Here is a 184406-nt window from a genome sequence, read left to right on the forward strand (position 1 = left end):
CTGCTGCGCTCTGCTCTCTGCTGCGCTCTGCTCTCTGCTGCGCTCTGCTCTCGGGTGGCCACGGCTCTCGGGTGAACACGGCTCTCGGGTGGAACCGGCTCTCACGTGCACCGGTGCTCGCCGGCGCCCGCACCCACGGTGTCGCCTCGTGCGCCGTGTCGTCTCCGGAACGCGTCGTCCTGGGCACGCTCGGAGCCACCGCCGTGGGCGGCTCCGGTGTCACGGCCGGCCGGGCCATTCGCGGGGGTCTCCGCCGGGGTCGCCGGCAGGAGACCTCACGCGATGGCCGCGGCCTCGGCGGCGGAAGCGATCATCGTCCCCGCCGCCGGTCGGCGTCGGCGCGGGCGGGAACGCCACGTGCCGACTCCGTGGTCGACACTAGCCCGCCCGTGCCGACGGCCGTCACCCACCCTGTGCCGCGCCGCGCACGCCCGCGGGTTCGAAGTTGCTCGTCGCCGGATCCAGCAGGTAGACCTGCGCGTTGCCGACGTCGAGGTACATGCCCGTCAACGTCAGTTCCCCGCGTTCGACGGCGGCCCGCACCAACCGCGACTCCCGCAGGTGGTCGAGCTGCTGGAGCACGTTGTGCAGCGCCAGTGCGTCACCGGAGTGCGCAGGCTCCGCCCCGTCCAGGCGTACCGGCGCGGCCTCGCGGCTGCGCGCCAGCCCCGCCTCGCCGTGCTCGAGCCAGCCCGCGAGGCCCGTCAACCCCTCCGGAGTGCCGTCGAGCAGCGCCCGCATCGCACCGCACGAGGAGTGCCCGCACACCACGACCTCGCTCACGCCGAGCACGCCCACGGCGAACTCGACCGACGACCACACGGCGGCCCCGTCGCCCGAGTGCCGTCCGTGCGGCGGGACGAGGTTGCCGACGTTGCGGACGGTGAACATGTCGCCGGGACCGCTCGTGGTGATCACGTTCGGGACGATGCGCGCGTCGGCGCACGTGATGAACAGCGTGTGCGGGTGCTGGCCTGCCGCCAGCCTGCTCATCGTGTCGCGCACGAGCGGTGCCGTGCGGGCCTGGAACTCGGAGGTGCCGCGACGCAGCGGTGCGTGACGCTGGTCCGGGATCCGCACCTCCGGGAGCGGTTCCCCGGCGGCTCCGTCCCGGGCCATCCACTCCGACCACGGCGCCAGCCACCGCGGAACGGCGGCCCCGGCACGATCCTTGCGGACGATCGGGCTGCCGTCCTTGCCGCGTGCGAACCACGGGTGGCCGACCTCGTCGACGACGACGCGGCCGCCCGTGCGCTCGTGGGCCTCCTGCCAGGAGTGCAGGCAGTCGAACGCGGCATGGTCGAGGTAGTCCACGACGAGCTCCAGCGTCACGGTACTGCGCTCGGGAAGTCCGTTGAGGACGGTCGAGAGCCGCGGGACGGACAGGAACGTCAGCGCACCCTCGATGACGACCCGGCGGGTGTCGCCCTCCCCCTCGGCATGCACCCCGGACCACATCGTGCGGTGGAGCATGAGCAGCACCGACAGGCCGATGCCGATGAGCACGCCCGAGAGCAGATCGACCAGCACCACGCCCGCCACGGTGACGATGTAGAGCGACAGGTCGCCGTGGCGCAGCACCTCGCGGATGTGGGCGGTGTTGACGAGCTTGGCGCCGACGTGGACCAGCAGGCCCGCGAGCGCGGCGAGCGGGATGCTCTCGATCAGCGTCGCGAGCAGTGCGGTGAACAGCAGCACCCACACGCCGTGCAGGACGGCCGACGCGCGCGTCCGTGCGCCGGTGGCGACGTTGGTGGAGCTGCGGACGATCACGCCGGTGATCGGCAGGCCGCCGAGCGTGCCGGACGTGATGTTGCCGAGGCCCTGGCCGATGAGTTCGCGGTCGAAGTTGCCGCGCTTGCCGGTGTGCATCTTGTCGACGGCGACGGCCGACAGCAGGGATTCGATACTGGCGATCAGTGCGATCGTCAGCACGGCGACGGCGAACTCGGCCCAGCCGCCGTCGGGAAGTTGCGGTGCGAACCGGATGTCGAGCACGTTTCCGGGCAGATCCACACGTTCGGCGGACGAACCGGTCACGACGGCGAGGACGGTCACCACCACGATCGCGGCGAGCGGTGCGGGAACCTTGCGGACGGCCGCGGGGAGTTTGCCCCACACGAGCAGGATGCTCAGGGTCAGCAGGCCCAGGAACGTGGCGGGCCCGTGCAGGTCGAGCAGCTGACCTGGCAGCTGGAGGATGTTGTCGACGGCGGAGCTGTTCGAATCGCCGCCCAGGACGACGTGGAGCTGGCCCAGCACGATCGTGATGCCGATACCCGCCAGCATGCCGTGGACGATCGCGGGCGAGATGGCCAGCGCAGCCCTGGCGACCCTGCTCAGTCCGAACAGGACCTGCAGCAGACCCGCCGCCACGGTGATGGCACACGTGACCGCCCAGCCGAACTGGTTGATCGTCTCGGCCATGACCACGGTCAGCCCCGCGGCCGGGCCGCTGACCTGCAACGGCGATCCTCCCACGGACCCCGCCACGATGCCGCCGACCACGGCGGCGATCAGTCCGGCGACGATGGGCGCGCCGGACGCGAGCGCGATGCCCAGCGACAGCGGCACGGCGACGAGGAACACCACGAGCGAGGCCGGTACGTCGTACCGCAGCACCGTGCGCCACCACGGCACGGCGTCGGCCTCCTGTTGGTCGCTTTCCTGACCGGTCGTCAGCGTCATTTGAAACGGCCTCCTCGAGGTCGGGTGAATTCCCCCGCGCACGTTCCGCGGGGGTAATGGCGCTCGGTCGACGGCGACCACGGACGCGTCGTCGCGGAAGGGCCGGATACTCGTCCGGCGATCCGCGGCGTCCGCGCGCGTTGCGAGTACCAACACCAGGTACCAGAGGAACGCACCGAATGTCCGCCCCGGAAAGGGATTCTCATGGAGTGCTCACATCCGCATCACTCCACAGAGGACGGCCGGATATGTAGATCAACATCTATGGGTGGTTCGACACTCACCCGATGAACGGACTTTCCGGACGGCCTGATTACCGTTCGGAATCAAAATCCCGGGAACACAATGAACAAAACCGGTTCGAGTGAAATTCGACGCCCAGTGGGGCGAGAAACGTCGTGTTCACCCGGAACGCCCGGGCGATTCTCAGTTACTGGGAATCAGGTCCGGGCCGCGAGGCGGCCGTCGAGCAGAGTCTCGAGCCGCCGTGCGAGTACGTCCCAGCGCCAGTGCTCGCTCACCCACCGGCGGCCCGCCTCGCCCATCGCACGGGCCCGCACCGGATCGGCCAGCAGCGCCGAGAGTGTGTCGACGAGCTGTTCGAGACACCTGCCGTCGACGACGTGCCCGGTGACCTCGTCCAGAACCGTCTCCGGAGCGCCCCCGGAGTTGCCCGCGACGACCGGCAGCCCCGTCGCCGACGCCTCCAGATACACAATGCCCAGCCCTTCGACGTCGAGGCCCTTGCCGCGCGTCCGGGCGGGCATGGCGAACACGTCGCCCGCCGCGTAGTGCGCAGGCAGTTCCTCGGCGGGCACCGATCCGGTGAGAACGACGTCGTCAGCCACGCCCAGGTGCTGCGCCAGGGACTCCAGCTGACCGCGGTAGGGCCCGCCACCGACGACGAGTAGCGCCGCTCCCGGTACCCGCTCCCGGATCACTGGCAGTGCGCGGACGAGCATGTCCTGCCCCTTGCGCGGGACGAGCCGGGACACGCACACCACGGTCGGGCGATCGCCCAGCCCGTACCGGGTGCGCAGTTCGTCACGGGCCGCGGCGTCGGGCCGGAACGTCTCGGGGTCGACACCCGACGGCAGGTGTTCCAGACCGGCGAACCGGCCGAAGGCGGAGGCGAACCGCTTGCGCGTGTAGTCGCTGACGTAGGTGATGACGTCGGTGGTGTCACCGATCCGCCGCAGTGCCTGCCGCGCGGCGGGAAGCATGGACCAGCCGACCTCGTGTCCGTGGGTCGAGGCAACGATGCGGCGCGCACCCGCGGCCCGCAGCGGCGCGCCGAGCAGTGCGAGCGGAGCGGCGGCGCCGAACCATACGGTGTCGCAGTCGCGCGAGGCCACGAGCTCCTTCGCTCGCCGCAGCACGTCCGGGGTCGGCAGCATCAGCGCCGTGGGATGGCGGACGACCTCGTAGGGCTGACACGCGTCGAACGCACTCGACGAACCGGACGCACGTTCCCACGCCGGCGCGTACACGACGAAATCGTCGGACGGCAGCCGCGAGGCGAAGGCCTGCAGATAGGACTGGATACCACCGGGCCGGGGCGGGAAGTCATTGGTCACCAGGAGCGTGCGGCGCATGGTGACAACGCTATCCGGCCCCGGCCCGGGCGGTCTGCCGGTGTGCGGATCAGGCGACCCGAACGGCTCCGCTGTATTCGTCCTGCAGCGGGCCGACCTTGACCGGCTCGCCCTCCGTCGGCGCGTGGACCATCTGGCCGTCGCCGATGTAGATACCCACGTGGTAGGCGGGCGATCCGGAGAACACCAGGTCCCCCGGCTCCAACTGGTCACGCGACACCGGGGTGCCCGCGCCGGCCTGCTGATCGGCGGCCGTCCGCGGGATCGAGATGCCGGCCGCGTTGTACGCGTAGGACGTCAGACCGGAGCAGTCGAACGAGTCCGGACCGGTGGCGCCCCAGCTGTACGGCTTGCCGATCTGCGCCATCGCCGTGTCCACGGCAGTCTGCGCGGCCGGGCCGGGAGCGGTGACCGGGCCCACGTCCGGACCGGTGTCCTGCAGCGTGGCCTGCTCCGACTCGCTCAGCATCCCGGAGGCCTCCCGGACCTCCGCGATCTTCTCGTCGAGAGCCTCCTTGCGCGCGGCGATGTCGCCCTCGAGCTTCGCCGCGGTGTTCTTGGCCTTCGCCGCCTGGTTCCGCGCCTGCTGTGCCTTCTGCTCCGCGGCCGCGGCGCTGTTGACCGCACCACGGAGCTTGGACAGCGCCCTGTTGCGGTCCTCGGCCAGCACGTCCAGTGCCGACGACCTCTCCAGGAAGTCCTGGGCGGAGTCGCCGGTCAGCAGTGCCGACATCTTGTTCATCTGCGAACCGCTCGCGAACGACGCGCCGGCGAACCGGTCGACGTCCTTGCGGTAACGCTCCACGTTGGTCTCGGCACGCTGCTTCGCCTGCTTGGCGTTGTTCAGGCGCTTCTTCGCATCATTGAGCTCCCCCTGCTTCCTCTCGAGGTCGCTCTGCGCCTGCAGGTGCCGCTCGTTCAGCTTCTCCGCCTTCTCCGAGAGCTCGTAGTACTCCTCGAGCGCCTCGGACTGCGTCTGCTGCTGCGAAACCGGGGGCGTTTGGAGAGCGGGGGTGGGGGAAGCGGTCGCCGGTGACTGGAAGGTGACAACCGCGACGACGGCGGATGCCGCCAGCGCGCTCGAGATCACGCGCTTCACGGGCTGCGACTGCACGTCGCTCATGTCTCCTCTGCGGTCGGGCCGCCTACCGGTCGATCGGCCGGGTGAGGTCGGGGGCCCTCACCACGGCCGGCCCCTCGGGTGACCACGACGTCCGGATGCGACATCCGGCACTGATGCGTCTCCACGTTCGGGCCCGCCACACTACTGTGCGTGACGTCCGGCGCAGCTCCCCGACAAAAGCTGCTCTCGGCGGCGATCCCGCGTCGCCGAACATGGGGAACGGCTACCTGACGCGAAATCTCGGCCAGGTTACGAAACCCCACCGGCCACGTCCAGCGACCTCGGCATGTGATTCGTCGACCGCAGAGCCCGACACGTTCGGACCAGCGGTTCCACAGTTGCTGTGACCGGTCTTACACAGCGCATCCGAAGTGGTCGTGACCGTTCACCTGATTGGTTGGACCGTTCACCGCACGACGAAGGGCGTCGCTCGACGACGGCGCCGACCACGTGCGGCGGCGCGGCAGGGACACGGTGGGTGGTGCGGCAGCGCAACCACGGGTGGTGCGGTGCCTCGTCCTCGACCCCCGCGTGGTCAGCCTGCGCGCCTGCCGTCGTCGGTCGGCTCCCCGGTCTCGACCGGTTCCACCGGAACGAGGCGCAGGTGCGGAACCATGCCGCCGTCCGCGAGCGCATCGACGGCCCGGCGTTCCGTCCCGTCCCACCGGAGCTCCGGAGGAGGGCCCAGCAGCACGCTGACGACGCAGTCGCGGCACGCGTCGCCCCGCACCCGGCACCGGTCGCAGTCGATGATCAGCTCGTCGTCGGCGTCCCCGTGCTCGGATCGCCCGTGCTCGGGGTGCCCGTGGTGTGGACGTTCGTTCCCCTGTCGTTGCATGTCGCGCACGGTAGAACCCGCCACCGACAAGAACACGCCGCGAACCGGCGACCGCGGTGACGCACGTCTCGCGGCGACCGCGCGTCGGCGACCGGCCTCACGTGCGGCCGAGCCGCGTGAGCAGCACGTGCGACGGCACCGCGTGGGCACCACTCCGGCGCACGGCGGTGACGACCTCCTGATCGGACGTCGCCACGATCACCGGCCGTCCGTGCGGTTCGGCGGCCACGAGATCGCGGATGACGTCGTCGGCCAGCACGCCCGGCTCGGAGAACAGCACCCGCACGCCGCGCGGGTTCGCGGCGGGGACCGACGTCACGCCCGCGCCGTCGAACACCACCGTGACCTCGGCGCCCACCCTGGCCTGCAGCGCCCCGAGCTGGCCGACCAGCCGGGAGCGCTGCTCGGCGAGCGGCAGCTCCGAATAGCCGGTCTTGGTGACGTTGTAGCCGTCCACCACGAGGTGTACCGCGGGCAGCCGGAGCAGTCTGCCGAGCGCGTCGGCGTCGGAGATCCGTTCGGCCGCCCTCGTGGGTCCCGCGGCGCCCGCGACGGTGTCGGCGGGCGCCGCTCCCGTGCCCGTCTCGCCGAGGGCGAGTTCCCTGCGGAGGCCGTCGGCGGCACCGCCGAGGGTGTCCAGCAGCAGCCGGAGCCGTACCTCGTCGGCGGCGCGGGCCTCCTGGGCGGAGCGGCGGGCCGCCTCGGCGTCGGCGACCGCCCGTTCGGCGCGGGTGCGCTCAGCGGCCGCACGTTCCCGCTCCCGCGCCAGTTCCTCGGCGAGTCGCTGCGCCTCACCGCCACGGGCACCGGTGGCCTGCTCGGCGTCCCTGCGGGCCTGTTCGGCCGCGTCACGTGCCTCCCGCAGCTGCTGTCCCTGTTTACGCAGGCGGCTGCGAAGCTTGTCGAGCTGGTCGGTGCGTTCCTCCCTGACGCGCTCGACGTCGGCGCGCGCGGTGGCGAGCTCGTCGCGGGCCTCGGCCAGCTCCGCCTCGAGTTTGCGCACCCGCGCGAGCGCCGCGTCCCGTTCGGACCGCAGCGAGGCGTCCTCGGCGCGGCGCGCCACGGCCCGCACCTTCGCCGCGGCGTCACGGCGGCCCAGCAGCAGGGCCGCCGCGGCCGTCGTCGCCGGATCGGCCTCCGCGCCGGCGGCGGCATCGGCGGTATCGGTGGCGTCGAGTGCCTCGGGCCGATGCGCGCGCGTCCACTCGACGACCGCCGTGCGGAACCGCGGCGACTCGCGCAGCCCGGCCAGCAACGCCGGAGCTCCCGAGCCCGCCCGTTTCGCCGGAGCGAACCGCGCGACGGGCCGCACGCGCTTCGGCACGTCCGCCGCGGGGAGCGCGCCCAGCGCCGCCGCGGCGAGTTCGGCGAGGCGTTCCCGGACCGGATCGGGCAGTGCACTCCAGTCGACGGGCTCGTCCCCTCCGGCATCGCACGCCGTTGCCGCACCGTCGGCACCGGACGGCCGAACGTCCTCCCGAACCTGCTCCGCGGCGGGGTCGGGAGCCGCGTCAGCTGTGGAACCGGCCCCCTGCTCGGAGCCGGACCGGTCCCCCGACGGGCCGGGACGGTGCGACGAGGGTTGCATCCGTCCAGCTTAGGTTCCGGACAGCGCGCGTCCGCACACCCGGGCTCCCGTCGCCGCGCGGGGAGTCGCCGTGCAGGCCCCCGTGGTGCGGCGCCGGTCCCGGCCCGGCCGACACCACCCGGTCCGAGCGACCGGCGTCAGCCGAGGTCGAGTTCCGCCACGACCGGGAGGTGATCGCTCGCCTCCGGTTCGTCGTCGAGCACCCGCGCCGACACGGGGGTCACGTCACCAGACGTGTACACGTAGTCGATGCGCTTTTCCGGCTCCTCGGAGGGCAACGTGGCCCCGTCACCCTCGCCCACGGCGGGCCAGACGTCGGTCAGCGTGCGGTCGAGCGGCGCGAGCTCGGGCGCACCCGGTTCGGCGTTGAGATCACCGACGAGCACCGCGCGCCGAGCGTCACCGATGAGGTCGGCGATCTGCCGCCCCTGCTCCACCCGGTCGGCCTGCGACGACGCCGCGAGGTGCGTGTCGTAGACGTGCACGCGCTCGCCGCGGATGTTCACCTCGGCATGCAGCAGGCCCCGCTGCTCCTGGTCGGGTGAACGGTGCAGGTGGGTGTTCGAGGAGTCCACGATCGGATACCGCGACAGGATCGCCGTTCCGTACTGCACTCGCGGCTCGCCCTTCGCGGGCGGTGGGTTGTCGATGTTGGCGCCGAACACCACGTGGTACCCCAGTCGCTTCGCCAGCAGCCGTGCCTGGTCGGCCCACTCGCTGCGGTCCGAGTAGTGCCGGTCGACCTCCTGCAGGCCCGCCACGTCGGCGCCGCTGCGCTCGATCACGCGGGCAATGCGGTCCAGGTCGAGCACGCCGTCGGCGCCTTCGGCGTGGTGGATGTTGAACGACAGGACCGTGAGCCCCTGCTGCTCGGCCGACGCCGGAGTGATCGCGCCTGCCGTCATCCCGACCGTCATCAGTACCGCCGCCAACCACCGCAGTGCCCGCATCCGCATGTCTCCACCTTGTCCTCGCGCTCTCACTGTCGACGGTGATCGTGGCCGAACGGAGCGGCCACGCGATGAGGCCGGGGTGAACGCACGCGGAAGATCCCTCCCCGATCACCGCCCGGCGCCCGGACGCGTCCCCGACTACCCCGCCTCGGCCACCGCGATACCGGCAGGCAGCCACGGATCACTGCGCCGTCGGTCACACGTCCTCGGCAGCGGGTCCACCGGGCCCGGGATTGTCGGGGCCCGCCCCTACAGTCCGCGGCCATGCAGCTGGCTTTCGACGAACTGGGCACCCCGCTGCGCGACGTCACCTTCGTGATCGTCGACCTGGAAACCGCGGGCGGCGCGCCCGGCCCGGACGGGATCACCGAGATCGGCGCCGTGAAGGTCCGAGGAGGAGAGGTGCTCGGTGAGTTCGGCACACTCGTGGACCCGCGCACCACGATCCCGCCTCAGATCGTCGAACTCACCGGGATCACCACGGCGATGGTCCAGTCCGCACCCCCGATCGACCAGGTGCTGCCCGCCTTCCTCGAATTCGCCGCAGGAGCCGTGCTGGTCGCCCACAACGCCGGGTTCGACACGCGGTTCCTGCGCGCCGCCTGCGAGGGCCACGGCTACACGTGGCCGAAGCCGGCCGTCGTGTGCACGCTCACGCTCTCGCGGCGGGTGCTGTCGCAGACCGACACTCGGTCGCATCGGCTGTCGGCCCTCGCCCGGCTCTTCGGGGCCCGCACCACCCCGACGCACCGTGCGCTGGACGACGCCCGCGCCACCGTCGACGTGCTGCACGGTCTGCTGGAGCGCGTCGGCCCGCTCGGCGTGCAGTCGCTGGAGGAGCTGCTCGACTTCCTGCCGGACGTCACGCCGGCCCAGCGCCGCAAACGCACCCTCGCGGCCGATCTGCCGGAGACACCCGGGGTGTACCTGTTCCGCGGGCCGAACGACGAGGTGCTGTACGTCGGCACCGCCCGCAACATCCGCAGACGCGTCCGGCAGTACTTCACCGGTTCCGAGTCGCGCGGCCGCATGCGCGAGATGGTGGCGCTGGCCGAACGGGTCGACGGCATCGAATGCGCGCATGCTCTCGAGGCGCAGGTGCGGGAACTGCGGCTGCTCGCCGCGCACCGGCCCGCCTACAACCGGCGTTCGAAGAATCCGCACACCCAGTGGTGGGTCGTGCTCACCGACGAGGCGTTCCCGCGGTTGTCGGTCGTCCGCTCCGAACGGGACGGTGCGCTCGGGCCGTTCGGCTCACAGGCGCGGGCGAAGACCGCGGCCGACACCCTGGCCGGCGCCACCGGTCTGCGCACCTGCACGCAACGCATTCCCGCCCGCAACCCGCAGGGGACGCCCTGTGTACTGGCCGAGCTCGGACGATGCGGCGCGCCGTGCGCCGGCAGGCAGAGCGTCGACGAGTACGCCCACGCGCCGCGGCAGATCACCGACCTCGTCGCCGGAACCGCCGACGCTCCCCTCCACGCCGCCCGTGTTCACATCGACACGCTCGCCGGAGACGGCCACTTCGAGCAGGCCGCGCGGCGACGGGACGAGCTCGTCACGCTGCTGCGCGGCGTCGGTCAGGCGCACCGGCTCAGCGCGCTGGCGGCGATCGAGGAGCTGGTCGCCGCCGCACCGGACGGCACCGGCGGGTGGGAGTTCGCCGTCATCCGGCACGGCAGGCTCGCCTCCGCGGGGGTGGCCCGCCGCGGCACGCCGCCCATGCCCGTCGTCGACGCACTCGTCGCCTCGGCCGAGACCGTCCTGCCGTCGCCGGGACCGCTGCGCGGCGCTCCCGCGGAAGAGACGGGCGCGGTGCTGCGATGGCTCACCACACCCGGCAGGCGCCTGGTCCGCACCTCACGGCCGTGGTCCGAACCCGTCCACGGCGCGGGCGGCTGGGCACCGTGGCTCGACAAGGTCGCCACGGCGGCGACACTCGAGAACATCGGCTGACCCGCGACTACGATCGCCCCCATGACAGTCCGTTCCCCCAGGAGGCCAGTGTGATCACCGCGATCGTCCTCATCAGCGCAGCAGCCGACCGGATTCCCGAAACGGCACAGGAGATCGCGGACATCGACGGCGTGTCCCAGGTCTACTCGTGCGCGGGCGACGTCGACCTCATCGCCATCGTGCGCGTGGCCTCCCACGAAGACCTGGCCGCACTCATCCCCGCCAAGATCAGCAAGGTCGACGGGGTCGTGAACACCGACACCCACATCGCCTTCCGCTCGTACTCGAGCGCGGACACGGGTACGGCGTTCGAACTGGGCATCGAGTCCGCCTGACCCGACCTCCGGGCCGCGACGGCCCGGCCGCGGCCCGCACACGTAAGGGAGCCCCCGGTCCTGGTGACCGGGGGCTCCCTTACGTTTCCGTGACTACTCGCGCGAGGAGCCCGCGGGCGTCTCGGACTCGTCCGAGTCACCCGACTCCAGCTCGCGGGCGCGCTGCTCCCGTTCGTGCTCGGCGTGCGCGGCCTCGAGCGCGGCGGTCTCGTCCGCCGGGTCCGGCGACCACCAGCCGCCGGGCACCGGCGAACCGGCCGTACCCAGCTTGTTCATCTTCTTCGGCACCGGGGCGCCCTGGTATTCCAGCGGCACCGCGTGGCCGTGGTCGTCGACCGGGCCGAGCGGCTGGTGCAGCTCGATGAACTCGCCGTGCGGCAGGCGCTTGATGATGCCGGTCTCCAGACCGTGCTCCAGCACCTCCCTGTCGGACCGCTGCAGGCCGATACAGATCCGGTACGTGATCCAGTACGCCAGCGGTGGCAGCAACAGGATGCCGATGCGGCCCATCCACGTCGTCGCGTTGAGCGAGATGTCGAACGCGAACGCGAAGATGTCGTTGAAGCCGGACATCTCCAGCACCATGAAGAACGTCAGCGCCATGACGCCGAGGCTGGTCCGTACCGGTGCGTCCCGCGGCCGCTGCAACAGGTTGTGATGCGCGGTGTCCTTCGACAGTTTCCGTTCTATGAACGGATACGCGATGAACACGGTGAACAGGATGCCCATGCCGATCGCGCCGGCGAAGAACACCGGCGGGACCGTGTAGTTGCCGAGATACAGCTCCCACGCGGGCCAGATTCGGAGGATGCCGTCGGCCCACGCCATGTACCAGTCGGGCTGCGACCCGGCGGACACCTGTGACGGGTTGTAGGGCCCGATGTGCCAGACCGCGTTGATCTGGAACAGACCCGACATCAGCGCGATCAGACCCGTGACGACCGCGAAGAAGGCACCGGCCTTGACGGCGAACACCGGGACGATCCGGACGCCGACGACGTTGGTCTCCTTGCGCTTCTTGCCCGGGAACTGGGTGTGCTTCTGGTACCACACCAGCGCCAGGTGGACGGCGACCAGCGCGAGCATGATGCCCGGGATGAGCAGGATGTGCAGCGTGTACATCCGCGGCACGATCACCGTGCCCGGGAACTCGCCGCCGAACAGCGCCCAGTGCAGCCAGGTGCCGACCACCGGCACGGACAGCACGATGCCGGACAGCGTCGCGCGGATACCGGTACCGGAGAGCAGGTCGTCCGGGAGCGAGTAGCCGAAGAAGCCTTCGAACGCGCCCAGGATCAGCAGCAGCGCACCGATGATCCAGTTGGCCTCACGCGGACGCCGGAACGCACCGGTGAAGAACACGCGGAGCATGTGCACGACCATCGAGGCGACGAAGATCAGCGCCGCCCAGTGGTGCACCTGGCGCACGAACAGTCCGCCCCGGACCTCGAACGAGATCTCGAGCGTGCTCGCCATGGCGCGGGACATCTCGATGCCCTGCAGGTTCGTGTACGGCCCGTCGTAGACGACCTCCGCCATCGACGGATCGAAGAACAGCGTCAGGTAGACGCCCGAGAGGATGACGATGATGAAGCTGTAGAGCGCGATCTCCCCGAGCAGGAACGACCAGTGCGTCGGGAAGACCTTGTTCATCTGGTGCCGCAGGCCCTTCGACAGCACGTACCGCTGGTCGGCGTTGTTCGCCGCCTCGGAGGCGTGCTGTGCGAGAGCGCTGGAGCCCTTGGTCGGTGTCGTCAGTGAGCTCATGACTTGCGCTCCCAGTAACCGGGTCCGATCGGCTCGATGAAGTCGTGCCGGGCGATCAGGTAACCGTCGGTGTGCACCGTGATGGGCAGCTGGGCCAGAGCGCGCGTTGCGGGACCGAACACCGGCTTGGCGTACTGCAGCGCATCGAACTGCGACTGGTGGCACGGGCACAGGATGCGGTTGGTCTGCTGCTCGTACAGCGACGTCGGGCAACCGACGTGGCTACAGATCTTCGTGAAGGCGTAGAAGTCGCCGTAGTTGAAGTCCTCCTGGCCCTTGCGCTTGACCACGTTGGCGGCGTCGCCCGGACGCAGGCGGATCAGCATGACCGGGTTGTCGGACCGCCGCACGGCGTGCAGCAGCGCCTCGTGGTCCCCGCGCTCGGACTCGCGGAACGGGAACACCGTTTCCATGCCGCCCGCGTCGATCTCCTCGGGACGCACGAGGGAGACCTCGTTCGCGTCACCGGTGTGACGGCGCAGGTAGACGACCTCGTCCGGGTGCTGCTTCTGCCAGCCCGTGTGGACCAGCCCGTCCTTGTTGTCCGCGTTGTCGTGCGGATCCTTGATGAAGGACGCCACCGGCAACGCCACCACGCCCAGGCCCAGCGCGCCGACGCCGAGCCCGGCCGTGCGCTTGATCATCGACCGGCGGCCGATGGTCGTGCGGTCCCCGGCATCGGCCAGGTGCGCGACGATGGTCTTGCGATCGACCTCGGCCGACCCCTCGCCCATGTTGTCGCTGCGCTGCTGGATCGCGACCTCGTTCGGGATGAACTTCTTCGCGTACAGCAGCACGCCGAAGGCGATCGCCAGCACGGAGATGCCGAGCGTGATGCCCAGCACCGGGGTGTACAGGCTGTACCAGAAGTGCGCGGACTCCTCGGTCCTCGGCTCGTACCGCCACGGCCACCAGATGAGCGCCACGACGAACGCCAGCCCGGCGAGCGCGGCGACGAGGAACCACAGCGCCACGGCGCGCTCGGCCCGCTTCTCGGCCCTCGTGCCCTTGACCGGCCACGGGTCCGGGTAATCGACGATCTCGACACCGTCCAGCTGGCCACCCAGCTCGACGAGGTCGTCGCGGCTCATCGCCGCGAGTTCCTCGTCCGAAGGACGGGGTCCTGGCTCGTTGCCACTCATGCCTATGCCCTCGATCCAATCCACAGGGTGGCGCCGATCAGAGCGCCGATCCCCACGACCCACGCGATGACACCTTCGGAAGCCGGCCCGAGGCCGCCCAGCGAGTTACCACCCGGCTGGTTGTTGCCGTCGCTGACCGACTTCACGTAGGCGACGATGTCCTTCTTCTCCTCGGGCGTCAGCTGCCGGTCGGAGAACTTCGGCATGTTCTCCGGTCCGGTCTGCATCGCGGTGTAAATCTCTTTCTCGCTCGCGGGGCCGAGCTCCGGCGCGTACTTACCGGACGACAGCGCGCCGCCCTGACCGGTGAAGTTGTGGCAGGACGCGCAGTTGAGCCGGAACAGCTCACCGCCACGCGCCGGGTTCTCGCCCTGCAGCTGCTCGCCGTGGCCCTCGGGGCTCTGCGGACCGCCGCCGTGCGCCTGGATGTAGGCGCCGAGCGCGTCGATCTCGGCGGGCGTGTACTTGGCAGGCTTGCGCGCAGCCTGTGCCTCCTGGCGCACCAGCGGCATCCGGCCGCTGGAGACCTGGAAGTACACCGACGCCTCGCCGACGCCGATCAGGCTCGGCCCCTTGTCCTGGACGCCCTGCAGGTTCGACCCGTGACACGAGATGCAGGTGTTGTTGTAGATCTGCTCGCCCTTGCGCAGCTGGGCCGGATCGGACTGCGCCTCTGCGGTCTGCGGCTCCGGCGCGAACACGGCGTACATACCGCCCGCACCGATCAGCGCCATCGCGAGCGCGGCGAATCCGGCGACCCGCCTGCGGAACTTCGAGCGGCGGCCCGCTCGCCGGTCGCCCGCCGCTGCGGGCTTCTTGGTGGAGGTCATCTTCTGCGGCAACCCTTGCTGTCAGTTCGGCCGTACTGGGGAGAACGGATCACAGTGGTCAATGCGTCAGGGGACGATGTAGATCACCGCGAACAGGCCGATCCACACGATGTCGACGAAGTGCCAGTAGTACGACACGACGATGGCCGAGGTGGCCTGCGCCGGTGTGAACTTGCTCAACTTCGTCCGGATGAGCAGGTAGACGAACGCGATCAGACCGCCGATGACGTGCAGGCCGTGGAAGCCCGTCGTCATGTAGAAGACGGTGCCGTAGGCGCCGGAGGGGATCGTCACACCCTCGCTGATCAGCGTCATGTACTCGCCGGCCTGGCCGAGCACGAAGACCGTGCCCATGAGCAGCGTAATCAGGTACCAGCGGCGCAGGCCGAAGACGTCACCGCGTTCGGCGGCGAACACGCCGAACTGACAGGTGAACGAGGACGCCACCAGGATGATCGTGAACGGCAGTGCATACGCGATGTCGAGGTGGATCAGCTCTCCGGTGGCTTCGTTCACCGGAGGCCAGTGCCCCGTCTCGTTCTGCGCCTTGACCGTGAAGAACATCGCGAACAGCCCAGCGAAGAACATGAGCTCGCTGGACAGCCAAACAATGGTGCCGACGCTGACCATGTTCGGCCGGTTCAGCGAGTGCACTCGCTGGCTGATGTTGGGAGCTGCCGTTGTCACGAGTCGCATTATGTCTGTTCGCCTCCCGGCCGTGCAGCCCGGGTCCTACGGAGAGTCGTGGAAACCTCGAGATCGCCTGGTGATCGCCTGGGTCCGCGGAGGTCCGGACGGTTAACATCGACGCGCGGCGGCAACGAGGCCGCCCGAACGCCCGACATGGAGGACGGCACATGACCGATCAGTCCCAGCGGATCCTCGTGTTCAGCCACCGGCCGGAGGTCCGTGACACGATCATGGGCGCCGTGGGGCGCAGGCCGGCGACGGACCTGCCCACGGTGACCTACGTCGAGGCGTCCGGGGTCGCCGACGTACTGGCCGAGATGGACGCAGGCACCGTCGACCTCGCTATTCTCGACGGCGAGGCCCAGCCCACGGGCGGCATCGGGCTGTGCAGGCAGCTCAAGCACGAGATCACCGCCTGCCCGCCGATCGCCGTGGCCGTACGGCGCGCCGACGACCGATGGCTCGCGACCTGGTCGCAGGCCGACGGCGTGCTGGTGCACCCGCTGGACCCCCTCGCCGCCGCCGAAACGATCGCCGAGGTGCTGCGCAGGCAGCGCCTCCCTGCCGTACAGGGTTGATCTCGCACATGCCTGACGCACACACCTGGCCCACGATCCTGGGCAGGCTCATCGACCGCACCGATCTCTCCGAGGAGGAGACGGCGTGGGCGATGGACCAGATCATGTCCGACGCCGCGACCCCGTCCCAGATCGGCGGGTTCGCCGTCGGACTGCGGGCCAAGGGCGAGACTCCCGGGGAGATCGCCGGTATGGCGTCGGCCATGCTCGCGCACGCGCGCACCCTCGACATCGACTACACGGCGGTCGACATCGTCGGCACCGGCGGCGACCGCGCAGGCTCGGTGAACATCTCGACGATGTCGTCGCTGGTCGTGGCCGCGGCGGGCGCCCCGGTGGTCAAGCACGGCAGCCGGGCCGCGTCGTCGAAGTCGGGCGCGGCGGACGTGCTCGAAACCATGGGTGTGGCGATCACCATGTCGCCGGAGGACGTGCTGCGGTGCGTCTCCGAGGTCGGCATCGGCTTCTGCTTCGCGCCCGCCTTCCACCCCGCACTCAAGTACGCGGGTGCGACGCGGCGCGAGCTGGGCGTGCCGACGACGTTCAACATGCTCGGCCCGCTGAGCAACCCCGCGCAGCCGTCGGCGAGCCTCATCGGCTGCGCCTACCGGGACAAGACGCGGGTGCTCGCCGAGGTGTACGCCGATCGCGGGCACGACGTGCTGCTCGTTCGGGGTGACGACGGTCTCGACGAGATCACCACGACGACCACGACGACCGCGTGGGTCATCACCGGCGGCACCATCAGGGAGACGACGATCGATCCGCGGGCTCTGGGGATCTCTCTCGCCACCGAGGAGGATCTGAAGGGCGGCACCCCGGAGATCAACGCGCGGGCCGTCCACGAGCTCGTCAGCGGCAAAACGGGGCCCGTGCGGGACGCGGTGCTGCTGAACGCGGCGGGCGCACTCACGGCCTACCACGGGTTCTCCGGGGACCTCTCCGCCGACCTGAGCGCCCATCTCGGCCGCGCGGCCGAGGTCCTCGACTCCGGGAAGGCCGCGGACCTGTTGCAGCGCTGGATCGACTTCTCGGCGACGGTGACGGCCTGACGCCCGCTCCCCGTCCCCCGAACACAGGCGAAGGCCCTGCCACCCGGGAACACCGGAGCGGCAGGGCCTTCGCCTGTGCGACGCTACGGTCGCGGTGACTCTGCGGGGCGGTGACGCCGCGCGCGGCGGCTCAGTGGTGGCTCGGGCCCGAGTGGTACTCGAACACCAGACCGCCGATCGTGACCAGGAGGCCGATGATGGCGAAGATCAGCAGCCAGATCTGCATGAACGCGAGCGAGACACCGGCCAGGGCCGCGAAGGCGGCGAGGCCGACCGGCCAGTAGCTGCCGGCGCTGAAGAAGCCCAGTTCGCCCGCGCCGTCGCTGACCTCGGCCTCCTCGTTGTCCTCCGGCCGCGCCGGGATACGACGCCCGACGAAGCGGATGTAGCTGCCGACCAGGAGCGTGAGGCCGCCGGTCAGAATCAGCGCGACGGTGCCGATCGGCTCGACCCCGTCCTCGGTCATGACGCCCGTCATCACCCCGTAGACGACCGCCACGAAGAACGCGAAGACCATGACGATGTCGAACAGCCTGGCTTCGTTCTTCATGTGCCCTGTGTCCTTACTGGTAGCTCAGCGTTCGTGATCAGCGTACTGAGAGTGGATCCGATACTTCGACGCCCGCTCGCCCGCGATGACGCGGAGCGGGTCCGCGCCGCCGCGGGCGGCGAGCCGGTCAGCCCGAGGCCGTCCGCAGCGTGCGGTCGGTGGCGAACGGCGTGGTCGTGGTCGCGGTCGGGCTGCACAGCTCCTCGTCGCAGCCCTCGCCCTGCAGCGCCTCCAGCGCCTCGGCCGCCGTGTTGGGCTCGCCGGTCCGCGGGTTGATCTGCGCCCGGAGCTCGATGTAGCGGTCGTACAGGTCCGGCGACAGCGCGCGCACCTCGAAGTTCATCATCGCGTGGTACGTGCCGCACAGCTCGGCGCAGCGGCCCACGAACGCGCCCTCGCGGTCGATCGTGTTCTGGAAGGTGTTGTCCTGGTTGTTCTTCTCCGGGAACGGCATGACGTCCCGCTTGAAGTTGAACTCGGGCACCCAGAACGAGTGGATGACGTCGGTGGCCCGCAGGTTGTACTGGATCGTCCGGTCGGTCGGGAGCACCAGCAGCGGGATCTCCGACGAGCTGCCGACGGTGGAGATCGTCTGGCCGTTCTCGGCCTTCTGCTCGTCCGGGTAACCGAACTCCCAGTTCCACTGGAACGCCGTGACGTCCACCGTCACGTCGGGCTCGTCCTCCTCGGCCAGCACCTGGCTCTCGGTGGTGGCGGTGAAGAAGAACAGCACGCACACCATGATCACCGGCACGACGACGCAGAACAGCTCGAGCGGCACGTTGTACTGGAACTGCCGCGGGAGCGCCTCCTCGCCGGGCCTGTCGGCCGCCGACGGCTTCTTCCGGTGGAAGATCATCGACCAGAACATCAGGCCCCAGACGATGACGCCGACGACGAGCGCGGCGATCACGGACCAGGTCCAGAAGGTCCGCATGCTGTCGGCCTCGGGGGTGACGCCTTCCGGCCACCCGAACCGCAGGACCTCCTCGCCGGAACATCCCGTCGCCAGGACGGCGACAAGCCCGGCGAGCACGGTCACCTTGGCGACCTTGCCCCGGCCTGTGTTCCGGGTGCGTTCTGGAACGCCCACTGCGCGATGCCTCCTCGCCCGATCACTACGTGACGTAGGGGGACTTTAGCCGAGGTGAACCGGATCGGCGCCCAAGGGGTATCCGTGCCCCCGCCGCCGTAACCGCGGACACACTGCGGGCATACTGGCGACTCCAGCGCTGCATCGGTTCACGGCCGGGTCACGGCCGGTGCGCGATCGGCCCCGGCGCCAGCCGCCGGCAGGCCGGGTGACGAGCCGATTCGGCGAGCCCGCAACGAGCAAAAAGGTGTGTGAAGAGGCGTGTGCGGCCTGCTTGGACTGGTGTGTCCCAGTGAGAACGACGCGGCGACGGCACGGCCCGCCGTGAGCGAGGCGCTGCGCTGCCAGCGGCATCGCGGCCCCGACGAGACCGACACCTGGGCCGACGGCGAGGTCGTGTTCGGTTTCAACCGGCTCGCGATCATCGACGTCGACCACTCGCACCAGCCGTTGACCTGGGGCCCGCCGGAGAATCCGACGCGCTACACCATCAACTTCAACGGCGAGATCTACAACTACCTCGAGCTGCGGGCCGAACTGGCCGAGCAGCACGGTGCGACGTTCGACACAGAAGGCGACACCGAGGCGATCGTCGCCGCGTACCACCACCTCGGCCCGGCGGCCGTGGGCAGGCTGCGCGGCATGTTCGCCTTCCTGATCTGGGATTCCGAGGCGAAGGTCGTCTGCGGCGCCCGTGACCCGTTCGGCATCAAGCCGCTGTTCGTCTCGACCGGCCCGAACGGCGTGGCGTTCGCCAGTGAGAAGAAGAGCCTGCTCTCGCTGACCGGCACGCTCGGCCTGGCCGACGAACTCGACCCCGTCGCGCTGCAGCACTACCTGGTGCTCCAGTACGTACCCGAGCCCGAGTCGCTGCACCGGAACGTGCGGCGTATCGAGTCCGGCACCTCGTTCACCGTCTCGCCCGGCGGCGAGCTACGCACCGACCGGTACTTCTCCCCCGAGTTCCGCACCAAGCCGGTCTCCGGGCCCGCGCAGACCGCGGCGCTGCACGAGGAGGTCGCCGAGGTGATGCGCGACTCCGTGGCCAAGCACATGCGCGCCGACGTGACCGTGGGCGCGTTCCTGTCCGGCGGCATCGACTCGACCGCGATCGCGGCGCTGGCCAAGGAGCACAACCCGAACCTGATCACGTTCACCACCGGGTTCGAGCGCGAGGGCTACTCGGAGGTCGACGTCGCCGCCGAGTCCGCAGCCGCGATCGGCGTCAAGCACGTCGTCCGCACCGTCTCCGCCCAGGAGATGATGGAGACGCTGCCCCTGATCGTCTGGTACCTCGACGACCCGGTCGCCGACCCGGCGCTCGTGCCGCTGTGGTTCATCGCCCGCGAGGCCCGCAAGCACGTGAAGGTCGTGCTGTCCGGCGAGGGCTCCGACGAGCTGTTCGGCGGGTACACGATCTACCGCGAACCCCTGTCGCTGGCACCGTTCGAGAAGGTGCCCGGTGCGTTGCGGCGGCTCGCCGGGAAGGTGTCGAAGGCCATCCCCGAGGGCACGCGCGGCAAGGACCTGCTGCGGCGCGGATCACTGCCCCTGGAGGAGCGCTACTACGGCAACGCCCGCCTGTTCCGCGACGACCAGCTGCGCGAGGTCCTGCCCCAGTACACCGAGGGCGTGGGACATCAGGACGTCACGCAGCCCTGGTACGACCTGTCCCGCGGCTGGGACCCGGTGTCCCGGATGCAGCACATCGACCTGTTCACCTGGCTGCGCGGCGACATCCTCGTCAAGGCGGACAAGGTGACGATGGCCAACTCCCTCGAGCTTCGGGTGCCGTTCCTCGACTCCGAGGTGTTCCGCGTCTCGTCGGGTATCCCGCTCGACCAGAAGATCACCAAGGAGACGACGAAGTTCGCCCTCCGCAGGGCGCTCGACGGCATCGTCCCGTCGCACGTGCTGAACCGCCGCAAGCTCGGCTTCCCCGTGCCGATCCGCCACTGGTTGCGCAGCGACATGTACGACTGGGCGCGCGGCATCATCGCCGACTCGCAGACCGGTCACCTGCTGGACAAGGCCGCGGTCCGGGCCCTGCTCGACGAGCACCGCGCGGGCACGCTCGACCACAGTCGCCGGCTCTGGGCACTGCTGGTGTTCATGATCTGGCACGGCATCTTCGTGGAGAACGGCGTCAAGGTCGACGTCCCGGAGCCGCAGTACCCGGTGTACCTCTAGGACGCACCGCGCCCGACGACCGCCGCCGGCGATGCCCCGTACCTGCGGGGTGTCGCCGGCGGTCGCGTGTCGGGCCCCTTCCCCGGCGACCGGGCTTCGCGGGGTGCCGGGCCGGGGTCCGCGTGCCCGGCTCGTCGGCGGCGGCCGGGTGTGTTCCACAACGCGCTGCCGTGCGTGCGCCGCTACAGTGCAGCCATGACGCAGCCGGCGCCCGGGTGGTACCCGGACCAGACCGATCCGCGGTTCGCGCGCTGGTGGGACGGCTACCGGTGGACGCCGTACACCCAGCCTGTCCCGCAACAGCCCCACCCGGCGCAACCGGCGCCGGTGCAGCAACAGCCGTACCCGCCCCAGCAACCCTCCCACCAGGCCCAGTATCGGCAGCAGTGCGAGCAGGGCACGCAGCAGCCGCAGCAGTACGGGCACCAGCAGGCCGCACCACTCCATCCGCCGACGCAGCAGGTGGCTCCGCCGCACGCGCCCGACGGCGCTGCGCAGCCGGCACAGGGCCCTGCCGATCCGCACGGGGCCGGACAGCACGCCGGCCGGCACAGCACCGGGGCGCAGCTCGGCGCCGGCCCCGTGTACACCGCCCCGGCACTGCACATCGTTCAGGACAAGCGCTACTTCGTCGGGATGCTCGTCGGCGCGAGCTATGCGGTTACGGACCAGGCGGGCACCCTCCTGGGTGGCGTCGTCCAGGTCGACCCGGGTGCGTCGAAACAGGCCCGCACGTACAGCGACGACGGCGGCGGCATCGGCTTGTCCCAGCACTTCGAGCTCTTCGACACCTCCGGCGCGCCGTACTTCCACGTCGCGCGGGCACTGCGGGCCCAGTCCGCGGCCAAGCCGCGGTTCGACGTCACCCTGCCGGACGGCGCCCCGCTCGGCCACGTCGAATCCGAGAAGCTCGTCGGACGGATCACGATGGGCCTGTACGCGAGCGGCATGCGTATCGGCCAGTTGAAGCTGGGCGGGATCCGGAACAACGTCCTCAATCTGACCGACGCTGGTGGGCGCCAGGTCGTCGAGTGCGCGCGCAAGCCGCCGATGTTCAGCCGGGAGGACGCCTACAACCTGACGCGACCCGTCCCGCTTCCCGAACCGCTGGGCACGTTGATCCTGGCCGGCATCATCGCGGTGGACAACGCGTTCTTCGCGAGGACGCAGGCGTCGCTGTTCTGACGCATGCTTAACCCTGCCGAGCGACTACCGGGCGGTACGACACCACTACCGATTGGTAAGCCTGTCGCCCCGCCGCAGCGCTACCTAGGTTCGGTCGCAATGAACAGCGCCGACCGCGATTCCGCCCTCCGCACGCCGTCCCTCGACACGCCGTCGCCCAACGCTCCGTCGCTCCGCACTCCGTCCCCCAACGCTCCGTCCCTCCGCACTCCGTCACCCCGTACCTTCGCGTCGCGCACGTCCGCGCCGGGAGCGCCGGAACCGGAGTCCCTCGACGGGCTCATCGCGGACTGCCGCGACATCCCTCGTCCGCACGTGCCCGGACAGCGTCCGCACCCGTCCGCTCGGCCGTGGAACGTGGACGAGGCATGTCACGCTCAGGTTGCAGGACTGGACGTGTACGGCTGACACCAGGCAAGCTCACCGCCAGCCGCGGTCAACGGCGATCGCGGCCCCACTCCCCATCCCCGGGCCGGCGGCATCCGACCGGCCCGACGACAGCGAAACGGGCGCCGGTCGATGACCGGCGCCCGTTTCGCTGTGTCCGTTTTCGCAGTCGGACGTCCCCGCTCGTGGGGCGCGACTCAGTGGAACGAGTCGCCGCAGGCGCAGGAACCGCCCGCGTTCGGGTTGTCGATGGTGAAGCCCTGCTTCTCGATCGTGTCGACGAAGTCGATCTGGGCACCCTCGACGTACGGAGCGCTCATCCGGTCGACCGCGACGCGCAAGCCGTTGAAGTCGCGGTACAGGTCGCCGTCGAGCTCACGCTCGTCGAAGAAGAGCTGGTAGCGCAGGCCCGCACAGCCACCCGGCTGCACCGCGATGCGCAGGTGCATGTCGTCGCGGCCCTCCTGGTCGAGCAGCGCCTTGGCCTTGCCGGCGGCGGTCTCGGTCAGGACGACGCCGTGGGTGGCCTCCTCGGCGGCGGTGTTGCCGGTCTGCTCAGCGGTCGTCATGGCACTCCCTCAAGTCGCTGTCCCGGGGCTCGATCTCCACGCGGCAGTCACCTCGCGGAGCGGACATTCCCCATGCTCACTCCAGTATTCCACCGGAGGCAACAAGGAGGACGGCCGTCTTGTTCCCCGACGGCCATGGTGGCACATCGGCCGACCGCCTGAACATCGGCAGTGAGCACTGCAATACCCTGGCAGCGTGAGGTTCCTGCGCCGGGGCAATGCCCAGAAGTCCGAATCCGATTCCGCCGAGACCACGGTCGACGTCGACGGGTCCGGCGAATCTCACGCACCCAAGGGCTACACCCCCGCCAAGGGCAGGCCGACGCCCAAGCGCGTCGAGGCCGAGGGCAAGCGCCGCGGCCCGGTCGCGCCGCCCCCGACCACGACGCGGGAGGCGATCCGCCGGAACCGGGAGCTGAAGAAGCAGAATCCGGCGACCAAGGAGGACAAGGAAGCGCGTCGCGCCGCCGCCCGGGAACGCCGGGAGAAGATGATGGCGGGCGACGAGCGCTACCTGCTCCCCCGCGACCGCGGGCCGGTGAAGCAGTACGTGCGCGACCTGATCGACTCGCGGCGCAACATCCTGGGCCTGTTCATGCCGCTGGCCGTACTGGTGTTCCTGTCGCTGCTCGTACCGGTCGTGGCGATCCAGCAGTACGCCACGCTCGTCACGACGATCTTCCTGCTCGGCATGCTGGTCGAGGGCTTCATCAACGGCAGGCGCGTGGCGAAGGCCGCGCGGGAGCGGTTCCCGAACGAGACGATCCGCGGGGCCTCGCTCGGCTGGTACGCGTTCGTGCGGGCGAGCCAGCTGCGGCGGCTGCGGGTGCCGAAACCGCGACTCAAGGCGGGCGACCCGATCCCGTGACGACGCGGGCCGGCGACGGCCCGTGGCACCTGCACCGGGCCGTGTGACGCGCGGTGCCACCTCACCACCTGCGACACGGACCACCGTCGGCACGGTCGCTCGGTATGCCCGGCCTGCCGGCCGGGTCCGGCCGGAGCGGGCGGCTCTCGTGACTCTGCCGTGTCGGATCGGTCGTGTCGCGCGCAGGTTCGACTCCGGTGGCTCGCCCGCGTGTCGGGGCGTCGCGTGCCGTGCCCCGATGCGTCCGGGAGTCGGGCGCCTGGGAGTCGAGTGACCGGGAGTCGAGTGCCTGGGCGGGGCGCTTCGGGGTGAGGACCGGGTGGCGGCGTGCGGGGTGGGTCGCCCCTTGGGGCGTCGTCACCCGCGTCACCCCGTGGGTCGGGTCGTACCGGACACGCCAGCGGGGATCGTCTTTGAGCTGGTGGTGCCGTCGGCAGCGTGGTCCGCCGTTGGCAACCGACGTCGACCCGCCACCGCCAGGCGCGGCCCAGGGGTGCTCGTGGTCGTGGTCGCAGTGCCGGGCCGGCGCCGCGACCGGGCCATGCCATCCACCCGCGTATAGCAGGCGCCGGCCACCTCGGCAGGCAGGTGCGCTTCGAACGAGGACATGACGTGCTCGCCCGGCATGAGTTCCACCCGGCGCTCCGCCCGTGCTCGTCGTGCGCGTTCGGTCTGCCCGCCCGGATCGACCTTCTCCACCAACCTGCGCACACGTTGGGCCAGATTCCCGGCTTGCCACGCCGTTTCCGGCGCCTCCACCAGCCGCTCCGCCAACAACGCATCGACACCCCGGGCCGCGTCATCGTCGAGCGGGTCGACCACCGTCAGCACCCGCCGCGACCCGTACGACTCGACCTCACCCGCGCGCATCGCGGCCAGCAACTGCGGCATCCGACCTGTCACCGATGCGCCGTCGTCGATGCGCCGCCGCCGGCCGACGCTCCGCGCCGGGATCGTCGGCTCCGGCGCCACGGTCTCGATCATCACGCCTCCGGTTCGTTAGCCACGCGAACTACAGGGCTAAGCTCGTGGCATGGAATTTCGACGTCTCGGCCGCAGCGGCCTCAATGTCAGTGAGATCTCGTACGGCAACTGGCTCACCCACGGTTCCCAGGTGGAGGAGGACCAGGCGCACGCCTGCATCAAGGCGGCCCTGGACGCCGGCGTGACCACCTTCGATACAGCCGACGTCTACGCGAACACCGCCGCCGAGTCCGTCCTCGGCCGTGGCCTGCAGGGGCAGCGCCGCGAGAGCCTGGAGATCTTCACCAAGGTCTTCTGGCCGACCGGCCCGAAGGGCCCGAACGACAAGGGCCTGGGCCGCAAGCACGTCATGGAGTCGGCGCACGCCTCTCTGAAGCGGCTCGGCACCGACTACGTGGACCTGTACCAGGCGCACCGCTTCGACCACACGACGCCGCTCGAAGAGACGATGCAGGCCTTCGCCGACCTGGTGCGGCAGGGCAAGGTGCTCTATGTCGGCGTCTCGGAGTGGACGGCCGAGCAGATCACCCGCGGCGCCGAACTGGCCCGCGAGCTGAAGATCCCGTTCGTGTCGAACCAGCCGCAGTACAACATGCTGTGGCGCGTCATCGAGGACCAGGTCGTGCCCGCCTCCGAGCGCGAGGGCATGAGCCAGATCGTGTGGTCGCCGATCGCGCAGGGCGTGCTCACCGGCAAGTACAAGCCGGGCCGGCCGCTCCCCGCGGGTTCGCGTGCGACGGACGAGAAGGGCGGCGCGAACACCGTCCAGAAGTTCCTGCGCGACGAGGTGCTCGAGCGGGTCGAGAAGCTCACCCCGCTCGCCCAGCAGGCCGACCTGTCGCCGGCGCAGCTGGCCGTGGCGTGGGTGCTGCAGAACCGCAACGTCGCGTCGGCCATCATCGGCGCCTCGCGCCCGGAGCAGGTGCACGAGAACGTCAAGGCCGTCGGTGTGACGCTGGACGACGACCTGATGACGGCCATCGACGACGTGCTCGGCGACGTCGTGGTCACCGACCCGCGCGAGACGAAGAGCCCCGAGTCGCTCTGAATCGCCGGGCCCTGCTCAGTCGGGGCCGGCTCGGTCGGGGCCGGCTCAGTCGGGACAGGCTCAGCGGTCGCGCCCGCCGTCGTCGGAGTGACGGCGGCGGGCGTCGGCCGCGGCCGACCACACGAGCCGCACCTCGTCCAGCAGCCGCCACGGCTTGCGTGCGGCCGTGCGCGGCAGCGACCCGGTGAACCCGACCGGGTGCCTGCGCAGCCTGCGCGCCATGCGGCCGGGTTTGCTGAGCATGCGGTGCCGCAAGTCCTGCAGGTAGCGCCGGCGGACGTCGCGTTCGATGGAGGTGCCGCACGTCAGGCACGTGGTGACCACCAGCAGCCGCCCGGCGTAGGCGAGTTCGTGCCGCGTCTCGCGGCCGCACCGGTGGCAGGCGAGCGTGGCGTGTTCGATCGTTCCCTTCGCGCCCATCGCTTCCGTCCTCGTCGACGTCACGTCCGGTAGTCCGCCGCGGCCAGGACCTGCTCGGCGACCACGAGATCGTGCGGGTAGGTGATCTTGAAGTTCTGTTGCTCCCCGCGCACCCACCGCACCGGGAGCCCGGAGAACCGCTCCATCACCGAGGCCGTGTCGGTGCCCACGAAGTCATCACGCGCGGCACGCTCGTAGACCTCGAGCAGCGGCCCCGCGCGGAAGCCCTGCGGCGTCTGGGCCCGCACGATCGACGCCGGTTCCTGTCCGGTGAGCACCCCCGCACCGTCCACGGCCACCAGGTCGTCGGCGGGCAACGCCGGAATGGCTCCCCCACACTCCCGGGCCTCGTGCAGCACACCCGCGATCAGCGAGGGACTCACCAACGGCCGCGCGGCGTCGTGGATCAGGACCGTGTCGACCGAACCCTCGTCGATGCGGCTCGACAGCCAGCGCAGCGCGCGCAGCTCCGACTCCTGTCGTGTCTCTCCGCCGTAGACGAGCTCCACCGGCGCGTCGACCTCGCGGTCCAGCACCCAGTCCACCAGGTCCTTGTCCTGCGGGCGCGTGACCAGGAGCAGGACACCGATCTCGGGCACCCGCGCGAACGCGTCGAGCGACCACGACACCAGCCTGCGCCCCGCCAACGGCAGGTACACCTTGTTCATCTCCGCGCCGACCCGCGTCCCGGCCCCGCTGGCCAGCACGACGCCGGCCGCGGGCGGAACCCGGCGGCTCCGGCCCGCCGCGCCCCGCCGGGTTCTCCGTTCCGCCACGGCGGAGATCATACGAGACCGGACTCATCCGAGTTCGCCGCCGAGCAACTCGTCGATCGTGGCCAGCAGCCGCGCGCCTGCGACGCCGTCGGCGACCCGGTGGTCGACGCTGAGCCCGAGCGTGCACCGCAGCCGGGTGCCGATCCCGCCCGGCACCGGCACCACCCGCGGCTCGACCGTGCCGACGGCCAGCGCGGTGGCCTGCGGCGGCGTCAGCAACGCCTGAAATCCGCCGACGCCGCTGCCGCCGAGGTTCGACACGGTGCTCGACGCGGTCGCCGACAGCTCCGACAACTCCAACCGGCCCGTCCGGGCCCGCGTGACGACGTCGTCGATGCGCCGGGACAGCGTCGAGAGGTCGCCGGTGTCCGGATCGGGCAGCACCGGCGCGAGCAGTCCCCGTTCGGTGTCGACGGCGATCGCGAGGGACAGCCTGTCGCAGGGCTGCACCCCGTCGTCGGTCCACGTGGCGTTCAGCTCGGGATGCCTGCGCAATGCGGCGGCGAGGACGCGGGTGAACACGACCGTCCAGCTCACGCCGCCGCGCCGGCGCTGCGCCTCGTCGAGGTCGACATCGCGGTACAGCACGAACTGCGGCACGTCGGCGCTCGCCGTCATCCGCCGGGCGATCGCGGCGCGCCCGTCCCGGCGGCGTGCAGGCGCGTTCGCCGGGGACGCCGCCGGTTCCGGCGACCGATCACCATCCCGCGGCGGCTCGGCCCGCAGCTCTTCGGCCCGCAGCTCTTCGGCCGGGAGATCGGCCACGCGGATCGTGTCCCACGGGCCGGTCGGGGTGAGCGCTGCGAGGTCCACTCCCCGTTCCCCTGCCAACCGGCGCGCGGCGGGCACGGCGGCGGGCGGGCGAGGCGGAGCCGCTCCGGCCGCGCCGTTGACACCCTGGGCCGCCGGGGTGGCGCCGACCGCCTGCCCGCTGTTCACGGGCGCCGGTGCGGAGTCGGGTACCGGAGCCGATGGGGACTCCGGTGCTGGGGTGTCCGGTACTGGGGTGTCGGGTGCTGCGGGCTCCGGCGCCACGGTGTCCGGTGCTGGGGTGTCCGGCTCCGCGGAGGCGGAATCCGGCGCGGGGTCGTCGAACAGCCCGGCCAGGAGATCGTCGTCCTCGGAGTCGACGTAGGCGATGGGGTCGCCGACGGCGATGACGTCCTCCGGGGCCGCGACGAGTTCGGCGAGTACACCGTCGACGGTCGCCTCGACCTCCATGTCGACCTTGTCGGTCGTGACCTCGCAGACGACCTCGCCCTGGCGCACCTGCTCGCCCTCGGCCTTGTGCCACGTGACGAACACGCCTTCGGTCATGGTCATCGACATCTTCGGCATGACCAGCGGGACCTGCTTGTTCACCATCGCCGCACCAACTCCCCTGCCTTCGTCACGATGTCGTCGACCTGTGGCACCGCGGCCTGTTCGAGCTGGGGTGCGTACGGGATCGGCGCGTCGAGGCCGCACAGCCGGGACACCGGCGCCTGCAGCCGGCCGAACGCGGGCGATTCGACGATGCGCGCGGCGATCTCGGACATGAATCCGCCGGTCTTCGGCGCCTCCTGCACCAGCAGTGCCCGGCCCGTCGCGGCCACGCTGTCCACAATGGTCCGATCGTCGAGTGGTCGGAGCGTGCGCGGGTCGAGCACGCCGGCCGACACGCCGTCGGCGGCGAGCCGCTCGGCGGCCTCGAGTGCGCGCGACACCATCACGCCGGTGGCGACGATCGTGACGTCGGTTCCGGTACGGCGGACCGCCGTCTCGCCCAGCGGCACCCGCACGGGCTCCTCCGGCACCGGCCCGCTCTGCTTGTAGAGCAGCTTGTGCTCCAGCACGATCACCGGGTTCGGATCGTCGATCGCGCTGAGCAGTAGGCCCTTCGCGTCGGCGGCGGTGCTCGGCATCACCACCTTCAGGCCCGGCACGTGGGCGAACCACGCCTCCAGGCTCTGCGAGTGTTGAGCGGCCGCGCCGGTTCCGGAGCCGCCCGGCGCGCGCAGCACCATCGGCACGGTCGCCGCGCCGCCGAGCATGAAGTGGATCTTCGCCGCCTGGTTGGCGATCTGATCCATCGCCTGGGCCGTGAAGTCGGAGAACTGGATCTCCACGATCGGGCGCATCCCCGCCAGGCCCGCGCCCACGGCGGCGCCGACGATCCCGAGTTCGCTGATCGGGGTGTCACGCACCCGCTCGGTGCCGAAGCGGTGCACCAGATCGCCGCTGACGCCGAACGCACCGCCGTAGGTGCCGACGTCCTCACCGAACAGAAACACCCGGTCGTCGGCCGCCATGGCCTGCGCCATCGCCTCGCGCACGGCCTCGGAGTAGGTCAGTGTCCGCGGTTCGACCGCCGCCGAGTCCACGGGGCCGGAGGCGGGTCTCGTGTCGCTGGTGGTCGTCATGCTCGGGCTCCTCCGGCGATCGGCTCCCCTGCCGGGGCGTAGACGGCGTCGGTCAGCGTCGCGGCGTCGGCGTCCGGTGCGGCGTTCGCCGTGCGGATCGCCTCCCGCACGCGGTCGCGCGCGAGGGTTCTGCACTCCTCGACGTCCGATGCGGACAGTGCGGGCGCGGTGGCGGCGCCTGCCGTCGCACCGCCACCGGTGACGGCGGCCTCGAACGCCGCGATCGGATCGCGCTCGCGCCAGCTCTCGATCTCCTCGCGGGTGCGGTAGAGGTTCTTGTCGCTCTTGGAGTGGCCCTTCCAGCGGTAGGTCAGCGCCTCCACGAACGACGGCCCGCCTCCGGACCTCGCCCGCTGTACGGCGTCGGCGACGGCGTCGTGCACGGCCTGCGGATCGTTGCCGTCCACCGTCACACCGGGGATGCCGTAGCCGTGCGCACGCTCGGCGAGGGTGTCGACGTTGAACGCCCTGTCGACCGACATCGACATGCCGTACCGGTTGTTCTCGCACACGAACACCACCGGCAGGTCCCAGATCGCGGCCAGGTTGACACCCTCGTGCCAGGCGCCCTCGTTGACGGCGCCGTCGCCGAAGAAGCTGACGACGACCTCGGAGCCGCCGCGCATCCGCACGGCGAGTCCCGCACCCGCCGCGATGGGCACGCCGCCAGCGACGATGCCGTTGGCGCCGAGGTTGCCGGTGGCGACGTCGGCGATGTGCATCGACCCGCCGCGGCCCCGGCAGTAGCCGGTCTCCTTGGCCAGCAGTTCGGCCATCATCGCGTCGAGCTTCGCACCCTTGGCGATGCAGTGGCCGTGACCGCGGTGGGTCGAGGTGATGTAGTCGCCTTCGGACAGTGCCATGCAGGCACCCGTCGGCACGGCCTCCTGGCCGATCGACAGGTGCATCGTGCCGTGCATGAGGCCGCGCGCGAACATGTCGTCCACCGCCTCCTCGAAGCGGCGGATCGTCCACATGGTGGTGAGCGCGTGCCTGGCCGACTCCGGATCCGTGGTCAGCGTCACGGGAGGGTCACCTCCTCGCCCGCCAGCAGCCGGTCCTGCAGCCTGCGCAGGGTGGCGATCGTCGTGGTCTCGTCGACGGCGACGTCCTCGGCCGTCAGCACGGTGCCCTCGGGGACGTCGCGGAGCACGCGGCCGCCCGGGACGAGGCCGAGCGGGAGGTGCCCGTCGTCGCGCACCGCGGAGGCCCGGTCGGTGATGCCGTACACGGTCTCGCCGCCGATGCCGTCGATCCGTTCGCCCGCGGCGAGGTCACGCTTGGCCACCGCGAGCACCTCGGCGTTCCAGGCCACAGGGGCGAGACTGGGAGTGCGGTCCACGACGGCCTCGGCGACCGACAGCGGCGCCTCGACGCTCGCCAGGTGATACGGGCGGTAGAAGGTGTAGTACGGGCCTTTGCCCATGCCCAGGTAGGCCATTTCGGACACGACGGCGGGGTGGTCGCTGCGGCCGATGACGAACACGCCGGGCGCGACCGGGCCGGTGCAGTAGTCGACCATGCCCTCGCCCGGCAACACGCCGCCGTCGGACTCCGGTCGGAAGGTCTCCGCCAGTGCCTCGACCGTGCAGTGCAGGCCGGTCATGCCCCGCGAGGGCACGACGAGATCCACACCGTTGGCCAGCGCGGCCATCTCGATCATCGTCTTCGAGCCGTCGACGAAGCTGGCGAGCATGTGCGGGTTCATGCCCTTCGCCTCGGCCTCCTCGGTCAACGACGCGGGTGTGGCCGACGGGCGGAGCGGGTTGTTCTTGCCCTTGCCCGCGCAGACGACGTCGAAGCCGATGTCGCGCACGTAGTCGGCGAGGGCCTTGCACTCGACGGGTTCGTCGCCCCGGCACACCGTGTACACGCGGCCCGTCCGCTCGGCGACGGTCTTCAGCAGGTAGCCGATGGTCACGTCGCATTCGACGTTGAGCATCGCGATGTCCTGGCCGGCCAGCAGGCCGTGGAACGCCACCCGGGCGCCGACCTCGGGCACTCCGCTGGCGTCGACGAGCACGTCGAGCGGCAGGCCGGTCAGCGTGGTGGCGTCGCCGGTGACGACGGGCGTGCCCGCCTCGATCATCCGCGACAGCTCCGCGCGGTCGCCGCTCAGTACGGCGTCGCCGCGGCCCGCCTCGGCGAACGCACGGCGTCCGCGGTCCGGGGCGATGTCGGCGATCGCCGCGACCTCCATCCCGTCGATCCGGCTCGCCTGCACCACGAAGCCGAGCCCCATCTGCCCCGCGCCGACGAGCCCGACCCGGACCGGCCGGCCCAGTTCCCGCTCCCGTGCTCGCAGCCGATCGACATACCTCATCCGCGTTTCCTCCGGTCCGCTTCGCCTGCGCCTGATGCGGGTGAACGTGGGTGCACACCACCGCATCCACACGCCGTGTTTGCACAAATGTGAGAACTATGTGCACCTTGGTTCTTACTTGGTAGCACGGGAGATCTGCAGCACACAAGCGCCAAGGCTCTGCACATACGTGCACGCGAGGCGGGCGGGGAAACCACGATCGCGATCGCCCGTCGGCGACGGCGCCGTTCCGGCCGCACCCGCCGGCGGACGACCGGAGGTGCGGACAAGGGAGCCCGGCCGGAACACCGGTCCCGGAACGCACGAAGGCGGCCGCGCCTCCCGTCGTCGGGGAGACGCGGCCGCCCGCGTTCTCGTGTTCACCGGCCGCGCCGGCGGACCGGACCCGGTCAGGTGCGCGCCGAGCGCAGTCCACCCGCGTTGAGCCGGCCCGCCATGCCGATCGCCTCGCGCACGGCCTTGGCCAGCGCCGCCGTGTCGGCCCGCTCCTCGGCACCGTCGATCGGACCCGTCAACTCGGTCCGCTCCGTGAACCGGGCGAAGACCGACGCGCCCTGCATCGCCTGTGCCCGCGTGATCTCACCGCGCCTGCGGTCGATCACCAGCAGCACGATCGCACCGCGGAGCCGGCCTTTCGCCCGGCCGCTCACCAGCAACATCCCGCTGCGGTTCTCGTCGTCGGCGAGTGCGTTGACGGCGCTCTGATACGCCAGGTGCTGTCGGTAACTGAGCACGCCCGCCACCACGAACGCGCCGAGTACGAGCACCACCGCCTGCCACGTCACGGCGTCGCTCCCCGGAACCCGACCCGCGCACCCGCGGCCGGGGTCGAGATCGTGCCCTTGGCGTGCACGGCGCCCGGAAGGAGCTCCGTGCCGTCGTCGGGATTCAGGTACACCACGACGTGCCCGAGCGTGCTCAGGTTCTCGTGCGCCCTGTCCCCCACCGCGACCACGTCGACGTCCTCGTCGCCGATGCTGAACACGTCGCCGGTGCGAATCTCCCGCTCGGGCCCCTTCGCCGGGCCGTGGACCACGCTGACGCTCTCCAGCGCATCCGGGATGGGGTCGGCGTACAGGATCACGACGCCACCCTCGACCATCTCCGCGGCCTCGTCGCCGGCACGCAGGACCGTGCTCTCGTAGTAGAAGCTCATGTGTTCCTCCTCGAACCCGAACTCGCCTGCCGTCAGAGGCCGAAGCTTGCCGCCCACGCGATGACGACCGCGAGCGGCGAGGTGATCATGCGGCTGATCAGCACCGCGGGAGTGCCGACGGCCACGGTTTCCGGTTTCGCCTCGCCGAGCGCCAGTCCGACGGGCACGAAGTCACAGCCCACCTGACCGTTGATGGCGAACAGCGTCGGCAGCGCGTACTGCACCGGCAGTGCACCGATGGCGATCTGGCTGCCCATGAGCGTCCCGACCACCTGCGCGATCGCCGCGCCCGGACCGAGCACCGGCGACAGGAACGGCAGTGCGACGACGAAGCTGATGGCGAGCAGGCCGAACGGATTGCTCGCGATCGGCGAGAGCACCTGGCCCATCCACTCGGCCACGCCCGTGTACATGACGATGCCGAGCAGCAGGCTCACGTAGGCCATGAACGGCAGGATGGTCTTCAGCGTCAGGTCGATCGTCTGCCTGCCCGCCGCCAGCATCGTGTTGACGAAGCTGCCCACGGCCGAGCCGAACCCGACGAACACGTTCGTCACCGTGTGGAACGCCTTGCCCAGCGGGCCACCGACCGGGAGGGTCGCCGCTACCGCCGACGCGGACGGCCGTTCGTCCCGGGGCGGCACGCCGCCGCCCGAACCCGCGCCGTCCGGCGTCCCGCCGCCCGACGTCCCGCCCGACGCAGCACCGGCCGCGGCGGTACCCGCGGCTCCGCCGTCCGCTGTGGACCGTTCGACCTCGTTCATGCCCACCGCGGACACGAACAGTTCCTCGGTGATGAATTTCGCCAGCGGCCCACCGGGAGCGCCCGGGTAGACGTCGACGGTCGGGATGCCCTTGCGCGGGTAGACGCCGATGCGCGCGGTGCCGCCGCAGTTGATGACGGCGGCCACCACCTCGTCGTCGGGCACCGTCGTGTTGAAGCCGTCGACCGCCTCGGCGCCGGTGAGGTCGGCGATCTTCTGCGCCACGGGGTGGATCCCGCCGCCGGTCACCGAGAGCACCTTCGTGCGCTGCTCGTCGGCACGCAGGGTCAGACCCGGTCCCCAGCCGCCCGCGCCCGCGCGGACGAACACCGTGGCCGTGTCCGTACCGGTCGTCGCCTCCCGGCCCGCCGTCGTCTCGCGCTCGGTCATGCCTTCTCACCCGCCTTCGCCTGCTCGAACTGCCGATCGAAATCGGCGAAGACCTCGCTGCGGCCGGTCCGCTTGATCATGAACGCCGTGAGCTTCTCGGTGACGATGCCGCGGATGAAGATCACGAGGATGCCCACCAGGAAGTAGCGCAGCGCCAGCGGCACGGTGGACTCGCCGAGCTGCGTGACGCCGTTCGCGATGCCGAACCAGACGAACAGCTCACCGGCGTTGGCGTACGGGAAGAACGTCGTCACCGGGTGCACGAACGACACCGCGGAGTCGTAGAACGCGGGCTTGTACCGCTCGGGCAGGAAGCGTCCGAACGAGTAGGCCATCGGATTCGTCAACATCAGCAGCGCGAGTATCGGCATGACCGAGTAGCGGGTGATCCACCACCGGCCGCACCACTGGACGGCTCGCGTCACGCGCTCCTCGCCGATGAACGTGGTGAGCGCGTACATGAACGTGAGCAGCACGATCAGTGTCGGCAGGATGCCGGTCACCAGATCGACGAACTGAGAGCCCGCTTCCTCGAACAGGCCGATGAAATGGGTTCCCAGCCATTCGAAGACACCCAGCACACCCCCGCTCGTCTCACCCTCCGGCTGAGCCGGCTGCTGCTGCGCCATTACAGCAAGCACTTGCATTGCCTGGCCTCCTTCTCGGCCCCCGCGGATATGCACTGATCGGCATCCGGACCACCCCGTGATCCACCGGTCCGGCGCCTGCAGGATCGGGTCCGACGACGTGTCGTCGTCCCGATCGCCGCCCCGGACCCTGTTGTCCGGGACTCGCTGGTTGTACGAAACTCCGAGGAAGAGTCTCGTTGCACGAATGTGCAAACCTTGTTCACGTTTGCCAGTGATGTGTGTAACATGCCGTCGAACCGTCGACAAGGCCCCGGAGGCGACCGGGGCCGAAGAGCAAAGGAGCGTCTCCATGCCGGAGATCCAGGTCAAGGTCGGCTCGTCCGTCGGACTGCACGCCAGGCCCGCGAGCCAGTTCGTCAAAGCCGCGACCGCCACCGACAGCGACGTCCGCATCGGCAGGCCGGGCACGGACCTGGTGGACGCTCGCAGTATGTTGTCGGTGCTGAGCCTGGCCATCGGGCACGGCGAAGAGGTCGTCCTGCGCACCGACGGCAACGGCGCCGACGATGCGCTCACCGAACTGTCCCGCATGCTCGAGTCCGATTTGGACGCGTGATCCGTCGATGCCACCGCCCCGCGATCAGCAGTCGCTCGTCGCAGCGGCGCGGCTGTACTACGAGGAAGGTCGCTCGCAACACGAGGTCGCCAAAGCACTGAACATCAGTCGTTCCAGCGTGTCGAGAATGCTCACGGCCGCACGGGAACACGGCATCGTGCGCATCGAGATCAATGATCCGACGGGACGCGACCTGGACCTCGAGGCCGAACTCTCCGAACGGTTCGGCCTGCGGGACTGCCGCGTCGCCGAGATCCACGGTGGTGACCGGCCACTGCAACGCGTCGGCGATCTCGGGGCGCGCTGGCTGCTCGACACGATCCAACCGGGACAACGGATCGGGGTGTCGTGGGGCACGGGCCTGCAGGCGCTGGTGCAGTCCATTCCGGACGACGGCGGGCTCGACGTCGAGGTGGTGCCACTGGTGGGCGGACTGTCCGCAGTGGACACCGCCATCAGCGGCGAGGAACTGGTCCGCGACCTGGCGGGCCGGCTCGGCGGCCGGTACCAGCGCCTGCACGCCCCCGCGTTGCTGACCTCCAAGGAGGGCAGGGACGTGCTACTGGCCGAGCCGAGTGTCCAGGCCACCCTGGAGTCGGCCCGGCGGGTGCAGGTCGCGCTCGCCGGCATCGGCCGGGTGGGCCGCGGGTCGTCGGCGTCGTTGGTGACGGCGATGAACCTGTCCGCCGAGGAACGTGCGGGCCTCGACGCCGCCGCGCCGGTCGGCGACGTCTGCGCACGGTTCTTCGACGCCGAGGGCAGGGCGGTCACCGGCCCCGCCGACGACCGCGTGCTCGCCGTGTCACTGGCCGACCTGGCGGCGATCCCCACCGTCGCGGGCGTGGCGGCGGGCCCGGAGAAGGCCGACGGCGTGCTCGGGGCGCTGCACACCACGGTGCTCGACGTGCTGGTCTGTGACAGCTCACTGGCCAGGGCGCTGCTCGCACGCGCCGCGCGGTAGCTTGAGCGCGTGAACATCGAGTTCGGCCCCGTCACCCTGCCCGACGAGAACGCCCGCGCCGGTGCGCTGCAGCGGCACGCGACACTGCTGTCACCCCCGCGGTCGCTGGGCAGGATCGAACGACTCGGCGCCTGGCTCGCGGCGTGCCAGGGACGCACGCCGCCCCGGCCACTGCGGCGCATGCGCGTCGTCGTGTTCGCCGCGGACCACGGCGTCACCGCCGACGGCGTGTCCCTCGGCGGCCCCGCCACGACGCGGGAACTGCTCGACGCACTCGACGGCGGCTCCGCACCACTGAACGTCCTCGCCGACGTGGCCGGAGCCGGCATCCGCGTCGTCGACGTGGGCACGGCCGACGGATCCGGCCCGGATCACGTGCGGACCGGGTCCGGTTCGATCGGCAGGGCCGACGCGCTCACCGAGGAGGAGACCGAGGCCGCGGTGCGCGCCGGGATGCGGGCTGCCGACGCCGAGGTCGACGAGGGCGCAGACGTCCTCGTGGCGGCCGAGGTCGGCTCGGGCGTCACGACACCCGCTGCCACGCTGGTCGCCGCCCTGACCGACACCGAGCCGGTGGCGGTCGTCGGCCGCGGTTCGGGCATCGACGACACCGCCTGGATGCGCAAGGCCGTCGCCGTGCGGGATGCGCTGCGACGGTGCAGGCCGGTCACGGGCGAACCGCTGGGGCTGCTCCGCACCGCGGGCGGTGCCGACCTCGCCGCGATGGCGGGCTTCCTGGCGCAGGCGGCGGTGCGGCGGACGCCGGTGGTGCTGGACGGCCTGCCGTCGACCGCGGCGGCACTGCTGGCCGAGGAACTCGCACCGGGCGCGCGGTCGTGGTGGCTGGCCGCGCACCGCGCGGCCGAGCCCGCGCAGGTCGTGGCCTTGGAACATCTCGATCTGGAACCGGTGCTGGACCTGGAGATCCGCCTCGGCGCGGGAACCGGCGCCGCGACCGTGCTGCCGATGCTCGCCTCCGCGGCACGGCTGCTCACCGAGGTCGCCCAGCGCCCCGCGCTGCCCGCCGACTCGGACATCACCTGACCCGGCATCGTCCGAACCGGCGTCACCCGGCGAGCTTCGGCGTCATCCGAATCGGCGCCGCCCGGGCCGCCGAACGCCGCACCGCTCGGTGCCGCTCCGCACAGCACTCCGCGGACCGGCACCGAGCGCGGAGGTGGCTCAGTCGAACTTGTGCACCCAGCTGTGGTCGTCGGGACGGGTGCCTTCCTGGATGCCGGTGAGCTGTTCGCGCAGCGCCATGGTCAGCTCACCCGGCTCGCCGGTACCGATCGTGAACTCGCCGTCGGCGTGCTTGACGTGTCCGACCGGCGTGATCACCGCGGCCGTGCCGCACGCGAACACCTCGGTGAGTTCGCCGGACCTCGCGGCGTTCTCCCACTCCTCGGTGGAGATCCGCCGCTCCTCGACGCGGTAGCCGCGGTCGACGGCCAGCTGCAGCAACGACCTGCGGGTCACACCGGGCAGCAACGACCCGCTCAGCTCGGGCGTCACCACCGTCGCGTCGGAGCCAGAGCCGAAGACGAAGAACAGGTTCATCCCGCCCATCTCCTCGACCCAGCGGCGCTCGGCGGCGTCGAGCCACACCACCTGGTCGCAGCCCTGCTCACTGGCCTGCGCCTGCGCGACGAACGAGGCCGCGTAGTTCCCCGCGCACTTGGCCTCGCCGGTGCCGCCCGGCGCGGCACGCACGTACTCGGTCGAGAGCCACACCGTGACCGGCTTCACGCCGCCGGAGAAGTACGACCCGGCGGGCGAGGCGATGAGCAGGTACAGGTACTCGGCGGACGGGCTGTTGACACCCAACCCCTCGCCCGTGGCGATCATGAACGGCCGCAGGTAGAGGGAGTCACCCTGCCGGGTCGGCACCCAGCGCTTGTCGATGTCGACGAGCTCGGCGATCGAGCCGAGGAACAGCTCGTCGGGCAGCTCCGGCATGGCGAGCCTGCGCGCGGAGTCGCGGAACCGCTGCGCATTCGCCTCGGGCCGGAACGCGCCGATCGTGCCGTCGGGCTGGCGGTACGCCTTGAGCCCCTCGAAGATCGCCTGCCCGTAGTGCAGGACCTGCGTAGCCGGGTCGAACGTCAGCGGTGCGTACTCGCGCACCTCGGCGTCGTGCCACCCCTGCTCGGCGTTCCACTTCACCGTGACCATGTGGTCGGTAAACCGGACACCGAACCCCGGGTTCTCCAGTACTTCGGCTACGCGTTCCACGGGGGTCGCGTGCGTACTGGGAATCCGGGTGAACAGGGTTGTCGTCGTCATGCTCGGAGCATATCGCCCCAATGGCCCCACAGGGCCATACCCGGTCGTTACGATCGCGGGTGTGAGCATGAACCCCCAGCACCCGGGCCGCCAGTACCCCGGCCCAGGCCCTCAGTTCCAGGGCGGCCAGTACCCGCCGAGTTCGCAGCCTGCCGGCGCCGACGCGCAGCCGTCGCCGTCGGGGGGAGGATTCCTGACCCTCGCCGGCGCCGCGCTGCTGACGTTCGCGGCCGGTATGGCCGTGCTGATCGGCTATCTGATGATCGGCGGGTTCGGCGCCTTCATCGGCATCGTCGGCGCGATCTTCGGGATCGTGTGGCTGGCGGGTGTGCACGGCGGCAAGGTGTTCCCGCGGGAGGGCTTCCCGGTGCGGTCGGTGGCCGGTCTGGCCGCTGCCTCCGTGGTCGCGCTGCTGCTCGCATCCGCGATGAGCTGACCGTCCGGGTTCGCGAGCGGGCGAGTCGCGGGCGGGCGCGTGCCGGCGGGTCGGAGCAGGGTGAGTCACAACCGGGTGAGCAACCCGCCGAACAGCACGACGGCCGTCACGGCGACCGCCACCCGCCGAGCACCGCGCGGACCGGTGGCGGCGCGGGTGACGAACTCGGTGAGCGCGAGCATCGCCGCGACCGTCACCGCGGCGGCGGGCGCCAGCAGTGCCGCGGGGATCGCCGCCACCGCGGCGGGCACGACCGTGCTCACCACCCGCGACGAATGAGCTCCGTCGCGGACGGCTCCGAACGCCGTGAGCGCCGCGGGCAGGCACGCGAGCGCGACGACCCCGCCCAGCACCGGTACGAGCGGCTCGGCGTCGGCGGCGACGAAGACGTCCCGCAGCGACGTCGACGACAGGCCGAGCCGGAGCGGACCCAGTTGGTACAGCGCGGCGCCCGCGACGGCCAGTGCCGCGACGGCGCCCACCACGACGGTGCGCCGCGACCGGCCGCGCAACACCGGCACGAACAGCGCGGCGGCGGAGAGCACTCCGGCGAGCACGCTCCACGGGCCGCCGATCGCGGCCGGTTCGGCCACGGGCGACCGCACGGGGCTCACGCCCAGACACACCGCCACGAAGGCGCCGCCCGCCACCAGGAGCAGACCGCCCACCCAGCGCCGCCAGTAGGTGTCGAGGCCGATCCCCGCCACGTCGGCGACCGCGACTCCGGCCACGAGCAGCACCGCGGCCGCCGGCCGGTGGTCGGGCGCCAGATAGGCCGCGAACGTCGACGCGGCCAGCACCACGATCGCCAGCCGCGCCGCGCGGGCCACGCCGTCGACCAGCCGCGGGACGTCGGGACGGCCCGCCGCGGCGGCGCGGACGGCCCCCTCCCGGGCCTCGCCTGCGTCCTCGGGAGCCGTGTCGCGCTCACGCGTCCCGCCGGCTTCGGCCACCTCTCCGAGCATGCCCGGACGGCCCACGCCCGGCTCGGCGACCAGGACGAACACCGCGGCCAGCGCCATGCCGGCAGGAGCCCACCAGCCCGCGCCGGCCACCGCCGCCGCGAGCCCGCCGAGCACGCCCAGCGCGATCCACACCGCTGTCCACCCACTTTCGTCCGTGCCTACATGCCGCGATCGTCCGTACCTACTTCCCGCGACCGCCGGAAGCGTCAATAGCATGGCCGACGAGTGAACAACCGAGATGAGGAGTCCGACGTGGCCGTTCCGAAGCTTGCCCTGACCGAGCTGACCGAGGCGTCGCTGGCGAAGACCCGCGCGCAGACCGTCGTCGTCGGCACCGTGCAGGCCGCGGGCGGCCTCGAACTGGCGCCCGGCGCCGAGGCGGTCGACGCCGCCTACGGCGGCACGCTCGCCGAGGTCCTGACCACGCTCGGCGCGACCGGCGCGGCCGAGGAGGTCGTGAAGGTGCCGTCGCTCGGCAGGCTGGCCGCCGACGTGGTGCTGGCGGTCGGACTCGGACAGCCGGAGGTGACGCCCGAGCAGGTCCGGCGCGCGTCCGGTGCCGCGGGCCGTGCTCTCGCGGGCACGAAGCGCGCACTGACCACGCTGTCGGCCGTCGATCTGCAGGCCGCGGCGGAGGGTGTCGCGCTCGGGGCGTACACGTTCACCGAGTACAAGTCCGAGAAGGGCGACAAGCCCGTGCAGAACGTGGACGTCGCGGCGCCTGCGGAGGGCACCGCGAAGCAGCACCGCGCCACGCTGAAGGCCGCGACGGCCACGGCTGAGGCGGTCTGCACCACGCGCGACTTCATCAACACGCCGCCGAACGACCTGTTCCCGGCCTCGTTCGCCGACCGTGCCCGCGCGCTGGCCGAGGACGCGGGAGTGGCCGTCGAGGTGCTCGACGAGAAGCAGCTCAAGCGCAAGGGCTTCGGCGGCATCCTCGGTGTCGGCGCCGGCTCGTCGCGCCCGCCGCGGCTGGTGAAGGTGACCTACAGGGGCGCGAAGGCGCGCAAGAAGATCGCCCTCGTCGGCAAGGGCATCACGTTCGACACGGGCGGCATCTCGCTCAAGCCCGCGGCGAACATGGACAACATGACGTCGGACATGTCCGGCGCCGCTGCGGTGCTGTCGTCGGTGCTGCTGGCCGCGAAGCTGAAGTTCCCGCTCGAGGTCACCGCCTACATCCCGCTCGCGGAGAACATGCCGTCGGGCACGTCGTACCGGCCGGGGGACGTGCTGACCATGTACGGCGGCAAGACCGTCGAGGTACTCAACACCGACGCCGAGGGCAGGCTGGTGCTCGCCGACGCGATCGTGCGCGCCGCCGAGGACGACCCGGACTACCTCATCGAGACCTCGACGCTCACCGGCGCACAGGTCGTCGCGCTGGGCAACCGGACGGCGGGCGTGATGGGCGCGGACGAGTTCCGCGACCGTGTCGCCGAGCTCGGTCAGGCCACCGGCGAGAACGCCTGGCCGATGCCGCTGCCCGACGAGCTGCGGTCCGAACTGGACTCGAAATTGGCCGACCTCGCGAACGTCACGGGCGCGCGCTGGGGCGGCATGCTCGCCGCGGGCATCTTCCTGCGCGAGTTCGTCGCCGACGGCCTGCCGTGGGCGCACATCGACATCGCGGGCCCGTCGTACAACACCGGCTCGCCGTGGGGCTACACCGGCAAGGGCGGCACGGGCGTTCCGGTGCGCACCATCGCGGCGGTGCTGTCCGACATCGCCGACAACGGCTGACGCGTACCGCCCACGGCCACTGGAGAACGAGGATGTCGGGAGACGTCCGGTGACGGCGGGCAGCGGTGACCACCCCGAGGGGTCCGTCCGGACGGTGCTCACGGGAACCGACGACGCCGTCGACGCGACCGTCGCACGCGAGGCCCTGCTCCTCGCGTGCGCGGGCGCGCTCGGCGATTCGGACCGGCTCGTACGGCACTGGCTGACGGCCACCGGCCGCGGCGTCGACCGGCTGGCCGCCACCGCCGTCACGGCTCGGGCGTGGGCGATGCTGCTCGCCGCCCGTGACGGACACGCCGACAACCGGCGCGGGCGACCGGACTGGGCCGACGGGCTCGTCCCGCTCGATCCGGACGCCGAACAGGCCGAGCACGAGAAGGTCCTCGCCGAGCGGGACTCGCTGCCGCCGCGGGGCAGGCGGCAGCGGGAGGCGGCTGCGGCGGCCGAGCACGCCGCAGCGTCCGGCGACCTCGACGCCGCCCGCGAGGCACTGCACCGGTGGGCCGAGGTCGCCAGGGAGATCCCGCAACCCGACGCCGCGACGCTCGCGGCGTGCCGGCACGTCGCCCCGCTGTTGGTGGACGGCGAACTGGCCGTCGACACCGACTGGGCGTGGAACTACACGGCCGCGCTCGTCGCCGCGCTCGACCGGCGGTACCGCGCCGAAGGCCTCGACGCGGGCTGGCGGGAGCTGATCGCCGAGATCATGCGGCTGCGCGGCGAACCGGACGCGGTGCCGCCGCCCGCCTCGGTGGCGGCCGTCGACCACGCGGAGAACCGGCTGGGCCGGACGCTGCCCGAGGAGTTCCGCAGGTTCCTGGGCGTGTGCGACGGCCTGCGGGCCGACGTGGTGTTCCCGCGGCTGCTCGGGGTGTCCGAGCTCCGCCACGGCGTCGAGACCGGCGCGTCCGGCCCCGGCGTCGTGATCAGCGACCCGCCCGTGCTGACGCTGTGGCCCTCCGGCGAGGTCACCGAGGACGACGAGTTGTTCGGCCGCAGCGTCCACCCCGGCATCCGGTCGGTACTGGAGGAGCATCTGCGGCTGCTCGAGGCGAGCGCCTGACGGTGGTGCCGACGCCCGCCGGCACCACCGCGGCGCGTGCTCACGCCTCCTGGACGCCGGGCCTGCCGTTCTCGACCACGAACCCGGCCAGTGTGCTCACCGGTGCGCCACGCCGCGTGACGTACGGCACCACGCGGTAGTCGGCGCGATAGCTGTCGCGGTCGACCGTGCAGCGGACGTATCCACGCCGCTGGTTGTAGAACTTCATGTGCGGGTTGGCGGCCAGCCACTGCTCACCGCGCCGGTCCATGTCGGCGCCGTCGCCGCCCGAGCTGATCGACGTGCCGAGGAACTCCGCGCCCACCGTGCGCGAATCCGGGTCGGCGAAGTCCTGCTTCAGGTCGGCGGCCATACTGCAGTGGGCGTCGCCGGTGATCACGACCATGTTGTCGACGCCTCGTTCGACGACCCCGTCGAACAGGCGCTGCCGGGCGGGTTCGTAGCCGTTCCAGTTGTCCATCGGCAACCGCAGTCCCTCGCCGGGGTCGCGGTCGGCCCGCGCCATCACGGTCTGCTGGGCGAGGATGTTCCACCGCGCCGTCGACGCACCGAGACCGTCGAGCAGCCAGCGTTCCTGTTCCGCGCCGAGCATGCTGCGGTCGGGATCCTGCGCCTCCGGCGAGTTCCGGTCGACCTGGTCGCTGCGGTACTGGCGGCCGTCGAGCACGTTGAACTCGGCGAGCGTGCCGAACCGCAGCCGCCGGTAGATCCGCATGTCCGGACCCGTCGGCACCGACGAGCGGCGCAACGGCAGGTGCTCGTAGTAGGCCTGATAGGCCGCGGCGCGGCGGACGAGGAAGTCGCGGGGAGCGACGCCCTCGTGCTGGGAGATCTCGTCCGCGTAGTTGTTCTCGACCTCGTGGTCGTCCCAGGTCACGATCCACGGGAAGGCCGCGTGCGAACGCTGCAGGTCGGCATCGGTCCGGTACTGGGCGTGCCGGATGCGGTAGTCGGCGAGCGAGACGACCTCGCGGGCGGGCGCGTGTGCGCGGCCGAGGCTCCCGGTCGCGCCGCCCTCGTAGATGTAGTCGCCGAGGTGCACCACCGCGCGCAGATCCTCGTCGGCGAGGTGCCGGTGTGCCGTGTAGTAGCCGGCCGGATAGTTCTGGCAGGAGACGAACGCGAATGCCAGCCGGTCGAGGTTCGCGCCGGCCTCGGGCGCCGTGCGGGTCCGCCCGACGGGGCTGATCTCGCCACCGACCCGGAACCGGTAGAAGTACTCGCGGTCCGGCCTCAGCGTGTCGACCTCGACGTGGACCGAGTGGCCGAGTTCCGGTGTGGCGTTGGACACCCCGTGGGCGACCCGCCGGGAGAAGCGCTCGTCCTCGGCGACCTCCCATCGCACCGGCACCACGCCGCGGCCCCGCATCCCGCCGGAGCCGTCCTCGGCGAGCGGTTCGGGTGCCAGCCGGGTCCACAGCACCACGCCGCTGGGCAGCGGATCGCCGGACGCGACCCCGAGCGCGAACGGGTGGCCCGTGAACCGGGAGCGCTGCGCCGGCGAGGCCCAGCCCGGTCCGGCGGTCAGCCCGCCCGCCGCCAGTGCGGCGCCCGCCGCGCCGCCGAGTTCCAGAAACCTGCGTCGATCGAAGCCGTTCATGAGGTCTCCTCCGTCGTGTTCACCGATCGGAGTGACAAGTCATCAGGCCCGGTCGATCACCGAATGTCCGCTCGCGGTCGCCCGTGTGGAATGCATCCGACGACCGGCTGAACAGGCGCGCAGGGCACACGCCCGCCCGGCGGCGTCACCCGACAGAGCCGCCCGCCCCGCGTCTCACGCGTCGCGTTCGGCCTGCCGCCTGCGCTTCTCCAGGATTCGCTGCCGCTGCGTGTAGTCGCGCATGCGCTGTGGGTATCCGGTGCGCGCCACCTCGTACACCGGGATGGAGCGCTTGCTGCCGAAGTCCTGCGCCTTCCCCAGACTGCCGATGCGCCTGCGGGTCCACTCGCCGTCGTGCGCCACCAGCACGACCGTCGTCTCGGTGACGTTCGTCCGGGGCTCCACGTACGCCTCGACCCCGCGCCGCTCGGACGCCCACGCATCCAGATGGGCCGTGTCCGCGTCGCTCACCCCGCGCAACGTCCCGGGTCGCTGTTTCCCACCGCGCTTGCTCCGCAGTCGGTCGAACAGCCCCACGTCGATCACCTCTCCACGTTCGCCTCCGACGATCATTGTCCCTTATTTCCGAAGTCGTGGGACACCCTCACCGACCACACTTCGCACCTCCCGGACACGAAGTGACAGGATGAGGCATGACAAGCGCGCGCGTGCGCGCGTGCGTACACCACAGACACCCTCTGGGAGGCCGCGTGAGCACCCGGCGCCGCACAGCGCCGCGTAGTGTTCACAGGGCGACCGGGTGCCGGAGGAGACCTGCGCGAGGGAGTTGGAGAAGTGAGCGACGCTGAAGCCGACCTGGTGATCCTGGGTGGCGGATCGGGCGGTTACGCCGCGGCATTCCGTGCCGCCGAACTGGGCATGTCCGTGACGCTGATCGAGAAGGACAAGCTGGGCGGCACGTGCTTGCATCGAGGGTGCATCCCGACCAAGGCGCTGCTGCACGCCGCCGAGGTCGCCGATTCGGCCCGCGAAGGCGAGCAGTTCGGCGTGAAGAGCACGCTCGAGGGCGTCGACATGGCCGGGGTCCACAAGTACAAGGACGGCATCGTCACCCGGCTGTACAAGGGCCTGCAGGGTCTGGCGAAGCACCATCAGGTGACCTTCGTCGAAGGCTCGGGGACCTACGTCGGCGGCACGACCGTCGAGGTCGACGGCACCCGCTACACCGGTAAGAACATCATCCTGGCCACCGGTTCGTACTCGAAGACACTGCCGGGCCTCGAGCTCGGCGGGCGCATCATCGCCAGCGAGGAGGCCCTCCAGCTCGACCACGTGCCCAAGAAGGCGGTCGTGCTGGGCGGCGGCGTCATCGGCGTCGAGTTCGCCAGCGTGTGGGCCTCCTTCGGCACCGACGTGACGATCGTCGAGGCGCTGCCGCGGCTGGTGCCGAACGAGGACGAGTTCGCCTCCAAGCAGCTCGAACGCGCGCTGCGCCGCCGCAAGATCGGCTACAAGACGGGCGTGAAGTTCACCGAGGCCAAGCAGGACGACAACGGCGTCACGGTGACCCTCGAATCGGGTGAGACGCTCGAGGCCGACGTGCTGCTGGTCGCCGTCGGCCGCGGTCCCAACACCGCGGGCCACGGCTACGAGGAGGCGGGCATCCAGCTCGACCGCGGTTTCGTCGTCACCGACGAGCGCCTGCGCACGAGCAATCCGAACGTCTACGCCGTCGGCGACATCGTGCCCGGTCTGCAGCTCGCCCACCGCGGCTTCCAGCAGGGCGTGTTCGTCGCCGAGGAGATCGCGGGCCTGAACCCGTCGCCGATCGACGAGGCGGGCATCCCGCGCGTGACGTACTCGCACCCGGAGGTCGCCTCCGTCGGGCTGACCGAGGCCGAGGCCAAGGAGAAGTACGGCTCCGACGTCGAGGCGTTCACCTACGACCTCGGCGGCAACGGCAAGAGCCAGATCCTCAAGACCTCCGGCGCGGTGAAGCTGGTCAAGGCGCCGGACGGGCCGGTCGTGGGCCTGCACCTCGTGGGCGACCGCGTCGGCGAACTCATCGGCGAGGCCCAGCTGATCTACAGCTGGGAGGCTTTCCCCGAGGACGTCGCGCCGCTCATCCACGCCCACCCGACCCAGTCCGAGGCGCTCGGCGAGGCACATCTCGCCCTCGCGGGCAAGCCGTTGCACGTCCACGGCTGACGCCCCGGCTCGCACCCAAGACCAACATCGACAACGAACCAAGGGAGTCAGCAAACGATGGCGTACTCCGTCACATTGCCGGAGCTCGGGGAAAGCGTCACGGAGGGCACCGTCACCCGGTGGCTGAAGCAGGAGGGTGAGTCGGTCGCGGTCGACGAGCCGTTGCTGGAGATCAGCACCGACAAGGTCGACACCGAGGTCCCTTCGCCCGTCGCGGGCACCGTCCAGAAGATCATCGCCAAGGAGGACGACACCGTCGAGGTCGGCGGTGAGCTCGCGCTGGTCGACGACGGCTCCGGTGGCGGCGAGTCGGCGCCCGCCGAGCAGGCCGCGCCCGCGGAGTCCGCGCCCGCCGAGTCGGCCGCACCCGCAGAGCCGGCGCCCGCCGAGCCCGCTCCGGAGCCCGCCGCCGCGCCGGCCGCGTCCTCCGGGGGCTCCGCCTCGGGCAGCCCGGTGACCCTGCCCGAACTCGGTGAGAGCGTCACCGAGGGCACCGTCACCCGGTGGCTCAAGCAGGTCGGCGACTCCGTCGAGGTCGACGAGCCGTTGCTGGAGATCTCGACCGACAAGGTCGACACCGAGGTCCCGTCCCCGATGGCGGGCACGCTCCTGGAGATCTCCGCGGGCGAGGACACGACCGTCGAGGTCGGCGGCCAGCTCGCGGTGATCGGCTCGGCCGACGCAGCACCGTCCGCTCCGGCGCCCGCCCCCGCTCCGGAGCCCGAGCCTGCGCCGGAACCCGAGCCGACCCCGGCGCCGCAGCAGGAGGCTCCCGCCCCGGCCGCCGAGCCCGCCCCGAGCGCTCCCGCGCAGCAGGCACCCGCGCAGCAGGCACCGGCACAGCCTGCTCAGCCCGCCCCTGCTCAACCCGCCCCGGCGCAGCAGGCACCGGCACAGCAGGCGCCCGCACAGGGCGACGGCGGCGGCACGCCGTACGTGACGCCGCTGGTGCGCAAGCTCGCGGCCGAGCACGACATCGACCTGTCGAGCCTGACCGGTTCCGGCGTCGGCGGCCGGATCCGCAAGCAGGACGTGCTCGCCGCCGTCGACGCGAAGCAGCAGCAGGCCCCTGCGGCCGCTCCGAGCGGTTCGGCCGCACCGGCCGCGTCGTCGGCAGCACCCTCGAAGCCCGCCGCTCCGGCGCCGGTGTCCGACGCGGAGAAGGCCGCACTGCGCGGCACCGTGCAGAAGGCCAATCGGATCCGCCAGATCACGGCGGAGAAGACCAAGGAGTCGCTGCAGGTCTCGGCGCAGCTCACGCAGGTGCACGAGGTCGACGTCTCGAAGATCGCCAAGCTGCGCCAGCGCGCGAAGGCGGCGTTCCGCGAGCGCGAAGGTGTGAACCTGACGTTCCTGCCGTTCTTCGCCAAGGCCACGGTCGAGGCGCTGAAGCAGCACCCGAACGTCAACGCCTCCTACAACGAGGAGACGAAGGAGATCACCTACCACGGCTCGATCAACCTCGGCGTCGCCGTGGACACCGAGCGTGGGTTGCTGTCGGTGGTCATCCACGACGCGGGTGAGCTGAGCCTGTCCGGTCTGGCCCACCGCATCGCGGACCTGGCGGAGCGGGCACGCACCAACAAGGTCACTCCGGACGAGCTGACCGGCGGCACGTTCACCATCACGAACATCGGCAGCAACGGCGCCCTGTTCGACACGCCGATCATCGTGCAGCCCCAGTCGGGCATGCTCGGCACCGGCGCGGTCGTCAAGCGCCCGGTGGTCGTGGCCGACGAGGACGGCAACGACACGATCGCCGTGCGGTCGATGTCGTACCTGCCGCTGACGTACGACCACCAGCTCATCGACGGTGCCGACGCGGGCCGCTTCCTGACGACGATCAAGCAGCGGCTCGAAGAGGGCAACTTCGAGGACGAGCTGGGGCTCTGAGTCCCGCGGCCCCGGCTCCATGCCGGGGCCTGCCGGTTCGGCGGTCACCCGAACAGTGACCCTCGAACCGGAGCCCGATCCCGTTCGAGGGGTCGGGCCCGGTGCGGTACCGGGCCCGACCCCTCGACCCGTTTCACGGTCCACATCGGACCACCGGTCCGGTGAACGGGCTCCCCGTGCCGAGGGACCGATCGCAGGAGTCGGCACCCGATACCCCGGCGTCGTCGGCCGCGCCGGTGTCCGGCAGCGGCGGCGGAATGCGACGAATCACCGATAAGGTGAGGCGTTATGCGAGTTCTGGTCGCGGGTTCGAGTGGGCTGCTGGGTGGCGCCCTGGTCACGAGGTTGCGCACCGCCGGGCACGACGTCCTGCGGCTGGTACGGCGCGAGCCGCGCGCCGCCGACGAACGAGGGTGGGAGCCGCCCGCGGGGCGGATCGACGACGGCGCGTTCGACGGCGTCGACGCCGTGGTGAACCTGTGCGGCGCACCACTGGCCTCGGGAAGGTGGAGCGGCGCCCGCAAACAGCACCTGATCGACAGTCGCGTCGAGCCGACCGAGGTGCTCGCCGACGCCGTCGCCCGCCACGGCACGCCGGTGCTGCTCAACGCCTCCGGCATCAACGTCTACGGCGACACCGGCGACCGCGAGGTCGACGAATCCGCCGGGCCCGGATCCGGATTCCTCGCCGACCTGTGCCGCGCGTGGGAGTCGGCCGCCGACTCGGCCGCACACGCCGGCGCCCGGGTGGTGCACCTGCGGACCTCGCCCGTGCTGTCGGCCCACGGCGGGCTGCTCACTCCCCTGCGGCGGCTGTTCCGGTGCGGACTCGGCGGGAAACTCGGCGACGGCCGTCAGTACTTCCCCTGGATCGGACTCGACGACCACGTCGCGGCGACGGAACTGCTGCTGCGCGACGGCGACGTCTCCGGTCCGGTGAACCTGACCGCGCCCGAACCGGTCACGAACGCCGAGTTCACCCGCGCACTCGGTGAAGCCCTGCACCGGCCGACACCGTGGCGGGTGCCCGCCGTCGCGCTGCGGACCGTGCTGGGCGACGCGGCCGACGAGATGCTCCTGTCCGGTCCGCGCGCCGTGCCCGGCCGGCTGCCCGAGGCCGGGTTCACGTTCGCCCACCCCCGCATCGACCAGGCCCTGGCCGCCGTCACCTGACCGGGCGCCGACTCCGTGCCGGGCCAGCCGACCACCACGTCGACCGCCGCGCCGACCGCACGCCGCCGCCTCGCGGGTGCGGGCGTCGCGCTGCTCGTCGGGTTCGTCACGCTCGGTCTCGTCGCACGGAACGGCACCGATGCCGACACCGCGTTGAGCGACCGCCTCCACGGCCTGTGGCGCACACCGGTGGGCGACGTCGCGTGGATCGTCAGCGCCGTGCTCGGTCCGATACTGCCCGCGATTCTCGGGCTCGCCCTCGTCATGGCCGCGGTGCGCCGTCGACGCACCGATCCGCAGCGTGCCGCGCTGGTGGTGCGGATCCTCGTCGTGCTGGGCGTGTGCCGGCTGGTCAGCGCCGTCGCGAAACCGTTGTTCGCGCGTGACCGGCCCCGCGAGTTCCCCGACTGGGCGTATCCGAGCGGGCACGTCACGTCCGTCGCGGCGACCGGATTCGCCGCATGGCTGCTCGCCGCATGGCTGGCCCCGCATCTGCGTCGCACGGTCGCGGTCGCCGCGGTCCTGGCCACCGTGACGTGCGCGGCGTGCCGTGTCGTGCTGGACGTGCACTGGCTGACCGACACCGCGGGCGCGGTCGCCGGGGTCACCGGTGCGGGGCTGGTGGCCGTCGCTGCGCTACGACTGACGCCGGTCCCGCCGCGACCGCCGGGAGTAGAGTCGGCTCCGTGACTGCGAACGCGAACCTTTCCTGCCGTACCGCGTCCGAGCCCGTCGACGTGCGGGAGGTCGGCACGATCGACTACCTCGAGGCGTGGGAGCTGCAGCGCACCTACGCCGACGCTCGCGCCGACGAGACCGGACCCGACACGATGCTGCTGCTGGAACACCCGTCGGTGTACACCGCGGGCAAGCGCACCCAGCCCGAGGACCGGCCGACCGACGGCACACCGGTGATCGACGTCGACCGCGGCGGCCGCATCACCTGGCACGGACCCGGCCAGCTCGTCGGCTACCCGCTGGTGAAGCTGGCCGACCCGGTGGACGTGGTGCAGTACGTCCGCCGGATCGAGGAGGCGCTCATCCACGTGTGCGAGACGTTCGGCGTGCACACGGGACGTGTCGACGGCCGCAGCGGGGTGTGGCTGCCCGCCGACGACCGCGGCCCGGAACGCAAGATCGCCGCCATCGGCATCCGGGTGCAACGCGGCGTCACGATGCACGGGTTCGAACTCAACTGCAACGCCGATCTGAGCGCGTTCGACCGGATCGTGCCGTGCGGCATCAGCGATGCAGGCACGACGTCGCTGTCGCAGGAGCTCGGCCGGGAGGTACCGGTCTCCGAGGCGCTCCCGTACGCGCGTGACGCGGTGCTGGCGGCCCTGGACGGCGACCTGCCGGTGAGCGACGACCGCTGGCTGGCCCGCCAGCAGCCGTCCGCCCCCGGCGTCACCTTCGCCCTCCAGAACTGACGGTCCGTCGTCGCGGGTGCTCAGTCGAGCTGGCGGGCGACCTCGGAACCGATGAGTTCGAGGTGGTCGAGGTCCGACAGGTCGAGGACCTGCAGGTACAGCCTCGACACGCCCGTCTTCTCGCGCCACGCGCCGATCGTGTCGACGACCTCGGCGGGCGTGCCCGCGAGGCCGTTCCCCTTCAGCTCCGACACCTCGCGCCCGATGGCGGCCGCGCGCCGGGCGATCTCGGCGTCGTCCCGGCCGACGGCCACGACGAGGGCGGCGGATCGGCGGATCGGCGTGGTGCGACCCGCCTCCTTCGCGGCCGCGTCGACGCGCTCGAACTGCGCCGCCGCGGACTCGGCGTCCATGAACGGGGTGTTGAACTCGTCGGCGTACCGGGCCGCGAGCGCGGGGGTGCGCTTCTTGCCACCGCCGCCGAGGATCACCGGAGGACGCGGCCGCTGCGCCGGCTTCGGCAGGCCGGGCGCGCCGTCGAGCGTGTAGTGGTCGCCGGAGAACGAGAACGTCTCCCCTTCCGGCGTGTCCCACAGGCCGGTGATGACGGCGAGCTGCTCGGTGTAGCGGTCGAACAGCGTCTTCGTCTGCGGGAGGTCGATGCCGTAGGCGGTGTGCTCGTCGGCGTACCAGCCGGAGCCGAAGCCGAAGTCGATACGGCCACCGGACATGCGGTCGGCCTGCGCGACGGAGATCGCCAGCACCGACGGGTGCCGGAAGGTCGCCGCGGTGACGAGCGTGCCGAGGCGGATGGTCGACGTCTCGCGGGCCAGGCCCGCGAGCGTGAGCCACGCGTCGGTCGGGCCGGGGAGACCGGACGCGTCACCCATCTTCAGGTAGTGGTCGGAGCGGAAGAACGCGCCGAAGCCGTTGTCCTCCGTCGCCTTCGCGACCCGGAGGAGGTCCTCGTAGTCGGCGCCTTGCTGGGGTTCGGTGAAGATCCTGAGTTCCACGGTCACGAGACTAGAACGTCACGCGAAGCGTGTCGGGTTGGGCGGTGGTGGGCGACGGGCTGGCCTAGGACGTCACGCGAAGCGTGGCCGGTTGGGCGGCGGTGGGCGACGGGCGGGCCAGAACGTCACGCGTCGGCGGCCTGACTGCGGACCTGGTTCAGCAGCCGCACGACGACGTCCTCGATCTCCTCGCCGACCGTGCGCTGGTCGGTGGAGTGGGCGATCTCGGTGGCGGCGCTGCACAGCGCGCCGAACAACAACCGGGACGTCACCTCGACAGGCACGGCCAGCACCTCACCGGCGTCGATGAGGTCCTGTAGTGCCTGCTTGATGAGCCCGAAGCTGTAGCGGTCCTCGGCCTCGCGCCAGCGCGCCCAGCCCATGACGACCGGCGCTTCCTGCAGCGCGATCCGCTGGTAGGCGGGGTCGAGACAGCTGCCGATGAACTCGCGCAGCCCGGCCAGCGCGCGCTCCCACGGCGGCTGCGAGCCGGTCAGGATCTTCTCCAGGCGGCCTTTGACCTCGGCCTCGACCTCGTCGAACGCCGCCTCGAACACGGCCTGCTTACCGCTGAAGTGGTGGTACAGCGCGCCCTTCGTCACGCGCGCCCGCTTTGTGATCTCGTCGAGCGACGTGCCGGCGTACCCGCGTTCGGTGAACAGCCGAACGGAGCTCGTGACCAGCGCCGCTCGCGTCGATTCCGAGTAGTCGTCCCGCCTGGACCGCATTGTCACCACGCTCACAACTCTACTCGGGTTTCCCACCGCCATACCGGTGGTATGTTCGTGCCGTCGGCTCCGTACCGACGGTATGCCGCAAACCCGCAGTATGGCCATTCTTCCCGGTCACGACGATGTGTCCCGACCACAGAGTGTCCTGACCACAGAGTGTCCCGACAGCGACGTCGCGCAACCACGCAGCAGGGGGAACCCATGAGCTGGAACGACTACTACAGACGACGCGACATCCTCGACACCGTCCTGCGCCACGCCCGGCGCGACCCGGAGGCACCACTGTCGGTCTCGGAGATTCCCGGAGCGGCCGACGAGTTCGGCACCGAGGAGAACCTGCTCCTCGCGCTCCACTACCGCTGGCATCAGGCCCTGAGCGGACGGCTGCGTGCCGAGGTCGGCGGCCCCGAGGACTCGGCCGACCTGCCGGGTGGGCGTGACACCGACCACGTCGAAGCCGTGTCGCGCGCGTGGCGCACGACGCTGTCCGAGCACGCCACGCTCCGCGCGGTCCTGGACGCACACCTCGACGGCCACCCCGCCCTGCGCCGCGCCCACGAGGCCGAACTGCGCATGATGGCCGTCACCGCGGGGCTCGCCGAGCCCGGCGAACCGGCCGACGAGGTGACGCAGATCGGCAACACCCTCGTCGGGTTGATGCGCACGCGGGCGTCCGAACCGGGTTCCGCGCCCCGCAACCCGTTCGGCCAGCTGCTCCGCAAGCTCGCACCAACCGGCTGAGGCCCCTCACCGTCCTCCCCGGTGCGGCCGCACCGGGGAGGACGCGACTCTGTTGGCGACCCGTCACTACGGGTCGGTAGGTTGTCGGCCATGACGCGGACGGACAGCTGGAGCGAATCCGACATCCCGAGCCAGAGCGGCAGGACGGTTCTGGTCACCGGCGCGAACTCCGGCCTCGGCCTGCACACCGCACGGGTGCTGGCCGCGCGGGGCGCCATGGTGCTGCTGGCGTGCCGCTCCCCCGAACGCGGCAAGCAGGCCCTCGACACCATCGCCGCCGGGGCCGCCACCCCGCCGCGGCTCGTCGAGCTCGACCTCGCCGACCTGACCTCCGTCCGCCGCGCGGCCGCCGAGGTCCGGGACCACACCGGTGACGCGCTCGACGTGCTGGTCAACAACGCGGGCGTGATGGCGCCGCCGCGCGAGACGACCCGCGACGGGTTCGAGCTCCAGTTCGGCACGAACCACCTGGGACACGCCGCGCTGACCTGGCTCCTGATGCCCGCGCTGCGCACCCGGCCCGGCGCCCGCATCGTCACGGTGTCCAGCCTCGCCGCACGCACGGGCCGCATCGACACGGTCGACCCGAACTTCGAGCACCGCCGCTACAGCCCGGTCGCGGCGTACGGCCAGTCGAAGCTGGCCAACCAGGTGTTCGCGCTCGAACTGGACCGCAGGCTGCGCGCGGTGGGCGACGACGTACTGAGCGTCGCCGCGCACCCCGGCTACAGCGACACCGGACTGGCACCGGCGATGGCACGGGCCCAGCGCAACGTCGTGCTGCGCGGTGTGATGAACGTCGGAGGACGGCTCGGCGGGCTGTTGCTGGCGCAGAACACCGAGCAGGGCACCGCACCGCAGCTCTACGCCGCGACCGCCCCGGACGTCTCCGGCGGTGACTACCTCGGCCCGCTCGGCCCCGGCCAGCTGCGCGGCAAGCCCGGCACGGTGTGCCCCCTGGCCCCGGCGGCCGACCCTGCCACCGGGTCCGCATTGTGGGACCTCACCGCCGAGTTGACGGGTGTCACGCCCGACCCGGCATGACCTTGTCCGCTCCGAAGCGGGGCGTAGGGTGGGAACCGTGACTGCCTTGCCGGAGGGTCGGAAGCTGCTGCGTCTCGAGGTGCGCAACAGCCAGACCCCGATCGAGAGAAAGCCGTCGTGGATCAAGACGCGAGCCCGGATGGGCCCCGAGTTCACCGAACTCAAGGGTCTCGTCCGCCGCGAAGGTCTGAACACCGTGTGCGAAGAGGCGGGCTGTCCCAACATCTACGAATGCTGGGAAGACCGCGAAGCCACCTTCCTCATCGGTGGTGACCAGTGCACGCGCCGGTGCGACTTCTGCCAGATCGACACCGGTAAGCCCGCCGAGCTCGACACCGACGAGCCGCGCCGGGTCGCCGAGAGCGTGCAGGCGATGGGCCTGCGCTACTCGACCGTCACGGGCGTCGCCCGTGACGACCTCGAGGACGGCGGCGCGTGGCTGTACGCCGAGACGGTCCGCGAGATCCACCGGCTCAACCCGGGCACCGGCGTCGAGGTGCTGATCCCGGACTTCAACGCGAACCCGGACCAGCTGGCCGAGGTGTTCAGCTCGGAGCCGCAGGTGCTCGCCCACAACACCGAGACGGTGCCGCGGATCTTCAAGCGCATCCGTCCCGGATTCCGCTACGAGCGCTCGCTGCAGGTCCTCACCGAGGCCCGCAAGGCCGGGCTGGTGACCAAGTCGAACCTGATCCTCGGCATGGGCGAGACGCCGGACGAGGTGGCGCCCGCGATGCAGGACCTGTTCGACGCGGGCTGCGAGATCCTCACGATCACCCAGTACCTGCGCCCCTCGCCGCGGCACCACCCGGTGGACCGTTGGGTCAAGCCCGAGGAGTTCGTCGAGCACACCAAGGCCGCCGAGGAGATCGGGTTCCCCGGTGTCATGGCGGGTCCGCTCGTCCGCTCGTCCTACCGCGCGGGCAAGCTCTACGCCAAGACCAAGGCGCACCGCGGGGAGGAGCTGCCCGAGAACCTGCAGCACCTGGCCGCCGAAGCGCCCGCCGCCCAGGAGGCCAGCAGCGTGCTGGCGCGTGAGTCCTCGTCCTGAGAAGGACGTTCGGGTGATCCCTGACGCCGCGTGTGCGCGCCGACCGATAGTGTCGCGTGCACACGCGGCGTTCTGTTTCGCAGGCCGCGTCTGGTGGGGATGACGAACAGGGGTTGACCGTGGTCACCGACTTACTGAACTGGCTGCAGAGCCTGCCGCAACCGGCGCTGGTGGGGGCCACCGGTCTGCTCGTACTGCTCGAATGCACGATCGGCCTGGGGTTCCTCGCGCCCGGGGAGTCGGGGCTGCTGATCGCGGCCACGACCGCCACCACGGTGCCGCGATTCCTCGTGCTGTGGATCGTCGTGACGGTCTGCGCGGGCATCGGCGACTCGATCGGCTACACCATCGGCAGGCGGTTCGGTCCGAAGCTGCGCGAGACGAAGCTGATCCAGAAGTACGGCGTCGACGCCTGGGACAAGGCCACCGGCATCCTCCAGCGCCGCGGCGCGTGGGCGGTCTTCTTCGCCCGCTTCTTCCCCGTGGTGCGCACGCTGACGCCCGCCGCGTCCGGCACGTCGGGGCTGCCGTTCCACAAGTTCCTGCCCGCCGCGGTCGCCGGTGCCACGTGCTGGTCCGCACTGCACATCGCGCTCGGCGCGGCGCTCGGTGAAGCGGCCAAGCAGGTCGAGGACGCCATGAGCACCGGCGGCATGATCGTGGTGGCCGTGTTCGCGGCGATCGCCGTGTTCGCGTTGCTGCGGTTCAAGCGCAAGAAGGCGATGGCGGCCATGCCGTCGGCGACCGACGGCGACGACCCTGCCGGCACCGCGACGACCGGCGCGGTCGACGGCCGGACGTCCTCCGCCGGTGACGCGCCCGCTCCCGCAGCCGGTCCGGACTCGGACGACCGGCCGTCGACGTCTCCGGGCTGACCGACGCGGCCCTGTCGACGTGACCGCGGCGGCCGGGCGCATCATGGAACACATGGACGCCGACCTCCGGCGCGCTCGCGACCTGGCGACGGGGGCGAGCCGCATCACCGCGCTGACCGGCGCAGGCATCTCCACCGACTCCGGTATCCCCGACTTCCGCGGCCCGAACGGCCTGTGGACGCGGGATCCGGAGGCGGAGAAGCTGTCGAACCTGCACGACTACGTGGCCAGCGCCGACGTCCGCAGGAGAGCCTGGCAGGCGCGGCTCGACCACCCTGCCTGGCAGGCGAGTCCGAACCCGGCGCACGAGGCGTTCGTCACCCTGCAGCGACGCGGCACGCTCACCGCGATCGTCACGCAGAACATCGACGAGTTGCATCAACGGGCCGGGGCCGACCCGGACACGGTCGTCGAGCTGCACGGCACGATGTTCCACACCGAGTGCCTCGACTGCGGAGACCGGCGCGACATGGCGGAGGCGCTCGACCGCGTCCGGGCGGGCTCCGAGGACCCGCCGTGCACCGTGTGCGGCGGAATCCTCAAGTCCGCGACCATCTCGTTCGGGCAGGCGCTCGACGCCGCCGTGCTGGACCGCGCGCGGGTCGCCGCGATCTCGTGCGACGTGCTGGTGGCCGCGGGAACGTCGCTGACCGTGCACCCGGCGGCCGGGCTGGTCGACGTCGCCGCGGGTACCGGCGCGTCGATCGTCATCTGCAACGCCTCCCCCACGCCGTACGACAACGTCGCCGACGTGGTGCTGCGCGAACCGCTCGCCGAGGTGCTGCCCCGGCTCACGTGAGCGGGCCGTCGCGGCTCGCGGGCGACTGCCCGGCGGTGAGCCTGCGCTGCGGATGCCGCCGCGCGTCGGCCACCGCGACGGTCATCGCCACGAGCGTGAACCCGACGGCGCACACCATCGCCATCGCCAGGCCGGTGCGATATCCGGCACCATCGGTCACTCCCGCGTGGTACACGGCGCCCAGCACGGCTACGCCCAGGGCCGTGCCCAGCCGCTGTCCCGTCTGCAGCGCGGCTCCGGCGACACCCGCCATGTGCGTCGGTACGCGATCGAGGGTCAGCGTCGTGTTCGGTGAGATGACCATGCCGCCGCCGATCCCGCCCAGCAGCAGCGGCACCGCAACGGCGTAGCCGACGGCTCCGTCGGGAAGGAGCGGCACGAGCACGGCGACGAGCCCGACGCCGACCGCCACCAGGCCGAGCCCGGTGAGCGTCACCTTCCGGCCCCACCGGGCCACCGCACGGCCCGCGAGCGGCGACGAGACGGCCGAGCCGAGGGCGAACGGGGTGACCAGCAGCCCCGACTCGAGCGGGGAGAAGCCGAGTCCTTGCTGGAAGAACATGGCGAACACCAGCCACATGCCGCCGAACCCGCAGAAGTAGGCAGCACCGATCGTGGCGCCGAGCGCGTATCCGGGTGTGCTCGTGTACAGCCGTGGGTGCAGGACGGGCATGCGACCGCGTCGCACCACCGCGCGCTCCCACCGCACGAACAGCCACGCGAACACGCCCGCCAGCGGGAACATCCACCACAGCGTCGTCAGCCCGCCGTGCTCCGACTGCACCAGGGGCAGCAGCACGCCGAGGACCGCCAGGCCGAGCAGCACGATGCCGGGGACGTCCAGCTGCGAGACCACACCGGTCCGGAGCGATTCCCGCTTCGGCACCCACCGCGCCGCCAGCACCAGTGCGACCAGGCCGATCGGCAGGTTGACGTAGAACACCCACCGCCACCCGTCGTCACCGAACGCCGCGATGATCAACCCGCCCAGCACCGGTCCGACGGCCGTGGACACCCCGACCGTCGCGCCGAACAGGCCGAACGCCCGGCCCCGCTCGGCACCGTGGAACAGTTCCTGGATCAGTCCCGTGTTCTGCGGCGCCAGCATGCCTGCGGCCACGCCCTGTGCCAGGCGCGCCGCGATCAGCATGCCCTCGCTCCCTGCGGCACCCGCGATGCCGCTGGTGACGACGAACGCGGACAGCGCCACGAGGAACATCCGCCGCCTGCCGAGCGCGTCGCCCAACCGTCCGCCCGTGACGAGCACCAGGCCGAACGTGAGCGCGTAGCCGGACACCACCCACTGCGTGCCCGCGACGCCGGCGTCGAGAGCGTCCTGGATGGACGGCAGTGCGACGTTGACGATGCTGACGTCGAGCAGCGACATGAACCCCGCGGTCAGCATGACGGCGAGGGCCCGCCAGCGTCGTGGATCCGGCGTGGCCACGGCGGTTTCGCTCACCTCGCCACGGTAGGGCGCCGCAGCGAGGTGAGCGCGGCGACGACCCTCGGCGGAGCCCCACGTCCGCACCGGCGGAACGGTCAGCCGGCCATGATTCCCGGGATGCCCTTGAGCTCGCCCATCAGCATCGAGCTGACCTTCACCGGATAGTCGTACAACGCGAACAGGGTCTCGCGTTTGCCGACGAGCTTCAGCCGCACCGGCGTCTCCCCCGGATGGGCCTTGAGCGTCTGCTTGAGTTCGACCACCACGCTCTGGTCGAGCTTCTCCGCCGACGCGACGAGCATCAGCGGCGGCTCCTCGTCGCCCGCGGCGATGTCGGACAGGTCCAGCGGCACGAGACCGCCGCCGAACACCGACATCTTGTCCTCACGCCAGTTGACGCGGCCCTTGACGACGACGGCGTTGTCCTCCACCAGGTCGGCGGCGAAGATCGCGTACGACTTCGGGAAGAACAGCACCTCGAGCGAGGCGTCCATGTCCTCGACCGTGCAGATCGCCCACGGTTCGCCCTTCTTGTTGACGCGCCGCTCGACCGACGTCAGCAGGCCCGCGATCTCGATCTCGCCCTCCTTCGGCGGGTCGGCGAGGATCGCGGCGATGGGCTTCTTCGCGTGTTTGCGCAGGATCCGCTCGGCGCCGTCCAGCGGGTGACCGGACACGTACAGGCCGAGCATCTCCCGTTCGTAGGCGAGCTTCTGCTTCCGCGGGTACTCCTCGTCGTCGAACGTGAGGTGCGCCAGCGGCGACGACGAGGCGGCGGCGTCGGCACCCTCGTCGGCGGAGCCCGCGCCGAACAGGTCGAACTGCCCCATCGCCTCCTGACGCTTGAGCGGCACGACCGCTTCGACCGCGTCCTCGTGCACCTGCACCATCGACAGCCGCGTGTTGCCGAGCGAGTCGAACCCGCCCGCCTTGATCAACGACTCGATGACGCGCTTGTTGCACGCGACGAGCTCGGACTTGTCGAGGAAGTCCGTGAACGAGGAGTACTTGCCCTTCTCCTCGCGCGTCTTGATGATCGACTCGACGACGTTGCCGCCGACGTTGCGTACCGCGCCCATGCCGAAGCGGATGTCGTCGCCGACGGCCGTGAACCGCGGGCCCGACTCGTTGACGTCCGGCGGCAACACCTTGATGCCGAGCCTGCGGCATTCCGACAGGTACACCGCGGACTTGTCCTTGTTGTCGCCCACCGACGTCAGCAGCGCCGCCATGTACTCGGCCGGGTAGTTCGCCTTCAGGTAGGCGGTCCAGTACGACACCAGGCCGTACCCGGCGGCGTGCGACTTGTTGAACGCGTACCCGGCGAACGGGAGGATCGTGTCCCACAGGGCCTGGATGGCCGCGTCGGAGAACCCGTTCTCCTGCATCCCGGCGTGGAAGCCCTCGAACTCCTTCTCGAGGACCTCCTTCTTCTTCTTGCCCATCGCCCGGCGCAGCACGTCCGCTCGGCCCATGGAGTAACCGGCGACCTTCTGCGCGATCTGCATGATCTGCTCCTGATAGACGATCAGGCCGTAGGTCGAGGCCAGGATCTCCTTCAGGGGCTCTTCGAGCTCGGGGTGGATCGGGATGATCTCCTGCCGGCCGTTCTTGCGGTCGGCGTAGTCGTTGTGGGCGTTCACACCCATCGGACCCGGCCGGTACAGCGCGAGCACGGCGACGATGTCGTCGAAGCCCGTGGGCTGCATCCGGCGCAGCAGATCGCGCATGGCGCCGCCGTCGAGCTGGAACACGCCGAGCGTGTCACCGCGGCCCAGCAGCTTGTACGACTCGGGGTCGTCCATGCCCAGCCGGTCGAGGTCGATCTCCTCGCCGCGGTTGATCTTGATGTTGTCGATGGCGTCGCCGATGACCGTGAGGTTGCGCAGCCCCAGGAAGTCCATCTTCAACAGGCCGATGGCCTCACAGGACGGGTAGTCCCACCCCGTGATGACCGCACCGTCGTCGCGCTGCCACAGCGGGATCGTGTCGATCAGCGGCTCGCTGGACATGATGACCGCGCACGCGTGCACACCGGCGTTGCGGATCAGACCTTCGAGCCCCCGGGCGGTCTCGAAGATCGTCGAGACCTCCTGGTCGCTCTCGATGAGCGAGCGCACCTCGGCGGCCTCGCCGTACCGCTCGTGCTCGGGGTCGACGATGCCGGCCAGCGGGATGTCCTTGGCCATGATCGGCGGCGGCAGGGCCTTCGAGATGCGGTCGGCGATCGAGAAGCCCGGCTGGCCGTAGTGGACACGGGCGGCGTCCTTGATCGCGGCCTTCGTCTTGATCGTGCCGAACGTGATGACCTGGGCGACCTTGTCGGCGCCGTACTTCTCGGTCGCGTAGCGGACCATCTCGCCGCGCCTGCGGTCGTCGAAGTCGATGTCGATGTCGGGCATCGACTCACGCTCGGGGTTGAGGAACCGCTCGAACAGCAGGTTCTGCGGCAGCGGGTCCAGGTTGGTGATACCGAGCGCGTAGGCCACCAACGCGCCCGCCGCGGACCCACGGCCGGGGCCGACGCGGATGCCGACGCTGCGCGCGTAGTTGCAGAGGTCGGCGACGACGAGGAAGTAGGCGGGGAAGCCCTTCTGCCCGATGACGCCGAGTTCCATCTCGGCGCGTTCGACGTAGCCGTCCGGGATGCCCTCGGGGAAGCGCCACTCGAGGCCGCGCATGACCTCGTGGTGCAGCCAGCTCGACTCGTCGTGACTCTCCGGCACCGTGAACCGCGGCATCCGGTCCTTGTGCGAGTAGACGTCCTCATAGGACTCCACACGCTCGGCGATCATCAACGTCGCGTCGGCGGCACCGGGCACCTCGGAGTCCCAGTACTCGCGCATCTCCTCGGCCGACTTGAGGAAGTAGCCGTCGCCGTTGAACTGGAACCGGTTGGGGTCGGACAGCGTCTTGCCGGACTGCACGCACAGCAACGCCGAGTGGGCGTCGGCCTGGTCCTTGGTGACGTAGTGCGAGTCGTTGGTCGCCAGCGGCTGGATGCCGAGTTCCTTGCCGATCTTCAGCAGGCCCTCGCGCACCGAGCGTTCGATGGCGAGGCCGTGGTCCATCAGCTCGAGGAAGAAGTTGTCCTTGCCGAAGATGTCGCGGTAGTCGGCCGCGGCTTCGAGGGCTTTCTCCGGCTGGCCCAGGCGCAGGCGGGTCTGCACCTCGCCGGACGGGCACCCGGTGGTGGCGATGATGCCCTCGGCGTTCTCGGCGATCAGCTCGCGGTCCATGCGGGGTTTGCGGTAGTAGCCCTGCATGCTCGCCAGCGACGACAGCTTGAACAGGTTCCGCAGTCCGGTGGCGTTCCGGGCGAGCATCGTCATGTGGGTGTAGGCACCACCGCCGGAGACGTCGCCGCCCTCGCCGGAGTCGTCGGCGCCGCGCTGACTGCTCTGCCCCCAGAAGACCGGCTTCTTGTGGAACCGGCTCTCCGGCGCGACGTAGGCCTCGATGCCGATGATCGGCTTGATGCCCGCCTGCTTCGCCTGTTGGTAGAACTCGTCGGCGCCGTACATGTTGCCGTGGTCGGTCATCCCCACGGCAGGCATCTGGAGGCGCGAGGCCTCCTGGAACAGCGGAGCCATCTTCGCCGCACCATCGAGCATGGAGTACTCGGTGTGCACGTGCAGGTGGACGAAGGAATCCGTGGACACCGGTGAAACCTCCCCTTCGACCGCGCGCGTGCGCGGGCCCGCGAAACTCGGTGAAGTGCCCACCCTAATGGGCCGACGCCGGGCTGCTGCGACGACATCCCGGAGGGGTGCGCGAGTGCGATCACACACCACCGATCGCGGCCACCGACGTGCACCGGCGGGCCGGTCACGGTACGCGCCGAAGCGGCCGCCGAACGCACTCACTCACCCCACGAGGTCAGGGCGATGTGCGCGAAATGCCCTGTTCTTCCCGTACCACCGTCACACGCGCGCGGCCGTGATGGTTCACTGCAGACATGACACGTGACGAGGCGCTCGAGCTGAGGTGCGCAACAGGCTCCGACGTCGGCCGGCGGCGGAGCGGGAACGAGGACTCGGCCCTGGCGACCGCGCACCTGGTCGCCGTGGCCGACGGCATGGGCGGGCACGCGGCCGGCGAGGTCGCCAGTGCGATCGCGGTCGACGCCGTCGCCGAACTCGACGCCCGGCTCGCCGAGAATCCCGACCTGGCCCCGCTCGAGGAGCTCGCCGCCGTGTTCACGCAGGCCTCGACCGTGCTCGACGAGCGCGTCGGCGCCGACCCCGAACTCTCCGGCATGGGCACCACGCTCACCGTCATGCTGTGGCAGGGTCGCGGCTTCGCGCTCGGGCACATCGGCGACTCGCGCGCCTACCGGCTGCGCGGACCGGAGATGACCCAGCTCAGCCGCGACCACACGCTCGTCCAGTCCCTCGTCGACGAGGGCAAGCTCGACGAGGAGACCGCCGCCGTCCACCCCGGCCGGTCGGTGCTGATCAAGGCGCTGCTCGCGGGCCAGGTGGCCGAACCGGACCTGGAGATGCACGAGGCCGAGCCCGGCGACCGGTACCTGTTGTGCTCGGACGGGCTCACCGACGTCGTGTCGATCCAGGAGATCGGCGCGGTCCTCGGGTCGACCGACGAGCCGTCCGACACCGTCGCGACGCTCATCGAACTGGCCAATGAGGCGGGCGGTCCGGACAACATCACGTGCGTCGTCATCCACGTACTCGACTCGGCGGACGCCGGCGACGGGAACGGCGTCGCGGAGGCGGCGGCCGACGACAGCGGGGCGACCTCGGCCGGTGACAGCGAGTCGGCAGGAGCCGACCGGTCCTGAGGCGCCGCCGGCACACTCACGGTGACGCGGGCGCGCCGCTCCCCGAATCCGGTGTGCCCGTTCCGCCGATGTCGGCGGCCGGGGCGCTCCACGTGTCGCACGCGGCGACCGAGCCGCCGTTGAATCCGGTGGAGGCCCACTGCTTCTGCAGGCGAGCGCCACCGTGGCTGTCGACTCCGCTCCAGTCGGCGAAGTCCTGCACGGCGGCCTCGGCTCCGCGGTTCGCGCGCGTGGCGTCGAGGAACAGTCCGGCGAAGCAGGTGGCCTGCAGTTCGAACCGCCTGCCCACCTCGCTCTCGACCGCCGCGTCCGCGTCGGACATCGCGTTGCCCGCCTCGGCGAACACGCCGGTGAGCGCCTGGATGTGGTGGCCGTACTCGTGCGCGAGCGTGGCCAGGAACGCGGGTTCGTGCGTCTCGCCCGCGGCGGTGGCCAGCCGTGAGTACGGCAGGTGGATCGTGTGGTCGGCGTCGCAGTACAGGCCCAGCGCGCGGTCGGCGGGTGGCAGCTCGCCGCACTCGGTCGTGCGGACGTCGGCGACGTCGACGGACGCGGGCTGCGGTTCGACGCCCATGCGGTCGAGCACCGGCCGCCACGCGCGGTCGAGACAGTCGAGCACGCCGGTGTAGTAGGCGCGGGCGGATTCCCGCCCGGGCTGCAGCTCCGGCGGGTCACAGTCGACGGAGGCCAGCCGGGCCCGGCTGTCACGCAGCGCGGTCGCGGCGGAGTCCGGCGCGTTCGGGTCGGCGGCGGGCGTGATGTCGGACGCCGTGTCTCCGTCGCCCGCGACGAGATCGCTCACGACCACCACGCCTGCGACCATGAGCATCGCCGCCACCACGGCGATCGCGACGGGAAGCCAGTTCGGTCGGCGTGCGCGAGGACGCGCGGGGGTTTCGTGGTCCGCACCGGTGGGACCGGCGCGGTCGTCGTCGGGGGACACGGACAACCTCGGGTCGGGGTGCGGCCGTCGGGGGAAACGGCCGGGGCGCCTTCGAGGGTAACCCGTCACCCACAGCTCGTCCGGCCTGACACAGCGACGGGGAGGGCTTCGCGGCGCCTGCCGGTCAGGCGATGTCGCCGGCCCCACGGGCCGGCTCGCCGCGGACCCGCTGCTCGAGCCCGGAGATGATCAGCTCCAGGCCGAACTCGTACTCGGTGTCGATGCCCTCGTCGGCCCCGGGGGCGACCGGTTGCGTCTCCAGGTAGTTGCCCGCCATCAGCACGGGAGCCAGGTGCGGGTACCGGTCCGGGGTGACGACCTGACCGAGCAGGTCCAGTCCCTCCTGGGTCACGGCCACGGTGCCCTCGTCGGCGAGGCTCAGTTCCAGTTCCACAGTGGACGTCACGTACTGGGAGACGGTCAGGATGACACCGATCTTCTCCTCGTCGTCGAGCGGCAGGTCACGCAGTGCCGCGAGGCCCAGGTCGGCCACGCGCACGCTGTTCGGCATCAGCACCGACACCTGCCCGCGCGGGATGCCCAGCACCCACGGGTGGCCGCGGAAGGCGTCGCGCACGAGGCCGGCCCACACGCGGAGCGCCTCGCGCCAGTCGCCGGGCAGGGAGACCTTCTCCGGCACGGCGATCGCGGCGTCCTGCATCAGCCGCAGCAGTTCGTCCTTGCCGGAGACGTACCGGTAGAGGGACATCGTGGTGAAGCCGAGCGACGTCGCCACCGCCTGCATGGTGACCGCCGACAGTCCCTGGGCGTCGGCGATCTCGATGGCGGCGGCCACGATCCGCTCGTGACTCAGGCCGCGGTTCGGCCCGCGCTGGGGCACCTCCTGCATGCCCCAGGCGATGGCGACGGCGCGCGGCAGTCCGGTCTCGGTCGTCTCGGCCATGCCGCGCATCCTCTCATCGCCGCCGCACCTCACATTCGCTGTGTACGAGATAAACAGTGTATGCCACACTCGGTGTATGACATACACAGATTCGCCGTTGCTGGAGCTCGACGGCCTGTCGAAGCGCTACGGCAGCCAGCGCGTGCTGACCGACCTGGACCTGACCCTTCCGCCCGGCGTCCACGCCCTGCTCGGCCCGAACGGGGCGGGCAAGACGACGCTGGTCAACGTCCTGTCGACCCTCGTCCCGTACGACGCGGGTCGCGTGCGGGTGCTCGGACTGGACCCGCGGCGGGACCGGAAACAGCTGCAGGGCCTGGTCTCACTGACCGGGCAGTACGCCGCCGTCGACGAGAAACTCAGCGGCGCCGAGAACATGCTCATGATGGGGCGACTGTTCGGGCTCTCCCGCCACGAGGCCCAGCGGCGCGCCGACGCCCTGCTGGAGCGGTTCGCGCTGACCGCGGCCGCGGGCAAGCGGGTCGCAACCTACTCCGGCGGCATGCGCCGCAAGCTGGACATCGCGGCCGGGCTCATCAGCCGTCCTCGGCTGATCTTCCTGGACGAGCCGACGACCGGGCTGGACACCCGGAGCAGGCAGACCCTCTGGGACGAGATCAGGACGTTGGCCGATTCGGGTGCGTCGGTGTTCCTCACGACGCAGTACCTCGAGGAGGCCGACGCGCTCGCCGAACGCATCGTGGTGCTCCACGGCGGCCGCATCGTCGCCGACGGCACCGCGGCGCAGCTGAAGAGCCGGGTGGGCGGCTCGACGATCCAGCTCCACGACGACGCGGGCCACATCCTCGAGGAGATCCCGACGCAGGGGTCGGCGCTCGACGTCGCCCGCCACCTGGACGCCGTCGCGGCGGCCCGGCCGGACGTCGACGTCACGGTCCGCCGCCCCACGCTCGACGAGGTGTTCCTCGAACTCACCGGCGAGCGCACCGGTGACCGGGCACAGCAGGAGGTGCCGGCATGACCACGACGTCGACGTCGCACGAGGCGCAGGCGCCCGCGTCCGCGGGCAACGGTGCAGGTGCGCTGACGGGGCTGCGCGTGTTCACGGCCCGCAGTCTGAAGCACTCGTTCCGGGACGCCGAGTCGCTGTTGATGGCGATCCTGCTGCCGGTGATGCTGATGCTGATCTTCGTGTTCATCTTCGGCGAGTCCATCGCCGCGGGACAGGGCGGCGACCGCGGCGATTACCTGGCGTACGTGCTGCCGGCCGTGGCGCTGACGGCGGCCGGGTTCGGGGCGTCGTACACGGCCGTCGTCGTCTCCCACGACGTGACGACCGGGTTCATGAACCGGCTGCGGACGATGCCGTTCCCCGCGGTGACCGTACTGCTGGGGCACACCGCGTCCTCGATGGTGCGCAACCTGCTGGCCACGGGCGTGGTGCTGGCCGTCGCGTTCGCTCTGGGTTTCCGTACCGATGCGGGTGTCGCCGAGTTCGCGGGCGCGGTCGGGCTCATCGCGCTGTGGATCCTGGTGATCACGGTGGTGTTCGCCGTGCTGGGCATGGTGGCCGGATCGGCGGAGGCGGCCAGCGGCTACGGCTTCGTGCTGCTGTTCCTGCCGTACGTCTCGTCGGGTTTCGCGCCGGTGGAGACGATGCCCGGCTGGCTGCAGGGCTTCGCGGGCCATCAGCCGATGACGCCGATCATCGACGCCTCCCGCGCACTACTCGGGGGCGCAACCCCCGGCGACGCCTGGTGGATCGGCCTGCTGTGGTGCGGCGGATTCATCGCCGTCGCCGTGTGGCTGGCCGCCGTGATCTTCCCCCGCAAGGTCGCCCGCTGACACCGGCGCCGTGACAGGCCAGCTCGGGTCAGCGCGCGTCCTCGGGGTTGAGCACGACGGCCTATTCGTGGATGAAGATCCGAGCTGTTCGCCGCGCATGAAGGTCAGCGTCCGCTCCGGGGCTGCACAACACGCCGTTACGCAAGGTGTCCGCGGCGCCGGACGGCCCAGCAGTACGCAGCCAGCAGCGCCGTCGCCACTCCGACGCCGATGTCGAACCAGGACGTCGCCGCACCGAGCATCGCCCACCGGTCGAGGAAGGCGAACGTCGTCACGAGAAGCGCCACCTGCGCGGCCGTCGCGACCAGCGCTGCGGCAAGTGCCCACCGATGGCGCAGCACGAGGAGCACCGGGGCGATCAGCCCTCCGAGGATGTTGATCGTCCAGACGATCCGCAGCACGAACGGATAGTCGGCGAAATACGTGAGGCCGTCCGGGCCGAACTGTCCCCGGATGTAGTCGGAGGACTGGACGAGAATGAGGAGGTAGTCACGAGCACCGCCGACGTACAGTGCGAACATCGCGATCGCCACGAGCCACAGGTGCCACGGACGACGAACGCCGCTCCTGTTCGCGCGTGCGTTCACCGACCATGCTCGTCGCTCGGCCTCGCGCCGACCGCCGCCTACCTGACCTGCCACGGGATCATGACAGTTGCGGCACGGTCACGCTCGCCGACACCGGCCGACGGCCGAGCTCCGTGCAATGGGCAGAGGCGCGGCTGTGAACGACGGGAGCAGTGACTCCCGTTGCCACGCATGAGGCACCGTTATCGGTTCGCGGTGCGTTCGTCCCCGCACCGCGCCGTGCACGAACCCACGTTTCCGCAGGTCAACGACAACACGGTGGGCGCAGCTGGGTTCGAACCAGCGACCCCCTGCTTGTAAGGCAGGTGCTCTTCCGCTGAGCTATGCGCCCGTCACGGGTGGCGACGCCGGGAGCGCCGGCCACCCGGGAAAACTCGTCAGCCGAGCTCCGAGACGGCCTTCTTCCAGGCCTCCTGGTCACGCGGCTCGCCGGGCTGGTTCACCTCGGCGTACTTGACGACGCCTTCCTTGTCGATCAGGAAGGTGCCGCGCAGCGCAAGACCGGCCTGGTCGTTGAACACGCCGTACTTCGTGGCGACCTCGCCGTGCGGCCAGAAGTCCGACAGCAGCGGGAACTGGTAACCCTGCTGCTCGGCCCAGGCCTTGAGCGAGAACGGCGTGTCCACCGAGACGCCGAGGATCTGCACGCCCTCGCCGTCGTAGTCGGCGAACTCGTCACGGAGCTGGCAGAGCTCACCCTGGCAGATGCCGCTGAACGCGAACGGGTAGAAGACCAGCAGTACCGGCTTGTCCCCGCGGAACGACGACAGGGTGACTTCCTGCTTGTTGTAGTCGTTCAGCGTGAAGTCCGGGGCCTGCGAACCGACCTCGACCGCCATAGGAGATTCCTCTCGCGCGCGTGCTCGTCCGGCCCGCCGAGACCCGGCGCGGCCGCATGTGCCCGTCCACCCTAACGCGAGCGGGCACGGCAGCGGCGGGCGCCGTGATCAACGGCGGGTGAACTCGACGGCCGGTGCGCTCAGCGACGGGACGTGGACCGCGGCACGAGCCGCGTGGCCGTCCAGCCGTCGCCGACCGACAGGTTGGAGGTCTGCGACAGGCCCACCGTCGGCACCGCCTCGGCGATCTCGCTGGGCTCGACGTGACCGGCCTCCCCGGTCTTCGGGGTCAGCACCCACACGACGCCCTCGTCGTCGAGGGGCGCCCTGGCGTCGACGAGGGCGTCACCGAGGTCGCCGTCGCCGTCCCGCCACCACAGCAGAACCACGTCGATCACCTCGTCCGCGTCCTCGTCGAGCAGTTCCGCGCCGGTGTGCTCCTCGATGGCCACGCGCAGGTCGTCGTCGACGTCCTCGTCCCAGCCGATCTCCTGGACCACCATGTCCGGCTTGATGCCAAGCCTCTCGGCGACGCTGTGCTGATCAGCGTCTCCAGCGGCGACCACGACTTCAATCCTCCAACGAACGACGGCGTGCGGACGGCGGATTCCGTCCGCACTGTTTGCACGGTTGGGTCAAGCGAACACTGAGCGCGGCTCCGATGCAACCGTCCACACCGGATCTGGAGCCTCGCCTGTGCCCAGCATCGCACGTCGCGGCCACCCTGGCCGCGCCGGAGCCCGGTTCGTCGCGCGCGCACGCGCGCGCGTAAGAGAGGTATAGAGCCGACTCGCCGAACGCCCTGAACGCGGCGGGTCTAGGGTGGGGTGACCGGCCCCCGACAGGGGGCTGACCGGGGCCGATGACCGGGAAACCGCCGCGTCGGACGTTACCGCCGAGTAGCGATGACACGGCTCGTGGACACGACGACCATGTCCCTCGAACGGCCCGCAGCCGGTCACCGCACCGGTCCGTGCCCGGCTCGCCGGACTGCGCCGAACACCGCGCGCAGCCGGCCACCGGACCCGGACGAGGCGCGGCCCGGACAACGCAGTGACAACAGTGACGACAGCTGGCAACGACAACAGCGACGACTGGCGAGGAGACCCCTTGGCCCCGCAGAACGACAAGGCAGGGCGCGACGACGCCGCCCAGGGCAACCCGGCGCGCGTCCACGTGATCCGCAACGGCCTGGCGGCGCACCTGCCCGACATCGACCCGGAGGAGACCGGCGAATGGCTCGACTCCTTCGACGCAGCACTCGCCACCGGCGGTAAGCAGCGCGCCCGGTACCTGCTCCTGCGCGTGCTGGAGCGGGCGCGGGAGCGCAACGTCGGCGTCGCCCCGCTCACCGAGACCGACTACGTCAACACCATCCCCACCGAGAACGAGCCGTGGTTCCCCGGCGACGAGGAGCTCGAGCGCCGCTACCGCGCCTACATCCGGTGGAACGCGGCGGTCATGGTGCACCGGGCACAGCGGCCCGGCGTCGGCGTCGGGGGGCACATCTCCACGTACGCCTCCTCGGCGGCGCTGTACGAGGTGGGCTTCAACCACTTCTTCCGGGGCAAGGATCACTCGGGCGGCGGCGACCACGTCTTCATCCAGGGCCACGCCTCCCCCGGCATCTACGCGCGCGCGTTCCTCGAGGGCAGGCTCTCCGAGAACCAGATGGACGGCTTCCGCCAGGAGTTCTCGCACGCGGGCGAGGGCGGCGGCCTGCCGTCGTACCCGCACCCGCGGCTGATGCCGGAGTTCTGGGAGTACCCGACGGTGTCGATGGGCCTCGGCCCGATGAACGCCGTCTACCAGGCGCGGTTCAACCGCTACCTGGACGCGCGGGGCATCAAGGACACCAGCGACCAGCACGTGTGGGCGTTCCTCGGCGACGGCGAGATGGACGAGCCGGAATCGCGCGGCCTCGTGCACGTCGCCGCGGGTGAGGGACTCGACAACCTCACGTTCGTCATCAACTGCAACCTGCAGCGGCTCGACGGCCCGGTCCGCGGCAACGGGAAGATCATCCAGGAGCTGGAGGCCTACTTCCGCGGTGCGGGCTGGAACGTCATCAAGGTCGTCTGGGGCCGCGAGTGGGACGCGCTGCTGCACGGCGACCGCGACGGCGCGCTGGTCAACCTCATGAACGTCACCCCGGACGGCGACTTCCAGACGTACAAGGCCAACGACGGCGCCTACGTCCGCGAGCACTTCTTCGGCCGTGACCCGCGCACGAAGGACCTCGTCAAGGACCTGTCCGACGCCGACATCTGGAATCTCAAGCGCGGCGGGCACGACTACCGCAAGGTGTACGCGGCCTACAAGGCGGCGATGGAGCACCACGGCCAGCCGACCGTGATCCTCGCCCACACGATCAAGGGCTACGGCCTCGGCCCGGCGTTCGAAGGCCGCAACGCCACGCACCAGATGAAGAAGCTGACCCTCGACGACCTCAAACTGTTCCGGGACGCCCAGCGCATCCCGATCAGCGACGAGGAGCTCGAGCGCGACCCGAAGCTGCCGCCGTACTACCACCCTGGCGAGAAATCCCCCGAGATCGAGTACATGCAGGGCCGCCGCAAGACCCTCGGCGGCTACGTGCCGGAGCGCAGGCCCGCGCGCGCCAAGCCGCTCGCCCTGCCGGGGGACAAGGTCTACGACGCGATCCGGAAGGGCTCGGGCAAGCAGGAGGTCGCCACGACGATGGCGTTCGTCCGGCTCGTGCGCGAGCTGGCCAAGGACGCCGAGCTCGGACAGCGCATCGTGCCGATCATCCCGGACGAGGCCCGCACCTTCGGCCTCGACTCGATGTTCCCGACCAACAAGATCTACAACCCGCACGGGCAGACCTACACCTCGGTCGACGCGCAGCTGATGCTCGCCTACAAGGAGTCCGAGGAAGGCCAGCTGCTCCACGAGGGCATCAACGAGGCGGGTTCGACGGCGTCGTTCACCGCGGTCGGCACGTCGTACGCCACGCACGGCGAGCCGATGATCCCGATCTACATCTTCTACTCGATGTTCGGGTTCCAGCGCACCGGCGACGGCCTGTACGCCGCGGCCGACCAGATGGCGCGCGGCTTCGTGCTGGGCGCCACCGCGGGCCGCACCACCCTCACGGGTGAGGGCCTGCAGCACGCCGACGGCCACTCGATCCTGCTGTCGGCCACGAACCCGGCCGCGGTGACCTACGACCCGGCGTGGTCGTTCGAGATCGCCCACATCGTCAAGGACGGCCTGCGCCGCATGTACGGCGAGACCGGCCCGGACGGCAACGGTGAAAACGTCTTCTACTACATCACCGTCTACAACGAGCCGTACCAGCAGCCGGCAGAGCCGGAGAACGTCGACGTCGACGGCCTGCTCAAGGGCCTCTACCGCTACGCGGAGGCACCGGCGGGCGACGGCCCGGAGGCGCAGATCCTGGTCTCCGGCGTGACGATGCCCGACGCGCTGCGGGCCCAGCAGATGCTGCTCGACGAGTGGGGCGTGCGTGCCGCGGTGTGGTCGGCGACGTCGTGGACGGAGCTGCGCCGGGACGCGGTCGACGTGGACCGGGACAATTTCCTCAACCCCGCCGACGAGCCGCGTGTGCCGTACGTGACGCAGGCGCTGCAGGGCGCCGACGGGCCGTTCGTCGCGGTGTCCGACTGGATGCGGGCCGTGCCGGACCTGATCCGGCCGTGGGTCCCCGGCGACATGCTCACGCTCGGTACCGACGGGTTCGGCTTCTCGGACACCCGCCCCGCGGCACGCCGTCACTTCCTGGTCGACGCCGAGTCGATCACGGTCGGCGTGCTCACGGCGCTGGCGAAGCAGGGCGCTGTCGACCAGGACACCGTCTCCCGCGCGGCGCAGCAGTACCGAATCGACGACGTCGGTGCCGCCGGACCTCAGACGTCCGACTCCGGGGTCGCCTGATTCCCCGGCGATTCCGGACGAAAAGGATGACGCCCACCACTGAAAGTGAGACCGCAGCGCGAGGGATTTCGCCGTTCGCGTGAGGTCGTTCCACGAACGAGTGAGGTCTCTGGCCAGCGACGATCCCTCCGGTCCATAGTGGAATCACCGGTGGGGACCGGGGAGAACGAAACCGCCCGACGCAGCGAATCATCGCCGCGTCGGGCGGTTTCGCGTCGGACGGGTGTTCCGTCCGCGACGCTCGCCGTCCCGGACGATCCGGCGGGACGGCCGGGGCCGTCCCGCTGGCGGGTGTGTGCCACCGCTCAGTCGCCCTGTTCCGTGGCCGTTGCGACGCCCGGCGACGTACGATCGCAGGCAAATGACCTCCGACGATTCCCGGCGCACGCGGTCGAGTGCCGGCACGAGAAGCACGTCCTCGACCTCCCGCAAGGCCTCGACGACGACGTCGTCCGCGAAGGCCGAGAACTCCTCGCGCTCGACACCGGCCACCCCGGCAGGCACCTCCACCCCGGCGAAGGGCACGCCGCGGAGGTCGAACCGGTTGTCGGCGCGGACGTTGCGGGAGTTGGAACGCGCCTCGGGCAGGCTCGCCAAGGCCAGCGTCGCCGCGATGGAGGAGCAGCTGTCCTGGTTCGGCAGGCTGCCCGCCGACCAGCGCGCCAGCGTCCTGCTCATCACGCAGACCGGTGCGGCGGGCTTCGTCCGCTGGCTGCGGGATCCCGAACACGCCCTCGAACTGACGACCGAGGCGTTCCGCGGCGCGCCGCGCGACCTGTCCCGCTGGATCAGCCTGCGGCAGACGGTCGGACTGGTGCGCCTGGCTATCGAGGTCTTCGAGCAGCAGCTGCCCGAGTTCGCCGCCGACGAGGCCGAGAGCGCCGCGCTCGTCGAAGGCATCCTCCGGTACGGCCGTGAGGTGGCGTTCGCCGCCGCCAGTTCGTACGCCGCGGCCGCCGAGGCCCGCGGCGCCTGGGACGCCCGGCTCGAGGCGCTCGTCGTCGACGGCATCGTCCGCGGCGACGCCGAGGAGTCCGTGCTCTCCCGCGCGGCCGCGCTCGGCTGGGACCCCGCCGCCAGCGCGACCGTCATGGTCGGCACGTCGCCGTCGGACGATCCGCCGACCGTGGTCTTCGAGGTGCGCAGCCGCGCGGCGCGCGCAGGCTGCCCGGTGCTGTTGGGTGTGCAGGGCACGCGGCTCGTCGTCGTGGCGGGCGGCGCGGACGACGAACAGGCTCGCGACGGCGCACTGCTCGACACCCTCGCCGCGGCGTTCGGCGACGGCCCGATCGTCGCGGGCCCGACCGTCTCCGGCCTGGCCGAGGCGCACGCCAGCGCCGCGGAGGCGCTGTCGGCCATGCGCGCCGTCGTGGCCTGGCCCGGCGCTCCGCGCCCCGTGCGCGCGATCGACCTGCTGCCCGAACGCGCACTCGCGGGCGACCCCTCCGCGGAACGGCGGCTCGTCGACGAGATCGCCAAGCCGCTGGAGGACGCGGGTCCCGCACTGCTGGCCACGGTCGAGGGATACCTGGAGACCGGAGGCGTGCTCGAGATGTGCGCCCGCCGGCTGTTCGTCCACCCGAACACGGTGCGTTACAGGCTGCGCAAGGCCGCCGAGCTGACCGGCCGCAACGCCGCGGACCCCCGGGATGCCCTGGTGCTGCGCGTGGCGCTGGCCGCGAGCCGACTCGCCGGCGCCCGCAGTCAGTGGTGACGCAGCTCTCCCGCCGCCCGCTCCGGAGTGGTGAGCCCGATCACGATCTTGACGACAGCGGCACCCGAACTGCGCAGAACCGACAAGGTGATCTCGCTGGACAACGGCCGACGCCACCGACTTTTGTATGGTTTCCACAACCGGGGAGGCGTGAGTTCGTGAGGCATCGGCATCCCCGCACCGGCCCGCCGACGTGTTTTCTGGTCTCGTGATCGCGCTTCTATGCCCGGGCCAGGGTGCGCAATCCCCTGGCATGCTCAACGACTGGCTCGAACTCGACGGCGCCCGTGAGCGCCTGCAGCAGTGGTCCGAGAAGGCGGACCTCGACCTGATCCGGCTCGGCACCGAGGCGGGCGCCGAGGAGATCCGCGACACCGCGATCACCCAGCCGCTGACGGTCGCCACGTCGCTGCTGGCCGCCGAGTACCTCCCGGAGACGCCGTCCGACGCGCCCGTGGCGGGCCACTCGGTGGGCGAGCTCGCCGCCGCCGCCATCGCGGGTGTGCTGCCCGCGGAGGACGCCGTGGCGCTGGCGGCCGTGCGCGGCGCCGCGATGGCCAAGGCCTGCGCGCTCGAGCCCACCGGCATGGCCGCGGTCATGCTGGGCGACCCGGACGAGGTCGTCGCCTGGCTGGCCGAACGCGATCTGGAGGCGGCCAACCGCAACGGCGCAGGCCAGATCGTGGCGTCGGGCTCGGCCGAGGCGATCGAGCGGATCGTCGCCGAGCCGATGGAGGGCACGAAGGTGCGCCCGCTGCAGGTCGCGGGAGCGTTCCACACCCGGTACATGGCGCCCGCCGAGGAGGCGCTGCGCGCGCACGTCGCCGACCTCTCCCCCGCCGACCCCACCCGGCCGCTGCTGTCGAACGCCGACGGCGCGGTCGTCACCGGCGGAGCCGCGTACCTCGAGCGCCTCGTCGCCCAGGTCACGAAGCCGGTGCGATGGGACCTGACGATGCAGGGACTCGTCGGTCTCGACGTCACCGCCACGGCCGAACTGCCGCCCGCGGGAACGCTCAGCGGCCTGGTCCGCCGCGAGCTCAAGGGCACCGTCTCCTCGGCGGTCGCGCTCAAGAAGCCCGGCGACCTCGACGACCTGGACCCGGCCGCATGAGCGCGCTGACCCTCCGGCAGGGACCCGCCGCGACCCGCGTACTCGGCATCGGCAGCACCCAGCCCGACCGTGCGGTGACCAACGACGAGCTCGCCCGGCACATGGACACCAGCGACCAGTGGATCCGCGAGCGCGTCGGCATCGTCGAGCGTCGCTTCGCGGGCGACGACGAACGGCTGGTCGACATGGCCGTCGCAGCGGGCGCCAAGGCGCTCGCGGACGCGGGTGCGGCCCCGTCCGACGTCGACACGGTCATCCTGCCGAACTGCACGATGCCCTCCCCGATCCCGAACGCGGCCGCCCAGGTCGCCGACCGGATCGGGATCAGCGGCGCGGGCGCGTTCGACATCAACGCGGCGTGCGCGGGGTTCTGCTACGGACTCGCGCTCGCCTCGGACCTGATCCGCGGTGGTTCGGCCCGCAAGGTCCTCGTGATCGGTGCCGAGAAGCTCACCGACGTCGTCGACCCGACCGACCGCTCGACGGCGATCATCTTCGCCGACGGTGCGGGCGCGGCACTGGTCGGACCGGCCGACGAGCCGGGCATCGGGCCGGTGTCGTGGGGCAGCGCAGGCGACCAGGTCGACATGATCTACATGCGCGAGCACAAGTACCTGTTCCAGGAGGGACAGTCGGTGTTCCGCTGGGCGACCACGCAGATCGCGCCCGTGGCGACCGAAGCCGTCGAACGTGCCGGGCTGCAGCTCTCCGATGTGGACGTGCTGATCCCGCACCAGGCGAACCTGCGTATCGTCGAATCGATCGCCAAACGGCTGCGCGCCCAGGGGGCACGTGACGACATGGTGGTCGCCGACGACATCCGCTACTCCGGCAACACCTCGTCGGCGTCGATCCCCCTGGCACTCGACCACATGCGCGCGTCGGGCAGCGTCTCGTCGGGCGACGTCGTGCTGGCCGTCGGCTTCGGTGCCGGCCTGTCGTACGCGGGGCAGGTTCTCATCTGCCCTTAACCAGAAGCGCGGACGACGGACCACCCCGGTCCGTTAGTGTTCGTCCCGACCATCCATCCGAAAGCAACGAAAGGAACACCAAAGTGGCCGACAAGACGGAGCTGCTGACCGGACTCGCCGAGATCGTCGAGGAGGTCGCCGGCGTGGCCAAGGACGACGTCACCGCCGAGAAGTCGTTCGTGGACGACCTCGACATCGACTCGCTCTCCATGGTGGAGATCGCCGTGCAGGCCGAGGACCGGTTCGGTGTGAAGATCCCGGACGACGAGCTCGCGAACCTCAAGACGGTCGGCGACGCCGTGGACTACGTCGCGGCCAACTCCAAGTAAACGCCACTCGGTCGGCTACCTCGGGGAGACTCCACATGAGCAACACCGACGTCGTGATCACCGGTATCGGTGCGACCACGCCGCTCGGACCGGACGTGACGTCCACATGGGACGGCCTGCTCGCCGGGCGCAGCGGAGTGCGCGCCCTCGAAGCAGACTGGGCGGAGGCCTACGACCTGCCGGTCCGCATCGGCGCCACCCTCGCCGAGGAGCCGACCGAGAAGATCCCGCGCGTCCGGGCACGGCGGCTCGACCGCTGTGAACAGGTCGCGCTCATCGCGGCGTGGCAGGCCTGGGAGGACGCGGGCTACTCGTTGCCGTCCGACGACGGCGAGGACGTCGAGCCCGAGCGGCTCGGCGTGTCCATCGGCACCGGCATCGGGGGCCCCGTCACGCTGCTCGAGCAGGACGACAACCTCGAACAGCACGGCATGCGGAAGGTGTCACCGCTGACGGTGCCGATGCTCATGCCGAACGGGCCCGCCGCGCACGTGGGTATCGAACTCCGGGCCCGCGCGGGCGTGCACTCGCCCGCGTCGGCGTGCGCCTCGGGCGCGGAGGGCATCGCCAAGGCCTACGACATGATCCGTTCCGGCAGGGCCGACGTGGTCGTGGCGGGCGGCGCCGAGGCGTGCATCCACCCGATCACCATCGCCGGGTTCGCCCAGGCCCGCACCGTGTCGACCCGCAACGACGACCCGGAACGCGCCTCCCGGCCGTTCGACGTCGACCGCGACGGGTTCGTCCTCGGCGAGGGCGCGGGCGTCATGGTGCTGGAGAGCGCGGCCCACGCCGAGGCGCGCGGCGCCCGTGTCTACGGCAAGGTCGCGGGCACCGGCATCACCTCGGACGCGTACCACATCACGGGCAACCACCCGGACGGCATCGGCCAGATCGCGGCGATGCGCCAGGCCATCGAACAGGCGGGTGTCACCACCCGCGACGTGGGCCACGTGAACGCGCACGCGACGTCGACGGTCGTCGGCGACGTCGGCGAGGCCGCGGCCATCCAGAAGGCGCTCGGCGACCACCCGGTCGTGACCGCGCCGAAGAGCGCGCTCGGCCACCTCGTCGGCGGTGCGGGCGCGGTCGAAGGCATCGCCACGCTGCTGGCGATCTACCACGGCGTCGTGCCGATGACGCTCAACCTCGGCGAGCTCGACCCGAAGGTGGAGCTGGACGTCGTCGCGGGCGAACCGCGCAAGATGGAGCTGTCCGCGGCGATCAGCAACTCGTTCGGCTTCGGCGGCCACAACACGGCCCTGCTGTTCACCTCGGCCTGAGTTCGGCCTCCCCGCCCCGCCGCCCCGGTCCTGCGACCTCGAGAGTCGCGGGGCCGGGGCGGTGGTCGTCGATAAGTGCGGACGGCGGCTGTGGCCACGGCGCTGCGCGGCCGCCGACCACCCCGCCTCACCGGCGGAAACGCGTCAGCAGCGGGACTGTTCCGGCACCGTGCCCGGAGGAACGGTGCCGATCCGCCACCCGTCCTCCGCCCTGGTCAGCGGAAACGCGAGGCGCCACCGGATGCAGTCGGACTGCAGGTCGTCCGGCGCGTCCGCCGCGTCCTGCACGCTCGTGAACCCGAGCAGCACCGTCAGCCCGTCGTCGGGTGCGGCCTCGATCCGGTACACGCGGATGCTGCCGTCGCGAGTACTGCGGTAGTTGCGGCGCCACTCCTGCTCGCCCTGCAGTGCGGCACGTTCCGCGACGACCGTGGTGACCCACAGGTCGTAGTCGCGCCCGTTGATCGCGTCGAAGTAGTTCTGCAGCACACCGCGGACGTCCTGTGCATCCGGGTGGGCGGCCGCGTCCGCGGTGAGCTGCACCCGCGTGGGGCCGGGTTGGTCGGCCGGCGCCACCGAGGTCGCCGCGGCCGAGGTCGGCGGGGCCGCGGGCCGCGACGTCCGGGACGGCGGCTGGTAGACCTCGCGTGCCACGAGGCCGCCCCCGACCGTCAGCGCCACGACCGCGACGAGCACCGGCACCAGCCAGCGTCGGTGCGGAAGAGACGTGGTCGACACCGGTCCAGACTACTGCGCACAGGGCACGTCGCACCTCTGGCGACCGTCGAACGGCGTCCACCGCCCCCGCCCGGTCCTCCGCTGGGTCCGTCCGTGGCCGCCCGCACCGGTGCCGCCCGGACCAGTGCCGTCCGGACCAGTGCCGTCCGGAGGACGGCTCAGCCGACCTGGTGCAACCACGTCACCGGGGCACCGTCCCCCGCGTGCCGGAACGGTTCGAGCGCCTCGTCCCACCCCGCGCCGAGCAACTCGTCGATCTTGTGCGCGAGCTGCTCCGACGCGCGGCTCTTGGCGACCAGGCTGCGCAACTGGTCCTCGGGCACGACGATGTCGCCGTTGGCGCTGGTGCGCGCGTGCCACAGGCCCATACCGGGCACGTGGCAGAAGCGCTGACCGTCGACACCGGGACTGGGTTCCTCGGTGATCTCGAAACGGACCATGGGCCACGCCTTCAGCGCGCCGGCCAGCTTGCCCGCGGTACCCGCCGGACCACGCCACTCGCATTCGGCGCGTAGCTGACCGGGAGCTGCGGGCTGCGCAGTCCAGCGCAATTCGGCACGCGTGCCGAGCGTGCCTGAAATCGCCCACTCGACGTGCGGGCACACCGCAGACGGCGACGAGTGGACGTACACAACGCCACGTGTGCTCACTGCTGACCTCCGCTGTTCGACGAGGGGCGTCTTCCCCTACGACCTCGCGAACCACGCCGAGCTCAGTGCATGAGCACCGCTTGATGTTTTCTCTCGCACATTTTGCACCGCAGCAGCCCATTGCGCCACACGGACCCCTCAGATCACACCCCGACCTGGGCCAGGTGGACCCGCCGCGACCTACGAGCCGGTAGATTCCCGATGCCAGTTCAGCAGGCGCAGGGAGGCTCGAGGGGTGCGACTCGTCCGGTTTTCGACCCGTCCCGCGCAGATCTCGCCGGACATCCGCGCCGCCCTGACGTCCCTGGGTCGCGGCGACGACCGGGTCGGCGGCGTCGGACTGGTGGGCGTGCAGCCTCCCGAGACCGACGCACCGGTCGACGCCGTGGTCGTCACGGCACACGGCGTCGTGGTCGTCGCCGGTGTGGACCTGCCGGACCCGGCCATCCGGCTCGAGGCGCCGCTGCACGGCGTGTGGAAGGCCGACGACTGGCCGCTCACCCGCGGCGAGGACGGGTCCGGACCGGACGCGGGGAACCCGGCCGAGGACGCCCTCGCACTGTCGGAGCAGGTGGCCCGCCGGGTTCGGACCACGGTGGGCTCCGCCGAACTCGCCGTCGGAACGGTCATCGCCGTGGGCCCGTTCGTCGAACACGTCGAACAACCCGCCGACGAGCTCTCCGGCCCGGTGCGCATCGTGTATCCGACCTCGACGAGCCTGCTTGCCTCCATCGTGTCCCTGTCCGGGGCACCGCGGCCGCTCACGGTCGCGCAGGCACGCGCCGTCATCACCGCCCTGTCCCCGGACACCGAGCTCGACGACGACGCACTCGCAGGCGAGGGCTTCGCCGGCCACGACGACGCCGCGGTCACCGCCGGCCACGCCGCCACCGGCGCGCCCGCTGCGGCGGCGCCCGCCGCGGCCCCGGCGCCGAACGCCGCCGCGGAGGCCACGGCCACCCCCGACACGCACGCCACCACGGACACCCACGCCGCCACGGACGCGGTCGCCACCACGGAGGCGGCCGGCGCTTCCGGTGGGGCCGACCCGCTGACCGACGACGCCGACACCGAAGCCCTCACCCCGGCGACCGGTGAGGCTCGCCCCGGCCCCGCAACCGACGCGGCCGCCGGCCACACCACACAGAGCCCCACCACACAGAGCTCCACCACGCAGAGCTCCACAACACACAGCCCAACCACGCAGAGCCCCACAGCGCCGAGCCCCGCCCCGGCTCCGGGGGCGGCTCCGACTCCGACTCCAACTCCGGGGACGGCGACCGTGGCGGCGAACCACTCGGACTCGCCGTCGGCCCGTGCCGCGGCACCGGCCCCGCCCGCCCCGACGTCCGGGCCCGCCGCCCCGCAGCCGGCCACGCCCCGGCGGACACGGACCGGCGACGCACCGACCTCCGCCGTGACGACGGCACCGTGGCAGCCCTCGCAGGCTCCTGAGCACCCGGCTTCACCCGCGAGTGCGGCCCCGGCTCCGCAGGCGGGTCGGCCCGTCGCTCAGCCCGGTACGGCCCAGCAGCCGCACGCGGTCCCGGGGGCTGCGGCGCGAGCAGGCCTCCCGCCCGCACCGCGCCGCACGGCTCGCCCGGCGTGGTGGCGGCGGTTGTCGGCGCAGACGTGGCGATGGATCGCGGCCGGCGCGGCGTTCGTCGTGGCAGTCGTCGTGATCATCACGTTCACCGCGATGAGCGGCGGTGACACCGACGACGGGCCGGTCCGCACGAGTGCGGGCGGACTGGAGTTCACCCAGCACGCGGCTCAGCTCACCGAGGAGTGCGCCGACCACGCGGTGGGCGACCTGAGCGTGGCACTCGCCGACGGCGGATGCACGGAACTGCGTCGCGGCAGCTTCGCCACCACGGTCCGCGGAACCGACGTCGCCGTGTCGGTCGCCGCTCTCACCTTCGCCGACAGACAGGCGGCGCAACGCTTCCTCGAGGTCGCCGACACCCCGGGAACCGGCACGATCCGCGACCTCGCGACGACCTCGGGCCGGTGGGCGCCGCCCGCGCCGGACTGGTCGGGGGCCGCGTACGTGAGCGATCTGGAAGGGCGCACGGTGCGGCTCGTGCTGGCGTCGCCGCGCGATCGCGCCTCGGCCGAGTCGCCCGAGGTCACCGAAGCCGCGGAAGCAGCGCTCGGCCTGGTCAAGCTGAACGACTGAGCAGCCGCGACCAGTCTCCACCATTGTCACGCACCGTCACGACACCTCTCGACCCGAACAGGCGTAGAGGGACTTTTCGGACATCCTGATTGCCCTGTTCGAGTGGTATGCCGGTACAGTCTGCTCCGTTTGATGAGCGCGGGTTGATTCGCTGCGGGATTCGGGACCCGCGGTCGAGAGCCGTGTGCCTGCGCCGGAGCGACGGAGACGACGCGGATGACCACCGCCGACACGCGCCCGACCACCGAACCCCGCACCCGGCCGGGCCTCACCGGATGGTGGAGCGCCGCACCGGGCGCCGAACGGACGTTCCGGCCGGAACTGCAAGGTCTGCGAGCGATCGCGGCACTGCTGGTCGTGGCGTATCACGTCTGGCTCGACCGGATCTCCGGCGGCGTGGACGTCTTCTTCGTCGTCTCCGGGTTCCTCATCACCGGCCAGCTGGTGCGTGCTCGCTCACGCGGGCGCATCGCGTTCCGGCCGTTCTGGGGCCGGATGATCAAGCGGCTGTTCCCCGCCGCGTTGCTCGTGCTGGCGGCCACCATGGTCGCCGCCTACCTGTGGCTGCCGGAACACCGCTGGTTCGCCACGATCCGTGAGGTCGTCGCGGCGGCGCTGTATCTCGAGAACTGGCAGCTGGTGGCGACCTCCGCCGACTACTTCGCCGCCCGCGACGAGGCGAGCCCGACGCAGCACTACTGGTCACTGTCCATCCAGGGGCAGTTCTACGTGGCGTGGCCGCTGCTGATCGCGTTTCTCGGACTGCTGGCCGCCCGATCCGGGTGGAGCCTGCGCAGGACCGTGTTCGGTTCGCTGTTGACGATCGGCGCGGGATCGCTGGCGTACTCGGTGTGGCTGACGGCCGCGGACCAGCCGTTGGCGTACTTCACGTCGTTGACGCGGATCTGGGAGTTCGCGCTCGGCGGGCTGCTGGCACTGGTCATCGACCGGATCGCGCTGCCACGGGCGTTGCGGCTCGTGCTGGGCTGGCTGGGCGTGGCCGGGTTGGTCTCGTGTGGTCTGATCCTGCAGGTCGGTAGCGTGTTCCCGGGTTACGCGGCGCTGTGGCCCACGATGTCGGCGGTGTTCGTGCTGGTCGCGGGCGCCACGGCCAGCCCGCTGGGCGCCGACCGGTTCCTGTCGTCGCGGCCGGTCTCCTACCTGGGCGACATCAGCTACGCGCTGTACCTGTGGCACTGGCCGGTGCTGATGTTCTACCTGATCGTCCGGGACCGGACCGAGGTCGGCCCGCGAGGCGGCGCGGTGATCATCGCCGCGTCACTCGTCCTCGCCGTCATCACGTATCACCTGGTCGAGAACCCGGTGCGGCGGTCGAACATCGGAGTGACGAAGCCGTGGCGGGCCTACTCGCTGGGCGCGGCGATGCTGGTCGTGGTCCTCGGACTGGCGACGGTCTGGCAGGTGCACACCCTCGACAGGGCGTCGTTCACGCAGCACGCCGACGACCCCGACCACCCCGGCGCGCTGGTGGTGCGCCACGACGCCCCGCTGTACGACCCGCGTCACGACGTCGTCCCACCCGCCGCGGCGCTCGACGACGAGTACTACCTCCTCGAACCGGACGGCGACTTCGACTGCAGCACCTCGCCGCGTTCCGACGAGGTGGAGATCTGCGTCAAGGAGCCGACGGGTACGCCCACCCGGACGATCGTCACCGTCGGCGACTCGCACGTGTTGCAGTACGGCGCGGCGTTCGAACCGCTCGTGGACCGCAACGACTGGCGGGTCGTCACGCTGTACAAGCGCGGCTGCGCCTTCAGCGCGGGGGACTACCACCTCAACGGCATGCCCATCCCGCCCGACTGCGCCCGGTGGAACGACGCGGTACTGCCGGAGATCCTGGAGCTCGACCCGGACGCGGTGTTCTCGATGGCGACCCGCGACGCGTATCCCGGACTGACCGAGTCGACGCCCGAGAACTACGTCGTCCAGTGGCGGCGCGTCGCCGACGCGGGGATCCCGCTCGTGCTCGCTCGGGACAACCCGCGGTTCCGCGACTGGGAGCCCTCCGCGTGCGTGCTGAAACACGGCTACGACGCCGACCGATGCACCCGGCCGCGCGCCGAGATCTACGCGCCCGAACCGCCGTACGCCGCGCTGGCCGACCTGCCGCCGGAGATTCACTTCCTCGACCTGACCGACCGGCTCTGCCCGGGCGACACCTGCGAACCGGTGATCGGCAACGTCCTCGTGTACCGCGACGACGACCACCTGACGCAGACCTACCAGACCACCATGGCGACGGTTCTCGAGGAACGGATGGTCGACGCGCTGGGCTGGTGACGCGGCCGCCACCGGAACGGAGGCCGCCTCACAGGCCGTACTCCTCGAGCAACCGGAGCCACACCTCGCTGATCGTCGGGAAGGCGGGCACCGCGTGCCACAACCGGTGCAGCGGGACCTCCCCGACGACGGCGATCGTCGCGGCGTGCAACAGCTCGGCGGTGTCGGGGCCGACGAACGTCATGCCGAGCAGTACGTCACGCCGGGTGTCGACGATCGCGCGCAACCTGCCCCGATAGTCGTCGGCGTGCAGCGCGGACCCGGCGACCGCGATGTCGAGTTCCACGGCGCGTTGTCCCGGCCCTGCCGTCTCGCGCAGGCCGACGGACGCCACCTCGGGATCGGTGAACACCACCTGCGGCACGGCGTGGTGGTCGGCCGTCGCCGTGTGCTCACTCCACGGTGACGCGTTCACCGTGTCCCCGCGCGCCGCGGCGGCGACGACGTCACCCACGATCCGCGCCGCATACTTACCCTGATGCGTCAACGGTGCACGCCCCGTGACGTCACCGGCGGCGTAGAGCCACCGTCCGTCCACTCCGGACACGGAGCCGTGGTCGTCGACCGGCAACGACCCGCCGGGCTCCAGCCCCACGGTGTCGAGTCCGAGGTCGGCCGTGGCGGGCTTGCGTCCCGTGGCCACCAGCAGCCGGTCCGCATCGAGCGTGCCGGCGCCGTGGGTGATCCGCACGACACCCGGGCCGGATCCATCTACTGGGGACACCCGCTCGACGGCCGTGTCCGGATGCACCCGGACCCCGTCGGAGCGCAGACCGTCGGCGACCGCGTCGCCCGCGAAGGCCGGATAACCGGGCAACGGCCGCGGACCGGTCATGAACAGGTGCACCTCGGCGCCCAGTCGTGCCCACGCCTGCGCCATCTCCGTCCCGACGACACCACCGCCCAGCACCGCGAGCCGCCCCGGCACGGTCGACGACGTGGTCGCGTCGCGCGACGTCCACAGTAGCTCGCCGGGCACCTCCCCGAGCCCGTCCACCGACGGCATCCTGACCACGCTGCCGGTGCACACGATCACCGCCTGCCGAGCGTGGAACACGTCACCGTCGACGGTCACCTCGCGCTCGCCGGTGATCCGCGCGTGGCCGCGTACCGGTTCGATGCCCGCACTGCGCACCCACTCGACCTGCCCGTCGTCGTCCCCGCCGTGGGTGAACGCGTCCCGTCGGGCGAACACGGCCGCCGGGTCGAGTCCGCCTGCGTCGTCGACCCCCGGCATCCGCCGCACGGCCGACAGCAGATTTCCCGGCCGCAGCAACGCCTTGCTGGGGATACACGCCCAGTAGGAGCATTCGCCGCCGAACCGTTCGTGATCGACGAGCGCCGCGGTCAACCCTCCGGCGACGGCGCGGGCGGCCGCGTTCTCCCCCACCGGTCCGGCTCCGATCACCACGACGTCGTACCCGCGCTGTGCCATACCGTCGAGCGCACACCACCGCGCGGTCGTCCGCAACCCGGCAACTACCCTCGCTGCAGGAGCAGACAGCGCGGGCGATCGGCCCGCGGTAGGCGGGAACGCCTGCGCCCACACGAAATTGCGGAGGACGTTGGTGGCACGGAACACGGCGGTCGAGGTGCTCGACGACATCAGTGGCGAACCCGCGCAGGAGACGGTGCGTTTCGCTCTCGATGGCGTTCACTACGAGATCGATCTGGCGACGGCCAACGCCGAGGTTCTGCGCACGACCCTCACCCGCTACGCCGACAGCGGACGCCGCACCGGAGGGCGGAAACGGCCGCGGCGGCTGATCACCTCCCGCTCGGCCGCCACTGCGAAGGCGCCGGCCGCCAAGACGGCGGCCCCCAAGACGGCGACGACAAAGGCCACGACAAAGAAGACCACCGCCAAGAAGGTGGCGGGCGGCGAGGCGGCGGAGAAGGCCGCGACGAAGACGACGACCAAGGCCACGAAGTCGGCCACAGCGAACACCGCGGCGACGAAGACCACGGCGAAGAAGACCGCCGCGGCGAAGAACACGGGTGCAGCGAAGTCCGGTACGGCCGAGAAGGGCACCACGACGACCAAGGCCAAGGGCACGTCCTCCACGAGCGCCGCGGCGAAGAAGACGACCACCTCCACTACGGCGAAGACGGGGACGGCGAAGGCGGCCACGCCGAAGGCGACGGCGAAAACAGCCGCGAAGACCGGTGCGGCGAAGACCACCACGAAGGCGGCGGCCGAAACAGGAACGACGAAGCGGGGCACCAAGGCCGCCGGCACGGCCGGTGGCAAGAAGACGACCAACGCGGCGGACACCACCGCGAAGAAGAGCGCCGGGAAACCTGCCGCCCGGAAGCCGACGACCCGGAAGTCTGCGGGCACGACGCCGCAGCCCGCAGCGACGGGGCACGCGAAGCCGCAGGTCCCTCAGGTCACGTTCTCGGCGGCCCGCTGAGCCGACCGGCCGGCGACCCGGCGGTCACAAGCTCTTGAGCTCTTCGACGATGCCGCCGACGGACTCCTTGGCGTCGCCGAACAGCATCGCCGTCTTCGGATCGGTGAACAGGGCGTTGTCGATGCCGGCGAATCCCGAGCCCATCGAGCGCTTCAGCACGATCACCGACCGGCTCGAGGTGACGTGCAGGATCGGCATGCCGTAGATCGGCGAGTTCGGGTCGGACTGCGCGGCGGGGTTGGTCACGTCGTTCGCGCCGATCACGAGCGACACGTCCACCTGTGGGAACGCCGAGTTGCTCTCGTCCATCTCCTTGAGCGACTCGTACGGTACGTCGGCCTCGGCGAGCAGCACGTTCATGTGCCCCGGCATACGCCCGGCGACCGGGTGCACGGCGTAGGCGACGTCGATGCCCTTCGCCTCGAGCAGGTCGGCCATCTCCCGAACGGCGTGCTGCGCCTGGGCGACCGCCAGCCCGTAGCCGGGCACCACCATGACGCGGCCCGCGTAGGCGAGCTGGATCGCCGCGTCGGCAGCGCTGGTGCTGCGCACGGGGCGGTCCCCGCCGCCGCCCGCGGCCACGGCACCGCCGCCACCGCCTGAGCCGAAACCGCCCGCGAGGATCGCCGGGATGGAGCGGTTCATCGCCTGCGCCATGAGGTTCGTCAGGATCGACCCGGACGCGCCGACGATCATGCCCGCGACGATCAACGCCGTGTTGTCCAGCGCGAGGCCCATCGCCGCGGCCGACAGCCCGGTGAACGCGTTGAGCAGCGAGATCACGACGGGCATGTCCGCACCGCCGATCGGCAGCACCACCATGACGCCGATCAGTCCTGCGGCGACGAGCACGCCGATGATCAGCCATTCGGACCGCCCGCCCGCGGCGATGATCACGGCGCACGCCAGAGCCGCCGCCAGCAGGACGATGTTCAGCGGCTGCTGGAGCCTGCCGAGCGTCACCGGCCTGCCGGGGAGGAGTTCCTGCAGTTTGCCGAACGCGACACCCGACCCCCAGAACGACACCGAGCCCACGATCGCCGCGAACAACGACGCGATCGCCACGTACAGCGGTTCGGCCTCGTAGCCGGTCGTCACGCGGAACTCCACCCACGCGATGAGCGCGACCGCACCGCCGCCGACGCCGTTGAACAGCGCGACCATCTGCGGCATCGCCGTCATCTTCACGCGGCGCGCCGCCGGGACGCCGATCACCGCTCCGATGCCGAGTCCGAGCGCGATCAGCAGCCAGTTGCCCATGCCGGGCTGCAACAGCGTCGCGACGACGGCGACCGTCATGCCCGCCGCGGCGATCCAGTTGCCCCTGACGGCCGTGCGCGGGCCCGTCATCCCCATGAGCCCGTAGATGAACAGCACGAACGCGACGATGTAGCCCACGGAGACGAGCGTGGTCACTGCCCGCCCTCCTTGCCCGCGCCGGAGCCGCGTTCGCCCGGCCGCCGTTCGCCGGGCCGTTGCTTGAACATGCCGAGCATGCGGTCGGTGACGAGGAACCCGCCGACCACGTTGATCATGCCGAAGGCGATGGCCACGACGAGCAGGATCTTGTTCAGCACCCCGTCGACGCCGTGGCCGAGCACGATCAGCCCGCCGAGCAGCACGATGCCGTGGATGGCGTTCGTGCCGGACATCAGCGGGGTGTGCAGCGTGTTCGGCACCTTGGAGATCACGGTGTAGCCCACGAATCCGGCGAGCACCAGGATCGCGATGCTTTCGATCGGCACCTACGCCACCTCCTCCGGCGTGCCGGCGACACAGGCGCCGGCGACGATCTCGTCGGCCGGGTCGACGGCGAACCGGCCTTCGGCGTCCACGAGCAGTTCGACCAGTTCCACGAGGTTGCGCGCGTACAGCTCGCTGGCGTGCAAGGGCATCCCGGCGGGCAGGTTGAGCGGCGAGCTGATCGTCACACCGTCGACGTCGACGTCCTCGCCCGGCCGGGTCAGCTCGCAGTTGCCGCCGGTCGCGCCCGCCAGGTCGACGATGACGCTGCCGGGACGCATCCCCCGTACCGCCTCGGCGGTGACGAGGGTGGGCGCGGTGCGGCCCGGAACGAGCGCCGTGGTGATCACGACGTCGAAGCCGCCGATGGCCTCGGTGAGCCTGCGCTGCTGCTCCGCGCGTTCGTCGTCGGTGAGTTCGCGGGCGTAGCCGCCGTCGCCGATCGCCTCGATGCCGAGGTCCAGCCACTGCGCGCCCACGGACCGCACCTGTTCGGCGACCTCGGGGCGCACGTCGTACCCCGTGGCCTGCGCACCGAGTCGTTTCGCCGTCGCGAGCGCCTGCAACCCCGCGACCCCCGCGCCGAGTACGAGCACCGTCGCGGGCGGCACCGTGCCCGCGGCCGTCGTCAGCATGGGAAAGAACCGCGGCGAGCGCTGGGCCGCCAGCAGTGCGGCGCGGTAGCCGGACACGTTCGCCTGCGACGAGAGCGCGTCCATCGCCTGCGCGCGGGAGATCCGCGGGATCGATTCGACGGCGAACGCGGTGATCCCGGCGCGTTCGAGCGCCTCGACCCGGCCGGGCGACCCGAGCGGATCGAGGAATCCGATGAGGACGGTGCCTGCCGCGAGCCGTTCGATGTCCTCCTCGCCCGGCGGCGTCACCGTGAGCACGATGTCGCTGCGACGGGCGTCGCCGGCGTCACCGCCCCCGAGCTCCGCTCCGGCGGCCGTGTACAGCGCGTCGGGCAGGCCTGCCCGACTGCCCGCCCCCGGTTCGACCACGACCCGGATGCCCCGCTTGACCAGGCGCTCGGCGAGTTTCGGCACCAGCGCGACCCGTCGCTCCCCTGGCGCCGTCTCGGTCACGACGCCGACCGTCAGCGGTCCTGCCACCTTGCACGTCCTCCTCGTCGAGGAACCGGTCGATCACCATCATGGACCATGATGTAACGGAGATCACGTCTTGTGTGCCTCGGGGCGATGACGTAGAAGCTCCTCGCCGCACGCCGATCACCTCCCCGGGACGTGCTTCCGCTGCGTACCGTGGGGGTATGCACTCCACCGAGATCGAGATCCGCACCGGCGGCAGTGCGGTCGTGACGGACCTGACGCGCGAGGTGGAACGCTTCCTCGCCGACACGCCGGGCGGCGCCGAGGACGGCCTGCTGCACGCATGGGTACCGCACGCGACCGCGGGGCTGGCGATCCTCGAAACGGGCGCAGGCAGCGACGACGACCTGCTCGCCGCGATCGACGACCTGCTGCCCCGTGACGACCGGTGGCGGCACCGGCACGGCAGTCACGGCCACGGCCGCGACCACGTGCTGCCCGCGTTCCTACCGCCGTACGCGACCGTGCCGGTGCTCGGCGGCTCGCTCGCCCTCGGCACGTGGCAGTCGATCTGCCTCGTCGACACCAACGTCGACAACGCCGTCCGCCGGGTCCGGTTCAGCTTCCTCGCCGGCTGACCCCGCTACCCCCGCTGACCCCGCCGGGTCCGCCGAGGCTGCCGATGCCGCCCGCTCGGCCGCACTCCGCCGCGGCCACAGCACCGCGATCAGCCCGGCGACGAGCATCGAGCCGAGCACCCAGAGCGCAACCGTGACCTGGTCGGTTCCGGCCGTGCCCGCGAGCAGGCTGCGCAATCCCTCGGTCGGGAACCGGAACGGGGTCCACGACCACAGCAGCAGCCGGTAGGCCGGAGCGAGCACCTCGGGCACCTGCGACGCCACCGACGGCGCCAGCAGGTAGAGCGGCCCGAGCAGGGCCATCGCGGGAAGGCCGAGCCAACGCAGCAGCGCGCCCTGCACGGCGGCGAACGCGGTCGCCGTCAGTGCCACGAAGGCGAGCGTTTGCCAGCCGAGCGCCAGGGAGGAGTCCCACAGCGCGAGGAACCCTGCCAGCACGCCGGTGACGAGCACCCCGATGAGCGCCACATGGCTGAGCCGGGCGCCGGCACCCGGACGCAGCCGTCCACGGTGGACCTGTACCGCCAGCAGCGCCGAGCCTGCCAGTCCGCCGATCCACGCGAGCGCGCTCGCACCGAGCGGCGCCGTCCTCGCCGCGGGCCCCGTCGGATGGATCGTCGCCTCCTCCACCGGTGGCGGGTCCGCTGCCCGAACCTCGCCGATCGCCTCGGCGACCCGTCCGCCCGCGGTGGCGAGGGCCTGTTGCGCGACCTGCGTGCCCGCGGGATTGACGGTTCCCGAGGTCACGGTCGTGACCGTGGGACCGGCGGCCCCGCTCCCGAGTTCGAGCACGCCGTAGACGTCCCCGTTCTCGAGCAGTGTCCGCCCCTGCCGGGGCTCGACGAGCCGCCACTCGACCACCTCCCCGCCGGACCCGGTGACGCGTTCGGCCACCGCCTGCAGCGGGCCGGGCGCCTGCTCCGGGACCGCGACGGCGACCGGGATCCCGTCCGGCCGTGCACTCGCCTGCGCCCCGAACGTGAGAAACCCCAGCACGATCGCGACGAGCGCCCCCGCCACCGCCGTGCCCACGACGAGCGCGCCCGCCCGCGTTCGATGCCTCGACATGTCGACCACCTCGGACCCCGTTAATTCCTCGGACGTTGAATTCAACGTACGCGTCACTCCCGCGGGGATGTCAACAGTTGTTGAAAAAGTCGTCGGCTACCGTGTCCGGCGTGACGATCGGCGCACCCGACCTCCCACCCGACCGCCTCGTGCTCTGGGACATCGATCTGACGCTCGTCGACCTGTCCGGCAGCGGCGGCGACTGGTACCGGCAGGCGCTCGCGACGGTCGCGGGCGTCACGCTCGAACGAATGCCGTCGTTTCCCGGCCGTACCGAGCTGGCGATCACCACCGAACTGCTCACCGCACACGGGATCGAACCGACCCGCGAGCTCGTCGAGCGGCTGTGGCGGGAGCTCACCGCGCTCGCCACCGACCCGGCCGACGACCTGCGCGCCCGAGGGACGGCACTCCCGGGCGCGGCCGAGGTACTCGCGCGACTGGCCGGGACCGGGCGTGTCGTGCAGTCACTGGTGACCGGCAACCTGCCCGCGATCGCCCACCACAAGGTGAGTGCCTTCGGTCTGCACACCCACCTGGACCTCGACATCGGCGGCTACGGCTCGCTGTCGGCGCACCGCCCCGACCTCGTCGCCGAGGCCGTCGCACTCGCCGCGGGCAAACACGGCCGCGCGCCGGAACAGGTCGTCGTCATCGGCGACACCCCGCACGACGTCGGCGCCGCACTCGCCTGCGACGCGGTCGCCGTGGCCGTGGCGACGGGCAGACACGGCGTCGACGAACTGCGCGACTCCGGGGCCCACGCCGTCCTCCCGGACCTGTCCGACACCGACGCGGCGCTGGCCGCCATCCTGAGATAGGCCGCGCCGGCCCACACGCGTCGACGGGCGGGCGCCCCGGAAACACCTCAGGGTCTTCCCTGATCTTCACCGGCCATGGGTATGCACGTCACCCGCCGCCCGTTACGGTGCGTGCATGATCCACCGCTCGCGGTCCCTCTCCGTGCTCGCCGGCTTCCTCGCAGGTGCTCTCGCCATCTCCGGCACCACGACCATGATCACCGCGCACGCCGCCGCACACAGCACCGCGATGCCGGAGGTCGTCGCCACGGACCGTGGTGTCGTCCGTGGCACGGTCCACGCCGATCACCGGACGTTCGAGGGCATCCCGTACGCCGCACCGCCCGAACGTTGGCAACCACCGCAACCGGCCACGCCGTGGACGGGTGTTCGCGACGCCCGCAAGCCCGGTCCACGCTGCGCCCAGCCCGCGGACCCGTCGGCCGGAACGCCGGCGAGTACCGCCGAGGACTGCCTCCACCTGAACGTCACCACACCCACTGAAGCTCCGGAGCGCCCGCGACCGGTGGCCGTGTGGTTCCACGGCGGCGGGTTCCGTACAGGTTCGGGGAGCGAGCACGACGCCGCGCGGATGGCGAACCGGGGTGACATGGTCGTCGTCACGGTCAACTACCGCCTCGGCGCACTCGGCTTCGCGGCTCCCACGGGCGTCGAGGGCGCCGGTGCGTTCGGGCTGCTCGACCAACAGGCGGCACTCCGGTGGGTCCAGCGCAACGCACTCCACTTCGGGGGCGACCCCGGGAACGTGTCGATCTTCGGCGACTCGGCGGGCGGCGACAGCGTCTGTGCACAGCTCGCCTCACCTGCGGCGCTCGGGCTGTTCCACCGGGCCGTCGTGCAGAGCGGCACGTGCACCGAGACCGACGTGACCGGAGCGTTGCTGCCCGGTGGCGACCCCGAGCGCACGCCGACGTGGAAGTCGCGCGACGCCGCCGAATCGCTGACCACCGAGGTGGCCGCTCAGGTCGGGTGCGCAGGCACGGACGTACTGGAGTGCCTCCGGGACGTTCCGGTGAAGCGGCTCCTGACAGCCGCAGACGGCTCGGGCCAGGCGCCGTACTGGAGCCCCGCCGTGGGCGGCGACGTCCTCCCCCGCTCGCCCGCGGACGCGATCGCCTCCGGCCGGTTCAACCGGGTTCCCGTGCTGGCGGGCGCGACCCGCGACGAGGGCACGCTCCTCGCGGCGCCCGTCGAGCCCGCCATCGCGGGGCAACCGCGGACCTACCGCGAGTTCCTCGCCGCGGCGTTCGGTGACCGTGCCGACGCCGTCGAACGGCGATACCCGCTCGACGGGACGACGACGCCGGGCGGCCGCTGGGCTCAGCTGGTCGGCGACCGCGCCTTCGCGTGCCCCAACCTCGAGGCGCAGCGGACGTTCGCGAAATGGGTGCCGACCTATGCCTACGAGTTCGCGGATCGCGGTGCGCCGCAGCGGTTCGCCGTCGACCCGTCCTACCCGATGGGCGCCTATCACGGTGCCGACGTGCCGTACCTGCTCGATCCGTCGCGTGGCGACGTCGACCTCGAACCCGACCAGCGCCGACTGTCGAACGACATGATCGACTACTGGACGACGTTCATGGCCTCCGGTGACCCCAACGTGGCCTCGGCTCCCACCTGGCGACCGATGGCGACGGAGCACACCCGGCGGGTGCAATCGCTGTCTCCGGGCGCAACGGGGCCGCGCGACCCGTGGCGGGATCACCGGTGCGGGTTCTGGGCGGACATGGACGGCTGATCCCCGGCGATCTGTCGGGACGGACGGCCCCGTCAGCCGGTGGGCGTGACCGTGACGGTGCTGCGCTCGGATTGCGGCACGGCACGGAAACTGCCGAGGATTCCGCGGACGTCCTCCGGGCTCGCGAGGTCGGTGTCGGCGTAGACGACGAGCGCCACCACTTCGCCGTCGTCGCCCGCCGCGACCGCTCGGGTGCCGACGAGAGCGCGCTCCGGCACGCATCCTCCGGGCCGGTCCGGGGTCACCTCGGCGATCATCGACCGGGTGCTCCCGGACTCCTGATCGCCACGGGTGAACGGACCCGAATCCTCGGACAGCACCCGTACCCGCGGTGTCGTGCCGCCTTCCTCGGTGTAGGCCCGCGCGGACACCTCGTCCACGATCGGGCGCGTGGCCGCGTCCACCGGCCGGTCGAAGGTCCGCACCCCCGCGCCGCCAGCGTGCGTCGCATCGTCGCACTCCTTGCCCACGAAGGCCGACGCCGACAGGGCGAACCGCTCGTCGTGGCCGCCGCCTGCCTCCCAGCCGTGCACGACGCCCTGCTCGGGCTGCCAGCTCGGCGGCACGTCGTAGGCGTAGGCGCCGTCGCCGCCCGCCACCGGCTGCCAGCCGTCCACCGTGGGCGGTACGTCGACCCGCGTGACGGGGTCTGGGGTGTACTCGGACGTCGGCTCGGCCGAGTCGACATGGGCACCCGCGTCGTCGTGCTCGGGGAACAGCTGCGGCACGCCCCACATGGCCACCACCACGACGACCGGGCCGATCCAGCCGATCGAGCGCCTCCGCCCCGCACCACGGGACGAGGTCTTCACCCGCGGCGGCGGCACCGGACCGCCCCGGCCGGGCGCCGCAGACTGCTGCGGGGATGCCGGGTCGTGCGTCCCCGGATGCCGGGTCCCCGGATCCGCACTCCCCGGGCCCGCAGCCCCCTGATCCGCAGTAGTCCCCGGGTCCACAGCCCCCTGATCCGCAGTCCCCGGGTGCGCAGTCCCGGGGTCCACAGTCCCCTGATCCGCAGTCCCCGGGTGCGCAGTCCCCGGATACTGGCTGCCCCGATACGGGCTACCCGGATCCGCCGTCCCCGGATAGGGCGTGGCGGGGCGGTGGACCGTCGGAAGGTGCCCGGAGGGGTCCGGCGTGGGTGACGACTGCGGGCGGTACGTGTCGCTCGCGTCGGCGGGCTCGTAGCCGCCGACGCCCTTCAGCGCGGCCTTGTCCTCGTAGCCGTAGCGCGCCGACGTCTCGTCGCGCTTCTTCTTCCGACCGAAGATCACCGGCAGCCCTCCCCCAGGCGGCGCGGGCTACCCGCGCACGAGTCCCGTCACGTGGTCGACGATGGCGTCCGCGTCGATCTCGGTGCGCTCGCCGGTCGCGCGGTCCTTCACCTCGACCACGCCCTTCGCGAGACCCTTGCCCACGACGACGATCGTCGGCACGCCGATGAGCTCCGCGTCGGCGAACTTCACGCCCGGCGAAACGGTGCGGTCGTCGAAGAGCACCGACACGCCGCGCTGCGACAGCTCGCCCGCGATGCGCTCACCACCCTCGAACACGGTGTCGTCCTTGCCCGCCACGACGAGGTGAACGTCCGCCGGCGACACCGCACGCGGCCACACGAGACCCAGCTCGTCGTGGTGCTGCTCGGCGATCGCCGCGACCAGCCGCGAGACGCCGATGCCGTAGGAACCCATGGTGATGCGCACGGGCTTCGAGTCCGGGCCGAGCGCGTCGAGCTCGAACGCGTCGGCGTACTTGCGGCCGAGCTGGAAGATGTGGCCGATCTCGATGCCGCGCGCAGCGACGAGCGTGCCCTGACCGTCGGGCGAGGCGTCGCCCTCGCGAACCTCGGCGGCCTCGACGGTGCCGTCCGGCGTGAAGTCGCGTCCGCACACGAGGTCGACGACGTGGTGGTCGGCCTTGTCGGCACCGGTGACCCACGCGGTCCCCGTGACGATGCGCGGGTCGACCAGGTACCGGACACCGTTCGCCTGCAGCACTCCCGGCCCGATGTAGCCCTTGACGAGGAACGGGTTGGCCGCGAAGTCCGCCTCCTCGACGAGCGCGACCTCGGCGGGCTCGAGCGCGGCCTCGAGCCGCTTCATGTCGACCTCGCGGTCGCCGGGCACGCCGACGCCGAGGAGCGTCCACTCCTTCTCACCCGGCATGCGCGTCTTGACCAGCACGTTCTTGAGCGTGTCCGCGGCGGTGAACTCGCGGCCCAGGCCGGCGCCGTTGAGGAAGTCGACGAGCGTCTCGATCGTCGGCGTGTCCGGAGTGTGGTGCACCTGCGCCTCGGGCAGCCCCTCGAGCGGGCGTGCGGCCGGCGGGGGCGTCACGACGGCCTCGACGTTGGCCGCGTAGCCGGAGTCGGTGCTGCGGACGTAGGTGTCCTCACCGGACTCGGCGGTCGCGAGGAACTCCTCCGACGCCGAACCGCCCATCGCGCCCGACGTGGCCGCGACGATCACGTAGTCGAGTCCCAGTCGGTCGAAGATCCTGATGTAGGCGCCGCGGTGCTTCTGGTACGACGCCTCGAGACCCTCGTCGTCGAGATCGAACGAGTACGAGTCCTTCATGACGAACTCGCGCCCGCGCAGCACGCCCGCGCGGGGCCGCGCCTCGTCCCGGTACTTCGTCTGCACCTGGTACAGCATCACCGGGTAGTCCTTGTAGGAGCTGTACTCGCCCTTGACGGTGAGCGTGAACAGCTCCTCGTGCGTCGGCCCGAGCAGGTAGTCGGCGCCCTTGCGGTCCTTGATGCGGAACAGCGTGTCGCCGTACTCGCTCCACCGGCCGGTGGCCTCGTAGGGCTCCTTCGGCAGCAGCGCGGGGAACTGGATCTCCTGCGCGCCGATGGCGTCCATCTCCTCACGCACGACCCGCTCGATGTTGCGCAGCACGCGCAGGCCGAGCGGCAGCCAGGAGTAGCCGCCCGGAGCGGCGCGGCGGACGTAGCCTGCGCGCACCAGCAACCGGTGGCTGGGCACCTCGGCGTCCGCCGGGTCCTCACGCAGCGTGCGCAGGAACAACGACGACATCCTGGTGATCACGGTGTGCTCCTAGGGAGACGGAAAGCGGTGATGGACGAAGGGTAGTCGGCGCGCCGTGAGCCGGGACAACCGGTTATCGGGCCGGCCCCGCGGCGCCACTACCCTCGGACGGCGTGCTCGTTCTGTTGCCCCCTTCCGAGACCAAGGCCGCAGGCGGTGACGGCGCTCCGCTCGACCTGGACGCGCTGTCGCTGCCCGAACTGAACCCGGTGCGGCGCAAGCTGGCCGACGCGCTCGTCGACCTGGCGGCCGACGTGCCCGCGAGCCTGGCCGCGCTCGGACTGTCCGAACGGCAGTCGGGCGAGGTGGAACGGAACGCGGCGCTGTGGACGTCGCCGACGATGCCCGCGCTGCAGCGCTACACCGGCGTGCTCTACGACGCCCTGGACGCGCGGTCGTTCTCCGGCGCCGCGGCCGACCGGGCGGCGAGCAGGCTCGCCGTGGCGTCGGCGCTGTTCGGCGTCGTGCGCGCGGGTGATCCGATCCCCGCGTACCGACTGTCGGGCGGCAGCTCGCTGCCCGGTTTCCCGGCGCTGCGGTCGGTGTGGCGCCCGGTGCTGGAACCGGTGTTGCAGTCCGACGAGCTGGTCGTCGACCTGCGCTCCGGTGCGTACGCGGCGCTGGCGCGGATTCCCGGCGCCGTGACCGTGCGCGTGGTCACCGAGGACTCGTCGGGTGAGCGCAAGACCGTCAGTCACCACAACAAGGCATACAAGGGACGGCTCGCGGCCGCACTCGCGACGAGCCGCGCCGAGCCGTCCACTGTGGATAAGGTCGTGACCGTCGCGGAGAAGGCGGGCCTGACCATGGAGCGCGCGGGCGAGACCGAACTCGTCCTCGTCACCGACCACTGATCCGCTGCGGCCTGCCGGGACTCATCCGGCACCGCCGAACCGCTCGGGGCGCAGCAGCGCCGGGATGCCGGGCCGTTCCCCGAGCGCGGCCGCCGCGGCCAGGCTCGCCGCGTACGGCCCGATCGTCAGCCCGCCCGCGCCGAATCCGGTGAGCACGGTGACCTCGGGGTGCGTCTCGAGCGCACCGATGACGGGCCTGCCGTCGGGCGTGACGGGGCGGAAGCCCACGCGCGTCTCCAGCAGTGTCGCGTCGGCCAGGCCCGGGGCGACGGTCAGCGCCTGCGTCAACACCTCGCGTTGCCCCTCGGCCGTGACACGGTGGTCGAAGCCCGCTCCGGTCTCGCGAGTCGCTCCCGCGACGACCCGGGAGTCGGGGAACGCGAGCATGTAGTGCCCGGACCCGGCCGGCGACACGACCGGCCACGCCGCGGTGTCGGGTGACGCGGTGTCGGGTGACGCGCTGTCCGACGACGCGGTGCCGGGTTCGCCGACCCCGAAGTGGCTGATCTGCCCACGCTGCGGCTCGACGGGCAACGGCACCCCCAACGCCGCGGCCAGCGGGGCGGTCCACGCGCCCGCGGCGAGCACCACGCCGTCGGCCTCGACCACGTCGCCTGCCACCCGCACGCCCGCGACGCGGCCGGAGCGGACCTCGAGTTCGGCCGCGCCGTCGAGGAGACGCGCTCCCCGCGCGGCGGCCGCGGCGAGGAAGGTCTCGCGGAGCGTCCGGCCGTCGACCCGTCCGCCGCCCGCGATGTGCACCGCACCGAGCTCGGGCGCCAGCAGCGGCATGCGCTCGGCGGCGCCCGCCGGGTCGAGCAGCGTCACCTCGCCCGCGTCGGGCCAGCGCCGCGCCCGTGCGAGGGCGCGTTCGTGGAACTCGCGCAGCCACGTCTCGTCCGGCGACACGACGAGCCCGCCGACGATCGCGAACGACGTCTCCCCCGCCCCCTCGGCAGCCAGGTCCTCAACGAGCGTCCGGTAGTAGGCGGCGCCCTCCGCGTGGAAGGCGAGTTCCTCGCCGTCGAGGGTCCGCGAATTCCACGGCGAGACGATCCCGGCACCCGCCGCCGTCGCCCGCCCCGCCAGGTCGGCGTCCACCACGACGACCTCGGCGCCCCGCCGCGCCAACTGCCAGGCGGTGCCCGCGCCTGCGATGCCCGAACCGATGATCACGATGCGCATGCGGCCACTATGCCCCTTCCCACAGTCCCCACTCGCAGTCCCTACTCGCAGCCCCGCACCGGCGGCTCCGCACTCGCAGCCCTGTGCGCACGGCTCCGTGCACCCCGGGTCCGGACCGCACCGCCACGGGACCCGGTGCGGCACCTCACTCGCCCGCCGCTGACGCACCGCGCCCGTCTGGGGTAGAGTGCTTGGAGCGCCGTGAGCCGAAGGGCTCCTTCACACGGCGATCCGATTTCCCATCCATTTGGCGCGCTACATCGGCCGGAGGCGGCACGAGATTCCGGCGCGCCGGGTTCGTCCTTGCGAACGCCCACCCGCACCCGACGTGCGACTCTCCCGGGCCTCCTTGCGACGTGCCACGTCCGAGAGGCCTGTGTGAGCACAAACCTGTCCACGTCCGCACCCACGTCCACCGCATCCGTGCCGTTCGCCGACCTGCCGCTGCCGCTCCCCCTGGTGCGCGCGCTCGAGGCCGACGGCATGACCGACGCGTTCGCCATCCAGGCGGCCACGCTGCCCGATGCCCTCGCCGGCCACGACGTCCTCGGCCGGGCCCAGACCGGCTCCGGAAAGACCCTCGCCTTCGGCCTCGCGCTGCTGGCCCGCCTCGAAGGCGGCAAGGCCCGTCCGAAGAAGCCCCGCGCGCTGGTGCTCGTGCCCACCCGCGAACTGGCGATGCAGGTCGCCGAGGTGCTGATCCCGCTGGCCAAGACGCTCGGCCTCTGGTGCCGCACCGCGGTCGGCGGCATGGCCTTCAACCGGCAGGCCGACGCCCTGTCCCGCGGCGTCGACCTGCTCATCGCCACGCCGGGCCGGCTGTCGGACCATGTCCGCCAGGGCACGTGCGCCCTCGACGAGATCGGCTACGTCGCCCTCGACGAGGCCGACCAGATGGCCGACATGGGCTTCCTGCCCCAGGTCCGCGAGATCCTCGACCTCACGCCCGCCGACGGACAGCGGCTGCTGTTCTCCGCCACGCTCGACGGCGACGTCTCCAAGCTCGTGCAGCGCTACCTGCACAACCCGGTGACGCACTCCGTCGCGCCCGTGACGGCGTCGGTGACGAACATGGATCACTACCTGCTGCAGCTCTCGCAGCCGGACAAGATGCCGGTGATCACCGAGATCGGCGCCCGCGAGGGCAAGACGATCATGTTCGTGCGCACCAAGCACCACGTCGACCGGCTCGCCACCAAGCTGCGCTCCCAGGGCGTGCCCGCCGGGGCGCTGCACGGCGGCAAGACCCAGGGCCAGCGCAACCGCGTCCTCGCGGACTTCAAGGACGGCCGCACGACGGTGCTGGTCGCCACGGACGTCGCCGCACGCGGCATCCACGTCGACGACGTCAGCCTCGTGCTGCACGTCGATCCGCCCGCCGACCACAAGGACTACCTGCACCGCGCAGGGCGCACCGCGCGGGCGGGTGCCTCGGGCACGGTCGTCACCCTGATCACGCGCGATCAGCGACGGCAGACGCTGCGGCTCACCGACAAGGCCGGCGTGAAGCCCAAGTCGCTGCTCGTCACGCCGGGCGACGCCGAGCTCGTCCGCATCACCGGCGCGCGCACCCCCAGTGGCGTGCCGCTGGTCGACAAGCAGCCGCAGCAGGAGCAGCGTCGTTCCGGTGGCGGGCGGCCCGGCGGTGGTCGCCCCGGAGGCAGGAACGGCGGCCGTCCCGGCGACCGTGGCGGCCAGGGCCGTGGCGGCAACGGCGGTCAGGGTCGCGGGGGTAACGGCGGTCAGCGCCGTGGCGGCGGCCGCAGGCCCCGCAGGCCCGTCGACGCCTGACCCGACCCCGCGCCCCCAAGGGCACTGTGGTTGCACTCAACGCGACGCATCCTCCCCTCGCGGTGCCGACTCCGGACACCAACTCGAGAGGTCCGCAGCGCTACATCGGGAACAGTTCGAACGCACACGCAGGCACGCCGCCGAAGCGGGCACCCGCTTCGGCGGCGGCGTCGCGCAGGAAGGCCGGATCGGCCATCGACGCGTCGCCGAGGCCGTCGAGGTAGGCGCGGTGCTCCCGTAGCGAGTCCACGGCCAGGTCCAGCGTGTCGGTGATGTCGACCGCGTGCGTGGCCTGCGGCGAGGCGACGGCAGCGACCCACCGCACACCGTCCCACGGTTCGAGCCCCTGGGCCGTCAGCTCGCGGAAGACCCACCGGTTGGCCGCGTCGCGCACCGCGTCCAACGTCGCGAGACCCACGTTGCGATGGTCGGCCATGTTCAGCCACGGGCCACCCGGCCAGGTGTCCCGGTGGTTCGTCATGATCACCAACTCGGGCCGGTGCCTGCGGATCGCGGCGGCGATGTCCCGGCGCAACGGCAGGCCGTACTCGACGACGCCGTCGGCGTGGTCGAGGAACTCCACCGTATCGACCCCCACCACGCGTGCCGCGGCGAGCTGTTCCCGCTCGCGCACGACGGCCGCCTCCTCGGGTGTCATGCCGTCGATCCCCGCCTCACCGCGGGTGGCGAGGGTGTAGACCACCGACCTGCCTTCCCGCGTCCAGCGCGCGACCGCCCCCGCGCCCCCGTACTCGAGGTCGTCCGGATGCGCCACGACGGCCAGTGCCCGGTTCCAGTCACCGGGCATGACCTCCAGTTCCGGCGTGTCGGCCACCCCTCGCTCCCCTCTCGTCGCCCACCTGGTGCGACACTGCCACCCGTGAACGCACCCGGTCCAGCTCTTCCGCCCGACGAGGTTTTCGACTGGCTCGACGCCGAAGCAGCCACCCGGAGCGACTCCGGCCTGACACACAGGCCGCGGCAGCGCGGTGCCACCCCCGTTCCCGGCGAGATCGACCTCGCGGGCGACGACTACCTCGGGCTCGCGCGCGACAAACGCGTCGCGGGTGCCACCGCGGCAGCGGCGCTGAAGTGGGGTGCGGGCGCGGCGGGCACCCGCCTCCTCGGCGGTGCGCTCGAACTGCACGCGGAACTGGAGCACGAACTCGCCCGGTTCGTGGGCGCGCAGGCCGCGGCCGTGTTCCCCTCGGCCTACACCGCGAACCTGGCCGCGGTCACGGCGCTGTCGGGCACCGAGTCGGCAATCGTCAGCGACAAGTACGTCCAGCCCTCCCTCGTCGACGGATGCAGGTTGGCCCGCGGCGACGTCGCGGCGGTGGCGCACCTCGACACCGACGCCGTCGCCCACGCGCTCTCCACCCGGCGCAAACCGCGCGCGCTCGCGGTGACCGAGTCGGTCTTCGCCGTCGACGGGGACGCGGCCGACCTCGGCACGCTCGTCGAGACATGCCGCAGCCACGGCGCGGCGCTGCTGGTCGACGACGCCCACGGCTTCGGTGTGCTGGGTGACGGCGGCCGCGGCGCGGTGTACGACGCCGGTCTGTCCTCGGCGCCCGACGTGGTGACGACGCTGTCGCTCGGCGGCGCCCTCGGCGTGCAGGGTGGGGCCGTGCTCGGGCCGCGTCGGGCGATCCGGCAGATCGTCGACGTCGCCCGCGCCTACGGCTACGACGCCGCACCGGCGCCGGGAAACGCCTCGGCCGCGCTGGCCGCACTCGCCGCGCTGCGGGAGGAGCCGGAGCTGCCCGGAACCGCCGTCGACGGCGCCATGTCCCTGGCGCAGGGTCTCCGGGCGGCAGGACTGCGGACCAGCCTGCCCGCCGCGGCCATCGTGTCGCTACCCGCGCCCGGTGCGGCGGCCGCCGCCTCGTGGGCCGACGCATGCGCCGAACACGGCGTGCACGTGGGACGGGTGTGCCCACCGGTCGCCCCCGACGGGGTGACACGGCTCCGGCTGACCGCCAGGACGGGACTGTCGGAGTCCGACGTGGACACCGCCGTCAAGGTCGTCTCCGAGACGGCGCCGCGGTCCTGACCTCCGCGTTCCCGAGCTCCGCGGGCCTGCGCAGCGAGCGCAGGCCCCGGGGTGCCGAGTGCAGAACGCGGCGTCCTGAGTGCAGGACACGCGGTGCCGGGTGCGGGACACGCGGCGGGTCAGGCCGGTCGGGCGACGAGGTCGGCGTTGGCCCGCAGCACCGCGGCCGCGTCGGCCACGATGCCGTCGACGAGTTCGGCCACCGTGGGCAGGTCGTCGACCACCCCCACCACCTGTCCCGACGCGAGCACACCGGTGTCGGTGCGACCGTCGACCAGCCCGGACCGCAGCAGCATCGGCGTGTTGGCCGCCATCAGGACCTGACCCCACGTCAGGTCGTTGCCGCGCTTCATGGCCAGACCCTCCCGCACCATCGCGACCGGTGAGAGTCCGGTCAGTGCGCGGAACCGCACCGCGTTCCGCAGTGCCCGCACGGCACCGGTGAGCCGGCCCGACGACTCCAGGCGCTCGACCAGCTCGGTACGCAGCACACGGTGCGGCAGGCCGTCGACCCGGTCGGTCACGACCGTGCCGGAGACGCCGTGCTCCAGGTAGCGGCGTTTGACCTCGTCGGGCACCGTGCTCTCGGCCGTGAGCAGGAAGCGGGTTCCCATCGCGATCCCCGCGGCGCCGTAGGACAGCGCCGCGGCGAGACCGCGGCCGTCGAAGAAGCCGCCCGCCGCGACGACCGGGATGTCGACCGCGTCGACCACGGACGGCAGCAGGACCGTCGTCGCCACGGAACCCGTGTGCCCGCCGCCTTCGCCGCCCTGCACCACGACGGCGTCGGCACCCCAGGACGCAACCTTCTCCGCGTGCCGCACCGCACCCACCGACGGGATCACGACGACGCCGTGGTCCTTGAGCTTGGCGATCTGTTCCCTGCGCGGCGCCAGCGCGAACGACGCCACCCGCACGCCCTCCGAGATCAGCAGGTCGACCCGGCGGTCGGCGTCCTCGGCGTCGGCCCGCAGGTTGACGCCGAACGGCCGGTCCGTGCGCCGTTTCGTCTCGGTGATCGCGGCCGCGAGCTCGTCGACGGTCATCGTCGCCGAGGCGAGGATGCCCAGGCCACCCGCCTGGGCCGTGGCTCCGACGAGCCTCGATCCGGCGACCCAGCCCATCCCGGTCTGCACGACCGGATGCCGCACGCCGACCAGGCGCGTGAACGGAGTGTCCACTGTGGCCCCGCCGTCCGTCGTCCCCGGATCCACACCTGCCGTCATGACGGCACTTCCCTGTCCCGCGCGCCCTCCGGGTCGAGAACATCCCGGATCAGGTGCAGCTCCTCGCCGGTCGGCGCCCGTGACGTGCCGGCTCCGGTGCAGTCGACGGGGAACGACGTCGCCTCCGCCACCTCGTCCTCGCTCACCCCGGGATGCAGCGACACCCCGCGCATCACGTGGTCGGGGCCGTCGAAGTCGAACACCCCGAGGTTCGTCACCACCCGGTGGACGTCGTGGAAGCGTTGCGCCGCCGCGCCAGCCTTCGCCGCGTTGTCGTAGCCGACGCCCGCCACGACGTCGACCGACTCCACGAACACCCGCCTGCCGTGGCGCGGCACCCAGTAGCTCGTGCGGTGGTTGACGGTGTTGCCCGGCGCCCCGCGCACGCCGAGCAGCTGCTTCGCGGGACGGCGGTGCTCGCCGATCGCCGAGATGTTCTGGTTGCCGTACCGGTCGATCTGGTTGGCGCCCATCACGACGTGCCGCCTGCCGTGCGGGACGATCGTGTCGAGCATCCTCCGGAACGGCTGCCACCCTTCGACGGTGCCGTCGCCGTCGACCAGGTAGGCCTGCCCGTCGGACAGCAGCAGGTCCGGTTCGAACGTCGCCCGCGCCAGCCGTGCACCCAGCGACGGGACGGTTCCCATCGGACTCGCCACGATCTCACCGTCCCCGCGGAACAGGTCGGCGACCGCCACCACCGCGATCTCGGCCCTCGTCACGTCGCTCATGCGGCCACCTCCGCGGCGAACCGGTCGACCTCGGCCCGGTACGCCGCCTCGTCGCCGGACAGGAACCGGTCGACGAACGACGGCCACCGCTCCGGATCCCGGGCGCTGTCGACATAGTGCTTCTGGAAGATCTCGTCCCTGCCGTAGTCCGGGGCCGCGGTGGTGAAGTGCGCCCCGCCAGGCGCCTCGATCACACCGTCCACAGCCGACCGGTTGAGCAACAGCGACTGCACCGGCCCCGCCTCGGTCAGCTCCGCGGTGGGCACGACACGTTCGGCCGACACGAAGCGGGTCGCGGCGGCGAGGCAGAACAGGTCGTCGAAGTAGGGATCCGGGCCGAGGTACTGGGCGTTGCCGCGCGCGTCGGCGCGGTTCAGGTGCACGAACGCGACGTCGAGCGGCTGCGCGGGCACGGCCAGCAACTCCTCCCCGTCCGCGTAGGGCGAGCACACGGTCTTCAGCTCCGGCGACAGTCGCGGCACGTCGGAACCGAGGCCCGCCCGGGTCGGCAGGAACGGCAACCGCTGGGCCGCGGCCTGCAGGGCCAGGCCGAACATGCCCTCGTCGTACTCGGTGACCTCGACGTCACCGTTCTCCCTCGCGCGGCCGAAGTGCGGATCGAACGGCACCGAATCGAGCGTCACGAACCCGAACACGACGCGCCGCACCTTGCCCGCGGCACACAGCAGTCCCACGTCCGGACCGCCGTAGGACACGACGGTCAGATCCTTCACCGGCGAGCGGAGGATCGCCCGCACCGCGGCCATCGGCTTGCGCCGGGATCCCCAGCCACCGATACCGATCGTCATCCCGTCGCGCAGTTCGGCGACCGCGTCGTCGACGGTCGTCCGTTTGTCGGCCATCACGACCCCTTCTCGTCCAGGAACGCCTGCCGCGCCTCGTCCGAGGCGCCGAGCAGGTTCAGTTCGAACGTGAAGCCCTGTTCGAACCGGTAACTGCGGTGCACGTCCTGCGTGTCGATGCCGTTGAGCGCCTCCTTCGCGGCGCGGATCACCCGGGTGTCCTTCGCGGCGATCGACCCGGCCACGTCCAGCGCGGCGTCGCCGAGTTCGGACGGCGGCACGACCCGGTAGACCGAACCGAAGCCCTGCAGTTCGGCCGCGGTGACCGTGCGCGCCGTGAAGTACAACGTGCGCATCAAGTGCGGCGGGACGAGGCGTGCGAGGTGCGTCGCCGCGCCCAGCGCCCCGCGTTCCACCTCCGGCACGCCGAAGGTCGCGTCGTCGGAGGCCACGACGACGTCGGCGTTGCCGACGAGCCCGACCCCGCCGCCGAGGCAGTGCCCGTGCACCGCGGCGACCACGGGCACCGGGCAGTCGTAGACGGCGCCGAACGCCGCGTAGCAGCCACGGTTGGCGCCCACGAGCGCCTCGTAGCCACTGCTCGCCTGGATCTCCTTGATGTCGACGCCCGCGTTGAACCCGCGCCCCTCGGCCCGCAGCACGACGACGTGCACCTCGGGGTCGGCTCCCGCCGCGCGCACGGTGTCGGCCAGGTCGAACCAGCCCGCGACCGTCAGTGCGTTGACCGGCGGAGCGTCGACCGTGACCACCTCGATGTGCTCGTCGACGCGTGTCCTCGTGATCGTCATCAGCCCACTCCGTAGACGGGTTCCGGTGCCGGCGCCTTCGCCAGCAGGTCCGCCACGACCGGGCCCAGTTCGGCCGGGTCCCAGCGTGCTCCCTTGTCGACCTCCGGCCCGTGGCGCCACGACTGGGCCACCGACACCTTGCCTCCCTCCACTTCGAACACCCGCCCCGTCACGTCCGCCGACTCCGCGCTGCCCAGCCACACGACCAGTGGTGAGACGTTCTCCGGTGCCATGGCGTCGAATCCGTCGTCGGGGCGCGCCATCATGTCGGCGAACACGTCCTCGGTCATCCGGGTGCGTGCCGACGGCGCGATCGCGTTGACCGTCACGCCGTAGCGGGCGAGTTCGGCGGCGGCCACCACCGTCAGGCCCGCGATGCCCGCCTTGGCCGCGGCGTAGTTCGCCTGCCCGACGCTGCCGAGCAACCCGGCCCCGGAGCTCGTGTTGATCACCCGCGCGTCCGGAGCACGTCCCGCCTTCGACTCCGCGCGCCAGTACGCACCCGCGTGCCGCAGCGTGGCGAAGTGGCCTCGCAGATGCACGCGCATCACGGCGTCCCACTCCTCCGCGCCGAGGTTGACGAGCATGCGGTCCCGGACCACCCCCGCGTTGTTGACGAGCACGTCGAGGCCGCCGAAATGTTCGACGGTGTCGTCGACGAGCGCCTGCGCGGCGTCGAAGTCGGCCACGTCGTGGGTGCTGGCCAGCGCCGTGCCGCCCCGGTCGGTGATCTCGGCGACGACGTCCGCCGCCGGACCCTCGCCGGCGCGCGAACCGTCCAGCGCCACGCCGACGTCGTTGACCACGACCCGCGCGCCCGCGTCGGCGAAGGCGAGCGCGTGCGCCCGTCCGATGCCCCGACCGGCGCCGGTCACGATGACCACCCGGTCGCGGCACAGCCCGTTACCCATGTGCGTTCTCCCGTCGAATGTCGCGGTCCGCCGTCGCGGTCCCGGTGGTGCCGGTGGGGCGGCCCTCGGCGTCGTTCGTGTCCGCCGCGGCGAGGAAAGCGGGCCGCTCGCCGCCGCCGTGGACGAGCAGTGAGGCGCCGGTGACGTAGGAGGCGAGCGGCGAGGCGAGGAACGCCGCGCACCGCCCGATCTCCGCGGGGTCGGCGAGCCTGCCGAGCGGCACCGTGGCCTCGACCGCCGCGACGCCGTCCTCACTGCCGTAGTGCAGGTGTGCCTGCTCGGTGCGCACCATGCCGACGGCGAGGGCGTTGACCCGCACCTTCGGCGCCCATTCCACGGCGAGGCTGGCGGTCAGGTTCTCGAGCCCCGCCTTGGCGGCGCCGTAGGCGGCGGTGCCGGGCGAGGACCGCCTGCCGCTGACGCTGCCGACCATGACGATCGAGCCGCCCTCGTCCTGGCGCTGCATCACCGCGTTGGCCTGCTGGGCGACGTGGAGCGGTGCGAGCAGATTGAGCTGGACGATCTTGTCGTGGAAGCGCGGCGAGGCCTCCGCCGCGTCGGCGTGCGGCGCCCCACCCGCGTTGTTGACGACGACGTCGAGCCTCCCGCAGCGCTCGAGAACCTGTTCCATCATCGCCTGGATCTGTTCGGGGTCGCGCACGTCGCACTCCACGAAGTCGGTGCCCGCCTCGTCGGGCGGCGTCCGCCCGCAGTCGACGACCCTGGCGCCGAGTTCTCGGAACACCGCGGATATCCCCGCGCCGACTCCACGAGCCCCGCCGGTCACGAGTACGACCGCCCCGTCGTACGAGAGCTCCCGAGTCGCCACGAACACCTCCGTTCCCCGTGCGACCACAAAACTAGAACATGTTTCTGTTCGCGACAAGGTCGCCGCGCACGGACTTTCCGGGGTGACACCGAGCACATAGGGTGGGAACTCTCGTCAGCGTCGACCAGAACCCGGGAGTCCCCATGGCAGCACCGTCCGCGGACCGCCGAGCCGACACCGCAGCAGCCCCGCAGCCCGTCACCGCCGATCCCGGCACCGACACCATCCCCGCGCTGCTGCAACGCAATGCACGCGACTTCGCCGACCTGCCCGCGCTCACGTCACTCGACGTCGAAGGGGCCCCGACCCTGACCTGGGCCGGCCTGCGCGACGAGGTCGCGGCGGTCGCCCGCGGACTGGCGGACCTCGGACTGCGTTCCGGACAGCGGATGCTGATCATGGCGCCGAGCAGACCCGAGCACGTCATCGTCGACCTGGCCGCCACCTGTCTCGGCGCGATCCCGTGCACCGCGTACTCGACGCTGAGCAGCGAGCAGATCGCCTACGTCGCCGAACACAGCGCGGCACCCGTGGCCGTGCTCGCAGGCACCGACGAACTCGCCCGCTGGCGCCCCGTGCTGGATTCTTTGCCCGCACTGGCCCACGTCGTCGTGATGGACGAGGACGCCGTGCCCTCCGACGACGACCGGTTCCGCGCGTTCGACGAACTCCACGCGCAGGGCGCGGCCGCGCACTCGGCCGATCCGGACTCGTTCGATCGCGCCGTGGCCGACGTCCGGCCCGACGATCCGCTGGCGATGATCTACACGTCGGGCACGACGGGCGTACCGAAGGGCGTCGTCCTGTCCCACCGCAACGCCCTCCACCAAGCCGTGGCACTGCGCGACCGGCACGACAACCCGCCGCACCTGTCGAACATCGCGTACCTGCCGCTCGCGCACATCGCCGAGCGTGTGCTGTCGATCTACCTGCCGACCGTGAACGCGGGCCACGTGCACACACTCGCCGACCCGGCGAACGTCGTCACCGCGCTCGGGCGGGTGCATCCCCAGCAGTTCTTCGGCGTGCCGCGGGTCTGGGAGAAGATGGTCGCCGGCCTGAAGAACATGCTCGCCGGACTGCCGGAGGAGAAGCAGACCGCGCTGCTGCAGGCCAACGAACTGTTGCAGGAGGGCTACAAGCTCCGCAGTGCGGGCGAGCCGGTGCCCGCCGAGCTGGCCGAGCGCATCGCCGAGACCGACGAGGCGGTGCTCGCGCCGGTCCGCCAGATGCTCGGGCTCGACCGACTGTTCCTGGCCTCCAGCGGTGCCGCGGCGTTGCCCGTCGAGGTGCTGTACTTCATCGCCGGATTGGGCGTCGAGATCCAGGAGGTGTGGGGCCTGTCCGAGACGACCGGCGCCATCACCGCCAACACAGCGGGCGCGTTCCGTGCGGGCACGGTCGGCAGGCCGCTGCCCGGCGTCGAGGTACGCGTCGCCGACGACGGCGAGCTGCTGGTCCGCGGACCCATCGTGTTCCTGGGCTACCTGCAGGCCGACGGCACCATCGAGGACGTGACCGACGACGACGGCTGGTTCGCCACCGGTGACATCGGCACGATCGACGACGACGGCTACGTCACGATCACCGACCGCAAGAAGGAACTGATCATCACCGCGGGCGGCAAGAACATCGCCCCGTCGCGGATCGAGGGGCTGCTCAAGGAGCACCCGCTGATCGGGCAGGCCGTCGCGATCGGCGACGACCGGCCGTACATCAGCGCACTCATCGTGCTCGACGACGAGATCGCACCCGCGTGGGCGGCGGCACGAGGTATCGAGGCGGCCGAGCCGGCCACGTTGGCGGGCCACCCACAGGTACGGGCGGAGATCGAGCAGGCCGTGGGCGCCGCGAACGAACGACTCGCCCGGGTGGAACAGGTCAAGCAGTACACACTGCTGTCGCGGTCGTGGACTCCGGAGAGCGGCGAGCTGACGCCCACGCTGAAGCTCAAGCGCCGGGTGATCAACGATCGCTACCGCGACGACATCGAGGCGCTGTACGGAGCGTGAGCCGGGCCGGCGTCAGGCGCTGCTGACGTTGAGCCACTTGCGCAGCCGCGGCGGAACCCGCTTCTCCAGACCGTACGGCTCGAGGTGGGCGCCGAAGACCTCCTCGAACGCGCGCTGGACGCCCTCGGTGTCCCACACGTCGCGTTCGAGGATCGGGGCCTTCAGATACGGCTGGCCGACGATGTGCAGTTGCGGCCCGTTGCAGCGCACCAGCTGGCCGGTGATGCCCGCCGAACCGTCGCCGAGCAGGTAGAGCACCAGCGGTGCGATACGGCTGGGCGTGCGGTCCGGCGGGCAGCCGCGCAAGGCCCGTTCGGACGTCCACACCATGCGGGTGTGCGCGAGCGGGCACACGGCGTTGACGCGGATGCCCTCGTCCTCCATGTCGAGGGCCCATGAATAGGTCAACGACGCGACGGCACCTTTGCTCGCGGCGTACGCACCGAGTTTGCGCTGACCGAGGGACGCGCCGGAACTGATGTTGACGATCGACCCGCCGCGGCCCGCATCGACCATGGCGCGGGCCGCGGCCATGCCGGTGAAGGTCACGCCGAGCACGTTGGTCTCGATCAGCCTGCGCACCCGGGACGGATCGTCCTCCCACGGCAGCGCCTCGTGGTTCACCGCGGCGTTGTTGACCAGGCCGTCGACGCCGCCGAACTCGCCGACGCACGTGTCCACGACGGCGGCGGCCTGGTCGGCGTCCGACACGTCGTGCCCACTCGCGACCGCGCGGCCGCCGTGAGCCCGGATGTTCGCCGCCACGGACTCGGCGGCACCGGCGTCGACGTCGTTGACGACGACATCGGCGCCCGCGCGCGCCGCGTGCACGGCGAACGCCTCCCCCAGTCCTCGTCCGGCGCCGGTGACGACGACGGCCTTGCCGCCGAGTAACCCGTCCATGTCGACCTCCCGCTGTCAGCACCCGGTCCGACCGCACGGGGGTTCTACCCACAGCAGCGGTCGGTCCCAGTCTTTCCCCCTGATGGCGCAGCACATGCCTGCCATCGGCGGACGGAGGGATGGGTGCGCCGAGCGTGTGGTAGCCGATCGGCCCCATGGAAGAGCGCAACCGAACGGAGGGAGCCGCCGAGGACGAACGGTCGCCCGGAGGTCACGCCGGTGCAGCAGCGCAGGCGGCCACGGCCGAGACGACGGGACGTCTCACGCCGGGGCGGTCGCGCCGGTCAGAAGTCACGGTCGCGCATCACGGAACCTCCCCTCACCTCACAGGCGGCGAGCTGGGCGAACGCTGTGCGGCCCGGCGTATCGTGTGGGGGTCAGCCTAGTCGGGGCCATACCCCTCCACCAGGGGATCCGACTCCGGAGACCCGGTCGGCGCAGCCCCGCCGACCCCCTCGCCGTCCCCTTCCCGGTGACGTCTCACCCACGCCCGTGCCGCACGCGGACGAAACGGGCACACACGTGATCCACTGTCACGGAAACGACATCGGCCGATACGCACCGTGTTCACGGTGCCGTGCAGGAGACGGCGGTGTCGGGTATCCGCGGACACCCGACACCCAGGACAGCGCACCCAGGCAACCAGGGAGGTCACCCGTGCAGCGCGAGCGGCATGCCCGGCTTCCCTCACGATCCGGCACCGGCGGGCACGGCCCCACGCCCGGTACCGGGCAGACCGGCGGCACCGTCTCGAGCACCGGAGCCTCGAGCACCACATCCTCCGAGACCGCGGCGTCCCAGGCCCCGGCGTCCCGGACCTCGGCGTCCGCATCCGCAGCGTCCGGCAGCTCGGCATCCGACAACCCGGCGTCCGACCTCGCGGGGTCGGGTGGGCGGGTCGCGGCGAGCGCGGCGGCCGGGGGGCCCGGCTCTCGGCGCGTGCCTCGTCACGGAGCCGGCCCGGAACGCCGCCGCCCCGGGCCGATCAGCCCGGCGAAATGGGCGCTGTGGCAGCGACCACCGGCGTTCATCGGATTCGTCGTGGTGGCCGAACTCCTGGCGCTGGCCGGCGTCACGCTCGCCGCGACGTCCGCACCGGCACCCGGCGCGACGGACTGGCTCCGACTCGGGCTGCTCTTCGCGGGGGCCACCGCCCACATCCAGCTGACGCGGCGGCAGGAGGAGCGACGCCGCAGCCGGATGCGGTCCGTGCTCATCGACCTGAACGCGGTGTGGGTCTTCCCGGCCGTCCTGGTGCTGCCCGTGACGCTGACGGTGGCGCTGATCGTCGCGGTACGCGCCCAGCGCTGGCTCATCGCGCGCCGGCCCGCGCACAACTTCGTGTTCTCGACGGTCGCGCACTGTTTCGCGGCAGCGCTGGCCGCAAGCCTCCACCGCGCACTCGGTCCGGCCGACTGGGCGTCGCTCACCCCGGCCGCGTCGCTGCGCGAGTTCGCCCTGATCGTGCTCGCCGCGGCGGTGTACGAAGGGGCGCAGCTCGTCTACGTCGGCGGCGCGATCACGCTCAGCGGGCCGTCGCCCACCCGGCGCGGGGTGTTCGGCAGCGCCTCCGACAACCTGCTCGAGGCCATCGCCACGGGCCTGGGCGCCGTGACGGCGGTACTGCTGATCACGCTGCCGCCCGCGGTGCTGATCATGACCGCGGTGGCGGTCGTGTTCAACCGGCTCGCCGAGATCGAACAGTTGCAGGCCGACGCCGCCAGCGACCCGAAAACCGGACTGCGGAACATGCGCGGCTGGTCGGAGGCCGCGGGCCGCGCGCTCCGCCGGGTGCGCCGCGCCGACGGCACCCTCGCGGTGCTGATGATCGACCTCGACCACTTCAAGGACGTCAACGACACCTACGGCCATCCCGCGGGCGACGACGTGCTGGCGCGGGTGGCGGGGGTGCTGCGCGAGGTCACCCGGCCCGCCGACATCGTCGGCCGGTTCGGCGGTGAGGAGTTCCTCCTGCTGCTGCCCGACACCGACGCCGACGCCGCGGCACACGCCGCCGAGCGCATCCGCGCGACCATCGCGGACCTGCACATCGACACGACCGACAAACGCGGTTCGCACGTCACGATCACGGGTCCGACGGCGTCGGTCGGCATCGCCGTGTACCCGGATCACGCAACGACGCTGGACGACCTCACACACGCTGCCGACGCCGCGGTGTACGCCGCGAAGGAGGCCGGCCGCGACGCGGTGCACCTCGCGGAGTCCGCGGGGCCGTGACCGGGCCGGACGGCCACTCGCTCGGCCGTTCCGCCGCACAGAATCGATGCGGCACGTGACCGCGTCGCGTGGCCCCGTCACCAGATCGTCATGCTTTCGGGGGTTCCCCCGATATCCGCTTCACACGACCGCTGCCACCCTGGACGTCGATGGCCCACCCGACCACCGAGTCCTCCGAGGCGCCCCCGACCTCCGCCTCGCCGGTGCCCGTCGCGCCACCACCGCGCGGCGGGCACCGGCGACGCGGCTTCGGACGAGGACTCGGCCGGGGACTGACGACGACCGGACGCGTGCTGCTGTTGCTCGTCGTGGTCGTCGGGTTCGGCTTCTTCGCCTCCCGTTCCGCGCCGCCGCCGGAGCAGGGGCCGCCCCACGGCGACGTGGCCATGGCCGAGCAGGCCGCGCACGCGCTGCTCGACCCGCGGACGGCGGGCGAGGCCCACGAGCACCTGCCCCCGGACTTCCGGGCGGTCACGGGCGCCGGGGCCGGCGAGGAGACCGCGCCGGACGGCACCGTGCGGTCGGTCCACATCGACGGCGGATGCTCGGCACCCTGGGGCGACGACGGCACCCGGTGGAATTTCGACACGGCGTGCCGCGCCCACGACCTCGGCTACGACCTGTTGCGCTACGCCGACGCCAAGGGCCATCCCCTCGACCCGGCGTTGCGGGACGCGCTCGACCAGCGACTGACCGACGACATGCACGCCACGTGCGACACCAACCCGCGCGGCTCCGGGCGGGCCTGTCACGCCGTCGCGTCGCTGTACGCGGCGGGCATGGACGTCAACTCGTGGCATCAGCGCTGGGGACCGCCCACCGGCGAACCTCTCGGGCCACTGCTGGCGGGGGTTGCCGCGATCGGCCTGTTGCTGGCCTTCCGGTTGCGCACGTGGCGGAGGAGCCGAAGGGCGCGCCCGCGGGTCGTGGCCGCACCGCCCCGACCCGCGGCGCCCGCGAACCGGTGGACCCTGCTCGGTGTCGCCGCGATCGGCGCGATCGTGCTCGGCGAATCGGCCGTGGCGCTCGCGGGCTGGGCGGGTGTCGACGAGTCGTGGCTGTGGCCCGCGACCTGGCTCACCCAATTCGCGTTCGTGTTCTTCTTCGCGGGCGGGCACGCGAACCTGGCGGACTGGCGCGACGTGCGGAACGCGGGCGGCGGATACCGCGAGTACCTGGCACACCGCACGGGCTGGCTGCTCCGCATGGCGCTGGTGTTCGCGCTCGTGGCCTTCGCGGTGCCGACCGCTCTCGAGTTGATGACGGTGCCGTCCTCGACCGTCGAGGTCGCCGTACGCATTGCGCTGCATCCGCTGTGGATGCTCGGTGTCTACGTGCTGACGGCCGTCGCGGCACCGGTGATGCACCTGCTGCACCGGAAGGCCGCCACCGTCACGGGTGTCTCTCTGGTCGCCGCGCTGAGCGGCCTGGTGGTGGCCGCGGAACGCACCCAGACCCCGATGCTGGCCGGCCTCGCGGCGCTGGTCATGGCCCTCGTCGCACAGCAGCTGGCGCTCGTCCACGCGGCCGGGCGACTCCGGTCTGCCCGACCGGCCGCGGTCACGGCCGTCCTCGGCACGGTCCTGCTGGCCGGGGGCGCATGGCAGGGCCTCGTCCCCGCGACGGTCCTCGGCAGCCCCGACGGTCCCCCGCCCCTGGCAGGCCCGGTCGTCCCGGTGCTGCTGCTCGGGCTCGTACAGCTGAGCGTGCTCCGCCTGGCGCGTACGCCGCTGGCCGCGGTGGCACGCAGTCCACGGCTGCGGGTCGCCGCCGGGCATGCCGCACAGGCACCGATGAGCCTCTACCTGCTGTTCCTGTCCGGAATGATCCTGCTGGTCGCGGCCGTGTACCTGCCGGACCTGGTGCCGTCGGGCAGCCTGCGCGTGGGCCTCGCCGTGGCCATGCTGGCGGTTCCCGCACTCGCGGTGTTCTGGTGGTTCGAACGCCATGCCGCCCACCGGCCGCCCACCGCTCCGGCTCGGCCGCCCACCGCGCGCCTGGAACGAGTACTCGCTCACGTCGCCACGACCGCGGGCGTCGGCTACGCCACGATCGGGGTCTTCGGGTTCGCGCTGTCCAGCTTCCGCACCTTCGGTGACACGCCGTTGCTGGCGGAGTTGCCGCTCGACCCGATCCAGAGTCTCGTCCACCTGCTGCTGGGGATGTCGCTGCTGCACACGGTCCGCACCGGGGACAGCCACTCCCCGCGCACCTGGCTGCTCACCGCGCTGGCCTGTGTCCCGCCGTTGCTGTCGGCGACGGCCGGACCGGGCGTGTTCACCGCGGGCGTCGTCGTCCACACGGGCACCGGGGTGCTCGCCGTCGCCGCGGTACTGGCTACCGTGTGGGCCGCGCGCCGGGCCTCCCGGCCGCTGCGGTCGTTGTGGCACGGCCCGCCCACCGGGGCGGCCGGAGGATGAGCACGAGCGAATCCGACACCGGCCACGATCCGGGCGGCTCCCGGGCGCCCTGCCGTGTCCTCGGCCACATCGGGGCACCGATGTGCCACGCTACGGACAACCTCCGGCCGCACCGCCGCGTCTCCCTGAAGGGCCGGGCTCCGGCCGTGCGCGGTTCCCCGCGGGGTACCCCGTACCGGAGACCGGTGCCGGAGATCGGTGCCGGACACCGGGTCGACGCGCGCGGGCCGTGTCGGCGTATCGGCCCGCGCACCACCGAGCCCGTAGTACGCCCCACGAGTCGAGAAAGGGAGCCGTCGGCGTGAACGAACCACCGCGGAACCCGTCTCGGGGGCAAGGCCCGCAGCGGCCGTGGCAGCGCGGCGCGGACGGCCCACCCGGCGGCCCTCAGGGACCGCGTGGCCCGCAGCGGCCCACGAACAACCCGCCGCGGCCACCCGAACCGGGGCCGCCCGTGGGCGGGGGCAGGCCGGACCAGCCCCCGCGCAGGCCGGGACCGCCCCCGGGAGCCCGGGCCGGCGAACCCGGCGGGCCGCGGCGTACGCCTCCCGCAGGCGGACAGCGCCCTCCGGCGGCGTCCGCGGGCAACGGACCGCGCAAGCCACCACCACCGGGCAAGGGCGACCGGCCACGCGGCGGTAGTCCCGTCCCGCCGAAGCGGCGGTCGTCACTGCTGGCGCCGAAGGTCGCGCTGGCGATCGTGTCGGTGCTGGTCATGTCGCTCACCGGCTATGCGTGGGCCGCCATGCAGGGCCTGGTCAACGGCCTGACGATGGCCGACGTGATCGACGAGGGGGCGAAGCCCGCCGACGGGGCGCGCGACATCCTGCTGGTCGGGATGGACAGCCGCACCGACGCGCAGGGCAACCCGCTGCCCGAGAAGATGCTGGCCAAGCTCAACGCCGGTGTCGCCGACGGCGAGCTGAACACCGACACGCTGATCTTCGTGCGCATCCCGAACGACGGCAGCAAGGCGACCGCGATCTCGCTGCCGCGGGACTCGTACGTCGACATCCCCGGCTACGGCAAACACAAGATCAACTCGGCGTACGCGCGGGCGAAGGCCGACGCGCGCAGGCAGTTGCAGGCCGAAGGCGTCACCGACGAGGCTGATCTGGAGGTCCGGAGCAACCAGGCGGGCGCCAAGAAGCTCATCGAGACGGTCGAGGGCGTCACCGGCGCGTCGATCGACAACTACGCCTCGATCAACCTGCTGGGCTTCCACGACATCACCAAGGCCATCGGCGGCGTCGAGGTGTGCCTCAACGAGCCCGTCGACGATCCGTACTCGGGTGCGAAGTTCGACGCGGGCAAGCAGACGATCTCCGGCCACCAGGCACTGGCGTTCGTCCGGCAGCGGCACGGTCTGCTGCGCGGCGATCTCGACCGCGTCGTGCGGCAGCAGGTCTTCATGGCAGGCCTGGCCAGGAAGGTCGTGTCCGCGGGCACCCTCGCCGACCCCGCCAAGCTCAACAACCTCATCGACTCGATCCAGAAGTCGGTCGTCGTGAACAAGGGCTGGGACCTGCTCGGGTTCGCCCAGCAGTTGCAGGGCCTGTCGGCGGGCAACATCGAGTTCACCACGATTCCGGTCGCCAACCCGGAGTTCGACACCCCGAGCGACGGCCAGGCCGTGCAGGTCGATCCGGCGGAGGTGCAGTCGTACGTGCGCGAGCTGGCCGGCCTGAAGGATCCGAAGGAGTCGTCGAAACCCGCTCCCGCGCCGTCGGAGATCACGGTCGACGTCCTGAACGGCTCGAGCATCACCGGGCTCGCCGGGAGCGTGTCGGAGACGCTGACGGCCGCCGGATTCGGCCAGGGCGAGGTGGGCAACACCGACCCCCGCACCACGACGGTCGTGCAGGCGGCCGAGGGTGAGCGCGCGACGGGAGAGAAGGTCGCCGGCAAGCTCGGCGACGTGTCGGTCGAGACGAGCTCCTCGGTGCCGTCGGGCCAGGTCCAGGTACTGCTCGGGCCGGACTACGAGGCCCCGGCCGAGTCGGGCGGCGGTGCGGCACCGGGCGGTGCCCCCGAGGGACTGCGCGCACAGGCGCAGGGCCCGCCCGCCCCGCAGCAGCAACAGCCGTCGGGCGACGAGCCGATCAGCGCCGACGGCGTCACCTGCGTCAACTGACACCCGGTCCGCGGGTCGCGGTTCGCTGTCGCAACCTGCTGTCGCAGCCGGCCGGTGTCGGCGCTGTGACCCCGTCGAACGTCGCCGCGTCCACAGGTGAGACCTATTCACACAGGGTGAGCCCATTCGGGGCAATAATATCACCCACATAGACTAAGTTGACAAGAAGGGCGAATCTTTTTCGCACAGTCGCGTCAGCACGACGCCCCAGCGCACTTTCATTCGGGTGAAGGACGCAGAGCCGGGCCATCCGGCAGATGATGCGGGCAGGGGACGAGGAGTGCTGATCGACGCGGACGCTTTCCAGCGCGTCCTGGGGGAAGAACTGCGCAAGCTCAGAAAGCAGCGCGGTTGGACAAGGAAAGAGTTGAACGAGCGGCTGCAGAGCGACATCTCGCTGCAGACACTCGCCACCTACGAACTGGGCACCAGGCACTGTTCGGTGGTTCGACTGGTGGAGCTGTGCACGGCTTTGGGGGAACCGCCCCAAGACCTGCTCGGGCGGGTACACCGGCGGGTCTTCGGCGACGATCCGGGACAGATCAGGGTGAACCTCGCGAGCGTCGTCGCCGACGACAGTCCGGGGCTGTCACCGCTGCGGCGGTGGGCCGAGGACCGGCTGCGGCGGTCGAGTTCACCGGAGATCCAGCTCGACCACTCGGCCCTGGAGCGCATGGCCGAGCTGTGCCGGATGCCCACGACGCAGCTGCTGGCCAAACTCGCCGAGCTCTCGCCGGGTCCGGGTGCGGCCACGGGGGACGCCCACCGGCACGGCTGACCACACGACCCTCCGGCCCGCCGACACGACGACGGCCGGGTGACGGCTGCTCCCGTCACCCGGCCGGTCCGCGTCGTCGGCTCACCGCCGCGGCGTCACGCCGCCGGAGGCGTCACTTCGTCACTTGGTCAGCGTGTAGTCGCTCGGGTCGAGCTTGCGGGTCTGCATCCAGTACCGCCACGTGAAGCCGGGCCAGACGGTGCGGTTGACACCCTGGGCGTCGAGGTACCAGCTGGTGCAGCCGCCGCGGCTCCAGATGCCGCCTTCGAGTTTGCGCTGGATGTCGGTGTTGAACTTGTCCTGCACCTCGGGCCGCACCTCGATCGCCTCGGCGTCCTTGCGCTCGGTGTACTCGATGGCCTCGGCGATGTAGCGGATCTGCTGCTCGATCATGAACACGACCGAGTTGTGTCCCAGGCCGGTGTTCGGCCCCAGCAGGAAGAACAGGTTCGGGAAGCCCGCGACGGTGATGCCCTTGTGCGTCTGCATCCCCTCGGTCGCCCACAGTTTGCCCAGGTCCTGCCCCCCGAGCCCGACGATGTTCAGGTGGTCGAACGCGTCGGTCACGTGGAAGCCGGTGCCGTAGATGATGACGTCGGCCTCGTGTTCGACGCCCGCCGAGTCGATGACGCTGTTCTCGGTCACCTCGGCGACGCCGTCGGTCACCACGTCCACGTTGTCGCGCTGAAGCGCCGGGTAGTAGTCGTTGGAGATGAGCACGCGCTTGCAGCCCATCACGTAATCGGGCGTGACCTTCTCCCGCAGTTCGGGATCGCGGACCTGCTTCTTGACGTGCCGCTCGGCGACCTTCTGAGCAAGCTTCATGATCCTCGGGTCACCGTTGAACCCGATGGCGCGCATCTCGAGCATCCAGTAGATGGCGCTGCGGTAGAGCCGCTGGACACCGGGGACCCGTGCGAAGAGCTTGCGGCCCCAGCCGGGCATCCGACGGTCGGGCTTCGGCATGATCCACGGCGGTGTGCGCTGGAAGAGCGTCAGCCTGTCGACCTCCTTGGCGATCTGCGGCACGAACTGCACCGCACTCGCTCCCGTGCCGACGACCGCGACCTTCTTGTCGCGCAGGTCGACGTCGTGGTCCCACTGCGCGGAGTGGAACGCGGGCCCCTGGAACCTCTCGGCGCCGCGCAGTTCCGGGATCTGGGGGATGTGCAGCGCGCCGACGCCCGCGACCAGGTGTTTGCCGACGAACTCGTCGCCGCGGGCGGTGCTCACGTGCCAGCGTCGGGTCTCCTCGTCCCACCGGGCGCCGGTCAGCTCCTGCCCGAAGTGGATCGAGCGGTAGAGGTCGTACTTCCTGGCGGTGGCGCGCAGGTAGTCGTGGATCTCCGGCTGCCGGGAGAACGCCCGCGACCAGTCGGGGTTCTGCTCGAACGAGAACGAGTACATGTGCGACTGGATGTCACAGGCGCAACCGGGATAGGTGTTGTCGCGCCAGGTGCCGCCCACCTCGTCGGCCTTCTCGATGACGACGAAGTCCTCGCGCCCCTCCTGGCGGAGCTTGATCGCCATCCCCATGCCGGAGAACCCGGTCCCGACGATGATGACGCCCGCCTCGATGCGGTTGCCCATGCGTGCCTCCAGCCGCTGTCTGCTCCCGTTGCCTGTTACCGCGAGTCCACCTTACTCGAAGTAGGTTACTTCCGGTAGCCTAGGGTGTGTGAGTTCTACGGCGAAAGCCCCCGACACCACCGGTGGCGGAGCGGAATCGGCACGGGCGAAACCGCGTAAGCGCATGCCGCGTGCACAGCGCGAGCGGCAGATGATCCAGGTCGCCGAGGCCGTGTTCGCCGAACGCGGCTACACCGCGGCGTCGATGGACGAGATCGCCGAACGCGTCGGCGTGTCGAAGCCGATGCTCTACGAGTACTTCAACTCGAAGGAGGGGCTGCTCCTCGCGTGCATTCGCGAGGCGCGTGCGGAGCTGCGGCGCGTCACCGCGCAGGCCGTCGCCAACTCGCCCACCGGCGAGGAGGCGCTCCGGCAGGGCCTGCTCGCGTTCTTCGGTTTCATCCGCGATCGCAGGCAGGCGTGGTCACTCGTGCGCCACGAAGCGAGCCTGGTCGGCACGGCCGCCGAGGAGCTCGAGACGACCCGGCAGCAGCAGACCGACCTGATCGCCACACTGATGGGTGATTTCACCGACCCCGAGACGGCACGGATGGCCGAGGAATCGGGCCTGCTCCAAGCGGCCGCGGAATTCGTCGTCGGCGGCTGCGAGCGACTGGCGATCTGGTCCGAGCAACGCAGCGACCTCACGCCGGAGATCGTGGCCGAGTACGCCGTCAACCTGCTGTGGGGCGGCCTCGCGCACATCGCTGATCGCTGATGGAAATTCACAGCCCCCACGCGCACAGTGGCGCTCCGTGACCACAGCGGGCCGACCGCTGAGACCGTTCTCACCCTGCGTAATTCCCGACACCGACTCGTATTGCTGTGGGCACCTGTTCGTAACACAATCCCGAGACGGCGCCGGGTTGCCACACGATCGTGTGTTCAATGGATTGGCGTCATAGGACGGCGGCGGGAGCGTCCTGCAGAGTGAGACCTGCCGTTGGGAGAGGGGTGAGGACAGTGGCGCAGCCGATCACTGCGGTCTACGTGCGCGACGAGGAGGACTACACGGTCACCGTGGCCGGCGAGGGCCAGGAGCTGACCGACAAGGCTCCGGGCATCATCGCCGCACGCGACCGTGCCGATCAGCTCATCGAGAAGATCGCACCCAGGGATGGGAGCGACGAGGATCCGACCGTGGTGCACCTGCTCAACGGCAGTGCGTTCGAGTTCACCTCGACGTACATGACGGCGCGGCTCTCGCGTACCGAGGCCGAGCAGGACGAGTCCGCGGACGGTGACGAGACCGGTGACGCCACGGCCGAGGGGGCGGCCGAGGCGGCGGAGTCCGGAGAGGTCGCCGAAGCCGAGGCGGCGGACGCCGACGCGGAGGAGTCCGAGACCGTCGCGTCCGAGGACGTCGCGGAAACGGATGCCGAGGAGGACGTGGTCGGCGAGGGGGACGCGGCCGAGACGGCTGCCACCGCTGACGAGGCGCCGGACGCGGAGGAATCCGCCGAGGTGACGGCCGAGACGGCCGACGCCGACGAGGGCACGGCCACCCAGGGCACCGCGCCCGGCAGTGGGGTGCCGCGCAAGGAGATCACCAAGAGCCCGGAGGTCACGGGGTCTGCGACCGCCGACGACGAGTCGGACGGCAAGACCTACGCGGCTGCCGCAGGCACGTCCGCGACGAGCTGACCGGCGCGAGCTCCCCTCGCCCGGTTCGCTCCCGCGCCGAACCCGCACCACGCCGACGGTCGCGCTCCCGATGCGCGGCCGCCGGCGTGGTGTGTGTCAGCGGACCAGTTTGCGCACCAGCAGCGCCGCGATCAGCGCGCCGGCGCCGATCAGCGGGAACTTCACCTTCGGCTCCTCGAGCTTGGCCTGGACGCTCGTCTTGGCGTTGTCGGCGAGCCGCTGCGGGTTGGCCTTCACCGCGAGCTGGTCGATCGTGCCGGCCAGGGCAGTCCGAGAGCGCTCGATCTCGCGTTCGATGGCGTCCGGGTTGCGAGCCACGTGTCCTCCTCGCTGAATGCATGCATTGCGCGCAGAGTGTCACGGTAGATCACGATGGGCCTCCTGGGCGCACAGGCCACGCCGAAACCGCACGGAACCGTCACCGCTAAGCTGATCCCCCGTCGGGTCCGTAGCCCAATCGGCAGAGGCACTAGGTTTAGGTCCTAGCCAGTGTGGGTTCGAGTCCCACCGGGCCCACCGACCGCATGACCTGCGATGACGCGCGACCGCCGAGGCGGGACCGGTCACCCTGAAGAAGGGTGGGACGCGACTCGCGTAAGGATGGCGCGGGCCGCGTCTCCCTCGGCGGCAGCCGCCCACAGCATGTCGGCGATGCGTCGGTAGAGGTCGACGTCGTCGGGCACGCTGGTGGAGGCGTCGCTGTGGAGTGTTTCGACGAGTACGTAGTCGTCGAGGATCCAGAACCCGTGCAGCAGTGGCACCGGCAGGGTCGCGCCGAGCGGAATGATCCGCAGGTGCACGTTGGCGAGCCCGTCGAGTGCGCGCAGCCGGTCGAGTTGGGCCGCCATGACGGACGCGTCTCCGACCGGGGTGCGCAGTGCGGACTCGGTGGTGAGGAGTTCGATGGTGCGCGAGGAGTCGTAGAGCACGTGTTGCCGCTGCATACGGGCCTGCACGGCCTGATCGGTGTCGCGCGGGGTGTCGCGCAGGTCGGCCAGTGAGGTGAACACGGCACGGGCGTAGTCTGCGGTCTGGACCAGGCCGGGTACGAGTGCGAGGTCGACGGTGCGGATGCGCGTCGCGTGTTGTTCGCGTGCGGCCATGTCCTCTTGCAGCGCGCGATGACCACTGGCTGCGCGGCGGGACCAGCGGGCCTCTTCGGCGCGGATGGCGCGTAGCTCGTCGCGCAGCCGCTCGGCCTCGGCCGTGGGCGCGTCGGCGGCGGTGAGCCAGGTCGCAAGGTCGTCATCGGTGACGCGTTGCTTGCCGGACAGGATGCGCGAGACTTTGCTGGCCTGCCAGCCGACGGCGGCGGCGAGTTGCCGACCGGACAGGCCGGCGCGGCGCATCAGCACTGCCAGTTCGTCGGCGAGCGCGATGCGTCGTTGGTCGAGGTCTGTCACCGGGCGATGTACTCCTGATGCGGGATGGCGTATGGCCAGATCACATCACGCCAGCGGCGATGCTGTTGCAGGACGTCCTCGTCGCGGCACAGTCGCACGCCGCCGAGCTGCCCGTCATCGGCGAAGACGAGCTGGGCGACCAGGACGTTGTCGATGACGTAGTAGTCGTAGTCCGGCATGTCCAGCTCGCGGGCCGTCGCCGCCTCGACCCACCGGATGTCCTCGCCGGCCTGGTCGACGTTCATGTAGCTCACGTCGAGCTGACAACGCAGGTACTCGGTCAGCGGATCGGTGAGTACACGCACCCGCTGGAACGGGATGCCGCGGGCCCGGAGCCGCTGGACGTAGTCGATCCACGACCGGTCAGCCTCGGGATCGCGTCCGAGCCCGGCACGCCACCGCGCGAGTAGCTCGCCGTCGATGGCGGAATAGTCGCCCTGGGCTTCCCATCGCCACGACGAGGCCGTGATGCCGTCGAGCAGTTCGGGTAGCGCGTCCGGCCCGCGCTCGGTCCAGCTCACCCGCGCGCCTCCGGGAAGTACTGCACGAGGCCGGCGGGAATCTCGACGACGGTCTCGTGTTCGGGCAGTCCGCGGGCGCGCAGTGTTGCGAGCGCGTCGGGGTCGGTGACCTTCTCGCCCTGGACGACGTAAGTGCCGCGGTCCGTGGCATAGACGTTGGGGCACGAACCCTTGTCCGAGGTGGTGCCGAGGAACGTCAACTCCATGATGTGCCAGCTCCCATCGCTCTGAACGACAACGATCGCATCGTCTCGTCAATATTCGCACCACAACACCGGTGATCGGGTGACGGACACAGCAACACGTGCGCAATTGACCGGTGTCAGTGACGACGTGACGACGGGCCCGTTCGAGCGAACCGACGTATGTTGCTTGAGTGATGCGATTATTTGAAGCATGATGCCAACAAAGGCATTTTGACGGGAGTGCGCCATGGGTTGGATCAGCGGGGCATGTGAGTCGCCCTACGCCGTCGTCCGCGCAGACGGCACACCGACGGACGACGAGCGCGACGACTCCGACGAGGGCTGCGACGGGGGCGACGAGTGATCGCCCGGGATCGTGAGCTGCTCGCTCGTCTCGGGCAGGTGAATGCCGGCCTGGGGCGGGCCGTCGTCGCGCTGATGTCCGCGCAGGACGGCGGCGAGTTGCCCGCCGACGGCGTGCGGGAGCTGGCCGAGCTACTCGGCGGCATGTCCGCCGAGCTGTACCAGCGCGCCGCCGAACTCGAAGGCCGCCGCGCGCCGGCGCGTGTGGTGATCGACGCGCACTGATCTCGTCTGCCCGGTCGGTGACACCCGCGCTCCCGGCCGGGCAAGCGCACCAGGACCGTCGGGGCGATGTGCCAGGCTGCGCGCCGCTGGGGGTGGTCGGATGTCGGTCGAGCAGCTCGCCGAGGCCATCGGCCGCGTCCTCGACCAGATCGCGTCCGCGCGCGCCGCGCTCGCCCACGCCTCGCACAGCACCGTCGAAGTGCGTGACATGTACGCCTACTGCCTCGGGGGCGCCCACGACCCGGACGCAGCCCAGGCACCCGGCGCCGCCGCGGAGGCTGCCGAGCAGGCCGACCAGCAACACGGCCGCCTCGCCCACATCGAGCAGACGATGCGCGGCTACCTCGACCAGCTCGGCGCCACCGTCGCCCCGCCAGCGGCGCGCGGGTCGGCAGCGCCGACGCCCGCGCGGCAGGACGACGCGCCGCGGGCCACCACCACGCCCGGCGACCGCGTCGCGCGGGAACGGGCCGAGCTGCCGCCACGTGTCGGCACGAATGACCGCGTGCAGCAGAAGCCCCACGGCCGGTGGTGGACATCCAGCAGCGACGAGGTGGGCGCCATGGTCAGCGGGCGCGACGACACCTCGCAACGGGTGCAGGACCGCCTCGACGAGCTCGGCATCCCGCGTCGCCCGGTCGCACGTGCCTCCGACGTCGAGATGAAACTCGCTGCGCACATGGCCGACCGTGGCATCACCGACGCGACCGTGGTCATCAATCACCGTCCATGCGTCGGCCTGCTCGGTTGTGACACGCTAGTGCCGATCCTGCTGCCGTCCGGTTCGAAACTCACCGTGCACGGCGTCGAAAGCGACGGCACGCCGTTCGCCAAGACCTACGAAGGGGGCGCGAAACCGTGGTGGCACTGAAAGCCTGGTACGAGCACGACGGGCCGACGACGGTCGAAACGGCCGCCGACCTCGACGCCGTACTCGACACCCTCGCCGGGTGGCGGGGCCGCAACATGGTGCAGCTCGTCGACGCCGCCGACCCGCTGCGCTCCGGGTTCCTCGACCTCGGCATCGACGCCGTCCGCGGCGTCGGCGTCGCCTGCTACAGCGGCAGCCGCACGGCCTACTGGACCACGAACGGCGGCACGTCCGTCGCCGACGAGCCGCCGCTGTACTACTACATGGGCAGCGACACCGAGTTCCCCGTCGACGCCGAGATCGCACTCGAAGACGTGCGCAAGGCGGCCCACGAGTTCATGGCGAACGGCACCCGGCCGGTCTCCGTGCAGTGGGCGGAAGACCAGTCCGCCCATGGATGAGCCCGATAGGTTCGATCCACCGACCAGGACGCGCGGGCAGCGCGCGGGGACGGCATGACCACAGCCATCGAGGAACAGCCGGTCTACGACGTGAGCACCATCGACGACCCCGACGCGCTCGTGCTCATGATGCGCCGACTGAACGACGAGCTGACCCCGGACCGTGCGGGCGGGGTGGTGTGGAACCTGCTGCCCAACGCCGAGTCGGCTGCCGGTCTGGTCGCCGGCGTCAACGGCGCCGTGGGGTGCCTGACGTGGGAGGCCGAGGACGGCACCGAGTTCGTGCCGGCCGGCGGGTCGAACGACGGCGAGGTCGACTACTTCACCTGGGACGGCCACCACTTCGTGCAGCCACCCCGCGCCGAGGTACCGACCGACACGGTGTTCGACGCGGTCCGCGAGCTCGTCACCACCGGCCGGCGGCCCACCTGCGTGCAGTGGACCGAGGCACAGCCGTGAGCGCTGAGCGCGGCAGCTGTCTTCGGAGATCCGCACCGCGCAGACCTGAGACCATGACGACGACCGCCCGTCTCCGCTGAGCCGTCCCGTCTCCCCTGAGCCGCTGTGGCGCCGAGCCACCCGGCAGGGTCGACGTTCGGACGGATTTCCCCATGGAACCGGTGCGGACCTCCGTGCGTCGGTACCATCGACGTCGCTTCGCTGCGGGACACGTGCGCAGGCGGGTACCGAGCCACGGCCCGCGCGGTGGACCAGCGGATGCGTCGGCAGGGCGCGGACGCCACCACGGGAGGGGATCACGGATGAGCCGTCAGTTCGACCCGGAGCAGATCGCCGAGCTGGCCACCAAGATCGGCAAGCTGAAGGACGACTTCAACAAGGCGAGCACCGATCTGGGCGACGGCGATCCTGGCGGCGCGTACGGCCATCTGAAGAACGCGTCGACCGCGGGCGAGACGATGCGGCACTTCTACAGCGGCATGAACTCCGAGCTGAGCGCCGCGGCGAACCTCGTCGACGCCGCGTCGCGCGCGTTGGCGGAGGCCGCGGAACGCATGCGCGGCGACGAGGACGCGGGCGTGCAGACCTTCGGGGGCGCCGACCCCGAGCGGGCTTGATCGGACCGAGGACGGGAACCAGGGGAGCCAGGCGATGACCACCGCAGAACCACAGTCGGACAGACTCGACGACCCGTCACTCGACCGTCCGAAGTCGATGGACGCGATCGACAACCACGCCCAGCAGGCTCAGCAGCTCGACGCGTCGGCCGTGAACGCCCAGGCCACGAAGGTCGGCGGCGCCTCGACCAGTTCCAACGAACTCGGCAACGAGCTCAAGATCTTCCGGGACGACGTGCTCCGCGGCTGGGACGGCAAGGACGCCGACGCCGTCGCCGACCACATCGACAAGCTCAGCCAGGCCAGCTACAAGGTCGGCGACAAGACCGAAGCGGCCAGGAACGCACTCCAGCGCGTCTCCGAGATCCTGGAGAACGTCAAGAAGAAGGTCGCCCAGCTCGCGGAGGAAGCCAACACCAAGGACGCGGAGAACCGCAGACTGATCGGCGCCGCGCGGCAGCGGAAGAACAGCTCCGACGACGAGAACGAGATCGCGGCCGCCGCGTCCGACATCGAACGACTCCGACAGCTCAACGAGAAGGACGCCAGCGGCAAGAAGGACGAGATCGAACGGGCGCTCGACAACGCCGAACAGCAGATCGACGAGCTCCTCAAGCCTCTCGGCATCGAGATCGGCGGCGGTTTCGTCGACATGGTGCCCGCCGGGTCCAGCTCGACCTCGGCGTCGAGCGCGAGTCCCGCACCTGTCTCGATGAGCGGCGGCAACGCCCCGGCCGTCGGCGGAGGCGGCGCCCCTGTCGGCGGCGGGGACTCCGGTGGTGGCGGAGCCGTCGCCGCGGTGCAGGGCGACGGACGACCCGCCAAGCCGATCGACGCACGCGGTGACAACCCGGCCAAGATCGCCGAGCAGTTCCTCGGCCGGAACGCGGGTGACCTCAAGATGTCCGGCGAACTGCCCGCGATGGAGTCGTGGGTGCCGAACAACGTCAACTGCGCGAACTTCGTGTCCGGCACCCTCGAAGCGGCGGGCCTGATCGACAAGAGCCAGGCCAGCGCCTCGGTCGACCAACTGTCGGCCAACCTCAAGGCGGACGGCTGGCAGTCGGTCCCGCTGTCCGAGGCGAAACCCGGCGACGTCGTGGTCTCGAACGGCGGCGGCCACGTCGTGCTCTACGCAGGCGACGGCCAGTTCATCGGTTCGAACAACATCAACCCCGACGGTTCGCAGCAGATCAGCATGGGCGGAGGCAGCGGCCTCGTCGAGGTGCTCACCCCGCCCACCTGATCGCCCTACGACGGCAGGAGCCCCGCCTCCGGTTCCGATCCGGGCCCGGAGGCGGGGCTCCTGTGGCTGCGGCTCGTGTCGCGACGGGTGCGGCGGTGCCGGGTCAGAACCCGAACAGCGCGCGCGGGACGTCGTGCCTGTCCGCCCAGGGAAGCCAGGCGATGTCGGTCGGGCCGATGGCGTACTCGACCACCCGCCACGACCGGGCGTCGGCGTCGGTGACCGCGGCGTCGGTCTTCTCGAGCAACGCGACGTAGACGTCGGACATCACGCCGTCGGCACGGCGGGTCTCGAAGACGGTGTCGGTGTAGTTCGCCGGTCCGCCACCTGCACTGCGCATCGTGCCCTGGAGGAACACCCGGGGCCCGACGCGGTTGAGCCGCTCCACCTCGACGTCGAGGCGGTCCCCGACGGCGTTGCGCAGCGGCGCCGTGGCTGCCTGGAGCACCGCGCCCCGGAGGGGGTCACCGGGGCCGATCGACTGCGGCGCGGACTGCGTGGACGGGGTGTCCATCGAGCTACCTCCCGAAACGGGGCGACGGTTCGGCGATGACGACGACCGCTCCCCGGCGAGCGACGTGGGATCGGCGCCGGACCGCACCGGCCCGGCGCCGGTGATGTTACCGCGTCGGGCGGTCGCGGACCCGCGATATCGCACAACCCCGGGCCTCGGGTCGGCACGCCGCACCGGAGGGACACTCAACCGGCGACACACCCTCGAAAGTCAAGCTCACTTGACACTCTATGTAAAGCTTGTTTGACTGCGAAACATGAAAAGCGAGCGTGACCTGCCCCGCCCGAAGGCACCCGTGTCGGCCTACGTACTGATGCTCGTGACCGGGCTGACCCTCGCCGCCGCGGTCGGCCTCGTCGCGGCCACCGTCCGGGAGGGCGGCGACGATCGGCTGCTGGCCTTCGCCGTCTTCGCGGGCACGACCGCGGGACCGTGGCTGTCGGTGACCTGGTTCGTGTTCGTCGCACGGCACACGGTGCGGCCGGACCCGCACCGGGCCGACAACGCCGAAAGCCGATGGATGACCGAGGCGACCAGCAGCACCTTTCACGACCTCGTCATCGCGTGCGGAGTCACGTTGTTCCTCGTCTCGATCAGCGGCATCGAGATCGGTGCCACGGCGATCCTCGTCGGCATTCTCCTTGTCGCGGCGATCGATACCGCCGTGCGGTACCGACTCCTCAAGCGCCGGGCCGCGTGATGGACAACGTCGTCGCAGCGCTGCGCACCGAACACCACTGGTCGCAAGCGCACCTGGCCGAGCTGCTGGGCGTCTCCCGGCAGACCGTGGTGTCGATCGAGAAGGGCCGGTTCGACCCGAGTCTGCCCCTCGCCTTCCGCATCGCACGCACCTTCGAACGTCCCATCGAAGAGATCTTCACGCCCGCCGACACGGTGTGACCCGCGTCGGCGGGCGTGGACCGCTCCGGCCGGGACCCGGTGCACGTGGCGGCGCGGCTGCGCGTCAGGGTGCGGGTCTGGTCGTCCTCGCCACCACGGCCACGGCCGCGACGACCAGTCCGCAGCCGAGGAGCTGCAGCGACGACGGGGTCTCGTTCAGGAACACCATCCCCAGCACGACCGCCGCGACCGGTTGGATCAGCAGCAACGTCGCGCCGAGCACGCCGGACAGTCTGCGGATCGCCGAGCCGACCAGCAGCCAGCCGAGGATCTGCCCCGTCACGGCGAGCACGGCGATCCACCCGAAGGACGGCAGCGACGGCGTGAGGTCGAGTGTGCCGGTCGCCAGTCCCGCGGCCATGGCGACGAGCGCACCGACACCGTTGACGGTTGTCAGCATCGTGACCTGCGAACCGGGCTGATCGGTGCGGCGCAGCACCAGCAGGTAACCGGTGTAGGCGACACCCGCGAGCAGTCCCATCACGGTTCCGTAGACGGGAGCGTCGCCGAAGGCGTGCGCATCGGCGACCCCTCCGGCCAGTGCCACCCCGCCGAGCGCCAGGGGCACGGTGGCCCAGAACACGGTGCGCACGCTTTCGCGGAACAACACCAGGCACGCCAACGGAACGAGCACGACCTGCACGTTGACCACGACCGTCGCGACACCCGCACCGACGCCGGTGATCGCCTCGGACCACAGCACCATGTCGAGGCCGAGGAACACCCCGGCGAGCGCGTGCCGCCGGTGGAACCGCCACCGCGCCCCGCCCCGCAGGCCCAGCGCCAGCAACAGGGGCACGGCAAGCAGGCAGCGGTAGAACGTCACGGTCGCGCTGGAGGCGTCGGCCAGCGCGACGAACAACGCCGTCGTGCCGATCGTCAGCGCACCGGCGACGGCGACGAGCCGCGGGTCGAGTCGGTCCAGCAGGCCCTGCGGCGACGGTGCGCCAGCGGGTGCCGCGGTCCCCGCCGGGTCGGGAGCGGCGGTCGGGTCGGGAGCGGACGTGCCTGCGGCGGACGGCCGGACGGCGGGAGCGGCGGTATCGGTCACGGCATCCATCAGACCCGCACACCGGCGCGGGCACCAGCGAGGAAAACTGACGAATACCCGTCACGAACCGTCATCAGAGGTCGCCGTCACAGGCGGCGGAGTGCGGAAAAATGCGTATCGTCGCTTACGTGTTCCGCATCGAACGCCTCCAGGCTCTGCACGCCGTCGACCGGCACGGCTCGCTCGCCGCCGCGGCCGAGGTGCTGCACCTGACGCCGTCCGCGGTCTCCCAGCAACTGTCCAAACTGGAACGTGACGCGGGCGTCCGGCTGCTCGTGCCCCACGGCCGCACCGTGAAACTCACCCCGGCAGGAAAGGTGCTCGCCGAGTCCGCGGAGGCCGCGCTCGACGAGCTGGCACGGGCCCGCACCCGCATCGACGCCCTCTCCGGCAGCATCACCGGACCGGTGCGCGTCGGCACTGTGCCGACGGGCGTCTACGTGTTCGTCACCGAAGCGCTCACCGCGCTCGTGGCCGACCATCCCGCCGTCGAACCCGCCGTCGTGGAGGCCGAACCGGAGAAGAGCCTGCCGATGCTCGTCAACGGACAACTCGACATCGCGGTCGTCGAAAGCTGGGACAACATGCCGGTCACCCGCCCGCCGCACACCACCTGGCGCGCCCTGCGCGACGACACCGCCCGCGTCATGCTGCCCGCAGGAGACCCCCGCGCGGCGGCGGACGTCATCGGTGCGTCCGACGTCGCCAGGGACAGCTGGGTGTCGTGGACGGCGGGGTCCCGCGCCCACGCGTGGCTGCAGCACACCCTGCGCGAACGCGGGGTCGAACCGGACGTGCGCCACTACGTCACCGGATACGCCACGCAGTTCTCGCTCGTCGCCCGGCTGGGCGCGACCGCGCTCATGCCGGCGATGTCGCTGGCCGTCGCGGGCGGCTACGACGTCCGCGCACTGCGACTCGAGGACCCGGCGCCGCACCGCACGCTGTACGCCGTCACGGCCGACCCCCATCCACGGCCCGCCGTCGGCGCGTGCCTCGACGCACTCGCCGATGCGGCCCACCTCGACCACGCGAACCCCTGACACGGCCACACACCTCGCACGACGTGAAACCGGCCCGCTCCGCGAGCGCGCTCCTCCGCCTCCCACCTCGTGACCATCCGCTGGACATTCATTGTCATCATTGGCATGATCTCACATCGGATTCGAGACCGGGACCACCGGAGCCGAGGTCGAGGAGGCCCCCGCGTGACCGCACCGACCACCGCAGATCCGGCCGGCGCCGAGGCCGCACGCACGACACTGCACCGCTACGCCCGCGCCGTCGACACCCGCGACGAGGCAGCACTCGCTGCGGTGTTCACCGAGAACGTCGCCTTCGAACGCGTCGACGGGCTTCGTGAGGGCCGCGACACCGTGCTGGCCTTCTACCGCACCGTGTTCGACGGACCGACGACGTGGAGCAAACACATGGTCACCAACGTGTTGGTGGGACCGCACCGGGACGGCCTGGCCGTCAGCGCGTACTTCCAGGCCGTCTCCCGCACCGCCGACGACGCCATCGCCGTGTTCGGCGAGTACGACGACCTGCTCGTGCCCGACGGCGACGGCCTGCGCATCGCGCGCAAGCGCATCGACGTACAGCAGACCTTCGGCCTGAATCCACGCCACGGTTGAACACGCCCCGGCGGTACGCGGCCGTGACGACGCAGCACTGGCCACGTCGCGACGAATGCGCGAGACTGCCGCCATGGTGGACGAAACGGACCTGGCGCACCTGCGGCGGTGCGTCGAACTCGCGGCACAGGCGCTGGAATCCGGTGACGAGCCGTTCGGTTCGGTGCTCGTCACGGCCGACGGTGCGAGGGTCTTCGAGGACCACAATCACGTCGCGGGCGGCGACCACACGCAACACCCGGAACTGGCCATCGCACGCTGGGCCGCCGAGCACCTCACAGCCGAACAGCGCGCCGCCGCGACGGTCTACACCTCCGGCGAACACTGCCCGATGTGCGCCGCCGCGCACGGCTGGGCCGGACTGGGCCGCATCGTGTACGCCTCGTCGTCGCAACAACTGACCGCGTGGCTCACCGAGCTGGACGTCCCGCCGTCGCGGGTGCAGCCGCTACCGATCGGCGAGATCGTCCCCGACGCCCGGGTCGACGGCCCCGTTCCGGAACTGGCCGAACAGGTCCGGGCACTGCACGTCCGCCGCCACGGCGACAGCTGACCACGCGTCCCACGGACGTCCCCGCACCGGACGGCACGTCCGTCACGGTGTCTCACTCCGCCGAGCCGCCGTGGCCGGGTTCTGCGACGTTCCCGCTCACTGCGGTGTCCTCGCGGAGCGCCTGCAGGGTCTCGAGTTCCCGCTCGATGTCGCGACGCTTGTCCTCGAGCCTCGCGACCTCGTCGGCGAGGAGGCGTTCCATCACACCGGTGCGCTCCTCCGGCGGCGCCTGCAGGCACGGCAACAGGTGATAGACGGTGCCGCTGCACAAGCCGGCCGCGAACAGGTGCTGGATCAGCACGACGCGCTCGACCATCGACTCGTCGAAGTCCCGCCATCCACCTGCGGTCCGCCGCGCTTCGATCAGTCCCTGCTGCTCGTAGTAGCGCAGCGAACGCGTGCTGACCCCGGCCGACTCCGCCAGCTCACCGATACGCATGACGCCTCCCGCACACGACGTTCCGACGCCAGTCTTGCACTTCACACCGGTGTCAACTTCCACGCTCGGGTCAGCCATCGGCACCGCGGTGGCAGACCCGACCCGGAGGTTCACCATGACCGTCCGCGTGCACATCTGGTCCGACTACGTCTGCCCGTTCTGCCTCATCGTCGACGAACTGGTGGCACGTGTCGCCGCGGGCAGACCCGACGTCGAGATCGCGCACCACGCACACGAACTGCGGCCCTACCCGGCACGAACGCTGCGCCCGGAGGACACGTACCTGCCCCGTGTCTGGCAGAGCACCGTGCTGCCCATGGCGCGGAGGCTCGACGTGCCGATGCGGCTGCCGACCGTCTCACCACAGCCGTACACCGAACTCGCGTTCCGTGGCTTCCGGTACGCCGCCGACCGAGGCGCCGGAGCCGCGTATCACCGGCGGATGCTGACCGCGTTCTTCCGCGACGACCTCGACATCGGGGACCGCGACGTGCTGACCCGGCTGGCAGCCGACGTGGGACTCGATCCGGCGGACTACGCGGCGGCGCTGGACGACCCCGAGTACGCCCGGCGCCACCGGGAAGCGCTCGCCGACGCCGCACGCCGAGACATCACCGTCGTCCCGACCCTGGTCGTCGGCGACCGGCGTCTCGAAGGAGTCGTCACCGAGTCGGCGCTCCGCGGCGCACTCGACGAGGCGGCGACATGAGCGCCGATCCGGCCGTACTGCACTCCGCCATGGCACGCGCGGTCGAGTTCGGCCTGCGGCACGTCGAGTCGGGCGGGTTGCCGTTCGTGGGTGTGCTCGTCGCCGGCGACGGCCGCGTCTCGGCTCCGGGCGTCAACCGTGTCCGGGAGACCGCGGACCCCACCGCGCACGCGGAGATCGTCGCGATCCGCCGCGCGCTGGACGATCCCGGCGGTCCGCCCGTCCCCGGCGCGACGCTGCTCGCGACCGGTGAACCGTGCGTTCTCTGCTACGACGTGGCGGCCGAACACGGCGTCGGCGAGGTGCGCTACGCGGTGTCGGCCGAGACCGCGGCCGCGTGGGGCTTCGACTACCGCTCGTGCGCCGCCGCGCGCCCGGCCCTGGAGGCGACAGCCCGGGCGCTGCCCGTCGACGGTGCGCTGAGGCCGTTCGCCCGCTACCGCGCGCTCCACGGAACCCGCTGAGACGTCGAGCCCAACGATTTCACACCGCGTCCGCCGCACCGCGTCCGCCGCACCGCGTCCGCCGCACCCCGGCCGAGCCTCGCCGAGCCGCCCGGCCGAGCCGACGGGCCGGCGCTCGTTCTGCATCCGTACCGAACACCACCGACAGAAGGAATCATCGTGCACTGGCTGTTTCTCGCCGTCGCCGTCGTTTTCGAGGTCGCCGTCGCCCTCTCCGCGAGCCGCGCGCAGGGGTTCACCCGGCCCGGCTGGACGGTCGCCACGCTGCTCAGCGGTGGCATCGCCACCTACTTCCTGAGCCTGGCGCTGCTCACGTTCGACGTCGGCGTCGGCTACGCCGTCTGGACCTCCGCCGCGGGAGTCGGCATCGTCGTCCTCGGGTCTGTCCTGTTCGGACAGTCATGGAACGTCCGCAAGCTGCTGGGCATCGCCGTCGTCATCGTGGGCGTCGCCGGACTCCAGCTCAGCGGCGCCGCCTGACGACGCGGCGCCGCGACCGCCACCCCGCTCCCGGCCGCCTCACGGCGGCCCCGACCACCTCACGGGAAAGGAACCGACATGCCGGCGAACGACCACCCCGACACGGCGAGCCCGCACGCGACGGGCCCTGCCACCACCGACTCCGCCGAGGCCGACTCCGCCGCGGCCACCGCGACACCCGACCGGCGCGGCCGGGCCTGGCTCGTCCTTCTGCTCGCGGGCGCGTTCGAGGTCGGCTACGCACTCGCCGTCGGCGGCAGCGAAGGATTCACCGTGGCGTCCTGGTCGGCCGTCGCGGTCGTGTTCTTCCTGTTGACCCTGTTCGCCCTCAGCGTCGCGCTGCGCACCATCGACGTCGGCGTCGGCTACGCCGTGTGGGCGGGCACCGGCGCCGTGGGTGCGGCGGCGCTGGGGCCGGTCTTCTTCGACGAGACCCTCACCCTCGCGAAGGCCTGCTGGCTGGCCGTGATCATCACCGGTCTCGTCTGGCTCAAACTCGCCGACAGACCCTCGGAGCCGGACACGGCGAGCCGCCCCTGACAGGGTCCCTCGACGCCCGCTCCGGTCGCGGCGGACGCAGGACTCAGAACGGCAGTACGTGGCGGTGCGGGTGCGCTTCGAGTGCCTCGCGATCCCACCCGGCGTTGTCGGCCGCCGCCTCGTAGGTCGTCTGCAGGAACTCCAGCACCGCCTCGTCCGGGTCCGCGGCGGACCGTGCGGCGTCGTACGGCAGCAGGTACTCGCCCATACCCGCGGAGTAGGCCGCGACCTGCGGCCGCACCGGGTGGGTCGCGAAACCGTCGGGTTCCGGGTAGGCGTACGCGTAGAAGCTGCCCTCCGCACTGCCGCCCGGCCAGAACCCGCAGCTGTACAGCTCGTGCGAGTACCCCTCGACCATGACCCAGTCGGCACAGTTGGGCGCGCCACCGGGGTGCTGCGGGGCGGCCCTGCCGGAGAATCGTGTGCAGGCCAGGTCCATGGCACCCCAGAAGAAGTGGACCGGGCTGCTCTTGCCGTAGAACCGGGACCGGAATTCGTTCATGACCCGGTCGGCCGCGCGCAGCTGCCGCCAGAACAGCCGGGCGTGCTCCGGGTCGTAGGCCGCGTGTTCGTGATCGCGTTCGAACGGGATCGCATGTTCGACCTCCACGGGCGTCGCCATGATCGACACGCCGAGGTCCAGGTCGGCCAACGCGTCCATGACCTGGCGGTAGAACACCGCGACCGGCTTCGGTTCGAGCCGCACCTCCCTGGTCCCGCCCCGGCTGGAACGGATCCGCAGGACCTCCGCCACCAGATCGAACTCCATGTCGAACACGTCGTCGCCGTGCGGCATCGACGACGTCGTCAACCCGCGCGCCGACACGTAGAACGGAACCTGCCACCAGTGGTTCAGCATCGGGGCGCGGGCCATGCGGACCTTGCCCACGATCTGCAACCACATGTGCAACGTCTCCCGCGTGCGCGTCCAGTCGTCGACAGCCAGCGACGGCCAGGCCTCGCTCCGGGCCGACGTGCGCGGCGCCGAGGGTGCGTTCATCGGTTCCTCCAGGTCCGCCGGTGCGATGCGCGAACGTCTCGCGCACCGGCCGGGTACCACGCGAACGCGATTCGAACGCCCACGGCGGTGCCCGCACTCACGCGGGTGGGAGTACCGTCACGGCGACCGTCGTCCACCGGACCGGAGGTGATCTTCCCGTGCGGAACCCGCTCAGCTGGCCGGGACGGCTCGCCGACTGGTTCGAACTGCGCGGCGTCTACGTGCCCGGTGAGGACAACCGCGTGGTCGACCCGTGGCGCGATTGGGGCTGGCTGATCGTCGCGTGGCTCGTGACGGTCGCCGTGTTCATCCTGCTGTTCGCATTCGCCCTCTGACCGACGTCGCCGTCGCGTCCGCATGGGGGCGTCGGGCCGCGGGTCCGCGCCGTCGCCGCGAGCGAACTGCCCCGTTCAGCGGTACCCAACCGTGTGACACGTGACATCCGCGGATCACGAGCAGGACACAGCCCAGAACCAGGAACGCCTCAACCTCGCGCTGCGGGTGGCACCACCGCGCCGGCGCACGCACAGTGGTCCGGGGCGTCGACCGGCGCCCGGTGCGGACCCGCGGCCCGACGAGGCCTCGGCGGCATCCGTACCGACGACGAGCCCACGGTGCACCGCACCGCCGGGCGGAACAGGAGCCACTGCGGTGCGAATGGGCAGTTCGGCGCTGGCCGTCTGCGCGCTCCTGACACTCAGCGGCTGCGGCGGTGTCGATACCGCCACGCCGGCGGGTGGCGCAGCCGTGCCCCCCGGCACCACCAGCCGGGTGCCGACATCCGCCACGCCCGCGCAGGAGACCCCCACCCGGCCTGCGGTGCTGTTCGGCGGCGACTACCGGTTCGGCTCCGGACTGGTCGTCACCGTGTCCGAGCCGAAGACCTTCACCCCCAGCGAGTCGGCGTTCCCCGACGCCGACCGCGCCGCGGCGTTCATGCTCACGGTGCGCAACGAGACCGACAAGCCGTACCGCCTCTCCCAGCTGTCCGTGCGCGCCGGCACCCCCGACGAACGCGCCCCGCAGGTCGTCGACCCCACACAGGGCTACACGGGCATCGTCGAGGCCGACCACGACCTTCCCACGGGCGACGAGATCAAGTTGCAGTACGCCTTCGCCGTCCCCGCCCGGCGCACGCCCGTCGAACTCACCGTGTGCCCCGAGATGTCCGGCCGGGTCGAGGCCGTCTACCACGGCCGGGTGTGACACTCCGGTCACCGCGCGCCCGCGCCGGATACCCTGCGAGCATGACCGAGCTGACGCGACTGGAACCCGGCGATAAGGCACCCGACTTCACCCTGCCCGACAGCGAGGGACGCGAGGTGTCCCTCGCGGATTTCCGCGGCGGTCCCGTCGTCGTGTACTTCTACCCGCGCGCGAGCACCCCGGGCTGCACCACGCAGGCGTGCGACTTCCGCGACAACCTGGCGCTGCTCGGCGAGTCCGGCTACCAGGTGCTGGGCATCTCGCCGGACAAGCAGGCCAAGCTCGCCACCTTCGCCGAGAACGAGGGGCTGACGTTCCCACTCCTGTCGGACCCCGACAAGACCGTACTCAGCGCCTACGGCGCGTTCGGCGAGAAGAAGAACTACGGCAAGATCGTGCAGGGCGTCATCCGGTCGACGTTCGTGCTCGACGGCGACGGCGTGATCGTGAAGGCGATGTACAACGTCCGCGCCACCGGCCACGTCGCGCGGCTACTCAAGGAACTGAAACTCGACGGCTGAGCTCCGGGCGGCTGGGGTCCGGACGCCTGAGGTCCGGGCGGCTGGGTTCCGACGACCGGGCTCCGGACGGCTGGGGTCCGGGCGGCAGAGTTCCGGGCGGCCGCCCGCCTGGACGGATCACCGCCTGCACCCGGCCGGTCGCGGCGTTCCGGTGCCCCGCGGTCGAGGCCGCAACGCACCGGAACGCCGTACGACTCAGTCGCCTTCGACGTACTCCTGCAGATGCGGCAGCAGCGAGCGCAGGGCCTTGCCCCGGTGCGACGCCGCGTCCTTCTCCGTGGGTGTGAGCTCGCCCGACGTCCGCGTCTCACCGTCGGGCACGAAGATCGGATCGTAGCCGAACCCGTTGCTGCCGCGCGGTTCCCGGATGATCGTCCCGCGCCATTCGCCGCGGACGACGATCTCCTTGCCGTCGGGCACGACGAACGCGGCCGCGGACACGAATCCCGCTCCCCTGCGCTCGTCCGGCACGTCCTGCAGCTGGCCGAGCACGAGCCGCAGGTTCGCCTCGTCGTCACCGTGCCTGCCGGACCACCGGGCGGAGAGCACGCCGGGCATGCCGCCCAGCGCGTCGATGCTCAGCCCCGAATCGTCGGCGATCGCGGGCAACCCGGTCGCCTTCGCGGCGTCGTACGCCTTGGCGACCGCGTTCTCCTCGAACGTCGCACCGGTCTCGGGAGCCTCCGGGAAATCCTCCACATCGGACAGTCCGAGTACCCGGACGTCGCCGAGGCCGCGTTTGACGACGATGCGTCGAAGCTCGTCGAGCTTGCCCGTGTTCCGCGTGGCGAGCAGGAGCCTCGTCGTCACTTGGAACCCTTCGACTTCTTGCCCGCGGGAGCGGGTTCGGGCAGCGTGCCGGGATACGGCTCGGCGAGCGCCTCGGACTGTTTCCGTGCGAGCTCGGCACATCCGGCCTGCGCCAGGTCAAGCATCTTGTCCAACGTGGACCGAGTGAAGGTGGCGCCCTCGCCCGTGCCCTGAACCTCGATGAGGGTGCCCGTGTCCGTGGCCACGACGTTCATGTCGACCTCGGCGCGCGAGTCCTCCTCGTAGGGCAGGTCCAGCCGGACCCTGCCGTCGACGACGCCGACGCTGATCGCCGACACCGTCGCCGACAGCGGCTTCGGGTCGGCGAGCTTGCCCGCGGCGTCGAGCCACGTGATGGCGTCGGCCAGCGCGATGTAGGCGCCGGTGATCGCCGCCGTGCGCGTGCCGCCGTCGGCCTGGATGACGTCGCAGTCGAGCTGGATCGTGTTCTCGCCGAGCGCGGCCAGGTCGATGCACGAGCGCAGCGAGCGGCCGATGAGCCTGCTGATCTCGTGGGTCCGGCCGCCGATCTTGCCCTTGACGGATTCACGGCTGCTGCGGTCGTGCGTCGCGGACGGCAGCATCGCGTACTCGGCCGTGACCCAGCCGAGCCCGGAGCCCACCCGCCAGCGCGGCACACCCTCGGTGACGCTCGCCGCACACAGCACCTTCGTGTCGCCGAACTCGATCAGCACCGACCCCGCGGGCCACTGCTGGAAACCGCGCGTGATCCGTACGTCGCGAAGCTGGTCGTCGTTTCTGCCGTCTTTTCGCACCACGGGGCCGACCCTACAACCCGGCCCACCCTCGGTGTCGCCCCGACGGGCGGCCGCGGCGGAGAACCCGCAGACGTCAGATGTCGTACGCCTCGCCCTGAGCCACCACGGCGACCTCGCCGCCGAACGCCGACCGCGCCTCCGCCAGCACCGCGGCGGCGTCCGTCCACGGCGCGATGTGCGTAAGCAGCAGTCTGCCGACCCCGGCGCGCGCGGCCAGCTCACCGGCCTGCGTGCCGGACAGGTGCACCCCGGCGGGCCGGTCGGGAGCGTCGGTCCACGACGCCTCCGCCAGCAGCACGTCGGCCCCACCGGCGAGCGCGTCGAGCTCGTCGCACGGCCCGGTGTCACCGGTGTAGGCGAGCGTGCGCCCGCCGTGGGACAACCGCACCCCGAACGCGGGCGTCGGATGGGCCATCGGCACGGTCACGACGTCGATCGGGCCCAGGCTGCGCGTTCCGCCGTCCAGGGAGTGGAAGTCGTAGACGTCGGACAGGTCCGCGCCGCTGCGTTCGTCCTCGTCGGCGGCGAACGCGTTGGCCAGCCGCGCGGGAGCCTGTGCGGGCGCGTGCACCGGGAGGCGCCGCCGCGCCGGGTCGTACGGCGGCGCGGGGTGGTAGCGGCGCAGCACGGTCAGCGCGCTCATGTCGGCGCAGTGATCCGGATGCAGGTGCGACAGGACGAGTGCGTCCAGGTCGAACGGATCCCGCAGGGCCTGCAGCTGTGCCAGCGTGCCGTTGCCCAGTTCGAGCCCGAGTACGAAACCGTCGGCCTCGACGACGTAGCCGGATGCCGCGCTGTTCGGCCCGGGGATGCTGCCCGAGCAACCGAGGATCGAGAGTCGCACGGGTCGTACCTTGCCACAGGCCGATCGCCCGCCGCCTGTACTACGTGGCGGTGAGCACGCCGCACGTGGCGGTCGGCACGGACCCGCCCCACCCGGCCGCGATGCGGACGCGGGCTCAGCCGACCGGCAGCGCGGGGCCGAACCCCATGAAGCGGCCCGCGAGCCGGGTGAACCGCTCCTGGTCGCCGGTGGCGTGGAAGACGTGGCGGGGCTCGTCGTCCGGCTCGGCCAACATGTCGCGTTCGGTGAGCACCCGCACCACGTCCTTGGCCGTCTCCTCGGCGCTGGACACGAGCGTCACGTCCGGGCCCACCGCCAACTGCAGCACGCCCGTCAGCAACGGATAGTGCGTGCAGCCCAGGATCACCGTGTCGACCCCGTCGCGGGCGAGCGGTTCGACATACCCCTGCGCCAGTCCGAGCACCTGCCGCCCCGACGTCACGCCCCGCTCGACGAAGTCGACGAACCGCGGGCAGGCGACACTGGTCAGCCGCACGTCGTGGGCGGCGGCGAACGCGTCGTCGTAGGCACGCGAACGGACGGTGCCCTCGGTGCCGATCATGCCGACGCGGCCGTTGCGGGTCGTGGCGACCGCGCGCCGCACCGCGGGCAGCACCACCTCGACGACCGGGATGTCGTAGCGCTCGCGGGCGTCCCGCAGGCACGCGGACGACGCCGTGTTGCAGGCGATGACCAGCGCCTTGACCCCGTCCTCGACGAGCCCGTCGAGCGCCCGCAACGCGAGTTCGCGGGCGCGGGCGATGGGCAGCGGACCGTACGGGGCGTGCGCGGTGTCCCCGACGTAGCGCAGGCTCTCGGCGGGCAGCTGGTCGGCGATGGCGCGGGCGACGGTCAGCCCGCCGACGCCGGAGTCGAAGATTCCGATCGGGGCGCTCACGTACTGCAGGTTATCCCGCGACGGGGCCGGCCCCGCCCGCCGTCTTCCGGCTCGCCGCCCGGTCGGCCTTGGCCGCCAGCCACGCGGCCAGCACGCCGCCGAGCGCACCGAACAGATGGCCCTGCCAGGAGATGCCGGCCTGACCGGGCAGCACTCCCCACAGCATGCCGCCCCAGATCGCCAGCAGCACCGCAGCGACGGCGAGCTGCGCGACGCTCCGGTTGAACACGCCCCGCACCAGCAGGAACGCGAGCCAGCCGAACGCGAGCCCCGACGCGCCGACCGTGACGTACTCGGACGGCCCGGTCAGCCACACGCCGGCGCCGCCGACCAGCCAGATCGTCGCCGTCACCATCACCCATTGGCCGATGCCGCCCGCCATCGCGAGGAACGCGAAGACCAGCACCGGCACCGTGTTGGCCAGCAGGTGTCCCCAGCCGGCGTGCAGCAGCGGCGCCCACGCGATGCCGTCGAGCCCACCGAGCGAGCGCGCGACGATGCCGCCGTCGTCGAGGCTCGCGGGCAGGATGACGTCGATCAGCTCGATCACGTACAGCACGACGATGAAGGCCGCCGCGACGATGCCGGCCGCGACGGGTTTCGGCGGCAGGATCCGCTTGGCGGGCGGGCGCGCCTGCTTGGCGTCGCCGGCACCGGGCGTGGGAACGGGCTGCATGCTCACGGGTCCAGATTACGTCCGCCGCACCCCGCCGGACCTCGGTGATGACCCTGAGATCCCGTGTTGCGGATCCCGGGGCGCGTGTTGCGGATTCCGGGGTGCGTGTTGCGGATCCCGGAGCCCGTGTTGCGCATTCCGGGGTGCGTGTTGCGGATTCCGGGGCGTGTCGTGGGCCGGCGGGTTTCCGGAGGCCGGGCGTACCGGGCCGTCGTGGCGGCGGCTCCGGAGGCAACGGTTCCGATGACAACGGGTCCGTAGGATCGCCGCCGTGCGTTTCCGGCCCATCTCGTTCGACCGGCTCGTGACCGAACTCGCCGAACGGATCGCGGCCTCGGCCGCCGACCGGCGCCTCGCCGTGGCGGTCGACGGTGCGGCGGGTGCCGCCGACCCGGCCGGACTGGCCGACGCGCTCGTCGGCCCGCTGCGCGTGGCCGGGCGAGAGGCACTGCGTGTCTCGGCGTGGGACTTCCTGAGGCCCGCGTCGCTGAGGTTCGAACGCGGCCGCCACGACCCCGACACCCGCTACGACGACTGGCTCGACGTCGGAGCGCTGCGCCGCGAAGTGCTCGATCCGGTACGGCCCGGTGGAACCGGGCAGGTGCTGCCCGCGCTGTGGGACGCCGACGCCGACCGCGCCTACCGACACCCCCGCGCCTCGCTGCCGGGCGACGCGGTCGTGCTGGTCGACGGCGAACTGCTGCTCGGCCGCGGACTGGATTTCGACCTCACGGTCCACCTGTGGCTGTCCCCTCCGGCGCTGGCCCGGAAACTGCCCGCCGACCAGCACTGGGCACTGCCCGCCTACGAGCGGTACGACCGCGAGGTCTCCCCCACCGACACCGCGGACGTCGTCGTACGCATGGACCACCCGCGCAACCCGGCCGTCAAGGACTGAACGGCCGAACCGAGAACGGCTGCGGCCCCACCGGATTCCGGCGGGGCCGCAGCCGTACAGGTCACGACGAGGTGGGCGCTACGCCCAGAGCTGACCGTCGAGACGTTCGGCGGCCTCGTCCAGCGAACCGGCGTAGGCACCCGTCGACAGGTACTTCCAGCCCGCGTCGGCCACGACGAACGCGATGTCGGCCGACTGGCCCCTGGCGATCGCCTTCTCGGCCATGCCCAGCGCCGCGTGCAGCACGGCGCCGGTCGAGATGCCCGCGAAGATGCCCTCCTGTTCGAGCAGCTGACGCGTCCGGCGCAGCGCGTCGTACGCGCCGACCGAGTACCGGCCGCTGAGCACATCCGGGTCGTACAGCTCGGGAACGAACCCGTCGTCGAGGTTGCGCAGGCCGTAGACCAGCTCGCCGTACCGCGGTTCGGCGGCGACGATCTGCACGTCCGGTTTGTGCTCCTGCATGTACCGCCCGACGCCGACGAGGGTGCCGGTGGTGCCGAGCCCGCCGACGAAGTGGGTCACCGTCGGCAGGTCGGCCAGCAGCTCGGGTGCCGTGCCCTCGTAGTGGGCGGCGATGTTGGCCGGGTTGCCGTACTGGTACAGCATCACCCAGTCCGAGTTGAGCTTCGCGAGCTCCTTGGCCTTGCGAACGGCCTCGTTCGACCCGCCCGCGGCCTCGGAGAAGATGATCCGCGCGCCGTAGGCCTGCAGCAGCTGCTTGCGCTCGGCGGACGTGTTCTCCGGCATGACGCAGACCAGACCGTAGCCCTTGAGCTTGGCGGCCATGGCCAGCGAGATGCCGGTGTTGCCCGACGTGGGCTCGAGGATCGTGGCGCCGGGCCGGAGCGAACCGTCCTTCTCGGCCTCCTCGATCATCTTGAGCGCCGGACGGTCCTTGATCGACCCGGTCGGGTTGCGGTCTTCGAGCTTGGCCCACAGTCGAACGTCGTCCGACGGCGACAGACGCGGCAAACCGACGAGCGGCGTGCCACCCAGCGTGTCGATCAAGGACTCGTAGCGGGCCATGATCAGCGCATACCGCCGGCGACGGCGGGCAGGATGGTCACGGTGTCGCCGTCGGTGACCTCGGCCTCGAGGCCGCCCGCGAACCGCACGTCCTCGTCGTTGACGTAGACGTTGACGAACCGGTGCAGCTTCTCGTCCTTGACCAGACGGTCCTTCAGGCCGCCGTGACGCGACTCGATGTCGTCGATCACCTGGGCGACAGTCTTGCCGGACGCCTCGACGGACTTCTCGCCGCCGGTGTGCGTACGCAGGATCGTCGGGATGGACACGGTCACGGCCATGGGTTACCTCCGCAGAATGGCTTGTCGATCAGGACAGACGTGTGAGCACGCGGGAAAATTCCGCGTGTGACCCGGGCTACACCGGGGAGTGATCAGGCGTCGGGGACGTCGTCGCTGCCGGTGTTGGCGAACATGTACGACTCGACGGGCGTGACGTCCGGGTTGAGGCGGATCGCCGGGCTCTCGGCACCCGCCTCCCCGACGACCTGCACCGACTCCTCGGTGACCTCGCCCTCGACGATCCGGTACGACCGGAAGTCCGCGACGTCGTCTTCCCGGGTCGACACGAGCACGTAGTGCGCGAAGGGCTCCGAGGCGAACGCGATGTCGGTCCGCGACGGGTAGGCCTCGGTGGCCGTGTGCGAGTGGTAGATCACGACGGGTGTCTCGTCGTTCGCGGCCATCTCGCGGTACAGCTTCAGCAGGTCGCCCGAGTCGAATTCGTAGAACGTCGGCGAGCGTGCCGCGTTGACCATGGGGATGTAGCGCTCTGGGGTGTCGCTGCCGTCGTCGGGCCCCGCGATGACCCCACAGGCCTCGTCGGGGTGGTCGCGACGGGCGTGGGCGACGATCGCGTCGACATGGTCACGGCGGATCCGAAGCACGAACCCCATCTTACTGGCTGAATGAAGCGCGTTCACAGTGTGAGACGGCCACTGTGGCCCATCCCTCCCACGACCGGCCCGACACCCTCCGACCAGGTGTTTCAGTCGTCGAACGCCTCGGGCCAGAGGTCACGGTAGGCCCGCAGGCCCGCCGCGGAGGTGGCGGCCAGCACACCGTGGACCATGGCCCGCGTGAACACCCGGGCAGCCGCCGAACACAGGCCGTCCAGCGCTGCGGCACGCCGCGCCTCGTGTTCGCCACCGAGCCGGCCCGGCTGTTCCGTCAGCGGACGTGCGCCCGTGGCGAGGGCGAACACCGTGTCACCGTCGTACATCGTGTGCGCGGGCCGCACGGCACGGGCGAGCCCGTCCTGCGCGGCGACGGCGAGCCTGCGCGCCTCGGCCTTCGACAGCTCGGCGTCGGTGGCCACCACGCCGATCGTGGTGTTCAGATCCTTGCGGTCGCCGCCGCCGAGGTCGACGGCACGACGAGGCCAGCGGGTGACGCCGAACTCGCCCGGTCGCCCGTGGTCGGCGGCCAACGGCTCGCCGGTACCCGCCCTGACCGCCTCGCCCGCCGCGTTGACGACCGCCAGCACGCCGACGGTGAACTCGCCGACGCGCTCGCTCGCGGTGCCGATGCCGCCTTTCAGCGACCCGACCTGCGCGCCCGTCCCGGCACCGACCGTGCCCTGCGCGACCGGACCGGCCGTGGCCGCCTCGCACGCCGCGTAGCCGAACGTCGCATCCGGACGGTTGCCCCACTCGCCGCGAGGCAGGTCGAAGACGACGGCGGCGGGCACGATCGGCACCACCTCGAACGGCCGGGTGCCGACGGGGAAACCACGCTGCCGCTCACCGAGCCAGCGGACGACGCCGTCGGCCGCGGCGAGCCCGTAGGCGCTGCCACCGGAGAGGCAGATCGCGTCGACCCGCTGCACCAGGTTCTCCGGCGCCAGCAGGTCGGTCTCGCGGGTACCGGGCGCCCCGCCGCGCTGGTCGACCGCGCCGACGGCCTGCCCGGGGACGAGCACCGCCGTCGCTCCCGTGGCCCAGCCCCGCCCGAGACGCTGGTGATGGCCGACGAGCACGCCGGGGACGTCCGTGATCGCGTTGAACTCACCCGGCATGGCGGCCTCCTGCTCGTGCTACTCGGTGAGGGCCTGCACCAGGCTTTCCTGTACCCAGGTCAGCCAGTGGTAAATGCCCAGGTGCGAGGAACGGGGGTCGTCCTCCGGCAGTTCCTCGGGCATGTCGTCGTCCACGTCCAGGGCCGTGCCCAGCGCGAGTCGGACGTCGTTGAGCGCCGAGACCCACGCGTCGGCCTGCTCGTAGGTGAGCTTGACGTTGCCGCCCTCGGGCGGAAGCGTGTTCAGCAGTTCCGCGGCGACGCCGAGTTTGGCGTCGAGCACCTGCGGCTCGTGCAGCGAACGCAGCGCCGAGGCCGAGTCGACGTCCTCCTGCGACGGCTGGTCGGGGTCGAGCTTGTGGAAATCGGGCAGGAGCCTGCCGAGCACCGGGTCGTCCGGGCCCTCCGAGGGGCCGGTCTTGATGCCGGTCAGCTCCGCCAGTTCGTCCTGCGGCGCTTCCTCGGCACGGGCGCGGAGCATGTCGTCGACCTGGCTCACCAGACCGCGCAGCACCGCCGCTTCCTGCTGCTCGAACCCGCCGAGCACGCGTCCGCCCTTGCGCCGCCAGCTCTTCACGTCTGCTCCATCGTGGCCCACAGGCCCGCCGCGTGCAGTTTCGCGACGTCGCCCTCGACCTTCTCCTTGCTGCCCGACGTGACGATCGCCCGACCCTTGTGGTGGACGTCGAGCATCAGTTTCGTGGCGTGGTCGCGGCTGTACCCGAACAGCTTCTGAAAGACGTACGTCACGTACGACATCAGGTTGACCGGGTCGTTCCACACGATCGTCTGCCACGGCTGGTCCCCGGCGCTGGTGTCCTCGCCGAGTGTCTGTTCGGCCTCGACCGGCGTCGTCATGCCCTCCATGTTGGCACGTCCGCTCTCACGCCCTGCCCGGAACCCCGCAAGTCCCTCGTCGCCCGTGTCCACGCCCCAGGGGCACTGTGGTTGCGCTGAGTGCAACCACAGTGCCCTTGGGGGCACGCGGCGTTTCCGCTCACCCGGTCGTCGGCACCCACGGCTGGGGCGGCCACACGTTCGCGGATAGGTTCTCCCGCATGGAACAGATCGGCCCCAGCACGGCACTGCTGACCGACCACTACGAACTGACCATGCTCGGCAGCGCGCTCGCCGACGGGTCTGCCGACCGCGAGTGCGTGTTCGAGGTGTTCGCCCGCAGGCTCCCCGGCGGCAGGCGTTACGGCGTCGTCGCGGGCACGGGCCGGGTACTCGACGCGATCGCGGACTTCCGGTTCACCGACGCCGAGTTGACGCAGCTCGAACAGACGGCGGTGGTCGACTCGGCAACCCTGTCCTGGCTGGCGGACTACCGGTTCTCGGGCGACATCGACGGCTATCCGGAGGGGGAGCTCTACTTCCCCGGTTCGCCGGTCCTCACCGTGCGCGGCACCTTCGCCGAGGCGGTGCTGCTCGAAACGGTGGTCCTGTCGATCCTCAACCACGACTCGGCGATCGCGTCGGCGGCGGCGCGGATGTCGGCGGCGGCCTCGGGCAGGCCCATCATCGAGATGGGCGGGCGCCGCACCCACGAACTCGCCGCGGTGGCGGCCGCGAGGGCCGCGTACCTGGCCGGGTTCGCGACGACGTCGAACCTCGAGGCGGGCAGGCGCTACGGCATCCCGACGCGCGGCACCACGGCACACGCCTACATCCTGTTGCACGACAGCGAGGAGGCGGCGTTCCGTTCGCAGGTCGCCAAGGCCGGTCCGGACACGACGCTGCTCGTCGACACCTACGACATCACCGCGGGTATCGACACGGCCGTGCGCGTGGCGGGCCCCGAGCTCGGCGCGATCCGCATCGACTCCGGCGACGTGGGCGTGCTGGCGCGCAAGGCCCGCGAACAGCTCGACGACCTCGGCGCCAAGGACACGCGGATCATGGTCTCCGGCGACCTCGACGAGCACGCCATCGCCGCGCTGCGCGCCGAACCCGTCGACGCCTACGGTGTCGGAACGTCCGTTGTGACCGGTTCCGGCGCGCCGACCGCGGGAATGGTGTACAAACTCGTCGACGTGGACGGCCGCCCCGTGGCGAAACGCAGCGAGGACAAAGCCTCCCGCGGCGGGCGCAAGTCGGCGGTGCGCAGGCACAAGGCCACCGGCACGGCGCTCGAGGAGGTGGTGCACCCCGTGGATGCGCCGCCCGAGCTGGGCGAGCACGATCGAACGGTGCCGATCCCGCTGATGCGGGCGGGCAAAACCGTGGGCGGCCTGCCCACACTGGAAGATGCGCGCACTCGACTGCGCCGCGGCATGGTGAGCCTGCCGTGGGAAGGCCTGAAGCTCTCCCAGGGCGAGCCTGCCATTCCGACGACATTCAGCTGAGAAGAGCGGGAGGCGGTCATGAGCACCGCGTTGATCGTCGTGGACGTGCAGAACGACTTCTGCGAGGGAGGTGCGCTCGCCGTCGCAGGCGGCACGGCCGTCGCGGGCGACGTGTCGGAGCTGCTGCGCCGGGGTGAGTACGCCCACGTCGCGGCCACCCGCGACCTCCACATCGACCCGGGCGCGCACTTCAGTGACGAGCCCGACTTCGTGACGTCCTGGCCCCGGCACTGCGAGGCGGGCACGCCCGGTGCGAGCTTCCACCCGGCACTCGACGTCGGGCCGGTGCAGGCCGTGTTCTCGAAGGGCCAGTACAGCGACGGCTACTCGGGATTCGAATCGGCCACCGACACCGGCGAGACGCTCGAACACTGGTTGCGCTCACGCGGGGTCACGTCACTCGACGTCGTGGGCATCGCGACGGACCACTGTGTCCGCGCCACGGCTCTGGACGCGGCACGCGCCGGGTTCACGGTGCGCGTGCTGGCCGACCTCACGGCAGGTGTCGCGGTGGAGACGACCGAACGGGCGCTGACCGACTTCGTCGATGCCGACGTCGAGATCGTCGGCACTCCCCGGGTCGGCGCGTGAGCGCAGGCCTGGTGACGTTCGGCGAGGCGCTGGCGTCCTTCCGCACCTCGACGGGCAAGCTCCGGCACGCGACGACGGTCGACGTCGGGATCGCGGGCACCGAGGCGACCGTGGCCGTCGGCGTGTCCCGGCTCGGTGCCCGCGCGGCGTGGACCGGCCGGATCGGCGCCGACGAACCGGGCGCCCTCGTGCTGACCCGGCTGCGGGAGGAGGGCGTCGACACGTCCGCCGCGGTGACCGACGCGCACGCGCCCACCGGCCTGGTGCTGAGGGACGTGCGGTCCCGCGACACCAACCGCTCGGCGTTCTACCGCACCGGCAGCGCGGGCACGCGGATCGCACCGGAGGACCTGCGCGAGGACCTGATCGCCGGGGCGGGCGTGCTGCACCTGTCGGGCAGCACCGCCGCGCTGTCGGAGACGGCCGACGACGCCACGTTCACGGCCGCCGAGATCGCGGGCGAGGCGGGCGTGCCGGTGTCCGTGGCGCTCGACCACCGGCCCGCGTTGTGGCGGCCCGAGGACGCCCGCGACACGCTGCTGGACCTCGTCTCGCACGCCGACATCGTGTTCGCCCGCACCGACGAGGCCCGCCTGCTCGGGTTCGACGGCGACGCCGACTCACTGGTGGCCGAGCTGGCCGCACTCGGCCCCGACGACGTGATCGTCACGCAGGGCCCGCGGGGCGCGGTGGCCGAGATCGCGGGTGCCCGCTACGACGTGCCGTCCTATCCGGTGCACGAGATCGACCCGGACGCCGCCGACGAGGCTTTCGTAGCGGGGTATCTCGCGGACCTGCTGGCGGGCGAACCCGCCGACCGGCGGGTGCGCACGGCCGCGGCGTGCCGGGCGGCGGCGATGACCGTGCCCGGCGGCGCCGACAGCCTCCCGGAGCGCGGCGACCTCGTGGACCTGCCGCGGCAGCACCGGCTCGCGCGTCAGTCGCCGTAGGGGGCGCAGCTCGACGAGCCGACGCGGATGTCGCCGGTGACCGGGCCACCCTCCGGGAACAGCTCGATGTGCACGGCGGACATGGCCATGCTGCCGTCCGGCGGTTCGGGCGAGGTGAACTCGTTGAGCACGACACGCGCCATCGGCGGGTCGTTCTCGGTCGCGCCGGGGATCAGCACCTCGTGGTTCGGCGGGATCTCCTCCGGCACGGCGAAGCCGGTCACGCCGGACAGCGACATCGACGACGCGCTGCCGTTGTCGGTGGTGTGGCAGGACGCCGAGTACGAGCGCACGCGGATCTTCGGGCCGCCGTACTGTTCCAGCACGGACGTCGAGAACCGGTCCCCCGTCACCTCCGCGCGTGCCCGTCCGTCGGAACGCTCGCAGGACGTCCCGGCCCGGCCGTAGGAGGCGAGCTCACCGTCGTGCCCGACCGTGATGCCCGGCGTGCTTCCCTCGGCCTCACCGTCGACGTCGCACGCCGCGATCGGGCCGACCCGCACGTCCGTGCCGGCTTGCACCACGTCGACCATGCCCGCGTCGCCGGTCGCCGTCGGCGCCCAGTCGTCGTGCGCGTGCACCGCCTGCGTCTGGGCCGCGTGCCCCGAGGCCGGGCCCTCGGTGTCGGCGGTCCCGTCGGCGCCGGCGTGGGCCGAGCCCGTCAGCGCCGCGGTCAGCGCCAGTGAGGCGAGCCCCACCGCCGACAGTCGACCGGCTCGGCGTGCGGTACGCGTGCGTGTCATGTGACGTCCTCCCGAATCGTGACTGGCGCATCCCCGACATCGGCAGCCACCGGCGAGAGCCTGACCCGGCCGACCGCACACCACCCGGCCGTGTGACCGCGCGGTGCGAGCCGCCCACGTCGCGTCCGGCGACCGGTCACGATCGGCGGCGAGTCCCATCGGTGTGGGTTCCCCTCGGTGTCGGTCCCCCTCGGTAAGGTGGCGCTCCGTGCCCGCCGAGATCAGCACCCTGCAGAAGCCCCGCAAGCTCCCCGGCGTCCGCGAGCTGCTCACCGACGCCGTCGAGGCGGTCGGCGGCACCGAGCGCGACGGCCAGGTGCACATGGCCGAGGCCGTCGCACGGGCGATCCGCACCGGTGAGCACCTCGCCGTGCAGGCGGGCACCGGTACGGGAAAGTCGCTGGCCTACCTCGTGCCCGCGATCCGCCACGCCGTCGAAGGGCACACCACGGTCGTCGTGTCGACCGCGACGATCGCGCTGCAGAACCAGCTCGTCGACCGTGATCTCCCGCGGCTGGCGAAGGCGCTGAAGAAGCCGTTGGGCCGCGAGCCGACGTTCGCGATCCTCAAGGGCAGGCGTAACTACCTCTGCATGCACCGCGTGCATTCCGGCGCCCCCGAGGAACCCGAGGACAGCGGGTTGTTCGACGCGTTCACCGTGTCGCGCATCGGCCGTGAGGTGAAACGGCTGCACGAGTGGTCCTCGGAGACGGAGACCGGCGACCGCACGGAACTCGTGCCGGGTGTGTCGGAACAGGCGTGGCGGCAGGTCTCGGTCAGCGCACGCGAATGTCTCGGCGCCGCGCGCTGCCCCGTCGGCGACGACTGCTTCGCGGAGAAGGCGCGCGCCGACGCGGGCCGGGTCGACGTCATCGTCACCAACCACGCGCTGCTGGCGATCGACGCACTCCAGGAACAGCGGGTGCTGCCGGAACACGACCTCGTCGTCATCGACGAGGCGCACGAACTGGTCGACCGGGTCACGTCGGCGGCCACGGCGGAGCTGACCGCCTCGGCCGTCTCGGCGGCCACCCGACGCTGCGGACGCATCATCGACGCCGACACCTCGGACCGGCTCCTCGAAGCGGGCGAAGGCCTCGCACTCGTGCTCGACGACCTGCCCGCGGGGCGGCTGGACACGCTGCCGCAGGCCCTCGGTGGGGCGGTCACCGTCGTCCGCGACGCGGCGCACGCCTGTCTGACGGCGCTGGGCGGCGAACGCAAGGAGGACGTCGAGGAGGCCACCGCACGCAAACTGGCGCGCTCGGCCGTCGAGGAGATCCACGACACCGCGGTACGGCTGCTCGACGCGTTCGATGCCGACCAGGCGAACCGGCCCGACGTCGTGTGGATCTCCAACGACACCTACTCGTCGTCGCCGCGGCCGCCGTCGCTGCACGTCGCACCGCTGGCCGTGGGCGGACTGCTGCGGGAGCGTGTGTTCGCCCGCTCGACCACCGTCCTCACGTCGGCGACCCTCGCTCTCGGCGGCCGGTTCGACACCCTCGCCCGCCAGTGGGGACTGCCGCCGGAACCGACGCCCGCGCCCGCCGACGACGGCACCGCCACCGACAAGCCCGCGCCCGCCGACGACGCCGACGACGGCCTGCGGTGGAGCGGACTCGACGTCGGCTCCCCGTTCGACTACGGCCGCAACGGCATCCTCTACGTCGCCAAACACCTCCCGCCTCCCGGCCGCGACGGCCTCGGCGACGCCACGCTCGACGAGATCGCCGCGCTCATCGACGCCGCGGGCGGGCGCACCCTGGGCCTGTTCTCGTCGATGCGTGCCGCGAAACGGGCCGCCGAGGAGCTCCGCGAACGGCTTCCCTACGACATCCTGTGTCAGGGCGACGACTCGACGTCGACACTCGTGTCGCAGTTCGCCGACGAGCCGCGCACGTGCCTGTTCGGGACGCTGTCGCTGTGGCAGGGCGTGGACGTGCCGGGGCCGTCGCTGCAGCTGGTGATCGTGGACCGGCTGCCGTTCCCGCGGCCCGACGACCCGGTGGCCTCGGCCCGGCAGCGGGCGATCGAGGCACGCGGCGGCAACGGCTTCCTGACGGTCGCGGCCACGCACGCCGCGCTGTTGCTGGCGCAGGGTGCGGGCAGGCTGCACCGCTCGTCCAGCGACCGCGGAGTCGTCGCCGTCCTCGACTCACGGCTCGCGACGGCGCGGTACGGCGGCTTTCTGCGCGCGTCGATTCCGCCGTTCTGGCCAACGCAGGATCCCGCCGTTGCGCGCGATGCGCTCACGCGGCTCGACGCCGCCGCCCCGGGAAGGGCGAGCACGTCCACCGCGTTACGGTGAACGCCACCCCCGAACCCAAGGGAGAGTTCGTGTCCCCCGATTCCTCCACCGCTCATTCCCGCGCCGTCAGTGTCGACGACACCGGTGTCCGGCGGCAGCTCGCCGACGGCTCCGAGGAGCGGGTCGACTGGGACGACCTCGCCGCCGTGGTCGTCCGTGTGATCCCCGAGGGGTTGTCGGACGAGGACGTCTTCCTGATGCTCGCGGCGGCCGACGGCACGGGCACCGCCGTGCCGAGCGGCGACCCGGCGGCGGACGCGCTCATCGAGCGGCTGCAGACCCTGCCGGGGTTCGACCACGAGACGTTCGTCGAGGCGATGACCACCGACGCCGACCAGGCCTACGTCGTGTGGAAGGCGGGCGAGGGCTCGGCCTGACGTTCACAGGCGGCTGGTCAGGCCGCTGTCGGTTCGGAGTCCGCGTGCCTGCGCGAGCACGGTGATCGTGCCGGGCGCGATCTCGGTGAATCCGGCGTCGCGGACGGCGATGACCCCGTGGTCCCGCCACGTCGCGGCCGGATCGCCCGGTGCCAGCTCGGCCCACTGGGCGGGCGTGGCGTCGCGTACGGCGCAGCGGAACCCGTCGGCGCGCCAGCGTGCCAGTGCGGCGTCGCCGAGCACGGCGGCCAGCAGCATCGTGGCGTGCCCGACCTGCGCGGCGGATTTGCCCGCCGTCATCGGCACGTCCGGGTTCAGCAGCAACAACGGCCGGTCGTCCGGGGAGGGCCCCGGGGCGTCGGCCGCCAGGTCGGTGCCGGACACCTGCAGGCGCGACACCTCTTTGGGCACCTCGGAGACGCGTCCGGGAAGCAGGGCTCGTACCTGTGCCCCGTCGATGTCCACCGTGACGCCGGGCAGTTCCTGCACCGCATCCCAGTGCGCGCCCCGGGCCCGCCGGGCGACCTTGCGGATGTGGCCTGCGAGCCAGTCCCGCATCGGCTCGTACCAGGGTCCACCGGGTTCGCACCGCTCGTCGAGGCACACGGCCAGCGCCGCCGTCGCCGCGGCCTCCAGCAACGGCGTGCGCGCCGGCGGCGAGGCCTTCTCCATCCGCAGGATCACGGGCATGGCCCGCACCTCGTCGGGTTCGGCCTCGACGACGGCCGTGTCGGCCGCGGGCAGGTCGAGCCAGGAGGCGTAGCGCGCGGCGAGCGGAGCGAGCAGCCCGGTCACGGCCGGACGAGCGCGAGGCCGTCGGCCGCGTCGGCGGCCTCGACCTCGGTACGCGTCACGCCGAGCATGAACAGGATCGCGTCGAGGTACGGGTACGACAGCGCCGCGTCGGCGACCTCGCGCAGTGCGGGCTTGGCGTTGAAAGCGATCCCCATGCCCGCCGCCGACAGCATGTCGATGTCGTTGGCACCGTCACCGACGGCGACGCACTGCTGCACCGGGATGCCGAACTCGTCGGCGAACCGGTTCAGTGCCCGCGCCTTGCCGGGCCGGTCGACGATCTCGCCGACGACGCGGCCGGTGAGCTTGCCGTCGACGACCTCCAGCTCGTTCGCCGCGGCGAAGTCGAGACCCAGGTCGTCCACGAGCCGGTCGATGATCCGCATGAAGCCGCCGGAGACGACACCGCACTGGTAGCCGAGCCGCTTGAGCGTGCGGATCGTCGTGCGGGCGCCGGGGGTGAGCTCGATCGCGTCGGCCACCTCGTCCATCGCCGTCTCCGGCAGCCCTTCGAGCAGGGCGACGCGGCGTTCCAGCGACTCGGTGAAGTTGATCTCGCCGCGCATGGCGGCCTCGGTGATCTCCCGCACCTGCGGTTCGACGCCGACGTGCGCGGCGAGCATCTCGATGACCTCACCCTGGATGAGGGTCGAGTCGACGTCGAACACGACCAGCCGCTTCGCCCGCCGCGACAGGCCGGACCGCTGGATGGACACGTCGAGCCCGCCGCGGTTGGCGAAGTCGGCGAGGATGGACCGCAGCTCGGCGTCGGCCTCGGGCGTGTCCTTCTCGACCGACAGCTCCACCTCGAGACCGGTCACCGGATAGTCGGCGATGCTCCGGATGGCGTCGATGTTGGCATCGGCCGACGCGAGCTTGCCCGCGACCGCGTAGATCGACTGCGCCGTGAGCGGGCGGCCGAGCAGCGTCAGGACGTGGGTCGAGCCCTGCCTGCCCTGCGCGAACGGCTCGGTGCCGATCTCGTCGCCGATCTTCACGTCGACCGACATCGCCACCGTCGCCATGGCCTGTTCGACGGCCTCCTGCAGGGCTTCCGGGTCGCTGTCGACGGCGACCAGCACCCCCAGTACCAATCGTCCGCGGATGACCACCTGCTCGACGTCGTGCACGTCGACGCCGTGCGCGGTGAGCGCGGCGAACAGGACGGACGAGACGCCCGGCTTGTCCGGTCCGGTCGCGGTGATCAGGACTGGGGTGCTGTTGATACTCACTGTTCGCTCGCGTTGTCCTTGTCGTGGTCGCCCGGCATGACCGCCTTGGTGGCCACCTGCGAGGGCGCCTCCTTGGCATGCGGGTTGTCGATCTGCCTTCCGGTGAACGAGATGTGGCCCTCGGAGTGGAGCCGCTCGATCATGTGCGGGTAGTGCAGCTCGAACGCGGGCCGTTCGGACCGGATCCGCGGCAGCTCGGTGAAGTTGTGCCGCGGCGGCGGGCAGGACGTCGCCCACTCCAGCGAGTTGCCGTAACCCCACGGGTCGTCGACGTCGACGAGCTCACCGAACCGGTAGCTCTTGAAGACGTTCCAGATGAACGGCAGCGTCGAGGCACCGAGCACGTAGGCACCGATCGTAGAGATCGAGTTGAGCGTCGTGAAGCCGTCGGAGGCGAGGTAGTCGGCGTAGCGCCGCGGCATGCCCTCCGCGCCCAGCCAGTGCTGGACGAGGAACGTGCCGTGGAAGCCGAGGAACGTGAGCCAGAAGTGCAGCTTGGCCAGCTTCTCGTCCATCATCCGGCCGGTCATCTTCGGGAACCAGAAGTAGATGCCGGCGAATGTGGCGAACACGATGGTGCCGTAGAGCACATAGTGGAAGTGCGCGACGACGAAGTAGCTGTCCGACACGTGGAAGTCGATGGCGGGCGCGGCCAGCAGAACACCGGTCAGGCCGCCGAAGAGGAACGTGACGAGGAAGCCGACGGAGAACAGCATCGGCGACTCGAACGTGATGCGGCCCTTCCACATCGTGCCGATCCAGTTGAAGAACTTCACACCGGTCGGCACCGCGATCAGGAACGTCATGAAGGCGAAGAACGGCAGCAGCACCGAGCCCGTCGCGTACATGTGGTGCGCCCACACGGCCACCGACAGGGCGGCGATCGCCAGCGTCGCCAGCACGAGGCCCTTGTAGCCGAAGATCGGCTTACGGCTGAACACCGGGAAGATCTCGGAGACGATGCCGAAGAACGGCAACGCGACGATGTACACCTCGGGGTGGCCGAAGAACCAGAACAGGTGCTGCCACAGGATCACACCACCGTTGGCGGGGTCGAACACGTGGGCCCCGATCGCGCGGTCGGCCAGCAGGCCCATCAGCGCGGCGGTCAGGATCGGGAAGGCGATCAGCACGAGGATGCTGGTGACCAGGATGTTCCAGGTGAAGATCGGCATCCGCCACATCGTCATGCCGGGAGCACGCAGGCAGACGACCGTGGTGATCATGTTGACGGCACCGAGGATCGTGCCCAGACCACTGACGACCAGGCCGGAGATCCACAGGTCGGCACCGACGCCCGGCGAGTGGATCGCGTCGGACAGCGGCGTGTAGGCGAACCAGCCGAAGTCGGCGGCACCGCCCGGGGTCATGAAGCCCGCGAGCGCGATCAGACCACCGAACGAGAACAGCCAGTACGAGAAGGCGTTCAGGCGCGGGAACGCGACGTCGGGCGAACCGATCTGCAGCGGCAGGATGAAGTTCGCGAAGCCGAACACGATCGGCGTCGCGTAGAACAGCAGCATCACCGTGCCGTGCATGGTGAACAGCTGGTTGTACTGCTCCTGGGACAGGAACTGCTGACCCGGCTGAGCGAGCTCGGTACGGATCAGCATCGCCATCGCTCCGCCGATCATGAAGAAGGCGAAGCAGGTGACGATGTACATGATGCCGATCTGCTTGTGATCCGTCGTCCGGAACATACTCAGCAGGTACGAACCCTTTGCCGACTTCTGCGCCGGGTACGGGCGCTTCGCGATCGGCTGGGGGGCTACGGCCGTCACTCCTGCCTCCTGCACTTCGAACCCCGATCCTTGCTGCGCCACGGGCGGGGACCCACGTTGGCTACGACAGATCGTAGCCGTCGCGAGTTTCGATGGTTCCCGCGGCTGCGAACATCACGTCATGAGCGCCCGATCGGTGCCTTCTCGCCTCGCAGCCGTCGTCGGCACGGCCCGCCGGTCCGGGCGGCCTCCACGACGCCGGAAGCACTCGCCGCGGGATCGAACCCGCTGGTGAGAAGGGGACGTGGCCGCGTGGACACCCCGGCGTGACGGCGTTGCCGCGGCCCGAGCCGCGTACCGCGCTCGCGGGCGGCGGGCGACTCGCCGGCTTCCTCGCGGTGGCCGGCACGCCCGTCGTGGCGCCGCCGTCGGACCCGCCCGGCGGTCCGCACGGATGCCGGTGAGACCACGGTCACGTTCCGGCGTTACCTCCGTCACGGTCGGTCGGCGGTACCGGCCCCGGCCGAGGTGGCCTACACCCCTGGGCCGGGACCCCGCTACGGGCGAGGCGCCGGGTCACGGGGCGTTCATCACCGGGCTCTCGTTGTCGGCGGGCTCTCGTTGTCGGGCTCTAGTTCCCGGCGGGCTCTCGTTCCCGGCGGGCGTGCCCCGGCGGTGGCCCGTCCGGGCCCACCTCAGGCTTCGGGGTACCAGTCGGTGATCGCCGCGGCCACGGCGTCGGGGGCTTCGAGTGGCGTGAGGTGTCCCGCGTCCGGGATCGTCTCGAGCCGCCCGGAGGGCAGCACCTCGGCCATCGACCGGGCCGCGTCCGGCGGGGTCAGCCCGTCTCGCTCCCCCACGATCACCAGGGCGGGCACGTCGGCACCGCGGAGGGTCTCCGTGGAGTCGGGCCGCGCGGCCATGGCGCGCTGCGCCCACGCCACGCCCGCGGGTTGCTGCGATGCGATGAGCTCGCGCACGAGGGCCTCGACCTCGGGCTGCCGTTCGCGGGTGGGTTCGGACAGCAGGTTGGGAAGCATGGCGTCGGCGAGCCAGTCCGAGACGCCTTCCGACTCGGCCCGATCGGCCACCGACAGCCGGTTCGCACGCGCCTCGTCGGTGTCGGCTTCCGCCTTCGTGTCGATGAGCACCAGCCCGCCGACACGCTCGGGAGCCGCCCGCAGCACGGCCATCGTCAGGTATCCGCCCATCGAACAGCCGCCGAGTACCACTCGGTCGAGTTCGAGCCGGTCGAGCAGCGCCACGACGTCGCGGGCCGCGTCGTCGAGACTCGGTTCCCGGTCGACCCCTCCGCCGGATGCGGTGCCGGGGGATGCGGTGCCGGGGGCCGTCGCGGTCGAGGATGCGGAGTCCGGGGATGCCGTGCCCGGGTTGGCGGTGTCCTGGGATGCGGAGTCCGGGGATGCGGTGTCCTGGGTCGAATTACCCGAGGACCGAGTGTCCGAGGATGCGCTGTCCGAGGATGCATTCTCCGAGGACGCGGAGTCCGGGAACGGGCTGCGGCCCATGCCTCGCTGATCGGGTGTGATCACGCGGGTACGGGCCGACAGCGGTCCGCGGACGGCGTTCCACATGCGCGCGTCGAGCGGGTAGGCGTGCAGGAGAACGAGCGGGAGATCGGCCATGCCGGCGATTGTTCCCGGTCACCCACCGCCTCGGCGAGGTGGCGACCGCCGGACCCGGGCCCCTCCCCGCCGTGCCGAACCAGGGGCGCGACCCGCGATGCCACCGCCACGGCGGTCGACTGCGACCGCCGTCCACGACGGCCGGCGGCGCCGCGACTCGGCGGCGAGGGATGGGGCCACGACTCAACGGCGGCGGGTCGGACCGCGACGACCGCGCGCCTGCCAGCAACCGTTGTGCCAGTGCCTGCGGTCGGCCACCGAACCCAGTTCGTCGGCGGGCCACGCCACGACGTGCGGCACACCCGGGCGGATCTCGTGATCACATCCGGGGCAGCGGTACATCTTCGTCGCCTGCACCCCCGGAACGGTGCGCACGAGCCAGTCGCCGTCCTCGGCGGACTCGGAGCGCGCCCACCCGGTCACGGCGGGACGCGGGCGCTCGTCCCGCGATCGGCGATGGCGTCGAGGCATGCATCCACGGTAGCGAACCCCGCGCAGCACCCCGGTCGGCCTGCTCCGCCCCACCGCGTGTCCTGCGCTCCAGCCCGCGCGTCGGCGACCCGTCCGGCGCTGGACCTACTGGCACAACTGCCGGTGCCGGATCCACGACCACGCCTTGCGGCGCCGGACCTGTCGGCAAGCCGTCCGGCGCATGACCTATCGGCAAGCCTTCCGGCGCATGACGATGTGGGGAATGCCGTCCTCGTCGAACTCCTCGCCCTCGGGTTCGTAGCCGAACCGTGCGTAGAAGCCCTGCGCGTACGTCTGCGCGTTGAGCACCGACTCGGCCTCCCCGAGGTGCTCGACGGCCGCCTCCATCAGGCGGGCTCCGAGGCCCGTGCCCCGCGCGGACGCCGCCGTCACCACCCGGCTGACGCGGGCGACGCCGTCCGGTTGGGCCAGCACCCGCAGGCAACCGGCCGCCCCCGCCTCGCCGGACCCGCCGGGCGCCCACAGATGCCACGTCGTCGGCAGCAGGTCCAGTCCGTCGATCTCGCCGTAGGGGCAGTTCTGCTCCACGACGAACACGTCCACGCGCAGCCGGAGCAGGTCGTACAGGTCGGCGGCCGTGAGATCCGGGCCGCGGCGAGCCACCAGGTCGGTCACCCGGCCAGTGTGACACGGCCGTGCCAGAACACGGTCGTCACACCCGGGCCGGACGGTCCCGCCGGCGAACCGGACCTCACCCGAGACCGGTCAGGAGTCGACGTCCTGGCCGCCGAGCTGCGGTTCGAACGTCGACACGCGGGTGTAGACCCCCGGCTTGCCCGCCTGGGCGCAGCCGTCGCCCCACGACACGACGCCGATGAGCGTGTCACCGACCATGAGCGGACCACCCGAGTCGCCCTGGCAGGCGTCGACGCCGCCCTCCGGGTAGCCGGCGCAGACCATCGACTCGCTGTCGTACTCGTGGTAGGCCCGGGAACAGGTGTCGTCCGCGACGACGGGCACCTGCGCGGAACGGAGCGTGTTCGACCGCTCGCCCGACTCGGACACCCGGCCCCAGCCGAGCACGGTCGCCTCGGTGCCCGCGCGGTACTTCGCCGAGTCGGAGGCGTCGGCGACCTCCGCGGTGCGGTACGGCACGGCGCGGTCGAGCGAGAGCACCGCGATGTCACCACCCGAGATCGGGTCCTGGTAGCTCGGCGCGATCCACACGTCACGGACACCGGCCTCGATGCCGCGGTCGGTTCGCGTGTCCTGCCTGCCCGCGACGACACCCAGGTCTTCGGCGGGCAGCGCGTCGGCGCAGTGTGCCGCGGTGACGACCTTCCGCGACGACGTGAGCGTGCCGCCGCAGAACTGCCTGCCGTCGTCGTCGACGAGATAGACGGCGTAGGAGTGGTCGGCCACCGAGGTCTCGTCGCCGCCGACGACGTACGGTTCCGCGGCGCCGGCCGTCGCCGGTGCCAGGGACGCACCCGTCAACGCCGTCAGCGCGAACGCGGCGAGGACGGACGAGGCGCGGCGAGCCGGGCGACCGGAACGGACACCACTCGAACGAACACCGCCGGAACGCGACGATGCGGGCATCACGGGCATGGCGATCCCCTCGTAGATCTGCTGGTCGGGTCGCGCCCAGGCTACGGCCCACGTGCCCGAATCCGGGGTCGCTGGATCGGGTGGACTACCGTGCTGGCGTGCGTGGTGGCCTCTTGATCGCAGGAACGACATCGGACGCTGGCAAGTCCACAGTGGCCGCCGGCGTGTGCCGGTGGCTCGCGCGCCGCGGCGTGCGGGTCGCGCCGTTCAAGGCGCAGAACATGTCGAACAACTCGATGGTCTGCTCCGACGGGGCGGAGATCGGGCGGGCGCAGTGGCTCCAGGCGGTCGCCGCGGGCGCCGAGCCCGAATCCGCGATGAACCCCGTGCTCCTGAAACCCGGCGGCGACAGGCGCAGTCACGTCGTGCTGCGTGGCACCCCGTGGGGCGACCTCCACGCGGGTGACTGGGCCCACGGCCGCCGCGAGCTGGCGGACGCGGCCTTCGGCGCACTGGCCGAGCTGCGGGACCGGTTCGACGTCGTGATCTGTGAGGGCGCGGGCAGTCCCGCGGAGACCAACCTGCGCGACGGCGACTACGTGAACATGGGCCTCGCCCGCGCGGCGGACCTGCCCGTGCTGGTGGTCGGCGACGTCGACCGCGGCGGGCTCCTCGCGGCGTTGGCCGGCACGGTCGGCATCGTGGACGAGGCCGACCAGGCACACCTCGCGGCGTTTCTGGTGAACAAGTTCCGCGGGGACGCCGCGTTGCTCGAACCGGGACTGCGCTCGGTGGCCGACCTGACCGGCCGCCCCGTGTTGGGTGTACTCCCCTGGCTGCCCGACGTGTGGCTCGACTCCGAGGACGCGCTCGCGATCGCGGGCTGGGACGGGCACCGCCCGGGAGCCGGTGCGACCCTGCGCGTGGCGGCGGTGCGCTTCCCGCGCGTGTCCAACGCCACCGACCTCGACCCGCTGGCGGCCGAACCCGGCGTCGACGTGACCGTGACGGCCGATCCGGACGTCGTCGCCGCCGCCGACGTCGCCGTCCTCCCCGGCACACGGTCCACTGTGGACGACCTGGCGTGGCTGCGCAGGCGCGGCATCGACGCCGCCGTACGCCACCGTGCCGAGCAGGGCAGGCCGGTGCTCGGCATCTGCGGCGGTTACCAGATGCTCGGCAGGGCCATCACCGACGGTGTCGAATCCGCAGCCGACGAGGCAACCGGGCTCGGACTACTGCCGATGTCGGTGGCGTTCAGCGGCGACAAGACGCTCGCCACGCCGACCGCGCGGTGGCGCGGCCACGACGTGCACGGCTACGAGATCCACCACGGTGTCGCCGAGCACGACCGCGGGCACACCGCCGAACCGTTCCTCGACGGTCTCCGCGACGGCGCCGTGTGGGGCACGATGTGGCACGGCGTGTTCGAGAACGACGGGTTCCGCAGGACCTGGCTCGCCGAAGCCGCTCGGCAGTCCGGTGTGGACTGGGCAGCCGCGGACGCGCCCGGTTTCGCCGCACGACGCGAGGCGATGCTCGACGGGTTGGCCGACGCCATCGACGAGCACGTCGACACGGCCGCGCTCGAGAAGCTGATCACCGACGGCGTCCCCGCCGACCTGCCGACCTTGAAACTCACCCGGCACTGACGACCGTGTTGCGCCCTCGGGAGATCGTGTTGCGGATCCCGGGGACCGTGTTGCGCCCCTGGGAGGCTGTGTTGCGGATTCCGGGGACCGTGTTGCGCTCTCGGGGGCAGGTGTTGCGGCTCCGGGGACCGCGGCCGCTCCCCGGAGCCGTCGCGGCGTCGCACCCGGGACCGTGCCGCGCCGACCGTCGAGACTGTGCCCGGAGACACGACCGCGCTCGTGGGCAGCGCTACCGCTCGGGGTCGACGTCCTCCGGGGCGACCAGCCCGTCGAAGGCCTCGGGGTGGGCGACGCACCCGGTCGGCTCAGGCTCCACGGCCCCGTCCTCCGGGACCGCGACCAGGTCCTCCGGGTCGGCGACAACCACGTCGTCGACGGCCGTGAGCCCTTCGGACATCACCTCCCCGTCCGCGAATGCCCCGGTGGTCGGCTCCCCGGTCCCGGTCTCCGCCACGTCCGCAGGGTCTGCGTCGTCGAAGCCGGCGCCGACGTCGCCGTCCGTCCCCTCGTCGACATCGACGTCGCCCGCCTCACCGTTGCGGACCGGGTCGGCGACGTAGCGCAACAACGGCAGCAGGTCCTGCTCGACCGCGTTTCCCGCCACGGCCGTGGCGCACCCTTCCACCTCGCCGCGCAGCCCGTCGGCGTCGACGCCGGCACCGATGAGCACCAGTCTCGTCGTCCGGCCCTTCGGCGGTGCGACCCGCTCCGCGCGGACGTAGGCCCCCACGGTGTGCACCTCGTAGGCATCGGCGTGGCCGGGCACACCGACCGAGACGGTGCCCTTCATCCGGTACAGGCCTGCGGGTCGGGTCTCGAGAAAGCCGGCGAACCGGCGCGGGTGCAGTGGCCCGGTCTCGACGGTCACGGTGTCGTAGGCGGCGTGCGCGTGCCCGGCGTGATCGTCGTGGTCGTCGCCGCGGCCGCCCCCGGCCTCGGCTTCGGCGTCGTCGACGCGCAGGTCGTCGAACGTGAGCTGCCGCGGACCTGCGTCCGGTCCCCTGTCGACGCGGTCGAACAGCAGCTCCGGGTCGATCCGCCCGAACTCGGCAGACACCACAGGGGTCGCGCCGGCCAGTTCACGGACCAGCGCGGACACACCGTCGGCGGCGCGGTCGACCTTGTTGAGCACGACAAGGTCCGCCATCGCGACCTGGTCGGCCAGTTCGGGGTGCCGTTCGCGCATGGCTGGGAACTCGGCGGCGTCGACGAGTTCGACCAGGCCGCCGTACTCGAGGTACGGGTCCTCGCTGGCGAGCACGAGCCGGACGAGGCTGCGCGGCTCGGCCAGCCCGCTGGCCTCCACGACGACGAGGTCCAGGTCGGCGGACGGGTCGGTGAGGGTCGACAGCATCCGGTCCAGTCCGCTCGCGTCGACCGCGCAGCAGAGGCAGCCGTTCTCGAGCGAGACCATCGAGTCGACCTGGCCCGCCACGCTGAGCGCGTCGACGTTCACGCTGCCGAAGTCGTTGACGACGACGCCGATACGCGTGCCGCGGGTTCCCGCGAGCAGGTGGTTGAGCAGCGTCGTCTTCCCCGCGCCGAGGAAGCCGGCGAGGATCACGACCGGCACCCGGCGGCGGCGCCCGGACCTGCCTCGCCGCTGCGGATCGTTCGCGGCCGTGCTCGCCTCGCCGGCCGTGCCGGTGCTCACGGTCATGCTCGCCTCACAGCCATACGTCGGCCTCCTGGGAACACTCGAACGTCGGGACGGGTTGAGGTAGGCGGACAGACCGGCAAACCCACGGCCTGAGAGGGTACCGACGTGCCGCACTACGACATCGTCATCATCGGGACCGGATCGGGGAACTCGATCCTCGACCAGCGCTTCGCCGACCGGAAGGTCGCGATCGTCGAGAAGGGCGTGTTCGGCGGCACGTGCCTGAACGTCGGCTGCATCCCGACGAAGATGTTCGTCCACCCCGCTGACCTGGCGGCGACGCCGCCGGCGGCGGCACGCCTGGGTGTCGACGAGACGCTCGACGGGGTGCGCTGGCGCGACATCCGCGACCGCATCTTCGGGCGCATCGACGCCATCGCCTCGGGCGGCCGCGAGTACCGCATCGAACACGACGACAACGCGAACGTCACCGTCTACGAGGGCCAGGGCCGGTTCACCGGGCACAAGGAGTTGACCGTCGAGCTGGCAGACGGGACCGAGACGATCACCGCGGACCGGTTCGTCCTCGCAGCGGGCGGCCGTGCGGTCGCTCCCGACGTTCCGGGGCTGGCCGAGACGGACTTCCACACGTCGGACACGATCATGCGGATCGAGGAGCTGCCGCGACGCCTGGTGATCCTCGGCAGCGGGTTCATCGCGGCCGAGTTCGCGCACGTGTTCTCGGCGTTCGGCGTCGACGTCACGCTGATCGCGCGTTCCGGGGCGATGCTGCGCGCCGAGGACGAGGACGTCAGCCGCCGCTACACCGAACTCGCTGCGCAGCGCATCGATCTGCGCCTGAACCGCACCACGACGCGGGCCCGCAACACCGAGACCGGCGTCGAGCTCCACCTCGAAGGGCCGGGCGGCGGCGAGACGGTCGAGGGTGACCTGTTGCTGGTCGCCACCGGCAGGCGGTCGAACGCGGACCTGCTCGACGTCGAGGCCACGGGAGTCGCGGTGACACGGTCCGGACACGTGGAGGTCGACGAGTACCAGCGCACCGCCGTCGACGGCATCTACGCGCTGGGCGACATCAGTTCGCCCTCCGAGCTCAAGCACGTCGCCAACCACGAGGCGCGGGTGGTGCAGCACAACCTGTTGCATGACCTCGGCGTCGAGGACTCGCCCGTGGCGGCCGACCACCGGTTCGTACCGCACGCGGTGTTCGGCTCACCGCAGATCGCGTCGGTCGGGCTGACGGAACGGGACGCGGCGGCTCAGGGCGTGGAGTACGTGACGGCGACGCAGGACTACGGCGGTATCGCCTACGGCTGGGCGATGGAGGACGAGTCGCACTTCGCCAAGCTGCTCGCGGACCCGTCGACCGGCAGGCTGCTCGGCGCGCACATCATCGGCCCGCAGGCGCCGACGCTCATCCAGCCCCTGATCCAGGCGATGAGCTTCGACCTCGACGCGCGCAGCATGGCGCGCGGCCAGTACTGGATCCACCCGGCCATGCCGGAACTGATCGAGAACGCCCTGCTGAACCTGCCGTTGGACTGACGGGGCACAGCAAGCGATGCCCCCAAGGGCACCTTGGTTGCATCGAACCTTGGTGGCATCGAACGCAGCCACGGGTCGGCGTGCCCGTGAGGGGTGGTGGCCGGCCGGCGGGCGGGAGCGCCCCGTCGTCCGCTGATCATGAGTCGGGCGGGGCTCGCCACCCGTGTGGAGGCGTTCGCTAGACGTAGCGGGGTTTGCCCGCGTACCAGCCGAAGGCGAGCTGGGCGGTCACCACGACGAGCACCATCGTCAACGGCACGGTCCAGCCGCCGGTGAGGTCGTGCAGCACGCCGAAGGCGAACGGGCCGAGCGCGCCCAGCAGGTAGCCGAGCCCCTGCGCCATGCCGGACAGCGACGCCGTGTCGGTGCCGGTCCGGCCGCGCAGGGTGATCGCGGTGATGGCGAGCGAGAACACCGCCATGCCGAGTCCGATGAGGATGGACCAGAGCAGCGGCGCGGCGGCGGGCACCAGCAACAGGCCGGTCAGCCCGCTGATGCCGAGCAGTCCGAGCCCGACGGACCAGAACCCGAGACCTCCACGCGCCACGACGAGCGGCGGCACGAAGAAGCTCACAGGTAGGCCCAGTAGCGACACCAGCCCCATCAGCAGTCCTGCACTGGTGCGGCTCACGCCCGCGTCGATGAGGACCTGCGGCATCCAGCCCATCATGATGTAGGCGAAGCACGCCTGGGTGCCGAAGAAGCCGGTGACGATCCAGGCGAGCCGGTTGCGCAGCAGCGATCGCCGGGGTTCTGCCGACTGGGCCGCGTGTGACGCGCTGAGACCGCCACCGCGGGTCGCCGCGAACCACAGCACGAGCGCCACCACGGCCAACACGGCCCAGCCGCCGAGTCCGCCCCGCCAGCCGCCGGTGGCTTCCGTCAGCGGCGGGGTCATCGAGGATCCCAGCGCGCCGCCGGTCTGCAGAGCCGCCGTGTAGATGCCGGTCATCAGGCCGACCCGGGCGGCGAACGAGGTCTTGATGACGACGGGGATGAGCACGTTGGCGAGTGCGATGCCCGCGCTGGCCACGAACGTCCCGGCCAGCACCACGAGCGGGCCGTCGACCACACGCAGCACCAACCCGCCGGTCAGCACCGCCAGTGCCGTCGCGACGGCCGCCGACACGCCGATCCTCCGAGCCAGCCACGGTGCGCCGAATCCGGCGAGCGCGAAACACAGTCCGGGCATCGTCGTCAGCGCGCCCGCCCACGTGCCGCTCGCCCCGAGGGTGCGGGTGACCTCGTCGAGGATGGCTCCGACGGAGGTCACCGACGGCCGGAGATTCATCGCCGCCAGCACCACCGCCACGGCGAGCAGGCCGGCACCGGCGCCCGCCGCGCCGTGCCACCGACGTCGTCCGCCCTCTTCCACGGCCGGTGCCACCGCAGTGTCGAGGTCCGCGGCGGGCGGTTCCGCCGCGCGGGATTCCATCGAACTGCTCGCCATACCCACGACGTTAACAAAAGGTAGGATGACCGGGCGAACCAACCTTTCGCCGGGTGGTCGGCATTCGGCAGAATGGCCGGCCCCGAAGGAGGTGCAGCCCGTGCCACTGTCCGCGCCCCAGCGCTCCGGCCTGGTCGACCAGGTGATCGGCCAGCTGCGCGGAGCGATCCGCAGCGGCGAATGGCCGCTCGGTGAGCGCATCCCCACCGAGGTGTCACTGGCCGGCGATCTCGGTGTCGGACGCAACACCGTGCGCGAGGCGGTCCGCGCCCTGGCGCACAGCGGTCTGCTCGAAGTCCGGCAGGGCGACGGAACGTACGTGCGCGCGACCAGCGAGGTGTCCGGCGCGATCCGCAAACTGGCGGGCACGGAACTGCGCGAAGTCCTCCAGGTACGCAAACCCCTCGAGGTCGAGGGTGCCCGCCTCGCAGCCGCGGCACGCACCGACGACGACATCACCCGCCTGCGCGAACTGCTCGACGGCCGCGACCGCGCATGGGCCGACCGGCGGATCGACGACTACGTCCGCATCGACGCGGCCTTCCACCAGGCCGCCATCGAGGCGGCACACAATTCCGTCCTCACCGAACTGTACCGAGGCCTCACCGAGGTCGTCGTCGCCAGCGTCGCGGCGACCACCCGGCTCGACGTGCCGCAGCCCGAGGAATCCGGCCACCGCGGCCTCCTCGACGCGATCACCGCACGGGACGCCGACCGCGCGGCCACCGAGGTGTGTGCCTTCTTCGCCGAACTCCACGCACGCAACGACCCATGCTGACCGTGCGTGTTGCAGTTTCCGGGGCGCGTGTTGCAGTTTCCGGGGCCCGTGTTGCAGTTTCCGGGGCGCGTGTTGCAGTTTCCAGGGCCCGTGTTGCAGTTCCAGGCCGTACCCGAGCTCGTGCCACAGGGTGGTGACGACCGGACCGGGCCGGGCCGTCGCCGTCAGGCGAGCCGGTGCAGTCGGAGCGCCAGCTGGAGCTCGAGGGCGCGCTCCGGCTGCTGCCAGTCGTCGCCGAGCAACGAGGACAGCCGTTCGAGCCGCTGGGACACCGTGTTGACGTGGACGTGCAGCCGGTCCTTGGCGCGAGTCAGGCTGCCGTTGCAGGCGAAGTAGGCGGACAGCGTGTTCACGAGATCCGTGCCGCGCTCGGCGTCGTAGTCGAGCACGGGTCCGAGTGTGCTGCGCACGAACTCGGGAACGTTCGCTCGATCGCCGAGCAACAGGCCGATGAATCCGAGGTCCGCCGCGTCCGCCCCGGCCCCCTGCCTGCCCAGCACGAGCAACGCGCGCAGGCAGCGCGCGGCCTCGGCGTGTGCCTCCGCGATCTGTGCAGGTCCACGGGCAGGGCCCGCCGCCCCGACCGTGACCGGGCCGCCGAGCCGGCGCGTGAGCTCACCCGCAACGATGCGTGCGGCGTCACCCGGCCCGTCGGACGCCGTCAGCACGACCACGCGATCGGCGTGGACGCCCGCGAGGACGCCGTAGCGTGTCGCCGCGGAGGCCAGGCGGCCACGGGTGAGTCCCGCCTCGCCGTCGGCGTGCAACAGCAGGACCGCATGCGGCTCGCTCAGGTCGAGGCCGAGCCTGCGGCCACGTTCCAGCAGCGCCGACGGGTCCCGTTCGGGAGCGCTGAGCAGGTCGGTGAGCAGCTCCCCGCGCACCCGGTCCTCGGCTTCGGCCGCCGACGACCGCAGCAACAGCAACAGCGCCGTGACCAGGCCCGCTCGTTCGAACAGTCGCCTGTCCGCGTCGCCGAGGCCGGGTCTGCCGGTGAGCGTGATGCTGCCGAGCAGTTGCGGACCCGCCATGACGGCACACACCCAGGCGTCCCCGTCGACGACGGCACGCCCCGAAGCACGCGACGCCGCGAGCGCGTACGGGCTGCAGCCCACCTGTTCCGCGCCCGCGCACGCCAGTTCGGCGCCCTCGGGGTCGTGCACGACGATGCCACCGTCGAGCACCGCGGCGACGGCCTCCGCGACACGCTGCACGTCCGCACCGCCGAGGACGAGCTCGGCCAATCGGTCGTGCGCGTCCTGCGCCCGCGCCAGCGACTCGTGGTGCGCGCGGATCGTCTCGTTGGCCTGGCCCAGTTCGTCCAATGCCACCGCGCTCGACTCGATGAGCCGGGCGTTGTCGATCGCGATGGCGGCGTGGTCGGCCAGCGACGACAGCAGCGCCACTTCGTCGGGGGTGAACGTCCGTGGTCGCCGATCGGAGGCGTAGAGCACGCCGATCACCCGGTCCCCGAGCGCGAGCGGCACGCCGAGGATGGCGATCAGCCCCTCGTCGCGCACCGCTCTGTCGATCGGCCCGGTGTGGCGGAACCGGTCGTCGGCCGGGTAGTTCGACGTCGCGTACGGCCGCACCGTCTGCGCGACCAGCCCACCGAGGCCCTCCCCCATGCCGAGACGCACCTGTTGGAACAGCGCCGACGCCGAACCGTCCGTGACGCGCATGTAGGTGTTGTCGGAGTCCTCGTCGTTCAGACTCAGGTACGACACGTCGACCCGCAGCAGCATGCGCGCACGGTGGACGATCGACCGCAGCACGGCGTCCAGGTCGCGCAGCCGCGCCAGGTCGCTGGCCGTGTCGAACAGGGCGGCCAGCTCGGCCTCACGCCGGGTGTGCGCGTCGAGAGTGCGCCGGATCGTCAGCGCCAGCCGCAGCGCTTCGTCGTCGGTCTCACCGGTGTCGGTCCGGGCGAGGTCCTCCGACGAAGCGCCGTCGGCCAGCTGTCGCAGGAGTCGGGCGGCGCCGTCGGTCACCGTTCGATGGTCGCACCGGCGCCCGTCGAACGGGGATCGCCCGCGTCGTCGGAGCCGCCCGCGTCAACCAGCGACCGTCCCCTGGTTTCCTTGGCGACGTACACCGCGACGATCGTGATCGCACAGGTCGCGGCGACGTACAGCGAGATCGCGACGCTGGCGCCCGTGCTGCTGAGCAGAGCCGTCGCAATGAGCGGAGCGAGACCGCCCGCCGCGATGGACGCGAGCTGGTACCCGATCGACGCACCCGAGTAGCGCACCTTCGTACCGAAGAGTTCGGAGAAGAACGCGGCCTGCGGGCTGTACATGGCTCCGTGCAGCACCAGACCGACCGTGACGGCCGCGATGGTGCCCCACGACGACTCGGTGTCGAGGAGCTCGAAGAACGCGAACGCCCACACGCCCATCCCGACGGCTCCGAACAGGTACACCACACGCCGTCCCACGATGTCGGACAGCCAGCCCCAGAACGGGATCACCGCGAAGTGCACGGCCGAACCGACGAGCACTGCGTTGAGGCCGAGGGACTTCGGCAGTTCCAGGTGCGTCGTGAGGTAGGTGAGCACGAACGCGGTGATCACGTAGTACGAGGCGTTCTCCCCGAAGCGCGCACCCATCGCGATGAGTACCTCGCGCCAGCTGTACCGGAGCACGGACACGATCGGTGCCTTCTCGGGCGCCGGGTTGTCGCCGGCCTTCTTGACCGCCTCGACGAACACCGGCGACTCCTCGACCGCGAGCCGGATCCACAGCCCGATGCCGACCAGGACACCGGACAGCAGGAACGGGATGCGCCAGCCCCATGCCTCGAACGCCGCATCGCTCTGCACCGTGGCGAGTACCGCCAGTACCGCCGTGGCGAGCAGGTTGCCCGCGGGAACCCCGGCCTGGGGCCACGAAGCCCAGAATCCGCGCCGCCTCGCGTCGCCGTGTTCGGACACGATCAGCACGGCGCCGCCCCATTCGCCGCCGACGGCGAACCCCTGCACGAGACGTAGGAAGATCAACAGCAGTGGCGCTGCAATGCCGATACTCGCGTAAGTGGGCAGCAGGCCCATGAGGAACGTGGCCGCACCCATGAGCAGCAGACTCAGCACGAGCAGTTTCTTGCGGCCGAGCTTGTCACCGAAGTGGCCGAACACGAGCCCACCGAGCGGCCGCGCCACGAACCCGATGGCGTAGGTGGCGAACGCCAGCATGACGCCGACGAGCGGGTCGTAGTCGGGGAAGAAGAGCTTGTTGAAGACAAGGGCCGCGGCGGAGCCGTACAGAAAGAAGTCGTACCACTCGACGGTGGTCCCGATCATGCTCGCGCCGACGACACGGAGGATGTTGGTCCGTTTCGGCTGCTCTGCGGACTCGGCGGCGCCGGAGCTGTGCCCGGGCGTCGGGTCTGTCATCTCGATCACCACTTCGTTGTGTGTGCGGGACGGGGGGGGAGTTGCCGGATTTCCTCAGGCGGCGGTCCAGCCGCCGTCGACCGGGATCGACGCGCCGGTGAGGTAGGCCGCGTGGTCACCGCACAGCCACACGGCGACGGCGGCGACCTCCTCGGGTTCGATGAGGCGTTTCACCGCGGTGCGCGCGAGGAAGACGTCGTCGGTGACGGCTTCCTCTCCGATGCCGCGGGTGCGGGCCTGATCGGCGATCTGCCCGGTGACCAACGGGGTGCGCACGTAGCCGGGGTCGACGCAGTTGCTGGTCACGCCGTGGGACGCGGCTTCGAGCGCGGTGACCTTGCTCAGCCCTTCGAGTGCGTGTTTGGCGGCGACGTAAGCGGACTTATGCGGACTGGCACGGAGCCCGTGCACGCTCGAGATGTTGACGACGCGACCCCAGCCGCGTTCGTACATCGCGGGCAACACGTGACGCAGCAGCAAGAAGGGCGCCGTGACCATCAGGCTCTGGATGGTCCGGAACACCGCGGGCGGGAAGTCCGGAATCGGCGCCACGTGCTGCATGCCCGCGTTGTTGACGAGGATGTCGACATCGCCGGGCAGTGTCTCGATCGCCTCCGGTTCGGTGAGATCGGCGACGTGTGCGCGGGCCCCGGACTCGGTTGCAGCGGCGGTCGCGGCTCGTTCGTCGACGTCGACGAGATGCACCGACGCGCCCGCCTCGGCGAACGCGCGCACACAGGCACGCCCGATGCCGCTCGCACCACCCGTGACGAGCACACTGCGGCCGTGCAGCGGTGGGAACGGCGACGCGGCGGCCTCTCCGGCCGCCCTGGGAGTGGTCGTGGTCACAGGTGCCGACCGTAAGCGGAAGCCTGCGCGGCAGCTATGTGTTCACACCACACACCTGGCGACGATGCAGTGTCCGCTGAATACATTCACAGTGACCGGACCAGGTGACGCCCCGGGTGAAGACGAGCCGGAGCTCGACTAGGTGCCGATCGCGCCCCTTGCGCCTTCGCCAGCACCGGAGCCTCGACGTCGACACTCCACCCGGCGTGACCACCGTTCGTCGTGACGACCCATCGGCCGCACTGCCTCGCTCCACTCCCACGGCTGCCACGTAGCCGGCATTGGGCCCTCATGAGCCGCCCCGTGATGAATCGTTTCATATTCCGTACGCCTTCCCATTTCATCTGATCGACCACTGGATATTCGCACACACATTCGATACCGTCGAGCGCCATGGGGGAACGAGACGAGCTGATCCGGGACCTACGTGCAGCGCGGGCGGAACGCGCCCGCGCCGACGCGGCCGAGACGACCGCGCTGGCGCGACTCGCCGACCTCGACGGCGACGTGCGCAGCCTGGCCGACGAGGTCGCACCGGAGTTGAGAGTGTCCGCCGCGGAAGCCGCGCGGAGGATCGGACGGGCCACGGCGCTGACGCAGCGCCTGCCGACAGTGCTGGGGTGGATGCACGCCGGACAGCTGGAGGCCTACGGCGCGCGGCGACTCGTGGACGTGACCGCTCCGCTCGGAGACGCGCACGCGCGCCGGGTGGATGCGCTGCTGGGGCAGCGCCTGGCCGCCGACCCGACAGGATCATGGGCGCCGGTCAACCTCGCCCGGCGGGCGCGACGACTCGTGGAACACGTCGACCCGCACGGGCAGGCGATGCGCGCCCGCAGTGCACGAGAGAAACGGGGCGTGGAGTTGCAACCGCGCGAGCACGCGATGTCCCGGCTCGCCGTCGACCTGCCTGCCGACGTGGGCGCAGCCGTCAAGGGCCACCTCGATGCGCTGGCGCGACGCCTCCGTGGACGGAGCCGGGAAACCAGCGGTGACGACGGGCGGACGATGGACCAGCTGCGGGCCGACGTGGCCGCCGACCTGCTCCTCGGCCGCAATCCCGGCGTCACCGCGCCGACGGCGGCGGCCACGGTGCACGTACATCTTCCCGTCGACACCGCCCTCGCGATCACCGACGACGGCTGCGAACTCGACGGCTACGGCCCCATCCCGGGCGCGCTCGCCCGGGAGATCATGACCAACCCGCACAGCACCTGGCGCGCGGTGCTGTGCGACCCCGGCAGCGGCCGGCCCGTCGACCTCGGACGCACCCGACGCCGTCCCACCGCCACCGTTCGGGAGCTGGTCGCCGTGCGGGACCGCGAATGCTGCATCCCGTGGTGCCACCGCCCCGCCCGGCATTGCGACTTCGACCACGATACGCCGTGGGCCGAGGGTGGCAACACGTCGGCGGTCAACGGCAGCCCCAAATGCGACCACCACCACGCTCGCAAGGACCATCCCGGCTGGCGTATGCGGCACGACGCGGACACCGGCGTCACCACGGTGACCACGCCCAACGGTGCCGTGCACACCACGGCCACCGAACCGATCCACCACCCCACCCGGCGACGCCCCCTGCGGAGCGGAGGGGAACGACGAGCTCCACGGGCCGTCCTGAAACGACGTCATCCACGGAACGAGCCCGGGGCGGGTGCCGCAGAGACGGCAGCGGTGCGGCCGCCGACGTCACCGCCGGAACACGGCGAACCCGAAGGCCGATCGGCCGGTGAATGGGCCGGCTGGACGACGTGAACGCCCCGCACCGGCCGTCGTCAGCGGGACCGTCGCCCGTCCACAGCACGGCGTCCGGAGCCGGACAACAGCCACGGCGCGGGACCTCAGGGCAGCGTGAGGATCTCCGCGCCGTCGGCGTTCACCACCAGGGTGTGTTCGAACTGGGCGGTCCACTTCTTGTCCTTGGTGGTGACCGTCCAGTCGTCGTCCCACACGTCGTAGTCGATCGTGCCGAGCGTGATCATCGGCTCGATCGTGAACGTCATGCCTTCCTCGATGAGCGTGGTGACGTTCGGCTCCTCGTAGTGCAGCACCGTCGGCTCGGTGTGGAAGGCGGGGCCGACGCCGTGGCCGGTGAAATCGCGAACGACGCCGTAGTCGAACCGCTTGGCGTAGGCCTCGATGACCCGGCCGATGACATTCAGCTGCCTACCCGGCCTGACGGCCTTGATCGCGCGCTTCAACGCCTCCTCGGTCCGCTCCACCAGCAGCCGCGCCTCCTCGTCGACGTCGCCGGCCAGGAACGTGGCGTTGGTGTCACCGTGGACACCACCGATGTACGCCGTGACGTCGATGTTGCAGATGTCGCCGTCCTCGATGACCGTCGAGTCCGGGATGCCGTGGCAGATGACCTCGTTCATCGACGTGCAGCACGACTTGGGGAAGCCGCGGTAACCGAGAGTCGACGGGTAGGCGCCGTGATCCATCAGGTACTCGTGCACGACCTTGTCGACGTCGTCCGTCGTGTTGCCGGGCTTGACCGCCTTGCCGCCCTCCTGCAGAGCCTGCGCCGCGATCTTGCTCGCCACCCGCATCGCCTCGATGGTCTCGGGTGTGCGCACCGCACCACTGGTGTCCCGCTTCGGAGCGGGCTTGTCGACGTATTCGGGGCGGGCGATCGACGACGGGACCTCACGGCGGGGCGTCTGAACGCCGGGCTTCAACGGAGCACGAACGGGCATACCCCGAGCATAATCACGCGGTAGCGCGTTCCGAGGCCGGGCGGCAGTTCCGACGGGTGCCGGTTTACCGCAGGCCGGCCAGGAAGTCGCGGGTGACGTCGACGGCGGGTTTCGACGAACCCGCGCCGGTGAGCAGGGTCGCGAACGCCACGTCGTCGAGCGGCCCGGCGTCGCCGTACCCGGCGAACCAGCCGTGGGAGTCGCTGCCGTCGCCGTACTGGGCGGTCCCGGTCTTCCCGTGCACGGCAGACAGGTCCCGCAGTGCGGTCGCGGTGCCGTCGGTGACGACCTCGCGCATCATTCGCCGCAGCGGTCGCAGCACGTCGCCGGGCAACGGTTCGCCGGTCTTGCTCGCCTTGGTGCGGTCTCCGCGGATGAGCCCCGGGGTGGGCATTTCGCCGGCGTCGACGGTCGCGGCGGCGAGCGCCATCCCGAACGGGCTCGCAAGTGTCTTGCCCTGGCCGATGCCGTTCTCCGCGCGCTGCACCCGGTCGTCGGATTCGGGTACGGAGCCGGTGATCGTGGTGATTCCGGGGATGACGAAGTCGGCGCCGATCCCCAGCGACCGCGCGGACTCGGTGAGCGCGTCGGCCGGTAGCTTCGCCGACAGCTGGGAGAACGTCGTGTTGCACGATTCGGCGAACGCGGTGTGGAGCGGCACTCTGCCCAGGTCGAAGTTGTTCTCGTTGGGGATGCGCCGGTGGCCGATCGTGGTCGTGGCCGGGCACGCCACCGTCGCGTTCGGCCGGGTCTCGCCCGCGTCAAGGGCGGCGGCGGCCGTGGCCATTTTCAGGGTCGACCCGGGTGGGTAGCGCCCGGTCAGTGCGATCGCGCCCTGTTGGTCGGCGGCGTCGTTCTGGGCCACCGCCAGCAGGTCGCCGTTCGACGGCCGGATGGCCACGATCGCCGCGGGCCCGTCGACGTTCTGCAGCGCGCGTTCGGCGGCTTGTTGGACGGGCAGGCTCATCGTCGAGTGCACGGCCGCTGCCGGCCGGGCGTCCACGGCGTGCAGTTCGCGCACCTCGGCGCCTGCGCTGTCGTTGACGACGACCCTCCAGCCGTCCTTCCCCGCCACCCGTTCGGACACGTGGTTGCGGATCATCGGGAGGATCTTGGCGCCGAGGCCTCGTTCGGCCGACAGCAGTCGCTGCTGGCTGGTGAACCGCACGCCCGGGAGCTCGTAGATCTGCGGTTTGACGGACTGGTAGTCGGCCGACCTGAGGCTGACCACGAGGTAGGGGCTGCCGTCCTCGGTCTCTCGGGCGCCCTTGAGGATCGAGCGCTTCGTGATGCTGTCGTCGAACCGGGACACGGCGCCGGCCAGGGTGCCGGCGACCTCGTCGAGCCGGTTTGCGGCGGCTTTCCTGTCGAGTGTGACGCCGATGACGGTGTCGGTCTTGAGCAGCGCCGCGCCGTTGCGGTCGAGCACGGGCGCCGGTGGGGGCGTCGCGGTCACGAGCGACAGGCTCTGCTGCGCCCCGAGGTCCGGGTGCACGACCGTCGGCGCGAAGTGCACCTTCCAGCCGTCGTCGGTGGAGCGCAGTTCGGCCTGGGCGTCGTACCGCCAGGTACGCCTGTCGCCGAGTTTCCAGGTGAGGGAGTAGCGGCCGTCGGCGCGTTCGCCCTCGGCGGTTTCGGTGACCTCGCCCGTTTCGGCCGACATCGACTCGGCTCCGAGCGACTTCCCGGTCCTCCGCAGCATCTCCTCGGCGGTGCCGGGCGTGTCGGTCAGCGCGGCCGCTTCACCGGGTTTGTTCTCCTGCCATGCGGTGAGGAACTCGTCGAGGGCGTTCTCGGCCCCGTTGCCTCCGAACACGCTGCAGCCGGACAGCGCCAGCACGGCCGTCAGTGCGAGGGCGGTCGCGGTAGTGGGTCTCGCCATGGTTCAGAACAACACCGTCGCGAAGCTGCCCACCTGGCGGAAGCCGATCTTGCGATACGACGCGAGCGCCGGCGTGTTGAACGAGTTGACGTACAGGCTGGCCACTCTGCCCATTCCTTTCACCAGTCGCGACGCGATCGCGGCCGTGCCCGCCGCGCCGAGACCTTCGCCGCGGCGGTCCGGATGCACCCACACGCCCTGGATCTGTCCGACGTGCTGCGACAGCGCTCCGATCTCGGCCTTGAACACGACCTCGCCGTCCTCGAAACGCGCGAACGCGCGCCCGCCGGCGATCAGTTCCGCGACTCGGGCGCGGTACCCGGCACCGCCGTCGCCGGCTCGCGGGTCGACGCCGACCTCCTCGGTGAACATCGCGACGGCGGCGGGCAGGTAGCGTTCCAGTTCGTCGGGCCGCACAGGCCGCACGAGCCGGTCGGGCAGGACGTCCGGTTGGCGTTCGAGCGCCATCAGCGGCTGCTCCGCGCGGACCTCGCGGGCCGGACCCCAGTCGACGGCCAGTTCGTCCCACAGGCCCAGCACCTGCTCGGACGGTCCGACCACGGAGGAACACCTGCGCGACCGGCGCAACGCTCGATCCGCGAACGAGCGGATCGCGGCGTGGCCGCCGGACAGCGGCACCATGTTCGGCCCGGCGAAGCACAACCCGTCGAGCGCGCCGTTGGCCTCGCGCCCGTCGGAGCCCCACAGCTCACCGCCGAGGCGCCACGGGTCCACGCCCGCGATCTCGACGCGCGCGGACACCATGCAGTTCGCCACCGGGTTCACGCCCAGCGCGGCCCGGACGGCCGGATAGTCCCTGTCATCGAGGAGCCGCGCGCCAGCAACCCGCAACACATCGTCCAGACTGCCAGAGAACACCTCGTAACGGGGAACGACCACCCCGGTGGGCGTACCGGCGGCGAGCCCGATCACCGTCCGGCACGCGGTTGGCGCCGGTGGTCAGGCTCCCGGGTAGGTGCCGAACACCCAGACGGTGCCCTCGGGGTCGGCGATCGCGGCGTTGCGGGATCCGTAGTCGGTGTCGTGCGGTTCCTGTTCCACGGTCGCGCCCGCGGCCCGTGCGCGCTCGTGCACGGCGTCGGGGTCGGCGGTCACGACGTAGATCCACTGCGGTGCCCGTTCGAGCGCCCCCGTTCCGCCGTGCGCCTCGGGCCTGCGGGACCCGACCATGACCCCGCCGCCCTCGGGCCAGCGGAGTTCGCCGTGTACGACACCGCCGCTCTCGTCGGGGACGATCAGCGCCTCGGTGAAGCCGAGTACGTCGGTGAGGAACGCGCGAGCGGCGGCGATGTCGTCGTAGAGCACGCCCGGCCAGACGCCGGGCTTCGGCGTGGTGCGACCGGGCGTCGCGTTCGTCGTGGTGTCGGTCGTCGTGTTCGTCATGGCTCCGAGTCTGGTATCGGAGCGGTGAGCGGGTCTTGGAGAAACGGGAGCTCCTCGGCCAGCCACGCCGCCGGTGCGCACCCTGCGAGCGCCCGCCATTCCGCGGTCAGGTGCGGCTGGTCGACGAAGCCGCACCTGGACGCCGTCTCGGCGAGGCCGCCACCGGCCTTCAGCAACCCCACGGCACGTTCGAATCGGACGACCCTGGCCGCCTGCTTGGGGGTCAGCCCGATCTCACGCCGGAACCGCTCGCCGAAGTGGCGCCTGCTCCAGCCCGTTTCGCGGGCGAGCGCCTCCACCCGGACGGTCCCGCCCGAGCGGCGGATCCGATGCCACGCCCACGCGACGTCCTCCGCGGACCCGGTCGGGTCGTCGCCCATCCGGGCGCTGAGCACGTCGTCGAGGATCGCGAACCGGCTCCGCCAGTCGGGCGCCTCGGCGAGCCGTTCCGGCAGCACGGCGAGATCACCGTGCAGGTCCGCCAGGTCGAGGACGTGGCCGGTGAGTTCGGAGGCGGGCACGCCCACCATCGCAGCCGCACCCGCGGGTTCGAGCGCGAGTTCCATCCCGTACTCGGTGCCGGCGCGCGCGATGAGCACCGGCGAGGTGTGCAGTCCGCCGAGCAGTGCCCGGAACTCGCCGGGCGCCTGGTCGCCGCGCGGCATGCCCACGATGCGGACCGGCTCGCCGAGGCTGATGTTGAGCGTCAGGTGCCCGCTCGGCAGGCCCCGGTGGACGGCCTCTCCGACAGCCACCTCGCCTGCGGCCACCTCGTCGACGGCCGCACCGGCACCGTCCGGCGCCGCACGCGCGCCCACGTCGCCCGCGGTCGCGGACTCCGACGCGGCGGACCGGTACCCGATGTACCGCGCCACCCACGGCCGAAGCCGCGGCCGCGGTCGCGCAACGGCCCATCCGTCTCCCACCTCACCGAGCGTGGCAGAAGCGGGCGACCGTCACCAGCGCCATCGGCCGGCCCGCCCACGAGCAGACCGTCCCACGAACGGGTCGCGTGAGGTCAGCCCACGGTGACGACCGGCTCCCCGGACTCGTCGACGTCGCCGTTCTCCTCGGCGATGCGCATGGCCTCCTCGATGAGGGTCTCCACGATCTGCGCCTCGGGCACGGTCTTGATGACCTCGCCCTTGACGAAGATCTGGCCCTTGCCGTTACCGGACGCGACGCCGAGGTCGGCCTCCCGCGCCTCGCCGGGACCGTTGACGACGCAGCCCATGACGGCCACGCGCAGCGGCACCTCCATGCCCTCCAGGCCAGCGGTGACCTCGTCGGCGAGCTTGTAGACGTCGACCTGCGCCCGCCCGCAGGACGGGCACGAGACGATCTCGAGCTTGCGGGGACGCAGGTTGAGCGACTGCAGGATCTGCGTGCCGACCTTGATCTCCTCGACCGGCGGCGCCGACAGCGAGACGCGGATCGTGTCGCCGATGCCCTGCCGCAGCAGTGCGCCGAACGCGACGGCCGACTTGATCGTGCCCTGGAACGCCGGACCGGCCTCGGTGACACCCAGGTGCAGCGGGTAGTCGCACTGTTCGGCGAGGATCTCGTAGGCCCGCACCATCACGACCGGGTCGTTGTGCTTGACGGAGATTTTCAGGTCGTGGAAGTCGTGCTCGGCGAACAGCGAGGCCTCCCACAGCGCCGACTCGGCGAGCGCTTCGGGCGTGGCCTTGCCGTGCTTCTCCATCAGCCGCTTGTCGAGCGACCCGGCGTTGACGCCGATACGGATCGGCGTGCCGTGGTCCTTCGCCGCGTGGGCGATCTCCTTGACCTGGTCGTCGAACTTGCGGATGTTGCCCGGGTTGACGCGCACGCCCGCGCAGCCGGCCTCGATCGCGGCGAACACGTACTTCGGCTGGAAGTGGATGTCGGCGATCACGGGGATCTTCGATTTCTGGGCGATCGCGGGCAGCGCCTCGGCGTCGTCGGCGCTCGGGCACGCCACGCGCACGATGTCGCAACCCGACGCGGTCAGCTCGGCGATCTGCTGCAGCGTGGAGTTGATATCCGCGGTGTTCGTCGTGGTCATCGACTGCACCGAGATCGGGTGGTCGCTGCCGACGCCGACGGCTCCGACCTGCAGTTGCCGGGTCTTACGCCGTTCGGCCAGTACGGGGGGTGGTGTGCCGGGCAGACCAAGGTCGACGGTCATCGATTCCTCTGCAAAGTCGGCGAACGCGTTCGCTCCCACGATACCCGTGTGCTCGTCGGGCTCGCCCCGCCGCGGGCCCGTACCCGCGTGGGCACCGCGGGCCGGCGTCCCCGCAGCACCCACGCGGGCGTCGCGGGGACCGGCTAATCGGTGATGGTGATCGGGTTGACGATGTCCGCGGTGATGGTCAGCAGCACGAACGCGCCGCCGACCACGATGATGACCATCGTCACGGCGTTGAGTTTCGTGTAGTCCACCGGCCCGGCCGCCGATTTGCCGCGCAGTTTGCGCAGCCAGTCGCGGACCCGTTCGTACCAGGTCACGGCGATGTGACCGCCGTCGAGCGGCAGCAACGGCAACAGGTTGAAGATGCCGACGAAGAAGTTGAGGCTGGCCAGCAGGAAGAAGAACAGTTCCCACAGGCCTTCCTGCGCGGCCTCACCACCGATCCGGCTCGCGCCGACCACGCTGATCGGCGTGTTCGGATCCCGTTCCGCACCGAAGATCGACTCGACGACGGCGGGCACCCGTTCGGGCAGCTCGAGCAGCCGGTTCCACGTCTCCACCACCAGGTCGCCGGTGAACGCGGCCGTGCCGCCGATCGCCCCGACGGCGTCGTACTCCCAGCGGTTCGTGAACGTGACGCCGATCGACCCGATGTCGACGAGCTTCCGCGTCTCGGGGTTGTCCGGGTCGGTGACGGGCCGTGTGACCTTCTCCACGTCGACGGTCAGCGGGATGACCTCGCCGCCTCGTTCGACCCGGAAGTCCGTCGGCCCGGACAGGTTCTGCACCTCGGCGACGACGTCGGTGTAGGTCGGGGTCTCCTCCCCGTTGACCGAGACGATCACGTCGCCCTGGCGGATCCCGCCGTCGCGGGCGGGCGCGGGCGCGCCGGGCTCGCAGTTCGGGTTCGTGTACTGCTGGTTCGTGCGCGCGTCCTGCACACAGGGCGACACCTGAGAGATCTCGGGGGTGCCGAAGAGGTTCGGCAGCCCCATCGTGGCCGCCATCAGGTACAGCACGACGAAGCCCAGGACGAAGTGGGTGAACGACCCGGCCGCCATGACGACCGTGCGCTTCCACGTCTTGAAGCGGTACATCGCGCGTGGCCGCTCGTCGTCGGTGACCTCGTCGAGCGCGGTCATGCCCGCGATGTCGCAGAAGCCGCCGAAGGGCAGCCACTTGAGGCCGTACTCGGTCTCGCCGCGGCGGAACGAGAACACCGTCGGGCCGAAGCCGACGAAGTAGCGCCGCACCTTCATCCCGAAGGACTTGGCGGCGACCATGTGGCCGGCCTCGTGCAACGCCACCGAGATACAGATGCCGAGCGCGAAGGCCGCGACCCCCAGGATGTAGACGAGCACCCGCTACTTTCCTCCGTTACCGATCATCGGTCCCCCGACCTCGCGGGCACGCGCGCGTGCCCACTCCTCTGCGGCGAAGACGTCGTCGACGCCCGCGGGTTCGCGGCGCCATTCGTCGGCGGCGGCGACCACCGCACTCACAGTGTCCACGATGGACGTGAAACCGGCGTTGCCGGCCAGGAAGGCTCCCACCAGTTCCTCGTTTGCGGCGTTGAACACGGCAGGCAGGCAGCCACCGGCCGCACCGACCTCGCGGGCCAGCTCCACCGCGGGGAACGCCTCGCCGTCCAGCGGTTCGAAGGTCCACTGCGCGGCGGTGTCCCATCGGCAGGGCCCGGCGGCGCCGGGAACCCGGTCCGGCCAGTGCAGCGCCAGCGCGATGGGCAGGCGCATGTCGGGCGGGCTGGCCTGCGCGATCGTCGAACCGTCGGTGAAGGTGACCATCGAGTGCACGATCGACTGCGGATGCACCGTGACGTCGATCCGGTGGCACGGGATGTCGAACAGCAGGTGCGCCTCGATCAGTTCGAGTCCCTTGTTGACGAGCGTCGCCGAGTTGATCGTGACGAGCGGGCCCATCGCCCAGGTGGGATGCGCCATGGCGTCGTCGACCGTGACGTCGGCCATCTCCGCCCTGGTGCGGCCGCGGAACGGACCGCCGGACGCGGTGAGCACGAGCCGGTCGACCTCAGCGTCCCGACCGCTGCGCAGGGCCTGGGCGAGTGCCGAGTGCTCGGAGTCCACGGGCACGAGCTGCCCCGGGGCGGCGGCGCCGAGCACCAGCGGGCCGCCCGCGATCAGCGACTCCTTGTTGGCCAGAGCGAGCGAGGCGCCCGTCCCGATGGCGGCGAGCGTCGGCCGCAGCCCCTGCGAACCGGGCAGGCCGTTGAGCACGACGTCGACCCGCTCGGCGTCGATGAGCTCGGTCACGGCGTCGGCGCCCGCGAAGATCCGCGGCAGCGCGAACTCGCCGCGGGCGTAGCCGCGGCGTTGCGCCTCGGCGTACAGCGCGAGCTGCAGGTCCTCGACGGACGTTGCCCGCGTGATCGCCACCGATGCCACGCCGTGCTCGATGGCCTGCGCGGCCAGCACCTTCGGATCGGAGCCGCCCGCGGCGATGCCGGCCACCCGGAACAGCTCCGGATTGCGCGCGGCGATGTCGAGCGCCTGGGTGCCGATCGACCCGGTCGAACCCAGGACGAGGACGCTGCGTGGAGTGTTCACGTGGCCATTGTCTCGGACTCCTGACTGCGGCCCGACGGCAGGCATGTGGGATCATCCTCTGCGAGCACCGAGTCCGAGCGCAGGAGGAGTGAACGTGGCTGGCAACGCGGTCGAGAAGCGCACCGGCACCGAGGTGAGTTACTCGAACGGGGTCGACCCCCACGAGGAGCCGTCCGCCGAGTGGGGCTGGCACGGCGGGTTCCCCAAGGCCACGCAGGGCGCAGGCTGGTTCACCGTGTTCGCACTGCTGATCATGCTGATCGGCAACCACGAGAGCAACACCGAGAACATCTGGCTCGTCGGTATCGCCATCCCCGTGGCCGCGGGCCTGGTCTACGACCTCAAGCGCCGCCGCACGGCCTGGCGCCGCAACTGAGGTCCGGCGCAGGAGCGGACCGGGCACGAACCGGCGCAGTCCGAACCACTCCCCCGTCGCCGGCCCGAGCCCCGGCGAGAGGCGCGCGTCCTGCGCCTCGTCGCCCGACCGCAGCTCCAGCGCCCTGGCTCAGCGGTCCGGCCCACGCTGCGCTCCGGCCCACATCGCACTCGGCACATGTGTTCTACGTCGAATCGGGCACGGGTCCGGTTGCCGGCGGAAGTCGTCATTGAGCGGTCCACGGGTCGACGACCTCGATACCGGTATCAACGAAATCCTTGGTGTTCCGGGTCGCCAAGCAGCCGGCGTGCCGACGGCAGATCGCAGCGATCTGCGCGTCGGCGTCGCTGATCGGCCGCCCTATCGCCTCCCGCTCGGCTTTGATGGCCCCGTAGTGCGTAGCCGCGTGTGGATCGAAGGCGAGCAGGCGACCGTGGAACGGCCCGTTCAACAGTTCCGCTGTTTTGGTCAGGAGTGCGTCCCTCCGGTGCCCGGCAGACAGCCGCCGCACTCCGTAGGTTAGTTCACCGACCGTCACAGCGGTCAGGAACAGCTCGTCGGCCGGACGACGGTCCAGCCAGTCGGCGACCCTCTCGTCCGGCGCCGAAGTCATGAACTCTGAGACGACGTTGGTGTCCAGAACGATCATTCGGGCAGGTCCACGGTCCTGCCGTGGTCGTCACGGGAGGGCAGCTCGAGCGACCCTTCGGGAACATCGCCGAAGAGCCGCCGCAACTGGGTGCCGACCCCCTCGGCCGCCACGGGCTCGGCCAGCGCCGAAGCGAGGATCGCCCGCACCTCGGATTCCATCGAGCGACCGTGCTCAGCCGCCCGGACTCGCAACTCGGCTTTCAGGTCGTCATCGAAATCACGGATCGTCAACGTCGCCATAACCCACCTCCCACTGGCATTGCAGTCAATGCTAGCAAATGACGGCGCATTGTGGACGGATCAGGGATCCGGGCCCAGATATCGACAACTCCTCACTGCTCCAGACGAGTGGAATAACGCCATGTGGTTGAACGACAACGGATCGTGTCCTTCTGTGGAAGCAGCAGCCGCTGGGGAGGTGCGATGGGCACATCGACGAGGTACCCGGGACCGCGTGGCGGACCATGGATACGCCCACGAGGCAGCCTGACAAGGTCGATCACGCCGCTCCGCCAAGCCGGCTCGACCACGCAGTCCGCCGCCAGGCCTCCGCGCCAGGACGTGGACACCGCCATTCGGACAGCAGTACGGAAGTGGCAGCGCGAAGGCAAACCTGAGGAAGTCGCCGAGGCTTTCGTCGACGCCCTCCGCTCGGAGCTACGGGCCGACCCCACCGCGTTCGACCTGGTGGAGGTCAGCGCGCGGGCCGGAAGGCGGCTAGTACTGCAACGACACTTCGTTATATCTTGACTGGGCGTGTCGCTGAGGCCCTGTTTCGGCGGTCCTGTAGTTGATCTTGTGTGTTGGAGATGGTGACAGGCTGGTCGGCGCGTTTCGCCGCGTTCGCGGGGCGGTTCGCGGAGCGGTTTTCGCGGGTGGAGCCGCGGCAGCAGATGGTGTCCTACCTGCGGGGACTGCTGGCCGAAGTCGAGCGCAAGAACGGCTGGACCCTGGCGGAGATGGTCGGTGAGACCGGTCCGCAGGGCATGCAGCGGCTGCTGAACTTCTACGCCTGGGACGCCGATGGCGT

175 protein-coding genes, 2 tRNA genes and 2 pseudogenes are annotated in these 184406 nt (G+C 71.3%); 80 read left to right on the forward strand and 99 right to left on the reverse strand.

The window, feature by feature from the left end; genetic code table 11:
* Positions 1-402: 402 nt before the first annotated feature.
* The 6 genes from LY13_RS05040 to LY13_RS05065 form a co-directional block, all read right to left on the reverse strand.
* The gene (locus LY13_RS05040) at positions 403-2688 is read right to left on the reverse strand and encodes a SulP family inorganic anion transporter (protein WP_253827003.1); all 2286 of its coding nucleotides are present in this window, start codon (positions 2686-2688) and stop codon (positions 403-405) included.
* A gap of 440 nt (positions 2689-3128) precedes the next feature.
* Entirely contained in the window at positions 3129-4283 is a 1155-nt protein-coding gene (locus tag LY13_RS05045) for a glycosyltransferase family 4 protein (protein WP_253827005.1), read from the reverse strand.
* 49 nt (positions 4284-4332) lie between these two features.
* Complete coding sequence (locus tag LY13_RS05050) at positions 4333-5397, reverse strand: NlpC/P60 family protein (RefSeq protein WP_253827256.1); 1065 nt, start codon at positions 5395-5397, stop codon at positions 4333-4335.
* 544 nt (positions 5398-5941) lie between these two features.
* Complete coding sequence (locus LY13_RS05055) at positions 5942-6244, reverse strand: hypothetical protein (protein ID WP_372493751.1); 303 nt, start codon at positions 6242-6244, stop codon at positions 5942-5944.
* A 97-nt stretch (positions 6245-6341) separates the two neighbouring features.
* Positions 6342-7832, reverse strand: coding sequence for an NYN domain-containing protein (locus LY13_RS05060; RefSeq protein ID WP_253827007.1), 1491 nt, complete (start codon positions 7830-7832; stop codon positions 6342-6344).
* Between the two features lie 137 nt (positions 7833-7969).
* Complete coding sequence (locus LY13_RS05065; protein WP_308216272.1) at positions 7970-8788, reverse strand: endonuclease/exonuclease/phosphatase family protein; 819 nt, start codon at positions 8786-8788, stop codon at positions 7970-7972.
* A gap of 261 nt (positions 8789-9049) precedes the next feature.
* On the opposite strand from LY13_RS05065, the gene LY13_RS05070 reads away from it, so the two are divergent.
* Together LY13_RS05070 and LY13_RS05075 are read left to right on the forward strand one after the other, a co-directional pair.
* Entirely contained in the window at positions 9050-10741 is a 1692-nt protein-coding gene (locus LY13_RS05070; RefSeq protein WP_253827008.1) for a DEDD exonuclease domain-containing protein, read from the forward strand.
* 50 nt (positions 10742-10791) lie between these two features.
* A complete protein-coding gene (locus tag LY13_RS05075; RefSeq protein ID WP_183778109.1) occupies positions 10792-11076 on the forward strand; it encodes an Lrp/AsnC family transcriptional regulator in 285 nt (94 codons plus the stop codon).
* Positions 11077-11169: 93 nt separating this feature from the next.
* Here the strand turns inward: LY13_RS05075 and qcrB are convergent, their stop codons facing one another.
* The 4 genes from qcrB to ctaE form a co-directional block, all read right to left on the reverse strand.
* Complete coding sequence (gene qcrB / locus LY13_RS05080) at positions 11170-12843, reverse strand: cytochrome bc1 complex cytochrome b subunit (protein ID WP_253827010.1); 1674 nt, start codon at positions 12841-12843, stop codon at positions 11170-11172.
* Positions 12840-13985: a cytochrome bc1 complex Rieske iron-sulfur subunit gene (gene qcrA / locus LY13_RS05085; RefSeq protein WP_253827011.1), complete on the reverse strand. Its 1146-nt coding sequence runs from the start codon at positions 13983-13985 to the stop codon at positions 12840-12842. The genes qcrB and qcrA overlap by 4 nt, the downstream gene beginning before the upstream one ends.
* Positions 13986-13987: 2 nt before the next feature.
* Positions 13988-14815 carry a cytochrome bc1 complex diheme cytochrome c subunit gene (gene qcrC / locus LY13_RS05090; protein WP_253827013.1) on the reverse strand — a complete coding sequence of 276 codons (828 nt, stop codon included), beginning with the start codon at positions 14813-14815 and terminating at the stop codon, positions 13988-13990.
* Positions 14816-14881: 66 nt separating this feature from the next.
* The gene (gene ctaE, locus LY13_RS05095) at positions 14882-15511 is read right to left on the reverse strand and encodes an aa3-type cytochrome oxidase subunit III (RefSeq protein WP_253827016.1); all 630 of its coding nucleotides are present in this window, start codon (positions 15509-15511) and stop codon (positions 14882-14884) included.
* Between the two features lie 161 nt (positions 15512-15672).
* On the opposite strand from ctaE, the gene LY13_RS05100 reads away from it, so the two are divergent.
* Positions 15673-16083, forward strand: coding sequence for a response regulator (locus LY13_RS05100; protein WP_253827017.1), 411 nt, complete (start codon positions 15673-15675; stop codon positions 16081-16083).
* An 8-nt stretch (positions 16084-16091) separates the two neighbouring features.
* Complete coding sequence (gene trpD / locus LY13_RS05105; protein ID WP_253827020.1) at positions 16092-17135, forward strand: anthranilate phosphoribosyltransferase; 1044 nt, start codon at positions 16092-16094, stop codon at positions 17133-17135.
* Positions 17136-17265: 130 nt separating this feature from the next.
* Here trpD and LY13_RS05110 read toward each other — a convergent pair whose 3' ends face one another.
* Complete coding sequence (locus tag LY13_RS05110; RefSeq protein WP_253827022.1) at positions 17266-17685, reverse strand: cytochrome c oxidase subunit 4; 420 nt, start codon at positions 17683-17685, stop codon at positions 17266-17268.
* Positions 17686-17812: 127 nt separating this feature from the next.
* Positions 17813-18778, reverse strand: coding sequence for an aa3-type cytochrome oxidase subunit II (ctaC, locus tag LY13_RS05115; RefSeq protein WP_253827023.1), 966 nt, complete (start codon positions 18776-18778; stop codon positions 17813-17815).
* A gap of 261 nt (positions 18779-19039) precedes the next feature.
* Between ctaC and asnB the strand changes: the two genes are divergently transcribed.
* Together asnB and LY13_RS05125 are read left to right on the forward strand one after the other, a co-directional pair.
* Positions 19040-20968, forward strand: coding sequence for an asparagine synthase (glutamine-hydrolyzing) (gene asnB, locus LY13_RS05120; RefSeq protein ID WP_253827024.1), 1929 nt, complete (start codon positions 19040-19042; stop codon positions 20966-20968).
* Between the two features lie 195 nt (positions 20969-21163).
* Positions 21164-22153, forward strand: coding sequence for a DUF2510 domain-containing protein (locus LY13_RS05125; protein ID WP_253827025.1), 990 nt, complete (start codon positions 21164-21166; stop codon positions 22151-22153).
* A 584-nt stretch (positions 22154-22737) separates the two neighbouring features.
* Here the strand turns inward: LY13_RS05125 and LY13_RS05130 are convergent.
* On the reverse strand, positions 22738-23109 hold the full coding sequence (locus LY13_RS05130) for a HesB/IscA family protein (protein ID WP_183654991.1): 372 nt from the start codon (positions 23107-23109) through the stop codon (positions 22738-22740).
* A gap of 196 nt (positions 23110-23305) precedes the next feature.
* On the opposite strand from LY13_RS05130, the gene LY13_RS05135 reads away from it, so the two are divergent.
* Positions 23306-23977 carry a DUF3043 domain-containing protein gene (locus tag LY13_RS05135; RefSeq protein ID WP_253827027.1) on the forward strand — a complete coding sequence of 224 codons (672 nt, stop codon included), beginning with the start codon at positions 23306-23308 and terminating at the stop codon, positions 23975-23977.
* A 366-nt stretch (positions 23978-24343) separates the two neighbouring features.
* Here LY13_RS05135 and LY13_RS05140 read toward each other — a convergent pair whose 3' ends face one another.
* Positions 24344-24961: a DUF222 domain-containing protein gene (locus LY13_RS05140; protein WP_253827028.1), complete on the reverse strand. Its 618-nt coding sequence runs from the start codon at positions 24959-24961 to the stop codon at positions 24344-24346.
* Between the two features lie 49 nt (positions 24962-25010).
* Here LY13_RS05140 and LY13_RS05145 point away from each other — a divergent pair, with 49 nt between their 5' ends.
* Entirely contained in the window at positions 25011-26009 is a 999-nt protein-coding gene (locus tag LY13_RS05145; RefSeq protein ID WP_253827029.1) for an aldo/keto reductase family protein, read from the forward strand.
* A 60-nt stretch (positions 26010-26069) separates the two neighbouring features.
* Here the strand turns inward: LY13_RS05145 and LY13_RS05150 are convergent, their stop codons facing one another.
* From LY13_RS05150 to srlA, 10 genes are all read right to left on the reverse strand, one after another.
* Positions 26070-26429: a hypothetical protein gene (locus LY13_RS05150; protein WP_253827030.1), complete on the reverse strand. Its 360-nt coding sequence runs from the start codon at positions 26427-26429 to the stop codon at positions 26070-26072.
* Between the two features lie 20 nt (positions 26430-26449).
* Positions 26450-27217, reverse strand: coding sequence for an IspD/TarI family cytidylyltransferase (locus tag LY13_RS05155; RefSeq protein WP_253827031.1), 768 nt, complete (start codon positions 27215-27217; stop codon positions 26450-26452).
* Between the two features lie 12 nt (positions 27218-27229).
* Positions 27230-28570: a dihydrolipoamide acetyltransferase family protein gene (locus tag LY13_RS05160; RefSeq protein ID WP_253827032.1), complete on the reverse strand. Its 1341-nt coding sequence runs from the start codon at positions 28568-28570 to the stop codon at positions 27230-27232.
* The gene (locus tag LY13_RS05165; RefSeq protein ID WP_301298453.1) at positions 28564-29607 is read right to left on the reverse strand and encodes an alpha-ketoacid dehydrogenase subunit beta; all 1044 of its coding nucleotides are present in this window, start codon (positions 29605-29607) and stop codon (positions 28564-28566) included. Before LY13_RS05165 ends, LY13_RS05160 begins: the two co-directional genes overlap by 7 nt.
* Positions 29604-30632, reverse strand: coding sequence for a thiamine pyrophosphate-dependent dehydrogenase E1 component subunit alpha (locus tag LY13_RS05170; RefSeq protein ID WP_253827033.1), 1029 nt, complete (start codon positions 30630-30632; stop codon positions 29604-29606). Before LY13_RS05170 ends, LY13_RS05165 begins: the two co-directional genes overlap by 4 nt.
* Positions 30629-31930: an NAD(P)H-dependent oxidoreductase gene (locus LY13_RS05175; protein ID WP_253827035.1), complete on the reverse strand. Its 1302-nt coding sequence runs from the start codon at positions 31928-31930 to the stop codon at positions 30629-30631. The genes LY13_RS05170 and LY13_RS05175 overlap by 4 nt, the downstream gene beginning before the upstream one ends.
* A 389-nt stretch (positions 31931-32319) precedes the next feature.
* Complete coding sequence (locus tag LY13_RS05180) at positions 32320-32715, reverse strand: transcriptional regulator GutM (RefSeq protein ID WP_253827036.1); 396 nt, start codon at positions 32713-32715, stop codon at positions 32320-32322.
* Complete coding sequence (locus LY13_RS05185) at positions 32712-33086, reverse strand: PTS glucitol/sorbitol transporter subunit IIA (RefSeq protein ID WP_253827038.1); 375 nt, start codon at positions 33084-33086, stop codon at positions 32712-32714. Before LY13_RS05185 ends, LY13_RS05180 begins: the two co-directional genes overlap by 4 nt.
* A 32-nt stretch (positions 33087-33118) precedes the next feature.
* Positions 33119-34240: a PTS glucitol/sorbitol transporter subunit IIB gene (locus LY13_RS05190; protein WP_253827039.1), complete on the reverse strand. Its 1122-nt coding sequence runs from the start codon at positions 34238-34240 to the stop codon at positions 33119-33121.
* Positions 34237-34887, reverse strand: a complete 651-nt coding sequence (gene srlA / locus LY13_RS05195) for a PTS glucitol/sorbitol transporter subunit IIC (RefSeq protein ID WP_253827041.1) — start codon at positions 34885-34887, stop codon at positions 34237-34239. Before srlA ends, LY13_RS05190 begins: the two co-directional genes overlap by 4 nt.
* A 292-nt stretch (positions 34888-35179) precedes the next feature.
* Here srlA and LY13_RS05200 point away from each other — a divergent pair, with 292 nt between their 5' ends.
* The 3 genes from LY13_RS05200 to LY13_RS05210 are packed head-to-tail and all read left to right on the forward strand — an operon-like array spanning position 35180 to position 37451.
* The gene (locus LY13_RS05200) at positions 35180-35446 is read left to right on the forward strand and encodes an HPr family phosphocarrier protein (RefSeq protein ID WP_253827042.1); all 267 of its coding nucleotides are present in this window, start codon (positions 35180-35182) and stop codon (positions 35444-35446) included.
* Positions 35447-35453: 7 nt separating this feature from the next.
* Positions 35454-36407 (forward strand): sugar-binding transcriptional regulator, encoded by a 954-nt coding sequence (locus LY13_RS05205; protein WP_253827043.1) that lies wholly within the window; start codon positions 35454-35456, stop codon positions 36405-36407.
* 9 nt (positions 36408-36416) lie between these two features.
* Positions 36417-37451: a nicotinate-nucleotide--dimethylbenzimidazole phosphoribosyltransferase gene (locus LY13_RS05210; protein WP_253827045.1), complete on the forward strand. Its 1035-nt coding sequence runs from the start codon at positions 36417-36419 to the stop codon at positions 37449-37451.
* Positions 37452-37589: 138 nt separating this feature from the next.
* On the opposite strand, the gene LY13_RS05215 is transcribed toward LY13_RS05210, so the two are convergent.
* Positions 37590-38693, reverse strand: a complete 1104-nt coding sequence (locus LY13_RS05215) for a branched-chain amino acid aminotransferase (RefSeq protein ID WP_253827046.1) — start codon at positions 38691-38693, stop codon at positions 37590-37592.
* A 67-nt stretch (positions 38694-38760) separates the two neighbouring features.
* On the opposite strand from LY13_RS05215, the gene LY13_RS05220 reads away from it, so the two are divergent.
* The gene (locus LY13_RS05220; RefSeq protein ID WP_253827260.1) at positions 38761-39129 is read left to right on the forward strand and encodes a hypothetical protein; all 369 of its coding nucleotides are present in this window, start codon (positions 38761-38763) and stop codon (positions 39127-39129) included.
* 65 nt (positions 39130-39194) lie between these two features.
* Here the strand turns inward: LY13_RS05220 and LY13_RS05225 are convergent, their stop codons facing one another.
* Positions 39195-40226 (reverse strand): hypothetical protein, encoded by a 1032-nt coding sequence (locus LY13_RS05225; RefSeq protein ID WP_253827047.1) that lies wholly within the window; start codon positions 40224-40226, stop codon positions 39195-39197.
* A 120-nt stretch (positions 40227-40346) separates the two neighbouring features.
* Here LY13_RS05225 and LY13_RS05230 point away from each other — a divergent pair, with 120 nt between their 5' ends.
* Together LY13_RS05230 and LY13_RS05235 are read left to right on the forward strand one after the other, a co-directional pair.
* Positions 40347-41840 (forward strand): leucyl aminopeptidase, encoded by a 1494-nt coding sequence (locus LY13_RS05230; RefSeq protein WP_253827048.1) that lies wholly within the window; start codon positions 40347-40349, stop codon positions 41838-41840.
* A gap of 49 nt (positions 41841-41889) precedes the next feature.
* A complete protein-coding gene (locus LY13_RS05235; RefSeq protein WP_253827049.1) occupies positions 41890-42903 on the forward strand; it encodes an SMI1/KNR4 family protein in 1014 nt (337 codons plus the stop codon).
* Between the two features lie 40 nt (positions 42904-42943).
* Here LY13_RS05235 and LY13_RS05240 read toward each other — a convergent pair whose 3' ends face one another.
* On the reverse strand, positions 42944-44503 hold the full coding sequence (locus LY13_RS05240) for an alkaline phosphatase D family protein (protein ID WP_253827050.1): 1560 nt from the start codon (positions 44501-44503) through the stop codon (positions 42944-42946).
* A gap of 174 nt (positions 44504-44677) precedes the next feature.
* Positions 44678-45049: an oxidoreductase gene (locus LY13_RS05245; RefSeq protein WP_253827261.1), complete on the reverse strand. Its 372-nt coding sequence runs from the start codon at positions 45047-45049 to the stop codon at positions 44678-44680.
* Between the two features lie 249 nt (positions 45050-45298).
* Between LY13_RS05245 and lpdA the strand changes: the two genes are divergently transcribed.
* From lpdA to lipB, 5 genes are all read left to right on the forward strand, one after another.
* Positions 45299-46672 carry a dihydrolipoyl dehydrogenase gene (gene lpdA / locus LY13_RS05250; RefSeq protein ID WP_253827052.1) on the forward strand — a complete coding sequence of 458 codons (1374 nt, stop codon included), beginning with the start codon at positions 45299-45301 and terminating at the stop codon, positions 46670-46672.
* A 57-nt stretch (positions 46673-46729) separates the two neighbouring features.
* Complete coding sequence (gene sucB, locus LY13_RS05255; RefSeq protein WP_253827053.1) at positions 46730-48565, forward strand: 2-oxoglutarate dehydrogenase, E2 component, dihydrolipoamide succinyltransferase; 1836 nt, start codon at positions 46730-46732, stop codon at positions 48563-48565.
* Between the two features lie 288 nt (positions 48566-48853).
* Positions 48854-49738, forward strand: coding sequence for a TIGR01777 family oxidoreductase (locus LY13_RS05260; protein ID WP_253827054.1), 885 nt, complete (start codon positions 48854-48856; stop codon positions 49736-49738).
* Positions 49739-49753: 15 nt separating this feature from the next.
* Positions 49754-50428 (forward strand): phosphatase PAP2 family protein, encoded by a 675-nt coding sequence (locus tag LY13_RS05265; RefSeq protein WP_253827055.1) that lies wholly within the window; start codon positions 49754-49756, stop codon positions 50426-50428.
* On the forward strand, positions 50425-51168 hold the full coding sequence (lipB, locus tag LY13_RS05270; RefSeq protein WP_253827056.1) for a lipoyl(octanoyl) transferase LipB: 744 nt from the start codon (positions 50425-50427) through the stop codon (positions 51166-51168). Before LY13_RS05265 ends, lipB begins: the two co-directional genes overlap by 4 nt.
* Before the next feature lie 20 nt (positions 51169-51188).
* Here the strand turns inward: lipB and LY13_RS05275 are convergent, their stop codons facing one another.
* Positions 51189-52121, reverse strand: a complete 933-nt coding sequence (locus LY13_RS05275; protein WP_253827059.1) for an LLM class F420-dependent oxidoreductase — start codon at positions 52119-52121, stop codon at positions 51189-51191.
* A gap of 125 nt (positions 52122-52246) precedes the next feature.
* Positions 52247-52849 carry a TetR/AcrR family transcriptional regulator gene (locus tag LY13_RS05280; RefSeq protein ID WP_253827061.1) on the reverse strand — a complete coding sequence of 201 codons (603 nt, stop codon included), beginning with the start codon at positions 52847-52849 and terminating at the stop codon, positions 52247-52249.
* A gap of 204 nt (positions 52850-53053) precedes the next feature.
* On the opposite strand from LY13_RS05280, the gene LY13_RS05285 reads away from it, so the two are divergent.
* The 5 genes from LY13_RS05285 (at position 53054) to LY13_RS05305 (ending at position 57362) form a co-directional block, all read left to right on the forward strand.
* Positions 53054-53593 (forward strand): hypothetical protein, encoded by a 540-nt coding sequence (locus LY13_RS05285; RefSeq protein WP_253827063.1) that lies wholly within the window; start codon positions 53054-53056, stop codon positions 53591-53593.
* 90 nt (positions 53594-53683) lie between these two features.
* Positions 53684-54637, forward strand: coding sequence for an oxidoreductase (locus tag LY13_RS05290; protein WP_253827065.1), 954 nt, complete (start codon positions 53684-53686; stop codon positions 54635-54637).
* 37 nt (positions 54638-54674) lie between these two features.
* Positions 54675-55688 carry a lipoyl synthase gene (lipA, locus tag LY13_RS05295; protein ID WP_253827068.1) on the forward strand — a complete coding sequence of 338 codons (1014 nt, stop codon included), beginning with the start codon at positions 54675-54677 and terminating at the stop codon, positions 55686-55688.
* Between the two features lie 119 nt (positions 55689-55807).
* Positions 55808-56563, forward strand: a complete 756-nt coding sequence (locus tag LY13_RS05300; protein WP_372493754.1) for a DedA family protein — start codon at positions 55808-55810, stop codon at positions 56561-56563.
* Between the two features lie 52 nt (positions 56564-56615).
* Positions 56616-57362, forward strand: coding sequence for an SIR2 family NAD-dependent protein deacylase (locus LY13_RS05305; protein WP_253827070.1), 747 nt, complete (start codon positions 56616-56618; stop codon positions 57360-57362).
* Here LY13_RS05305 and LY13_RS05310 read toward each other — a convergent pair.
* Positions 57355-58767: an MFS transporter gene (locus LY13_RS05310; RefSeq protein ID WP_253827262.1), complete on the reverse strand. Its 1413-nt coding sequence runs from the start codon at positions 58765-58767 to the stop codon at positions 57355-57357. The two genes, LY13_RS05305 and LY13_RS05310, sit on opposite strands and share 8 nt — an antisense overlap.
* A 137-nt stretch (positions 58768-58904) precedes the next feature.
* The gene (dnaE, locus tag LY13_RS05315) at positions 58905-62471 is read right to left on the reverse strand and encodes a DNA polymerase III subunit alpha (RefSeq protein ID WP_253827071.1); all 3567 of its coding nucleotides are present in this window, start codon (positions 62469-62471) and stop codon (positions 58905-58907) included.
* A gap of 296 nt (positions 62472-62767) precedes the next feature.
* On the opposite strand from dnaE, the gene LY13_RS05320 reads away from it, so the two are divergent.
* A complete protein-coding gene (locus LY13_RS05320; RefSeq protein WP_253827073.1) occupies positions 62768-63610 on the forward strand; it encodes a PP2C family protein-serine/threonine phosphatase in 843 nt (280 codons plus the stop codon).
* Between the two features lie 16 nt (positions 63611-63626).
* Here LY13_RS05320 and LY13_RS05325 read toward each other — a convergent pair whose 3' ends face one another.
* Entirely contained in the window at positions 63627-64553 is a 927-nt protein-coding gene (locus LY13_RS05325; RefSeq protein WP_253827075.1) for a neutral zinc metallopeptidase, read from the reverse strand.
* Positions 64554-64677: 124 nt separating this feature from the next.
* Positions 64678-65457, reverse strand: coding sequence for a TetR/AcrR family transcriptional regulator (locus LY13_RS05330; protein WP_253827076.1), 780 nt, complete (start codon positions 65455-65457; stop codon positions 64678-64680).
* Positions 65458-65533: 76 nt separating this feature from the next.
* On the opposite strand from LY13_RS05330, the gene LY13_RS05335 reads away from it, so the two are divergent.
* Positions 65534-66439 (forward strand): ATP-binding cassette domain-containing protein, encoded by a 906-nt coding sequence (locus LY13_RS05335; RefSeq protein ID WP_253827077.1) that lies wholly within the window; start codon positions 65534-65536, stop codon positions 66437-66439.
* Positions 66436-67263 (forward strand): ABC transporter permease, encoded by an 828-nt coding sequence (locus LY13_RS05340; protein ID WP_253827079.1) that lies wholly within the window; start codon positions 66436-66438, stop codon positions 67261-67263. The genes LY13_RS05335 and LY13_RS05340 overlap by 4 nt, the downstream gene beginning before the upstream one ends.
* Before the next feature lie 137 nt (positions 67264-67400).
* Here the strand turns inward: LY13_RS05340 and LY13_RS05345 are convergent, their stop codons facing one another.
* The 4 genes from LY13_RS05345 to LY13_RS05360 form a co-directional block, all read right to left on the reverse strand.
* Entirely contained in the window at positions 67401-67850 is a 450-nt protein-coding gene (locus LY13_RS05345; RefSeq protein WP_253827080.1) for a hypothetical protein, read from the reverse strand.
* Between the two features lie 259 nt (positions 67851-68109).
* A tRNA-Val gene (locus tag LY13_RS05350) sits at positions 68110-68181 on the reverse strand.
* A 46-nt stretch (positions 68182-68227) separates the two neighbouring features.
* On the reverse strand, positions 68228-68689 hold the full coding sequence (locus LY13_RS05355; RefSeq protein WP_253827081.1) for a peroxiredoxin: 462 nt from the start codon (positions 68687-68689) through the stop codon (positions 68228-68230).
* 140 nt (positions 68690-68829) lie between these two features.
* Positions 68830-69255, reverse strand: a complete 426-nt coding sequence (locus LY13_RS05360) for a DUF3052 domain-containing protein (protein WP_253827083.1) — start codon at positions 69253-69255, stop codon at positions 68830-68832.
* A gap of 544 nt (positions 69256-69799) precedes the next feature.
* On the opposite strand from LY13_RS05360, the gene aceE reads away from it, so the two are divergent.
* From aceE to LY13_RS05390, 6 genes are all read left to right on the forward strand, one after another.
* Positions 69800-72607, forward strand: a complete 2808-nt coding sequence (gene aceE / locus LY13_RS05365; protein WP_253827084.1) for a pyruvate dehydrogenase (acetyl-transferring), homodimeric type — start codon at positions 69800-69802, stop codon at positions 72605-72607.
* A gap of 361 nt (positions 72608-72968) precedes the next feature.
* Positions 72969-74321, forward strand: a complete 1353-nt coding sequence (locus LY13_RS05370) for a PucR family transcriptional regulator (protein WP_253827085.1) — start codon at positions 72969-72971, stop codon at positions 74319-74321.
* A gap of 193 nt (positions 74322-74514) precedes the next feature.
* Positions 74515-75435 (forward strand): ACP S-malonyltransferase, encoded by a 921-nt coding sequence (locus tag LY13_RS05375; RefSeq protein ID WP_308216273.1) that lies wholly within the window; start codon positions 74515-74517, stop codon positions 75433-75435.
* Positions 75432-76406 carry a beta-ketoacyl-ACP synthase III gene (locus LY13_RS05380; protein WP_253827088.1) on the forward strand — a complete coding sequence of 325 codons (975 nt, stop codon included), beginning with the start codon at positions 75432-75434 and terminating at the stop codon, positions 76404-76406. Before LY13_RS05375 ends, LY13_RS05380 begins: the two co-directional genes overlap by 4 nt.
* Before the next feature lie 83 nt (positions 76407-76489).
* On the forward strand, positions 76490-76735 hold the full coding sequence (locus LY13_RS05385; RefSeq protein WP_183655120.1) for an acyl carrier protein: 246 nt from the start codon (positions 76490-76492) through the stop codon (positions 76733-76735).
* 35 nt (positions 76736-76770) lie between these two features.
* A complete protein-coding gene (locus tag LY13_RS05390; RefSeq protein ID WP_253827089.1) occupies positions 76771-78018 on the forward strand; it encodes a beta-ketoacyl-[acyl-carrier-protein] synthase family protein in 1248 nt (415 codons plus the stop codon).
* A gap of 144 nt (positions 78019-78162) precedes the next feature.
* Here the strand turns inward: LY13_RS05390 and LY13_RS05395 are convergent, their stop codons facing one another.
* Together LY13_RS05395 and LY13_RS05400 are read right to left on the reverse strand one after the other, a co-directional pair.
* Entirely contained in the window at positions 78163-78756 is a 594-nt protein-coding gene (locus LY13_RS05395) for a hypothetical protein (RefSeq protein WP_253827090.1), read from the reverse strand.
* Between the two features lie 158 nt (positions 78757-78914).
* Complete coding sequence (locus tag LY13_RS05400) at positions 78915-79406, reverse strand: DUF3145 domain-containing protein (protein ID WP_253827094.1); 492 nt, start codon at positions 79404-79406, stop codon at positions 78915-78917.
* A 235-nt stretch (positions 79407-79641) separates the two neighbouring features.
* Between LY13_RS05400 and LY13_RS05405 the strand changes: the two genes are divergently transcribed.
* Positions 79642-81585: a hypothetical protein gene (locus LY13_RS05405; RefSeq protein WP_253827095.1), complete on the forward strand. Its 1944-nt coding sequence runs from the start codon at positions 79642-79644 to the stop codon at positions 81583-81585.
* A gap of 216 nt (positions 81586-81801) precedes the next feature.
* Positions 81802-83889 (forward strand): acyltransferase family protein, encoded by a 2088-nt coding sequence (locus tag LY13_RS05410; RefSeq protein WP_253827096.1) that lies wholly within the window; start codon positions 81802-81804, stop codon positions 83887-83889.
* Between the two features lie 28 nt (positions 83890-83917).
* On the opposite strand, the gene LY13_RS05415 is transcribed toward LY13_RS05410, so the two are convergent.
* Positions 83918-85324 carry a dihydrolipoyl dehydrogenase family protein gene (locus LY13_RS05415; RefSeq protein WP_253827097.1) on the reverse strand — a complete coding sequence of 469 codons (1407 nt, stop codon included), beginning with the start codon at positions 85322-85324 and terminating at the stop codon, positions 83918-83920.
* Positions 85325-85457: 133 nt separating this feature from the next.
* On the opposite strand from LY13_RS05415, the gene LY13_RS05420 reads away from it, so the two are divergent.
* Positions 85458-86303 carry an Lsr2 dimerization domain-containing protein gene (locus tag LY13_RS05420; protein ID WP_253827098.1) on the forward strand — a complete coding sequence of 282 codons (846 nt, stop codon included), beginning with the start codon at positions 85458-85460 and terminating at the stop codon, positions 86301-86303.
* Between the two features lie 24 nt (positions 86304-86327).
* On the opposite strand, the gene LY13_RS05425 is transcribed toward LY13_RS05420, so the two are convergent.
* Genes LY13_RS05425 through LY13_RS05435 form a run of 3 tightly spaced genes read right to left on the reverse strand, consistent with a single transcriptional unit; the run spans position 86328 to position 89161 of the window.
* Positions 86328-87719 (reverse strand): NAD(P)(+) transhydrogenase (Re/Si-specific) subunit beta, encoded by a 1392-nt coding sequence (locus LY13_RS05425; RefSeq protein WP_253827099.1) that lies wholly within the window; start codon positions 87717-87719, stop codon positions 86328-86330.
* Complete coding sequence (locus LY13_RS05430) at positions 87716-88048, reverse strand: NAD(P) transhydrogenase subunit alpha part 2 (protein WP_253827100.1); 333 nt, start codon at positions 88046-88048, stop codon at positions 87716-87718. Before LY13_RS05430 ends, LY13_RS05425 begins: the two co-directional genes overlap by 4 nt.
* Positions 88049-89161: an NAD(P) transhydrogenase subunit alpha gene (locus LY13_RS05435; RefSeq protein WP_253827101.1), complete on the reverse strand. Its 1113-nt coding sequence runs from the start codon at positions 89159-89161 to the stop codon at positions 88049-88051. It abuts the gene before it with no gap.
* A 158-nt stretch (positions 89162-89319) separates the two neighbouring features.
* On the opposite strand from LY13_RS05435, the gene LY13_RS05440 reads away from it, so the two are divergent.
* Entirely contained in the window at positions 89320-89736 is a 417-nt protein-coding gene (locus LY13_RS05440) for a YjbQ family protein (protein WP_308216274.1), read from the forward strand.
* On the opposite strand, the pseudogene LY13_RS05445 reads toward LY13_RS05440, so the two are convergent.
* Positions 89680-90804, reverse strand: a pseudogene (locus LY13_RS05445) (YhgE/Pip domain-containing protein); the annotation flags it as partial. The gene LY13_RS05440 and the pseudogene LY13_RS05445 overlap by 57 nt on opposite strands.
* A 110-nt stretch (positions 90805-90914) precedes the next feature.
* Here LY13_RS05445 and LY13_RS05450 point away from each other — a divergent pair.
* Positions 90915-91625, forward strand: a complete 711-nt coding sequence (locus tag LY13_RS05450) for an HAD family hydrolase (RefSeq protein ID WP_253827105.1) — start codon at positions 90915-90917, stop codon at positions 91623-91625.
* A gap of 115 nt (positions 91626-91740) precedes the next feature.
* Entirely contained in the window at positions 91741-93363 is a 1623-nt protein-coding gene (locus LY13_RS05455) for a carboxylesterase/lipase family protein (protein WP_253827107.1), read from the forward strand.
* A 32-nt stretch (positions 93364-93395) separates the two neighbouring features.
* Here the strand turns inward: LY13_RS05455 and LY13_RS05460 are convergent, their stop codons facing one another.
* Both LY13_RS05460 and LY13_RS05465 read right to left on the reverse strand, forming a co-directional pair.
* Positions 93396-94637, reverse strand: coding sequence for a DUF8017 domain-containing protein (locus LY13_RS05460; protein WP_253827108.1), 1242 nt, complete (start codon positions 94635-94637; stop codon positions 93396-93398).
* Between the two features lie 27 nt (positions 94638-94664).
* Positions 94665-96413, reverse strand: a complete 1749-nt coding sequence (locus LY13_RS05465) for a proline--tRNA ligase (protein WP_253827112.1) — start codon at positions 96411-96413, stop codon at positions 94665-94667.
* Between the two features lie 113 nt (positions 96414-96526).
* Here LY13_RS05465 and yaaA point away from each other — a divergent pair, with 113 nt between their 5' ends.
* Positions 96527-97267, forward strand: a complete 741-nt coding sequence (yaaA, locus tag LY13_RS05470; RefSeq protein WP_253827114.1) for a peroxide stress protein YaaA — start codon at positions 96527-96529, stop codon at positions 97265-97267.
* Between the two features lie 21 nt (positions 97268-97288).
* Here yaaA and LY13_RS05475 read toward each other — a convergent pair whose 3' ends face one another.
* Positions 97289-98452, reverse strand: a complete 1164-nt coding sequence (locus tag LY13_RS05475; RefSeq protein WP_253827116.1) for an NAD(P)/FAD-dependent oxidoreductase — start codon at positions 98450-98452, stop codon at positions 97289-97291.
* 378 nt (positions 98453-98830) lie between these two features.
* Between LY13_RS05475 and LY13_RS05480 the strand changes: the two genes are divergently transcribed.
* On the forward strand, positions 98831-100243 hold the full coding sequence (locus LY13_RS05480) for a DEAD/DEAH box helicase (RefSeq protein WP_253827117.1): 1413 nt from the start codon (positions 98831-98833) through the stop codon (positions 100241-100243).
* A 100-nt stretch (positions 100244-100343) separates the two neighbouring features.
* Here LY13_RS05480 and LY13_RS05485 read toward each other — a convergent pair whose 3' ends face one another.
* Complete coding sequence (locus LY13_RS05485; RefSeq protein ID WP_253827263.1) at positions 100344-101051, reverse strand: PIG-L deacetylase family protein; 708 nt, start codon at positions 101049-101051, stop codon at positions 100344-100346.
* A gap of 72 nt (positions 101052-101123) precedes the next feature.
* Here LY13_RS05485 and LY13_RS05490 point away from each other — a divergent pair, with 72 nt between their 5' ends.
* The gene (locus LY13_RS05490; RefSeq protein ID WP_253827119.1) at positions 101124-102299 is read left to right on the forward strand and encodes an aminotransferase class I/II-fold pyridoxal phosphate-dependent enzyme; all 1176 of its coding nucleotides are present in this window, start codon (positions 101124-101126) and stop codon (positions 102297-102299) included.
* 119 nt (positions 102300-102418) lie between these two features.
* Here LY13_RS05490 and LY13_RS05495 read toward each other — a convergent pair whose 3' ends face one another.
* From LY13_RS05495 to LY13_RS05520, 6 genes are read right to left on the reverse strand one after another with little or no spacing between them, the layout of a single operon-like run.
* Positions 102419-103525 carry an NAD(P)H-dependent flavin oxidoreductase gene (locus LY13_RS05495; protein ID WP_253827120.1) on the reverse strand — a complete coding sequence of 369 codons (1107 nt, stop codon included), beginning with the start codon at positions 103523-103525 and terminating at the stop codon, positions 102419-102421.
* The gene (locus LY13_RS05500; RefSeq protein ID WP_253827121.1) at positions 103522-104256 is read right to left on the reverse strand and encodes a CoA-transferase subunit beta; all 735 of its coding nucleotides are present in this window, start codon (positions 104254-104256) and stop codon (positions 103522-103524) included. Before LY13_RS05500 ends, LY13_RS05495 begins: the two co-directional genes overlap by 4 nt.
* Positions 104253-105119, reverse strand: coding sequence for a CoA transferase subunit A (locus tag LY13_RS05505; RefSeq protein ID WP_253827122.1), 867 nt, complete (start codon positions 105117-105119; stop codon positions 104253-104255). Before LY13_RS05505 ends, LY13_RS05500 begins: the two co-directional genes overlap by 4 nt.
* Positions 105119-105868, reverse strand: a complete 750-nt coding sequence (locus LY13_RS05510) for an enoyl-CoA hydratase family protein (protein WP_253827123.1) — start codon at positions 105866-105868, stop codon at positions 105119-105121. The genes LY13_RS05505 and LY13_RS05510 overlap by 1 nt, the downstream gene beginning before the upstream one ends.
* A complete protein-coding gene (locus LY13_RS05515; protein WP_253827124.1) occupies positions 105868-106779 on the reverse strand; it encodes an SDR family oxidoreductase in 912 nt (303 codons plus the stop codon). The genes LY13_RS05510 and LY13_RS05515 overlap by 1 nt, the downstream gene beginning before the upstream one ends.
* Positions 106772-107608 carry an SDR family oxidoreductase gene (locus LY13_RS05520; RefSeq protein WP_253827125.1) on the reverse strand — a complete coding sequence of 279 codons (837 nt, stop codon included), beginning with the start codon at positions 107606-107608 and terminating at the stop codon, positions 106772-106774. The genes LY13_RS05515 and LY13_RS05520 overlap by 8 nt, the downstream gene beginning before the upstream one ends.
* A 143-nt stretch (positions 107609-107751) precedes the next feature.
* On the opposite strand from LY13_RS05520, the gene LY13_RS05525 reads away from it, so the two are divergent.
* On the forward strand, positions 107752-109620 hold the full coding sequence (locus LY13_RS05525; protein ID WP_253827126.1) for an AMP-dependent synthetase/ligase: 1869 nt from the start codon (positions 107752-107754) through the stop codon (positions 109618-109620).
* 12 nt (positions 109621-109632) lie between these two features.
* On the opposite strand, the gene LY13_RS05530 is transcribed toward LY13_RS05525, so the two are convergent.
* Positions 109633-110523, reverse strand: a complete 891-nt coding sequence (locus LY13_RS05530; RefSeq protein ID WP_253827127.1) for an SDR family NAD(P)-dependent oxidoreductase — start codon at positions 110521-110523, stop codon at positions 109633-109635.
* 939 nt (positions 110524-111462) lie between these two features.
* Here LY13_RS05530 and LY13_RS05535 point away from each other — a divergent pair.
* From LY13_RS05535 to LY13_RS05550, 4 genes are all read left to right on the forward strand, one after another.
* Positions 111463-112761, forward strand: a complete 1299-nt coding sequence (locus tag LY13_RS05535; protein WP_253827128.1) for a GGDEF domain-containing protein — start codon at positions 111463-111465, stop codon at positions 112759-112761.
* Positions 112762-112910: 149 nt separating this feature from the next.
* Entirely contained in the window at positions 112911-115181 is a 2271-nt protein-coding gene (locus LY13_RS05540) for a phospholipase A2 (RefSeq protein ID WP_253827132.1), read from the forward strand.
* A gap of 301 nt (positions 115182-115482) precedes the next feature.
* A complete protein-coding gene (locus LY13_RS05545; RefSeq protein WP_253827134.1) occupies positions 115483-117315 on the forward strand; it encodes an LCP family protein in 1833 nt (610 codons plus the stop codon).
* Between the two features lie 280 nt (positions 117316-117595).
* The gene (locus tag LY13_RS05550) at positions 117596-118093 is read left to right on the forward strand and encodes a helix-turn-helix domain-containing protein (protein ID WP_253827264.1); all 498 of its coding nucleotides are present in this window, start codon (positions 117596-117598) and stop codon (positions 118091-118093) included.
* Between the two features lie 120 nt (positions 118094-118213).
* Here the strand turns inward: LY13_RS05550 and LY13_RS05555 are convergent, their stop codons facing one another.
* Positions 118214-119683, reverse strand: coding sequence for a flavin-containing monooxygenase (locus LY13_RS05555; RefSeq protein ID WP_253827136.1), 1470 nt, complete (start codon positions 119681-119683; stop codon positions 118214-118216).
* A 163-nt stretch (positions 119684-119846) separates the two neighbouring features.
* Here LY13_RS05555 and LY13_RS05560 point away from each other — a divergent pair, with 163 nt between their 5' ends.
* Together LY13_RS05560 and LY13_RS25880 are read left to right on the forward strand one after the other, a co-directional pair.
* Entirely contained in the window at positions 119847-120440 is a 594-nt protein-coding gene (locus tag LY13_RS05560) for a TetR/AcrR family transcriptional regulator (RefSeq protein WP_253827265.1), read from the forward strand.
* Positions 120441-120685: 245 nt separating this feature from the next.
* Positions 120686-121366: a hypothetical protein gene (locus tag LY13_RS25880; RefSeq protein WP_253827137.1), complete on the forward strand. Its 681-nt coding sequence runs from the start codon at positions 120686-120688 to the stop codon at positions 121364-121366.
* 96 nt (positions 121367-121462) lie between these two features.
* Here LY13_RS25880 and LY13_RS05570 read toward each other — a convergent pair whose 3' ends face one another.
* A complete protein-coding gene (locus tag LY13_RS05570) occupies positions 121463-121684 on the reverse strand; it encodes a DUF3618 domain-containing protein (protein ID WP_183655199.1) in 222 nt (73 codons plus the stop codon).
* A gap of 124 nt (positions 121685-121808) precedes the next feature.
* Here LY13_RS05570 and LY13_RS05575 point away from each other — a divergent pair.
* A tRNA-Leu gene (locus LY13_RS05575) sits at positions 121809-121882 on the forward strand.
* A 47-nt stretch (positions 121883-121929) separates the two neighbouring features.
* On the opposite strand, the gene LY13_RS05580 is transcribed toward LY13_RS05575, so the two are convergent.
* From LY13_RS05580 to LY13_RS05590, 3 genes are read right to left on the reverse strand one after another with little or no spacing between them, the layout of a single operon-like run.
* On the reverse strand, positions 121930-122769 hold the full coding sequence (locus tag LY13_RS05580; RefSeq protein WP_253827138.1) for a helix-turn-helix domain-containing protein: 840 nt from the start codon (positions 122767-122769) through the stop codon (positions 121930-121932).
* The gene (locus LY13_RS05585) at positions 122766-123290 is read right to left on the reverse strand and encodes a DUF6879 family protein (protein ID WP_253827139.1); all 525 of its coding nucleotides are present in this window, start codon (positions 123288-123290) and stop codon (positions 122766-122768) included. The genes LY13_RS05580 and LY13_RS05585 overlap by 4 nt, the downstream gene beginning before the upstream one ends.
* Positions 123287-123496, reverse strand: coding sequence for a hypothetical protein (locus LY13_RS05590; RefSeq protein ID WP_253827140.1), 210 nt, complete (start codon positions 123494-123496; stop codon positions 123287-123289). Before LY13_RS05590 ends, LY13_RS05585 begins: the two co-directional genes overlap by 4 nt.
* Before the next feature lie 339 nt (positions 123497-123835).
* On the opposite strand from LY13_RS05590, the gene LY13_RS05595 reads away from it, so the two are divergent.
* The 6 genes from LY13_RS05595 (at position 123836) to LY13_RS05620 (ending at position 127657) form a co-directional block, all read left to right on the forward strand.
* The gene (locus LY13_RS05595) at positions 123836-124063 is read left to right on the forward strand and encodes a hypothetical protein (RefSeq protein WP_253827144.1); all 228 of its coding nucleotides are present in this window, start codon (positions 123836-123838) and stop codon (positions 124061-124063) included.
* Positions 124064-124163: 100 nt separating this feature from the next.
* The gene (locus tag LY13_RS05600; RefSeq protein ID WP_253827146.1) at positions 124164-124934 is read left to right on the forward strand and encodes a DddA-like double-stranded DNA deaminase toxin; all 771 of its coding nucleotides are present in this window, start codon (positions 124164-124166) and stop codon (positions 124932-124934) included.
* Entirely contained in the window at positions 124922-125335 is a 414-nt protein-coding gene (locus LY13_RS05605) for an Imm1 family immunity protein (protein WP_253827148.1), read from the forward strand. Before LY13_RS05600 ends, LY13_RS05605 begins: the two co-directional genes overlap by 13 nt.
* A gap of 54 nt (positions 125336-125389) precedes the next feature.
* Entirely contained in the window at positions 125390-125794 is a 405-nt protein-coding gene (locus LY13_RS05610; protein WP_253827150.1) for an Imm1 family immunity protein, read from the forward strand.
* A 302-nt stretch (positions 125795-126096) separates the two neighbouring features.
* Positions 126097-126411 carry a hypothetical protein gene (locus LY13_RS05615; RefSeq protein ID WP_253827151.1) on the forward strand — a complete coding sequence of 105 codons (315 nt, stop codon included), beginning with the start codon at positions 126097-126099 and terminating at the stop codon, positions 126409-126411.
* Between the two features lie 34 nt (positions 126412-126445).
* The gene (locus LY13_RS05620) at positions 126446-127657 is read left to right on the forward strand and encodes a C40 family peptidase (protein ID WP_253827152.1); all 1212 of its coding nucleotides are present in this window, start codon (positions 126446-126448) and stop codon (positions 127655-127657) included.
* A gap of 103 nt (positions 127658-127760) precedes the next feature.
* Here LY13_RS05620 and LY13_RS05625 read toward each other — a convergent pair whose 3' ends face one another.
* Entirely contained in the window at positions 127761-128171 is a 411-nt protein-coding gene (locus LY13_RS05625; protein ID WP_253827153.1) for a hypothetical protein, read from the reverse strand.
* A gap of 256 nt (positions 128172-128427) precedes the next feature.
* Here LY13_RS05625 and LY13_RS05630 point away from each other — a divergent pair, with 256 nt between their 5' ends.
* Positions 128428-128871 (forward strand): hypothetical protein, encoded by a 444-nt coding sequence (locus LY13_RS05630; RefSeq protein WP_253827154.1) that lies wholly within the window; start codon positions 128428-128430, stop codon positions 128869-128871.
* Positions 128871-129071, forward strand: coding sequence for a helix-turn-helix transcriptional regulator (locus LY13_RS05635; RefSeq protein WP_253827155.1), 201 nt, complete (start codon positions 128871-128873; stop codon positions 129069-129071). Before LY13_RS05630 ends, LY13_RS05635 begins: the two co-directional genes overlap by 1 nt.
* 64 nt (positions 129072-129135) lie before the next feature.
* On the opposite strand, the gene LY13_RS05640 is transcribed toward LY13_RS05635, so the two are convergent.
* The gene (locus tag LY13_RS05640; RefSeq protein WP_253827156.1) at positions 129136-130122 is read right to left on the reverse strand and encodes a DMT family transporter; all 987 of its coding nucleotides are present in this window, start codon (positions 130120-130122) and stop codon (positions 129136-129138) included.
* 110 nt (positions 130123-130232) lie between these two features.
* Between LY13_RS05640 and LY13_RS05645 the strand changes: the two genes are divergently transcribed.
* The 3 genes from LY13_RS05645 (at position 130233) to LY13_RS05655 (ending at position 132312) form a co-directional block, all read left to right on the forward strand.
* Positions 130233-131165 (forward strand): LysR family transcriptional regulator, encoded by a 933-nt coding sequence (locus LY13_RS05645; RefSeq protein ID WP_253827157.1) that lies wholly within the window; start codon positions 130233-130235, stop codon positions 131163-131165.
* A gap of 165 nt (positions 131166-131330) precedes the next feature.
* Positions 131331-131759, forward strand: coding sequence for a nuclear transport factor 2 family protein (locus LY13_RS05650; RefSeq protein WP_253827159.1), 429 nt, complete (start codon positions 131331-131333; stop codon positions 131757-131759).
* A gap of 73 nt (positions 131760-131832) precedes the next feature.
* Complete coding sequence (locus LY13_RS05655) at positions 131833-132312, forward strand: nucleoside deaminase (protein WP_253827161.1); 480 nt, start codon at positions 131833-131835, stop codon at positions 132310-132312.
* Positions 132313-132364: 52 nt separating this feature from the next.
* On the opposite strand, the gene LY13_RS05660 is transcribed toward LY13_RS05655, so the two are convergent.
* Entirely contained in the window at positions 132365-132751 is a 387-nt protein-coding gene (locus LY13_RS05660) for a MerR family transcriptional regulator (RefSeq protein WP_253827163.1), read from the reverse strand.
* Between the two features lie 115 nt (positions 132752-132866).
* On the opposite strand from LY13_RS05660, the gene LY13_RS05665 reads away from it, so the two are divergent.
* The 4 genes from LY13_RS05665 (at position 132867) to LY13_RS05680 (ending at position 134944) form a co-directional block, all read left to right on the forward strand.
* Entirely contained in the window at positions 132867-133460 is a 594-nt protein-coding gene (locus LY13_RS05665) for a DsbA family oxidoreductase (RefSeq protein ID WP_253827164.1), read from the forward strand.
* Positions 133457-133924 (forward strand): nucleoside deaminase, encoded by a 468-nt coding sequence (locus LY13_RS05670; RefSeq protein WP_253827165.1) that lies wholly within the window; start codon positions 133457-133459, stop codon positions 133922-133924. Before LY13_RS05665 ends, LY13_RS05670 begins: the two co-directional genes overlap by 4 nt.
* A gap of 159 nt (positions 133925-134083) precedes the next feature.
* Complete coding sequence (locus LY13_RS05675) at positions 134084-134404, forward strand: DMT family transporter (RefSeq protein WP_253827166.1); 321 nt, start codon at positions 134084-134086, stop codon at positions 134402-134404.
* Between the two features lie 78 nt (positions 134405-134482).
* Complete coding sequence (locus tag LY13_RS05680; protein ID WP_253827167.1) at positions 134483-134944, forward strand: DMT family transporter; 462 nt, start codon at positions 134483-134485, stop codon at positions 134942-134944.
* A gap of 43 nt (positions 134945-134987) precedes the next feature.
* Here LY13_RS05680 and LY13_RS05685 read toward each other — a convergent pair whose 3' ends face one another.
* Complete coding sequence (locus LY13_RS05685) at positions 134988-135944, reverse strand: DUF5996 family protein (RefSeq protein WP_253827169.1); 957 nt, start codon at positions 135942-135944, stop codon at positions 134988-134990.
* Between the two features lie 158 nt (positions 135945-136102).
* Here LY13_RS05685 and LY13_RS05690 point away from each other — a divergent pair, with 158 nt between their 5' ends.
* From LY13_RS05690 to bcp, 3 genes are all read left to right on the forward strand, one after another.
* Positions 136103-136279 (forward strand): hypothetical protein, encoded by a 177-nt coding sequence (locus LY13_RS05690; protein ID WP_183655237.1) that lies wholly within the window; start codon positions 136103-136105, stop codon positions 136277-136279.
* A gap of 316 nt (positions 136280-136595) precedes the next feature.
* Complete coding sequence (locus tag LY13_RS05695) at positions 136596-137150, forward strand: hypothetical protein (protein WP_253827171.1); 555 nt, start codon at positions 136596-136598, stop codon at positions 137148-137150.
* 41 nt (positions 137151-137191) lie between these two features.
* The gene (gene bcp / locus LY13_RS05700) at positions 137192-137671 is read left to right on the forward strand and encodes a thioredoxin-dependent thiol peroxidase (RefSeq protein WP_253827173.1); all 480 of its coding nucleotides are present in this window, start codon (positions 137192-137194) and stop codon (positions 137669-137671) included.
* A gap of 195 nt (positions 137672-137866) precedes the next feature.
* Here the strand turns inward: bcp and rdgB are convergent, their stop codons facing one another.
* From rdgB to LY13_RS05725, 5 genes are all read right to left on the reverse strand, one after another.
* A complete protein-coding gene (gene rdgB, locus LY13_RS05705) occupies positions 137867-138481 on the reverse strand; it encodes an RdgB/HAM1 family non-canonical purine NTP pyrophosphatase (RefSeq protein WP_253827175.1) in 615 nt (204 codons plus the stop codon).
* A complete protein-coding gene (gene rph / locus LY13_RS05710) occupies positions 138478-139260 on the reverse strand; it encodes a ribonuclease PH (RefSeq protein ID WP_308216275.1) in 783 nt (260 codons plus the stop codon). Before rph ends, rdgB begins: the two co-directional genes overlap by 4 nt.
* Before the next feature lie 73 nt (positions 139261-139333).
* Positions 139334-140104, reverse strand: coding sequence for an MBL fold metallo-hydrolase (locus LY13_RS05715; RefSeq protein ID WP_253827176.1), 771 nt, complete (start codon positions 140102-140104; stop codon positions 139334-139336).
* Positions 140105-140219: 115 nt separating this feature from the next.
* Positions 140220-141011 carry a glutamate racemase gene (gene murI / locus LY13_RS05720; protein ID WP_253827267.1) on the reverse strand — a complete coding sequence of 264 codons (792 nt, stop codon included), beginning with the start codon at positions 141009-141011 and terminating at the stop codon, positions 140220-140222.
* A 1-nt stretch (position 141012) separates the two neighbouring features.
* Entirely contained in the window at positions 141013-141678 is a 666-nt protein-coding gene (locus tag LY13_RS05725; RefSeq protein WP_253827268.1) for a rhomboid family intramembrane serine protease, read from the reverse strand.
* Positions 141679-141949: 271 nt separating this feature from the next.
* On the opposite strand from LY13_RS05725, the gene LY13_RS05730 reads away from it, so the two are divergent.
* Positions 141950-142576 (forward strand): nucleoside/nucleotide kinase family protein, encoded by a 627-nt coding sequence (locus tag LY13_RS05730; protein WP_253827178.1) that lies wholly within the window; start codon positions 141950-141952, stop codon positions 142574-142576.
* 78 nt (positions 142577-142654) lie between these two features.
* On the opposite strand, the gene LY13_RS05735 is transcribed toward LY13_RS05730, so the two are convergent.
* The 6 genes from LY13_RS05735 to clpS form a co-directional block, all read right to left on the reverse strand.
* Entirely contained in the window at positions 142655-143605 is a 951-nt protein-coding gene (locus LY13_RS05735) for a PLP-dependent cysteine synthase family protein (RefSeq protein ID WP_253827179.1), read from the reverse strand.
* Positions 143606-143607: 2 nt separating this feature from the next.
* Positions 143608-143886, reverse strand: coding sequence for a MoaD/ThiS family protein (locus tag LY13_RS05740; RefSeq protein ID WP_253827181.1), 279 nt, complete (start codon positions 143884-143886; stop codon positions 143608-143610).
* Between the two features lie 92 nt (positions 143887-143978).
* Entirely contained in the window at positions 143979-144500 is a 522-nt protein-coding gene (locus LY13_RS05745) for a M67 family metallopeptidase (protein WP_253827183.1), read from the reverse strand.
* A gap of 92 nt (positions 144501-144592) precedes the next feature.
* Positions 144593-145621, reverse strand: a complete 1029-nt coding sequence (locus tag LY13_RS05750) for a P1 family peptidase (RefSeq protein WP_253827185.1) — start codon at positions 145619-145621, stop codon at positions 144593-144595.
* An 18-nt stretch (positions 145622-145639) separates the two neighbouring features.
* A complete protein-coding gene (locus tag LY13_RS05755; protein ID WP_253827187.1) occupies positions 145640-146197 on the reverse strand; it encodes a DUF2017 domain-containing protein in 558 nt (185 codons plus the stop codon).
* Positions 146194-146478 carry an ATP-dependent Clp protease adapter ClpS gene (gene clpS, locus LY13_RS05760; RefSeq protein WP_183655273.1) on the reverse strand — a complete coding sequence of 95 codons (285 nt, stop codon included), beginning with the start codon at positions 146476-146478 and terminating at the stop codon, positions 146194-146196. Before clpS ends, LY13_RS05755 begins: the two co-directional genes overlap by 4 nt.
* Positions 146479-146678: 200 nt before the next feature.
* On the opposite strand from clpS, the gene LY13_RS05765 reads away from it, so the two are divergent.
* Genes LY13_RS05765 through LY13_RS05775 form a run of 3 tightly spaced genes read left to right on the forward strand, consistent with a single transcriptional unit; the run spans position 146679 to position 149509 of the window.
* Positions 146679-147968 (forward strand): nicotinate phosphoribosyltransferase, encoded by a 1290-nt coding sequence (locus LY13_RS05765; RefSeq protein WP_253827189.1) that lies wholly within the window; start codon positions 146679-146681, stop codon positions 147966-147968.
* Between the two features lie 18 nt (positions 147969-147986).
* Entirely contained in the window at positions 147987-148559 is a 573-nt protein-coding gene (locus LY13_RS05770) for a nicotinamidase (protein WP_253827190.1), read from the forward strand.
* The gene (locus LY13_RS05775; RefSeq protein ID WP_253827192.1) at positions 148556-149509 is read left to right on the forward strand and encodes a sugar kinase; all 954 of its coding nucleotides are present in this window, start codon (positions 148556-148558) and stop codon (positions 149507-149509) included. The genes LY13_RS05770 and LY13_RS05775 overlap by 4 nt, the downstream gene beginning before the upstream one ends.
* On the opposite strand, the gene LY13_RS05780 is transcribed toward LY13_RS05775, so the two are convergent.
* Entirely contained in the window at positions 149497-150252 is a 756-nt protein-coding gene (locus tag LY13_RS05780; protein WP_253827194.1) for a hypothetical protein, read from the reverse strand. The two genes, LY13_RS05775 and LY13_RS05780, sit on opposite strands and share 13 nt — an antisense overlap.
* A gap of 208 nt (positions 150253-150460) precedes the next feature.
* Here LY13_RS05780 and LY13_RS05785 point away from each other — a divergent pair, with 208 nt between their 5' ends.
* Together LY13_RS05785 and LY13_RS05790 are read left to right on the forward strand one after the other, a co-directional pair.
* Positions 150461-152563 (forward strand): ATP-dependent DNA helicase, encoded by a 2103-nt coding sequence (locus LY13_RS05785; RefSeq protein WP_253827196.1) that lies wholly within the window; start codon positions 150461-150463, stop codon positions 152561-152563.
* 29 nt (positions 152564-152592) lie between these two features.
* On the forward strand, positions 152593-152940 hold the full coding sequence (locus LY13_RS05790; RefSeq protein WP_183655288.1) for a hypothetical protein: 348 nt from the start codon (positions 152593-152595) through the stop codon (positions 152938-152940).
* Positions 152941-152943: 3 nt separating this feature from the next.
* Here LY13_RS05790 and LY13_RS05795 read toward each other — a convergent pair whose 3' ends face one another.
* From LY13_RS05795 to LY13_RS05825, 7 genes are all read right to left on the reverse strand, one after another.
* Positions 152944-153735 carry an aminoacyl-tRNA hydrolase gene (locus LY13_RS05795; protein WP_253827198.1) on the reverse strand — a complete coding sequence of 264 codons (792 nt, stop codon included), beginning with the start codon at positions 153733-153735 and terminating at the stop codon, positions 152944-152946.
* Positions 153732-154961 (reverse strand): phosphoserine phosphatase SerB, encoded by a 1230-nt coding sequence (gene serB / locus LY13_RS05800; RefSeq protein ID WP_253827269.1) that lies wholly within the window; start codon positions 154959-154961, stop codon positions 153732-153734. The genes LY13_RS05795 and serB overlap by 4 nt, the downstream gene beginning before the upstream one ends.
* A gap of 2 nt (positions 154962-154963) precedes the next feature.
* Entirely contained in the window at positions 154964-156748 is a 1785-nt protein-coding gene (ctaD, locus tag LY13_RS05805) for an aa3-type cytochrome oxidase subunit I (RefSeq protein WP_253827199.1), read from the reverse strand.
* 635 nt (positions 156749-157383) lie between these two features.
* A complete protein-coding gene (locus LY13_RS05810) occupies positions 157384-158334 on the reverse strand; it encodes an alpha/beta fold hydrolase (protein ID WP_253827200.1) in 951 nt (316 codons plus the stop codon).
* Positions 158335-158517: 183 nt separating this feature from the next.
* Positions 158518-158805, reverse strand: coding sequence for an Rv1322 family protein (locus LY13_RS05815; RefSeq protein ID WP_253827201.1), 288 nt, complete (start codon positions 158803-158805; stop codon positions 158518-158520).
* Between the two features lie 186 nt (positions 158806-158991).
* Complete coding sequence (locus LY13_RS05820) at positions 158992-159441, reverse strand: GNAT family N-acetyltransferase (protein ID WP_253827203.1); 450 nt, start codon at positions 159439-159441, stop codon at positions 158992-158994.
* A 90-nt stretch (positions 159442-159531) separates the two neighbouring features.
* On the reverse strand, positions 159532-160368 hold the full coding sequence (locus LY13_RS05825; RefSeq protein ID WP_253827205.1) for a S1 family peptidase: 837 nt from the start codon (positions 160366-160368) through the stop codon (positions 159532-159534).
* A 107-nt stretch (positions 160369-160475) separates the two neighbouring features.
* Between LY13_RS05825 and LY13_RS05830 the strand changes: the two genes are divergently transcribed.
* A complete protein-coding gene (locus tag LY13_RS05830; RefSeq protein ID WP_253827207.1) occupies positions 160476-161969 on the forward strand; it encodes a cobyric acid synthase in 1494 nt (497 codons plus the stop codon).
* A gap of 229 nt (positions 161970-162198) precedes the next feature.
* On the opposite strand, the gene LY13_RS05835 is transcribed toward LY13_RS05830, so the two are convergent.
* A complete protein-coding gene (locus LY13_RS05835) occupies positions 162199-163629 on the reverse strand; it encodes a GTP-binding protein (protein ID WP_308216276.1) in 1431 nt (476 codons plus the stop codon).
* A gap of 105 nt (positions 163630-163734) precedes the next feature.
* Between LY13_RS05835 and LY13_RS05840 the strand changes: the two genes are divergently transcribed.
* A complete protein-coding gene (locus LY13_RS05840) occupies positions 163735-165135 on the forward strand; it encodes a mycothione reductase (RefSeq protein ID WP_253827209.1) in 1401 nt (466 codons plus the stop codon).
* 178 nt (positions 165136-165313) lie between these two features.
* Here LY13_RS05840 and LY13_RS05845 read toward each other — a convergent pair whose 3' ends face one another.
* Complete coding sequence (locus LY13_RS05845) at positions 165314-166585, reverse strand: MFS transporter (protein WP_372493757.1); 1272 nt, start codon at positions 166583-166585, stop codon at positions 165314-165316.
* A gap of 100 nt (positions 166586-166685) precedes the next feature.
* Between LY13_RS05845 and LY13_RS05850 the strand changes: the two genes are divergently transcribed.
* Entirely contained in the window at positions 166686-167363 is a 678-nt protein-coding gene (locus LY13_RS05850; protein WP_253827211.1) for a FadR/GntR family transcriptional regulator, read from the forward strand.
* Positions 167364-167527: 164 nt separating this feature from the next.
* Here the strand turns inward: LY13_RS05850 and LY13_RS05855 are convergent, their stop codons facing one another.
* From LY13_RS05855 to LY13_RS05865, 3 genes are read right to left on the reverse strand one after another with little or no spacing between them, the layout of a single operon-like run.
* A complete protein-coding gene (locus LY13_RS05855) occupies positions 167528-169354 on the reverse strand; it encodes a helix-turn-helix domain-containing protein (RefSeq protein ID WP_253827212.1) in 1827 nt (608 codons plus the stop codon).
* Positions 169351-170754, reverse strand: coding sequence for an MFS transporter (locus LY13_RS05860; protein WP_372493758.1), 1404 nt, complete (start codon positions 170752-170754; stop codon positions 169351-169353). Before LY13_RS05860 ends, LY13_RS05855 begins: the two co-directional genes overlap by 4 nt.
* A 54-nt stretch (positions 170755-170808) precedes the next feature.
* A complete protein-coding gene (locus LY13_RS05865; protein ID WP_253827213.1) occupies positions 170809-171603 on the reverse strand; it encodes a 3-hydroxybutyrate dehydrogenase in 795 nt (264 codons plus the stop codon).
* A gap of 393 nt (positions 171604-171996) precedes the next feature.
* Between LY13_RS05865 and LY13_RS05870 the strand changes: the two genes are divergently transcribed.
* Positions 171997-173358 (forward strand): HNH endonuclease signature motif containing protein, encoded by a 1362-nt coding sequence (locus tag LY13_RS05870; protein WP_253827214.1) that lies wholly within the window; start codon positions 171997-171999, stop codon positions 173356-173358.
* Positions 173359-173444: 86 nt separating this feature from the next.
* On the opposite strand, the gene map is transcribed toward LY13_RS05870, so the two are convergent.
* From map to dxr, 8 genes are all read right to left on the reverse strand, one after another.
* Positions 173445-174302 (reverse strand): type I methionyl aminopeptidase, encoded by an 858-nt coding sequence (map, locus tag LY13_RS05875; RefSeq protein WP_253827215.1) that lies wholly within the window; start codon positions 174300-174302, stop codon positions 173445-173447.
* A gap of 64 nt (positions 174303-174366) precedes the next feature.
* Positions 174367-176184, reverse strand: a complete 1818-nt coding sequence (locus tag LY13_RS05880; RefSeq protein ID WP_253827216.1) for a penicillin-binding transpeptidase domain-containing protein — start codon at positions 176182-176184, stop codon at positions 174367-174369.
* A gap of 3 nt (positions 176185-176187) precedes the next feature.
* Positions 176188-177039: a GNAT family N-acetyltransferase gene (locus tag LY13_RS05885; protein ID WP_253827217.1), complete on the reverse strand. Its 852-nt coding sequence runs from the start codon at positions 177037-177039 to the stop codon at positions 176188-176190.
* Between the two features lie 105 nt (positions 177040-177144).
* Complete coding sequence (locus LY13_RS05890; protein WP_253827219.1) at positions 177145-177588, reverse strand: VOC family protein; 444 nt, start codon at positions 177586-177588, stop codon at positions 177145-177147.
* The gene (locus LY13_RS25885) at positions 177585-178514 is read right to left on the reverse strand and encodes a helix-turn-helix domain-containing protein (protein ID WP_253827221.1); all 930 of its coding nucleotides are present in this window, start codon (positions 178512-178514) and stop codon (positions 177585-177587) included. The genes LY13_RS05890 and LY13_RS25885 overlap by 4 nt, the downstream gene beginning before the upstream one ends.
* 92 nt (positions 178515-178606) lie before the next feature.
* Positions 178607-179758: a flavodoxin-dependent (E)-4-hydroxy-3-methylbut-2-enyl-diphosphate synthase gene (ispG, locus tag LY13_RS05900; RefSeq protein WP_253827223.1), complete on the reverse strand. Its 1152-nt coding sequence runs from the start codon at positions 179756-179758 to the stop codon at positions 178607-178609.
* 143 nt (positions 179759-179901) lie between these two features.
* Positions 179902-181125 carry a M50 family metallopeptidase gene (locus LY13_RS05905; protein ID WP_253827225.1) on the reverse strand — a complete coding sequence of 408 codons (1224 nt, stop codon included), beginning with the start codon at positions 181123-181125 and terminating at the stop codon, positions 179902-179904.
* A gap of 3 nt (positions 181126-181128) precedes the next feature.
* Positions 181129-182349 (reverse strand): 1-deoxy-D-xylulose-5-phosphate reductoisomerase, encoded by a 1221-nt coding sequence (gene dxr / locus LY13_RS05910; protein ID WP_253827227.1) that lies wholly within the window; start codon positions 182347-182349, stop codon positions 181129-181131.
* A 94-nt stretch (positions 182350-182443) separates the two neighbouring features.
* On the opposite strand from dxr, the gene LY13_RS05915 reads away from it, so the two are divergent.
* A complete protein-coding gene (locus LY13_RS05915; RefSeq protein WP_253827229.1) occupies positions 182444-182725 on the forward strand; it encodes a DUF2631 domain-containing protein in 282 nt (93 codons plus the stop codon).
* Positions 182726-182951: 226 nt separating this feature from the next.
* Here the strand turns inward: LY13_RS05915 and LY13_RS05920 are convergent, their stop codons facing one another.
* Positions 182952-183374 carry a type II toxin-antitoxin system VapC family toxin gene (locus LY13_RS05920; protein ID WP_253827231.1) on the reverse strand — a complete coding sequence of 141 codons (423 nt, stop codon included), beginning with the start codon at positions 183372-183374 and terminating at the stop codon, positions 182952-182954.
* The gene (locus LY13_RS05925) at positions 183371-183616 is read right to left on the reverse strand and encodes a FitA-like ribbon-helix-helix domain-containing protein (protein ID WP_253827233.1); all 246 of its coding nucleotides are present in this window, start codon (positions 183614-183616) and stop codon (positions 183371-183373) included. Before LY13_RS05925 ends, LY13_RS05920 begins: the two co-directional genes overlap by 4 nt.
* Before the next feature lie 569 nt (positions 183617-184185).
* On the opposite strand from LY13_RS05925, the pseudogene LY13_RS05930 reads away from it, so the two are divergent.
* Positions 184186-184406, forward strand: a pseudogene (locus tag LY13_RS05930) (IS701 family transposase); the annotation flags it as partial.

The sequence above is a fragment of the Prauserella aidingensis genome (assembly GCF_024171865.1).
In the GTDB taxonomy this organism is placed as follows: Bacteria; Actinomycetota; Actinomycetes; order Mycobacteriales; family Pseudonocardiaceae; genus Prauserella; species Prauserella aidingensis.

Bases quoted from the DNA above. Each gene is read 5' to 3' on its own strand.
- LY13_RS05290 (WP_253827065.1), top strand. From the start codon at position 53,684: ATGACGCGGACGGACAGCTGGAGCGAATCCGACATCCCGAGCCAGAGC.
- LY13_RS05750 (WP_253827185.1), bottom strand. From the start codon at position 145,621: ATGCCGGGTGAGTTCAACGCGATCACGGACGTCCCCGGCGTGCTCGTC.
- LY13_RS05060 (WP_253827007.1), bottom strand. From the start codon at position 7,832: ATGCAACCCTCGTCGCACCGTCCCGGCCCGTCGGGGGACCGGTCCGGC.
- LY13_RS05495 (WP_253827120.1), bottom strand. From the start codon at position 103,525: ATGACGGCAGGTGTGGATCCGGGGACGACGGACGGCGGGGCCACAGTG.
- LY13_RS05485 (WP_253827263.1), bottom strand. From the start codon at position 101,051: ATGCCCGGTGACTGGAACCGGGCACTGGCCGTCGTGGCGCATCCGGAC.
- LY13_RS05215 (WP_253827046.1), bottom strand. From the start codon at position 38,693: ATGACGACGACAACCCTGTTCACCCGGATTCCCAGTACGCACGCGACC.
- LY13_RS05200 (WP_253827042.1), top strand. From the start codon at position 35,180: ATGCCGGAGATCCAGGTCAAGGTCGGCTCGTCCGTCGGACTGCACGCC.
- LY13_RS05660 (WP_253827163.1), bottom strand. From the start codon at position 132,751: ATGCGTATCGGTGAGCTGGCGGAGTCGGCCGGGGTCAGCACGCGTTCG.
- srlA (WP_253827041.1), bottom strand. From the start codon at position 34,887: ATGCAAGTGCTTGCTGTAATGGCGCAGCAGCAGCCGGCTCAGCCGGAG.
- LY13_RS05870 (WP_253827214.1), top strand. From the start codon at position 171,997: ATGGGGGAACGAGACGAGCTGATCCGGGACCTACGTGCAGCGCGGGCG.
- LY13_RS05310 (WP_253827262.1), bottom strand. From the start codon at position 58,767: ATGCTGACCGCGGGGTTCATGTCGCTGCTCGACGTCAGCATCGTCAAC.
- LY13_RS05625 (WP_253827153.1), bottom strand. From the start codon at position 128,171: ATGGACACCCCGTCCACGCAGTCCGCGCCGCAGTCGATCGGCCCCGGT.
- LY13_RS05415 (WP_253827097.1), bottom strand. From the start codon at position 85,324: ATGGCACAGCGCGGGTACGACGTCGTGGTGATCGGAGCCGGACCGGTG.
- LY13_RS05440 (WP_308216274.1), top strand. From the start codon at position 89,320: ATGCACTCCACCGAGATCGAGATCCGCACCGGCGGCAGTGCGGTCGTG.
- LY13_RS05240 (WP_253827050.1), bottom strand. From the start codon at position 44,503: ATGAACGGCTTCGATCGACGCAGGTTTCTGGAACTCGGCGGCGCGGCG.
- LY13_RS05175 (WP_253827035.1), bottom strand. From the start codon at position 31,930: ATGAGGTATGTCGATCGGCTGCGAGCACGGGAGCGGGAACTGGGCCGG.
- LY13_RS05335 (WP_253827077.1), top strand. From the start codon at position 65,534: ATGACATACACAGATTCGCCGTTGCTGGAGCTCGACGGCCTGTCGAAG.
- LY13_RS05355 (WP_253827081.1), bottom strand. From the start codon at position 68,689: ATGGCGGTCGAGGTCGGTTCGCAGGCCCCGGACTTCACGCTGAACGAC.
- LY13_RS05475 (WP_253827116.1), bottom strand. From the start codon at position 98,452: ATGCGCATCGTGATCATCGGTTCGGGCATCGCAGGCGCGGGCACCGCC.
- LY13_RS05150 (WP_253827030.1), bottom strand. From the start codon at position 26,429: ATGGGCGCGAAGGGAACGATCGAACACGCCACGCTCGCCTGCCACCGG.
- LY13_RS05510 (WP_253827123.1), bottom strand. From the start codon at position 105,868: ATGACGATCACGAGGACACGCGTCGACGAGCACATCGAGGTGGTCACG.
- LY13_RS05655 (WP_253827161.1), top strand. From the start codon at position 131,833: ATGGTGGACGAAACGGACCTGGCGCACCTGCGGCGGTGCGTCGAACTC.
- LY13_RS05040 (WP_253827003.1), bottom strand. From the start codon at position 2,688: ATGACGCTGACGACCGGTCAGGAAAGCGACCAACAGGAGGCCGACGCC.
- LY13_RS05305 (WP_253827070.1), top strand. From the start codon at position 56,616: ATGGACGCCGACCTCCGGCGCGCTCGCGACCTGGCGACGGGGGCGAGC.
- LY13_RS05630 (WP_253827154.1), top strand. From the start codon at position 128,428: ATGAAAAGCGAGCGTGACCTGCCCCGCCCGAAGGCACCCGTGTCGGCC.
- LY13_RS05540 (WP_253827132.1), top strand. From the start codon at position 112,911: ATGGCCCACCCGACCACCGAGTCCTCCGAGGCGCCCCCGACCTCCGCC.
- LY13_RS05670 (WP_253827165.1), top strand. From the start codon at position 133,457: ATGAGCGCCGATCCGGCCGTACTGCACTCCGCCATGGCACGCGCGGTC.
- LY13_RS05260 (WP_253827054.1), top strand. From the start codon at position 48,854: ATGCGAGTTCTGGTCGCGGGTTCGAGTGGGCTGCTGGGTGGCGCCCTG.
- LY13_RS05825 (WP_253827205.1), bottom strand. From the start codon at position 160,368: ATGCCCGCATCGTCGCGTTCCGGCGGTGTTCGTTCGAGTGGTGTCCGT.
- LY13_RS05165 (WP_301298453.1), bottom strand. From the start codon at position 29,607: ATGACGACCACCAGCGACACGAGACCCGCCTCCGGCCCCGTGGACTCG.
- LY13_RS05185 (WP_253827038.1), bottom strand. From the start codon at position 33,086: ATGAGCTTCTACTACGAGAGCACGGTCCTGCGTGCCGGCGACGAGGCC.
- LY13_RS05530 (WP_253827127.1), bottom strand. From the start codon at position 110,523: ATGGACGGGTTACTCGGCGGCAAGGCCGTCGTCGTCACCGGCGCCGGA.
- LY13_RS05190 (WP_253827039.1), bottom strand. From the start codon at position 34,240: ATGACCGAGCGCGAGACGACGGCGGGCCGGGAGGCGACGACCGGTACG.
- trpD (WP_253827020.1), top strand. From the start codon at position 16,092: ATGCCTGACGCACACACCTGGCCCACGATCCTGGGCAGGCTCATCGAC.
- LY13_RS05770 (WP_253827190.1), top strand. From the start codon at position 147,987: ATGAGCACCGCGTTGATCGTCGTGGACGTGCAGAACGACTTCTGCGAG.
- sucB (WP_253827053.1), top strand. From the start codon at position 46,730: ATGGCGTACTCCGTCACATTGCCGGAGCTCGGGGAAAGCGTCACGGAG.
- LY13_RS05680 (WP_253827167.1), top strand. From the start codon at position 134,483: ATGCCGGCGAACGACCACCCCGACACGGCGAGCCCGCACGCGACGGGC.
- map (WP_253827215.1), bottom strand. From the start codon at position 174,302: ATGCCCGTTCGTGCTCCGTTGAAGCCCGGCGTTCAGACGCCCCGCCGT.
- LY13_RS05390 (WP_253827089.1), top strand. From the start codon at position 76,771: ATGAGCAACACCGACGTCGTGATCACCGGTATCGGTGCGACCACGCCG.
- LY13_RS05525 (WP_253827126.1), top strand. From the start codon at position 107,752: ATGGCAGCACCGTCCGCGGACCGCCGAGCCGACACCGCAGCAGCCCCG.
- LY13_RS05065 (WP_308216272.1), bottom strand. From the start codon at position 8,788: ATGCGGATGCGGGCACTGCGGTGGTTGGCGGCGGTACTGATGACGGTC.
- LY13_RS05155 (WP_253827031.1), bottom strand. From the start codon at position 27,217: ATGATCTCCGCCGTGGCGGAACGGAGAACCCGGCGGGGCGCGGCGGGC.
- LY13_RS05615 (WP_253827151.1), top strand. From the start codon at position 126,097: ATGAGCCGTCAGTTCGACCCGGAGCAGATCGCCGAGCTGGCCACCAAG.
- LY13_RS05500 (WP_253827121.1), bottom strand. From the start codon at position 104,256: ATGAGCGACGTGACGAGGGCCGAGATCGCGGTGGTGGCGGTCGCCGAC.
- LY13_RS05745 (WP_253827183.1), bottom strand. From the start codon at position 144,500: ATGGGGTTCGTGCTTCGGATCCGCCGTGACCATGTCGACGCGATCGTC.
- LY13_RS05370 (WP_253827085.1), top strand. From the start codon at position 72,969: ATGACCTCCGACGATTCCCGGCGCACGCGGTCGAGTGCCGGCACGAGA.
- qcrA (WP_253827011.1), bottom strand. From the start codon at position 13,985: ATGAGTGGCAACGAGCCAGGACCCCGTCCTTCGGACGAGGAACTCGCG.
- LY13_RS05925 (WP_253827233.1), bottom strand. From the start codon at position 183,616: ATGGCGACGTTGACGATCCGTGATTTCGATGACGACCTGAAAGCCGAG.
- LY13_RS05280 (WP_253827061.1), bottom strand. From the start codon at position 52,849: ATGCGGTCCAGGCGGGACGACTACTCGGAATCGACGCGAGCGGCGCTG.
- LY13_RS05880 (WP_253827216.1), bottom strand. From the start codon at position 176,184: ATGGCGAGACCCACTACCGCGACCGCCCTCGCACTGACGGCCGTGCTG.
- LY13_RS05560 (WP_253827265.1), top strand. From the start codon at position 119,847: ATGCCGCGTGCACAGCGCGAGCGGCAGATGATCCAGGTCGCCGAGGCC.
- LY13_RS05160 (WP_253827032.1), bottom strand. From the start codon at position 28,570: ATGGTGAACAAGCAGGTCCCGCTGGTCATGCCGAAGATGTCGATGACC.
- LY13_RS05725 (WP_253827268.1), bottom strand. From the start codon at position 141,678: ATGCAGCCCGTTCCCACGCCCGGTGCCGGCGACGCCAAGCAGGCGCGC.
- LY13_RS05635 (WP_253827155.1), top strand. From the start codon at position 128,871: ATGGACAACGTCGTCGCAGCGCTGCGCACCGAACACCACTGGTCGCAA.
- LY13_RS05610 (WP_253827150.1), top strand. From the start codon at position 125,390: ATGACCACAGCCATCGAGGAACAGCCGGTCTACGACGTGAGCACCATC.
- LY13_RS05380 (WP_253827088.1), top strand. From the start codon at position 75,432: ATGAGCGCGCTGACCCTCCGGCAGGGACCCGCCGCGACCCGCGTACTC.
- qcrC (WP_253827013.1), bottom strand. From the start codon at position 14,815: ATGACCTCCACCAAGAAGCCCGCAGCGGCGGGCGACCGGCGAGCGGGC.
- LY13_RS05515 (WP_253827124.1), bottom strand. From the start codon at position 106,779: ATGGGTAACGGGCTGTGCCGCGACCGGGTGGTCATCGTGACCGGCGCC.
- clpS (WP_183655273.1), bottom strand. From the start codon at position 146,478: ATGACGACGCCGGTCGAGGCCGAACAGACACTCGGCGAGGACACCAGC.
- LY13_RS05220 (WP_253827260.1), top strand. From the start codon at position 38,761: ATGAACCCCCAGCACCCGGGCCGCCAGTACCCCGGCCCAGGCCCTCAG.
- ispG (WP_253827223.1), bottom strand. From the start codon at position 179,758: ATGACCGTCGACCTTGGTCTGCCCGGCACACCACCCCCCGTACTGGCC.
- LY13_RS05645 (WP_253827157.1), top strand. From the start codon at position 130,233: ATGCGTATCGTCGCTTACGTGTTCCGCATCGAACGCCTCCAGGCTCTG.
- LY13_RS05145 (WP_253827029.1), top strand. From the start codon at position 25,011: ATGGAATTTCGACGTCTCGGCCGCAGCGGCCTCAATGTCAGTGAGATC.
- LY13_RS05285 (WP_253827063.1), top strand. From the start codon at position 53,054: ATGAGCTGGAACGACTACTACAGACGACGCGACATCCTCGACACCGTC.
- LY13_RS05070 (WP_253827008.1), top strand. From the start codon at position 9,050: ATGCAGCTGGCTTTCGACGAACTGGGCACCCCGCTGCGCGACGTCACC.
- LY13_RS05455 (WP_253827107.1), top strand. From the start codon at position 91,741: ATGATCCACCGCTCGCGGTCCCTCTCCGTGCTCGCCGGCTTCCTCGCA.
- LY13_RS05740 (WP_253827181.1), bottom strand. From the start codon at position 143,886: ATGGCCGTGACCGTGTCCATCCCGACGATCCTGCGTACGCACACCGGC.
- LY13_RS05665 (WP_253827164.1), top strand. From the start codon at position 132,867: ATGACCGTCCGCGTGCACATCTGGTCCGACTACGTCTGCCCGTTCTGC.
- LY13_RS05100 (WP_253827017.1), top strand. From the start codon at position 15,673: ATGACCGATCAGTCCCAGCGGATCCTCGTGTTCAGCCACCGGCCGGAG.
- LY13_RS05685 (WP_253827169.1), bottom strand. From the start codon at position 135,944: ATGAACGCACCCTCGGCGCCGCGCACGTCGGCCCGGAGCGAGGCCTGG.
- LY13_RS05835 (WP_308216276.1), bottom strand. From the start codon at position 163,629: ATGACCGTGAGCACCGGCACGGCCGGCGAGGCGAGCACGGCCGCGAAC.
- LY13_RS05620 (WP_253827152.1), top strand. From the start codon at position 126,446: ATGACCACCGCAGAACCACAGTCGGACAGACTCGACGACCCGTCACTC.
- LY13_RS05890 (WP_253827219.1), bottom strand. From the start codon at position 177,588: ATGACGAACACGACGACCGACACCACGACGAACGCGACGCCCGGTCGC.
- LY13_RS05110 (WP_253827022.1), bottom strand. From the start codon at position 17,685: ATGAAGAACGAAGCCAGGCTGTTCGACATCGTCATGGTCTTCGCGTTC.
- LY13_RS05340 (WP_253827079.1), top strand. From the start codon at position 66,436: ATGACCACGACGTCGACGTCGCACGAGGCGCAGGCGCCCGCGTCCGCG.
- LY13_RS05055 (WP_372493751.1), bottom strand. From the start codon at position 6,244: ATGCAACGACAGGGGAACGAACGTCCACACCACGGGCACCCCGAGCAC.
- bcp (WP_253827173.1), top strand. From the start codon at position 137,192: ATGACCGAGCTGACGCGACTGGAACCCGGCGATAAGGCACCCGACTTC.
- LY13_RS05125 (WP_253827025.1), top strand. From the start codon at position 21,164: ATGACGCAGCCGGCGCCCGGGTGGTACCCGGACCAGACCGATCCGCGG.
- LY13_RS05320 (WP_253827073.1), top strand. From the start codon at position 62,768: ATGACACGTGACGAGGCGCTCGAGCTGAGGTGCGCAACAGGCTCCGAC.
- LY13_RS05810 (WP_253827200.1), bottom strand. From the start codon at position 158,334: ATGGCCGATCTCCCGCTCGTTCTCCTGCACGCCTACCCGCTCGACGCG.
- LY13_RS05205 (WP_253827043.1), top strand. From the start codon at position 35,454: ATGCCACCGCCCCGCGATCAGCAGTCGCTCGTCGCAGCGGCGCGGCTG.
- LY13_RS05590 (WP_253827140.1), bottom strand. From the start codon at position 123,496: ATGGAGTTGACGTTCCTCGGCACCACCTCGGACAAGGGTTCGTGCCCC.
- LY13_RS05045 (WP_253827005.1), bottom strand. From the start codon at position 4,283: ATGCGCCGCACGCTCCTGGTGACCAATGACTTCCCGCCCCGGCCCGGT.
- LY13_RS05410 (WP_253827096.1), top strand. From the start codon at position 81,802: ATGACCACCGCCGACACGCGCCCGACCACCGAACCCCGCACCCGGCCG.
- LY13_RS05555 (WP_253827136.1), bottom strand. From the start codon at position 119,683: ATGGGCAACCGCATCGAGGCGGGCGTCATCATCGTCGGGACCGGGTTC.
- LY13_RS05920 (WP_253827231.1), bottom strand. From the start codon at position 183,374: ATGATCGTTCTGGACACCAACGTCGTCTCAGAGTTCATGACTTCGGCG.
- LY13_RS05780 (WP_253827194.1), bottom strand. From the start codon at position 150,252: ATGACACGCACGCGTACCGCACGCCGAGCCGGTCGACTGTCGGCGGTG.
- LY13_RS05505 (WP_253827122.1), bottom strand. From the start codon at position 105,119: ATGGCCGACAAACGGACGACCGTCGACGACGCGGTCGCCGAACTGCGC.
- LY13_RS05845 (WP_372493757.1), bottom strand. From the start codon at position 166,585: ATGGCGAGCAGTTCGATGGAATCCCGCGCGGCGGAACCGCCCGCCGCG.
- LY13_RS05860 (WP_372493758.1), bottom strand. From the start codon at position 170,754: ATGACAGACCCGACGCCCGGGCACAGCTCCGGCGCCGCCGAGTCCGCA.
- LY13_RS05130 (WP_183654991.1), bottom strand. From the start codon at position 23,109: ATGACGACCGCTGAGCAGACCGGCAACACCGCCGCCGAGGAGGCCACC.
- LY13_RS05600 (WP_253827146.1), top strand. From the start codon at position 124,164: ATGTCGGTCGAGCAGCTCGCCGAGGCCATCGGCCGCGTCCTCGACCAG.
- LY13_RS05815 (WP_253827201.1), bottom strand. From the start codon at position 158,805: ATGCCTCGACGCCATCGCCGATCGCGGGACGAGCGCCCGCGTCCCGCC.
- LY13_RS05735 (WP_253827179.1), bottom strand. From the start codon at position 143,605: ATGGCCCGCTACGAGTCCTTGATCGACACGCTGGGTGGCACGCCGCTC.
- LY13_RS05765 (WP_253827189.1), top strand. From the start codon at position 146,679: ATGGAACAGATCGGCCCCAGCACGGCACTGCTGACCGACCACTACGAA.
- LY13_RS05330 (WP_253827076.1), bottom strand. From the start codon at position 65,457: ATGGCCGAGACGACCGAGACCGGACTGCCGCGCGCCGTCGCCATCGCC.
- LY13_RS05140 (WP_253827028.1), bottom strand. From the start codon at position 24,961: ATGATCGAGACCGTGGCGCCGGAGCCGACGATCCCGGCGCGGAGCGTC.
- ctaE (WP_253827016.1), bottom strand. From the start codon at position 15,511: ATGCGACTCGTGACAACGGCAGCTCCCAACATCAGCCAGCGAGTGCAC.
- qcrB (WP_253827010.1), bottom strand. From the start codon at position 12,843: ATGAGCTCACTGACGACACCGACCAAGGGCTCCAGCGCTCTCGCACAG.